The sequence below is a fragment of the Phytoactinopolyspora mesophila genome (genome assembly GCF_010122465.1).
Classification (GTDB): domain Bacteria; phylum Actinomycetota; class Actinomycetes; order Jiangellales; family Jiangellaceae; genus Phytoactinopolyspora; species Phytoactinopolyspora mesophila.
In genome coordinates this window covers 75,076-305,761 of record NZ_WLZY01000002.1, presented here as the reverse complement: position 1 = coordinate 305,761, position 230,686 = coordinate 75,076, and the positions used below count along the sequence as shown (strand labels likewise).

At 66.6% G+C, this 230,686-nt stretch carries 207 protein-coding genes, 2 tRNA genes and 2 pseudogenes; 77 read left to right on the top strand and 134 right to left on the bottom strand.

Annotated elements, in window-relative coordinates:
* Window positions 1-183: 183 nt before the first annotated feature.
* The 4 genes from F7O44_RS07635 (at window position 184) to F7O44_RS07620 (ending at window position 4,206) form a co-directional block, all read left to right on the top strand.
* Entirely contained in the window at window positions 184-945 is a 762-nt protein-coding gene (locus F7O44_RS07635; RefSeq protein ID WP_162449635.1) for an HAD family hydrolase, read from the top strand.
* Entirely contained in the window at window positions 946-2,163 is a 1,218-nt protein-coding gene (locus F7O44_RS07630; protein ID WP_162449634.1) for a CehA/McbA family metallohydrolase, read from the top strand.
* A 263-nt stretch (window positions 2,164-2,426) separates the two neighbouring features.
* A complete protein-coding gene (gene add, locus F7O44_RS07625) occupies window positions 2,427-3,467 on the top strand; it encodes an adenosine deaminase (protein ID WP_162449633.1) in 1,041 nt (346 codons plus the stop codon).
* Entirely contained in the window at window positions 3,445-4,206 is a 762-nt protein-coding gene (locus F7O44_RS07620; protein WP_162449632.1) for a GntR family transcriptional regulator, read from the top strand. Before add ends, F7O44_RS07620 begins: the two co-directional genes overlap by 23 nt.
* Before the next feature lie 152 nt (window positions 4,207-4,358).
* Here the strand turns inward: F7O44_RS07620 and rbsD are convergent, their stop codons facing one another.
* The 10 genes from rbsD to F7O44_RS07570 all read right to left on the bottom strand — a co-directional run bounded on the left by rbsD (window position 4,359) and on the right by F7O44_RS07570 (window position 13,915).
* Window positions 4,359-4,757 (bottom strand): D-ribose pyranase, encoded by a 399-nt coding sequence (rbsD, locus tag F7O44_RS07615; protein ID WP_162449631.1) that lies wholly within the window; start codon window positions 4,755-4,757, stop codon window positions 4,359-4,361.
* A gap of 15 nt (window positions 4,758-4,772) precedes the next feature.
* A complete protein-coding gene (locus F7O44_RS07610) occupies window positions 4,773-5,717 on the bottom strand; it encodes a substrate-binding domain-containing protein (RefSeq protein WP_162449630.1) in 945 nt (314 codons plus the stop codon).
* A 130-nt stretch (window positions 5,718-5,847) separates the two neighbouring features.
* Window positions 5,848-6,849: an ABC transporter permease gene (locus F7O44_RS07605; protein ID WP_162449629.1), complete on the bottom strand. Its 1,002-nt coding sequence runs from the start codon at window positions 6,847-6,849 to the stop codon at window positions 5,848-5,850.
* Window positions 6,849-8,360, bottom strand: coding sequence for an ATP-binding cassette domain-containing protein (locus tag F7O44_RS07600; RefSeq protein ID WP_162449628.1), 1,512 nt, complete (start codon window positions 8,358-8,360; stop codon window positions 6,849-6,851). The genes F7O44_RS07605 and F7O44_RS07600 overlap by 1 nt, the downstream gene beginning before the upstream one ends.
* Window positions 8,347-9,426 (bottom strand): substrate-binding domain-containing protein, encoded by a 1,080-nt coding sequence (locus F7O44_RS07595; protein ID WP_162449627.1) that lies wholly within the window; start codon window positions 9,424-9,426, stop codon window positions 8,347-8,349. The genes F7O44_RS07600 and F7O44_RS07595 overlap by 14 nt, the downstream gene beginning before the upstream one ends.
* Before the next feature lie 276 nt (window positions 9,427-9,702).
* Window positions 9,703-10,380, bottom strand: a complete 678-nt coding sequence (locus tag F7O44_RS07590) for a hypothetical protein (protein ID WP_162449626.1) — start codon at window positions 10,378-10,380, stop codon at window positions 9,703-9,705.
* Complete coding sequence (locus F7O44_RS07585) at window positions 10,380-11,786, bottom strand: hypothetical protein (RefSeq protein ID WP_162449625.1); 1,407 nt, start codon at window positions 11,784-11,786, stop codon at window positions 10,380-10,382. Before F7O44_RS07585 ends, F7O44_RS07590 begins: the two co-directional genes overlap by 1 nt.
* Before the next feature lie 5 nt (window positions 11,787-11,791).
* Window positions 11,792-12,562, bottom strand: a complete 771-nt coding sequence (locus F7O44_RS07580) for an ATP-binding cassette domain-containing protein (protein ID WP_162449624.1) — start codon at window positions 12,560-12,562, stop codon at window positions 11,792-11,794.
* Window position 12,563: 1 nt separating this feature from the next.
* Window positions 12,564-13,406: a zf-HC2 domain-containing protein gene (locus F7O44_RS07575; protein WP_162449623.1), complete on the bottom strand. Its 843-nt coding sequence runs from the start codon at window positions 13,404-13,406 to the stop codon at window positions 12,564-12,566.
* Window positions 13,403-13,915 carry an RNA polymerase sigma factor gene (locus F7O44_RS07570; RefSeq protein ID WP_187361201.1) on the bottom strand — a complete coding sequence of 171 codons (513 nt, stop codon included), beginning with the start codon at window positions 13,913-13,915 and terminating at the stop codon, window positions 13,403-13,405. Before F7O44_RS07570 ends, F7O44_RS07575 begins: the two co-directional genes overlap by 4 nt.
* A gap of 231 nt (window positions 13,916-14,146) precedes the next feature.
* Here F7O44_RS07570 and F7O44_RS07565 point away from each other — a divergent pair, with 231 nt between their 5' ends.
* Window positions 14,147-14,497 (top strand): PPOX class F420-dependent oxidoreductase, encoded by a 351-nt coding sequence (locus F7O44_RS07565; protein WP_162449621.1) that lies wholly within the window; start codon window positions 14,147-14,149, stop codon window positions 14,495-14,497.
* A gap of 112 nt (window positions 14,498-14,609) precedes the next feature.
* On the opposite strand, the gene F7O44_RS07560 is transcribed toward F7O44_RS07565, so the two are convergent.
* Entirely contained in the window at window positions 14,610-15,221 is a 612-nt protein-coding gene (locus tag F7O44_RS07560) for a TetR/AcrR family transcriptional regulator (RefSeq protein WP_162449620.1), read from the bottom strand.
* Between the two features lie 82 nt (window positions 15,222-15,303).
* Between F7O44_RS07560 and F7O44_RS07555 the strand changes: the two genes are divergently transcribed.
* The 6 genes from F7O44_RS07555 (at window position 15,304) to F7O44_RS07530 (ending at window position 21,285) form a co-directional block, all read left to right on the top strand.
* Entirely contained in the window at window positions 15,304-16,743 is a 1,440-nt protein-coding gene (locus F7O44_RS07555; protein ID WP_162449619.1) for an MFS transporter, read from the top strand.
* Between the two features lie 256 nt (window positions 16,744-16,999).
* Window positions 17,000-17,983, top strand: coding sequence for a sigma-70 family RNA polymerase sigma factor (locus tag F7O44_RS07550; protein ID WP_162449618.1), 984 nt, complete (start codon window positions 17,000-17,002; stop codon window positions 17,981-17,983).
* Window positions 17,984-18,169: 186 nt separating this feature from the next.
* On the top strand, window positions 18,170-19,222 hold the full coding sequence (locus F7O44_RS07545) for a LacI family DNA-binding transcriptional regulator (RefSeq protein WP_162449617.1): 1,053 nt from the start codon (window positions 18,170-18,172) through the stop codon (window positions 19,220-19,222).
* Between the two features lie 140 nt (window positions 19,223-19,362).
* A complete protein-coding gene (locus F7O44_RS07540; RefSeq protein WP_162449616.1) occupies window positions 19,363-20,328 on the top strand; it encodes an alpha/beta fold hydrolase in 966 nt (321 codons plus the stop codon).
* The gene (locus tag F7O44_RS07535; protein WP_162449615.1) at window positions 20,321-20,824 is read left to right on the top strand and encodes an RNA polymerase sigma factor; all 504 of its coding nucleotides are present in this window, start codon (window positions 20,321-20,323) and stop codon (window positions 20,822-20,824) included. Before F7O44_RS07540 ends, F7O44_RS07535 begins: the two co-directional genes overlap by 8 nt.
* Window positions 20,821-21,285: a hypothetical protein gene (locus F7O44_RS07530; protein ID WP_162449614.1), complete on the top strand. Its 465-nt coding sequence runs from the start codon at window positions 20,821-20,823 to the stop codon at window positions 21,283-21,285. Before F7O44_RS07535 ends, F7O44_RS07530 begins: the two co-directional genes overlap by 4 nt.
* Here the strand turns inward: F7O44_RS07530 and F7O44_RS31660 are convergent.
* The gene (locus tag F7O44_RS31660) at window positions 21,253-22,212 is read right to left on the bottom strand and encodes a cupin domain-containing protein (RefSeq protein WP_162449613.1); all 960 of its coding nucleotides are present in this window, start codon (window positions 22,210-22,212) and stop codon (window positions 21,253-21,255) included. The two genes, F7O44_RS07530 and F7O44_RS31660, sit on opposite strands and share 33 nt — an antisense overlap.
* Window positions 22,213-22,384: 172 nt before the next feature.
* Between F7O44_RS31660 and F7O44_RS07520 the strand changes: the two genes are divergently transcribed.
* The 4 genes from F7O44_RS07520 (at window position 22,385) to F7O44_RS07505 (ending at window position 26,902) form a co-directional block, all read left to right on the top strand.
* Entirely contained in the window at window positions 22,385-23,275 is an 891-nt protein-coding gene (locus F7O44_RS07520) for an NmrA family NAD(P)-binding protein (protein WP_162449612.1), read from the top strand.
* A gap of 207 nt (window positions 23,276-23,482) precedes the next feature.
* Window positions 23,483-24,634, top strand: a complete 1,152-nt coding sequence (locus F7O44_RS07515; protein WP_162449611.1) for a Gfo/Idh/MocA family protein — start codon at window positions 23,483-23,485, stop codon at window positions 24,632-24,634.
* A gap of 76 nt (window positions 24,635-24,710) precedes the next feature.
* The gene (locus tag F7O44_RS07510) at window positions 24,711-25,868 is read left to right on the top strand and encodes a dihydrodipicolinate synthase family protein (RefSeq protein ID WP_162449610.1); all 1,158 of its coding nucleotides are present in this window, start codon (window positions 24,711-24,713) and stop codon (window positions 25,866-25,868) included.
* A 131-nt stretch (window positions 25,869-25,999) separates the two neighbouring features.
* The gene (locus F7O44_RS07505) at window positions 26,000-26,902 is read left to right on the top strand and encodes a sugar phosphate isomerase/epimerase family protein (RefSeq protein WP_162449609.1); all 903 of its coding nucleotides are present in this window, start codon (window positions 26,000-26,002) and stop codon (window positions 26,900-26,902) included.
* A gap of 130 nt (window positions 26,903-27,032) precedes the next feature.
* On the opposite strand, the gene F7O44_RS07500 is transcribed toward F7O44_RS07505, so the two are convergent.
* The 8 genes from F7O44_RS07500 to F7O44_RS07465 all read right to left on the bottom strand — a co-directional run bounded on the left by F7O44_RS07500 (window position 27,033) and on the right by F7O44_RS07465 (window position 36,402).
* A complete protein-coding gene (locus F7O44_RS07500; RefSeq protein WP_162449608.1) occupies window positions 27,033-28,064 on the bottom strand; it encodes a Gfo/Idh/MocA family oxidoreductase in 1,032 nt (343 codons plus the stop codon).
* Window positions 28,052-28,960, bottom strand: a complete 909-nt coding sequence (locus F7O44_RS07495; RefSeq protein WP_222851161.1) for a sugar phosphate isomerase/epimerase family protein — start codon at window positions 28,958-28,960, stop codon at window positions 28,052-28,054. Before F7O44_RS07495 ends, F7O44_RS07500 begins: the two co-directional genes overlap by 13 nt.
* A 77-nt stretch (window positions 28,961-29,037) precedes the next feature.
* A complete protein-coding gene (locus tag F7O44_RS07490; RefSeq protein ID WP_162449607.1) occupies window positions 29,038-30,534 on the bottom strand; it encodes a CoA-acylating methylmalonate-semialdehyde dehydrogenase in 1,497 nt (498 codons plus the stop codon).
* 81 nt (window positions 30,535-30,615) lie between these two features.
* Window positions 30,616-32,496 (bottom strand): 3D-(3,5/4)-trihydroxycyclohexane-1,2-dione acylhydrolase (decyclizing), encoded by a 1,881-nt coding sequence (iolD, locus tag F7O44_RS07485; protein WP_162449606.1) that lies wholly within the window; start codon window positions 32,494-32,496, stop codon window positions 30,616-30,618.
* A 75-nt stretch (window positions 32,497-32,571) separates the two neighbouring features.
* Complete coding sequence (gene iolB, locus F7O44_RS07480; protein ID WP_162449605.1) at window positions 32,572-33,489, bottom strand: 5-deoxy-glucuronate isomerase; 918 nt, start codon at window positions 33,487-33,489, stop codon at window positions 32,572-32,574.
* A 63-nt stretch (window positions 33,490-33,552) separates the two neighbouring features.
* Entirely contained in the window at window positions 33,553-34,458 is a 906-nt protein-coding gene (locus F7O44_RS07475; protein WP_162449604.1) for a Cgl0159 family (beta/alpha)8-fold protein, read from the bottom strand.
* Window positions 34,448-35,404, bottom strand: a complete 957-nt coding sequence (iolC, locus tag F7O44_RS07470) for a 5-dehydro-2-deoxygluconokinase (protein ID WP_162449603.1) — start codon at window positions 35,402-35,404, stop codon at window positions 34,448-34,450. The genes F7O44_RS07475 and iolC overlap by 11 nt, the downstream gene beginning before the upstream one ends.
* The gene (locus F7O44_RS07465) at window positions 35,401-36,402 is read right to left on the bottom strand and encodes a Gfo/Idh/MocA family protein (RefSeq protein ID WP_162449602.1); all 1,002 of its coding nucleotides are present in this window, start codon (window positions 36,400-36,402) and stop codon (window positions 35,401-35,403) included. The genes iolC and F7O44_RS07465 overlap by 4 nt, the downstream gene beginning before the upstream one ends.
* Window positions 36,403-36,703: 301 nt before the next feature.
* On the opposite strand from F7O44_RS07465, the gene F7O44_RS07460 reads away from it, so the two are divergent.
* Window positions 36,704-36,779: transfer RNA gene (locus F7O44_RS07460), tRNA-Asn, on the top strand.
* Window positions 36,780-36,866: 87 nt separating this feature from the next.
* Window positions 36,867-37,160 carry a hypothetical protein gene (locus F7O44_RS07455; protein WP_162449601.1) on the top strand — a complete coding sequence of 98 codons (294 nt, stop codon included), beginning with the start codon at window positions 36,867-36,869 and terminating at the stop codon, window positions 37,158-37,160.
* Between the two features lie 52 nt (window positions 37,161-37,212).
* Here F7O44_RS07455 and F7O44_RS07450 read toward each other — a convergent pair whose 3' ends face one another.
* Window positions 37,213-38,085 carry an alpha/beta fold hydrolase gene (locus F7O44_RS07450; protein ID WP_162449600.1) on the bottom strand — a complete coding sequence of 291 codons (873 nt, stop codon included), beginning with the start codon at window positions 38,083-38,085 and terminating at the stop codon, window positions 37,213-37,215.
* A 237-nt stretch (window positions 38,086-38,322) separates the two neighbouring features.
* Here F7O44_RS07450 and F7O44_RS07445 point away from each other — a divergent pair, with 237 nt between their 5' ends.
* Complete coding sequence (locus F7O44_RS07445; RefSeq protein WP_162449599.1) at window positions 38,323-38,862, top strand: DinB family protein; 540 nt, start codon at window positions 38,323-38,325, stop codon at window positions 38,860-38,862.
* Between the two features lie 414 nt (window positions 38,863-39,276).
* On the opposite strand, the gene F7O44_RS07440 is transcribed toward F7O44_RS07445, so the two are convergent.
* Window positions 39,277-42,102, bottom strand: coding sequence for an AfsR/SARP family transcriptional regulator (locus F7O44_RS07440; protein WP_162449598.1), 2,826 nt, complete (start codon window positions 42,100-42,102; stop codon window positions 39,277-39,279).
* 768 nt (window positions 42,103-42,870) lie between these two features.
* On the opposite strand from F7O44_RS07440, the gene F7O44_RS29575 reads away from it, so the two are divergent.
* Window positions 42,871-43,560, top strand: a complete 690-nt coding sequence (locus F7O44_RS29575; RefSeq protein ID WP_222851160.1) for a helix-turn-helix domain-containing protein — start codon at window positions 42,871-42,873, stop codon at window positions 43,558-43,560.
* A gap of 92 nt (window positions 43,561-43,652) precedes the next feature.
* On the opposite strand, the gene F7O44_RS07430 is transcribed toward F7O44_RS29575, so the two are convergent.
* The 6 genes from F7O44_RS07430 to F7O44_RS07405 all read right to left on the bottom strand — a co-directional run bounded on the left by F7O44_RS07430 (window position 43,653) and on the right by F7O44_RS07405 (window position 48,591).
* Entirely contained in the window at window positions 43,653-44,996 is a 1,344-nt protein-coding gene (locus tag F7O44_RS07430) for an acetyl-CoA carboxylase biotin carboxylase subunit (RefSeq protein WP_162449597.1), read from the bottom strand.
* Between the two features lie 25 nt (window positions 44,997-45,021).
* Entirely contained in the window at window positions 45,022-45,444 is a 423-nt protein-coding gene (locus F7O44_RS07425; protein ID WP_222851159.1) for an acetyl-CoA carboxylase biotin carboxyl carrier protein, read from the bottom strand.
* A 124-nt stretch (window positions 45,445-45,568) separates the two neighbouring features.
* Window positions 45,569-47,170, bottom strand: coding sequence for an acetyl-CoA carboxylase carboxyltransferase subunit alpha/beta (gene accA / locus F7O44_RS07420; protein WP_222851158.1), 1,602 nt, complete (start codon window positions 47,168-47,170; stop codon window positions 45,569-45,571).
* Between the two features lie 250 nt (window positions 47,171-47,420).
* Entirely contained in the window at window positions 47,421-47,789 is a 369-nt protein-coding gene (locus tag F7O44_RS07415; protein WP_162449594.1) for an antibiotic biosynthesis monooxygenase family protein, read from the bottom strand.
* Window positions 47,790-47,854: 65 nt separating this feature from the next.
* Window positions 47,855-48,163, bottom strand: a complete 309-nt coding sequence (locus F7O44_RS07410) for a hypothetical protein (RefSeq protein ID WP_162449593.1) — start codon at window positions 48,161-48,163, stop codon at window positions 47,855-47,857.
* Between the two features lie 20 nt (window positions 48,164-48,183).
* Window positions 48,184-48,591, bottom strand: coding sequence for a nitroreductase family deazaflavin-dependent oxidoreductase (locus F7O44_RS07405; protein ID WP_162449592.1), 408 nt, complete (start codon window positions 48,589-48,591; stop codon window positions 48,184-48,186).
* A 130-nt stretch (window positions 48,592-48,721) separates the two neighbouring features.
* On the opposite strand from F7O44_RS07405, the gene sigJ reads away from it, so the two are divergent.
* A complete protein-coding gene (sigJ, locus tag F7O44_RS07400; protein WP_162449591.1) occupies window positions 48,722-49,666 on the top strand; it encodes an RNA polymerase sigma factor SigJ in 945 nt (314 codons plus the stop codon).
* Between the two features lie 48 nt (window positions 49,667-49,714).
* On the opposite strand, the gene F7O44_RS07395 is transcribed toward sigJ, so the two are convergent.
* The 24 genes from F7O44_RS07395 to F7O44_RS07280 all read right to left on the bottom strand — a co-directional run bounded on the left by F7O44_RS07395 (window position 49,715) and on the right by F7O44_RS07280 (window position 73,917).
* The gene (locus tag F7O44_RS07395; RefSeq protein WP_174255891.1) at window positions 49,715-50,314 is read right to left on the bottom strand and encodes a flavin reductase family protein; all 600 of its coding nucleotides are present in this window, start codon (window positions 50,312-50,314) and stop codon (window positions 49,715-49,717) included.
* The gene (locus F7O44_RS07390; protein ID WP_162449590.1) at window positions 50,311-50,856 is read right to left on the bottom strand and encodes a GNAT family N-acetyltransferase; all 546 of its coding nucleotides are present in this window, start codon (window positions 50,854-50,856) and stop codon (window positions 50,311-50,313) included. Before F7O44_RS07390 ends, F7O44_RS07395 begins: the two co-directional genes overlap by 4 nt.
* A 60-nt stretch (window positions 50,857-50,916) precedes the next feature.
* On the bottom strand, window positions 50,917-52,086 hold the full coding sequence (locus tag F7O44_RS07385; RefSeq protein WP_162449589.1) for a glycosyltransferase: 1,170 nt from the start codon (window positions 52,084-52,086) through the stop codon (window positions 50,917-50,919).
* Window positions 52,087-52,165: 79 nt separating this feature from the next.
* The gene (gene rfbB / locus F7O44_RS07380; protein ID WP_162449588.1) at window positions 52,166-53,167 is read right to left on the bottom strand and encodes a dTDP-glucose 4,6-dehydratase; all 1,002 of its coding nucleotides are present in this window, start codon (window positions 53,165-53,167) and stop codon (window positions 52,166-52,168) included.
* A gap of 15 nt (window positions 53,168-53,182) precedes the next feature.
* Window positions 53,183-54,070, bottom strand: coding sequence for a glucose-1-phosphate thymidylyltransferase RfbA (rfbA, locus tag F7O44_RS07375; RefSeq protein ID WP_162449587.1), 888 nt, complete (start codon window positions 54,068-54,070; stop codon window positions 53,183-53,185).
* Entirely contained in the window at window positions 54,067-54,669 is a 603-nt protein-coding gene (locus F7O44_RS07370) for a dTDP-4-dehydrorhamnose 3,5-epimerase family protein (protein ID WP_162449586.1), read from the bottom strand. The genes rfbA and F7O44_RS07370 overlap by 4 nt, the downstream gene beginning before the upstream one ends.
* Before the next feature lie 62 nt (window positions 54,670-54,731).
* Window positions 54,732-55,841 carry an aminotransferase class I/II-fold pyridoxal phosphate-dependent enzyme gene (locus F7O44_RS07365; RefSeq protein WP_162449585.1) on the bottom strand — a complete coding sequence of 370 codons (1,110 nt, stop codon included), beginning with the start codon at window positions 55,839-55,841 and terminating at the stop codon, window positions 54,732-54,734.
* On the bottom strand, window positions 55,838-56,860 hold the full coding sequence (locus F7O44_RS07360) for an NAD-dependent epimerase/dehydratase family protein (protein WP_162449584.1): 1,023 nt from the start codon (window positions 56,858-56,860) through the stop codon (window positions 55,838-55,840). Before F7O44_RS07360 ends, F7O44_RS07365 begins: the two co-directional genes overlap by 4 nt.
* Complete coding sequence (locus F7O44_RS07355) at window positions 56,857-58,278, bottom strand: NDP-hexose 2,3-dehydratase family protein (RefSeq protein ID WP_222851157.1); 1,422 nt, start codon at window positions 58,276-58,278, stop codon at window positions 56,857-56,859. Before F7O44_RS07355 ends, F7O44_RS07360 begins: the two co-directional genes overlap by 4 nt.
* 55 nt (window positions 58,279-58,333) lie before the next feature.
* A complete protein-coding gene (locus tag F7O44_RS07350; RefSeq protein ID WP_162449583.1) occupies window positions 58,334-59,509 on the bottom strand; it encodes an acyltransferase family protein in 1,176 nt (391 codons plus the stop codon).
* A gap of 337 nt (window positions 59,510-59,846) precedes the next feature.
* Window positions 59,847-60,212, bottom strand: a complete 366-nt coding sequence (locus F7O44_RS07345) for an antibiotic biosynthesis monooxygenase family protein (protein WP_162449582.1) — start codon at window positions 60,210-60,212, stop codon at window positions 59,847-59,849.
* A gap of 98 nt (window positions 60,213-60,310) precedes the next feature.
* Window positions 60,311-60,532 (bottom strand): hypothetical protein, encoded by a 222-nt coding sequence (locus F7O44_RS07340; RefSeq protein WP_162449581.1) that lies wholly within the window; start codon window positions 60,530-60,532, stop codon window positions 60,311-60,313.
* A gap of 170 nt (window positions 60,533-60,702) precedes the next feature.
* Window positions 60,703-62,400 carry a DHA2 family efflux MFS transporter permease subunit gene (locus F7O44_RS07335; protein WP_162449580.1) on the bottom strand — a complete coding sequence of 566 codons (1,698 nt, stop codon included), beginning with the start codon at window positions 62,398-62,400 and terminating at the stop codon, window positions 60,703-60,705.
* Between the two features lie 212 nt (window positions 62,401-62,612).
* Entirely contained in the window at window positions 62,613-63,368 is a 756-nt protein-coding gene (locus F7O44_RS07330; protein WP_162449579.1) for an SDR family oxidoreductase, read from the bottom strand.
* Window positions 63,369-63,468: 100 nt separating this feature from the next.
* Window positions 63,469-64,272, bottom strand: coding sequence for a nitroreductase/quinone reductase family protein (locus tag F7O44_RS07325; RefSeq protein ID WP_222851156.1), 804 nt, complete (start codon window positions 64,270-64,272; stop codon window positions 63,469-63,471).
* A gap of 74 nt (window positions 64,273-64,346) precedes the next feature.
* On the bottom strand, window positions 64,347-66,041 hold the full coding sequence (locus F7O44_RS07320) for an NAD(P)/FAD-dependent oxidoreductase (RefSeq protein ID WP_162449578.1): 1,695 nt from the start codon (window positions 66,039-66,041) through the stop codon (window positions 64,347-64,349).
* A gap of 38 nt (window positions 66,042-66,079) precedes the next feature.
* Window positions 66,080-67,579 (bottom strand): FAD-dependent monooxygenase, encoded by a 1,500-nt coding sequence (locus F7O44_RS07315; protein WP_162449577.1) that lies wholly within the window; start codon window positions 67,577-67,579, stop codon window positions 66,080-66,082.
* Window positions 67,580-67,581: 2 nt separating this feature from the next.
* Window positions 67,582-68,529 (bottom strand): aromatase/cyclase, encoded by a 948-nt coding sequence (locus F7O44_RS07310; protein WP_162449576.1) that lies wholly within the window; start codon window positions 68,527-68,529, stop codon window positions 67,582-67,584.
* Window positions 68,530-68,540: 11 nt separating this feature from the next.
* Complete coding sequence (fabG, locus tag F7O44_RS07305) at window positions 68,541-69,326, bottom strand: 3-oxoacyl-ACP reductase FabG (protein WP_162449575.1); 786 nt, start codon at window positions 69,324-69,326, stop codon at window positions 68,541-68,543.
* A 13-nt stretch (window positions 69,327-69,339) separates the two neighbouring features.
* Window positions 69,340-69,612 carry an acyl carrier protein gene (locus F7O44_RS07300; RefSeq protein WP_162449574.1) on the bottom strand — a complete coding sequence of 91 codons (273 nt, stop codon included), beginning with the start codon at window positions 69,610-69,612 and terminating at the stop codon, window positions 69,340-69,342.
* Window positions 69,609-70,862 (bottom strand): ketosynthase chain-length factor, encoded by a 1,254-nt coding sequence (locus F7O44_RS07295; RefSeq protein WP_162449573.1) that lies wholly within the window; start codon window positions 70,860-70,862, stop codon window positions 69,609-69,611. The genes F7O44_RS07300 and F7O44_RS07295 overlap by 4 nt, the downstream gene beginning before the upstream one ends.
* Entirely contained in the window at window positions 70,859-72,115 is a 1,257-nt protein-coding gene (locus tag F7O44_RS07290; protein WP_162449572.1) for a beta-ketoacyl-[acyl-carrier-protein] synthase family protein, read from the bottom strand. The genes F7O44_RS07295 and F7O44_RS07290 overlap by 4 nt, the downstream gene beginning before the upstream one ends.
* A gap of 38 nt (window positions 72,116-72,153) precedes the next feature.
* Window positions 72,154-72,483 (bottom strand): TcmI family type II polyketide cyclase, encoded by a 330-nt coding sequence (locus F7O44_RS07285; protein ID WP_162449571.1) that lies wholly within the window; start codon window positions 72,481-72,483, stop codon window positions 72,154-72,156.
* 69 nt (window positions 72,484-72,552) lie between these two features.
* Window positions 72,553-73,917: a cation:proton antiporter gene (locus F7O44_RS07280; protein ID WP_162449570.1), complete on the bottom strand. Its 1,365-nt coding sequence runs from the start codon at window positions 73,915-73,917 to the stop codon at window positions 72,553-72,555.
* A gap of 698 nt (window positions 73,918-74,615) precedes the next feature.
* Here F7O44_RS07280 and F7O44_RS07275 point away from each other — a divergent pair.
* Together F7O44_RS07275 and F7O44_RS07270 are read left to right on the top strand one after the other, a co-directional pair.
* Window positions 74,616-75,623 carry a DDE-type integrase/transposase/recombinase gene (locus F7O44_RS07275; protein ID WP_222851155.1) on the top strand — a complete coding sequence of 336 codons (1,008 nt, stop codon included), beginning with the start codon at window positions 74,616-74,618 and terminating at the stop codon, window positions 75,621-75,623.
* Between the two features lie 227 nt (window positions 75,624-75,850).
* Window positions 75,851-76,519 (top strand): hypothetical protein, encoded by a 669-nt coding sequence (locus F7O44_RS07270; protein ID WP_162449569.1) that lies wholly within the window; start codon window positions 75,851-75,853, stop codon window positions 76,517-76,519.
* Window positions 76,520-76,557: 38 nt separating this feature from the next.
* On the opposite strand, the gene F7O44_RS07265 is transcribed toward F7O44_RS07270, so the two are convergent.
* Window positions 76,558-77,430 (bottom strand): cytochrome c biogenesis CcdA family protein, encoded by an 873-nt coding sequence (locus F7O44_RS07265; RefSeq protein WP_222851154.1) that lies wholly within the window; start codon window positions 77,428-77,430, stop codon window positions 76,558-76,560.
* A gap of 307 nt (window positions 77,431-77,737) precedes the next feature.
* Between F7O44_RS07265 and F7O44_RS07260 the strand changes: the two genes are divergently transcribed.
* The gene (locus F7O44_RS07260; RefSeq protein ID WP_162449568.1) at window positions 77,738-78,412 is read left to right on the top strand and encodes a haloacid dehalogenase type II; all 675 of its coding nucleotides are present in this window, start codon (window positions 77,738-77,740) and stop codon (window positions 78,410-78,412) included.
* A 78-nt stretch (window positions 78,413-78,490) separates the two neighbouring features.
* On the opposite strand, the gene F7O44_RS07255 is transcribed toward F7O44_RS07260, so the two are convergent.
* The 6 genes from F7O44_RS07255 to F7O44_RS07230 form a co-directional block, all read right to left on the bottom strand.
* Window positions 78,491-80,506 carry a S9 family peptidase gene (locus F7O44_RS07255; RefSeq protein WP_162449567.1) on the bottom strand — a complete coding sequence of 672 codons (2,016 nt, stop codon included), beginning with the start codon at window positions 80,504-80,506 and terminating at the stop codon, window positions 78,491-78,493.
* Window positions 80,506-81,546: an ABC transporter substrate-binding protein gene (locus F7O44_RS07250; RefSeq protein ID WP_162449566.1), complete on the bottom strand. Its 1,041-nt coding sequence runs from the start codon at window positions 81,544-81,546 to the stop codon at window positions 80,506-80,508. Before F7O44_RS07250 ends, F7O44_RS07255 begins: the two co-directional genes overlap by 1 nt.
* Entirely contained in the window at window positions 81,543-82,361 is an 819-nt protein-coding gene (locus F7O44_RS07245; RefSeq protein ID WP_162449565.1) for an ABC transporter ATP-binding protein, read from the bottom strand. Before F7O44_RS07245 ends, F7O44_RS07250 begins: the two co-directional genes overlap by 4 nt.
* Window positions 82,361-83,434 carry a FecCD family ABC transporter permease gene (locus F7O44_RS07240; RefSeq protein ID WP_162449564.1) on the bottom strand — a complete coding sequence of 358 codons (1,074 nt, stop codon included), beginning with the start codon at window positions 83,432-83,434 and terminating at the stop codon, window positions 82,361-82,363. Before F7O44_RS07240 ends, F7O44_RS07245 begins: the two co-directional genes overlap by 1 nt.
* On the bottom strand, window positions 83,431-84,540 hold the full coding sequence (locus F7O44_RS07235) for a FecCD family ABC transporter permease (protein WP_162449563.1): 1,110 nt from the start codon (window positions 84,538-84,540) through the stop codon (window positions 83,431-83,433). The genes F7O44_RS07240 and F7O44_RS07235 overlap by 4 nt, the downstream gene beginning before the upstream one ends.
* 139 nt (window positions 84,541-84,679) lie before the next feature.
* Window positions 84,680-85,684 carry an aldo/keto reductase gene (locus F7O44_RS07230; protein WP_162449562.1) on the bottom strand — a complete coding sequence of 335 codons (1,005 nt, stop codon included), beginning with the start codon at window positions 85,682-85,684 and terminating at the stop codon, window positions 84,680-84,682.
* 170 nt (window positions 85,685-85,854) lie between these two features.
* Here F7O44_RS07230 and F7O44_RS07225 point away from each other — a divergent pair.
* Window positions 85,855-85,931, top strand: a tRNA-Ile gene (locus F7O44_RS07225).
* Between the two features lie 14 nt (window positions 85,932-85,945).
* Here F7O44_RS07225 and F7O44_RS07220 read toward each other — a convergent pair.
* The gene (locus tag F7O44_RS07220) at window positions 85,946-88,306 is read right to left on the bottom strand and encodes a S8 family serine peptidase (RefSeq protein WP_162449561.1); all 2,361 of its coding nucleotides are present in this window, start codon (window positions 88,304-88,306) and stop codon (window positions 85,946-85,948) included.
* Between the two features lie 230 nt (window positions 88,307-88,536).
* On the opposite strand from F7O44_RS07220, the gene F7O44_RS07215 reads away from it, so the two are divergent.
* Window positions 88,537-89,853 carry an MFS transporter gene (locus F7O44_RS07215; RefSeq protein ID WP_162449560.1) on the top strand — a complete coding sequence of 439 codons (1,317 nt, stop codon included), beginning with the start codon at window positions 88,537-88,539 and terminating at the stop codon, window positions 89,851-89,853.
* A 58-nt stretch (window positions 89,854-89,911) separates the two neighbouring features.
* Here F7O44_RS07215 and F7O44_RS07210 read toward each other — a convergent pair whose 3' ends face one another.
* Window positions 89,912-90,943: a PHP domain-containing protein gene (locus tag F7O44_RS07210; protein WP_222851153.1), complete on the bottom strand. Its 1,032-nt coding sequence runs from the start codon at window positions 90,941-90,943 to the stop codon at window positions 89,912-89,914.
* A 201-nt stretch (window positions 90,944-91,144) separates the two neighbouring features.
* Between F7O44_RS07210 and F7O44_RS07205 the strand changes: the two genes are divergently transcribed.
* A complete protein-coding gene (locus F7O44_RS07205) occupies window positions 91,145-91,831 on the top strand; it encodes an HAD family hydrolase (protein ID WP_162449558.1) in 687 nt (228 codons plus the stop codon).
* Window positions 91,832-91,911: 80 nt separating this feature from the next.
* Here the strand turns inward: F7O44_RS07205 and F7O44_RS07200 are convergent, their stop codons facing one another.
* On the bottom strand, window positions 91,912-92,646 hold the full coding sequence (locus F7O44_RS07200; RefSeq protein WP_162449557.1) for a hypothetical protein: 735 nt from the start codon (window positions 92,644-92,646) through the stop codon (window positions 91,912-91,914).
* A gap of 174 nt (window positions 92,647-92,820) precedes the next feature.
* Here F7O44_RS07200 and F7O44_RS07195 point away from each other — a divergent pair, with 174 nt between their 5' ends.
* Entirely contained in the window at window positions 92,821-93,264 is a 444-nt protein-coding gene (locus F7O44_RS07195; RefSeq protein ID WP_162449556.1) for a pyridoxamine 5'-phosphate oxidase family protein, read from the top strand.
* Between the two features lie 45 nt (window positions 93,265-93,309).
* Here F7O44_RS07195 and F7O44_RS07190 read toward each other — a convergent pair.
* The 5 genes and pseudogenes from F7O44_RS07190 to F7O44_RS07170 all read right to left on the bottom strand — a co-directional run.
* Window positions 93,310-93,531: pseudogene (locus F7O44_RS07190) on the bottom strand (hydroxyurea phosphotransferase); the annotation flags it as partial.
* A gap of 56 nt (window positions 93,532-93,587) precedes the next feature.
* A complete protein-coding gene (locus F7O44_RS07185; RefSeq protein WP_162449554.1) occupies window positions 93,588-94,844 on the bottom strand; it encodes an MFS transporter in 1,257 nt (418 codons plus the stop codon).
* Window positions 94,844-95,518, bottom strand: coding sequence for a winged helix-turn-helix domain-containing protein (locus tag F7O44_RS07180; protein WP_162449553.1), 675 nt, complete (start codon window positions 95,516-95,518; stop codon window positions 94,844-94,846). Before F7O44_RS07180 ends, F7O44_RS07185 begins: the two co-directional genes overlap by 1 nt.
* Window positions 95,519-95,658: 140 nt before the next feature.
* Window positions 95,659-96,990, bottom strand: coding sequence for an MFS transporter (locus tag F7O44_RS07175; RefSeq protein WP_222851152.1), 1,332 nt, complete (start codon window positions 96,988-96,990; stop codon window positions 95,659-95,661).
* Between the two features lie 344 nt (window positions 96,991-97,334).
* On the bottom strand, window positions 97,335-98,129 hold the full coding sequence (locus F7O44_RS07170; RefSeq protein WP_162449552.1) for a class I SAM-dependent methyltransferase: 795 nt from the start codon (window positions 98,127-98,129) through the stop codon (window positions 97,335-97,337).
* Window positions 98,130-98,292: 163 nt separating this feature from the next.
* Between F7O44_RS07170 and F7O44_RS07165 the strand changes: the two genes are divergently transcribed.
* Window positions 98,293-100,062 carry an alpha/beta hydrolase gene (locus F7O44_RS07165; protein ID WP_162449551.1) on the top strand — a complete coding sequence of 590 codons (1,770 nt, stop codon included), beginning with the start codon at window positions 98,293-98,295 and terminating at the stop codon, window positions 100,060-100,062.
* A 47-nt stretch (window positions 100,063-100,109) separates the two neighbouring features.
* Entirely contained in the window at window positions 100,110-101,306 is a 1,197-nt protein-coding gene (locus F7O44_RS07160; protein ID WP_162449550.1) for a M20 metallopeptidase family protein, read from the top strand.
* A gap of 49 nt (window positions 101,307-101,355) precedes the next feature.
* Here the strand turns inward: F7O44_RS07160 and F7O44_RS07155 are convergent, their stop codons facing one another.
* Genes F7O44_RS07155 through F7O44_RS07145 form a run of 3 tightly spaced genes read right to left on the bottom strand, consistent with a single transcriptional unit; the run spans window position 101,356 to window position 103,450 of the window.
* On the bottom strand, window positions 101,356-102,201 hold the full coding sequence (locus F7O44_RS07155) for an ABC transporter permease (RefSeq protein WP_162449549.1): 846 nt from the start codon (window positions 102,199-102,201) through the stop codon (window positions 101,356-101,358).
* A complete protein-coding gene (locus F7O44_RS07150) occupies window positions 102,198-103,163 on the bottom strand; it encodes an ATP-binding cassette domain-containing protein (protein ID WP_162449548.1) in 966 nt (321 codons plus the stop codon). Before F7O44_RS07150 ends, F7O44_RS07155 begins: the two co-directional genes overlap by 4 nt.
* Entirely contained in the window at window positions 103,160-103,450 is a 291-nt protein-coding gene (locus F7O44_RS07145; RefSeq protein WP_162449547.1) for an antibiotic biosynthesis monooxygenase, read from the bottom strand. Before F7O44_RS07145 ends, F7O44_RS07150 begins: the two co-directional genes overlap by 4 nt.
* Before the next feature lie 60 nt (window positions 103,451-103,510).
* Between F7O44_RS07145 and F7O44_RS07140 the strand changes: the two genes are divergently transcribed.
* The 5 genes from F7O44_RS07140 (at window position 103,511) to F7O44_RS07120 (ending at window position 108,243) form a co-directional block, all read left to right on the top strand.
* Window positions 103,511-104,152: a TetR/AcrR family transcriptional regulator gene (locus tag F7O44_RS07140; protein WP_162449546.1), complete on the top strand. Its 642-nt coding sequence runs from the start codon at window positions 103,511-103,513 to the stop codon at window positions 104,150-104,152.
* 113 nt (window positions 104,153-104,265) lie between these two features.
* Window positions 104,266-105,027, top strand: a complete 762-nt coding sequence (locus F7O44_RS07135) for a DeoR/GlpR family DNA-binding transcription regulator (RefSeq protein WP_162449545.1) — start codon at window positions 104,266-104,268, stop codon at window positions 105,025-105,027.
* A 137-nt stretch (window positions 105,028-105,164) separates the two neighbouring features.
* Window positions 105,165-106,187, top strand: a complete 1,023-nt coding sequence (locus F7O44_RS07130) for an ABC transporter permease subunit (protein WP_162449544.1) — start codon at window positions 105,165-105,167, stop codon at window positions 106,185-106,187.
* A gap of 98 nt (window positions 106,188-106,285) precedes the next feature.
* On the top strand, window positions 106,286-107,431 hold the full coding sequence (locus tag F7O44_RS07125) for a sugar ABC transporter substrate-binding protein (protein WP_162449543.1): 1,146 nt from the start codon (window positions 106,286-106,288) through the stop codon (window positions 107,429-107,431).
* A gap of 11 nt (window positions 107,432-107,442) precedes the next feature.
* Complete coding sequence (locus F7O44_RS07120; protein ID WP_162449542.1) at window positions 107,443-108,243, top strand: ATP-binding cassette domain-containing protein; 801 nt, start codon at window positions 107,443-107,445, stop codon at window positions 108,241-108,243.
* Between the two features lie 54 nt (window positions 108,244-108,297).
* On the opposite strand, the gene F7O44_RS07115 is transcribed toward F7O44_RS07120, so the two are convergent.
* Together F7O44_RS07115 and F7O44_RS07110 are read right to left on the bottom strand one after the other, a co-directional pair.
* Window positions 108,298-108,846, bottom strand: coding sequence for a TIGR03086 family metal-binding protein (locus F7O44_RS07115; RefSeq protein WP_162449541.1), 549 nt, complete (start codon window positions 108,844-108,846; stop codon window positions 108,298-108,300).
* 46 nt (window positions 108,847-108,892) lie between these two features.
* Window positions 108,893-110,272 carry an FAD-binding oxidoreductase gene (locus F7O44_RS07110; RefSeq protein WP_162449540.1) on the bottom strand — a complete coding sequence of 460 codons (1,380 nt, stop codon included), beginning with the start codon at window positions 110,270-110,272 and terminating at the stop codon, window positions 108,893-108,895.
* A 118-nt stretch (window positions 110,273-110,390) separates the two neighbouring features.
* Here F7O44_RS07110 and F7O44_RS07105 point away from each other — a divergent pair, with 118 nt between their 5' ends.
* Window positions 110,391-110,855, top strand: a complete 465-nt coding sequence (locus tag F7O44_RS07105) for a MarR family winged helix-turn-helix transcriptional regulator (protein WP_162449539.1) — start codon at window positions 110,391-110,393, stop codon at window positions 110,853-110,855.
* A 36-nt stretch (window positions 110,856-110,891) separates the two neighbouring features.
* Window positions 110,892-112,301: a short-chain fatty acid transporter gene (locus F7O44_RS07100; protein ID WP_162449538.1), complete on the top strand. Its 1,410-nt coding sequence runs from the start codon at window positions 110,892-110,894 to the stop codon at window positions 112,299-112,301.
* 136 nt (window positions 112,302-112,437) lie between these two features.
* Here F7O44_RS07100 and F7O44_RS07095 read toward each other — a convergent pair whose 3' ends face one another.
* Window positions 112,438-113,388: a BadF/BadG/BcrA/BcrD ATPase family protein gene (locus F7O44_RS07095; protein WP_162449537.1), complete on the bottom strand. Its 951-nt coding sequence runs from the start codon at window positions 113,386-113,388 to the stop codon at window positions 112,438-112,440.
* Complete coding sequence (locus F7O44_RS07090) at window positions 113,385-114,290, bottom strand: MurR/RpiR family transcriptional regulator (RefSeq protein ID WP_162449536.1); 906 nt, start codon at window positions 114,288-114,290, stop codon at window positions 113,385-113,387. The genes F7O44_RS07095 and F7O44_RS07090 overlap by 4 nt, the downstream gene beginning before the upstream one ends.
* A 266-nt stretch (window positions 114,291-114,556) precedes the next feature.
* Here F7O44_RS07090 and F7O44_RS07085 point away from each other — a divergent pair, with 266 nt between their 5' ends.
* The 5 genes from F7O44_RS07085 to F7O44_RS07065 are packed head-to-tail and all read left to right on the top strand — an operon-like array spanning window position 114,557 to window position 121,608.
* Window positions 114,557-115,345 carry an SIS domain-containing protein gene (locus F7O44_RS07085; RefSeq protein ID WP_162449535.1) on the top strand — a complete coding sequence of 263 codons (789 nt, stop codon included), beginning with the start codon at window positions 114,557-114,559 and terminating at the stop codon, window positions 115,343-115,345.
* A gap of 16 nt (window positions 115,346-115,361) precedes the next feature.
* Window positions 115,362-116,789 carry an N-acetylglucosamine/diacetylchitobiose ABC transporter substrate-binding protein gene (gene ngcE, locus F7O44_RS07080; RefSeq protein ID WP_162449534.1) on the top strand — a complete coding sequence of 476 codons (1,428 nt, stop codon included), beginning with the start codon at window positions 115,362-115,364 and terminating at the stop codon, window positions 116,787-116,789.
* A 3-nt stretch (window positions 116,790-116,792) separates the two neighbouring features.
* Window positions 116,793-117,698, top strand: coding sequence for a carbohydrate ABC transporter permease (locus F7O44_RS07075; RefSeq protein WP_162449533.1), 906 nt, complete (start codon window positions 116,793-116,795; stop codon window positions 117,696-117,698).
* A 12-nt stretch (window positions 117,699-117,710) separates the two neighbouring features.
* Window positions 117,711-118,607: a carbohydrate ABC transporter permease gene (locus F7O44_RS07070; protein WP_162449532.1), complete on the top strand. Its 897-nt coding sequence runs from the start codon at window positions 117,711-117,713 to the stop codon at window positions 118,605-118,607.
* 40 nt (window positions 118,608-118,647) lie between these two features.
* Window positions 118,648-121,608, top strand: coding sequence for a polysaccharide lyase family 8 super-sandwich domain-containing protein (locus F7O44_RS07065; protein ID WP_162449531.1), 2,961 nt, complete (start codon window positions 118,648-118,650; stop codon window positions 121,606-121,608).
* Window positions 121,609-121,764: 156 nt separating this feature from the next.
* On the opposite strand, the gene F7O44_RS07060 is transcribed toward F7O44_RS07065, so the two are convergent.
* The 3 genes and pseudogenes from F7O44_RS07060 to soxR form a co-directional block, all read right to left on the bottom strand.
* Window positions 121,765-121,983, bottom strand: a complete 219-nt coding sequence (locus tag F7O44_RS07060; RefSeq protein ID WP_162449530.1) for a KTSC domain-containing protein — start codon at window positions 121,981-121,983, stop codon at window positions 121,765-121,767.
* A gap of 23 nt (window positions 121,984-122,006) precedes the next feature.
* Window positions 122,007-122,894 (bottom strand): endonuclease/exonuclease/phosphatase family protein, encoded by an 888-nt coding sequence (locus F7O44_RS07055; protein WP_162449529.1) that lies wholly within the window; start codon window positions 122,892-122,894, stop codon window positions 122,007-122,009.
* 152 nt (window positions 122,895-123,046) lie between these two features.
* Window positions 123,047-123,406, bottom strand: a pseudogene (gene soxR / locus F7O44_RS07050) (redox-sensitive transcriptional activator SoxR); the annotation flags it as partial.
* Window positions 123,407-123,623: 217 nt separating this feature from the next.
* Between soxR and F7O44_RS07045 the strand changes: the two are divergent.
* The 6 genes from F7O44_RS07045 (at window position 123,624) to F7O44_RS07020 (ending at window position 132,169) form a co-directional block, all read left to right on the top strand.
* Entirely contained in the window at window positions 123,624-126,788 is a 3,165-nt protein-coding gene (locus F7O44_RS07045; RefSeq protein ID WP_162449528.1) for a DEAD/DEAH box helicase, read from the top strand.
* Window positions 126,781-127,671 carry an SWIM zinc finger family protein gene (locus F7O44_RS31655; RefSeq protein WP_162449527.1) on the top strand — a complete coding sequence of 297 codons (891 nt, stop codon included), beginning with the start codon at window positions 126,781-126,783 and terminating at the stop codon, window positions 127,669-127,671. The genes F7O44_RS07045 and F7O44_RS31655 overlap by 8 nt, the downstream gene beginning before the upstream one ends.
* A gap of 256 nt (window positions 127,672-127,927) precedes the next feature.
* Window positions 127,928-129,793: an HNH endonuclease signature motif containing protein gene (locus tag F7O44_RS29570; protein ID WP_222851151.1), complete on the top strand. Its 1,866-nt coding sequence runs from the start codon at window positions 127,928-127,930 to the stop codon at window positions 129,791-129,793.
* Window positions 129,794-129,970: 177 nt separating this feature from the next.
* Window positions 129,971-130,357 carry a MerR family transcriptional regulator gene (locus F7O44_RS07030; RefSeq protein ID WP_222851150.1) on the top strand — a complete coding sequence of 129 codons (387 nt, stop codon included), beginning with the start codon at window positions 129,971-129,973 and terminating at the stop codon, window positions 130,355-130,357.
* Window positions 130,358-130,475: 118 nt separating this feature from the next.
* The gene (locus F7O44_RS07025) at window positions 130,476-131,144 is read left to right on the top strand and encodes a HEAT repeat domain-containing protein (protein ID WP_162449525.1); all 669 of its coding nucleotides are present in this window, start codon (window positions 130,476-130,478) and stop codon (window positions 131,142-131,144) included.
* 5 nt (window positions 131,145-131,149) lie between these two features.
* Window positions 131,150-132,169, top strand: coding sequence for a MerR family transcriptional regulator (locus F7O44_RS07020; RefSeq protein ID WP_162449524.1), 1,020 nt, complete (start codon window positions 131,150-131,152; stop codon window positions 132,167-132,169).
* Between the two features lie 94 nt (window positions 132,170-132,263).
* Here F7O44_RS07020 and F7O44_RS07015 read toward each other — a convergent pair whose 3' ends face one another.
* On the bottom strand, window positions 132,264-133,049 hold the full coding sequence (locus tag F7O44_RS07015) for a TetR/AcrR family transcriptional regulator (protein WP_162449523.1): 786 nt from the start codon (window positions 133,047-133,049) through the stop codon (window positions 132,264-132,266).
* Between the two features lie 106 nt (window positions 133,050-133,155).
* Between F7O44_RS07015 and F7O44_RS07010 the strand changes: the two genes are divergently transcribed.
* Together F7O44_RS07010 and F7O44_RS07005 are read left to right on the top strand one after the other, a co-directional pair.
* Window positions 133,156-134,355, top strand: coding sequence for an FAD-dependent monooxygenase (locus tag F7O44_RS07010; protein WP_162449522.1), 1,200 nt, complete (start codon window positions 133,156-133,158; stop codon window positions 134,353-134,355).
* Between the two features lie 21 nt (window positions 134,356-134,376).
* Window positions 134,377-135,846 carry a glycosyltransferase gene (locus F7O44_RS07005; RefSeq protein ID WP_162449521.1) on the top strand — a complete coding sequence of 490 codons (1,470 nt, stop codon included), beginning with the start codon at window positions 134,377-134,379 and terminating at the stop codon, window positions 135,844-135,846.
* A gap of 22 nt (window positions 135,847-135,868) precedes the next feature.
* On the opposite strand, the gene F7O44_RS07000 is transcribed toward F7O44_RS07005, so the two are convergent.
* From F7O44_RS07000 to F7O44_RS06990, 3 genes are all read right to left on the bottom strand, one after another.
* Window positions 135,869-136,342, bottom strand: a complete 474-nt coding sequence (locus F7O44_RS07000; protein ID WP_162449520.1) for a hypothetical protein — start codon at window positions 136,340-136,342, stop codon at window positions 135,869-135,871.
* A gap of 151 nt (window positions 136,343-136,493) precedes the next feature.
* Entirely contained in the window at window positions 136,494-137,546 is a 1,053-nt protein-coding gene (locus F7O44_RS06995) for a sigma-70 family RNA polymerase sigma factor (protein ID WP_222851149.1), read from the bottom strand.
* Between the two features lie 134 nt (window positions 137,547-137,680).
* Window positions 137,681-138,190 carry a TetR/AcrR family transcriptional regulator gene (locus F7O44_RS06990; RefSeq protein ID WP_162449519.1) on the bottom strand — a complete coding sequence of 170 codons (510 nt, stop codon included), beginning with the start codon at window positions 138,188-138,190 and terminating at the stop codon, window positions 137,681-137,683.
* Between the two features lie 53 nt (window positions 138,191-138,243).
* Between F7O44_RS06990 and F7O44_RS06985 the strand changes: the two genes are divergently transcribed.
* Window positions 138,244-138,603, top strand: a complete 360-nt coding sequence (locus F7O44_RS06985) for a VOC family protein (protein WP_162449518.1) — start codon at window positions 138,244-138,246, stop codon at window positions 138,601-138,603.
* A 53-nt stretch (window positions 138,604-138,656) separates the two neighbouring features.
* On the opposite strand, the gene F7O44_RS06980 is transcribed toward F7O44_RS06985, so the two are convergent.
* The 4 genes from F7O44_RS06980 to F7O44_RS06965 form a co-directional block, all read right to left on the bottom strand.
* On the bottom strand, window positions 138,657-139,382 hold the full coding sequence (locus tag F7O44_RS06980; protein ID WP_162449517.1) for an ABC transporter ATP-binding protein: 726 nt from the start codon (window positions 139,380-139,382) through the stop codon (window positions 138,657-138,659).
* Entirely contained in the window at window positions 139,379-142,063 is a 2,685-nt protein-coding gene (locus F7O44_RS06975; protein ID WP_162449516.1) for an ABC transporter permease, read from the bottom strand. The genes F7O44_RS06980 and F7O44_RS06975 overlap by 4 nt, the downstream gene beginning before the upstream one ends.
* Window positions 142,053-142,220, bottom strand: coding sequence for a hypothetical protein (locus F7O44_RS06970; protein WP_162449515.1), 168 nt, complete (start codon window positions 142,218-142,220; stop codon window positions 142,053-142,055). The genes F7O44_RS06975 and F7O44_RS06970 overlap by 11 nt, the downstream gene beginning before the upstream one ends.
* A gap of 1,454 nt (window positions 142,221-143,674) precedes the next feature.
* On the bottom strand, window positions 143,675-144,604 hold the full coding sequence (locus F7O44_RS06965) for a LysR family transcriptional regulator ArgP (RefSeq protein WP_162449514.1): 930 nt from the start codon (window positions 144,602-144,604) through the stop codon (window positions 143,675-143,677).
* Between the two features lie 98 nt (window positions 144,605-144,702).
* On the opposite strand from F7O44_RS06965, the gene F7O44_RS06960 reads away from it, so the two are divergent.
* Together F7O44_RS06960 and dnaG are read left to right on the top strand one after the other, a co-directional pair.
* Entirely contained in the window at window positions 144,703-145,329 is a 627-nt protein-coding gene (locus tag F7O44_RS06960) for a LysE/ArgO family amino acid transporter (protein WP_343073840.1), read from the top strand.
* A gap of 66 nt (window positions 145,330-145,395) precedes the next feature.
* Window positions 145,396-147,300: a DNA primase gene (gene dnaG, locus F7O44_RS30090; protein WP_162449513.1), complete on the top strand. Its 1,905-nt coding sequence runs from the start codon at window positions 145,396-145,398 to the stop codon at window positions 147,298-147,300.
* Window positions 147,301-147,320: 20 nt separating this feature from the next.
* Here dnaG and F7O44_RS06950 read toward each other — a convergent pair whose 3' ends face one another.
* Together F7O44_RS06950 and F7O44_RS06945 are read right to left on the bottom strand one after the other, a co-directional pair.
* On the bottom strand, window positions 147,321-149,084 hold the full coding sequence (locus F7O44_RS06950) for an AMP-dependent synthetase/ligase (protein ID WP_162449512.1): 1,764 nt from the start codon (window positions 149,082-149,084) through the stop codon (window positions 147,321-147,323).
* Between the two features lie 65 nt (window positions 149,085-149,149).
* Window positions 149,150-149,587: a hypothetical protein gene (locus F7O44_RS06945; RefSeq protein WP_162449511.1), complete on the bottom strand. Its 438-nt coding sequence runs from the start codon at window positions 149,585-149,587 to the stop codon at window positions 149,150-149,152.
* Between the two features lie 71 nt (window positions 149,588-149,658).
* On the opposite strand from F7O44_RS06945, the gene F7O44_RS30960 reads away from it, so the two are divergent.
* Complete coding sequence (locus tag F7O44_RS30960) at window positions 149,659-149,781, top strand: hypothetical protein (RefSeq protein WP_281353459.1); 123 nt, start codon at window positions 149,659-149,661, stop codon at window positions 149,779-149,781.
* Between the two features lie 127 nt (window positions 149,782-149,908).
* Here the strand turns inward: F7O44_RS30960 and F7O44_RS06940 are convergent, their stop codons facing one another.
* Complete coding sequence (locus F7O44_RS06940; protein ID WP_162449510.1) at window positions 149,909-150,337, bottom strand: CBS domain-containing protein; 429 nt, start codon at window positions 150,335-150,337, stop codon at window positions 149,909-149,911.
* A gap of 171 nt (window positions 150,338-150,508) precedes the next feature.
* On the opposite strand from F7O44_RS06940, the gene ligD reads away from it, so the two are divergent.
* Window positions 150,509-152,956, top strand: a complete 2,448-nt coding sequence (gene ligD / locus F7O44_RS06935; RefSeq protein ID WP_162449509.1) for a DNA ligase D — start codon at window positions 150,509-150,511, stop codon at window positions 152,954-152,956.
* Window positions 152,957-153,077: 121 nt separating this feature from the next.
* Complete coding sequence (locus F7O44_RS06930) at window positions 153,078-153,347, top strand: hypothetical protein (protein WP_162449508.1); 270 nt, start codon at window positions 153,078-153,080, stop codon at window positions 153,345-153,347.
* Window positions 153,348-153,406: 59 nt separating this feature from the next.
* On the opposite strand, the gene F7O44_RS06925 is transcribed toward F7O44_RS06930, so the two are convergent.
* Entirely contained in the window at window positions 153,407-154,645 is a 1,239-nt protein-coding gene (locus tag F7O44_RS06925; protein WP_162449507.1) for a deoxyguanosinetriphosphate triphosphohydrolase, read from the bottom strand.
* Window positions 154,646-154,735: 90 nt separating this feature from the next.
* On the opposite strand from F7O44_RS06925, the gene lhgO reads away from it, so the two are divergent.
* Window positions 154,736-155,947, top strand: a complete 1,212-nt coding sequence (gene lhgO, locus F7O44_RS06920; protein ID WP_162449506.1) for an L-2-hydroxyglutarate oxidase — start codon at window positions 154,736-154,738, stop codon at window positions 155,945-155,947.
* Between the two features lie 65 nt (window positions 155,948-156,012).
* Here the strand turns inward: lhgO and aceB are convergent, their stop codons facing one another.
* Window positions 156,013-157,695, bottom strand: coding sequence for a malate synthase A (aceB, locus tag F7O44_RS06915; protein WP_162449505.1), 1,683 nt, complete (start codon window positions 157,693-157,695; stop codon window positions 156,013-156,015).
* Window positions 157,696-157,910: 215 nt separating this feature from the next.
* Window positions 157,911-159,284, bottom strand: a complete 1,374-nt coding sequence (gene aceA / locus F7O44_RS06910; RefSeq protein ID WP_162449504.1) for an isocitrate lyase — start codon at window positions 159,282-159,284, stop codon at window positions 157,911-157,913.
* Window positions 159,285-159,436: 152 nt separating this feature from the next.
* On the opposite strand from aceA, the gene F7O44_RS06905 reads away from it, so the two are divergent.
* Window positions 159,437-160,903 (top strand): helix-turn-helix transcriptional regulator, encoded by a 1,467-nt coding sequence (locus F7O44_RS06905; protein ID WP_162449503.1) that lies wholly within the window; start codon window positions 159,437-159,439, stop codon window positions 160,901-160,903.
* Window positions 160,904-161,008: 105 nt separating this feature from the next.
* Here F7O44_RS06905 and F7O44_RS06900 read toward each other — a convergent pair whose 3' ends face one another.
* The 4 genes from F7O44_RS06900 to dusB form a co-directional block, all read right to left on the bottom strand.
* Window positions 161,009-161,641 carry a class F sortase gene (locus F7O44_RS06900; protein WP_162449502.1) on the bottom strand — a complete coding sequence of 211 codons (633 nt, stop codon included), beginning with the start codon at window positions 161,639-161,641 and terminating at the stop codon, window positions 161,009-161,011.
* Complete coding sequence (locus F7O44_RS06895) at window positions 161,634-162,383, bottom strand: hypothetical protein (protein WP_162449501.1); 750 nt, start codon at window positions 162,381-162,383, stop codon at window positions 161,634-161,636. The genes F7O44_RS06900 and F7O44_RS06895 overlap by 8 nt, the downstream gene beginning before the upstream one ends.
* 211 nt (window positions 162,384-162,594) lie before the next feature.
* Window positions 162,595-165,318 (bottom strand): pyruvate, phosphate dikinase, encoded by a 2,724-nt coding sequence (gene ppdK / locus F7O44_RS06890; protein WP_162449500.1) that lies wholly within the window; start codon window positions 165,316-165,318, stop codon window positions 162,595-162,597.
* Between the two features lie 528 nt (window positions 165,319-165,846).
* Entirely contained in the window at window positions 165,847-166,995 is a 1,149-nt protein-coding gene (gene dusB, locus F7O44_RS06885) for a tRNA dihydrouridine synthase DusB (protein WP_162449499.1), read from the bottom strand.
* Between the two features lie 115 nt (window positions 166,996-167,110).
* Between dusB and F7O44_RS06880 the strand changes: the two genes are divergently transcribed.
* Window positions 167,111-168,013 carry an ATP-binding cassette domain-containing protein gene (locus tag F7O44_RS06880; protein ID WP_162449498.1) on the top strand — a complete coding sequence of 301 codons (903 nt, stop codon included), beginning with the start codon at window positions 167,111-167,113 and terminating at the stop codon, window positions 168,011-168,013.
* Window positions 168,013-168,816: an ABC transporter permease subunit gene (locus tag F7O44_RS06875; protein WP_162449497.1), complete on the top strand. Its 804-nt coding sequence runs from the start codon at window positions 168,013-168,015 to the stop codon at window positions 168,814-168,816. The genes F7O44_RS06880 and F7O44_RS06875 overlap by 1 nt, the downstream gene beginning before the upstream one ends.
* Here the strand turns inward: F7O44_RS06875 and F7O44_RS06870 are convergent.
* The 5 genes from F7O44_RS06870 to F7O44_RS06850 are packed head-to-tail and all read right to left on the bottom strand — an operon-like array spanning window position 168,794 to window position 175,105.
* Window positions 168,794-169,732, bottom strand: a complete 939-nt coding sequence (locus F7O44_RS06870; RefSeq protein ID WP_162449496.1) for an ROK family protein — start codon at window positions 169,730-169,732, stop codon at window positions 168,794-168,796. The genes F7O44_RS06875 and F7O44_RS06870 overlap by 23 nt on opposite strands.
* Entirely contained in the window at window positions 169,729-171,423 is a 1,695-nt protein-coding gene (locus F7O44_RS06865; RefSeq protein ID WP_162449495.1) for a dipeptide ABC transporter ATP-binding protein, read from the bottom strand. The genes F7O44_RS06870 and F7O44_RS06865 overlap by 4 nt, the downstream gene beginning before the upstream one ends.
* Complete coding sequence (locus tag F7O44_RS06860; protein ID WP_343073851.1) at window positions 171,420-172,301, bottom strand: ABC transporter permease; 882 nt, start codon at window positions 172,299-172,301, stop codon at window positions 171,420-171,422. The genes F7O44_RS06865 and F7O44_RS06860 overlap by 4 nt, the downstream gene beginning before the upstream one ends.
* Before the next feature lie 8 nt (window positions 172,302-172,309).
* Window positions 172,310-173,263 carry an ABC transporter permease gene (locus F7O44_RS06855; protein WP_162449493.1) on the bottom strand — a complete coding sequence of 318 codons (954 nt, stop codon included), beginning with the start codon at window positions 173,261-173,263 and terminating at the stop codon, window positions 172,310-172,312.
* 27 nt (window positions 173,264-173,290) lie between these two features.
* Entirely contained in the window at window positions 173,291-175,105 is a 1,815-nt protein-coding gene (locus F7O44_RS06850) for a peptide ABC transporter substrate-binding protein (RefSeq protein ID WP_162449492.1), read from the bottom strand.
* Window positions 175,106-175,361: 256 nt separating this feature from the next.
* On the opposite strand from F7O44_RS06850, the gene F7O44_RS06845 reads away from it, so the two are divergent.
* On the top strand, window positions 175,362-176,537 hold the full coding sequence (locus F7O44_RS06845; protein WP_162449491.1) for an ROK family transcriptional regulator: 1,176 nt from the start codon (window positions 175,362-175,364) through the stop codon (window positions 176,535-176,537).
* Window positions 176,538-176,541: 4 nt separating this feature from the next.
* Here the strand turns inward: F7O44_RS06845 and F7O44_RS06840 are convergent, their stop codons facing one another.
* From F7O44_RS06840 to F7O44_RS06830, 3 genes are read right to left on the bottom strand one after another with little or no spacing between them, the layout of a single operon-like run.
* The gene (locus tag F7O44_RS06840) at window positions 176,542-177,924 is read right to left on the bottom strand and encodes a glycine--tRNA ligase (RefSeq protein ID WP_162449490.1); all 1,383 of its coding nucleotides are present in this window, start codon (window positions 177,922-177,924) and stop codon (window positions 176,542-176,544) included.
* A gap of 53 nt (window positions 177,925-177,977) precedes the next feature.
* Window positions 177,978-179,231, bottom strand: coding sequence for a YibE/F family protein (locus tag F7O44_RS06835; RefSeq protein WP_162449489.1), 1,254 nt, complete (start codon window positions 179,229-179,231; stop codon window positions 177,978-177,980).
* Window positions 179,228-179,605 carry an antibiotic biosynthesis monooxygenase family protein gene (locus F7O44_RS06830; RefSeq protein ID WP_162449488.1) on the bottom strand — a complete coding sequence of 126 codons (378 nt, stop codon included), beginning with the start codon at window positions 179,603-179,605 and terminating at the stop codon, window positions 179,228-179,230. Before F7O44_RS06830 ends, F7O44_RS06835 begins: the two co-directional genes overlap by 4 nt.
* A 271-nt stretch (window positions 179,606-179,876) precedes the next feature.
* Here F7O44_RS06830 and F7O44_RS06825 point away from each other — a divergent pair, with 271 nt between their 5' ends.
* Window positions 179,877-180,284, top strand: coding sequence for a DUF6703 family protein (locus tag F7O44_RS06825; RefSeq protein ID WP_162449487.1), 408 nt, complete (start codon window positions 179,877-179,879; stop codon window positions 180,282-180,284).
* A gap of 47 nt (window positions 180,285-180,331) precedes the next feature.
* Here F7O44_RS06825 and F7O44_RS30955 read toward each other — a convergent pair whose 3' ends face one another.
* On the bottom strand, window positions 180,332-180,748 hold the full coding sequence (locus F7O44_RS30955; protein ID WP_162449486.1) for a transcriptional repressor: 417 nt from the start codon (window positions 180,746-180,748) through the stop codon (window positions 180,332-180,334).
* Between the two features lie 229 nt (window positions 180,749-180,977).
* Between F7O44_RS30955 and F7O44_RS06815 the strand changes: the two genes are divergently transcribed.
* From F7O44_RS06815 to F7O44_RS06805, 3 genes are all read left to right on the top strand, one after another.
* On the top strand, window positions 180,978-182,126 hold the full coding sequence (locus F7O44_RS06815) for a metal ABC transporter substrate-binding protein (protein ID WP_187361161.1): 1,149 nt from the start codon (window positions 180,978-180,980) through the stop codon (window positions 182,124-182,126).
* A 129-nt stretch (window positions 182,127-182,255) separates the two neighbouring features.
* Window positions 182,256-183,095, top strand: coding sequence for a metal ABC transporter ATP-binding protein (locus tag F7O44_RS06810; protein ID WP_162449484.1), 840 nt, complete (start codon window positions 182,256-182,258; stop codon window positions 183,093-183,095).
* The gene (locus F7O44_RS06805; RefSeq protein ID WP_222851148.1) at window positions 183,083-184,087 is read left to right on the top strand and encodes a metal ABC transporter permease; all 1,005 of its coding nucleotides are present in this window, start codon (window positions 183,083-183,085) and stop codon (window positions 184,085-184,087) included. The genes F7O44_RS06810 and F7O44_RS06805 overlap by 13 nt, the downstream gene beginning before the upstream one ends.
* Before the next feature lie 48 nt (window positions 184,088-184,135).
* Here F7O44_RS06805 and F7O44_RS06800 read toward each other — a convergent pair whose 3' ends face one another.
* A complete protein-coding gene (locus F7O44_RS06800) occupies window positions 184,136-185,035 on the bottom strand; it encodes an arginase family protein (protein ID WP_222851147.1) in 900 nt (299 codons plus the stop codon).
* Between the two features lie 238 nt (window positions 185,036-185,273).
* On the opposite strand from F7O44_RS06800, the gene F7O44_RS06795 reads away from it, so the two are divergent.
* Window positions 185,274-186,353 (top strand): zinc-dependent alcohol dehydrogenase family protein, encoded by a 1,080-nt coding sequence (locus F7O44_RS06795; protein WP_162450037.1) that lies wholly within the window; start codon window positions 185,274-185,276, stop codon window positions 186,351-186,353.
* Between the two features lie 37 nt (window positions 186,354-186,390).
* On the opposite strand, the gene F7O44_RS06790 is transcribed toward F7O44_RS06795, so the two are convergent.
* The 4 genes from F7O44_RS06790 to dacB form a co-directional block, all read right to left on the bottom strand.
* On the bottom strand, window positions 186,391-187,506 hold the full coding sequence (locus F7O44_RS06790) for an amidase (RefSeq protein ID WP_162449483.1): 1,116 nt from the start codon (window positions 187,504-187,506) through the stop codon (window positions 186,391-186,393).
* Window positions 187,507-187,551: 45 nt separating this feature from the next.
* The gene (locus F7O44_RS06785; protein WP_162449482.1) at window positions 187,552-188,337 is read right to left on the bottom strand and encodes an isoprenyl transferase; all 786 of its coding nucleotides are present in this window, start codon (window positions 188,335-188,337) and stop codon (window positions 187,552-187,554) included.
* A complete protein-coding gene (gene recO / locus F7O44_RS06780) occupies window positions 188,321-189,109 on the bottom strand; it encodes a DNA repair protein RecO (protein ID WP_162449481.1) in 789 nt (262 codons plus the stop codon). Before recO ends, F7O44_RS06785 begins: the two co-directional genes overlap by 17 nt.
* A gap of 287 nt (window positions 189,110-189,396) precedes the next feature.
* Window positions 189,397-190,986 carry a D-alanyl-D-alanine carboxypeptidase/D-alanyl-D-alanine endopeptidase gene (gene dacB / locus F7O44_RS06775; RefSeq protein WP_162449480.1) on the bottom strand — a complete coding sequence of 530 codons (1,590 nt, stop codon included), beginning with the start codon at window positions 190,984-190,986 and terminating at the stop codon, window positions 189,397-189,399.
* Between the two features lie 132 nt (window positions 190,987-191,118).
* Here dacB and F7O44_RS06770 point away from each other — a divergent pair, with 132 nt between their 5' ends.
* Complete coding sequence (locus F7O44_RS06770) at window positions 191,119-191,676, top strand: carboxymuconolactone decarboxylase family protein (RefSeq protein WP_162449479.1); 558 nt, start codon at window positions 191,119-191,121, stop codon at window positions 191,674-191,676.
* A gap of 56 nt (window positions 191,677-191,732) precedes the next feature.
* Here the strand turns inward: F7O44_RS06770 and F7O44_RS06765 are convergent, their stop codons facing one another.
* The 4 genes from F7O44_RS06765 to F7O44_RS06750 form a co-directional block, all read right to left on the bottom strand.
* Window positions 191,733-192,059, bottom strand: a complete 327-nt coding sequence (locus F7O44_RS06765) for a hypothetical protein (protein ID WP_162449478.1) — start codon at window positions 192,057-192,059, stop codon at window positions 191,733-191,735.
* A gap of 107 nt (window positions 192,060-192,166) precedes the next feature.
* The gene (locus tag F7O44_RS06760) at window positions 192,167-192,559 is read right to left on the bottom strand and encodes a RidA family protein (protein WP_162449477.1); all 393 of its coding nucleotides are present in this window, start codon (window positions 192,557-192,559) and stop codon (window positions 192,167-192,169) included.
* Between the two features lie 26 nt (window positions 192,560-192,585).
* Window positions 192,586-193,830 (bottom strand): MFS transporter, encoded by a 1,245-nt coding sequence (locus F7O44_RS06755; protein WP_222851145.1) that lies wholly within the window; start codon window positions 193,828-193,830, stop codon window positions 192,586-192,588.
* A 151-nt stretch (window positions 193,831-193,981) separates the two neighbouring features.
* Complete coding sequence (locus tag F7O44_RS06750) at window positions 193,982-194,467, bottom strand: Rrf2 family transcriptional regulator (RefSeq protein WP_162449476.1); 486 nt, start codon at window positions 194,465-194,467, stop codon at window positions 193,982-193,984.
* A gap of 131 nt (window positions 194,468-194,598) precedes the next feature.
* On the opposite strand from F7O44_RS06750, the gene F7O44_RS06745 reads away from it, so the two are divergent.
* On the top strand, window positions 194,599-195,717 hold the full coding sequence (locus F7O44_RS06745; protein WP_162449475.1) for an acetamidase/formamidase family protein: 1,119 nt from the start codon (window positions 194,599-194,601) through the stop codon (window positions 195,715-195,717).
* A 26-nt stretch (window positions 195,718-195,743) separates the two neighbouring features.
* Complete coding sequence (locus tag F7O44_RS06740) at window positions 195,744-197,198, top strand: hypothetical protein (RefSeq protein ID WP_162449474.1); 1,455 nt, start codon at window positions 195,744-195,746, stop codon at window positions 197,196-197,198.
* 74 nt (window positions 197,199-197,272) lie between these two features.
* Here the strand turns inward: F7O44_RS06740 and F7O44_RS06735 are convergent, their stop codons facing one another.
* Together F7O44_RS06735 and F7O44_RS06730 are read right to left on the bottom strand one after the other, a co-directional pair.
* Entirely contained in the window at window positions 197,273-197,740 is a 468-nt protein-coding gene (locus F7O44_RS06735; protein ID WP_162449473.1) for a type II toxin-antitoxin system VapC family toxin, read from the bottom strand.
* Complete coding sequence (locus tag F7O44_RS06730) at window positions 197,737-197,976, bottom strand: type II toxin-antitoxin system Phd/YefM family antitoxin (protein WP_222851143.1); 240 nt, start codon at window positions 197,974-197,976, stop codon at window positions 197,737-197,739. Before F7O44_RS06730 ends, F7O44_RS06735 begins: the two co-directional genes overlap by 4 nt.
* 229 nt (window positions 197,977-198,205) lie before the next feature.
* Here F7O44_RS06730 and F7O44_RS06725 point away from each other — a divergent pair, with 229 nt between their 5' ends.
* Together F7O44_RS06725 and F7O44_RS06720 are read left to right on the top strand one after the other, a co-directional pair.
* Window positions 198,206-199,237, top strand: coding sequence for a cyclic nucleotide-binding domain-containing protein (locus F7O44_RS06725; RefSeq protein ID WP_162449472.1), 1,032 nt, complete (start codon window positions 198,206-198,208; stop codon window positions 199,235-199,237).
* A gap of 86 nt (window positions 199,238-199,323) precedes the next feature.
* A complete protein-coding gene (locus tag F7O44_RS06720) occupies window positions 199,324-200,064 on the top strand; it encodes an MBL fold metallo-hydrolase (protein WP_162449471.1) in 741 nt (246 codons plus the stop codon).
* 28 nt (window positions 200,065-200,092) lie between these two features.
* On the opposite strand, the gene F7O44_RS06715 is transcribed toward F7O44_RS06720, so the two are convergent.
* From F7O44_RS06715 to F7O44_RS06685, 7 genes are all read right to left on the bottom strand, one after another.
* Entirely contained in the window at window positions 200,093-200,500 is a 408-nt protein-coding gene (locus tag F7O44_RS06715) for a response regulator (RefSeq protein ID WP_222851142.1), read from the bottom strand.
* A 140-nt stretch (window positions 200,501-200,640) separates the two neighbouring features.
* A complete protein-coding gene (locus tag F7O44_RS06710) occupies window positions 200,641-201,321 on the bottom strand; it encodes a response regulator transcription factor (protein WP_222851141.1) in 681 nt (226 codons plus the stop codon).
* A gap of 43 nt (window positions 201,322-201,364) precedes the next feature.
* A complete protein-coding gene (locus F7O44_RS06705; RefSeq protein ID WP_162449469.1) occupies window positions 201,365-202,963 on the bottom strand; it encodes a sensor histidine kinase in 1,599 nt (532 codons plus the stop codon).
* A gap of 13 nt (window positions 202,964-202,976) precedes the next feature.
* A complete protein-coding gene (locus F7O44_RS06700; protein ID WP_162449468.1) occupies window positions 202,977-205,418 on the bottom strand; it encodes an ABC transporter permease in 2,442 nt (813 codons plus the stop codon).
* A 7-nt stretch (window positions 205,419-205,425) separates the two neighbouring features.
* The gene (locus F7O44_RS06695) at window positions 205,426-207,831 is read right to left on the bottom strand and encodes an ABC transporter permease (protein ID WP_162449467.1); all 2,406 of its coding nucleotides are present in this window, start codon (window positions 207,829-207,831) and stop codon (window positions 205,426-205,428) included.
* Between the two features lie 4 nt (window positions 207,832-207,835).
* Window positions 207,836-208,555 (bottom strand): ABC transporter ATP-binding protein, encoded by a 720-nt coding sequence (locus F7O44_RS06690; RefSeq protein WP_162449466.1) that lies wholly within the window; start codon window positions 208,553-208,555, stop codon window positions 207,836-207,838.
* Window positions 208,556-208,569: 14 nt separating this feature from the next.
* On the bottom strand, window positions 208,570-209,910 hold the full coding sequence (locus F7O44_RS06685) for an adenylate/guanylate cyclase domain-containing protein (RefSeq protein ID WP_222851140.1): 1,341 nt from the start codon (window positions 209,908-209,910) through the stop codon (window positions 208,570-208,572).
* A 298-nt stretch (window positions 209,911-210,208) separates the two neighbouring features.
* Here F7O44_RS06685 and F7O44_RS06680 point away from each other — a divergent pair, with 298 nt between their 5' ends.
* Window positions 210,209-211,123 carry an endonuclease domain-containing protein gene (locus tag F7O44_RS06680; protein WP_162449464.1) on the top strand — a complete coding sequence of 305 codons (915 nt, stop codon included), beginning with the start codon at window positions 210,209-210,211 and terminating at the stop codon, window positions 211,121-211,123.
* Between the two features lie 116 nt (window positions 211,124-211,239).
* On the opposite strand, the gene leuA is transcribed toward F7O44_RS06680, so the two are convergent.
* Both leuA and F7O44_RS06670 read right to left on the bottom strand, forming a co-directional pair.
* Entirely contained in the window at window positions 211,240-212,979 is a 1,740-nt protein-coding gene (leuA, locus tag F7O44_RS06675; RefSeq protein WP_343073839.1) for a 2-isopropylmalate synthase, read from the bottom strand.
* 247 nt (window positions 212,980-213,226) lie between these two features.
* Complete coding sequence (locus tag F7O44_RS06670; protein WP_162449462.1) at window positions 213,227-213,988, bottom strand: SIR2 family NAD-dependent protein deacylase; 762 nt, start codon at window positions 213,986-213,988, stop codon at window positions 213,227-213,229.
* Window positions 213,989-214,121: 133 nt separating this feature from the next.
* Here F7O44_RS06670 and F7O44_RS06665 point away from each other — a divergent pair, with 133 nt between their 5' ends.
* Together F7O44_RS06665 and F7O44_RS06660 are read left to right on the top strand one after the other, a co-directional pair.
* Window positions 214,122-215,135: a GlxA family transcriptional regulator gene (locus F7O44_RS06665; protein ID WP_222851139.1), complete on the top strand. Its 1,014-nt coding sequence runs from the start codon at window positions 214,122-214,124 to the stop codon at window positions 215,133-215,135.
* Window positions 215,136-215,200: 65 nt separating this feature from the next.
* Complete coding sequence (locus F7O44_RS06660) at window positions 215,201-215,905, top strand: DJ-1/PfpI family protein (RefSeq protein ID WP_162449461.1); 705 nt, start codon at window positions 215,201-215,203, stop codon at window positions 215,903-215,905.
* Here the strand turns inward: F7O44_RS06660 and era are convergent.
* The 7 genes from era to F7O44_RS06625 all read right to left on the bottom strand — a co-directional run bounded on the left by era (window position 215,902) and on the right by F7O44_RS06625 (window position 223,347).
* Complete coding sequence (gene era, locus F7O44_RS06655; protein WP_162449460.1) at window positions 215,902-216,849, bottom strand: GTPase Era; 948 nt, start codon at window positions 216,847-216,849, stop codon at window positions 215,902-215,904. The two genes, F7O44_RS06660 and era, sit on opposite strands and share 4 nt — an antisense overlap.
* Before the next feature lie 254 nt (window positions 216,850-217,103).
* Window positions 217,104-219,113, bottom strand: coding sequence for a DUF7937 domain-containing protein (locus F7O44_RS06650; protein WP_222851138.1), 2,010 nt, complete (start codon window positions 219,111-219,113; stop codon window positions 217,104-217,106).
* Between the two features lie 328 nt (window positions 219,114-219,441).
* Window positions 219,442-219,792, bottom strand: a complete 351-nt coding sequence (locus tag F7O44_RS06645) for a cytidine deaminase (protein ID WP_162449458.1) — start codon at window positions 219,790-219,792, stop codon at window positions 219,442-219,444.
* A gap of 162 nt (window positions 219,793-219,954) precedes the next feature.
* The gene (locus F7O44_RS06640; protein ID WP_222851137.1) at window positions 219,955-221,232 is read right to left on the bottom strand and encodes a hemolysin family protein; all 1,278 of its coding nucleotides are present in this window, start codon (window positions 221,230-221,232) and stop codon (window positions 219,955-219,957) included.
* Between the two features lie 40 nt (window positions 221,233-221,272).
* Window positions 221,273-221,734: an rRNA maturation RNase YbeY gene (gene ybeY / locus F7O44_RS06635; protein ID WP_162449457.1), complete on the bottom strand. Its 462-nt coding sequence runs from the start codon at window positions 221,732-221,734 to the stop codon at window positions 221,273-221,275.
* Entirely contained in the window at window positions 221,731-222,786 is a 1,056-nt protein-coding gene (locus F7O44_RS06630; protein WP_162449456.1) for a PhoH family protein, read from the bottom strand. Before F7O44_RS06630 ends, ybeY begins: the two co-directional genes overlap by 4 nt.
* Before the next feature lie 216 nt (window positions 222,787-223,002).
* Window positions 223,003-223,347 carry an HIT domain-containing protein gene (locus tag F7O44_RS06625; RefSeq protein WP_162449455.1) on the bottom strand — a complete coding sequence of 115 codons (345 nt, stop codon included), beginning with the start codon at window positions 223,345-223,347 and terminating at the stop codon, window positions 223,003-223,005.
* 163 nt (window positions 223,348-223,510) lie between these two features.
* On the opposite strand from F7O44_RS06625, the gene F7O44_RS06620 reads away from it, so the two are divergent.
* The 3 genes from F7O44_RS06620 to F7O44_RS06610 all read left to right on the top strand — a co-directional run bounded on the left by F7O44_RS06620 (window position 223,511) and on the right by F7O44_RS06610 (window position 226,488).
* A complete protein-coding gene (locus tag F7O44_RS06620; RefSeq protein ID WP_162449454.1) occupies window positions 223,511-224,581 on the top strand; it encodes an LCP family protein in 1,071 nt (356 codons plus the stop codon).
* A gap of 208 nt (window positions 224,582-224,789) precedes the next feature.
* Window positions 224,790-225,314 (top strand): SigE family RNA polymerase sigma factor, encoded by a 525-nt coding sequence (locus tag F7O44_RS06615; RefSeq protein ID WP_222851136.1) that lies wholly within the window; start codon window positions 224,790-224,792, stop codon window positions 225,312-225,314.
* Window positions 225,315-225,342: 28 nt separating this feature from the next.
* Window positions 225,343-226,488 (top strand): Gmad2 immunoglobulin-like domain-containing protein, encoded by a 1,146-nt coding sequence (locus F7O44_RS06610; protein WP_162449452.1) that lies wholly within the window; start codon window positions 225,343-225,345, stop codon window positions 226,486-226,488.
* 215 nt (window positions 226,489-226,703) lie between these two features.
* Here the strand turns inward: F7O44_RS06610 and F7O44_RS06605 are convergent, their stop codons facing one another.
* Genes F7O44_RS06605 through hrcA form a run of 3 tightly spaced genes read right to left on the bottom strand, consistent with a single transcriptional unit; the run spans window position 226,704 to window position 229,621 of the window.
* Window positions 226,704-227,432, bottom strand: a complete 729-nt coding sequence (locus tag F7O44_RS06605; protein WP_222851135.1) for a 16S rRNA (uracil(1498)-N(3))-methyltransferase — start codon at window positions 227,430-227,432, stop codon at window positions 226,704-226,706.
* Between the two features lie 8 nt (window positions 227,433-227,440).
* Complete coding sequence (dnaJ, locus tag F7O44_RS06600; protein WP_162449451.1) at window positions 227,441-228,583, bottom strand: molecular chaperone DnaJ; 1,143 nt, start codon at window positions 228,581-228,583, stop codon at window positions 227,441-227,443.
* Between the two features lie 15 nt (window positions 228,584-228,598).
* Window positions 228,599-229,621: a heat-inducible transcriptional repressor HrcA gene (gene hrcA / locus F7O44_RS06595; protein ID WP_222851134.1), complete on the bottom strand. Its 1,023-nt coding sequence runs from the start codon at window positions 229,619-229,621 to the stop codon at window positions 228,599-228,601.
* Window positions 229,622-229,766: 145 nt separating this feature from the next.
* On the opposite strand from hrcA, the gene F7O44_RS06590 reads away from it, so the two are divergent.
* Window positions 229,767-230,609, top strand: coding sequence for a DUF3097 domain-containing protein (locus tag F7O44_RS06590; RefSeq protein ID WP_425501360.1), 843 nt, complete (start codon window positions 229,767-229,769; stop codon window positions 230,607-230,609).
* Window positions 230,610-230,686: the final 77 nt, after the last annotated feature.

Genomic DNA, 230,686 nt, shown 5'->3' with positions numbered 1-230,686 from the left:
CTTCGCCATGGCCTCCCTCGCTGATGCCCACCACACCATGGAGAGACACCATCTCCCAAAGACTCAGCGAGCCTCAGGCACTTCCGATGACGCGAACAACCTTAGGAAGAACTGGGTCGTGATGCCCACCACACCATGGAGAGACTCCATCTGCCGAAGACTCAGAGAACATCTGGCCCTCCGATGACGCCGACAACGGTCAGTGATGAGCTGGGGCGGGTTGCTGCGGTGTTCTTCGACTCCGGGGGGACCCTTGCCCGGCCACTCGGCGGCGACTGGTGGCCGAAGCCGCGTTTCGCGGAGCTGATCGGCGACGCCGGGCTCCCGATTCCCGACGACGAGCACACGCGGGCTGCGCTCGAGGCGGGATCCGGGCACCTGGCCCGGCATCAGGAGATGGCGACGTTCGACGACGAGGTCGACGTGTACATCGGGTTCTACCGGATCGTGCTGCGGGCTTTGTACGACTACGCTCCGGACTCGCTTGTGCGCGCCCTGGCCGAGGCGTCGGTGTTCGAACTGGACCAGCAACCCTACGAAGACACGCTCCCAGTCCTACAGGCCCTGGCGGACTCGGGAATCCGGCTGGGGATCGTGTCCAACGCCGGTCCGTCGCTTGAGCTGCGCTACCGCGACATGGGCCTGCGGCGGTTCTTCGACCCGTTCGTCATCTCAGCAATGGTGGCCTCGGAGAAGCCCGCCACCCGGATCTACGAGATCGCGCTCGAACGGGCGGCGCTCGAACCTGGTGACGTGGTATTCGTGGACGACGTGGCCGAAAACGTGCGTGCAGCTGCCGGTCTCGGCATGCGCGCCTACCTGATCGATCGCGAAGGTCTCGCCGATGTCAGCGAACTCCCGGTTTTGCCGGACCTGAGAGAACTGGCCGTGATCATTGGCGGCGCCCGGATCGCACCCACAACCGTGGATGATCATGGAGGATAGATGCGCATCACCCGCACACTGACCCCCGAAGACCGGGCCGCGTCGCCATATCTGGAGCTGCCCTTCGAGGTTCCGGCCGGCACCCCGTCGATCGAGGTGCGCCTGTCCTACGATCGCGGCCAGGGTGTCATCGACCTCGGTTGTCTGGGCGCCGACGGATTCCGGGGCTGGTCCGGCGGAGCCCGCTCGCGCTACGTCATCGCCGCCGGCTCAGCGACGCCTGGGTACCTGCCTGGGGAGATCGAGTCCGGTGTGTGGGCGGTATTGCTGGGACTGCATCGGGTACCGGCCGCGGGTGTGGACGTCGTCGTCGAGGTCGACATGCCGGCCACCGGCCCGGCCGAATCCGAACCAACCGCTCCCCCGGTGCCCGAACGTAGACCCCGGCGCACACTCCCGGCTGACACCGGCCGCACCTGGCTGGCCTGCGACTTCCACGCCCACACCCTCCATTCGGACGGCTCCTTCGGACGGGCCGAACTGGCCGCGGCCGCCGTCGAAGCCGGCTTGGATGTGCTGGCCGTCACCGACCACAACACAGTCAGCCATTTCGCCGGACTGGAGCGGATCGGCTCCCACTACGGCACCACGCTCGTACCCGGCCAAGAAGTGACTACAGACCGCGGCCATGCCAACGCTTTCGGGGCGATTCCGTGGGTGGACTTCCGGCAGCCGGCCGAAAGTTGGGTCTCACATGTGGAGTCGGCCGGTGGACTGCTATCCATCAACCACCCGCTGATGGGCGACTTCGCGTGGAGCCACCCGTTGAAGACCCGGCCGCCGCTGGCTGAGATCTGGCATGGGTCCTGGCTGGACACTCGCTGGACCGGCCCGCTGGCCTGGTGGAACGCGTGGGGCTGGGACACCGTGCCGATCAGCGGAAGCGACTTCCACAACCCCGAGGACGGGCGCCCCCTCGCAGTGCCGGTGACCTGGGTGGCCGTCGAATCGGACTTGGGCCCGGCCGAGCCAGCATCGGCCGCGGCGGTGATCGACGGGCTCCGGCACGGCCGGGTCGCGGTCACCTCGGCGGTGGACGCTCCGGTGCTGCTGCGCGCCGACGGCGAGCTCGTCGCTGTCGGGGCCGACGGCACACTGCTGACCGATCGATACGGCAACCGCCGCCCGGTGCATGGAGACCTTGCCCGCTTCCGGGCCGCCGACGGACCGTACCGGCTGGAAACACCCGACGCGGCCGTCGTCGCCATCACCCCCTGACCCGGCAGGCGTCGCCATCACCCCCTAACCCCGCAGGCGTCCACGCCCCGCCGCCCACCTTTCCGGTGATCGTGAGCGGATTATTGCTGCGCTCCGGGTGATCGTGAGCGGATTATCGTCGCAATTTGCAGCAATAATCCGCTCACGATCACCCCCTTGAGGGCACCAATCCGCTCACGATCACCGGGGGTGGAAGGGCGGGGGTGCGGGGGTTGTGATGTGGGGCCTGGCCGGCGGGCGAAGTTGTATGGTAGACAACACATGTGACAGTTCAACACAACGATTACCCCACATGGCTGACCTCGCTGCCCAAGGTCGAACTGCATGTTCACCTCGAGGGGTCACTGCGCCCCCAGACCATGTTCCGGCTGGCTAAACGCAACGGGGTGGACGTCGGCGCCGAATCCCCCGAAGAGTTGCTCAGCCTCTACCAGTTCAAGAACTTCGAGGACTTCGCCCGGCTGTTCTTCACCGGGCTCGCCGTCCTGCGGACCGCGGACGATTTCGCCGACGCCACGGTCGCCCTAGCGGCTGAGCTTGCCGCCCAGAACGTCCGCTACGCGGAGGTCACGTCCACCGCCCTTACCCACCACCAGCGACGCGGTGTCGCGCTCGAGGAGTACCGCGACGGCCTCAACGAAGGCCGGCGTCGCGCCAGTGCTGATCACGGCGTGGATCTAGCGTGGATCTGCGACATCTCGCGGCAGACCGAAGACCCCTCCTCCGAGGCCACCATCAACTACCTGCTCGGGCCACTTGCCCCAGAGGGAGTCGTCGGGCTCGGGCTCGGCGGAATCGAGGACGGGTTCCCGCCGGAGCTGTTCGCGTCGTCGTTCAAGCGAGCCAAAGCCGCAGGTCTCGCGTCGCTGCCCCACGCCGGTGAGACCGTCGGCGCGGCGAGCGTGTGGGGCGCACTTCGCGCGCTCGGGGCGGAACGCATAGGACACGGCATTCATTGCCTCGAGGACCCCACGCTCGTCGATCATCTGCGCGAGCACCAGATCCCCTTGGAAGTGGCCCCGACGTCGAACGTCGCCCTCAAGATCGCCGCAAGCCCTGACACTCATCCGCTGGCCGAACTCGTCGCCTCCGGGCTCCACGTCACCATCAACACCGACGACCCCGCGTACTTCCAAACCACCCTGACCGACGAGTTGCTGCTCGCGCACCGGCTGCACGGGTTCAGCCGGGAGCAGTTGGTGCAGGCCCAGCTGCGCGCGCTTGACGTGTCGTACGCCCCGGCAGCGACGAAGTCCCGCATTCGCGAAGAACTCCAGAAACATGACCAGGCCGCCGCGCGCTGACCGCCCCCTGTACACCCGGATCGCCACCGCGCTCAAGGGCCGCATCCTGTCCGGTTCCCTCACGCCCGGTTCGCGGCTTCCCGGTGAGGAGCACCTGGCGGCGAACATGGGTGTCAGCCGGAGTACCGTACGCCAGGCCATCGCCGCGCTGCGCGAATCCGGCTATGTGGTCAGCAGGCGTGGCTCGGGCAGCTACGTCGCCGAGAATCCGCCCGTCGAACCGCTCTCGGTACGCTCCGGCCCTGTCTATACCGGGTTCCTCGAAGACCTTGCGGACGAGTCACAGCACGTGGACGAGTTGCAGCGAGCCAGAGAAGAGATCAGCGCTACCCCGCCAGTGGCCGCGGACCTGCGGATACCGGTTGGCAGCCCGGTGGTGCGGTTCGACGCCGTCCGGCGCCGGCACGGCGTCGTCTACGGCGTCGCCAGTGACATTCTGCCGTTCCACATCGCCGAGCACATCACCTCCGACGTGCTGGAACGCAGCGCGACGATCGGGGATGCGCTCGCCAAGGTGGGACACCGTTCCGAGGAAAACCTGCAGCGAGTAGAGCCTGCGCTGCTCGGCGACGCCGATGCCCGCCTCTGCGGCGTGCAACCGGGCTCACCAGCGCTCGTGCTGACCGGGGTCGCATACGACGGCACCCACACGCCGATCGACAGCTACACATTGACGATCATCTCCGGCTACGGGATCGGGCTGTCCTTGACCCGCGCCAGCCGCCCGGACATCACCTGAGCCAGCCGCCCGCTGCGGGTAAACGCCAGTCACCTGCCGGTGATCGTCAGTGGGTTGTGGTCGCGATACCGCAGCCCAAACCCACTGACGATCACCAGAAAGCGACCACAACCCACTGACGATCACCGAGGGGGGCTGGCCTGACGGGGCGATCAGGTGAAGTTCACACCACTGCGGAGGATGACGTTCGCGTAGGGGGTGAACTCCCCAGTGCGCACCACGGCGCGCACGTCACGGGTCTGCTTCTTGAGCACGTCGTGAGACACCTGCATCTCGTCGGCCTGGTCGAGGCGTCGTCGCACGTGCTCGACCAACCGCGGGCAGACTTCCACGGACTCCTCAGCCATGGTGTATGCCTCCACCCGCAGCTCGGCCAGGACCGCGTCCAAGACGTCGGCGAACCCGGGCTGCCCGGCGGCGAACGCGAGGTCGATGCGTTCGACGCCGGGTGGGATGGGCAGGCCGGCGTCGGCGATACAGAGGGTGTCGCCGTGCCCCATGGCAGACACCACCGCCGACAATCGCGGATGCAGGATTCCGCCTTCTTTCATCGTCGAGATCAGCCTCTACTCGAGGAAGTCGCCGACGTTGTCCGCCGTGACCAGTTGCACCTCGACCGACTGCTCGGCGTCCACGTCGTCGCCATTGGCGATCGCGATCGCCGCCTCGATCGCGGCACCGCCCATGTCGCTGGGCAGCTGAGCGACGGTGGCGTCCATTTCACCTGAGTCGATGGCCGCCAGGGCGTCGTCGGTGGCATCGAAACCGACGATCACCAGATCATCCAGGAGGCCCGCGGACCGGGCCGCCTCCACGGCGCCCAACGCCATCTCGTCGTTCTGCGCGAAAACGCCAGCAAGCCCGGAGTTGGCCTGCAGCACGTTCTCGGCGACAGTCAGTCCTTCGTCCCGGCTGAAGTTGGCCGCCTGGCTACCGACCAAGTCGATTCCCGACGCCGCGTCGAGCGCCTCCTGGAAGCCGGCGCCACGGTCCCGCGCGGCCGAGGTGCCCGCGATGCCTTCCAGTTGCGCCACCTCACCGGAGTCACCGATCTGCTCGAACAGGAACTCGCCGGCCAGCCGCCCGCCCAGGACGTTGTCGCTGGCGACGTGCGCGGCGATCTCGCCACCGTCCGATCCCCGGTCGACCGTGACGACGGGGATGCCGGCGTCGTTGGCCGCCTCGATCGACGGCACGATCGCGGCGGTGTCCACCGGGTTCACCACCAGCACATCGACGCTACGCGTGATGAAGTCCTGGACGTGGTTCGCCTGTGACTGAGCGTCGTCGCGCGCGTCGGACACGCGCAGCTCGATCCCGGCGTCCTCGGCCACCGCCTCGGCTCCGTCCCGGAGAGTGACGAAGAACGGGTTTTCGAGGGTGGAGATGGACAGGCCGATGGTCACATCACCAGCAGCGGCGTCTCCGTCGTTGCCGTTGCCGTCGTCGTTCCCGCATGCCGCGACGGCAAGAGTCAACGTCGCTACGACGGCGATCAGTGGTCTTCTCATGACTACTCCTTCAGTTCGGGTTGAATACCGGGCGACGCCGGCAGCGACGTCGTCCCGGGTCGAGATGAGTCCGGTGGAACGAACCTGCTCATAGGCGCGGGTATCTGGCGCCTATCAGCAGCGCAGGGCACTAGTGTTTGGATCGGCGGCGCAAGGTGTCCGTCATCACGGCGATCGCGATGACCGCTCCGATGATCACCTGTTGCCAGAAGGCGGAGACGTCGAGCAGGTTGAGCCCGTTGCGCAGGAACCCGATGATCAACGCGCCCACCAGAGTGCCGGAAACGCTGCCGCGCCCACCGGCCAGACTGGCACCACCGATCACCACGGCGGCGATGACGTCGAGTTCCAGGCCGGCGCCGGCAGTCGGCTGCGCCGAATCGAGACGGGACAAAAGGATGAGTCCACCAAGGCCGGCCAGGGCGCCCGCGGCGGTGTAGACCTTGAGCTTCTCCCGCTGCACCTTCAACCCGGACAGCCGTGCGACCTCCTCGTTCCCGCCGATGGCGTAGAGCGCACGGCCTGACGGCCGGTAACGCAGGTACGCAGCTCCCAGCAGGAAGAGCACAACAACCAGCAGCACCGACAACGGCAGAACGCCGAAGAGCTGGTAGCGGGTGATGTTGCGGAACCAGTCCGGGTAGCCGGAGATCGGCTGCCCGTCCGAGATCACCAGCGCAAGGCCCCTGGCCATCGACAACATCGCCAGGGTGGCGATGAACGGTGGCAGCTTGCCGACCGTGATCATCAGTCCGCTGATGAAACCCGCGAGCGCACCAACAGCCAGGCCCGCAAGGAACGCCACCGGCATAGGCAGGCCGGCCTCCACGAAAGTCCACCCCGCCACCACGCCGGAGAGGCCCACGATCGACCCGACCGAGAGATCGATCCCGGCGGTGATGATCACCGCTGTCATGCCGAGCGCCAGAATCGCCAGTACGGAGATCTGCTGGAAGACGTTGACCATGTTGTTCACCGTCAAGAACGCCGGCGACAAGAAGGACAGCACAACTACCAGCACCAGCAGGCCAACAAGAGGCCCGCTCGATCCGAACCGCTCGAAGAATCTGTTCCAGGAGGGTCGCTCGGCCTCACGCGCCTGCGTCTCCTGGTCTTGCGTCGTGGCCGACATCAGCCACTCACCGCCAATGCCATGACTCGCTCCTCTGTTGCTTCATCACGTTCGAGCAGCCCGGTCTGGCGTCCGTGTGAGAGCACCAGAACCCGCCGGGCCAAGCCGAGCACCTCGGTGAGCTCCGACGAGATGACGATGACTCCCACGCCTTCCCGGCTGAGTTCCTCGATGAGGGTGTAGATCGCCACCTTCGCGCCGACGTCGACGCCGCGGGTCGGCTCATCGAAGATGACGACCCGGGGCCGCTGCGGTATCCACTTCGCGATGGCGGCCTTCTGCTGGTTCCCGCCCGACAAGGTGCCCGCGGCCTGGGTGGGGCGACCGCGGATGTCTAGCTGGCCGGCCAGCGTCTGCATCATCTGCCGCACCCGCGACTTCTTGACGATCCCGCGTTCGGCCAGGCCGCGCAACGACGGCAGCGCGATGTTGTCCTGCAAGGACATACCGAGGACGAGACCTGCTGCTTTGCGGTCCTCGGGTACGAGCACGATGCCCGCCCGGATGGCGTCGGCCGGGCTGCCGATCCGGGCCGGGCGGCCGTCAACCACGATCCGTCCCTCATCCGCCGGCTCCGCGCCGAAGAGAGCGCGAGCCAGTTCGGTCCGCCCGGCTCCGACGAGTCCCGCGACACCCAGGACCTCGCCGCGGCGCAGCGCGAAGGACACATCGGTGAACGCGCCTTCGCGCCCCAGCCGCTCCACCCGCAGCAGCTCGTCGTCGTCGGGCTCGTTCGGGTCCGAGAAGACTTGGTCGACGGCGCGATTCACCATCGCCTCCACGAGGGCGTCGACGGCGACGTCGGCCCGGTCCCAGTCGGCGACCCGACGGCCGTCGCGCATGACGACGATCCGGTCCCCCACCCGTTCCACCTCCCTGAGGCGGTGGGTGATGTAGACGAAGCCCACCCCTTGGGACCGAAGCTCGTCGACGATCTCGAACAGTCGCTCGGATTCCTCGGCGCCGAGCGCGGCGGTCGGTTCGTCGAGGATCAGAATCCGGGCGTCGAGCGACAGCGCTTTGGCGATCTCGACCTGCTGCTGCGCCGCGACCGACAGCCGGCCGACCGGCCTGGTGACGTCGACCTTGAGCCCAACACGGCGGACTATCGTGGCGGCGGCACGGTTCATCTCGGCGTAGTCGACCGCGCCCCGGCGGGTGGGCTGTCTTCCGAGGAAGATGTTCTCGGCCACCGACAACCCGGGCACCAGGTTCATCTCCTGGTGGATCATGGCGACGCCGGCGGCCATCGCCTCGCGCGGGCTCGAGGGCCGGTATTCTTCTCCGTCCAGGTGCATCGATCCGGCGTCCGGCGGCTGCACCCCCGAGAGGATCTTCATCAGCGTGGACTTGCCGGCGCCGTTCTCGCCGAGAACCACCTCGACGTTGCCGTAGCGAACGTCGAGGTCGACGCCGTCCAGGGCGCGAACGCCGGGAAAAGCCTTCGTCAGATCCCGGCACACCAAGCCATGGCCCGGCGCACTCTCGGCAACAGTGTCAGGTGTCGGCACGCTCAGCCTCCTCACTGGTCGCGGCGCCGGCCGGATCGTCGTTCGAATCGCCCCCAGGCGGATCCGGGCAGCCGCACGAGCCACGGGCCGTCAGCTGGACCGGCAAGACGGAGATGCCCGTGTCTCCCTCCGGGTCCGTGATGCGGGTCAGCAGCCGGCTCACGGCCACCCGCCCGAGCTCACCGAACGGTTGCGACATGGTGGTCAGCGCAGGCGTGGCGTACGCGGCCGCGGCAATGCCGTCGAAAGAGGTGATGGCGACGTCGTCGGGGCACCGTAATCCGAGTTCGGTCACCGCCCGGAGCGCGCCCAGCGCCTGTTCGTCACTCGCCGTGAAGATCGCGTCGACTATCCGCTCCGACAGCACCCGCCGGGCGGCGACGTAGCCCGGGTGGCGACCGAACGGAACATTGAGTACCGATGTCTCGGCTGCCGGCAGTCCAGCATCGGCGATAGCGTCGCGCCAGCCTGCCACTCGGTCGGTGGCCGGGTAGACGTCTTCTGGTCCGGCGATACAAGCGATCCGGCGACGCCCGTGCTCGAGCAGGTGCTCCGTAGCCGTCCGGGCACCACCGCGATTGTCGACCAGCACCGCCGGAATGTCCGTGGTCCCGGCCACTTGCCGGTCGAGAGTGATCCACGGAGTTCTGGCCCGTTCGAGATCGGGGAGGCAACTCGGCGTGCCATGCGCCGGAACCAGGAAGAGTCCGTCGATCTGGCGCTGGAGGAAGGTTCGCACGTAGGCGGTCTGCCGCTCGTCGTCCTCCGCGCCGTTGCCGATCAGCAAGGTGTATCCGTGCGCGAACGCGGCCTCCTCGATCGCACGCGCCAGTTCGGCGAAGTACGGGTTCGCCGTATCCGGGACAACAAGGCCGAGCGTCATCGTCTTGTTCATCCGAAGGGAGCGCGCGACGCCGTTCGGCCGGTAGCCGAGCGACTCGACCGCGGCGAGAACCCGGGCGCGGGTCGCGGGCGCCACCGTGCGGGGGCCGCCGTTGAGGACATAGCTCACGACCGCGGGCGAAGTGCCCGCGAGACGGGCCACGTCTGCCCGGCGTACGACCACGGTGACTGCCTCCTCCGGGAATGCTCTCGGCTTATCAACACGAATTGCGCAACTCGTGTTGACGACCAATAGTGCACCCGCGCGACGCCTCACGCAACATGCGCGTCATCCGTCGTTACGCAACCGCAACACGTGTTGCCCCGCGCACCCCGCCTGCCTAGATGATCATGTTTGGTGGGTTCTCTCGTGCGTCTCCATGTCTCCAGGCACGGTGACGCGCGAGAAGTCCTAGTGGTGCGGCCCGGACGAGCCCACGAGGTGTTGCGAGGAGCCAGTTCAGTGGTCGTGATCGTGGCCGGCGCGGGCACCGAGGCGGCAGTACAGGATCAGGCCGGCGACGAAGAGCGCAGCCGCTACCCAGGCCGCACCGGTCGTGCCCCATGGCTGAAGCGGCCACGTCCACCACACGGTGTGCTCCGGCAGGTCTCGAGGAGCCGCTAGGTAGACCACCCCCGCGTATATCCCCACCGGAAGCCATGCCAAGCCGGCCCCGAGGGCGACGGCCGCAAGCAGCACCACGCCGGCGAACCCGGCTGTATTGCGGACCAGCTCGAACGCGCCGTACGTCTGCGACGCCCGCATACCCGTCAAGGCAAGAGCGACACCGGGCACCGTCGCCATGACGACGACGTGCCCGGCACGGACGGCCCGCCACGGGACGGCCGTCGAGCGCTCGAGGAGTTCGTCACGACCCCCGAGCCCCATCGAGAGAAGGATCGAACACACCAGCGGAGCGGCCACCACCACCGGAATCCGCGCGTCCGGTCCGGAGGAGAAGGGCCTGTCCATCAGGTAACCGGCCGCCGCCCAGCTCACCGCCGCCACCAAAGCGACGGCGACGACGCCGTAAGGCACCAGCCGTGCACGCATATGAAGCCCGAGGAATCTCACCCACGACGTTCCACGACGCGGGTGCCGATGGATTCGCGGACCGGCTGTGGTCAGCGCGCCCATCACCGAAGCTCCCCCCGCAAGGCGAGCAAGGTCTCGTCGTCGCAGGTACTCGCGGCTTCAAGATATGTGCCCATCCAGGCCCTCTGCTCGTCCGCCGGAAGCGCGGCCAAGCGCTGCGCGTCGCCGATCTCGGCCGAAGCCCGGCTCGTCTCGGCGGCCGGCTCGTCGTCTCCTTCCGCATCCGCCTCTACGCGCACCGTCCCGACGTCCGGGTTGCCGCCGGCCCACGCCTCGGCGACGGTGGACACGGCCCAGATATCGACCGGGGCGTCGTCCACCCGCCCCACAGCCGCGCACCCCTGGATCAACACCTCCGGCAGGTTCCATCCGAACACCGTCTCGATCGTCACGTCGGTGCTCTCCTCGGGCACCAGCTTCCCGTTCCACACGATCAGGCCGCCCGTGACGTCGAGTGCAGCGGTGCGCCCGCCGGTCGCCGGATCCGGCACGACCGGCCCGGTCTCCGGTGCCAGCGCTGCCACGTCCACAGCGCGGTCGAACCCGCCAGGCACGTCTTCCCAGCGTCGCAGCAGCGCTTGTACACGAGGCGCCGCCTCCTCCAGGAGAAACGCATTGACCCTGGTCATGCAGACCTCGGCGCCCCGATCACCGGTGCACACGAGGTCGCGGGCAGCAGGATCCGGGTGCCAGCGCGCCTCTCCCGGCCCGGCAATGATCGGGACCGCCACAATCGCCGCGGCCGTGGCCGGCAACAACGCGACGGCTTTGCGGTTGGCGCCGGCCAGCACCAGCGCGGTGGCCCCCAGAGCGGCGAACCAGCTCAGCTGCAGCAGCTGAAAGCCGGTATCCAAGCTGCTCAGCCCTCGACTCTGATGTCCGAGAGCGGGCACGAGCCAGCTCAGCCCGTCCATCCGGTAGGTGGCCATGCCACCGACGACGAAGGCGACGACGCCGGCAACCGGCGCCACCAGGCGACCCGGAATCAGCCGACCAACGCACACCCCGACAGCGCTGGCCGCCGCCAGGCCGGCCAGCGACACCGTCAGTGTCCACCACCACCCGCCACCGGCATACGTAGCGGCTGGTGCCACCAGCAAGACCGCGGCGAGCCACGCCACGGCCAGCCCCAACCACACACCGGCGGTGGTCGAGACACAGGCCACCAGCACGCCATGGAGCGGTCGGCGAGACGTCGAGCTGATCAGATCGGGCATTCGCCGGCGATGTTCCCGGCCGCCCTGCCATGCCCCCGCGGCCACCGCTACCGGCGCGAGCACCAGGAGGATCACCCTCACCTGTTCGGCCAGCGCACCCCATCGCCCCACCCAGACCGAGGCTTCGGCCCCGAGCAACACCAGTGCGGATGCCCCCGTCGCCAGCAGGGCGACCGGAGTCACGCCACGCACGAGCTCCGTACGCACGATCCGCCAAGACTGTGCAGTCATCACGCTCACCGGGCCCGGTCCGCGCGCAGCACGGCGGTGTAACCACGTTCGATGGGCGAGTCGCCGTCGGCGGCGCCGTCTCCGTGACCCGCCAGCTCGTCAGGGGTGCCCCGGAAGACCACCCGGCCGCCGTTGGCCAGCGTCACCTCGGAACACGCGGCCGCGACGTCTTCGACCAGATGAGTGGCCACCAAGACACATGTGTCCACTCCGATCGAGCGGAGCAGCTGCCGGAAGTCGACCCGTTGCTCAGGGTCGAGCCCAGCCGTGGGTTCGTCGAGCAAGAGTATGTCAGGGCTGTTGACGATGGCTTGGGCGATACCGGCCCGACGCAGCATCCCGCCGGACAGGCGTTTGAGCCGCTCGTCGGCCCGATCGGCGAGGCCGACTCGCTCGATCGCGTGATCCACGGCCAGCGGCACCGTCGACCCGGGCATCTCTTTCAGCCAGGCGAAGTACTCGACGAACTCACGGACCGTGAACCGTGGGTAGTAGCCGAAGTGCTGGGGAAGGTATCCGAGCCGACGCCGCACTACACGCAGAGCACGCTGGTCGCTGAGATCGTGCCCCAGCAGGGCGACCCGACCGGACGTGGGCTTCGCCACCGTGGCCAAGACCCGCATGAGAGTGGTCTTGCCCGCGCCGTTCGGACCAAGCAGGCCGTGGACGCCGGCGTCCAAGTCGAGGTCGAGGCCGTCGAGTGCGGCACGCTTCTTGTACCGGACGGTGAGGCCGCGGACCTCGATGTGGGTGCCAAGGACTGTTGGTGCGGTCATCTCAGGCCTCACTGTGAGTACGGATCTGCGGGTGTAGGTGGTTGAATGCCTCGCGCCGGAAAACCACGGCGGTGGCGCCGAGGCCGAGCGCGGCCAGCCAGGCCGCTGTCGCCGTCTCGGTGAGCAGGGTGAGTCCGGTGTCGCTGATGATGTCGGATACGACGACGACGGCCCACCCGCTCCCGATCACCGCCGCCGCGTGCCCGATGCCGATGGAGGTGCCGAGGAGAAGGGTGAGCACCGTCAGCGTGAGACCGGGTAACAGCCAGGTGACCGACCAGCCGATATCGGCCAACAGGCCGGCGGCGACCGTAGCCGGGACGGTGACGGCGAGCACCGCCGCGGTGCGGATCAACAGCAGGCGCAACCCACCGGACGGCGTGGTGGCGATCACTTCGTAGGCGTCGTCGAGCCCCGATCCGTACGACACTGCCACTCCGAGGACGGGCAGTACGGGAGCGAGTAACAGGAGGACCGGTGCCGTCGAGCCGAACAGGCCGGTGCCACCCACGGTCAGTTCCAGGCCGACCGCGAGAGCCAGGGTCATCAGGGTTGCCAGCAACCACGGACCGCGAGCCGCGGGCCCGGATGCCAGCAGCATGCGCAGCGCCCGGATTGCGGTGCCTCGCCGAATCCGCCCCTGGGCGGGAAGGTTGTCCAATACGGCCGTTCTCGCACTGGTCAGCTGTGCGGTGATCCGCGGCTGGCCGGCGGAGGCGGCGGCCACGGCGCGGCGGCAATGCTCACATTCCATGACGTGTGCTTCGATCGACCAGGCGTCCGCCTCAGCCACGTTGTCGTCGACGTACGCCTCGATCATGAGTCGCGATACGTGCCAGGTCACGTCAGGGCCTCCTTCAGTTGCAGCCGTGCCCGACGGGCGCGGGTCTTGACCGTTCCCTCGGGGATATCGAGAAGGACGGCCGTCTCCCGCACCGACAACCCGTCCAGCACCGTGGCTTGCAGAACCGCTCGTAGCTCAGGAGCTAGCCGATGCAGTGCCCCGGCCAGGTGGGCGTCCAGCGTCGACGCGAGCACCTCGTCCTCGGCGGAGCGCGCCGTGGCCCGATCGTCGGGTACGTCACCGGATACCTGCTCGCCACGTGCCGTCCGTCGTCGATGAGCGTCGATCATGCGGCGGGTCGCGATGGACCAGAGCCAGCCACCGGCCTGTTGCGTGCCCTGGTAGGACGCCGCCGCCCGCCAGACGGCGAGGAAGGTCTCCTGCAGGACGTCGGCAGCCAGTTCGGCGTCGCCGCAGCGCCGCCGCAATCTGATGAGCAGCCACGGCGCGTTGCGCGCGTAGTACTCCTCGAACGCCTGCCGGTCCCCGGCGCCGGCGGCACGGAGCAACTCGTCGTCGGAACGTGTCTCCGGAGCCGGCGCTACGCGCCCGCCAGCATCCGCGACTGAGCGTTTTCTCTTCACATCAGATAGAGACGCAGCGTAGTCACGTTAGGTTCTCGCAGGTCATAGACGTATGGGTGGAGGTAACACTATCGGTTGAGTCGGACGGGCAAGCGGCCCTAGTCAAAACTTCACACATCGTGTACTTTATTGCTCATCGCTACCCCGGAGGACACGATGAGCGCATTCAGTGAAGAAGAGCTGAGCTACCTGCAGTCCGAGCGCCGCCTCGGCCGGATCGCCACCGTCGGCGCCGACGGCACACCACATGTCACACCTGTCGGCTGGTCCTACAACCAGGAACTGGACACCATCGACATCGGCGGACGCGATTTCGCGAATACCAAGAAGTTTCGCGACGTCGCCCGCTCCGGGAAAGCCGCGATCGTCGTCGACGACGTGCTACCGCCCTGGCAACCACGCGGCGTCGAGATCCGCGGCCGCGCCGAGGCGGTCGACGGCACCACACCCGTTATCCGCATCCATCCGGACCGGGTGCGCTCCTGGGGCCTCGACGCCACTGCGTAACAGACCCGCCGCGCCCACCCACACTCCCCACTCCCGTTGATCATGGGCAAAATCCTCTACACGGCGACCTATAGGCGCCTGGTGGCCATGATCAACGAGTAGAGGGCGTGGATCAGTCGCGGACGAACGTCGCTCGGCACAACGTCCAGAGATGACGCTGCAGATCCTCCGGCGTCCACGACCGGAATTCCATCAGCCGCTCGAACAATTCCGTGCAGATCAGCCCGAAGAGTAAGTCCGTGGCAGCTTCGACACTCCACTCCCCCGCCAGCCGCCCTTCGCTGTCCAGCCATTCGACCAGGCGGCGACACGACGCCAGCTGCGCGGCAACCACCGTGTCACGATGCCGCTGGGCGTCGGCATCCACTCGCCTGACCCGCTCGATGGCGCGATCCACGGCCATGACCTTGGGGTGATAGCGGGTCAGATGCCGCACCCATTCATGTAGCGCTGCCACCGCGTCGGGCGCCTCCCAGATCGGCTTCACCGACTCACCGAGCCCCTCACCGCGCGCGATGTAATCGAACAGCGCACTGACCAGGTCGGTCCGCGAGGTGAAGTGCAGATACACGGCGCGCCGTGACACGTTGGCCCGCTCGGCGACAGCAGCCATGGTCAGCGCCTCAAAGCCGTCGGCCTCCAGGATCTCGCGCGTCGCGGCCAGGAGCGCTTCACGGGTGCGCTGACTGCGCGCGTTCCGTGGCGCGTCGATGGACTTCGTCATGAGGGCCTCCCTTGACGGAATTACTCGCGGTGTGTAGTTTACAACATGCACACTATGTGAAGTTCTTGCGGGAGGACACGACATGACTCACACCGAGACCGCGCAACGCAACCGCTGGTGGCTCGTCGTCGCCGCAGGCCTTGCCGTATTCATGGCCCAGGCCGACGTGACGGTGGTCCACGTCGCTCTTCCCACCATCGAGAACCAATTCGGCATCAGCACCGCCCTCACTCAATGGATCGTCCTCGGATACGTCCTGCCCATGGTCGCGCTGAGCCTTCCGGCCGGACGCTGGCTCGACCAGATGGGCCGACGCCAGGCCTTCCTCGGTTCCGTCGGCGGCTTCGCCCTCGCCAGCGTCGCCGTCGGTCTGGCGCCCGATATCTCCTCGCTGATCGCCGCCCGGGTCGCGCAGGGCGCCTTCGGTGCGGCCCTGTTCGCGTTGCTTCCGGTCGTCGTCACCACCGCTGTCCAGCCTCAGGCCCGCGGACGCGCCATGTCCATCGTCATGACGCTCGGTCCGCTGGGCGCCATCAGCGGTCCGGCGCTAGGCGGGGTCCTCATCGAGCGAGTCGGCTGGTCGTGGATCTTCTACATGAACGTCCCGGTCAGCGTCGTTGTCATGACGATCGCCGCCACGCAACTGGCCAGCGGCCCGTCGCCGAAACTTCCCGGGCGTGAGTGGCTGACCGAAACCGCCGTGCTCAGTGGGGCGGCCGTGGCCGTCCTCCTCGCACTCTCCCTCACGGCTGACCACGGGCCGATCTGGCTGGCCATGACTCTGGTGGCCGTGCCGTTTCTGTTCATCTGGCGGCGACTGCCGAGCAGCGTTCAGGTGCGCCGGCTGATCCGCTCACCCGGCATGCTCGGGCCGCATGTGGCGCTGCTGGTCGAGATGACCGCCGTCATGGCCGTGCAGTTCATGGTGCCCTTCTACCTCCAGCGGGTCGGCGGGCTTTCGCCCACCACCGTCGGCCTGACCGTCCTTGCCTTCCCCGCGGGCGTCATGCTCTTCGGGATGATCGGCGGAGCGCTGGCCGACCGCTGGGATGCCCGCCCGGTCGCCATCGCCGGCGCGGTCGGCGTCACGGCAGGCATTGTGCTCCTGATTCCGCTCGGGACCGGGTGGGGACCGTTCGACATCGCCTGGCGGCTGGCCATCGCCGGCGCCGGAGCCGGACTGTTTGCCGGGCAGAACCAGAACATGGCGATGGCCCGCGCCCCACGGCATCTGATGGCCACCATCGGCGCCACCACCAGCCTGGTCCGGCAGCTTGGAATCGCGCTCGGGCCGGCCCTCGCCACCGTCATCTGGACCGTCGCCGGCGATGGCACTGGAGCGATGAGCATGGCGCTCGCCATGGCAGCCGTGCTCGCCGCGGTGAGCGTGGTGGCGCTGGCTCGCCGGTCGGCGCCGGCGCAGGACACCACGCCCGCGGGTCCGAGCGCGGCCATAGCGTTGGAACAGGCCAGCCGAATGCCAGCCGGAAACGGAGTACGCGAAGAAATGATGGCAGGCTGACTCGTGTCGGGAATGGACCACATCCCCACGACGTTCTAGAGTCCTGAGGACGACGTCGTGGCCACCGGGGCCACCAGCGAACAGCAGGGCGAAGACCGACGAGCACGTCCCAGCGGGCACGTATCGTACCCGCAATCCGCTCAACTCTCAGCAACTTCTCAGGTATTTCGGAATCTCTCACATGTCTGAAGCGTTGTGAACGTATGTTCGTCGGACGAACTGGGTACCGTCCGATTACCACAGGAAGGGAGGGGCCATGACCGTGACTACGGAAGCCAGTGTCACGCGCAACAGTCAGCGCACAGGCTCCGACGGGGAACCTGACCTGGTCGGGCGATACCTCGCGCAAATAGGTAAAACGCCCCTGCTCACCGCGGAGCAGGAGGTGGATCTTGCCAAACGCATCGAGGCAGGCGTGTATGCCGGAGAGCTCCTCCGGGCCGCCGACGCCGGTCAGGGCAGCAGGAAGATCACGCCCAAGCACCGTCGCGAACTGCAGGCCATCGCCGACGATGGTGAGCGGGCAAAAGACCATATGATCCGCGCCAACCTCCGTCTCGTCGTCTCGGTGGCACGCAAGCTGTCCAACCGTGGGCTCCCGTTCCTCGACGTGATCCAGGAAGGCAACCTCGGCCTCATGCGCGCGGTCGAGAAATTCGACTACGCCAAGGGGTTCAAGTTCTCCACCTACGCCACGTGGTGGATCCGCCAGTCGATCCAGCGTGGACTCGCTGAACAGACCCGCACCGTCCGGCTCCCGGTCCACGTTGCGGAGACCGTCGCCAAACTGCACCGTGTCAGCCGTGATCTGCAGCGGCTGCTCGGACGCGATGCGACGGTCGAAGAGATCGCCGAGGAAGCCGGCCTGCCGGTCGAACGAGTCATCGAGCTGCGCCGGGTTTCGCGTGATCCGCTCAGCCTCGACACTCCCATCGGTGAGGACGGCGACACGTCGGTCGGCGAGATCATCGAGGACGACGATGTCGTGCGCGCCGAGGACATCGCCGAACACCACGCCCTGATCGAGTCGTTGCGCACCGTTCTCGATTCGCTTCCCCCGAGGGAAGCACGGATCATCGAGCTGCGATACGGCCTGGCCGACGGCCGCGAACACACGTTGCAGGATGTCGCCGACGAGGTCGGTGTCTCCCGCGAACGGGTCCGCCAGCTCGAAAAGCACGCCTTGGCGGCGCTACGTGACCCACAGCGCAAGCACACACTTCTCGCCTGGGCCAGCTGAGCCGCCCAGAGCCGGGCGCCCCCAGAGAACGAGCGGCTCGGCTCAAGCACCAACGACCGGATGACGGCCCTCCACCCACTAGGGGGCCGTCATCCGGCATGTCCGGCGTTCGAAGCAGACAGTTCCCTGCCCGCCCAGTAGAGTGGAAACCGCCTTCCAACCAGGTTAATCACGAACGAGGTTTTCATGGCCACTCAAGGGAACAGCGCTGCGACGCTGACGGACGTCGCCCGCGAGGCAGGCGTCTCGCTCGCCACTGCTTCTCGCGCCATCAACGGCAGCACCCGGCAGGTAGGCGAAGATCTCCGTGAGCGCGTCCTCGAGGCGGCACGCAAACTCAACTACGCAGCGAACACACAGGCTCAGGCGGTCGCCAAGGGCCGCACTAATATCGCTGGGCTGCTCGTCCACGACATCTCCGACCCCTACTTCTCCTCCATCGCAACCGGCGTGATCCGCTCCGCGGAGTCGCACCAGATGCTGGTCACGCTGGCCAATACCGGACGACGCCCGGACCGCGAGGTGGAGCATCTGAGCGCACTACGCGGACAACACAGCCGGGTGGTGATCGTCGTCGGCAGCCGGATGGCCGACAGCCCGTATGCCAAGGCACTGGATCGAGAAGTGACGGCTTTCGAGCAAACTGGCGGGCGAGTGGTCATGATCAGCCAGGACGTGCTCCCGGTCGACACCGTCCGGCTCGAGAACCGCGCGGGAGCCCACGATCTAGCCGCTGAACTGGTCCAGCTGGGCTATCGGCACTTCGCCATCCTGGCCGGCCCCGACCCGTTGCTCACCGCTCGCGACCGGGTCGAGGGCTTCCGTGCCGGGCTGGCGGACGAGAGCATCGAGATCGACCCGGCCAACATCGTGCACGGCGGCTTCACCCGCGACGGCGGCTACGACGCGATGGCCGAACTGTTGGACCGGGGCACGACGATCGACTGCGTCTTCGCCGCCAACGACGTCATGGCCGTAGGCGCCATGACCGCATGCCGTGAGCGCGGCATCGACCTCCCAGGCGAGATCGGCATGGCGGGCTTCGACGACATCAGCACCCTGCGCGACGTCAGCCCGGCGCTGACCACCGTCCGGCTGCCTCTGGAGAAGGCCGGTTCGGTGGCGCTCGAACTCGCCCTCGATGCCGCTCCAGGCGAACCGCCGCGGGTAAGAAGCATCGCCGGCGAGGTAGTCATCCGGCAGAGCACTCCCCCGCGCGAACGCGTCGACGGCGGCTAGGCAGGGACCCAGCGGCATTTCGCGCGTCTTCCGGCCCGGTCATCACTGAGCAATGCGCGGGTGTGTGATGCGTCACGGGTGGAGTGCAGGCCGCTCCCGGCGGCTCCTTCCATGTAGTCACCCAGTGGAGGAGCCCTCACATGTCACAGACCATCCCACCCGCCCGCCGCCGTTGGCCGCGCCGGCTACTGCTCGCCTTCGGCGGCGTCGTCATGCTGGGTGTTCTCGCTCTCGCGGGCCTGGCGTACGTCTGGAACCCGCCGGAGCCCGACCTGGCTGGGTCGGAGTTCCACCAGGAGCACCCACCATCCACCGTCGACACCGGCGTCGCGCGGTTCTCGTACCAGAAGTTCGGCCACGGACCTGCGGTGGTGATGGTGCACGGCGGCGGCGAATGGTCCTACACGTTCCGCGACACCGTCCAGGCCCTCCGCGACGAGTACACCGTCTACCTGGTAGACATGCCGGGAAACGGCTACACGACGACGATCGACCCCGGCTTCTCCTTCGACGTTCCCGCGATGACCTCTGCACTGGACGCGTTCGTCGACGCTGTCGGGCTGGAAGAGTTCGCCTTGGTCGGCCATTCATGGGGAGGCGGCTGGTCGCTGCGATACGCACAGCTGCATCCGGAGCGGGTCAGCTCGCTCACGCTACTCGGTGCCAGCGGCATCGACGAGCCGGACGTGTGGGACTGGCGGATCTTCGAGGTTCCGATGGTCGGCGAGGCGATGGTCAAGCTGATGGGCCGCGGAGACGTCGCCGACTTCCTCCACAAAGCCTTCGTGAACGGCGAGCGCGTGACCGACGAGCTGGTCGACGAGGTCTCCCGTACCGCGTTGCAGGCCGACAACCGGCGTGCGCTGGTGCTGTCCCAACGACGCTTGGACTGGTCCGAGACCGAGCGCGACCTCGGGAACGTGGACATCCCTACCTTGATCGTGTGGGGCGCCCAGGATGCCTTCCTCCCGGCAGAGTTCGCCGGCCGGCTGGGCGACGGCATTCACGGCTCCGAGGTACACCGGCTGGAAGGGTGCGGGCACAATGTCCACGCCGACTGCCCCGAGCAGGTGGAGCAACTGCTCCTGGACTTCCTCGATGAGTGACGACGCGGACCTGGTCCGCGCGGCGCAGGCCGGCGACGCGATGGCCATGCACGAACTCTTGGCCCGGCTGGAACCGGCGGTGGGTCGATGGTGTGGTCCGATCGCCCTGCACGACGGCCCCGACGCCGCCCAGGAAGCGCTCGTGAGCATCTTCCAGAAGCTTGGCCAGCTCCGCGAACCAGCGGCGCTGTGGGGCTGGGCCCGACGCATCGCCGTCCGCGCCGCCATCCGCCTCGCACGTCAACGTCAGGCGATTCCGCCCATGCCGGCCGACTGGTTCGCCGGAATACCGGCACCTGAGGAGCCCGAACTTCACACTGACATCACGGCTGTTCTCGAACGCCTCGCCCCGGAACATCGGGCCGTGCTTGTCTTGCGCGGCATCGAAGGTCTGACCGAGACCGAGATCGCCGAAGTACTCGACGTCCCATCGGGCACCGTGCGCTCACGGCTGTTCCGCGCCCGCAGACGCTTCCGTCAGGAGTGGCAACGATGAACACACCATGGCCCGTCGCCGAGATAGACCCCGTCGCGCGCCTGCATATCCTTGCCGCGGCCCTGCCGGGCGCCGTCGTCGTCGAAGGCGTCATCGGTACTGAGCCTGACCGGCTGTGGTCGGTTGCCGCGGACCTCGAGCGCACCGTGCCGGCCATCCAGCCACACGTACGCTCGCTGCGCATCGCCGATCGCGGCGACGACCGGCTGACCGCCGACGTCCGGGGCCACCTCGGGCTGCGGGCCCGGATGAACATCGTGCTGAGACCACGCTGGTGCTGGATGCAGAGCCGGTTCCTCGTCGTCGGCATGGCGGCGGTCCCCCACCCCGACGGCACCCGGTTCGGCCGGCTCCAGGCACTACGCTTCCCCGCTCCGGTCCGGCGCGCCTTGCCACCGGCGGCGGTGCGGCTCGCGTTGAAGGCCGAGCTACGGCGCCTCGACGAACTCTCGCGGAGTTGAGGTCCGGAACTGGCTCGGTGTGACCCCGCGAACCCGTTTGAAGGCGACACTCAGCGCGAAGGCGTTGGCGTAACCGACCTTGCGGGCGATGGCCTCGATGGTCGCATCGGTCTCGCGGAGCAGATCAGCCGCCACCGCGATGCGCCAGCCCGTCAGATAGGCCATCGGCGACTCGCCCATCAGCTCGGCGAAGCGCTGGGCGAACACCGACCGGGAGACGCCGACGTTGCCGGCCAGTTCCGCAACCGTCCATGCGCTGGCGGGCTGGTCGTGGATGAGCTGCAGCGCGGGGCCGACCACGGGGTCTCGCTGGGCTCGGTACCACCCCGGAGCCTCAGCCTCTGGGCGGGCGAACCAGGCGCGCAGCGTCGCGATCAGGGCGAGGTCCAGTAGCCGGTCCAAGACAGCCTGCTGACCAGGTTCGTCCCGGTCCACTTCCGAGATGAGCAGGTCCATCAGAGGCCCACGGGCATCCGCTCGCGGCACCACGAGCACCGGGGGCAGGGTGGCCAGCAGGCGCTCGTTGACATCATGCCGCAAGGGATAGGCGGCGCTGAGCAGGACGTCTGATCCGTTCGGCGCCAGCCGGCAGGTTCGCACCCCCATTGTCAGCTCTTCGGTGAGGTCCACCCCGTCGAGGGTCTTCGCCCGGTTCTGGGAGTGGATGATCAATTGGGGCGGCGTCGATGGATCGTCGGCGACGACGTAGGGAACGGTGCCCCGCGCCACCGCGACGTCCCCGGTGTGCAACCGCACCGGGGCTTCGTCGCCCTCGGGGACGATCCATGCGTCACCGCGAGCCATGGTGACCAGCGTCAGCGGCACCTCTTCGGCGATGTACAACGACCAAGGTGGCTCCAGCACGGTCTGGTGGAACAACGCTCCGCGCGCCCGGGCGCCGTCCAGCAGTCCATCGAGTGCGTCCACCCGATCAGCTTACGAGGCCCAGCACATGGCGACCAGCAATGTGTGACGGCCCGACGCGGCGGCCAGACGCACGGACATGTGCTCAGGCGTCACAAGCATGTTCGACGAGGCGGGTTTCCGGTCGAATTGACATCACTACCCGATGTCTCAAAAAGACCGAAAGGAGCAGGTCATGTACGCGATCACAGGTATCACGGGCCATGTCGGAGGCGCCACCGCCAGGGAGTTGCTCGCCCACGGCGCGCCGGTACGAGCGTTGGTCCGGGACGCCGCGAAGGGCACGTCGTGGGCGAAGCGAGGAGCTGAGGTGGCCGTGGTGGACCTGACCGACCGAACCACGCTCACCGACGCCGTGACGGGAGCCGACGGATGGTTCGTCATGCTTCCGTTCATACCGGGCGCCACCGACGCCGACTCCCAGCGTCGGCTGATCGATTCCATCGCGGGCGCCGCACGCGACAGCGGCGTGCCACACGTCGTCATGTTGTCCTCCGTCGGCGCTCACCTCCCATCCGGTACCGGGCCGATCCGCTGGCTGCACCTCCTGGAGAACGAGCTGCGCTCTACCGGGACGGTGCTCAGCGCGATCCGGTCAGCTCACTTCCAGGAGAAGTTCGAGGACGTGCTCGACACCGTCCGGAACGTCGGCATCTATCCGAACTTCGGTTCGTCCGCCGACGTCGCGACTCCGATGATCGCCACCCGGGACATCGGCGCTGTCGCAGCTGCCCTTTTGCTTGAGGGACCCACGCACAGCGAGGTGATCGACCTGGACGGACCGGCGTACACGGAGCGCCAGGTGGCGGAGAAGCTCGCGGCAGCCCTCGGCACCACCGTCGACGTCGTGAACGTGCCACGTCAGGAGTGGGTCAGCACGTTGGAGCAAGCGGGAGTACCGCGAGACTTCGCCGAGCAGGTGGCCGAGCTCCACGCCGCCGGCGAGGACGGCCTGCTGCGCCCAGCCGGCGACCGGGTCCACCAGTGCACCACAGAGATCGACGAGACGATCAAACACGCGCTCGCCCCTCTCGCCAATGATCACGAGCAATTGGCCGGGTCGTAACCGGCAAATGCTCGTGACCGTCGGCCACCCGCGACTTCAATACCGCCAGGTGTCGTTCAGCACTCGAAACGGCCCCGAAGGTCACCTGGCGGTATTGAAGTCGCGCCGGCGCGATCACAGAACACGTGACATAACCGGCACCTCCTGCTGACGCCGGACAGGGGAATGGTGTATCTTCGTTGGTAAGCGCTTTCCGGGGAGGATTGAATGGCAGGCACTTCGCTCGGCGTCATCATGAACGGCGTCACCGGCCGGATGGGTTACCGGCAACACCTGATCCGGTCCGTTCTGGCGATCCGCGAACAAGGCGGAGTCGAGCTCGCGGACGGAAGCCGGATTCAACTAGAACCGCTGCTGGTCGGCCGCAACGAAACCAAGCTGCAGGAGATCGCCGACCGGCACGGTCTAACCCGTTGGACCACCGACGTCGATGCCGCGCTCGCCGACCCGGACATGCAGATCTACTTCGACGCACAGCTGACCTCGGTCCGCGAGGCCTCGATTGTCAAGGCCATCGAGGCCGGCAAGCACATCTACACCGAGAAGCCGATCTCCGAGAGTGTCGACGCCGCGCTCGACCTGGCCCGCCGGGCACGTGAAGCCGGCGTCAAGAACGGCGTCGTCCACGACAAGCTGTTCCTCCCCGGCCTGGTCAAACTGCGCCGGCTGATCGACAGTGGCTTCTTCGGCCGCATCCTCTCGGTCCGTGGCGAGTTCGGCTACTGGGTCTTCGAGGGCGACTGGCAGTCCGCCCAGCGGCCGAGCTGGAACTACCGCAAGGAAGACGGCGGCGGCATCGTCAGCGACATGTTCTGCCACTGGGACTACGTCCTCAGCAACCTGTTCGGTTCGATCAATGCGGTCACCGCGAAGGCGGTCACCCACATCCCGCAACGCTGGGACGAGCAGGGCAAGCCGTACGACGCCACCGCCGACGACGCCGCGTACGGCATCTTCGAGATCGACGGCGGCATCATCGCCCAGCTCAACTCGTCGTGGTGTGTCCGCGTCCACCGCGACGAGTTGGTCGAATTCCAGGTCGACGGCACCGAGGGCAGTGCCGTCGCCGGATTGCACGGATGCGTCGCACAACATCGCGGCGCCACGCCCAAGCCGGTGTGGAACCCGGATCTGGTGGAGACCGAGCCGTTCCGCTCGCAATGGCAGGACGTGCCGGCCAACGCCGAGATCGACAACGGGTTCAAGGCCCAGTGGGAACTGTTCGTGCGGCATGTCGTCGAAGACGCCGAGCACCCCTATGACTTCCTGGCCGGGGCACGTGGCGTTCGCCTGGCCGAGGCCGGCCTCACGTCGTCGGTGGAAGGCCGGCGAATCGAGCTGCCGGAGCTGACGCTGTGAGCGCGCGGCGGACCTTGCGTCCTGCGGGACGTGGCCCCCGGCGCTCGGGGTGCAGGACGCAACGTACGGAGGTGACATGACCACGGTCGAGCTGCCCACCGCCAACGGTGGCACCATCGTGCACACGCTGCACGAGCCGGGCGTTTGGACCAAGCCCACCGGGCCATTCCAGTCCCGGGTCGCTTTCGCGGCGGCGCACGTCGTCGCCGATCCCCTGGGCGGCAACACACCGGGCGCACCGGCCGTCGTCGACTGGGACACCACCCTGGCCTTCCGGCACCACCTCTGGTCCTACGGTCTGGGCCTGGCCGAGGCGATGGATACCGCTCAGCGCGGCATGGGGCTGGACTGGACGACGACGCAGGAGCTGATCCGGCGCAGCGCCACGGAGGCGGCATCCGTCGGTGCCCGCATCGCGGCCGGCGCTGGCACCGATCACCTGCAAGAACCGGCGACGACGCTCGACGAGGTAGTAGCCGCCTACGAGACCCAGATCGGCACGGTGCAGGACGCCGGCGCGCAGGTGATCCTGATGGCCAGCCGGCACCTGGCGGCCGTTGCCAAGACCCCCGACGAGTACCGAGCCGTGTACGACCGCACCATTCCGATGGCCGGCTCGCCGGTCATCCTGCACTGGCTTGGGCCGATGTTCGATCCAGCGCTGCACGGGTACTGGGGTTCGGCCGATGTCGACACCGCCACCGCACAGGTCGTCGAGCTGATCCGCGATCACGCCGCCAACATCGACGGGGTCAAGGTGTCGCTGCTCGATGCCGACCACGAGAAGGCCTTCCGGGCCCAGCTACCTGACGGTGTGCGCCTCTACACCGGCGACGACTTCAACTACCCGGAGTTGATCCGGGGCGACGGCGCCAGCCACAGCGACGCGCTGCTGGGCATCTTCGCCGCGATCGCGCCCGCGGCGTCGGCGGCGTTGCGGGCATTGGACAACGGCGACGACGACGCGTACGACGCGGCATTCGCGCCCACCGTCCCGCTGGCCCGCCACGTATTCGGCGCCCCGACGTACTACTACAAGACCGGCATCGCGTTCCTGTCCTGGCTCTCCGGCCTTCAGCCAGGGTTCACCATGGTCGGCGGCCTGCAGAGTGCGCGCAGCCTGCCGCATCTGGTGGAGACCTTCCGGCTGGCCGACGCCGCGCGGCTGCTGCCGGATCCGGATTTGGCCGCGGCGCGCATGACGGCGCTGCTGACGACCTACGGAGCACTATAGATGCACACCCCCCTTCCCGTTGATCATGGGCACATGCCGCCTATTCGAGGCCGAAAAGGTGTCATCCGCCCATGATCAACCGCAGGTGCTTGGCAGTTGATCGGCGCACGAGACCCACGGGGGTGGAATGAATGCGGCGGCTGTCGCTGAACCAGAAGACGACCAACTCGTGGTCGGTGCGCGAAGCGGTTGACGGCTGTGTCCGGGCCGGTATCGAGGCCATCGGCCTGTGGCGCGAACCGGTACACGAGGCCGGTGTGAGCGAGTCGGCGAAGCTCGTGCGAGACGCTGGGCTACGGGTCTCGTCACTGTGCCGCGGCGGTTTCCTCACCGCGCACGAGGGGCCGGAGCGTCGCCGCTCGATCGACGACAACCGGCGCGCGATCGAGGAGGCCGCTGAGTTGGGTGCGCCATGCCTGGTGATGGTGGTCGGCGGGCTGCCGGAACCGGGTGGCTCCGGTCAGCCGGTACTGCCCGGAAGCGCGGCGGCCATGCCCGCGGCTTCGGCGTCGTCGCCGGCGGCGGAGCGCGATCGCGACCTGCCCGGCGCGCGGCAGCGAGTTGCCGACGGCATCGCCGAGCTTGTCCCCTACGCGATCGAGCGCGGCGTCCAGCTGGCGCTCGAACCGATGCATCCGCTGTATTGCGCTGACCGCGGGGTGCTGTCCACCCTCGGCCAGGCGTTGGACATCGCCGAACAGCATCCCGCCGAGGCGGTCGGCGTCGTCGTCGACACGTTCCATGTCTGGTGGGATCCGGAGGTCGAACGGCAGATCGCCCGCGCCGCTGGGCGGATCTCCAGTTTCCAGGTCTGTGACTGGATCACCCCGTTCCCCGGCGACGCGTTGCTGTCCCGCGGCATGATGGGCGACGGCCACATCGACTTCCGTTACTTCCGCCGACTCGTCGAACAGGCCGGCTATGACGGTGACATCGAGGTGGAGATCTTCCACGCGGACATCTGGGCCGCGGACCCGGACACGGTGGTCGCCCAGATGAAGCAGCGCTACACCGCCCACGTCCTCGAACGCTGACTCACCGTTGTCGCTGACACGCCGCTCGGCGGGCACCCCTCACAGGGGTGATCGTGAGCGGGATATGGCGGTAAAACCACGACCACAACGTGCTGACGATCACCAGATCGCGACCACAACGTACTGTCGATCACGGGGTGCGGGTGGCGTAAAGGTCGGGTTTGGGTCGCAGCTTCACCGCGACCTTGGCCCCGGTACGTAGCGACTCCATGCCGGCGTCGGACAACACGGCGGCGGCGTAACCATCCCACGAGGTAGGCCCGCTCGATGCGCCGGCCGCCACGGAGTGCACCCACTCCTGCATCTCGACCTCGTACGCCCCGGAGAAGCGTTCCTCCCAGTCGGCCGGGATAGGCCCAGTGGCACCGCCGTCGCGGCGGAGCACCACCGGACTGCCGGCGCCCAGTTCGGCCGTGCCGTCCTCGCCGACCACCTCGTGACGGATGTCGTAGCCGTAGCCGATGTTCACCGACGTCTCGACATCCACCAGCACGCCGTTCTCGGTCTCGAGCAGGATGAGAAGCGGATCTTGCAACTCCCCACCGCGCCGATTCGGCCGGGGCGTCAAGACGTTGATCGCCACGATCTCCTCATCGAGCAGCCAGCGTGTCACATCGAACTCGTGCACCGCGGTGTCGGTCAGAGCCATGTCCGGGGTGTAGTGCGACGACACTGACGGGTTGCGATGCGCGCAGTGCATCATCAGGGGCAGCCCGATCGAACCGCTCGCCAGCACGTCCTTCAGCGCACGGTACGCGGCGTCGTAGCGCCGCATGAAGCCGACCTGGACCAGCCGCCGCCCGGCCGCCAGCTCGGCGTCGATGATGCGCACGCAAGCCTCCTGCGTCGCCGCCAGCGGCTTCTCGCAGAAGACCGGCTTGCCGGCGTCGATACCGGCCAGGACATACTCCTCGTGGGTTGGGCCCCACGACGCCACGACGACGGCATCCACCTGGTCGTCACGGACCACCTCGAGACCGTCCGCATGGACCCGGGCACCGGTCAGGCCAGCCACCGCGTCTCGCGCGCGTGCCGGGTCGACGTCGGCGACGGCGACCACCTCAGCGCCCGCGGTGACATGTGTCAGCCGGCGGATGTGCTCCTTGCCGATCACTCCGGTGCCGATCACGCCAACGCGCACATGCGGGTTCATGGAATCCATCGTCGCAGTATCTCGCGGTTGGCTCGCTGGTCGTCGATCGCCTGGCCAGGCGGGTCGGACGGCGACGGCACCACGTCCTGCTCGACGACGAGCCAGCCGTCGAACCCGTCGGCAATCACCGCGTCCATTATTTCGGCTAGCTCGAGGTCACCGGCGCCAAGAGCGACGAAGGCCTTGCGCTCCCACACCGCGCGCATGCCGGCGCGCTCGCGAACGACCTGCGCCAGCACTTCCCGGCGCACATCTTTCAGATGCAGGTGGTTGATCCGATCTCGCCAGCGTCTCCACCCCTCGACAGGATCACCCCCGCCGATGATCAGGTGGCCGGTATCGAACGTCAGCCCCACGTCGGTCCGGTCCAGGAAGATGTCGATCTCCTCGGGGGTCTCCACGTACGTGCAGGCGTGGTGGTGGAACGTCGGCTCCAGCCCCGCGGCACGCACCCTCTCAGCAGCCTTGGCGACGTTGGAGCTCAACCGCTTCCACCCGGCGTCATCCAGCATCACCTCCGGCGAACCTCCCGGATTGGCGCGGCGGGCCGGCGAGCCGGAATCGGCGAGCGTCGGCAGCGGCAACCGGTCCGGGTCCACCTCGGCGGCGGCCACGAAGATCCGCAATGCGTCCTCAAGTCCGTCGAGCGCCGCACCGAACGCATCGTCGTCCGCGGTGAAGGGCATGTCGAACCAGCCGCCGGCCAGCGCCATCGCGTGCTCACGTAGCCGCGCCTGAATCTGTTGGCCCGCACCCAACCAGCCGACCGGGCCGAGATCGATGCCGTCGTATCCGGCGTCACGCAGCGGGCCGAGGATCGTCTCGGGCTCGGGGAAATCAGCTCCCGTGGTCAGCTCGAAAATGCCGAAGCTGACCGGCGCGTTCGCGATTCCGGTAATTGTCACGTCTGAACCTCCGAAGAGACCTGGCCCATGATCATGAACACTTGTCGACCTATACGGTCACGAAGTGTTCATGATCATCAGGAGTGGGTGGGGAAGTGGTAGCTGGCGCCGACGGGGTTGTCCACGTGCGGCCAGCGGGAGGTGATCACCTTGGCTCGGGTGTAGAAGGAGACACCTTCCGGGCCGTGCACGTGTTTGTCACCGAAGAGGGAGTCCTTCCAGCCGCCGAAGGAGTAGTAAGCCATCGGCACCGGGATGGGTACGTTGATGCCGATCATCCCGACCTGTACGCCACGCTGGAAGCGCCGCGCCGCCTCGCCGCTGGAGGTGAAGATGGCGGTGCCGTTGCCGTAGGCGTTGGCGTTGACCAGCGCGATCGCGTCGTCGACGGTCTCCACCCGGACGACGGACAGCACGGGGCCGAAGATCTCCTCGCGGTACACGTCCATGTCCGGTGTCACCCGGTCGATGACGGTGGGGCCCACCCAGAACCCGTTCTCGTGGCCGTCGACGGCATAGCCGCGGCCGTCCACGGTCAATGTCGCACCCTGCTCGGCACCGGATCCGATCAGACCCACGATCCGGTCTCGCGCCTGCGCGGTGACCACCGGTCCCATCTCGCTGGCCGGGTCGCGACCAGGTCCTACCCGGACTTTCTCGGCCTTGGCCGCGACCGCGTCCACGAGGCCGTCACCGGCATCGCCCACGGTCACCGCCGCGGAAATGGCCATGCACCGCTCCCCCGCCGACCCGAACGCCGCCGCCACCATGTGGTCGGAGGCGAAATCGACGTCGGCGTCCGGCATCACGATGGCGTGGTTCTTCGCACCACCCAGAGCTTGCACTCGCTTGCCGTTCGCGCTGGCCCGCTGGTGGATGTAGCGGGCGATCGGGGTGGAGCCGACGAACGAGACCGCGGCGATGTCCGGGTGGTCGAGGATCGCGTCGACGGCGGTCTTGTCACCGTGCACGACGTTGAACACGCCGTCCGGCAGGCCTGCCTCCGCCCACAACTCAGCGACCAGCATGGACGCCGACGGGTCACGCTCGCTCGGCTTCAGCACGAACGTGTTGCCACAGGCGATCGCCACTGGGTGCATCCACATCGGCACCATGACCGGGAAGTTGAACGGCGTGATGCCGGCGACGACGCCGAGTGGCTCGCGAAAGCTGAACACGTCCACACCGCTGGACACCTGGTCGGAGTAGTCGCCCTTGAGCAGGTTCGGAATACCGCAGGCGAATTCCACGACCTCGAGGCCACGCTGTACCTCGCCGAGTGCGTCGGAGACCACCTTGCCGTGTTCGTCGGCGATGATCTCGGCCAGCTCTTGGGCCCGCGCGTCGACCAGCTGACGGAAACTGAAGAGGATCTTGGTCCGCTTGGACAGCGATGTCTGGGACCACGACTCGAACGCCTGCCGTGCCGCGGCGACCGCGGCGTCGACATCGGCCGTCTCCGCGAGAACGACCTCGGCCTGCTGCTGGCCCGTAGCCGGGTTCCAGACCGGACTGGTCCGGCTCGACGCGCCGCTGCTCAGCCGGCCGTCGATCCAATGCTTGATGGTTGTCACGGTGTCCCCAATGTCGTCGTCAACGAATCGTCCGCGGTCCTGATCAGAGGTGGCCGCGATTGTCAGCGGTCAGTCCGGTCGTCATAGGTAGTCACGCTGGTCAGCCTTGTTCTTCTCGTAGATGGCACGGGCTTCACGGGTGGCGTCGAGCTCCGACGTCTCGGCCACCGGGACGTCCCACCACGCCTCGCCGTCCGGCGCGGGAACCAGGGGGTCGGTGTCGATGTGCACCAGGACCGGGCCGGTGGCCTGTCTGGCCTCCCCGAGCGCGGCGCGGAACTCCTCGATACCAGCGGCCCTGAGCACCTGAACTCCCAGGCTGGCAGCGTTGGCCGCGAGGTCGACCGGGAGCTTGTCGCCGTCCAGGCGGCCGGTGGCCTCGTCCCGGTACCGGTACTTGGTCCCGAACCGCTGCACACCGACCTCTTCGGACAACGCTCCGATCGACTGGAAGCCGTGGTTCTGCACCAGGACGACGATGATCTTGACGCCTTCCTGGACGGCGGTGACCAGCTCCTGGGCCATCATCAGGTAGGACCCGTCGCCCACCATCACGTACACGTCGCGATCCGGAGACGCCAGCTTCGCGCCCACACCACCGGCGATCTCGTACCCCATGCAGGAGTAGCCGTATTCGACGTGGTAACCCTTCGGATCCCGGGTACGCCATAGTTTGTGCAAGTCACCCGGCATGGAGCCGGCCGCGCAGATCACCACGTCACGTGGGCCGGAGATCTCGTTGACCGCTCCGATCACTTCCGACTGAGCAGGCAGCGGCTGCCGGCCGAGCTGGTAGGCGGCCTCGACGGTGCGGTCCCACTCGGCCGCCAGCACCCGGGCCCGGTCCCGGTAGTCGGCGCCGGTGTCGTAGCCGGACAGCTCCCGGGTCAGGGCGACGAGGGCCTGGCGGGCGTCGGCGACGACGGGTAGCCCGGCATGTTTGGCGCCGTCGAACCCAGTGATGTTGACGTTGACGAAGCGCACGTCGTCGTTCTGGAACGCGGTGCGCGACGCCGTGGTGAAATCGCTGTAACGGGTGCCGATGCCGATCACCAGGTCGGCCTCGCGGGCGATCCGGTTGGCCGCCGTCGTCCCCGTGCTGCCCACGGCTCCGAGCGCGAGCGGGTGATCGTAGGGCAACGACCCTTTGCCGGCCTGGCTCTCCCCCACCGGGATGCCGGTGGCCTCACAGAAGGCACGCAACGCATCCGTGGCCTCGCTGTAGATGACGCCGCCCCCGGCGACGATCATCGGGCGCTTGGCAGCGCGGATCGCTTCCACCGCACGCGCCAGGGCGGCGGGCTCCGGGACCGGCCGCGGGACGTGCCAGACGCGGCGATCGAACAGCTCTACCGGCCAGTTGTGGGCTTCGGCCTGCACATCCTGCGGCAGCGCGATGGTGACCGCACCGGTCTCGGCCGGATCGGTGAGCACGCGCACGGCTCCGAGCAGCGCCGACGGCAGCTGCTCCGGACGCCAGACCCGGTCGAAGAACCTGGACACGGGGCGGAAGGCGTCGTTGACCGAGACGTCGTACCCCGCCGTGCTCTCCAGCTCCTGGAGCACCGGGTTGGCGATCCGGGTCGCGAAGACGTCGCCGGGCAGCAACAACACGGGCAGCCGGTTGATGGTGGCCAGTGCCGCGCCGGTGACCATGTTGGTGGCGCCAGGGCCGATCGAGGCGGTGCACACCATGGTGGACAGCCGGTTGCGCATCCGGGCGAACGCGCTGGCCGCGTGCACCATGCCCTGTTCGTTGCGCGCCTGCCGGTAGGTGAGCGCGCCGAGATCGCCGACCTCGGCTTCCAGCAGCGCCTGGCCCAGCCCGGCGAGGTTGCCGTGGCCGAAGATGCCGAAACAGCCGTCGAAGAGCTTGTGCTCCACGCCGTCGCGTTCGGTGTATTGCTGGGCGAGGAACCGCACCGTCGCCTGCGCGACCGTCAGCCGAACCGTCTCGCTCATCTCTGTCTCCTCTTGGCGCCTTGTCGCATGATCATTGACGTTTCACCACCGGATTCGGTGGTCAAAAGCCAATGATCATGGGCTGCTCAACGGTAGCCGTGGGTCTGGGTCCTGCAACTCCCACTCGCCGCGCACCCAGGCATGCGCGGGATCGTCGCAGATGAGCCACTCACGCTTCGCTCCCGGTCCGGACATCACGTTGAGGTAGTACATGTGATAGCCCGGCGCGGCCACCGAAGGGCCGTGCCAGCCGTGCGGAATCAGCACGACGTCGCCAGTCCGCACCTCTTCGAGGACCTCGATGGGCCGCTCGGGCGTGCCGTAGACCCGGTGGAATCCGAAGCCGTCCCGGCCGGTGGTTCCCCGGCTCGGCGCACCCCCGTTGTCCGGGCCGTCGGAGATCTCGAAGTAGTAGATCTCCTCGAGGATCGACTCCTCACCAGGGCGGTCCTCGTCGTGCTTGTGAGCCGGGTACGACGACCAGTTGCCCGCCGGAGTGATCACTTCTACCGCGATCAGCCGATCCGCCTCGAACGTGTGCGCCGAGCCGAAGTTGTTGACCTGCCTGGTCGAGTTGCCCGCGCCACGGATCTCCACCGGCACGTCCTCCGCGGGCCGGTACCGGGCCGGAAGCCGGTTAGCGCAACGCGCCGCCGGTAGCGCGAAGCGGCCGGTCCCCGCGGACGTCGTCGACGTGATGACGACCTCGGAGTCACGCGGCACGTACACGGAGTCGGTGACCCGGTTGAAGACGTTGTCGCGGCCGGCGACGGTGAACTCTTCGCCGTCACACACCACGGTGCACGAGCCCGAGAGCGGGAGGACGAACATCTCCTCGTCTCCCGTGCTGAAGGCGTGCTGTGCCCCGGGCGACAGTTCGACGATCCGCAGCGACGAATACCCCAGCGGCTGGTCGGTCTCCGGCGTCACATCCAGCACGTACGGCCCGTTGGCGGCGGCGCCGGCCGGCAGATAGAACTCGTTGCGCTTCATCTCACCACCCGATCATGTTGGTCGAACCGGCCCCGTGGGCGGGTAGGCGTGTCGTCCACGACCTCACAGCAGGCTCACCGCCGTGTCCACCGCACCGGCGACGTCACCGTCCGGCGGATAGAGCAACGTCCGGCCCACCACCAGCCCCATCGCGGTCGGCAGCCGCAACACCTTCTCCCACTGCCGGAACGCGACGTCGGGATCGTCCGGGACCTCGCCGCCGAGCAGCACTGCCGGAAGCGTCGAAGCGGCCAGCACCTGTTCCATGCCGTCGGGGTCGTCGTCGACGACCGGCAGCTTCAGCCAGGTGTAAGCCGACGTTGTGCCCAGCCCGGACGCGACGGCCACCGACCGGACCACCGCGTCGGTGGAGAGGTCGTTGCGGATCCGGCCGTCGACGTGGTGTGAGATGAACGGCTCGACCATGGCTACCCGTTGCCGTGCGGCGAGATCGGAGACCGCGTCCGCGCATGACTTCATCGTGGTGACGGTGGCCGGGTCCTCCGGGTCGATCCGGAGCAGCATTTTGCCCATCTCGAAGCCCATCCGCTCGATGGCGGCGGCGTCGTAGCCGGTAAAGCGGTCGTCGATCTCGAACGACGTTCCGGCCAGCCCTCCTCGGTTCATCGAACCGACGACGACCTTGCCGTCAAGCGCACCCAGCAGGAGTAGATCTTCGAGCAGATCAGCGGTGCCGAGGACGCCATTGACACCGGGACGGGACAACGCCACCAGCAGCCGGTCCAGCAGGTCGGCACGGTCGGCCATCGCCATCGGATCACCGCCGGCCCGCAGCGATCCCCGCGCGGGATGGTCGGCAGCGATCACCATCAGCTTGCCCGACGGGCCGACCAAGCTCGCCGGACGCACCCGCCGGGCAGCTGCCTCGGCGATCGCCTCCGGACGCGAGGTTCGAGCCTCGACAATGGTCCTGACCCGGCCGCCGAGATCAATGCGGTCAGCGGACATCGGTTTCTCCTTTGAGCACGGCCTCGACCTCCGCGGTCGACGGCATAGCAGACGAGCAGGCGATCCGGGAGGCGACGATGGCCCCGGCCACGTTGGCGAAGCGGATCGTGCGTTCGAGGTCCCAGCCGGCCAGCAGCGCGTGGCACAGCGCACCGCCGAACGCGTCTCCGGCTCCGAGGCCGTTGACGACGTTCACCGGAGTGGGCGGAACCTCGTACGTTCCTGTCTGGTCAGCGGCGAGCACCCCTTTCGGCCCCTGTTTGACCACCGCGGTGGTGATGCCGGCGGCACGCAACGCCTGGGCCGCTGCCGCCGGATCCGTCGTCCCGACAGCGGTGTGACACTCGTCGAGGTTCCCGACGGCCACCGTCACATGCGGCAGCGCCTTCTGAACCTGTTCACGGGCGGCCTCCCGGGACTCCCAGAACATCGGCCGGTAATCCAGATCGAGGACGGTGATTCCGGTACGCGCGCGTGCTTCGAGCGCCGCCAGGGTGGCGCTGCGGCTCGGCTCCTCGGACAGCCCAGTGACCGTCACCCAGAAGACGTCGGCCGCCCGGATCGCGTCGAAGTCGAGTTCGTCCACGCTGATCTGCATGTCCGGGGCGGGCACTCGCCCGTAGAAGTAGAGCGGGAAGTCGTCCGGCGGGAAGATCTCGCAGAAAGTCACCGGGGTCATCAACCCGGGCACCGGTGTGACCATGTGGTCGGCGACACCGAACTCACGCAGGGCGTCGTGCAGGAAGGCACCGAACGGGTCGTCGCCCGTCCGCGTGATGGTGGCCGTTTTTCGCCCGTGCCGGGCCGCTGCGACCGCCACGTTCGTGGAGCTGCCCCCCAGGTACTTGCCGAAACTCTCAACCTGCTGCAGACCGACGCCGATCTGTTGCGGATAGACATCCACACTGATCCGGCCCATGGTCAGAACCTCGTACGGCGAGTTCACGCTATCCGGACCTCCTCCACGCGCACCGGGCGGTGCTCAGTCCGCGAGCGGGTGGCGGCTTCGGCGACATAGAAGCTCTCGAGCGCGTCGGCGGCGGTGCAAGGGCTCGCCTGTCTGCCAGCGGCCACTTCGATGAACGTGTTGATCTCTGCCTGATAAGCGGGCAGGAACCGGGACCAGAACTCCCGGTACGGCTCACCACCCGGGAAGCTGACGCCGGATTCGGCCGACACGACCGCCGTGTGGTCGTCGAGGCCAACCGCATACGTGGCCTCGGTCCCGGCCAGTTCCATGCGCACGTCGTAGCCGGCGCCGTTGTAGCGCGAACCCTGCGCGGTGGCGATAGTGCCGTCATCGAGGGTCAGGAGCGCGGCGGACTCGTCGACGTCGTTCGCCTCGGCGAAATATGAGGCGCCGCGGTTGGCACCCAATGCGTAGATCTCGGCGACCTCACGGCCGGTCACCCAGCGCAGGATGTCGAAATCGTGCACATGGCAGTCGCGGAAGATGCCACCGGAGTGCGGGACATAGGCCGCCGGCGGCGGCTCGGCGTCGGCGGTCACCATGTGCACCCGCCGCAACTCACCGAGAGCACCGGACCGCAACGCCTCTCGCGCGGCCGCGTAACCGGTATCGAAACGGCGCATGAAGCCGATCTGGTTCGGAATCCCCGCCCGCTCGATCTCATCTACCACGCGTACCGTGCCGGCGACATCGGGCGCTACCGGCTTTTCGCAAAAGACGGGCAAGCCCTGGCGGGCGGCGCTGATGATCAGTTCGGCATGAGCGGATGTGGCCGCCGCGATCACGATGGCGTCGACGTCCCGGTATGCCGCCTCCGGCGTATCGACGGCACGGATTCCCAGTTCGGCTGCGACCTTGGCCGCCCGAGCCGCATCGACGTCAGCCACAACTACGTCGCCGACGTCGGGATGATCCCGGACCACCTGGGCGTGAGACGCCCCAATGCGCCCGACGCCGACTAACCCGATCCGCATGCTGCCGCTCCTATCCGTGGCGTGCTGGACAACCCGGATCGACCGCTGGCGCGATCCCGGTCTACCCACTTGTCCCTCGCCGGCCGATGGGCCGGATCCGACCCGTCCGCGTGACCGCGAGTTGCCTGTGAGTCTGCTCCGTGAACAGTCCTTCGTCAATACTTTGTCCTGACATTCTTACGTCTTGTCCTCCACTGTTGTCCACTCGGCCCCCTTCCGGCGCCGCGAGCGGGTGCCGATTGGGAAGTAGGGCGCACTTCCTGGTAACCTTCTGCGTCGGTTGATGTTTCACATCTTCCGGTCCCGCATAGCTCAATTGGCAGAGCATCTGACTGTTAATCAGAGGGTTCCTGGTTCGAGTCCAGGTGCGGGAGCCACGCGATCCGCCAGGGGAAACGGTCGACCCCAGAGCCGACCGGGGGCTCGGTACGCCTCTGGATGTACACGTATGCCGGAGACCCTCATTGCCCCGCAACCAGCTCAGCGCGACGTCGCTCGTTCTCATCGCCACCTTGCTCGTCGGCCCGATTTCGCCGGCGCCAGATGAGACCACTCGTGCCGCGGTAGCGTCATGGCTTGCCAGCAACGCCCCGGTCATCCTCGTTGTGCTCGGCGCCTGGATCGGCCTGGCGATCATCATCGGCGCGGTGTGGGCCCTCACCTACGGACGCGCACGACGCCCGCACCGCGCCGAGCGGCCAGGTCCTGCACTTGGGCAGCTGCGGGAAGATGAGGGCCCGGGCAACGACGAAGAATAAGAGCCATAAAGAAGGCTGCACCAGGCTCGCGGGCAACGCCGTTGCCGAGCGTTCAGCTCCGCTGGGTGAGGACCTCGCGTAACACAGCGCCGAACTCGTCCGGCTTCCCGGTCATGCCGTACTCGCCACCGAGAAAACCGGCGTGGTCGCCGGGGAACGCCATCGGCGTCGTGCCGAGCCGCTCGGCCATCGCCACCGCGGCGCGATACGCCATCTGCCCCTCCGACTCCGTTCCCGTCGCGATCACGAGCCGCGTGGGCGCCGCTTGCAGGGCGTCAAAGTCATGCTGGTAGTGGGTGCAGGTAACGATGTTCTGTCCTACCAACGGGTCGTTGCGGCTTCCGTCGTCGTGGGCCGGCAGCCCAAAGCCGGCCGGATCCGGAGCGGGCTGGTCGGCGAACCCGGCCGGGAGCGGGCCTGGATAGCCGACCAGCGCGATGAACTTCGTCATCGCCGGGCCGAAGCCGCTTTGCTGGTAGGTCTGGCCGATTCCCGCACACGCGGCCAGCACTTCCTCGCGATCCGGCAGCACCTGTGCCGCAGGCGGCTCGTGAGCAACGAGTGTGCGGACCATCTCCGGGTGCCGTGACACCAGCACCAGTGCGTTGACGGCACCGCCACTGCTGGCGAAGATGTCGACCGGCCCGGCGCCCAACGCCGAGATCAGCCGGTGCAGATCATCCGCATGCTCGGCGGGTGTGGTTTCCGCCGCGCCGTCGGTGCGCTTACTGCGTTCGACCCCACGCGGGTCGTAGGTGACCACGGTGCGGTCGGTGAAATGGCCGGCCAGCGTGCCGAATCCGGCCGCGCCCATGGGCGATCCGATCAACATCAGCACCGGATCGGCGCTGGATTCGTTGGTCCGGACGTCGTAATGGAGTACGGCGCCGGGTACGTCCAAGGTGTGGGTCTGCGGCTCGGTCATGGTGACTCCTCGGGAGTGGTCTCGATACCTACCCTTCCCGACTCGCCGCGCTCCGAAAACTCACCGGAACGGCGGCGTCGGCGCGACTTTGATACCGCCAGGTGGTGTTCACGGTCCGTAGCTGCCATGAACACCACCTGGCGGTATCAAAGTCGAGGAATTCGGCCATCGCAACGGGCGCACGGCTGGAAAAATGATCGTGCGGGGCCGGTGTCGCGGCCCCTACACTCACCTCCCATGACGACCCTCGACGATCATGGGCGCCCGGAGCCTCCGCTGGCCTCCGATGAGACAGCCACCCTGCTGGGGTTCCTGGATTACCAGCGCGCAACCCTGGCGTGGAAATGTTCGGGGGTGGACGCGGCGGGTCTCACGGCCACCGTGGGCGCGTCGTCGATCACTCTCGGCGGGCTGCTGAAACACATGGCCTGCGTCGAGGACGGATGGTTCTCGTGGCGGTTGCACGGGCGCGACGCGGGCCCTCCATGGCACACGGTCGACTGGGATGCGACCCCCGACTGGGACTGGGACACGGCGGCCGACGACGCCCCGGAGGAGCTCCGCGCACTCTGGTCGGAGGCTGTGCAACGCTCGCGCGCCCTGGTTGATGAGGCGCTGGCCGACGGCGGACTGGACCGACTCGCCCCGCCGGCGCCGTCCGACGCCAGGGAACCCAGCCTGAGGTGGATCCTGTGTCACATGATCGAGGAATACGCGCGCCACAACGGCCACGCCGACCTCCTGCGAGAGTCGGTGGACGGAGCCACCGGAGAGTAGACCGAAGTTCACCGAAACCTGACCTGGTTGCACCAAACAGGGCGTTCATCACAGTCCCCAAGACCCTACGCGGCCTCACAAGAACCGACGTAAAGTGGTCCTCCATCCAGATAAGTTGGCCCCCTGCGCAGCGCGCCAAGGCCCTGGCATGTATGCACTATTTCACTTCGTGAACACACAAATAATGGAGGCTGATCGGTAAACAAGCTCGCCAGTTCCCCGCACCCGGGGATGCACGTCTTGGAACCGTCACTTCGGAGCGTCGACCATACTCATCGAAATCCTTTATTTCGCCGAATGGATGAAGTTCATGAAAACCTGGACACCATTCGAACCTAACCCAGCAAATAAGCGGGCTTTGCATTTCATGCCGAATATATTCAGCAATTCCCCGCGAAACGGGAAGAACGACAGTCAAGACCGACCAGAATGTCGGGACCGCACAGCTTCCGCCTGACCGACTGCCCTGAATTGAATGCCGTCAATGTCTTTCCGGCCGATCTCGTAGCTCACGGCGAGCGCGGAGTTCCAGGCCTCACCCGCAAGTTGAGCCTTACCCATCTCGAAGTACACGTCCCCCAGATGGACGAGCACATCGACCTCGCGGTATTTGTCCCCCAATTCTCGAACTATTTCCAAAGCACGTTCCAGTTGGTGCGCCGCCAGCGGATACTCCTCGACGTGCTGCAGTGAACTACCGAGGTTGTCCAGGGCTCGAACGTACCCCACCCTGTCGTTGATCTGTTCCAGCAGCGCCAGGGCAGAGCGGCCCCACTCTAGCGAGAGGTGGTACTCGCCCCGCACGGCATGGACCCGGCTGATCATAGTCAGGGCTCGAGCGTGGCCTGCCACGTCACCTTCGCGCTTATACGCGAGCAGACCTTGCTGAAGGTATTCCAGTGCATCGGCTGTGTGCCCGGACTGCTCCATAACCACTCCGATATCAAGCAGTGACCGAGCGCTGCCCACTCGGTCGCCGACCCTGTCGAAGATCTCTCGAGCCCGCACAGCATGTGATCGGGCCTTCTCGACGTAGTTGCGCGTGATATACACACCGGCCAAACCCCCATGACAGACGGCTTGCCCGGGGACGTCGTCGGTTTGTTGCGCGGCATCGAGAGCCCGTTGCCAGGCCTCCTCCAGTTCCCGCCATCGTCCATGTCTTTCCAAGGCGCCGGCCATGGCCCACACCAACTGCCAGGGCGCAACGCCGGACTTCTGGTCCGCCGCGAGTGAAACGAGCTCTAGTAGAACCTCGCGCTCTGCGCGAAACCATTCGAGGGCATCGTCGGCGCTCAGCTTCTCCGGTTGAACACCGGACCGGGGACCGGTCAAGACAATGGGACGACGGTGCGGATGTAACAGCATCGCGCCGGCATACGCGGTGTGGAGGTAGTGCTCGAGCATGCACTCACGGGCCGCCGACACCTCCGCCTCCTTTTCGATGCTGGTCAGCAACTCCGCCGCATACGCGTGAGTCAGAATGTGCAAGCCAAAACGGCCCGGGGAACTCTCGACCACCAGGTGTCCACGGGCCAACTCGGCCAGCGCCCGTCGCACGTTTGCCACCGTTGCGCGTGTCAGGCTGACCGCGACCGGTACCGACACGTCGGGACCCACGTGCAAGCTGAGCAGTCGGAACAGCCGCGCCGATTCTGGACTGAGGGTTTGGTACGAGCCCGAGTACACCGCGCGAATGTCGACGTCCTCCCCGACATCGCTGCACGCATCGAGCAAACGCCCAGGGTCCTGCAGCTCCTCCGCTAGGGCTCTCAGCGGAAGACACGGCCGAGTCGAGGCCTGCGCAGCCACGATCGTCAAAGCGAGTGGAAGCCGCCCGGAAAGGGCCACGATCTCGTTAGCTGCGCCGTCGTCGACCGCGATCCGCTCGGCTCCGAGCCGTCGCTCCAAAATCTCCCGAGCATCCTCCGCATCAGGGACATCCAGCATGATCGGATATGCACCCTCTGTCGCCACCAACCCAAACAGCTGGTTACGGCTCGTGACGACCACTACGCAGCCGGGAGCTCCCGGCAACAGCGGACGTACCTGCTCCGTGCTCATCACGTTGTCCAATAGGATCAGCAGGCGTTTGCCCGCGACGAGGCTCCGATACAGACCGATCTGCGCGCTCAGGCTCTCCGGCAACTGTTCAACCGGAACGTCAAGCGCGGACAGGAAGCCGCGGAGTGTTTCCACGGTGCTGGCCGATCGGCGCCCGGCGTCGAACCCGCGCATGTTCATATAGAGCTGACCATCGGGAAAACGCGAGGCGACGCGCTGCGCCCAATGGACAGCCAAAGTCGTTTTGCCGACACCCGGCATCCCGGCGATCACGGCGAGCGCGCCAGGAACCTGGGATTGCGCGCCGTCCGGCACGATGGAGTCAAGTTGTTCGAGCTCAACGGTCCGACCCGCAAAACCCACCATGCCCGCGGGCAGTTGCCGAGGCACCGGGAAATGCCCGACGATGCGCTGTCCGTGGCGGGCAACTTGAAGATCGTCGCGGAGGATCGACTGGTGCAGCTCGCGCAACGCACGGCCCGGATCAAGTCCGAGCTCACCGGTGAGATAGGCACGTGTGCGGTCATAGACATCAAGCGCCTCTACCTTGCGGCCCGCCTGGCAAAGCGCCCGCATGAACAAGCCCACCAGGCGCTCGTGTCCAGGGTTGGCGTTCACGGTACGCGCGAGGTCAGGCAGAACCTTGACACACCCCATCGACAGACCGTCACTGGTCATCCACTCGAACGCGGTCAGGCGCTGCTCCTCCAAGTCGGCGAAGAGCCGGTCACGCAGCCATTCACTCGCGGCATTGTCGGCGACCGGGCCACGCCACAACTCCAAGGCGGTGCGCAGCTGGTTGATCCTGTCGTATGGGTGATCCTCCGCCACGGCCCGGTCCACGAGCGCACGAAAGCGGTGTGCATCTATCGACTGGGGGTCCGCGATCATCCGGTAGCCCCCATTCGCGGACTCTAGCTCGACGCCTTCCCCATCCGCTGCCAACCCGGCGAGCGCGGCCCGCAGACGCGAGACATGACTACTCAGGGTGGGACGCGCGGCCGCCGGCGGGTGGCCATCCCACAGCAACTCGGCCAGCCGCCCGGCCGGGACGATCCGGTTGACTTCCCATAGCAACACAGCTAGCAGGCAACGCTCACGGCGACGTGGCAGGGACAACGTCACATCCGGCGCGATGATCTCGACGGGCCCGAGGATGTTGAACTCCACTGCCATTGAATTCTCCGATCGCGATCAACTTCGCCCATCATGCGGAGCCATCCAGGGATGACTAGCTGTACTGCTCGCCACTTCGCTCCCCGTTCATGACCGTCGACATTTCGGCGATGGTAGTCGACATCGGGATATTCACGGTATACACGGACGAACGCTGACAGATTAGTCAACCTGGACGTCCGAAACCGTGACACGTCATACCAGGTCCAGGTGATTCACCTATGGATGACGGGTCATCACCCATGAACGCGGCAGGAAGTCCGGATGAGCCGCGAACCCCCAGCTGACAGCACGGCATGTGGACCGGTCACGCTCACCTGCCCGGCATCACCAGTCTCAGAATGTGGAGCAAATCTGCCTTTCTGCAGGTCGCGCCATGTCAACGGTTTGTCAACGGATTTGCAACACCGGCCCATTACTGTCTAATGCAGCGACCTCAAGAACGGAGGTAAATGAAAAGTAGGTTTTGATTCCAAGCGATACGTTAATTCTCAGCGTCTCGTCGAACAACCTTCAGCGCCCTGATGGCGCCAATTTCATCTGTGCTCGCTCAGTAGGGCGGTCGTGTGCGCACGAGCGAGCTGAACGAGGTTCCGAGAGGGAGGGCACGCAGCGAGAAAACCTTGCTAAGAACGAAGCTCGTTTGGAGGGGCCATGACATGTGAAACGTCTTGTGGTTTCGGTGGGATCAGGATCTGTCCGGCATGCTATGACCAGACCGCACAAGAGCTCAGCGCCCTACCCGCGCTGTTCAAGCAGTGCGAAGCCATGCTCGCCCAGCGACATCGACCTATCTCGGAGCGGGTTCGCGGTGGCACCCGCGGCGGTTCTCCGGGCTTGAACCAAGCCGCGCTGTCCGCCCGCGAGGACATCATGTCCATTCTCGCGTCCTGGGCCGGCCTCGTCGTCGACGAAAGGGAGTTGAGTTCCCGGCCCGAACGAAGCGTACGCTCGCTCTCCGAGTTTCTCTTGACACAGCTCGACTGGCTGTCCGACCATCCCGCCGCTGGTGATCTGGTGAGCGAGATACACGAAGTGGCCACGGCCGCACAGCGCGTCATGGAACCGGATGCGAGCGTCCGGCTCCAGATCGGGCCGTGCCACGAGCGTGACTGCGACGGTACCGCGCATGTGACCACGCGCAGCCAGATGCCCGCCGACTACCAGGTGCGGTGCACCTACAGCCAAGAGCGCCGCCTGGCCGACGTCGCCGGCCCCGCGGCGGGCGTCCGGCACGGCCGGTGTGCCGCGCTGAACTCGCCGCTGCTCCGGCCGGACGCCGATCCGGGAGCGGGCCCGCTGCTGACGACGGAGATGGCCGCCTTGGTCGCCGGAGTTCCGAATGCCACTATCCGCAAATGGGCTAGCCGCGGCAAACTCACCCGTTACGGCCGCGCCGCCCAGGTCCGGTACGACCTGCGCGAACTCCTCGAGTTTGTCACCAAGCGCCACGGGTGACCGCAGCCGGTACCGAGGGGGTGTGACGCTCGGCCTTGATGTGCTCGGGACCTTTGACGGTGGGAAAATCCGGCCCGGGTCCCGGGCATGCGTCAAGATGTCAGCGCCTCCACAAGTGATGTGCTGTGATCAGCGGTGTGGAAGTAGGGGTGTTCAATCAGTTCCATCAGGAACTCTCGCGTGGTCTCGATCCCCGGTCCGGCAACATGAAACTCGCTCAGGGCTCGCTTCATCCTAACGATCGCGCCGGCGCGGTCCGGGGCCCAGACGATGAGTTTGGCGAGGAGCGAATCGTATTCCGGCGGCACGGTGTACCCGGGCCGAACATGGCTGTCCACCCGCACGAAAGGGCCCGCCGATGGCACCCACTCCTGGATCGTTCCGGGTGCCGGGGTGAATCCACGCTTCGGGTCCTCGGCATTGATTCTGCATTCGATCGCCACTCCATCGAGCTTCACATCACACTGGCGGATGCTCAGAGGAGCGCCGCCGGCGATACGCATCTGTTCCTGGACAAGATCGATCCCCGTCACCATTTCGGTCACGGGATGCTCGACTTGGATCCGGCAGTTGACTTCCAGGAAGTAGAAGCGGCCAGCGTCGCCCACCAGGAACTCAAAGGTACCTGCACCCTGAAATCCGGCTTTCACGGCGCCACGGCATGCCGCCTCGCCCATCTCTTCGAGAAGCTCTAGCGGCAGCCGAGGAGCCGGTGCCTCTTCGACCAGCTTCTGATGCCGCCGCTGAAGGGTACAGTCTCTCGTACCCAAGTGAACGGCGTTGCCGTAGGCGTCACACAGGACTTGGATCTCCACATGCCGGGCCGGCTCCAGGTACTTCTCGACATAGACCTGGCGGTCGCCGAAGAGCATCCCCGCCGTAGAGCTCGTCGAGAGATACTCGTCGATAAACCGCTCAGGCTCGTGGACGACATGCATGCCCAGCCCGCCGCCGCCAGCGGCGGCTTTCACGATCACCGGGAATCCGATGCTCCAGGCCAAGTCCAGCGCTGAATCCGGATCCAGATATTCCCGGCTCCCAGGCAACAGCGGCAGACCGGCTTCAGACATCGTGGCACGTGCCGATGTCTTGCTACCGAGCAACTCCAGGGCGGCCGGCGGCGGTCCCACGAAAGTCAAGCCCGCCGCCAGGCACGCCTCAGCGAAGTCGGCGTTCTCGGACAGGAATCCGTAGCCGGGGTGGACGGCGTCAGCACCGCTTTGCGTCGCGGCTTCGAGCACGGCCGCCGCATTCAGGTAGCTCTTGATCGAGGTAGCCGGGCCGACTTGCACCGACCGGTCGGCGAGGCGGACAGCTTCGGAATCGCGGTCTCGGCTGGAGTGTGCCACTACAACCTCAATGCCAGCATCGTGGCAAGCCCGCACGATGCGCAACGCGATCTCTCCCCGGTTGGCAACCAGCACCTTCTTCAGCATGCGATCCCCTACTCCTATTTCGTGTCTAGTCGTCGAGAGGGGCGAGCGCCACGAGGCGCTGGCCGTGTTCCACGGCATGCCCGTCGTCAACCAATACGTCGATCACTCGGCCGGCCCGTTCCACCTCGACCGGGATCATCAGCTTCATCACCTCTACGATCCCTACCTGCTGACCGGCGGTGACCGTGTTGCCGACCGAGACGAAGGGTGCCGCCCCCGGCTCCGGTGATTGATAGAAGGTGCCGACGCTCGGAGCACAGACGTGGTACTGCCGGTCATCGGCATCCACCGCCGGTGCGGCAGCGGGTTCACCCGCCCCCGATTCAGCCCCTTCCAGCGGGTGAGAAGGCGGCGTCAAGGCTTGCGTGGCTGTTTGGGGCGCTGCCACGTGCGCTACCGATAAGCCGGCTTCAGCCGGCGAGGCCCGCCAGTCGAGCTCGATCGTCACGTCCCGGGTCCGCACACAGAGCCGTCCAGGTCGATCGGCCAGCGAGGCGAGCAGTTCGAGGGTTGCCTGACCAGCAGCGTGTACTTCCCGATCAGTACGGTCGCTCCGTTCAGACCGAACCTGATCACGTCGCCTGCGCATGACGAACCCCCTGGCCGACGAGGCCGTTGGACAACGCCGTGGCGTCGAGGTGGCCGAAACGGGCGAACCGCCCATGACGCTGGCTGCGTAGTTGCGCGCCATCCATTTCGGAGTACATCGCCAGACTTGCGTGGAGCGCGCGGCGAAGCCTCGCCGCGGCAGTCGGCGGATCCGCACCGACCCCACCTTCCGGCTCAGGTAGCACGCCGTCGACCACCCCGAGGCGCAGGAGGTGTCTCGCACTCAGCCGCAGCGCGGCAGCCGCATCTGGGCTTCGCGCGGAGTCCTTCCAGAGGATCGACGCGCAACCCTCAGGGCTGATCACGGAATAGATGGCGTGCTCCCAGATCAGGACCCGATTGGCCGCCGCGATACCCAGGGCTCCCCCGCTGCCTCCTTCACCGGTGATCACGCTGATCACCGGAACCGGCAGCGACATCATCAGCCGGAGGTTCTCCGCGATAGCGCTGGCTTGACCCTGCTCTTCGGCTTCTGCTCCCGGGTACGCTCCCGGAGTGTCGACGAGCGTGATAATCGGCAGCCCCAGCTTCGCGGCCAACCGCATGACCCGGGCGGCCTTGCGGTATCCGGAGGGGAACGGCATGGCGAAATTGTGCTCGGCCAGCTCCGCCAGCGTATGCCCCTTGCGCTGGCCGACCAGCGCCACCGGCTGCGCACCCAACCGGGCCAACCCGGCGATCATCGCCGGACAGTCACCCAACAACCGGTCTCCGTGCAGCTCGATGAAGTCATCGAAGACCAGCGCGATGTAGTCACGGATCGTCGGGCGGCGAAGGTCGCGGGCCAGCCGTACCTGCTCCCACGGCTCCTCGTCAGGCACCCAAGCCGAGTGCTCCCACGTCGGGTCGCCCATCGTGTCGAGGTCACGACCAGCCCCCACAGCACCACGACCCGCTCGCAGCAACGTAGCCAGCTCGCCGCGTAATGAACGACGTGAGACGACCATGTCGACGAAGCCGCGTTGGAGAAACGACTCCACCGTTTGAAAGTCTCGCGGGAGCTCGGCCCGGATCGTCTGTTCGATGACGCGCCGTCCGGCGAAACCGAGGCGAGCACCTTTCTCACCGATGAGAACATCGGACAGCGTCGCGAACGACGCCGCGACACCGCCGTAGGTGGGATCGGTGATCACCGAGACGGTGAGCAGCCCGGCCTCGTCCATCCGCGCCCATGCAGCGCTCGCCCGAGCCATCTGCATGAGCGCGACGGCGCCCTCCTGCATCCTTGCTCCGCCCGACGCCGTGACCGCGATGAGCGGCAGACCACGCTCGAGCGCCACTTCGGCGGCGTTGACGAGGATATTGCCCGCCGTCGCGCCAAGGCTGCCGCCCAGAAAGCGGAAGTCCATCACCACCACGACCGCAGGAACACCCTCGATCGAGATCTGTGCGCTGAGCATCGTCTCGTCCAAGCCGGTGCGGGCGCGGGCCTCGGCCAGGCGCTGGCCGTACGGCATCGTGTCCACGAAACGCAACGCGTCCGGAGTGCCCGTCACAGGAGCGTCGAGCAGCCGAATGTTCCCCGGATCGGCCAGCTGCTCCAAACGAGTCCGAGCGTCCACCATGCCGTGGTGCTCGCACTCGGGGCATACCCGATGGCATTTGCGCCACCGCTTCGAATAAATGATCGCCTGGCAGTTCGCACACAAAACCCACGCCGGCGACTCCACCGTGTTCAGCTGCGGCATCAGTGACAACCCTCCCTCGTCGGCGTCGTTCCCGGACGCCATGCTCGGGCGTCCGGGAACGCGCGCACCGGCCGGGGCCGGTTGGCCCCCTCTTCGGTTCCTGAATACTGAAATGAATCTCAGAACCTCAGTCCAGGCAGATACCGCTGACGGCGACCTTCTCGAACAGGTGTGGGTAGATGACGGTGCCTTCCGGCCAGCCGTCGTGTTTCGCTTGGAACTCAGGGTCGGAGAACGCCTTCACCAGGTGCTCCGTGGACTCCCACACCGCGATGTTGGCCAGTAACTGGCTGTCCCCGGTCCCTTTGTGAAGTTGCGCCGAGATGTAACCCGGCTGAGCTTTCATGAACTCGGCGTCTTCACGCCACTTGGCCATCGTCTCGTCCATCGTGCCCTCTGGCACCCGGAAGACGTTGATGAGGACCACCGGCCCTGTCGTCTCCTGAAGCTGAGCCTCGAACGGTGCCGCCGAGTCCAGACCTTTAACCTCGACCATTCTGGTTCCCGCCTTTCTATCGCTAGGAACACCGGCCGCATCTGCGGCACGGCTGCGGCCGGCCGTCAGCGCTGGCCGTCGTGAAGGAGCGTGGGAATGACCTCCTCTCGGACATATGCCTGCGGAGAGCTGTTCCCGGGCCTCGCCCGGATCACTCGGACCCCGAGGGCCTCGGCACGCCGACGCAATCTTGTTCCGAAGAACAGATCCACACCGGCGCCGATGACGAGCGTGCTCACCGATCCCTTCTCCAAGGCGGCCCGGGCGGCAGCCACGGTCGTCACACCACAAGCACCGAACCCCGAATCCTCGATCATCGCCACGACGGTGTCGACGATCTGCCGGGAACGCCCCAGGACCAGAACCGCTGTCATCTCTGCCCTGGCTCCGCTCGTCACTCGCCCTCCCCCACAGGCAAAGCCCCGGATACCGGCTTCATGGCCAGGTATTGGGTGGCGTTGACCCACCGGAGAATCATCCGAATCGGAGCCGGAATAGCCGGCTCCGATCCTGCTTCATAAACTTCGGGCTCCGCTAGACGAACGTTGCGGCCACGCGTCACGAGCTCGCATTCTCCGGCTGCCAGCACGTTCTTCACCCAGTCCGAGTCCGCACCGTACGGCAGCGAGATGATATAGCTTGCTCCACGCCGGAAAATCTTCACCGGCGTGCGGTACCCGAGTCCGGATCGGCGGCCACGGTGGCGCAGCATGCCGAATCCCGGTAGTCGCGTGATCACCGCTCCGACCAGTCGGTTGGCGAAGGCACGGTTGAACCGCGCCAGCCGTCGGCGAATCGACATCCCTTCGCTCCTGTCTTGGTTGTCTAGGTACGTGGCATCCGACCATCGATGAGATCTACGTCACATATCAACCAGCGATGTCACGTTCGGTGATGTTCGGGCAGACTCATGGTCACGAGGAGGAGATCGCATGACTGAGAGTTGGGCACGCTCGCAACAAGAGGACTCGACCCAGGCGGACGTGGCCACCGAGGTGTTCGTCCAGCATCGGCGGCTGCTCTTCTCCGTCGTGCACAATCTGCTGGGCAGCATCGCCGATACCGAGGAAGTACTCCAGGAGACCTGGGTGGCGTGGAGCCGTCAGAACAAGCGGCTGAACAATCAGGAGATCGGCAATCCGCGCGCGTACCTCGTGCGGATCGCGGTCAACCAGGCGCTGACCCAGCAAGAACTGATCAGTCGCCGAAAGGAGACCTACGTGGGTCCCTGGCTGCCCGAACCTCTGGTTTCCGACCACGAGTCCGAACCGGACGTCGTCGAGTCGGCAATGCAAACCGAGTCCGTTTCGATGGCCTTGCTGGTCGTGCTGGAGACCCTCGCCCCGCTCGAGCGCGCAGTTTTCGTCCTGCACGAGGCGTTCGGATACGCCCACACCGAGATCGCGGCCATCCTCGATCGCAAGCCCGAGTCGGTCCGCCAGATCGCTCATCGTGCACGAAAGCACATTCAGGCCCGGCGCCCCCGGTACGAGACCAATCCGGACACCCAGGACAAGGTCACCCAGCAGTTCATCGCCGCCGCTCTGGGCGGCGATCTCACGAACCTGGTGAACATCCTCGCGCCCGAGGTGACGCTATGGGTTGACGGCGGCGGCAAGGGGCAGGCTGCCAGCCGGCCGATTCACGGGCGGGACAAGGTTGCCCGGCTGCTGGCAGGCTTTGCCCGTCGTCCATTCGCGGGAATCAGCATGCACTACCGCCGCGCCAACGGAGACCCGAGCATCCTGCTGTACGACGGGGACGACCTATGGGCGGTTCTCGTCCTGGACCTGACTCCGGAGGGCGACAAGATCAGCGGGATCTATGGCATCACGAACCCGGACAAACTTGCTCACATCGCATCGTTGTCGTCGTGAACTCCTCGCCTCACTGCTTACGTCCCGGACCGCCAGAGGCCGAGGTCATCAGCCGTCCCAGATCGGATGACCAGGCGCCGGCTCATCCGCGAGCGCTCCCAACGCCCCACGGAAGAAGATCAGCGGATCATGGTGCTGGCGAAGGGCGCCGAGGTCCACTACCTCGGCAAGGAAGATGACATGGTCACCACCCTCGAGCTCGTCCACCAGCCGGCAGGAAAGGAACGCCAGCGCGTCGCTGAGCACCGGCACCCCCGACACCGAAGGGTGTGCCTCCACATCCTGGATCGCCGCCGTGTCACGGGTGGCGAAGGCCCGTGCCACCCGTTCCTGCGGGCCAGTCAGGAAATTGACCACGTACGCTCCCGTCTCTTTGACCACCGCACGTAGCCGGGAGTCACGATGCAGGCAGAACAAGACCAGCGGCGGGTCGATGGAGACCGAGGTGAACGAGTTCACCGTTGTCCCGTCGACGGCGTCACCGGTCCCGCTCGTGATAACGGTGACTCCGGTGACGAACAGCCCGCAGATACCCCGAAGTATCTTCCCGTCGATGGGTGCGGACTGATGCCCCAAGACCCGATCCGGCGCCCCCACCCCGGAGGTCCCCTTCGTATTCGGTCTGGTGCTGACCTTCGTGCCCTTCATCGGCTGCCCTCCCCGTCGACGCCCCGCAGCGGGCCGGCCCCCACTGAGTCTCCGCCAGGCTCCCCATTCCGGGCATCGACATACAGATTCATCGGCACCGGCCAGCCGTCGTGCCGTTCAAAGCCCATCTTGCGATGGATCGGCTCGGCCTGCTCCGAGGAGAAGATGCTGATGCGTTCACATCCGAGCGCCACCAGGTGATCGATCACCGCACCCCAACATGCCTTGAAGTAGCCCCGATGCCGATGATCCGGATCGGTACCGCCGGTAATTCCGTAGCCGTAGATCGGCGCGATCGCCGTCGGCCCCGGGAATCGCCGACGTAACTCGCCGGTCGCGAATGCCACGATCTCAGAGTCCTCTATCTCGGTCACATAGGCCACCAAGGCCGGGTCGTTCATCAGCCGGTCTCGGGTAACTTCCTCACAAGCCTGGATCCACGGGCCGCGGCGATGCGGACCGCCGATGGTGTCGTGCATGATCACCATGAGCTCGGTCATGCGCGCGGCATCAGCCGGCGTGGCTTGTCGTGTCGTCGGCACGGTTCCTCCGTTCCCTTGTCGGCTGGCAGTGAGCCACTGAAATCGGTTGGCCGGCGCCTCTCACCGCTCGCGTGCCTCAACCAGGTCAGCGATCTGTGCCACAACGTCCTGCGGCGCGGGCATGGCGGCCATCTCCTGTACCAGGTCCGCCGCGGCTGCACGGTAGTCCGGCACATCGACGACTTCACGCAGTGCCTTGCTGATCAGCTCTGGAGTCACTTCCGGACGGCTGACCGCGGTTCCTACGCCTCGGCTGTTGATGATGTGAGCGTTGATCGGCCCGTCCCCCACCGCCCGCGGTAGCGCGACCTGCGGAACGCCCGCGCAGAATGCCGAAAACATGGAACTCATACCGGAGTGATGGACGATCGCGTCGGAGTCACTGAGCAGGATGTTCAGCGGAACGAAGTCGACCACGCGGACCGAGTCCGGCACCGGGCCGATGATCGACGACACATCGACGCCGCCGGTGGCGAGAACAACCTCTGCGTCGAGATCGGCCGCTCCGTGCACTACGGCCTCGAGGACTTCTGGCCAACCGCGGTCGGCCGACGTGGTGCCCATCGTGACCGCGATCCGCGTGGCGCGTTCTTTGCGCAGCACCCAGGGTTGTACCTCCTGAGAACCGTTGTAGGTGCAAGGACGCATGCTCAGCACCGGATACGGAACCTCGCCGGGCGAGATCGGGCTGAGCTGGTCGAGCGATTCCGGGCTGAGGCTGACCTCAACGTCACCATGCTCCGGGAATTCGGTGACACCGTGCCGTGTGACGGCATCCGGCAGCTCATCCGTCATCCAGGGAACGGTCGGGTACCGCATACCGATGCCATGCACGACGCCGAGAGCGCCCGCGACGCGTGCGGCGAGTAATCCCCAGGGCATCCACGCCGGGGTCACGACGACGTCGGCTTTCCAGTCGCGGGCAGCGGACACGAGCCCCGGAAGCATCGTCTGCCCGATCCGCGACAACATTCCGACGAATGCGCCGACCGCCTTGTCCGGAGGCAGATCAAAGTTGGCGGGATCGGCCAGAAAACTACGATGCGGCTCGGCCACGTCCTGGCCGGGCGCGGGGTCCAAGACCGCAAGTCCCGCGCCGGTCGCGGTTCGCCTGGTGATCTCGCCTCCAGCGAAAATGACCTGATGACCGGCCAGTTGCGCCGCCTGCGCGAGCGGAATCAAGGGTGTGGTGTGGGAGAACGTGGGAGAGGTGGTGAACAGAATACGCATGACGTCTCCTTGTCGATGGTGTGGTCCCGGCAGGGGCTGTGGCGATTCGTTCGAACAGATTGCGGAGCCGGGGACTGTGTCAGAAGTGCAGCGGAGCAGGCTCGCGCTGGACGAGTGCTTTCAGCGGCTCCCACCAGGCGCGATTCTCCCGATACCACCGCACGGTCGCCGCTAGTCCTTCACGGAAGTCGACGTGTGGGTGGAAACCCAGCGCGGCGATCTTCTTGGTGTCCACCGAATAGCGTCGATCGTGCCCGGGCCGGTCCGCCACCCGTCGTACGGCCGACCAGTCCCGGCCGAGCAACCCCAACAAGTGCTCGACCAGATCGACATTGGACAGCTCGGTCCCGCCTCCGACGTTGTAGATATGCCCGGCCCGGCCCCGGTCCGCGACGAGCGCGATAGCCCGGCAATGGTCGTCGACGTGTACCCAGTCACGCAGGTTCCGGCCGTCCCCGTACAGCGGAACGGTCAGTCCGTCCAGGAGGTTCGACACGAACAGGGGGATGATCTTCTCGGGGTACTGATACGGCCCGTAGTTGTTGGAGCATCGCGTGACCCGGACATCGAGACCGTGGGTTCGGTGGTAGGCCAGCGCGAGCATGTCGGCCGCGGCTTTCGACGCCGCATACGGCGAGTTCGGCGCCAACTGATGGTCCTCCGGCCAGGACCCCACCTCGATCGATCCGTAGACCTCGTCGGTGGAGATATGGACGAGTCTGCGCACGCCGGCCTCGACGGCACACCGGAACAACGTCTGCGCACCCAGCACATTGGTCCGCACGAACGCCTCCGCGTCGTGGATCGAACGGTCCACATGGGTCTCGGCGGCGAAGTTCACCGTCAGCGCGACGTCCCGCATCAAACTGGTGACCAGCGCAGAGTCACAAACGTCGCCCTGAACGAAGTCCAGGCGCGGGTGGTCAGCCACAGCCTCCAGATTGGCGAGGTTCCCGGCATAGGTCAGTTTGTCCAGCACCAGCACGTGCGCGCGGCCCAGTGCCGGGTACGCGTCGGCGAGCAACTGGCGGACGAAGTGAGAGCCTACGAATCCGGCTCCCCCGGCGACGAATATACGCATCGGACGACTCCTCGCTCATGCTGCCGGCGCCGCGGTATAGCGCTCGGCGACTTCGCACACGTAGGTCCCGTATGCGGTACCGGGCATCTGCTCGCCCAGCCGCCGGCATTGCGCGGTTCCGATGAATCCGCGGTTCAGGGCGACCTCCTCCAGGCACGCGATGCGCACCCCCTGTCGCTGTTCGAGCAGGTGGACGTACTGACCCGCTTGAAGCAGGGACTCGTGAGTTCCCATGTCGAGCCACGCGAACCCGCGTCCCAGTTCGGTGAGATGCGCCCGGCCCTGCGCAAGGTAGGCCCGGTTCACATCGGTGATTTCCAGTTCACCGCGAGCCGACGGAGTCAGGTTCTTGGCGATCCCGGCCACGTCGGCGTCGTACATGTACAGGCCCGTGACCGCCAGATCAGACCGGGGCCGAACGGGCTTCTCCTCCAGGGTGAGCAACCGCCCGGACTCGTCGATCTCGCCCACCGCGTACTGGCGTGGGTCACGTACCCGATAACCGAACAGCGCACATCCGTTCAGGTCACGAACACTGTCGTCAAGGAGTTTGGTGAATCGCGGGCCGTGGAACATGTTGTCACCCAGCACCAGTGCGACCTGGTCGTCACCGGTGAAGTCGGCGCCGATGACCAGAGCCTCGGCGATACCTTTGGGCTCCGGCTGCTCGGCGTACTCGAGACGCAGCCCGAGTCGCCTGCCGTCGCCGAGAATGGACTGAAACACCTCGGTATCGTCCGGGTTGGTGATCAGCAATATATCTCGGATACCGGCCAGCATCAGAACGGACAGCGGGTAGTAGATCATCGGCTTGTCGTAGACCGGCAGCACGTGCTTGGAGAGAGCACCGGTGAGGGGCCGCAACCGCGTGCCGCTGCCACCGGCCAGCAGGATGCCCTTCATCGCAGGCTCCACCGGTGTGCGATCTCCTGGGAGCGGGCGTACTCAGGCAACAGGCCCTGTTCAGCAGCCGTCGAGAAACTCATCGCGTCCTTATCCCGTTCGGACAGAACAGGATCGATATCGTCCGGAATCGGCAGCGCCAGCTCGGGGTCGAGGACCGAGATGGCCAGCTCGTCGTCGGGTACATAGCCGCTGGTGATCATGTAGGACATCACCGTGTCGTCTTCCAGCGCCACGAACGCATGGCCGACTCCAACGGGGAAGTACATGGCGCGCAAATCGAGCTGATCCATCAGCACCGAGTCCCACCGGCCGAAGGTCGGTGAGCCGACCCTGAGGTCGACAACGATGTCCAGGGCCGCCCCCCGTGCGCAGTACACGTACTTGGCGCAGCCGGGTGGGGTTCTGGTGAAGTGGATCCCGCGTACGACGCCGCGACGGGACCGGCTGTGGTTTGACTGTGCCAGTAGCATCGTCAGCCCAGTGGCCTCTGAGAACGCGGCACCCTGGAACGGTGCGACGAACAGGCCACGTTCGTCGGGGTAGACCTGCGGCGTGAATTCCACTGCCCCATCCACCTCGAGCGCACGTACCTTCATGATAGTTACCTCTCAGTCAGACTGGAGCGCTATCCGGCTGACGGCAGACCGGACGGTTGCCGTCAGAGTGTGGCCAGGACTTCGCGGACGGCGGTGATGATCTTGTCTTGCAACCCGGCGGGTAGCGAGGGATACATCGGCAACGAGAAGATCTCCTCGGCCAACCGTTCAGTCACCGGCAGCGAACCCTTCTCGTATCCGAGCCGGGCGAATCCAGTCATGGTGTGGATCGGCCACGGATAGCTGATGTTGACGTGGATGTCGTAGTCCTTGAGCCGCTCGACGATCTCGTCCCTGCGTGGATGACGCACTACGTACACGTAGTAGACGTGGTCGTTGCCCGGCGCCGTTCGTGGAAGGACCAGTTCGGTGTCCGCCAGCGCTTCCGCGTATGCACGAGCAACCTGTCGGCGGCCGGCTATGTAGCTGTCGAGCCTAGTGAGCTTACGCCGCAGGATCTCAGCCTGCACCTCGTCCAGCCGGCTGTTGTGTGCCGGCGTCTGTACGGTGTAGTACACCTTCTCCATGCCGTAGAACCGAAGCCGGCGAAGAGCGGCGTCGGCTTCCTCACTCGACGCGAGTACGGCGCCGCCGTCGCCGTAGGCACCGAGCACCTTGGTGGGATAGAAGGAGAAGGCCGCGGCTTCCCCCAGCGTTCCAGCCAGCCGGCCGTTGCGCCGTGCGCCGTGCGCCTGGGCGCAGTCTTCGAGCAATACGAGTCCGCGGCGATCGCACAGTTCGCGGATCGGCTCGAGATCGACGCACTGACCGTAGAGGTGAACCGGCAGCACGCACCTGGTCCGACTGGTGATCACGGACTCAATCTGCGTGACGTCCATCAGGAAGTCCTCGTCGCGCACATCGACGAAGACCGGCGTGGCACCGGTCGCGTCGATCGCCACCACTGTGGGTGCGGCCGTGTTGGAGACGGTGATGACTTCGTCTCCGGGACCGATGCCCAAAGCCTGCAAGGCCAGCTTGATCGCGTTGGTGCCGTTGTCGACGCCCACACAGTGCTCGACGCCGTGGTAGGTCGCGAACTCGTTCTCGAAACTGCGCACGCTCTCGGCCAGCACCAGCCGACCGGACGAGAAGACCTGGTCGACGGCATCCAGGATGTCGGAACGTTCGGCCTCGTACTCCGGCAGATAGTCCCATACGTAGGTAGTCACGCTGCTCCTCTTTTCGCGTGGTATCCACGACATGCGTGGCGCACTTCGTCCGCGGCCAGCCGGTCGATCCCGTCTCGTAGCGCCATCCGCGGCTGCCAGCCGGTCACCGCCCGGAACGCCGTCGCATCGATGGTGACGCTGCGGAAGTCGGTTTCTGGGGCGTGTTCTGGCGGTTCCACGGATACCACCGGGACAGGTGGGCTTCCCGTCCGCTCTGAGACGGCCCTGGCGATCATCCCGAAGACCTCCCCGAGGGGGACCCCGTCGCCGGCACCCACCAGCCACGACGCTCCGGCTAGCCGGTCGGCGTGGTCCACGGCTGCCTCGAAGGCGACCGCGATGTCCGAGACGTCCACCAGGTCGCGGCGGACGGAACCGTCGTGCCACATCGTCAGCGCCTCCCCCGCGTGCGCCCGTCGCACCATGGCCGCGACGACACCGCGGTCGGCGGCGCCTGGAGAGGCACCGAAAATCGTGGGCAGACGCAGGCTCACACCACGCATCCAGCCGGCTTCGGTGGCGTCCAGAAGCAGCCTTTCGGCGACGACCTTCTGCTGGTCGTAGACGGTGGCCGGGCGGTCTGCTTCGGTGCCGTCCAGCGGCTCCCGGGGCGGTACCCCTACCTGAGACGCCGCGCCCGCGTACACGACCACGGGAGCAGGTCCTTGGCTGGAGCGGCAGATGTCGACGAGCTCGCGCATCACACCGACATTGACGCGCTCTCCGCCGGGCTCACCGGCGGCTCGCCAGCCTCCCTCGCACAACAGCAGGTGGACGATCACATCGGAACCTTCGACGGCGGAGGCCAGTGCTCCTGCCTCGGTGATGTCGACCGAGATCGTCTCCAGCTCAGCGGACCCGGCGATAGGCGGCTCCAGAGGACGACGTGCCACGGCCCGGAGACGAAAGTCGCGCCGACTCAGCCGGGCCATGACGGCTGAGCCGACGAATCCGGTGGCCCCGAGCACGGTGACCAGTGGCCGCGTCGCGTCACCCGGATGCGGGATTGATGTGGTCATGTCCGGCTCCCTTCGGCGGACGTGGCGAGCAGGCTGTAGAGGCAGGCGACCAGGCTGCGCGTCTGGATATTGAGGTAATTCGAGTGCCGCAGCAGCCCGATCAGCTGACGCACCGACGCCCAGCGGAAGCCCGGATACTCACCGGCATTCCCGGTCTCGACGATCAGGTGGCGATTGCTGATCCGGTAGAACCGCCCGCCTTCGTCCGACAGCGTCGTATCGAACCGGATCGCCCCTGAAGGAGCGTTCAGCACGTCATCGAGGAACGGCGGACGGGCTGCCGATGGAAGAAACTCGTAGTTGCCCGGTGTGCACTGCACTGTGGGTGCCAGTTCAGCGACGTCGGTCAGGCCTGGCTCCGTACGCAGCTGGAGCAGGACATGCGGAACCCCGCCGATCCGGGTGACGAGGAATGCGACGATGCCGTCTTCCCTCGTGGCCAGCATCGGCTGGCACCACTGCCCCACCTCCCGGCCAGCAGCCTCCACTCGCACACCGATCACCTCGAAGAATGCTCGGGTTTCGTGCCGGATGCTGCCGTCGCCGTGTCGCCAGCCGGTCAGCGCACGCATCGGCGCGGCAGTCGTCACCGCGGCGGTCCGTGCACGCACGTCGGTGATCCAATGCCGCAGTTCACGGTCGGAGTGACGGCTGGCACCCCCGGCGCAAGCGTCCGCGAGTGCTTCCTCCCAGTTCTCCATGGTGCTTTCTGCCGCGCGCAGCCCGTCCGCACCTTCCCGGAGAGCGGCTGCCGCCATGGGCAGCAAGGACAGGACTGTGCGGGTGTCCATGTTGACCAGGTCAGGCCGGCTGAGCAGCCGGAGCAACTGTCCGGTGCTCAGCCATACGAATCCCTCCTGAGCTGGAACCAGATCGTCCGCGAGGACGATCATGTTGCGGTTCCGTTTACGCAGGAACCAGGCACCTTGCTCGGATTGCCGGACATCGGCCAGCACCCGGGCCGCTGGTGCGTCCCGGAAATGTTCCAAGTAGGGAACGGCCGATCCCCCGTGCACTCCCGTGTAGTTGCTCCGGGTGGCCTGCACGGTAGGTGAGAGCTGGATTCCTCCCCGGTTGCCCGGCTCCGCCTTCAGCTGCATCAGGCAGTAGGTAACGCCGGCCCGCCGGCTGATCAGGAGCCCCAAGATCCCGGTCTCGGGTTGATTGACGATCGGCTGGCACCATTCGCTGATCGGGCCGCGGTCCGTGCGGAAACGCACCCCTTCGATCGAGAAGAACCGGCCACTGCGATGATGCCAGTACCCCGTGTACGAATCCCGGTACCATCCGTCCAGATCAGCCAGCGCTACCTGTTCGGTGCGGGTATAGATGTGGCTGCGGGCGTGGCTCAGGGCGAGTTCGAAGTCCTCAAGCTCGAGCGGCTCGCCCACCCGCAGCGCCGTGCTGGGCATACTCATGATTGAACCTCCTGGCGCCGGCCGCCCTTTCGCTCGGGCGCCGGCACGGGACGCATCAGCGCGGCGGCACCGGCAAGGTGGCGACGGGCTCGGGATGCTCGGGGGTGCGCGGCCGCGCGAAGCGGCGCATCATCGGCACTTCGACGGTGCGCCAGAGGACGAGCGCTGCCAGTACCGACGCCACGAACATGGCCACGGCGAGCAAGACCGCCTCGAACGAACCGACAATCTCCTCCGGTCCGGCCAGGTGCCGGATCGCATAGATGACCGGCATATGCACCACATACAGGGCGTAGGACGCCTCTCCGAACCGGACCATCGGTGGCCGGGCGAGCGGCGTCCCCTGCCCGTCCAGATCACGCATAGCCAGTGTGCAGATCATTGCGGCGGCGGGCAGGCAGGTCGCCGCTCCCCACAGATACCCGTCCGGCATGACGGGCTCGGCGGCGAGCACTGCGACGAGGCCCAGGACCGGCCAGAGCAGCTGCGACGTCGGCCATTGGCCCGTGAGCACCACACGTGCCAGCAGGATGCCGAGAACGAATTCCAGGAGCCGCACCGGCGGGAAGAAGTAGATCAGCCACCAGTATTCGACCGACATCGACATCCCGAACAGCATCGGGTCGGCCTCATTGGAGGTGACGAAGGTGGCCAGTGCGGGAACGGAGACCACCAGCGCTGCGACTCCCAGAGTCACAGCCCACAGGTTCCTCGCCCGGATGGCGCACAACGGTCCGATGATCAGCGGAAAGAGCAGGTAGAAGAACATCTCGGACGCGAGCGACCAGGTCACACTCGTGCCTCCGCTGACGTAACCGAGGTCCGGGTACCAGGTATGGACGAGCAGGAGATTCGCCACACCTTCCCCCAGTGTCGGTTCCTGCACCGGCAATGGAGAGGGAGCGGTCGTCACCCATAACAAGATCAGCATCAAGCCAAGAGTGACGACGTGGTTCGGAAAGATTTTGACGATCCGTCGCCGGTAGAACCCACGTGTTGTGTCACTGTCGCGTCTAGACCACGTGAGGACGAAACCGCTGAGAATGAAGAACGATGAGACGGCCCCGGCAGCAAGCATGATGGACAGCCGGTTCGCCTCCATCACCGGATGGTCGAACGTGAAGATGCCTGACATGAAGATGACATGACCGAAAACGACAGCCGATGCCAGCAGGAAGCGGTAGCCGGTTAATGACCGTAGTTGGTTCGGGCGGTTGGATACGCTGCTCATGGTAGGGCCCCGTCATAGAAGAAATGAATGAAGGAGTGTTCGGCGCCAGCTGTACCTCCAGCGCTTCGTCGGCCCGGCTCGGTTCCGGGCATGCTTCGCAGCCAGCCCGTGCCCCGGGCGCCAAAGATGCGGCCGTCCAGGTTCGCCGGCGGCCGCCGAACCATCAGGCAGGCGCGGCTTGTGGCCAAACCTGCCCGTGGCACGCATGGACGAATGCGGAGGTGCCGCTAGAAGGTCCTGCGCGTGACGTTGTCCGGAACACGGGCTGATGCGACTCCGGCGATGCTTCTCCGCGTCGGCTTCCGGCTCGAGATGGTGCAGCCGGTTCCGGTGCCAACTAGGCGGTACACACGCCGTCGACTGCGACTTTCTCGTATACGTGTGGGTAGGCGATTATCCCGTCCGGATACTTCGCGCTCTTCTGCTGAAACTCGGGGTTGGAGAAGGCCCGGAACAGCGACTCCGTCGACTCCCAGACGGCGACATTGACCATCATCTGGCTGTCGGCTGTCCCCTGGTGCAGCTGGGTGGAGATGAAGCCCGGCTGCGCTTTCATGAACGACGCGTCATCGCGCCACAGCTCCAGGAATTCGTCTCGATTCTCGCGCGGGACGAATACGGTATTGATCAGTGTCACCGGACCGGTTTCCTGCTGAAGCTGACTGATCATCGGGACCGACGGGTCCATTTCGTCGATTTTCATGGCACGATTCCCTTCTCAGAATTGCCGGCCCTTTCGGCACCGGGCCTGTGAATCTGTTGACCGGACAGCGCGGGACGAGTGCCCCGTAGCGGTGCCCGTCAATGGAATTGCTGTTCACGGCGTTGCCGCCGCCACTTGGCGAAGACGATGGCGAGTGCGGCCAACCCGACGATCACGTCGGCGTGATCCAGCAGGTCGCTGGAGTCCTTGGCTCGTTTCGCCTTGCTGAAGAGGCCGGCCGCGGTGACGCCGACTCGTCCCAGCGCCAGCCAGGGGTCGGATCCCGGCACCGGTTCGGCCCGGGTAACCACAAGATTCATACGATCCCTCCCCAGGGTTTGAGAGACCCGCGTGCACGGCCACGAGAACTTCGGTACGTGAGCGGGGTTTCGCCGGCACAACAAGGAGATGCCCCGGGCGACGCGATCGTCGCCCGGGGCATCTTCGGAGCAAGCAGCCAGCCGGATGGCTGAACACCGAAAGCCGGAAACTAGTGTCCTGAGCCGGTGTTGTCAGCCGTGGAGACCGTTGGCGCCGGCTCAGCCGTCTCCTCCAGCTCATGTTCAGCGGAACCCGGCTCGGCGTCATCGACCACGGGCAGCCCGTAGGGATTCGCCACCGGGCCGGTGTAGGCCTTGAGCGCGAAGCACCCCAGCACACCGGCGGCCAGCGCGGCGACGGCTACGAGCAGCGTCGGCGTCAGCGCCGCAACGTACCCTTCGGCGAAGACCTGACCGGCGACGGCCTGAATCTCCGCGGCGACGGCATCCGGCATCCCCTCGGGCACGCCGACACTGCTGGCACCACTCGCGCCCACGTTGAGGCCTTCGGCGCCGGATTCGGCGAACCCCGCGATGAAACCTTCCCGGTACTCTTCCGGCAGCGCTGCCGCGTGCTCATTGGCCTGACTGGTCAGCGACGCAGCGAGCCGGTTCTGCAGGACCGCGCCGATCACGGCTCCAGCCAGTACGGCGCCGACGTGCCGCATCGCGTTATTCACGCCTGAGGCGGCCCCGTTGAGATGCGCCGGTACCTTACGCATGACCTCCGATGCCATCGGTGTGAAACTGCACCCCGAACCGAGCCCGACGACGAAGAACGGCGCGATGAACGCCGTCCAAGTCGAATCCGTCTGCGCGACAGCCACCAACCAAGCCAAGCCGATACCGAAGGTCGACAGCCCGGCTATCAGGACGTACTTGCCGCCGTACCGCTCGGACAACACCCCGGCTGGGACGGCGACGATCAGTCCGCCGATCGCCATCGGCAAGAGCACTCCGCCGGTCTTGACAGCGCTGAACCCGAGGACCGACTGCAGGTAGACCGTCATCGGCAGGAACAGTCCTATGGCCCCGAACGACACCACGATCGATATCGCGTTGACGATCGAGAACGCCCGGTCCTTGAACAGCGAGAACGGCACGAGTGGGTCGTCGTCCTGGACCCGGCTCTGTTGCGCCACAAACGCCAGGAAAAGCACGACGCTCAGCGCGAGTAGCCCCCAAACCCAGGCGTTCCAGCCGTACCGTTCCCCTTGGATCAGCCCGAAGGCCAAGCAGAACAGCGACATCGAAACGATCAGCACACCGGTGATGTCCAGCTTGTGCCCGGCCTGGCGGATCGATCTGGGAATCACCGGCCCTGCCAGCGCCACCACCGCGACCCCTATAGGCACGTTGATCAGGAAGATCCATCTCCAGTCGAATGAGGTGACCAGAGCGCCGCCCACCACCGGACCGGCGATCGCCGACAGGCCTGCGACGGCACCCCATATACCCAGTGCCGCGCCGCGTTTCGAGGCGGGGAATACGTCGGCGATGATGGACAGTGTCTGGGGTACCAGTAGCGCACCGCCCACCCCTTGCACCGCGCGGAAGGCGATCAGCTGCGCGGGATCCTGGGCCAGACCGCAGGCGAGACTCGCCAGCGTGAATACCACCACACCGGCGATGAACACGTTCTTCTTGCCGAGCAGGTCACCCAGCCGTCCCGCGGTGATCAGCAGGACGGCCAGTCCCAGCGCGTAGGAGTTGAACACCCAAAGGATCTGGTCCAGAGAGGCGTTGAGGTCGTCGGTCATCTGAGGGACCGCGATGTTGACGATCGTCAGGTCCATCAGGGTGGCGAAGTAGCCAAGGCAGAGGACGACGATGATCGCCCATGGATTGCCGCGCCACGTTTTCAGCACAGTTACTCCTCTCCCCACGAACCGCGCCGTGGGTCACAGCTTGATCCGCCGAACCGGCCACCCGGCGCCACACCGACTTCGTGCTCCGGTCTCTGCGCCGCTGTCGCGCGATCATTGGTGTCTGCCCGTAAGAGAGCTGATGATCGGCGGATCGTGACAGCCATGAGGTTGATGTGACCCACACCACATAGCTTCGGCATGCGGCAGGCGGGCTAGAGGAGCATTCCTCCAGAAGCGTCCAGCCACTGGCCGGTCACCCAGCCACCGTCCGCCGACGCCAAGAAGGCCACTACGGCGGCGATGTCCTCGGGCTGACCGAGCCGGCCCAGGCAGGCCAGCGATGCGGCGAACTGCCGTGCCTCTTCACTGAACAGCTTCGCCGCAGTCGGCTCGGTCTCCACCAGCCCCGGAGCCACCGTGTTGACCGTAATGCCACGTGGGCCGAGCTGCTTGGCCAGCGCAGCCGTAAGTGTGTCCAGCCCGCTCTTCGCCATCGCGTACGTGACGTATTCAGGTTGGGATGACGCGCTCCGGCTGATGCCTGAGGAGATATTGACGATCCGGCCACCATCGCGCAGCCGGGACATGGCCTGCTTGGTGACGAAGAACGGTGCCTTGACGTTGACAGCGAAGACGGCGTCGAAGCCCCCCTCGGTGGTCTCACCGATGCCTATCTCGGCCGGTTCGGCGCCGACATTGTTCACGAGGATGTCCAGCCCGTCCGCGATTCGGTCGAACTGGTCGAACAGGGCCTCGGCGTCACCCGGCACGCCGAGCTCGGCCTGGATGGTGAAGGCGCTGCCGCCTGCTGCGTCGATCGCCGCCACTACCTCTTTGGCCGCGGCCTCGTTGCTGCGGTAGTGCACGGCGACTCGTGCGCCTTCCTGCCCGAGTCGCAGCGCTACGCTGCGACCGATCCCCCGACTGGAGCCGGTCACCAGTGCGGTCTTTCCTTCGAATGTCTTCATCGCCTGTACCTCCGTGTCAAGAGATGTCGAAGTCTCAAAAAGGTGCGTGAATGGGGCGACCTCACCCCTTCACGCCACCTCTTTGGCCCCGGTCCGTTCCTCACAGCGAGTCAGGGTGCAGGTCGTTCGGGGTGAGGACGACCACCGGCGGCGGCCGATTGGCTCGCTTGAAGAACTCGCTGATGAACGGGTAGGCCGTGGTGAACTGATTCCAGTATTTGTCGTGCTCGGCGCCTGTGGCCGTCGTGGCGGTGACGTCGATGATTTCCCGACCGATGTTTATCTTGGCCTGCGGATGCGCCTGCAGGTTCAGATACCAGGCCGGATCGAGTGCCTTCGGGCCTCCGGGAATGTCGAAATGCCCGGGCACAGCGATGACAATGAACCGGCCCTGGTCGTACAGGTATCCAAGAGGCACCGTTCGCGGCTGCCCGCTCTTACGGCCGGTGGTGGTGATGAGCAACGCCTCCAGATCTCCGAAGCGCCCCATGATCCGCCCCTGCGAACGCTGATAGAGAAAGACGTTGAGCTTGATTCCCAGCTTGTTGATCGTCTTGCTGAGCTTCGACGGTGGCTTCGAATAGAAGTAGACGTTGATGCGGACGAACGCCCGCATGAGCCTGCCGGCGTTCAGCTCCGGCCTGGTCGTGGCCCACGAGCTCAACGCCTGGGTTTCCTCCATGGCCGGTGCCGGCGCCTGCATCGATGCAGGCACCATGGCGGCTCCCGATGCCTCCATCGCTACGGGTTCCTGCTCCGGCATGGGAGCCTCGGACGTGGCAGGCTGCGACGCTACGGACGGTTCGGGATCCGCCGGGCGCTCCTGCGGCATCGAGGATTCCGGTTCGGGCGCGGGCGCCGATTCGGCCTTCTTCTTGGTGGTCTGCGTGGCTGTCTTCGCCATGGGTATGTCCTTTCTGACCGTGTTCGGGCGTGCGACGGCCCGTTCGGGGCGTCGTCGATGCAAGCGGCGAGTCGCTACAGAACCTTCTTGCCGCGGACACCCGATCTGACGAGACCGCCGACGAAGGCCCGGCCGAGTTGCTGCATTTCCGCCGGCGCCTTGCGGTTGGCCCAGTACATGAACTTGGCCATCATCGCGGTGGTCGGAAGCACGAAACGGGTGTCTTCCGGGTCTTTCCAACCGAAGACCGGATTGACCAGATCGCACTCGTTGAGCATCTTGAAGATGATGTCGGCGGCCGCGTCGCCGTCGAGTTCACCCACCTCGTACTTCTCACATGTCTCCGCGGTGATCTCCAGAATGTTCTTGAATTCCGAACTCTCCGGCCACCACAGCCCGGGATACGCGGTGTTCTCCAGCGCCTCGAAATGCCGCTCGTCCTGATCCAGGGCGTAGTCCAGCCGGGCACGAGTCAGGCGCATCACCCCTGGTGTCAGGAACGCCGCCCACACCCGGAACACCGCGTTCCACAGCCGGAAGTGGTTGAAGGCGATGAAGGAACTGTTCACCAGGTCGTCGTTGTACTGCAGCAGTCCACGTTCGACCGTGTCCACGTACTCGAATCGATCCACCGAGAAGTCGTCGTCGTCCAGTGCTTTGACCAGGCGGGAGAGCAGTGCGTACATGACCTCGAAGGTGTTCGACAGCCCACGCGAGAACAACGGATCGAGGAATCCCGCCGCATGGGACATCAGGCACCAGCGGTACCCGATGGACCGCGACGACGAGTACTGCAGCCGATCGGTGGAGACCCACTCCCGGACCCGGCGGGCACCCACGAACTGTCGCTTCACCGACGGATACATGTCCAGGTAGTGGTGGAACTCCTCCTCCGGTGTCATGTTGTCCGGTTTCGGATACTTGCGCGGATCGAAGGTCAGACCGACACTGCAGACCGGGTTCGTGGACTCCTTTGTGTTGTTGAACGGAATGATCCAGAACCAGCCCCGGTCGATCATGTGATGCAGCGTCCCGCCGTTCCACGGCGCCGGCGGACGCAGGCTGCGAGGGTGATGACACACATCGTCGAACGGTTTGACCCCCACGTAATGCGTGAACAACGACCGCGAATGATGCTTGAACCTGGCCGGCTCCTCGCGCAGACCGAACTTCTCGGCCAGCGGCGAACGGAACCCGCTGGCATCGATCAGATACCGCGCCCGGAAGACCTCACCGTTGTGCCCGGTGACGGTCACACCGTCGTCGTCGAAATCAAGATCGGTAGCCCGCCAGTTCTGCCGGGTGATGCATCCGTACTTCGCCGCTACGTGGAAGTAGTACTGATCGGTCTCCTGCCGGAACAGGTGACTCGCTTCGGTCAGCACCTTGGGTATGACGAACATGGTCGCCTCGCGCGGGTCCGGCTCCTTGCCGGGAACCTGGCGGATGAATCCGAAACTCTGCTTCTTGCCGTGGTGCGGGCCGATGTGTTTCGTCGTCGCCTTGATGTCGAACAGGTGCTCCAGTTCGGGCACGTCGAACCGCGCCCGGAGGATCTGCAACCACTCGATCAGCTGTGGCGTCATCGACTCACCGATGGCGAAGCGCGGATGTTGCCCGGCGTCCACCAGGGCGACTTTGAACCCCTGACTGGCCAGGCACATCGCACTGATGGAGCCCGCCAGCCCGGATCCCAGAATCATCACATCACACTGGCGGACGTTGCCGGTCTCTCCAGCTTTCTCAATCGAACGGACCTTAGTAGCCATGACCGACGACCCCTTTCAAAGGACGAACTTCATACCTGTCACGTGTCATGCGCCGACCCCGATCGAGCCGGCGAGTACCTGCCCTCCTTCACCGCACCGAACCAGCGGCACAGGGCCGCCGTCGGGTCGCTGTCACAATCACCGGTCCAGGCCACATGGCCGTCCGGACGCACCAGAATGGTGTCGATCCCGGCCAGCGGCGAGCCGTCGGGAACCGTCGCCCGTTCCGTCTTCACCGCACCCGGCACGTCCTGTATCAGCTGCTCCAGCCCATCGCCTCGGGTTTGGTCCCCGGAGAGGTCGAGCAGCACCCCCCTGCCTGCTCGCAGTAACTCCGTCGTAGTGGTCGACCGGGAAGCCGTCTCCAGAACGGCGTATGGCAACCGAGCTCCGTCGAGACGATCGCCCTGCTCGTATCGCACGTCCAGCCCACCGACCATCGCGGCGAGTTCGTCGCGGACAGCGGGCAACTCGATCAACCGGGTCAGCACCGCACGTACCGCGTCGACCTCGGGACCACCGAGTAGAAGGTGTGCCTGGGCATCGATCATGTGCAATGCCTGCCGGCCGGCCGGGCGACGTTCGGCGTCGTACGTTCCGAGAAGCCCGACCGGAGCCCAGCCCTGAACGACGGCGGCCAGCTTCCACCCCAGATTCATCGCATCCTGCAGTCCCACGTTGAGCGGCATCCCGCCGACCGGCATCTGCCGATGAGCGGCGTCACCGGCCAGAAGCATCCGTCCCTGCTGATACCGCGACACCTGCCGGCTGGCGTTGTCGAAAGCGTCGACCCAAGTCGCGGCGCCGCCGGTGATGTCCTCACCGGTGACCCGTTTCCATGCGGAAGCGACCTCGGTGAACTCTGGAGCCGAGGTCCGCCGCACCGGCCAGCGGCCGAACTCGTGAACCATCACCCGGGTCACGCCATCCCGAGTGGCTGCGATCGCCAGGCCGTCCTCGAACCGTTCGAACCGCCGGTCCGGAATGTCGACGCCGGTCAGGTCGCAACGGAACAACTCGCGGGTTGCCGGCAAGCCCGGGAAGTCGAACGACGCCAACCGCCGAACAGAGCTTTGGTCACCGTCACAACCGACGACGTGTGCCGCACGAAGCCGCTTCGGTCCCCGTGCAGTGTGAACACCGATCTCGACGGCGTCCTCGCTGCTCGTGACCGTGCGTACGTCGTAGCCGCGCAGTATTCGTGTGCCCATTCCCCGGGCCCAGTCCGCGAGCAGGCGCTCGAGGTCGGCCTGGGCGAGTTTCCACTGCCCGGGAAATCGGCTCGGCTGCTGACTCAGGTCTAGCCGGATCCCGCCGAAATGACCGGCCGGCAGGTTCGGCGGGGTTTCCAGCCCGTCGAATAGTCCGCGCTGCTCCAGGATCTCCATGCTCCGGGCGTGCAGTGTGGACGCGCGGGACTCGGTCATCGGTGTGGTCAGCCGCTCCACGACCGTCACCTCGGCGCCGCCGAGGCGTAACTCACCGGCGAGCAGCAAGCCGACGGGCCCGGCGCCGACAACGATGACGTCGGCGTCCATGGCTACCGTCGGCTCTCGGCATACTCCCGGGCGTGGCCGAGAGTCGCCCGGCTATTGGCGCCGAGTGCGTTGCGAATGAATTCCCGTGCTTTCGCCACGTCGGCGTCGGCGCCCAGCACGTCGGTCACCTTCTCCGGATCGATCACAACGGTGTGCCGCGAGGTCGCGATCACCCCGGACTCCGTCTCGACGAAGCGCCAGCTTCCGGTGTGCAGCGCGAGCAGGGCCGGGAGCGTGATCTGCTTGTAGACGATGGTGTGATTCGGAAGGCACACCCGCACCGACTCCGTGCGGTGCGTGTCGCCGTCCTTGGTGCGTGTATCCATCGTCAGCGTCTGCAGACCAGGAGCCGACTCGGAAAGGGAGACCCAGGACACGTGGGGCAACCGCTCGTCCCACAGTTGTGCCTCGTTGATGAAGTCGTACATGTCTTTCGCGGTAGCTTCAGCCCGGATCGTGTCCTCGAAGGACAGCTTGCATCCGCCCTGGTCGTCGGCCGCGAGTTCGACACTGTTCTTCAACGCGGCCAGCTCGGCGTGGCTGTTGGTGTCCACCGCCCGGTCGATCCAGCTCAGGCTGGCCGGATCGTCATCGACCGCGCGGAAGTAATGCAGCAGACGGACCCTTGACTCCCGCGGAGACAACGGCTCCACCAGCCAGGTTCCGCCCATCTCGGCCACCGGCGCAGTGGACACCTCCTGCCGGAAGTCGATCCGGAACTGTTCGCCGTCAAGCATGCGTCGCGACGTCCAGCTCTTCGCTTCCCCGTTGGCAGTGGCCCAGATGCGTATCCGCTCTTCGCGTCCGTTGCGTTCCACATATTCTGCGTGGACTGTCGGCGGAAACATCTCCGGCCAATGCCGGACATCCGCGATGACCCCATAGACCGCGGCAGCCGGCGCAGCCACGGTGATCTCGTGCTCGACCTCACGACGGTCCGGCGAGTTCATGTATGCCTCCTTCAGAAGTTGCCCAGGCCGCCACAGACGTTGATCGCCTGCGCGGTGACCGGCGCGGCACTGTCGGTGACCAGATAGCCGACGAGACCCGCAACCTCGGCGGGGACCGTGTACCGGCCCAGCGGGATCTTTGCTTGGAACTTGGTCAGCACCTCGTCCTCCGAGGTGTCCCAGACGCGCGCGTAACCTTGCCGGACCCGCTGCGCCATCGGTGTCTCCACGTACCCGGGGCAGACCGCGTTTACCGTGATCCCGGTCGGAGCCAGCTCGTTTCCGAGGGCTTTGGTGAATCCGACGACGCCGTGTTTCGACGCCGAGTACGGGGCACCGAGCACAACACCTTGCTTGCCTGCGGTTGAGGCAATGTTCACGATCCGGCCCCAGCCGAGATGCCGCATGCCGCCGGTATTCAGAACTTCTCTGGTCATACGAAAGACGCTGTTGAGATTAGTGTCGATGACGTCGAACCAGAGTTCGTCGTCAATGTCGGCCGTCACGCCGCCGCCGCTACGCCCGGCATTGTTGACGAGGATGTCGATGGGGCCGGCCTGGTCCGCCGCCGCCTGCACGATCCGGCGGACATCGGCGGCATCGGCGACGTCGCCCGTCGTGCCGAAGACCTCCAGATCGTCGTCCCGTAGTCGCTTCACGGTGAGTTCCACGGCCGACGCGGTGCGCGCGCAGATGACGACCCTGTGTCCTTCGGCGGCCAGGGTCTCAGCCACGGCCAGTCCGATGCCACTGGTGGCACCGGTGACCAGGGCGGTCCGCGGTGTTGTGGCTGGCATGTGTCCTCCCAGATCAGGCCGCGTCAAAGCGGACCGGACGGTTCTCGTTGACCGCGGCGAGCAGCTCGCGCGGCGTCTGGACCTCGTTGAGGGTGGAGTCGTCCAACTTGACGCCGACCGCCCGCTCCAGCCGCGAACCGGTCTCCAGCAACGCCAGTGAGTCGTAACCCAGCTCCTCGAAGGTGCGGTCAAGGATGTCTCCCTCCAGGTCGACACCGTCCGCCTGCCCGGCGACCTCCCGCAGGATCTGCTTGAGACCATCGATCGTCGCTTCCTGCTCACTCATCGTTCGCTCCTCTCGCTCTCCTCCGGTGGTCCGGCCCACCCGGCCCTCCGCACAACCATTGCGCTGTTGAATCCGCCATATCCCCGGGCCAGCACGAGCGCCGTGCTGACGGGCATCTCCCTCGAGGCACCGAGTATGAGATCGAGTTGGTGCTCGGGCCGCGGCACGGTATTCACCGTCGGCGGCACCACCTGGTCCCTGATAGCCAGCAGCGCAGTGGCCACGTCGAGCGACCCGGCGCCAGAAAGCAGCCGGCCGGTCATGGTCTTCGGCGCGGTGACCGGCACACCTCGCGCGCCGAAGACCTTCCTGATCGCGTTGGCTTCCGCCCTGTCCAGGTCCGGGACCGCGGCCGCGTCTGCGAACACGACGTCGACGGCGTGTGGAGCTTCGCCGGCGTTCTCCAAGGCCTGCTCAATCGCCCGCCGCAACCCGGGTTCGTGACCGCTGTGCGCGGGCGAGTCGAACGTCGCGGCATACCCCGCGATCTCTCCATAAACCGGGACCTGGCGGCGCCGAGCTGATTCGGCATCCTCCACGACCAGCAGCGCCCCTCCCTCGCCGGGCACGTGGCCCGACGCGTCGGCAGCGAAGGGCCGATAGGCCTGCGCCGGGTCGGCGACAGTGCTCATCCGGCCCCCAGCCAGTTGAGCCACCCATCCCCACGGGCAGATCGAGCCGTCCACGCCACCGGCGATGCTGATCCGGCACCCGCGACGCACCAGCCGACGGGCTTGAGCGATCGCATCCAGCCCTCCTGCCTGGTCGGCGACGAGCACGCCGCTGGGTCCACGCAGGCCGTGCCGGATCGAGATCTGTCCGGTATTCACCGCGTAGAACCAGGCAAAGGACTGGTAGGCGCTGACGAACGCGCCACCTCTGCGCCACAGGTTCCGCAGCTCTCCCTGGCCGAATTCGAAGCCGCCCGACGAACTGGCGGTGACCACGCCGATGTCGAACTCGGGCCACTCCTCCGGACTTACCCCGGCGTCGTCGAGTGCCCAATCCGCCGCGGTCAGTGCCATCCGGGTCATGTGATCCGTCTGAGGGATCAACCGGCTCGGTATGTGCTCCTCCGCAACGAAGGAGCTCACCTCCCCGGCTAGTCGGGACGGGTAACCCTCTGGATCGAAACGCTGGACTTGCCGGATGCGGGTGGTTCCGGCACGAGTGGCGGCCCAGTGCTCAGCCGCACCGAGACCCGTCGGCGCCACAACCCCCATGCCGGTGACCACGACCGGCGCGCTCATGTGGCCCTCCGCAGCACCATCGCGCTCTGGAAACCGCCGAAACCGCTCCCGACGGTCAGCACCGCGTCCGTCGGCCACGCTCTGGCCTCATGCGGCACGTAGTCCAGGTCGCATTCAGGATCCGCCTCATTCAAATTGGCCGTCGGTGGAACCATGTTGTGTTCGATGGCCAGCGCGGAAGCGGCGATCTCCAGCGATCCGATGGCGCCGAGTGAGTGTCCGATCATCGACTTGATCGAGCTGACAGGCACCCGGTAGGCGTGTTTTCCCAAACTCCGTTTGAACGCTGCCGTCTCGTGCCGGTCGTTCTGTTTGGTACCCGAACCATGCGCGTTGATGTAGTCGATATCAACGGGAGCGAGCCCGGCCTCAGCCAAGGCCAGGCGGATCGCCTCTGCCATCTCTCGCCCGTCAGGACGCAGGCCGGTCATGTGAAAGGCGTTACAACGGTTGGCATATCCGGTGATCTCCGCGTACATCTTGGCTCCACGAGCGCGGGCGCCCTCGTATTCTTCGAGGACGAACATCGCCGCGCCTTCTCCCAGCACGAACCCGTCGCGAGTGCGGTCAAACGGCCTCGACGCATGCTCTGGATCGTCGTTGCGCGCCGTGGTCGCCTTGATCGCGTCGAAACAGGCCACGGTGATCGGCGAGATCGGTGCGTCGGTGGCTCCTGCCACCATCACGTCGGCCTCACCCTCTCGGATCTGCTCAACCGCGTGCGCCACAGCATCCAACCCGGACGTGCACCCGGTGGACACCACGCCGACCGGACCTTCGGCCCGCACCGAGTGCGCCACCTCGGCCGCGAAAGAGCTGGGGACGAAATAGCCGTACAGGTGTGGCACGGCGTAGGCATGATCGACGGCGTCCAGACGCCCGCCATTGCTGACCACGCGATACTCCCGGTCCAGGCCCATCGTGGCGCCCACCGCGGTGCCCACCGTCACACCGGTGCGGTACGGGTTCATGCCGCTCACCTGGAGGCCCGCGTCCGCTATCGCTTGGTTACCGGTGACCACCGCGAACTGCGCGGCCCGGTCCATACGCCGGATCTCCTGTGGGCCGAGGCCACTCATTTCCGGGTCGAAGTCGGCCTCGGCCGCGACGCGAGAGCGGAACGGCGCCGGGTCGAAAAAGGTGATCGTTCTGGTTGCCGTTCTGCCCGCACTGAGCAATTCCCAGAACTCCTTCGTACTCGGACCACCCGGTGCTATGACCCCGATACCGGTGATCACTACTCGCCGTCGCATGGGCTACTCCTTCGGCTCCGAACGTCCTCAAGCGCTGTTCAGGACGGTCTTGCCCAGTGATAGAAACGCGTGGCCATCGCATCTTTCGGCGAGCGCCACGTGGCCGGGTCATAGGCGGTAATGTGCGGCCTGAGATCGGTACTGATCTGGATGAATCGCGGGTCGGTCCTCGCTTTCTCGATCGCCGCTCCGCCGTCGTCGATGTCGAAGTCCTGAAGATGGAAATACAGGCCGTGAAATCGGAAGAGCTGGCGCCGACGGGTGCCCATGATGTGCGGCATCTCGGTGTGGTCAAACTCGTCGAACAGCCGGCCCACTTCGTCATCGGCCCCCGGGCGCATCCGGGCTACGATCAGCGTGCTGTACATGGAGTTCCTCTCTCGAACGAATGTCGAACGAGCACGGGAGAACCACACCGAGGTCTGGAAAGGACCTGGTCAGTCACGCACAACGGGACGGACCTCGTGGGTGGGTTCCTTCCGTACATTCAGATCCGCGCGAGGCGGGTGCCGGCGCCCGGAGTGATGCCGAGTAAGCACGGGAGTAGGGGGCACCATCGGATCGGGCATCACGGGCGGCGTCACCCTAAGCCACCTGAGCAGTGGGCCGGCCATCGCGGTAGTCATCAGAGCCATGGCGATCATCATGGTGAACATCTCCGAATCGATGATTCCCCGCTGAAGACCGATGTTCAGCACGACGATCTCGGTCAGACCTCGCGTGTTCATCAGCGTCCCGAGAGCGGCGGAGTCCCTCCAGTTCATCCCCGACAATCGAGCAGGGACGGCCGCGCCGGCGAATTTTCCGACAATCGCCAAACCGATGACGAGTGTCAGTGCCAGCAGGCCGGACCACCCCAGGGCGCTGATATCCACCGATAGGCCGGTGACGATGAAGAAGACCGGCAACAACAACGCGGCGACTTTCTCCAGCGGAACCCCGACAGCCTGCTCCAGGCCCCGCCCACCGTCTCGCGGCATCGCCAGTCCGACGGCGAACGCCCCGAAGATGGCGTGGACTCCGATCCACGAGGTCGCGTAGGCGGAAAGGAACACACCAGATGCCACCAGCGCGCTCAGCGTCCCCGCCATCGCGGGACGGTCCGCGCGGCGCAGGACGGCTCGCAGCAGCGGGCGAACCACACAACCGACGACCAGCCCGAAGGCAACGGTCAGCCCCACGGTTACGAAAAACTGCCCGACGTCGTTCGCATCAACTACGGCAAGCAGCAGCACGAGCACACACCAGGCGACCACGTCGCCGATCGCGGCACACGCGATCGCGGTGACGCCCACAGTAGTCTTCGATATCCGGCTGTCCCGGATGATCCGGGCGAGCACCGGGAAAGCAGTGATCGAAAACGCAGTGGCCAGATAGAAGACGAAGACCCCGGTGCTGGCGTTCGCGCCTTTGTACTTGGTCAGCAGCAGCGCTGCGGCGGCAGCCCCCAAAGCGAAGGGCACAGCCATCGACAGACCCGCGATGGGAAACAGGGCCCGTTTCCGTCGACGAAGCTTGGTGAGGTCCAGCTCCCAGCCGATCAAGAACATGAATAGCAGCAATCCCACCTCTGCGACAGCCGAAAGCATCGGCCGCGCCTCGAGCGGGAAGATCACCTCAGGGATGTCACCCGGGAGCAAACCGAGCAGACTCGGTCCGAGCATCAGTCCGGCTGCTATCTCGGCGATCACCGGAGGTTGGTAGATCCTTCTGAACACTTGCACCATCACGACGCCGACGATCAAAACGATCGCGATGTTCGCCGTAACCACGACTTCCACAGGCACGCCGTGAACGGCCATGCTGACCTCCGTGAGACAGACTCAGCTCATCGGCGCCGTCGATGACGAAGCCGGACAGGGCTGAGCCGGGTGATGCTGACTGGCGAAGATGGTTGCTCGCTCACAAGAACCGCGCCAGGCGCGGCACAGCCTCGGCGCGGCGCGAGCGCTGGGATTGGTACCGAAGGGTTGAATTCACGCCATGAGGCCCGGAGCCACACCAAAGGCTGGACTGGCAACAAGAAAAACGACGCAGGCGAGACTGGCCTGCGTCGTAGCTGCGGCTGGAGTTGGACAAACCTTGTCCGCTGAAAAAAGTGTGACACCCCGCCACACTGGAGTCAATAGGCCGACGAGACTCATGAAAGATGCCCGCGAAATGCTCTCCGTGCCTCAGGTGGGAATGCCCGCGTAACGGTGATGCTGTCGGGGCATGAGGAGTGGGTTGTCGATGACGTCTCGTGCCGAGGTCACTAGCAGGTACGCGAGGGCGTATGCGAAGGCGTCGAAGATGGACAAGGGCCAGGTCCTGGACCAGGTGGTGGGCGTGACTGGGTGGTCGCGGGATAACGCCCGGCGTCGACTGACCGCGGCCGCGAAGGCCAAGCCTGGCTCCGGTCAGAGTGTCGCGGTGCGGCCACGCAAGCCGCGTTCGCCGAAGTATTCCTACGACGCGATCAAGGTCCTGCAGTGGGTCTGGGCGGCCTCAGGCGGGCAGTGTGGGAAGTATCTGGCGGCGTCGATGCGGGTCCTGCTCGACACCGCTGCAGCGCCACGGCGAGCTGTTCGATGGCAGGGTCATCGACGGCAAGGCCCGCTTTACCCCGGTGGTGCGAGAAGAGTTGCTCGCGATGAGCGCGGCGACGATCGATCGGTATCTGAAGCCGGCCAAGGCCAGCGATCAGATCAAGGGTGTGGCGACGACGAAACCGTCGCCGTTGCTGCGCTCGTCGATCAAGATCCGCAAGGCAGGGGATGAGGTCGAGGCCGAGCCTGGGTTCTTCGAAGGCGATACCGTCGCGCATTGCGGGCCGACGTTGAAGGGCGAGTTCGCCCGCACGGTCAACCTCACCTGCGTGCATACCGGCTGGGTGTTCACCCGCACCGTGCGCAACAACGCCCACACTCACATCCTCGCCGCGCTTAAGGCTGCCACCGAGAAGGTCCCGTTCGAGGTGGTCAGGCTGGACTTTGACAATGGTTCGGAGTTCTTGAACAAGGCTGTGATCAAGTGGGCCGCTGACCGGGAGATCTTCTTCACCCGGTCCCGGCCGTACAAGAAGAACGATCAAGCAACCGTGGAGTCGAAGAACAACCACCTGGTCCGCAAGTACAGCTTCTACTACCGCTACGACACCGAAGCCGAACGCGTCGTGCTCAACCGGCTCTGGCAGCTGACCAACGACCGGTTGAACTACCTGACGCCGACCAAGAAACCGGTCGGGTTCGGCGCCGACGCCGCAGGCCGCCGCACGCGCCTCTACGACACGCCGGCCACGCCGCTGGACCGCCTGCTCGCAGCGAATGTCCTCGCCCCGACTCAACAGGCCGAGTTGATCGCCTACCGCGACAGTCTCAACCCAGCCGCCATCGCCCGCCAGATCGCCGACCTACAGAACCGGCTACTGGTACTGGCCAAGGAGAAGACCGAACAGCTCGACCTCGCCAGCTTCCCCACCGCCCTACCCAACGTCCACAAAGGCATCCGAATCAAGGCCGCCAGCTGACCCCCCTTTTTTCGCGGGCATTCCTAACTGAGGCACCGACCAGATTTCGCGGGCAGTTTGACATGAGGCACTACGTTGCACCGAGGTTGCCTATCACCCGGTTCCCCATCCAACCTCGACAGCCACCGAGGCGCGACTTCAATACCACCAGGTGCCATTCGGGCCGGAAATCCCGTTCCGGCACCACCTGACGGTATCGAAGTGCCAGGTGGTCAATAATCCTGCTCGTGACCCCACTCCTGGCCCGCCGCCTCGCTGCCCTCCTGCTCGCAGCTCACGCCCTGCTCTACCCACTACTGATCGCGCTGGGCAGCCTCCAGGATCTCGATGTGGTCCACATCGTGCTGGCTGCGCTGATGCTGGCCGGTGCGGCCAGTCTGATCAGTGGCAGGCGTTACTACTGGCTGGCCGTCGTGGCGGCCGGGATACTGCTGTTGCTCGGGCTGATCGCGATCATCGGCCCCTTCGACGTTTGGCGTACGGTGTATACGGCGTCGACATTGCTGCCGACCGTGCTCCTATTGCTGGGCCGGCCGGCGCCGAAGCAGGTCGACAATCCATCCCGGACACGCCGGTTCTTCACCGCGCTGGCCAACGTGATCCTCGTCTTCGCCGACGTTGGGCCGGACGAGCGGCCCTGGCGCGACGGTTGCCTGCCGATGCTGATCTTCGGCGTGAGTTTCATCTGCCTGATGCTGGCATCACCAGTGCTGTTCATCGAGAAGGAGCTGGTCTGGGGTCTGGTGCTGTTCGTCGTCGGGACGGTGCCCCCGCTCGTGCTCTTCCGTATGGCCCGCGTCAAACGCCGCGCGGAGCAACGCCGTCTAGCCGAGTCGCTCCCCGAAGTCGAACGCGATGCCAAACCGCACGACGATACGGAGCCACCTCACCCATGATCACCAAGTGACCGTACCGACCATCTATCTGACCGTGATCATGGAGAGAGTTCGCTCGACGCGCTGCTCCTGCGCCGCAACCACCAGGCCAACCCCAGGGCAGCGCCGAGAAGCGCAGCAGCGGCCCCGAGGAATACACCCACACCTGCGCTGTTGATCATGTTGGACAGCCAGCTCTGGATTCCTTCGCCGACACCGATCACCGGATCATCGACCGCGTCGCCGCGGAACACTCTGATCTCGTACCAGCCGTAGTACGCCACATAGGCGCCCGCGACCAGCAAGAGCCCGCCGCCGATACGGGGAACCAGCCGCCCGGCCTTGCGCAGCCACGTGACCACGGTGGTCTGCGCCAGCGCAACGGCCAGCGAAACCGACACGACGACGAGCCCCATGCCGAGCGCATACGCGCCGAACACGGCCAGGCCACCGGCGAACGAGCCGGAGCGGAAGCTCGCCACCACCGTGATCAGGAACGGCACGAACGTACAGCTGAGCGAAGCGATCGCGTAAGTGATGCCGAACGCGGCCATCGACCCCATGGAGCGGGTCAGCTCCGGGCCTTTGACGCCGAAACGCATCCCCGGGATGTTCTTCCCGGCGATCAGCCACCCGCCCAAGCCCAGGAGACCGATCCCCAGAACCACCGTGAACCAGGGCAGGAATCGCTGGACGCCGCTGGTGTTGGAGACCAGCGACAGCAGCACACCGAACACGCCGAACACCGCCGCGAACCCGGCTGTCATGGCCAAGGCGAATCCGAGTGCGCGCCGGATCGCCGCGATCCGGTCGGGTGAATCGTCGCCGATGACCAGGAACGACGCGTACGCCGGCAGGAGCGCGAATCCACACGGATTCACCACCGCCAGCATGCCGGCGGCTACTGCCAGTGCGATCGGCAGACCCTCCACAGCCGCTCAGCCTGCCAGCTCAGCCACATGATCATTGAGCTGGTCCCGGCTCAATGATCCGCGGTGGGTGACGTTGCCCTCGCCATCCGCCAACGTGAGCAGCTTCGATCGCACCCTCACAACAAACTCCTTCGTCTTCGCGCCATTGTGCCCAGTCAACGACACCGGGCGCCGGCTTGATCCCGCGCCGGCTGCTCGTAAGGAATCCTTAATCTCCACCTGAAGCGACAACCGCGTCGCTCACGATCATGAACACTCAACGCCCGAGACGGTCACGAAGTGCTCATGATCATGGGAGGATCGGTTTATGGTCACCCGTCCGTCGGTCATCGCCTTCGACGTGATCGAGACACTGTTCCCGCTGGAACCGATCCGCCAACGGCTGGTGGACGCCGGGCAGCCCGGCCACGTCCTGGAGCTCTGGTTCTCCCGGTTGCTCAGAGATGCCTTCGCTCTGGTGGCCAGCGGCGGCTACCGCCCGTTCGGCGAGATCGCGACCTCCGCGCTGCGCTCCACGGCGGGAGAAGAGCTGAGTGACGACGCGCTGCGCACAGTGCTTTCCGGATTCACCGAGCTGGATCCCCACCCGGACGTCGCACCCGCGGTACAACTCACGCGGGAGGCGGGGGTGCGGATGGTGACCTTGACCAACGGCTCGGCCCAGAACACCAGTGCCCTGCTCCGCCGCGCCGGTCTAGACAACGACATCGAACAGGTGCTGTCGGTGGATGACGTACGCCGCTGGAAACCGGCACCGGAGATATACCGGCATGCCGCCGACAGCACCGGCGTTTCTCCCGGCCAGGTCGCCCTCGTCGCCGCACACGCCTGGGACACACACGGCGCCCACCAGGCTGGGCTGACCACTGGGTGGGTTGCCCGGCTCGAAAAGCGCTACCCGGAGATCTTCGCCGCGCCCGACGTCACGGGCGACACCCTGCCGGACGTAGTCCAGCGCCTGCTCGACCTGCCTGCCGGATGAGCTGAGTCGCGGCCCTTACGTCCTGCCAAACGAGCGCTAGGGGCCACGCTCTGCAGGACACAAACCGATGCGCCGGTGCTACGTGGGCAGGTGGTGGTCGAACCAGGTGAGCATGGCGTCGAGCAGCCGTTCCCGCGCGGCCGGCGCCTCGATCACATGCCCCTCACCCGGCAAGAGCTGCAGCTCGGTCGGCACACCAAGCGCCCTCAGCCCACGATGCAGCAGCCGCCCCTGTTCGGCTGGGATCTTGCGGTCCTGCTCCCCGTGAATCACGAGGGTCGGGGTCACACACTGGGAAAGGTGGCTCACCGGTGAGACGGCATCGAACGCCGTCCGCTCGGGGTAGCGCCCGTCCGGCACGAAGCGCTCCCACGCCGGCCCCATCGGTGAGGTGCCGAGGAAGCTGTAGTAGTCGCTGATTCCGGCGCCGACGACGGCCGCCGCGAACCGTTGCGTCTGGGTGATCGCCCACGCCGTGAGATAGCCGCCGTAGCTCCATCCGCCGATGCCAACGGCGTGTGGATCGGCGACGCCGCGATCAACCATCGCATTCACGCCGTCCAGGATGTCACCCAGCGGCAGCGTGCCCAGCCGGCCGCGCACCGCGTGCGCGAAGTCCCAGCCACGCCCGGTGGAGCCACGTGGATTCGGCAGGAACACCTCGAAGCCGCGCCCGGCCAGCAACTGCGCCCAGTCCACCCAGGATCCGAGCCAGCCCGAGCTCCAGTGAAAGTGCGGCCCACCGTGGACGTTGACCACCAACCGGCCGGGTTCACCCCGCCGCCCCGGCGGGCTGACCAGCAGTCCGGACACCTCGACGCCGTCGTGCATGCTCGTCCACGACACTTCACGCACGGCGCCGGTCCGGCGCCGGTGCAGCCACGGGTTGGTGTGGCTGAGCCGCCGCGGCGGCTGTCCTAGCTGCCGGATGCGCAGTTCCTCGCCGTCGTGAGCCGTGCCGGCCACCGTGGCCCATCCGCCCGAGACACGGCTATACGAGAACCGGGGCTGACCGGTGCCGATTTCCTCCAGCCGTCGCCGGCTCTCGTCATGGATATCCGCCTCGATCAGCCACGAGCTGGTCCGCGCGAACACCTGAGCGAGGACGCTGCGTTCAGAGGCCCAGGTCGCCGCCAGCACGGTCCCGGCGTCGTCGGCGAACAGCGTACGCACCGGACCACCGCTCACCGGCATCACCGCCGCGCGGTGGCCGAGCGCATCACTGCCGTAGCTGAACAAGACGTGCCGGCCGTCGGGTGAGACCTCGAGTGTCTGGTCCCGGGTGGTCGGCCGGCATGCGGAGGCACAGAGAGTGCGCACCCGGCCGGAGGTGAGATCGAGCAGCGCCAGCGACGCGCCGTCGTGTCCGTCCTCACCGGCGACGAGGACAGCCGCCTGTTCACCGTCCGGCGCCACTGCGGCGGCCAGGATATCCAGCGGGGTCTCATCGGCGCCCGGCCCACGCGGGACACCGGCGGACGGCGCCGGCATGGCGATGCCGCTGTTGACGTCGACCAGAAACAGGCGTCCCGGTTGCCGGATCGCGGGTGACCCGTTCCGCTGTGCGCTGATTACCCCGCAAGGCTCATCACCCAAGACCAGCACGACGTCGGCCCGCAGCGGATGGCCGATCACCTGCCGCACCCGTCCCATTGATCCGGACAACTCGACCTGCCATGACTCGCCGTCCGGAACCCGCCGGCAGAGCAGAGTCGAGCCGGCGGCGCTTCGGCTGCGCACCGCCACGACGACCACACCGCTGTCCGCGCTCCAGCATGGCCCGGCATCGTACCCGTGCACTGCCCACGTCTTCGAGCGGTTCCGGCCGGTAGCCGGACCACTGACCGGATCCGTTTCGACGGGAGTCAGGAACAGGTCCGGCGCCGGCTCCGCCGGGTCGCGGCGGATCACGGCCACCCACTGCCCGTCGGGCGAGAAGACCGGCCGTGCCAGCTCCACGATGCCGGCGAGGTCAGCGGCGGAGACCGGCGACGGCCAGACCCGACCCTGGTCCGTGCCACCCCGCTGTTCCCACTCCAGCGGATGTTGATCTAGGCGTGGCCGAACACCCGTGTGCGTCGCTCCGGTGGTCATCAGCTGGTCAGAAGCGAGCTCGCGACGTCGTCCAGGATCTGGTGCGCGGCTTGAGTGGAGCCGCAGTTGAACCACCACTCCGCGTTGACCGGGTGCGCCTGGTCGTCTTGCACAGCGGCGAGCTGGTCCCAGAGTGGATGGTCTGCGACCTGGTCGTAGGCGGCCTGCGCCTCTTCAGGATTGGTGCCGACGGAGCCGACGAAGTAGAAGAGGTTGGCCGCGTCGGCGTCGGTCAGGCGCTCGATGCTGAGGTTGACCGAGTTCGCTCCGTCGTCGGTCTCGTCGTCCAGGTGCATCGTCAGGCCGACGTCGCCGAGTACGGCAGCCGCGCAGGACCTCGTGTAGACCCGCAGGTCGTCCAGCGCCCGGATGTTCAGCAGCGAGACCGGCTCGTCGGTCAGGCCGGCATCGGACAAGTCCGCCGCAAGCTCCTCGGCGCGGTCCTCGTATGCGGCCAGGTTCTGGCCAACCTGGTCCGGGCGGCCGATCGCATGTCCGACCAGCGCAGCGGTCTGCTTCCATTCCATCGCATCCATGGACAGCGCCACCGTCGGAGCGATCTGCGACAACTGAGCGTAGTCCGCCTCTACGAACGACGTCAGCCCGACGATCACGTCCGGCTCCAGCTGGATGATCTGTTCCACGTCCAGTTCGGTGAACCAGCCGACGTCCTCGATGTCGGCCGTGGCGGCGGAATCCAGGTACGGCGGGAACGACTCCCCGAACGGCTGGTGTGAGGCACCGACGACGTTCGCGCCGGCGGCCAGCGCGGTAGGCAGCGAGTAGTAGGGATCCAGGGCCACCACCCGCTCCGGCGCGGCGGGGACCTCGGCTTCGCCGAGCTCGTGGACGACGACGCGTGGCTGCCCGTCCGCTTCTTCGCCGGCATCGGCGCCATCCGCGCCGGCGTCACCGGTGGCGGCGTCCGGTCCGGCGTCGTCGCTACCGGAGTCGTCGGAGCCGCAGGCAGCGAGTACCAAGCTGGCGAGCACGACACCCAGCGCCAAACTCCTCGTGCGGCGCGGGACGCTCATATTCATGACGGGCCTTCCTGTTCGGTTGCGGGTTGAAGGATGCGGTGCCCGAGTGGCACCACCAGCGGCGTGCCGCTGATCGGGTCGTCGAGTATCCGGGATTCGATGCCGAACACGTCCCGGACCAATGATTCGTCGACGATGTCGGTGGGCCGCCCGTGGGCGACGATCCGGCCGGCCTTGAGTGCGACCAGCCGGTGCGCGTAGCGGCATGCCTGATTGAGGTCGTGCAGGACCACCACGATGGTCCGCCGCTGCTCGTGATGTAGCCGCTGCAACAGCTCCATGACCTCGAGCTGGTAGGCGATGTCGAGGAAGGTGGTCGGCTCGTCGAGCAGCAGCGTGCCGGTTGCTTGAGCCAGCGCCATGGCGATCCAGACCCGCTGACGCTGGCCGCCGGAGAGCTCGTCGACGAAGCGGTCGCGCAGCTCCAGCGCACCAGCCAGCTCCAGAGCATGTTCGACGGCGATTTCGTCGGCCTTGCTCCACTGCGACAACCAGCTCTGATGCGGGTACCGGCCGCGGGCCACCAGGTCGGCCACCAGCAAGCCTTCCGGCGCCACCGGCGACTGCGGCAGCAGTCCGAGCTGGCGGGCCAGCTGCTTGCTCGGCAGCCGAGCGATGTCCGCACCGTCCAGCGCGATCGCTCCGGCTTGTGGTGAGAACAGCCGCGCCAGTCCGCGCAGCAGGGTCGACTTGCCGCACCCGTTGGGCCCTACGAGGGCGGTGATCGTGTGATCCTCCAGGGTCACCGAGAGGTCGTCGATCACCTGCCGCCGCTCGTAGGCCAGCCCGAGGCCCCGGACGTCGATTGTGGCCATCAGCCGAACTCCTCTCGTCGGCTCGCCCGCCGCAGCAGGTAGAGGAAATACGGGCCACCGATCAGCGGCGTGATCACACCAACCGGCAGTGACACGGGGACCACGTGTAGAGCGACATGGTCCGCGGAAAGCAGGATCACCGCACCCACCGCGGCGGCGACCGGAAACACCGCAGTGCCGGGGGCCTTGGCGATGCGGCGGGCCAGGTGCGGAGCGATGAACGCGACAAAGGCCACCGGCCCGCACACCGCGACCGCGCTCGCGGCCAGCAGTACGCCGGTCAGCAGCACACCGGCCCGAGCCAGCTCGGTGCGGGTGCCGAGCGAGCGCGCGCTGTCGTCGCCCAGTGTCATGACCTCCATCGGCCGGCGAAGAGCCATAGCGGCCGGCGCCAGCACCGCGACGGCGACCAGCAGGAACCACATCGAACTCCGGTCCACGTCGCTCAGCGAGCCGACCATCCAGCGCACCGCCGCCTGGGCATTCGCGCTCTCACCCTGGACGAGGAAGTACGAGATACCCGCGCGGCAGAACACATCGACCCCGATGCCGATCAGCACGAGCCGGTAGGGCGAAAGGTGGCCGGTGCGGGCAGCGAAGTAGACGACGGCCGCGGCGGCGATCGCCCCCGCGAAGGCACCGGCCGGAATCATGGCCCGATGCCCGGTGTAGACGGTCAGGATGGCCACCGCGACGAGACCGGCGCCGGCATTGACACCGATGATGTCCGGGGCCACCAGCGGGTTCCGGGCGAAGCTCTGGAACAGCGCACCCGACAGACCCAGTGCCGCACCGGCGAGGATCGCCACCGCCACTCGCGGGAGCCTGAGCTCCAGCACGACGAGGTCGTACTGGCCACTCCCCTGCCCCACGAGCGTCTTGGCGATCTCCGGAAGCGGGACCGGCACGGCGCCGAGGCTCATGCTGTAGGCACCGAGCACGACCACCAGCACCGTCGACACCCCGAGAACCGTCGCCACCCGCACGTCGATGCGGCGCGAGAAGGCAGGGCTGCCGGAGCGGATCGTGACTCGGCGCCGGGCGCCGTCGTTCGTCGTCGTGGGCCGTCTCATGTCGCCGCCAGCCGTCGCCGGCGGGCCAGTGCGACGAACAGTGGAGCACCGACCAGGGCGGTCGCGACGCCCACCTCCAGCTCGTTCGGGCTGATCAGATACCGGCCCAGAATGTCCGCGCCGAGCAGCAGAACTGGTGCGTAGAGCAGGGAGTACACGAGGATCCAGCGATAGTCCGGTCCGGCCACCAGACGGACGATGTGCGGCACGGCGAGCCCCATGAACGCGATCGGCCCAGCCGCGGCTACGGCGCTTCCGGCCAGCAGGACCACCGCGGCCGCCACCACCACCCGGATCAGCACTACGCGCTGCCCGAGCGAGCGCGCGACGTCGTCGCCCAGTACCAGGACGTTGACGGCCGGCGCCACAGCCAGCGCGAGGATCAGCCCGGTCAGCATGAACGGGGCCACCGCGGAGACAACGGACATGTCCCGCCCCGCGATGGACCCCACCATCCAGAACCTGAACTGATCGAGGCTGCGTTCGTCGAGCAAGAGGATCGCCGAGGTGAATGACGAAAGCAACGCGGCCAGCACAGCGCCGGCCAGCGTCACTTTCACCGGCGTCATCGTGCCCCGCCCACCCGAGCCGAGCCCGTAGACGATCATCGCCGCGACTGCCGCGCCGGCCAGGCCGAACCAGACATAAGAAGTGGGGGCGCTGAGTCCGAGGAACGAGATCGCCATGATGATGGCGAGCGCGGCCCCGGCGTTCACCCCCAGGATGCCGGGATCGGCGAGCGGGTTTCGGGTCACCGCCTGCATCAGGGCACCGGCCAGCGCCAGCGCTACGCCCACCCCGACCCCGAGCAGCGTCCTCGGCAGGCGGAGGTCACGGACGATGATCTCCTGGTCCGTGAGCTCTCCAGGAACGACGTCGCGCATGGTGAGCGAGCGGATCACCGTCGGCCAATCAGTGGCGACGCTGCCGAAACGCAGGCTCGCGAGCACGGTGATCAGGAGCAGAACCACGCCGGCGACTATGGCGACCGCTCGACGTGAAGCCCGGGCCGGAGCGCCTTGAGGTGACGTGTCCCCGTCCGGGACACGGGTGCGGGCCGGGCCGGCGGAGACGTCGTGCTCGTCAGCCGTCTGCTGACCGCTCATCCGCTCCCTCACTCGCCGCACCATGAACCAAGGCGAGCCTACATTAGCATTGCCTAACCTTAGTCGAATCTACGCGGTCGGCGCTGCCAAGCGTGAGCTGCTCCAGCGTTCTTGGCCCGAGCGTTTTCGGGCACGACGGTCACGGCCCTTGGGGGCCGATCCAGTGCGCACGGTCGGGCGTCAAAGCGTGGAGCTCATCGAAGAGTGTGGCGGGTATCTCCCGGCTGGCCAGCGCCAACGATTGCCGCAGCTGCTCCGGGCCGGAGACACCGACGATCGTGGAATGGACCCGCGGATCACGCATGCTCATTTGCAGCGCTGCCGCGGCCAGCTCGACGCCGTGCCGTGCGCATGCCTGCTCCATCTGCCGCGCCGCCTCGACCAGTGGCGTCGGTGCGGGCTGGTAGGCGTACTTCGCGTCCGCGGCGTCACGGGTAGAACGGGCCAGCAGGCCCCCGCCGAAGGGCGCCGCGTTGAACACCCCGACGCCGTTCTCGTGGCACAGGTCCAGCAGTGACTCGGCACTGCGGTCCAGGAGCGTGAACCGGTTGTGCGTCACCACGTAGTCGAAGTGCCCGGTTTCGACGAATCGCTCGAGGAGTGCTACGGGTCCGCCGGCCACCCCGAGCGGCCCGGCAACCCCCTCCTCGTGCAGGGCCAGCAGCGCCTGGAGGGGTCCGCCGTCGCTGATCGCCTCGTCGAAGGCGATGCGCTCGGGGTCGTGCAGACTCAGCAACGGCAACCGCTGGAGGCCGAGGCGTTCCAGCGATTCGCGCGCGGACGCGCGGACCCGCTCTCCCGAGAAGTCCGGGTTGCCGGGTCGGGGATCGACCTTGGTGGCAACCAGGGGCCGTTCGGTTCCTTCATGCCGCCGCCAGGCAGCGCCGACCCGCTCCTCGCTCCGCCCGCCGTCGCCGTACTCGTTGCTCGTGTCGATGGTCAAGCCGATCCGGAACGCCTCGTCGAGCGTGGCCGAGGCGGCGTCGTCGGCAACCGTCGTCTTCCCGAGCTTGGATGTGCCCAGGCACAGCCGTGTGACGGGGACTCCAGTCCGGCCGAGTACGGCGAGAGCCGTTGGTTCAGGCGTGGTGCCCGGCGCGTGGGCAACTGCCGGCCAGGGTTGCGGCCTGCGTGGAGCAGTCATTCGCTACGTCCTCTTCCGTTGTTGGATCTATCGGTACTGCGCGGGTGGTTGAGGGATTGGTGTAGCCAGGGCTACACCAATCCCTCAACCACGCGTCGACGTGAGGACATATCCTCCGCCAGCCCCGCGAGTCAATCACGTCATCTGGACGGTACAGTTATGGCGCTGATGGGGCGGTAGCTCAGCCGGTTAGAGCAGGGGACTCATAATCCCTTGGCCGCGGGTTCGAGTCCCGCCCGCCCCACCACCAGCGCCGACTGCTCAACAAGACCAGCGGCCCCCTCGGTATCCCATCGCCTGACAGGCGGGATCCGTGTTGTATTCGACGCTGATGCCCGCGTTCTCGACGACAGCCGCCGTTCCATCACCGCTGAACACGAGCGGCGAATCCAGAGTGAAGGGACTGGCCGCGACCAGATCCTCGTTGATCTGTTTCACCGTGTCGAAGTACTCCGCATACACAGGGAAGATCTCGGGCCATGGGCTGTCCAGGGCCGCGGATGTATGCAGCCCGATGAACTCTTTACACCGATCCAGATTGTTGTGGAGCAGATTCAACGAGGGCAGCTCGCCGGCCTGGTCAACGGTAGCGCCCGCACCTAGCGAGAAGCTCACCTCGAACTCCGGGGGCCGTCCAGGCTGGTTGGTCCCGGAGACCAGTTCCGCGTCCACCAGTACGGGGATGTCCCAGCGCACCGCCTTGGTCGGCGCATGGACGCCCTGCATCATCGGCACGTGGCACCAGGCCTGATACCCGTCGAGCACCATCAGCCCCGGAGTACGAGGCTTGCCGTCGCGGCCCGGCCAGGTGCCTCGCCACGCGCCCGTAGCCTCGACGCTCCCGTCATTCAGCAGGAAGATGGTGCCAGTGATCTCCCACACGCTGTGGCTGGTGTAGTTCCACGCCCCTTCCCCGTTGCCGCGCCAGCCGTGGGTCGTGATGATCTCTGGGAGATGAGCCACCTGGTCGAGCATGTCGGTGATCGGCTCGACGCCGTCGAAATCCAGGCGCACCGTGTACGGCGTCACCGCGGCGACGTCGTCGAGGCCCAGTTCGGTTGGATCGTCGATCAGACCCAGCCACGCCAGCACCGCGATGACATCGATCCTGCCCATCTCGTCCCGCCACTGCGGCAGCAGCGAACGGATGTGCGCGGGGGTCAGATCCGGACGCTCGGCGAGGACGATGGCCAGCAATCCGCTGATGAGTGGCGCCGCGAACGACGTGCCGCTTCCCACCGCGTATTTGCTGCTCGTGTCCTGACGATCTACGTCGGCGATCAGCATCTGGACCGCTGGGGCAAGCACATCCACGTCGGGCCGATCGGGCGAACATCTGTACACCTCACCGGACGGTCCATAGCCGCCGACGGAGATCACCGTGTCGAGTACCGCGGGCCACAGGTCCGCGTCGGTCGACCCGCCGCAGCCTTCACCGCCGCCGTTGTTCCCGGCGCCGGCGACCACGATCACACCTTTGCTCTCGGCGTAGTCCGTCGCCGCCGCCACGCCGTTGGGGCAGTTCGTCAGCCACAGGAGTGACTTGCATTCGAGCACCATCGAGATGTTGATGATGTCGACGCCGGCGTCCACGGCCGCGATGATGCCCCGCACCATGTCGGATTCACGTCCATCGCCGATGTTGACCGGGTAGATCTCGGCGCCAGGTGCGATCCCCGGTACAGCGCCGGCCGGCTGGCCGACGACAAGGGACGCCACGGCAGTCGCGTGAATCCCCGGATCGGAGACGCCGTTGTGCACTCCGTCGGAGGCGCTATCGGCCGGCTCATCGTCTGCCGAAGCACCGGCCAGGAGCCAGTAGTCCACATGGCGTCCGTCCCGCACCGCGCCCGCCAGCGATGGATGCCCCGCGTCCACCCCGATGGCCTCGATGGTTCCGACTAGGACGCCGGACCCGCGCGGCGCCCCGGGCAACACGTCATACCTCATCGCATCGGCGTACCACGTGGCAAGCGCGGACTCCGACGCCCCAGACGCGTTGCCCGCCGACGCGTCGACCGGCAGGTTCAACGACGCCGATATGACGCCCGAGCCCGGCTCCATCGCCTCCTCGATGATCCGCTCGGCCTCCTCAAGCGACTCGACCGGCACCACCTCCACCTCGGGTGACGAATCCTCCGTCGTTGGATCCCAGTCGTAGACAAGCACGACCTCGAGATCCTCCTCACTCAGCACGCTCTCCTCGTCAGGCTCGTCAGGCATGTCCACAACCACGACGAACGGTTCGGAGAACGCTCCGTCGTCCATGGCAGCGCTGACCGAGATCGCCCCATCAGGGCCGACGTGTTCGGGCAGAACCGTCAGCGCACATCTGTCCGCGCAGACCTCCGCTGGCACCTCGACGTCGTCGTCCGCACCACCGATGACATATCGGGTGGCATCGGTCACCGGGTCCCACGCCAGGCTCACCGCGCCGTCTACGAGTTCCGCGGTCACCTCCGTCATCTCGATGGACGGGTCCGCGACGGCTGGCCGAACCGACGAGTCGTCACCACCGCTCGACGAAGCGTCGCCGCCGCCGGTACACGACGTCAAGACGAACAGCGAACAGAAAACACCCACCACGCCGGCCCGAATGCGCCGGTCAGCCGAAACTCGCACAATCCTCGTCCCGTTTGTCCCTAACAGAGGGAGAAGAGCCTACGGCAGGACGATCGTGCGCCTACTCCCGGTGCGGTGCGGTCAACGCCTCGATTCGCGGCACGACGCAGATGCCCCTATCGGCCGCCATCAGCCCGTTGATCAAGTGCGCCCGACTCGCCTAATAGGGGGTGTAAGACGCACATGATCAAAGGATTGCCCTCTCCCACATGTGATTTCATCCTGGGGTGATGTCGCCGCTCAGTTCCCGGCTCAAGCACGCCAACCGGCGTGCCCGCGTCGCATGGGCGTTCTGGGACTGGGGCTCCCAGTCGTTCAACTCCATCATCCTGACCTTCGTCTTCACCGTTTACCTCACCGAGGCGGTAGCGGCGGATGCGGACACCGGTTCACGAGACCTGGGTATCGCCTTGACCGTAGCCGGGGCCATCGTGGCGGTACTCGCTCCAGTCACCGGACAGCGCAGCGACGCCAGTGGGCGGCGAAAGCTGTGGCTGGGGGTGCATAGTGCGTTGGTCATCGGCTGCATGGCAGCCATGTTCTTCGTGCGGCCCGACCCGTCGTATCTGCTGCTCGGGCTGGTACTCGTTGGCTTGGCCAGCATCTTCTCCGAGTTCGCCGGCGTCAACTACAACGCCATGCTGGTACAGGTGTCCACCCGGGAGACCATCGGCCGGGTCTCCGGCTTCGGTTGGGCGATGGGCTATTTCGGTGGATTAGCCGGACTCGTCGTCGTGTTGTTCGCGTTCGTCCAACCCGAGGTCGGCATATTCGGCGTGACCTCCGACGACGGCATGGACATTCGCGCCGTGGCAGTCTTCTGCGCAACCTGGTTCGCGGTGTTCGCCATTCCACTGTTCCTCTTCGTGCCGGAAGCACCGCCATCAGGAGATCCCACGCGGCGCAACATCCTGGCCAGCTATGCCTTGCTCGGCAAGCGGATCGCACGGATGTGGCGCACCGAGCGACGCACCCTGTGGTTCCTCGGCGCTAGCGCTATCTACCGCGACGGCCTCGCCGCGATCTTCACCTTCGCCGGTGTGATCGCCGCGGGCACGTTCGGTTTTACCTCGACAGAAGTCATCGTGTTCGCGGTGGCGGCCAACCTCGCGGCTGGCCTCGGCGCCTTGATCGGGGGCCGGGTGGATGATCGTCTCGGCCCGAAGACGGTCATTGTCGGCGGGCTGACGACGCTGGTGATCGCCGGCATCGCCATCGTCGCGGTGCCGGAGCCACCAATGTTCTGGGTGGGTGGGCTCGTCCTCGCGTCGCTGGTGGGCCCCATCCAGTCCGCGAGCCGCACGTTCCTGGCCCGGATCACCCCAAGCGGGCTGGAGGGCGAGGCCTTCGGGCTGTACGCGACCATGGGACGCGCGGTGAGTTTCACCGGACCACTCGCCTTCAGCGGCTTCATCGCGCTGTTCGGGACGCAGCGTGCCGGCATGGTTGGCATCCTGCTGGTGCTGATCCTGGGCTTGGTCGCGGTGTTGGGTGTCCGTCCGCCGGAGCGACCGTCCGGCGTTTCCGCGCCGGCCGCGCCCCGCTGAGATACGGCCGGAGGGCCTCGAGTTCCGCTCTTTCACATGCTGACCGATCACTCGCCCGTCAACTCTGCTGGGCGGTCCAGCTCAAGAGGTCCTGGACCGCCCAGGTGTTGACGATGTTCTCCAGCGGGACACCGCACGCAGCAGCCCGTTCGCATCCGTAGGGCTGCCAGTCGAGCTGACCGGGTGCGTGTGCGTCGGTGTTGACGGCAAACTGGCAGCCTGCCTCCACGGCCAGGCGCAGCAGCCGCTTCGGCGGGTCTAGCCGTTCCGGCCGGGAATTGATCTCCACGGCAACACCGAACCGCGCGCAGGCGGCGAACACCACCTCCGCGTCGAACGCCGACTCCGGCCGGGTGCCACGTCCGCCGGTGACCAGCCGGCCGGTGCAGTGCCCCAGGACGTCCACGTGCGGATTCGCGATCGCCGTCACCATTCGGCGAGTCATCTCCTCCTGCGGCATCCGCAGTTTGGAATGCACACTCGCGACGACGACGTCGAGCCGCCCCAGAAGGTCGTCGGACTGATCGAGACTGCCGTCCTCATTGATATCGACCTCGATGCCGGTGAGGACTCTGATGCCACCCGACCCCGCGTTCAGCTCGGCCAGCGCGTCGAGCTGCCGGCGTAGCCGCTCCGCGGACAATCCGTTCGCCACGGTGAGCCGGGGCGAGTGGTCGGTCAACGCGATGTACTCATGTCCGAGCGCCTGAGCCGCGGCCACCATGTCCGCGATCGGGCTGCCGCCGTCGGACCAGTCGGAGTGTGTGTGCAGATCGCCACGCAGAGCAGCACGGATCTCGGCGCCACCCTCCGCCACGGGCTGACCGCCGGTCGCCTCGAGCCGTCGTAGATACACCGGAGTTTCGCCACTGAGTGCCTCGGTGACGACTTCGGCGGTGACCTTGCCGATGCCCCGAAGCTCGGTCAGCGTGCCTGCTTGCACGCGCCCACGGAGTTCGTCGTCGCCGAGAGCGCTGATGGTCGCAGCGGCGTTGCGGAACGCGCGCACGCGGTACGTCGGCTCCCGGGCGCGCTCCAGCAAGTACGCGATGCGTTGCAGAGCCTCAACCACGCGTGCCTGGCCAGTCACAGTCCCATTGAACCAGCGGGTCGCAAGGGATGGTCCATGATCGAGCTCCACTTCAATACCGCCAGGTGGCGGAAACCGGCCCGGAACCCGGGTTGAACAACCTCCCGGTATCAAAGAGCGACATCCCTCGGGCTCGCCGTTCAGCAGGGCTGACATACGCTAGCTGATCCACCTATTGGTCAAGGAAGGTACTCGCGGGAGATGAAGAAGAACCTGATCTTCGATGCCGACGACACATTGTGGGAGAACAACGTCCTGTTCGAGAAGGCGACCGACGCTTTCATCGACTTTCTCGCGCATCCGAGCCTTGCCCGCGATGAGATACGCCATCGCCTGGAGGAGATCGAACGCGCGAACGTTCCCCGCTACGGCTACGGAGTCGACGCGTTCCAGCGCAGCTTGACCGATTGCCTGACCGCGCTGCGTCCCGGCGAGCCACCGAGCGCTGCTGACCTGGCCACCCTTGGCACGGTATGCGACCCGATCCGCGCCCACGCCGTGGAACTCATCGAGGGTGTGGTCGAGACGCTGCAAGAACTCTCAACCCGGCACCAGTTGTTCTTGCTGACCAAAGGTGATCACACACACCAGGCCGCAAAGATCGAGGCGTCCGGGCTGGCGGATCTGTTCGCCGATGCCGTCGTCGTCCCGGAGAAGGAAACGGCCGTATATCACGGCTTCGTCAGCGAACGAAGTCTGGACGCAACCGACACCTGGATGATCGGCAATTCACCGAAGTCCGACATCCAGCCCGCCCTTCAAGCCGGCCTGGGCGCCGTGCTGGTCCCCCACCCGATGACGTGGGCACTCGAATTCGCCGACGTCCCGCGCACCCACGAACGCTTCCGCGAAGTCACGCCGTTCACCGCGCTCGTCGAGTACTTCTGATCGCGGCGTCCGCTCGCGCCTTGTGTCCTGCGCCCCGAGCGCTCTGAGCCTCAGTCCGCAGGACACGACGCGGCCGGCGGCTATCTCATGTAGTAGGGCAGCGGAAGATCCTCAGCGATCACGTCGGCCCGCTCGCCGATGACGGAACCGTCCCGACCCACCTCTATCTCGCGCAGCTCCAGCCGGTGCTCGTCCCCTTCGACGGCGGCATCCACGACGTAGAGCGTCACCAGCCAGTTTTCCTCCGGCGCGGTCACGGCCCGTGGCGGCGTGATCTCGGTGCCGAACTGCTGCAGAATTTGCTGCCGCCGACGCTCGTCGTCGCCGTCTAGATCGGCACGGAATTCGATGTCCTCCGCGGCATGAACCACGTACACCAGCCGATCCTGGGGCCGGACCACCTCGGCGCGGGTGGTCACCAGGTCGATGACGCTGCCCTCGTCCGGAACGCCCGAACCGTCGGCGGCCACCAGCGCATCGAAGGCCTCCGTTGACCGGCTCACAACCGCCGCGTCCGTCCCGTTCCGGTGTCCGATGTACAGATGTGGCGGATGCGACACCTGCCAGGCGAGCACATTCACCAGCTCCCACTCCGTGAGGAAGGACACCTCCCGCAAGGTCAGCTCCGCTTCCTCGTCGTCCACCAGACCGGCGGCCGGCGCCTCACCGGCCGTTGTCAGCGCCCGGGCGAGCCCACCGCGCAGATCACCATCTTCAGAGGTGCAACCCAGGCCGCCGGCTGCTATGGCGACAACCACCAGCACACCGGCAGCGCCGCGCCGCACTACCCCGCGTCTGCCCACCGCGTCACTCATATGGCTTCGACGCCCCCGCGTACGGGCCGGTTTCGCCCGCATGGGCGGGTGCTTTCACGGTCGGCTCGGCCCGGAGCCCGCTATTGTCGCCGGGATCGAGTTTGACCTCAACCACGGTTGAGGCAGCAAACTTCCTCCCGGTTTCACCCCGCCACCTCACGAAAAGGACTCACCATGGCAGCACCCCGAGCGGCCCAGCAACGCAAAGCCGACACGTTGCGACGCCTCGAGAAGGGCGGAGACGCCTGGATTGCGACCGGCGACGAGAACGGCAACGCCCATCTCGTACCGCTCTCGTCGTACTGGGACGGATCGGCGCTGATCATCTACTCCCCCACCAAGAGCATCACCGCCCGCAACCTCCGCCGCGGCGGCCGCGTCCGGGCCGGGGTCGGCCCCACTCGCGACGTAACCATCATCGAAGGCCACGCCGAACTGCTGAGCGACGACGAGCGGACGAGCCTGGACGATGCCATCGTGCCGATCTACGAATGGGATGCGCGGCAGTCGCCGAACCACCAGATGTTCCGGATCGTCCCGCGGCGCATCCAGGCCTGGCGGGAGGAGAACGAAATCGAGGGACGCGACCTCATGCGCGACGGCCAGTGGCTGGTGTGACGACGCCGCGAGAGGCCTGGTGCGCCGAGCCGGTTTGATCGTCGATCACGAGGGCGCGTGCAACGGAGCACCGATGAGCGCACGGGCGATCTCCACGCGTGCGCTCTCCAACCTCGTCGCACCGTCCTCGATCTCCCAGAGGGAGTCCTGCAGGACTCGAGCGAGTGTCCAACCCGTCGCGCGCTCGCGGTCGAGACCCAGCATCTCCGTCATCAGATCGAAACGTCGCCGGACCGCACGTGCCACGGTGCCGGTCGCGACGATGTCGGGCCTCCAGGATGCCCGGGCACGCGAGCCCGGCGACTCCCTATTCGCGCGGGTTCTTAGTGGCTTGCCGTAGTCTCACGCTGGCGTGCCAACCGTCGTTCCTGATCCATCTCGGTCCATTCCTTCTGCAGTCCGGGCAGCGTCGTGGTGATCAGGTACGTGATGCCGCACACCACGAGCGCGGGCGACAGCCCCGCCAGGGCGATCAGCCCGCCACCGACGAGGCCGCCGAACGGGACGCCGGACCACGCGACCGCCACCACCATGGTTCGCACCCGCCCGTACATCTCCGGCGGCACCCGTTCGAACTGGATCGCACCGATGATCGGATTGAGGAACCCGCCACCGAGCCCGGCTATACCGTAGACGACCACCACCACCCACAGGGGCGCACCGAACGCGAGCACCAGGAATTTCGGCCCACCCGCGATGAGGAACCCGAGCAGGTATACCGGGCGGCGTCGCAGGCGGTGCGCCACCACGGCGGCGACCAGGCTCGACAGGATGGATGTCGCGCTCAATACTCCGACCACCAGGCCGACGACCTCCGGGCCATGCCCACTGCTCTGCGCCCAGACCGGCAACAGGACCGACATCCAGGCGGCATCCAGCAGATTGGTGACCGCCACCATGCCGGCGATCGAGCGCAGGAGCCGTTCTCGGCGCAGGAATCCCGCGCCGGCTCGAAGTCTGGCCAGGTAGGGCTCCGCTGGTTGATCGTCGGCCACCACCTGGTACCCACGCATGGTGACGGCGATGATCACCGCCCCGAGGCCGAAGAGCCCTGCCGTGATCACCAGCGCGTATGGTCCACCGAGCGCGGCGACGATGAGTCCGGCCATCGCCGGGCCGATGGTCGAGGCCAGCCGCTCGATGGTGCCGGTCAACCCGGTGCCGCGTTCGAGGGGCACCCGCGCCTGCTTGGTGACATGCGGGATGAACACGCCCTTGGACGCGTCGGCCGGCCCTCGAAACGCCCCGACGACGGCGACGAGCCCCAGCAACACGCCGAAGTGCAGCATGTCCACGGCGTACAGCAACGGGATCAGCCCCACGACCGCCATACTCACCAGATCTCCGGTGATGCTGATCCGCCGTGGTCCGACCCGATCGATGATCGGCCCCGACAACACCTGGGCGAGGACGTACGGCATCATCTCGACGAAGACCACCAGTCCGGTCTTCGCCGCGCTGCCGGTTGTGGAGAGAACGAACCATGGCAGCGCGATGGCGGACACCCGGGTGCCGGTCCACGAGACCGCCTGCGCCGCCAGGACACCGACGAGTCCGCTCCACCTGCGCTCAGCGGTCATCATGGCCCTTCATCAGTCTCGACGGCCACACCGGGGTCTGGGGCTCCGCCCAGTTCCAGACCAGGACTCAGGAAGCCCTGAATCTGCAGGTGATATGGCTCAGCTCCAGGCGGTGCGTCGGCGGAGGCGTCCTCGTGCGGGATACTCATCGCCCGGTACCGCGTGACTACCTCTCGCACATCGGCGAGCAGTTGTTTGGCCTCGTCCGACGTCAGTAACAGCGGATAGTCGGCAAAGCTGGCAGCGTCCTGCCATTCTGGCGGGAGCATCGGCCGCTCTTCGGCCGCCCGGTGCATCTTCTCCGCATAAATCTGTGCGATGGCCCGCAGGTACTCGACGCCCACGTCCTTCTCGTCGTCGGTCAGATCCGAGACCTGGAAGAAGCTCGAGCGGTGCACGGCGCGCCACCAGCGATCCCTGGCCGTCCCGCGTTCGACGTCTTCGACGATGAGCCCACCGGCGGCCAGTTGACGCAGGTGATAACTCGTCGCGCCTGAGTTGAGCCCAAGCTGTGCGGCCAGCGCAGTAGCCGTCGACGGACCGTGCAGGCGGAGAAGACCGAGAATCCGCAATCGCACCGGATGCGCGACGGCACGCAGGGAGCGGGAATCGAGGACGACGTCGCGGTCGGGATCGGGTGCGGCCGGCCATGGCGCCGGCGGATCTTCAGGCATAGAAGACACCCTAAACCGCAAACACTTCTTTGCAAAGAGTCGTTGGTGTTTCCTCAGTGTGTTACATCTCTTGATCATTGTGCTCGTTTAGGTGCCCTGGCACCTAAACGAGCACAATGATCAAGTCGGCCGGCGCACCGTTACGCGGTGGCAGCACCGACCCGATCAGCGCGCCGCGCGAGGATCACGACGGCCACTGTCGCCGCCGCGGCAAACCCACCCAGGGCCAGGCAGACCACCTGTAAGGCATCGGTGAACGCTGCCCCGGCGAGGCGGCCGCCGCTCAGCCCCGCCAGTATCGCGCCGACCGCTGCCAGCACGACGGTCTCTGTAGCCAGCCGAGCCGTGTTGAACAGACCCGCGGCCGAGCCCACCTGTTCGGATCGGACGCTCGAGACCGCCAGCCCATCGAGGACACCTGTCGAGAGCCCGACCCCGACACCGGTCAGCACCAACGGTACGAGCACCTGCCAGGCGGAACTGTCCTCGCCGATCGTGCTCAACAGCAGCGTGCCGGCTCCGCTCACCGCCACGGACCCGGCGACCAGAACCGCTGGCCTACGCCTCGCAATGGCCGCCCCCACCGGCGGGAAGAGCACCGTCGGCGCGGTGAGCATGAGCATCCAGATGCCTGCCTGCCCGGCGTCGAGCCCGATCACCGAGATCAAGTACGACGGAAGATAGACCAAGAGGGGCACCAGAATGGCCATGAGGGTCCCGGCTGCCACCGCAACCGATCCGAAACGGGCATTGGCCAGCAGGCCGAGATCGAACATCGGGTCCGCGCAACGACGTTCGACGCTGACGAATGCCACCCCCATGACGATCACTACAGCGACGCCGCCCAGCACGGCAGGGCTGGTGACCCCCAGGTCTCCCGCTCTGACCACCATGAAGATGAGCAGCAACAACGACGGCGTGAACAGCACGGCGCCCAGCCAGTCCACTCTCCTGCCGCGAGCACCGGCGGCGCGGGGAAGCACCGGCGTCAGCACCAGCACGACGCCCGCGACCACGGCGGGCAGGGCAAATACCGATCGCCACCCCCAGGTGTCGACCAGCAAGCCACCGAGGGTCGGCCCGAAGGCCAGCCCGCCGCCGAGCATGGTGCCCAGCAAGCCGAACGCGCGGGCCCGCGCCGGGCCGTGGAACGTCGCCGTCAAGATCGGCGCCCCACAAGTGACGGCGGCGGCCGCGCCGATCCCGGCAACGGCACGGGCGATGTTCAACACGAGGATGTCGCCGGCCAACGCGCTGATCACGCTGCCGGCGAAGAAGAGGGTCACTCCCCAGGAGAAGACCCGGCGCCGGCCGTGTACATCGGCCAGCGAGCCGGCGAGCACCAGGAAGCTGGCAAAACACGCGTTGTAGCCGTTGACGACCCACTGGACGGACCCCAGCCCGGATCCAAGATCGGTCTGGATACCGGGCAGGGCGACCGACGCGCCGGTGATCGTCAACGGAAACGTCAACGACGACAGCAAAACGATGAGAAGAACAAGGACAGGTCGGTGGGATACTCCGGAGCCGGATGCAGGCCGGCCGGAGTCAATGAGGTTAGGCAAGAAGTGCTCCGCGGTTCACAGGCGGAGCCGGGGCAGCTCAGTCAGGCCGCACCGGCCCCGAATCATCAGGGACCCTGATGCGGCGAAGCGTGATCAGAGAAGGGACACGCCGCCGCTAGCGACGGCGTGTTCTAACCGCTTTAGGCACGTCGAGGACCATACCGGGCGACGCGCGACGAGGCCAGCCTTTTTCTCGCCAAGGCGGGGCGCCGCACATCGACGGCGCTTCGAGGACGTGGTCTCGGCCCGCGCTAACGACGCGCGACGATCCACCGCGCCCTTGGCATGTGGTTCCACTGCCCCGCGGGAGCTGCGGCGAGGAATGTCTCGCGCATGGCGCCCATGAACTCATCTCCTTCGGCGAGCGCAACCGAGCGGAGGGGACCTCCGCTGGTCATCGCCGTCCAGAACGCCTCGGCATGCTCGTGGCTCATCGGGAACGACAGGTACTCGTCTCGCTCTATTGTCACCCCGGCCCCGGCCAGGACGTTGCCGAGCTGAGCTTGCCAAGCATCGTCGGCTAACGGACGATGAGCCGCCAGCACTTGGCTGAGCAGCGCGAAGGGCCCGTCGCTTTCCACCTCGGTGGGCCAGAAGACCACTGAAAGGCACCCTCCCGGGCGCAACGCCTGGGCCCAGTCGGCCAGGGCGGCAGCGGGATCGGGAAGCTGCTGCAGCCCGAAGACCGAGACGACGCCCGCGCACGCGTCGGTCCATTCCGGCCCGAGGGTGGCAGCGTTGCCCTCCACCACCCAGACGTTCCACGACCCAGCGGCGCGCGCACGCGCAATCTGAACCATCCCGGCTGACAGGTCTACGCCGAATATCTCCCGGTCAGGGAAACCCGCCTGCAGGGCAGGTAGCTCCGGAAAAGTACCGCAACACGGCACCAGGATCTGCCCCGGAGGCAACGGCTGCCCGGTCACGGCCCCAACGGCCTGGTCCACCCACGGCGCGAAACGGGGCACGAAGTAACGCTCGTACTCCTCCGCAGCCTCATCCCACGCTCGCGCCAACAACGTCAATCGCTCTGTAGCACCGCCCATCGGCCGCAATTTATCAAGGACCCGCGCCGATCACGAGCCCGTGTCCGTGATCGTTGTCATCACAAAGACTGACGCCATGATGGTCTCTGTGGATGATCCCCGCGCGGGTTCGCGTCGATAGTGTCATCATGTCTCTGGGATGTACCGGCCATGAGGAGCACCGATGCCCGCCAGCCGTCTCGGCGCGCGTATTCTCGCGTGTACCGCTGTCACCGGCCTCGCCGTCGCTTCCGCGACCCCGGCTTCCTTCGCCGCGCCGGTCCCCGGCATTGCACCGCCACCGTCGTTCAGCCCGGTCGCTACCACCACGCAGGTCGACGCGCCGGTACCCGAGCTGGATTGGGACACCTGCGACGACGATGAGGACGAGACCGATTCGGGCGAGCTCGCCGGCTTCCTGTGCGCCACCGCCGAGGTCCCTACGGACTACAACGATCCGCACGGATCAACCACCACCATCCACCTCACCAAGCTGCCTGCCACAGGCGCCAAGACTCGGATCGGCACCCTGTTCACCAACCCGGGTGGTCCGGGAGACTCCGGCGTCGATTTCGTTCACCAGGTTGGGCGCAACGTCTACACCGAGGACGTGCGTGCGCACTTCGACATCCTCGGCTTCGATCCCCGAGCCGTGGGCCGCTCGGACCCGGCAACGTGTTATCCAACCCAGGACGACGAAGCCGCGGCTCTGGCAACCCAGCTGCACTTCCCCGCCAACGACGCCGACGAGCGGACCTATGTCCGCGACACGATCCGGATGGCCACGCTGTGCCGGATGACATCCCGCGAGCGGTTCGAGCACTCGTCGACCGCCAACGTCGCCCGCGACATGGACCTGCTGCGCCAGGCTCTCGGCGAAGACCAGCTCACGTATGTGGGCTATTCCTACGGGTCGTATCTCGGCGCGACATACGCCCGGCTTTTCCCCGAACGCGTCCGGGCACTTGCGGTCGACGGCACCATCGTTCCCGAGGACTATGCCGGACGCCCCGGCGCTGAAGACAGATCCACCCCTGAGCGGATGGGGCAGGGCGCGGGGGCGGCCGAGGCGTTCGCGGAATTCCTCCGGCTGTGCACCGAAGCCGGCTCGCAGAACTGCGCCCTAGCGGGTCTCGGCGATCCGGAGACCGTCGTCGAGGACACATTCACACGGCTCAAGTCCACGCCGATCGACATGGAACTGCCCGGCGTCGGCCCCGTCGAATTCACTTATCCGGCTGTCGTGGCCCAGACCTATACCAGTCTTTACCACCCCGGCTCGTGGTCGCAGCTGGCCGATCTCATCGCTCAGCTGGCCGCAGGCGACACCGAGCTGACCGGCGAGGCCGCTTCGCTGGTCGAACAGTCGACGCACGGCGCACCGCAGCGGCAGCGGCGCGGCGAGGACTACCCGTCAGTAGGCGGCACCCTCGCCTCTGGCTGCGTCGACACCGGCACCACCGGCGATCCGCGCGGCTTCGCCGAGCGAGCCGACGCCGCCGATGAGGAAGCCCCCCACTTCGGCCGCTACCGGGCCTGGCTCGCCCTGGCATGTGAATACCTGCGGGTGACCGACGACGACGCCTACCTCGGACCGTGGGATCAACAGGTCGAGGCGCCGGTGCTGGTGATCGGCACCCGGTTCGATCCCGCGACGCCTTACGCCGGCACCCAGCCGTACGCCGACCATTTCCGCAACTCCCGGGTGCTGACCGTCGAGGGCTGGGGACACACCACGCTGGGTAAGAGCAGCTGTGCCGACGGCGTGCTCGCCCGTTATCTCGTCGATCTCACCGTGCCCGATCACGGGGCCACCTGCCATCAGGACGTCCAGCCGTTCGGCATGAAATCCACCTACGACGACGGCTGGCATGGCCCCGACGACGGCTGGCTCTCATCACGGGACGGCTGGCACGGCCCGGCTCACGACTCGCCGCCCGCCACCGGGCAATGACCGCACGGCAACGCCCCTTGGTATGAACTCTTCGGCATACTGCGGGGATGACGTCTATCCTCGACGCGGCTCACACTCTTGCCGACCGCACCATTGCCTTCCGCCGTAGACTCCACCAGCATCCAGAGCTCGGCCTGGACCTCCCCATCACCAAGCAGGCGGTACTCGACGAGATCGCGGATCTTGGTCTGAAGCTTCGATTGTCGGAGTCCACATCGGCAGTGGTCGCCGAGTTGGACGGCGCCCATGACGGACCCACGCTGATCCTGCGGGGTGACATGGACGCACTTCCCCTCCAGGAAGACACCGGCCTGCCGTTCGCCTCTCAGATCCCCGGAACCATGCATGCCTGCGGACATGACACCCACGTCGCGATGCTCGCGGGTGCGGCTCGGCTGCTGGCCGGCCGACGCGACGAGATCGCCGGGCGTGTCCTGTTGTTCTTCCAGCCGGGCGAGGAGGGCCACCACGGTGCCCGGCACGCACTGGACGAGGGACTGCTCGACGACCCGGACGTCGCCGGCGCCTTCGCGCTGCACATCATCAGCACCTTCGCCTCCGGGACCATCCACGTGCGCCCGGGACCAACCCTCGCCTCGGCGGACGACTTCAGGGTGGTGCTCACCGGCCGCGGCGGGCACGCCTCGGCCCCGCACAAAGCCAACGACCCCATCCCCGCGGCCTGTGAAATCGTCACGTCGTTGCAGGTAGTGCTGAGTCGCCGGACCGATACGTTCGATCCTGCCGTGCTGACCGTGGGTCAGATCACGGCAGGTACCACGAGTAATGTCATCCCGGCCAGCGCTGAACTCCACGGGACCATCCGGGCGTTGTCCGAAGAGACCAGGGCCGATGTCCATGAGCGCCTACGCACGGTTGCCAACGGAATCGCGGCAGCTCACGAGCTCACGGCCGAGGTCGAGATCACTCCCGGCTACCCGGTGACGGTCAACGACCCCGCCTTCGCCGATTCCGTGGAGGCAACAGCGCAAGATCTGCTCGGCGAGGCGAACGTCGCACGCATCGAGAACCCCTTGATGGGTGCCGAGGATTTCTCCTATGTGCTGGCACGGTATCCGGGCGCGATGGCGTTCCTGGGCGCCTGCCCACCAGACGTCGATCCCGAACGGGTCGCCCCGAACCACTCCAACCTGGTGGTGTTCGACGAGGCGGCACTGGCCAACGGGGTGGCTATGTACGCGGCCGTGGCCCTGGACCGGCTCCGCCCGGGTACAACGTCCTGAAGCACTCCTCACTCAGGATGCTCGCGCGACGCGTACCCGGGCGAGGGGGTCACGTCCTGTTCCGGTAGAGCCGCATGGTGAGCGGTCCGAAGACAGCCACGACGGCCAGCGAGACCAACAAGACACCACCGACCTGAGCGGTGGTGGCCGTTCCGTGCATCAGGCCACGGACCGTATCAACCAGCAGGCTGACCGGGTTGACCTCGACGAACGCGCGTAGCCAGCCGGGCATCGTCGCGGGGTCGACGAACACGTTGCTGGCGAAGGTCAACGGGAACTGGACCAGGAAGCTGATCATCGTCACCGAGGCAGGCGTGCGCAGCAGCAGCCCGAGGGTGGCCCAGACCCAGGACAGCCCGAAGGCGAAGACCAGCAGTACGCCGACCGCCGCGGCCACCCCGGCCGGCCCGCCGTCGGGCCGGAAGCCGATCACGAGGCCGAGACCGATCACCAGAGTCGCGGCCAGCACGTTGCGCGCGGCGTCGCTGACCAGTCCCCCGACGATCAGGCCCGGGCGCCAGATCGGCATCGAACGGAACCGGTCGAGCACACCCTTGGAGATGTCGGTGTTGATATTGACACCGGCATAGACGGTGATGAGCAGCACGGCGAAGACCATGGTGCCGGGGAGCAGGAACTGAACGTAGTCGCTCGGCGAGCCGGCCAGCGCGCCGCCGAACAGGTAGGTGAACATCACCGTGAACATGATCGGAATCATGATCGCGTCCGCCATTTGCTCTGGCACGTGTTTGATCTTGAGCAGGGCTCGATCGGCGAAGACCAATGACACCGCGAGCGCACCGGGACGTCGCGGGCGGGCGGGTGCCGAGATCGCCGCTGAAATGGACCCGCTTGCCAGTCCGGGGTGATCGGTGGTGAGTGGTGGGCTGCTCACGCGGCCTCCTTGGTGTCAGAGTCCGTCTCCGCGCGGTGCCCGGTCAGTGCCAGGAACACCTCGTCGAGGCTCGGCTCGGCAAGCGCGAACGTGGTGACCTCGATTTCCGCCCTGAGCAGTTCGGCCAGGGCGTGGGACACCCGGCCCGGATCCTCCACGCGCCCGACGAGCGCCGACTCGTCGGCTTCGGCTCGAACCGGGCTGTTGAGAGCTGTGGTCAGCAGCTGTTGCGCCTCGAGGCGCCGGTCCGGATCGAGCAGCCGCACACTCAGCCTGCCCGAGCCGGCCGAGGCTTTGAGTTCACCCGGTGTTCCGTCGGCGATGACGCGTCCGTGGTCGATGACGGCGATCCGGTCGGCCAGCCGGTCGGCTTCGTCGAGATACTGAGTGGTCAACAGCACCGTGGTGCCGTGGCTGACAAGCTCGCGCACCACGTCCCACACCTGATTTCGGCTGCGCGGGTCGAGCCCGGTGGTGGGCTCGTCGAGAAACAGCAGATCAGGACGGACCACCAGGCTGGCTGCGATGTCGAGCCGTCGTCGCATGCCGCCGGAGTATGTCTTGACGACCCGGCCGGCCGCGTCCTCCAAACCGAACGCGAGGAGCAACTCGCTCGATCGCGCGCGGGCAGCCGGCCGGGGGAAGCCGAGCAGGCGGGCCAGGATGGTGAGGTTCTCCGCGCCGGTCAGGTCGTCATCGACGGAGGCGAACTGGCCGGTGAGGCTGACCCGCGACCTCACCGCTTCTGCCTCCCGGACCACGTCGTGGCCGAACACTCGCGCCTGGCCTCCGTCGGGGCGCAGAAGAGTAGCCAGCATCCGGATGGTGGTGGTCTTTCCGGCGCCGTTCGGGCCGAGGAACCCGTAAACCGTCCCCGCCGGCACCGTCAAGTCCACGCCATCCACCGCCCGTGTTGCGCCGAACGCTCTGGTGAGGCCGCTGGCCTCCACCGCCGGACTCATCGCGCGTCCACCACCTCGGCCTGTTCGGCCTCGGCGTCCGAGACCAGCTCGAAGGCCGCAGGCACCGCGGGGATCGTGGCCGCGCCACCCAAGGCAGCCTGAACGTGCTCGGCGGATTCCCACAGCCAGGTGTCGACCCAGGTGCGTTCGTCGACCCTGGCCAGACGTGCCTGGACGAGACCTGGGAAGGCCTGCCGAAGAGTATCGATCATCACCGCTCGTCGCCGGAGGAACTCATCGACCACCTCTGGATCGACCTGGAATCGCGTGGTTCTGACAACAGCCATCACTAGATCCTTTCTCTAGAGTTGTACTCTAGTGTTGGGCTCTAGAGATACACTAAGGCAATGACCACCGTCAAGCGCTCCAACAAACGCTCGGAGAAGGCCAAGGCGACCCGGGCTCGCATCATCGAAGCCGCACGTGAGCTCTTCCTCGAACGTGGCTACGGCGCGACGCCGCTGCAAGAAATCGCGGACCGGGCCGGGGTTGCCGTGCAGACCATCTACTTCGTCTTCGGCAACAAACGAACCCTGCTGAAGGAACTGGTGGACGTCACGGTCGCCGGAGATCATGAGCCGACCGCCACCACCGAGCGACCGTGGTTTCACAGTGTCCTCGATGCCGAAACCGCCGATGAACAGCTACGGATCCACGTTCACGGCTCCCGGGAGGTACTCGAGCGAGTGGCCCCCCTGGTCCAGATGGTCGACACCGCGGCGGCCACCGACGCGGACGTGGCCGAGATGTGGCCCGCCGACCAGCGTCCGAGATACGAGGTCCAGGACGCCGCGGCCCAGGCGCTGGTCACAAAACCCGGCGCACGTCCGGATATCACTGCCGAACACGCGGCCGACATCCTGTTCGCCGTCCTGAGCACGGAAATGTTCTTACTGCTGGTTCATATCCGCCACTGGACCGCGGACCAGTGGGAACAATGGAGCTATCTGACGCTGCGCGCCCATCTCTGCGCCGACGTCAGTGTTTGAAACCGAACATTACGAAAGATTCACCTGTTTGAAACTATTGACTTCGATCATGCCCCTCCCCTACCGTCATGGCCCAGCACATGGCCGGTCCGACCCGCGGAGGGAGGTGCACGATGTCGCTGACGAACCGCCGAGCCCGCATCATCGAGCAACTCGAACGCGCGGGATCGGTATCGGTGCCCGAGCTCGTGTCTCTCTTCGAGGTATCGGAAATGACCATCCGCCGGGACCTCGCCGACCTTGAAGACCAGGGCATGCTGCGCCGCTATCGTGGCGGCGCCGTGTGGGACCGGCAGCGAAATCTCGTCCCGCCATACGCCCAGCGCAAAGCCCGGAACAGCGCTGAGAAGCGCCGGATCGGCGCCGCCGCGGCACGGCTCATCTCACCAGGCGAGACACTCGCCATCGACTACGGAACCACGGCCATCGAGGCGGCGCGGCACCTGACCAGCACCCCCGGCCTCACCGTGCTCACGCCGGACATCCACGTTGCCCTCGAACTCGTCGAGAGCCCGACAGTCAAGGTGATCGTCACCGGCGGAGTGCTCCGGCCCGGCGAGCTGATGCTCACCGGACGCGACACCGAGCGCACCTTCGAGCGGCATTTCGTCGACAAAGCCATCATCGGCAGCGGTGGCATCGACGCCGACCGGGGCCTGACCGATTTCAACATCGACGAGATCGCCGTCAAGCAAGCGATGATCTCCAGCGTCCGCCACGTCATCGCCGTGGCCGACGCCTCCAAACTCGGCGTTGTGGCCTTCTCTTCACTCGCCGACTTCAATGCCATCGACACCCTCGTAACCACAGCCGACCCCCGCGATCCGACGCTCTGCAAGGTGGCCGAACACGGCGTAGAGATCGTCCTCGCATAAACCATCAGCAGACCACCAACCGAACAACCACGCTCGTGAATGTGAGCGGTAACATCCACCCGCGCCACGCGCGTCAGAGTGAGCGGTGCGGGTGAGATCGCACGGGCGCGAGCCCGACATCCGTGACAGGAGGCGCAGTGTCGACAACTGAGGTACAACGCTCACCCAGCACCAATGCCCCGCCTGGCAAGTCTCGAATGAGCTCGGCGAGCAGCCTGGTCGGACGTTTCTTCCGGGAAGCAAACCTGCTGATCTTGCCCACCATTGTGCTCGTCATCGGGCTGTCGTTCTTCAGCGACGCGTTTCTCACCGGCAACAACCTGACGAACATCCTCCGCACCGCGGCGATCTTCGTGATCCTCGGAGTGGGGCAGACCTTCGTTATCACGTCCAAGAACATCGACCTGTCCATCGGCTCGATGATGGCGCTGGTCATGTGCGTAACGGCCGAGCTGATCATGTTGCACGGGATGCCGGTCATGCTGGCACTGCCGTTCGCCATGTTGATGGGCTCTGCGCTCGGGGTCCTCAACGGCGTCGTCGTCACCAAGCTCAAGGTGCCGGCCCTACTGGCCACGCTCGGCGGCCTGATCGCCTACAGAGGCGCCGTACAGGAGTTCATGTACGGCGGGCAGTACCGCGGCTTCCCCGAGGAGATCCTCATCATGGGACGCGGATCCTGGGGCCCGGTTCCGGTCCCGGTGGCCATCGCCGCCGTCTGTGCGCTGCTCGGCTGGCTGCTGTTCAAATACACCCGGTTCGGCCGCTACACCATCGCCATCGGCTCCAACGAGGAAGCGGCGCGACGGGCCGGAATCCGGGTCGATCGCTGGAAGATCGCCGTGTTCGCCTTCCAGGGAGCCATGGTGGGCATCGCCGCTCTGGTGCTCATGGGCCGCATGAACGCGGCCAACCCGAACATGGGTGAGATGAACGAGCTGCACGTCATCGCCGGCGTGGTGCTCGGCGGCACCTTGCTGTTCGGCGGGATCGGGACCATTCTCGGAACCGTGCTCGGCATGCTGTTCATCGGCACGCTGGAGAACGGGTTGCTGTTGGCCGGCGCCGGCTTCTACTGGCAACAGATCTTCCTCGGCATCCTCATCGTGCTGGCCGTCGCCTCACAGATGTTGCGGGTCCGCCTTCAGGGCCGATATTGACCGCCGTTGGGTGGCATCGCACAGGTTTCACTCGAATTCGTTTCACATCCACTCGTGCTGAACGAACGCACCAAGATCACTGACACCAGGAGACAATCATGCGATACCGCAGAAGGCTAGGGGCGCTCACCGCTGCCGCCGCTCTGTTCATCGTCGCCGCGTGTGGCGCCGAGATCGACGACGACGCCGACGAAGTCCCCACCGCCCAGGACGGCGACAACGAAGACTCCGACGAGGTCGATACGGATCTGGAGGCCGACGGTGACGGGCCGCTGGTCACCTTCGTCTCGTTCACCCAGGACATCACCGAGATGGCCGGCCAGCAGCTGATCGGTCTCGAAGCCGCGTTCGAACGGGCCGGTTTCACCTACACACTGAGCACGGCCGCTCCTGCCGGCGCCGAGGACCATGAGGGTATGGACCGCATCCTCGAGGACATCGCCACGCTGGCACCGGACTACGCGATCATCAACCCGTCCTCATACGCGCTGGTCGACGACCGGATCGTCGAGATCGAAGAAGCGGGCACCGTCGTCATCGTCGGCGACATCGATCCGAGCAACCTCGAAGAAGAACCAGAGGCCGACCCCCTGACCTGGGTGGTGACCGACCACTACCAGATGGGCTACGTCGGCGCCGAGCACATGGCGCACGAGTACTGCGAGGCCGGCGAGGACATCACCGTGGTTCCATTCTGGGGTCCGGCCGCCTCCGAGATCTCCCAGAACCGCGTCGGAGGGGCTCTCGACGCGCTCGACGACGTACTCAGCGAGTGTGGTCTCAGCTACGAACAAATAGACGAGGTCTTCGCCGATTTCGATCAAGAGCTGGCATTCAATTATGCCGAGTCGATCGGCACAGCTCACCCGGACCTCGATCTGATCATCGGCGCCAACAGCAACACCGCGCTCGGAGTCATGGAGTCCCTGATCACACAAGGACGTATGGACGACATCGACATCATCGGCAACGGTGGCCAACTCGACGAACTGGCCGCGATCTGCACCGGCGGTATCGCCGCGGCGGGATTCCGCGATTCGCAGCTGATGGGCGCCGAGATGGCCTCCGCGGTGATGGCGCATTGGGAAGGCCGCTCCGACGAGATTCCCGAGATCACCCTCACCGATCTGCCCGTCACTCACGACTGCGCGACGGTATTCGAGCATGCACCCATCGAGATGCTGGAACTGGACGGTTTCCGCAGCAACATTCCCGACGAGATGTGGGACGAGTACGCCGGCTGAAAGGGGCGAAAATGTCTGAACGATCGGTAGCGGAACCGGCAGCAGCCGAAGCTAAGGGCCGACAGCCAGCTGCGCGTGCGACCAACTTGAGCAAATGGTACGGGCCGGTGCGTGCCCTGGCCGATGTCAACTTCGAGATCCACCCAGGTGAAGTGGTCACCCTCGTCGGTGACAACGGAGCCGGCAAGTCGACATTCGTCAAGATGCTCTCCGGCGCGATCGAACCGACGTCGGGCGAGATTCACATCGACGGCGAGCCGGTCCACTTCGCCAGCCCCGCCGACGCGCGGGAGCGAGGCATCGAGACGGTCTATCAAGACCTGGCCCTCGTCGGGCATATCGATGTTGGCGGCAACCTTTTCCTCGGGCGCGAGCCGACCCGGGGCGGGTTACTCGGCAGGCTGTTCGGTGTCCTCGACCTGCCGGCCATGTCCAAGCAGGCGGAGACTTCTCTCAAGGAGCTGAAGGTCACCGTTCCGTCGGTCACGGCTCCGGTCGGGACGATGTCGGGCGGGCAGCGCCAGGCCACCGCGATCGCACGGACCGCGATGTGGGGCAACAAACTGCTCATCCTCGACGAGCCGACGGCCGCGCTGGGGGTCAAGGAGTCGGAGGAGACGCTCAAGCTCATCGAGGACGTCGCCGCCAAGAAGATTCCGCTCATTGTGGTCAGTCACAACATTGAACACGTGTTCAGAATCGCCACCCGGATCGTCGTCTTCCGCCAGGGGCAACTCGTCGCTGACCTGAAGCGCAACGAGACTACGCCGGATGAGGTGGTCGGCTACATCACCGGAGCACGAGCCGCCTGAAACAGACGGAGTAGATGGTCGCGCGGGTCGTGGCACCGGCCACGACCCGCGCGATTACACCGTGCGCCCGAGAAATGCCAGGAAGCGGGTCTGCTGGTCAGCCTCTCGGGGCGGCCTGACCTTGGGGCCGAAGGCGCCCGATCCACGCAGCATGTCGTCCATCGGCTTGACCATCTCGAATGCCGCGTAGACCTCGTGCGGATCGAGACGCTCGTCAAGACCGGTGGCGCGGGCCAGATCCCACGCGTGGACGAGCAGGTCGAAGCAGAACAGCTGGTTGATGCCGTTCTCGAACGTCATCCGCCCGAACACACCGTCGTATTCGGTTGTTGCCGTGTCTGGATCTTCCAGCGCGGCCTGGACGCCGTCGCGGACGGCAACCCAGGCGGCCACCGGATCGCGGTCCACCGGTGGCCCGCTCGGTGGCTCCTGTCCGATGAGAGTGAAATAGGACTGCCCGGCTTCGATCACATGGCCGACGACGTCCCGTGCGGTCCAGCCCGGACAGGGCGACGGGTTCTCCCAACGCTGCTCCGGGATTGCTTCGACCCGCTCGGTGAATGCGGCGGCGAGCCGGCGGTGCCGATCTGCGATCTCGCTCATGGCCCCGACCGTACCGGCCGAGCCCGGCCGCCGTCATCGCATGCGGCTACTCGGCCGGCGGGATGTTCTGGTTGAGCCGGAACAGGTTGCCCGGGTCGTAACGCTTCTTGACCTCCCGCAGCCGGTCCCAGGTGGTACCTGGATATGCGTCCCGCACCCGGGCCGCGCCCTCATCGCCGACGAAGTTCACGTAGGCACCCGGCGAACCATCGCTGAGCTCGGCGGCGAACTCCGACACCCAGGCTTCGTAGACGGGCAGCTCGACAGGATCCTGGAACATGGCGGCCACCATCGCCATCACCCGGCGGTCGCGGTGGGCGAAGGCGGTGGCGTCAGACGGAACCCGGGCGACCGCACCGCCGAGAACGCGGAACTGGGCCACCGTCATGGCAGCCGTCGAAGCGTGTAGCCGGTCCATGATGAGCTTGGCCGCGTCGAGATCCACACCGTCGACGAACAGCGTCCGGCCCGCGGCCACCGGCCGGTGCGGCGGGTCGGGCGGGAAAAGCTCGGGGTAAGTCATCGGTTTGATCATGTCGGCGAGGGGCGTAGCCAGTTCCCGGAAGGGCGCCATGGCGCGCTCGCCCTCTTCAGCGCCGCCCGCGTAGCAGAGCAGAGCCATCATGACTGGCTTGCCGTGGTACTCCTCCGGGACGAACGGCATCGGAGGTGCGGTCATGACGTTGAACATTCCCGACAGTTGCTCGGGCGCGGCGTCGGCCGCGGCAATGGCCGAGACGATGATCTCTGGCGTGACCGGCAGGATCAGCATGCCGCCGACCACGTCCGATACCTCATGCACCCGGAAGGTGAACCGGGTCACCACGCCAAAGTTTCCACCTCCGCCCCGGATGGCCCAGAACAGGTCTGGATGATGGGCCGCGTCGACCTCGAGGATCTGACCGTCGGCGGTCACCACCTCGGCGGCGAGTAGATCGTCGATCGTCAAGCCGAATCGCCGGCTGAGGAAGCCGACCCCGCCGCCCAGAGTGATCCCGCCGATTCCTACCGACGCTGTGTCTCCGAACCCTGTGGCCAGCCCGTGCTCACCGGCCAGCGCCGTGTACTCGCCTGCTGTCAGGCCGGCTTGAGCCGATGCCGTGCGCTGTTCTACGTCGATGTCGAATGCCCGCATGTCGCGCAGATCGAGCACGAGGCCGCCCTCGGACACGCCGTGACCGGCCGCACTGTGCCCGCCACCGCGAACCGCGAGTTCGAGCCCGGACTCCGCAGCCACAGCCACGACCCGAGCGACCTGCGCGGCGTCGCGCGGGCGCACGATCATGGCCGGGCGCCGGTCGACCAACCCGGAAATCACGGTGCGCGCTTCGTCGTAATCGGGGTGATCCGCGCCGATCACCTGGCCGTCGAACTCGGCTCGGAGCTGTGCCAGCGCTGGGCTGGCGTGGTCTATGGATGTGGTCATGCGACTGCTCCTTCGCGATGTATAGCCGTGACTTCCCCCACGGCTAGAACAAACGATAGACATCTAAGCGTTAGGTATCAAACGAATTCGCGGATCACTTGTGCGCTACTCTCACGCCATGCCCGACCCCTCCGGCAAGCCGCCCATCGCGAAGGTTCTCTGGGGCGCGACACACGACATCGCCCGTGCCTTCGATGAAGCCCTCGGCCTCGCGGGCGGCTCCCGCGCAATCTGGTTCATCATGCTGTCACTCAAGTCGAGAACGGTGGCCAACCAGCGTGAACTCGCGGCCGAAGTGGGGATTCAGGGCGCTACCCTGACGCACCACCTCAGCGCGATGGAGCAGGACGGCCTCATCGTGCGCCGCCGCGATCCAGACAATCGCCGCGTTCATCTGGTCGAGCTGACCGAGGAGGGGGAGACGGCGTTCCTGCATCTGCGCGACGTCGCGCTCACCTTCGACCGGCAACTGCGCCGGGGCATACCCGACACGGAGATCGCACAGCTGCGCGAGACGCTGGCCAAACTCCGGGACAACGCGGCCCCCGAAGTCCCGGCCCACGAGTGCCCCGAAAGTCCTTGACAGACGGAGACCGTCACCCGATTGGAGTCACGAGCCATGCGCCGAATCGGCAACGCCCTCGCGGCCTTCACGACCCGCTGGTTACCTGACGCGTTCGTCCTCGCGATCGCACTTTCAGTGATCGTCTTCGGGATGGCGCTGTTCCTGACCGACCAGGGGCCGATGGACCTCGTCGACGACTGGTACACCGGCTTCTGGGGACTTCTCGAATTCGGCATGCAGATGACGCTGGTACTAGTCACCGGTTACGCGCTCGCCAGCTCAGCCCCGGCGAAACGCGGCATCGCCCGGCTCGCCGCCTTGCCGAAAGGACCGAAGTCCGCGTGCCTGCTCACCGCCGTCGGCACCACGTTGTTCGGCATGGTGCACTGGGGGCTCGGGCTGATCGCTGGTGCACTCCTGGCCATCGAGGTCTCGAAGTCTTGCAAGGCGCGTGGCATCAAGGTCCATTTCCCGCTGCTCGCCGCTGCTGGATATCTGGGCCTGATGGTTTGGCACAGTGGGCTGTCCGGGTCCGCACCGCTGCTGGTGAACACCTCGGGACACTTCCTCGAAGACCAAATCGGCCTGATCCCTCTCAGCGAAACGATCTTCCAGCCGTTCAACCTGGTCTTCCTCACCGTGATGCTCGTCGGCGCACCGCTGCTGATCATGAGCATGCATCCGAAGCCCAGCGAGACTCAGGAGATCGAACTCGACCCCACTGACTCGTCGGCCACGGACACGACCGGCAGCTCCGGCTCCGGGCACACCACGTCCAGCGGCAGCCCGTCCGAGGGCACGACGGCCACCCAGACGCAGGCGGTCACCGCCCAGCACAGTCCCGCCGAACGGCTCATGCACAGCCGCATCCCGGTAGCCGTGGTCGTCATCGCCGGTCTGCTCTATCTCATTCCGGAACTGGTACGCGACGGCATCGTCGGACTTGATCTGAACCTCCTGAACTTCACCTTCCTGATCGCCGGGTTGGCACTGCACGGCACCCTCAAGAACTACGCCACGGCGGCGACCGAGGGCGCCAAGAGCGCCGCCGCGGTCATCATTCAGTTCCCTTTGTATGCCGGGATCATGGGCATCATGGAGCATTCCGGGCTCTTGGAGATCATCGCCGACTGGTTCGTGTCATTCTCCACGGCCACCACGTTCCCGTTCTTCGCGCTCCTGGGCGCCGCGGTCGTCAACCTGGCCGTGCCGTCCGGCGGAGGCCAGTGGGCTGTACAGGGCCCGCTGGTCACGAACGCCGCGGAGTCTCTCGGTGTCGACCCGTCCATCGGCGTGATGGCCATCGCCATGGGTGATCAGCTGACCAACGGCATCCAGCCGTTCTGGGCGCTACCGTTGCTCGCACTCACCAAGCTGCGAGCCGGCCAAGTTCTGGGGTACACCGCTGTGGTGATGCTCTTCGCGTTCGCGACCGCCGCGCTGAGCATCACGTTCCTCAGCTAGCGTCAACCCGCGACCTCGGCGGCCCCACCAACCGAGTTGATCATGGTCAGATGCCGCCTATTCGAAGCCGAACAGGTGTCATCTGCCCATGATCAACGTGGGCGCGGGGGCTGCTCGCCCGGATGGGTTCAGCCACCTAGCCGCCGCCGGCGAGCCGTTCAGCCGCGAGCCAGGCGGCGGCTTCGCCAGTATCACCAGCCATCAGCACCGGCGCTTCCCACCGGCGACGCAAGCGCCGTTGCAGGGTGACCCGGACCGGCGCCGACGCCGTGAGCACACTGCCGGCGAGCACAATGGGTGAGGAACATCCGGGCGGGCGGATCTCGGCGACGGTCTTGGCCAAGCGCTTGGCCGCCGCCCGGACGATCCTGACCGCGACCGGATCGCCATCGACCGCCGCGGCACTGACCAAAGGAGCCAGTTCAGCCAGGTAGATCGGATCGCGTTCCTGAACGCGTCCGACGAATGGTTCTGCCCACGTCGTGGCGCCGCCCGCGGGCGCGCCGCCGGTGGCCGAGCCCAGGATGTGCCGGCTGACGGCGGCGGTCAGGGGACCGAGTTCCGCCGCCCGGGACAGCTGCCGTGCGGTCGCCTTCGCCGCGGCCCGGCCGATCCAGAATCCTGAGCCTTTGTCCCCAAGCTGCCAGCCCAGCCCGTCGGCCACGCCCACGGCCCGCCGGTCGATGAAATGAGCCGCCACCGCACCCGTACCGGCGCTGAGCACGGTGCCGGCCGGCTCATGCGTGCCGGCGGTGAAAGCGACCAGGTGGTCACTGATCACGTGGAGCTCGGCACCGATACCCAGGGCGCGCAGCGCATCGTCATAGGCCTGGCGTACCTGGGGCTGTTCCAGCGCGCAGCGCCCGGCCAGCCCCAGCACCACCGAGGTGACGGAACGTGGGTCCGTGGGCCCCAGCGCGGCACGGACGGCGTCGGCGAGATTCGTGACAGCGGCATCCAGTCCGTTGGCCAGCGGATTGCCACCACCGGCCTTGCCCGCGCCCACCCGGACGCCGTCGGCGGTGACCGCCACCGCGCGCGTTCCGGTACCCCCGGCGTCGATGCCGACCGCGACTAGTGTGGTCACTCATCGTCTCCATCCGACTCGCGGCCCAAATAGGCACGCACGGCCTCTCGAGTGGCGGTCAGCGCCTCGGCGCTCTGCGCCGACGTGCGTTGGACCACCGCGACATACAGCAGATCGAGCACCGCCAGCTGAGCATGCCTGGCCAGGACGCCTTCGCTACGGAAGCCGTCCAGGCCGGCACTGGTCCGCAGGACGATGTCGGCGTGGCGGGCGATGGGCGAGCTGGGGTCGTTGGTCACCGCGACGACAATGGCGCCGCGGGCAGCGGCCTCAGCGATCAGGTCCAAGACCTCACGCGTACGGCCGCTGTGTGAGATAGCCACGACGACATCCCCCGCCCCGAGCACGGCCATGCCGGACATCGCGGTGTGCACATCGGTGATGGCCCAGGTAGGGATGCCGACCCGGTGTAGGCGGCCCATACACTCGGTGGCGCTCGCACCGCTGCCTCCGAATCCGACCAGGTGCACCCGGCCGGCTCCGACCAGCGCGTCGGCCGCGCGGTCGACCTCCGGAAGATCCACCTGGTTCAGCGTGTTGGACACGGTTCCTGTGATGGCGGTCGAGATGACCGTCGCCACCCGCTGGAGATCGTCCTCGGCGGCGATGTCCGGACCGATGTCGCTGTCCCAGGCCTCGCGTTCGGACCTCCCGCTATCAGCAGCCAGCGAGATCCGCAGCGAGGCGTACCCGTCCAGTCCCAGCGCCCGGCAAAGCCGCGCGATACTGCCGGTGGAGACGCCGCAGACCTCGGCCAGGTCCAGGACGTTCAGCTGAGCTACGCGCCCGGGGTCGGCCATGATCAGCTCAGCGACGGTGCGTTGCGCCGCCGGCAGCTCGGGCAGCATCTCGCGGACCCGCTCGGTGACGCTCAGCTCCCGCTGTTCGGGCACATCCCGCATCAAAGCACTCCCCACTGTGAACAATTATTCTCTATCCGGACCGATGACGCCTGTCAACTCGGCAGATGCAGGAAATCGGGACCGGATCCATCGGCAAATCCCTACCTTACCGACTCTTCGCTGCAGAAACGGCACCTTCAATAGGGTTGCTGCAGGATCCTGAACGACGAATTCTTCGCCATCACTATTGACGGTCCGGCCAGATTCGGGCAATGTTGCCGTCACTGCAGCGAATTGTTCGCTATCTCAGATCGACAGGAGTTCTCATGCCTGGGTCCCACCCAACACCACCCGCGGCGCCGGACACGGTCAGCGCGTCGGCCTTCAGAGCCGCCGCCCAGTCCGTCCTCGACACCGTCATCGACGGCCAGCCCGCGGCCATCGCGTTGGCGGCGGAGCACATCGCCGCTTCGGTGCGGGCTGGAGGCGTCGTCCAGGCGTTCGGCACGGGACACTCCGAGGCGCTCGCACTCGAGATCGCCGGGCGCGCCGGCGGGTTGATCCCCAGCAACAGGATCGCCCTACGCGACGTCGTCTTGTTCGGCGGCGAACCCGTCTCCACCATTTCGGACGGCATCCTCGAGCGCGATCTTTCGGTGGCGCACCGCCTCTATACGCTGGCGGCTCCCGACCCACGCGACATCTTCGTGATCGCCTCCAACTCCGGCGTCAACGGCAGCATCGTCGAGATGGCGCTACTGGCCAAGCACAACGGCCACGACGTCATCGCCGTCACCTCGATGAACCATACGGCCCAGGTCACGCCTCGGCACCCGTCCGGCCGACGGCTCAGCGAGATCGCCGACGTCGTCATCGACAACGGCGCCCCCTACGGAGACTCACTGCTCACGTTGCCCGACGGCGGCACGGCCTGCGCCGTCTCCAGCATCACCGGCGCCTTCCTCGTCCAGATGATCGGGGCGGAGGTCGTCCGGCTGCTCCTGGAGTCCGGGCAACAGCCACCGGTTTATCTGTCGGCCAACATGCCCGGGGGCGACGAGCACAACGAGGCACTCGAAGCGAAATACAGCGGTCGCATCCGGCGTACCGCCTGACCATCGAGGAGGACCCATGACGCCCCGTCCCTTGTCCCGCCGCCATCTGCTCCGAACCGGGCTGCTCACCGTGCCGGCGGCCGGATTGCTCACCGCGTGCGGGAGCAACGGCTCCAGCACCGGCACCGACCCTGACGGCAACGCAGCCGTGCAGGTCAGCGACGACGCCGACAATCCCTTCGGCGTCGACGCGGCAGCGGATCTCGACGTCGTGATCTTCGACGGCGGCTACGGCAGCGAGTACGCCGACTTTCATCAGCAGCTGTACTCGGCGAAGTTCCCCGAGGCTACGGTGGACGGCTCAGCCATTCAGGAGCTCACCCAAACGCTACAGCCGCGTTTCGTCAGCGGAGATGTGCCGGACGTCATCGACAACTCCGGCGCCAACCGGCTGGAGATGACCGCACTGATCGCCGAGAACCAGCTGGCGAGCCTGCAGCCGCTGCTGGACGCACCGTCGATCGACGACCCGGACACTCCGGTACGAGACCTGCTCATCCCCGGTGTGATCGAAGAAGGCACCTTCGGGTCAGATGTCTACGCCCTGAACTACGTCGCCACGGTGTACGGGGTCTGGTATTCACGATCACTCTTCGAAGAGAAGGGCTGGGAATACCCCCGCACCTGGGACGAGATGCTGGACCTGTGCCGGGAAGCCCGTTCGGAGGGGATCTACGGCTGGACGTACGGAGGCACCAACGCCGCTGACTACCTCGGCCGAGTGATCATGCACCTGGCCGCCAAGAACGGCGGTGTCGAGGCACTGGCCCGCATCGACAACCTCGAGCCGGAGGCTTGGCGGCAGGACAGCGTGCTCGCCGCACTTGAGGCTGTCTACCGGCTCAATGCCGAGGATCTGATGCTGCCAGGCTCCGACGGTCTGGAGCACACTCAGGCCCAGACGGAGTGGGTCCTCGGCGAGGCGCTCTTCTACGCCTCCGGCTCGTGGATCGAGAACGAGATGGCCGGCATCACACCGGACGGGTTCGACATGGTGGTAGCGCCGGTGCCCAACCTCACCGACGACGACCAGCTCGACTTCTCCGCGATTCAGGTCAGCGCCGGTGAGCAATTCATCGTTCCGGCCCATGCCGACAACGTGCCGGGGGCATTGGAGTACCTGCGCATCATGCTCTCGACCGAGGGAGCGCAGAAGTTCTCCGAGCTGACCGGGGCGCCCACCGTCGTCCGTGGCGCGCTGGACGGAGCCTCGGACGGCAGCACGGCGCTGGCGTCGATCAACGAGGCCATGGAGAACGCTTCCGAAACCCGCCTCTACTACCAATACGCCAACTGGTACCCGGACCTGCGCGAAGTGTCGGGCCCGCAGCTCGGCAACCTCCTCACCGGGCGGGTCACCCCGGAAGAATTCGCCGATGCGATGCAGGAGGCGGCCGACCGGGTAGCTGCCGACGACAGCATCGAGAAGTTCACCAGGGAATAGTCGATGCACACGGGAAAGTACCGGTTGATCGGCACCTTCCTCGCCGCACCGCTGTTGTTCTACGCGGTGTTCGTGTTGTGGCCGTACCTGCAGGCATTCCGGGTATCCATGACCGACTGGGGCGGGCTGAGCGCGGAGCGCAACTTCGTGGGGCTGGACAACTTCGTCCGGCTGCTCTCCGATCCGGTGTGGTGGCGGGCGCTGAGCCACAACATGATCTTCCTGATCGTCTGGCCGCTCATCGTCATGACGCTCGCGCTGTTCTTCGCGTCGATCTTGAACATCTCCGGGGGAAGCCGCGGCATCGGGGGCATCCGAGGAGCGGGTTTCTACCGGATCGTGTACTTCTTCCCGCACATCCTGCCGGCCGTCATGGCGGCTGTGCTCTGGCAGTTCGTCTTCAATCCCCGCATGGGCATCCTGAACGGGACACTGGATGCGGTGGGCCTGGGCGCGCTGCAACGCTCGTGGCTGGGCAATCCGGACACCGCGCTGTGGGCGATCATGGGGGTGGTCGTCTGGGGCGCGGTGGGCTTCTACGTGGTGCTGTTCAGCGCGGCGATGTCCGCCATCCCGCACGAGTACTTCGAGGCCGCGCAGTTGGATGGTGCCGGCGCCTTCCGCACGTTCTGGAAGGTGACGCTGCCGATGATGTGGGGGACGGTCCAGGTCGCCTATGTCTACCTCGGGATGGCCGCGCTCGATCTGTTCGCCATCGCCGCAGTGCTCACCCCACGAGGCGGGCCGGACGGATCCACCGAAGTAGTCGCGACCTACCTGTACCGGACCGCGTTCGAGCGCGGCGAGTTCGGCTACGCATCCGCCATTGGCGTGGCATTGTGCCTGATCACCGTCGTGTTCGCGGCAGTGGCGTTCCGGCTGTCCCGCCGCGAACGGATCGAGTACTGAGGAGCACGGGCGATGACACTCGCACCATCCACCAGCAGACTGACAGCCCCGCCGACTTCCCCGCCAGCGCCTGCGCGCGCCGCCTCCCGGCGAGTGACCAGGGGCGTCTCGCATGTGTTCCTGATCTCCTGGGCGGCCGTCGTCGGGATCCCACTCGTCTGGGCGCTGATGACGTCGTTCAAGACCGACGCCGAGATATTCAGCTCGCCGTGGGCCCTGCCCGCGGCACTGAACCTCGACAACTATGTCCGCGCGTGGACCACCGCCCAGATCGGCAGCTACTTCATCAACACGCTGATCGTCGTGGGCGGTGCGCTCGTGCTGACCATGCTGCTGGGTTCCATGACGGCGTATGTCCTGGCCAGGTTCGACTTCCCCGGTAACCGGCTGCTGTTCTACCTGTTCATCGCCGGGATGATGTTCCCGGTCTTCCTGGCGCTGGTGCCGCTGTTCTTCGTCGTCCGCGACCTGGGCATGCTCAACACGCACCACGGGCTGATACTCGTCTACACGGCCTACGCGCTTCCGTTCACTGTGTTCTTCCTGACCAGCTTCTTCCGCACGTTACCCACCGCTATCGCCGAAGCGGCGCTGATCGACGGCGCCTCCCAGTTCGGGGTGTTCTTCCGGGTGATGTTGCCGATGGCCCGGCCCGGAATCATCAGCATCGGCATCTTCAACTTTCTCGGTCTGTGGAACCAGTACCTGCTTCCACTGGTGCTCGTCTCCGACCAGGACAAGTACGTCCTCACACAGGGACTCGCCGCGTTGTCGGTGAGCCAGGGCTATGCGGCCGACTACAGCGCACTGTTCGCGGGTCTGATGATCGCCATGTTCCCCCTGCTCGCCGTTTACCTGATCTTCCAGAACCGTATCCACGTCGGCATGACCGTCGGCGCGCTCAAGTAAAACCCGCCCATCGCCACCCCAGCCCGAGGAGGTTTCACTGATGCGATCACGTCTGTTCCACGCCGCCATCGCCACGGTCGCGGCCGCACTGATCACTCCGATGATGTTGGCTCCTGGCTCGGCCAGCCCGCCCCCGAACGCGCCGGTGCCTGATCATGTCTCGACCGGAAAACCGGCATTCGTCGATATGCGTCACCGGCTGGTCGAGTCTCTGACCGGCGGCCGGGACTTCCATCCCGATGATCCGCAGCTGGCGCCGCTCATCGACAGCCTCAATGCCGACGCCCAGGATCATCTGGACACCATGAATACCGAGGGTGATCCGGAGTATCTGTGGCCGGACATGGAGACCGCCGAGTCGGATTTCGGCAACTCCGCCCAGCGGCTGCGCACCATGGCGATCGTCTACCAGACCAAAGGAGCCGCGCTCGAGGGCGACCCTCAGCTGGCCGATGCGATCGTCTTCGGCCTCGACTGGCTGGAGCGCCAGCACTACCACGTCGGCTCGCAGCAATACGACAACTGGTGGTGGTGGGAGATCGGCACCCCAGCCGCCGTCACCGACGCCCTGGCCCTGATGTACGAAGAGACACCTGCTGACGTGCGGCAGCGACTGCTCGACGCGGTCCGCTACCACGTTCCGGACGCGACCAAGCGGGTCCGGCATCCCGGCGTGATCGAGACCGGTGCCAACCGGATCGACAAGGCGTGGATCGTCATCCGATGGGGCCTGCTCGACGAGGACAGCGACGGCATCGCCGAGGGAAGGGACGCGCTCAGCCAGGTATTCGAGTACGTCACCAGTGGTGATGGTTTCTACCGCGACGGCTCGTTCGTCCAGCACAACGACATCGCCTACACCGGTTCATACGGGCTGGTGCTGATGGGCGGACTGTCCCGGACGCTGAACCTGCTCGCCGGAACCCCGTGGGAGGTCACCGACCCGAACGTGGCCAATGTGTGGAACTGGATCTTCGACTCGTATGAGCCGATCACGTTCGCCGGTCAGTTGTTCGACCACACTCGGGGGCGGGACATCTCCCGGATCGGACGCAGCACGCTCACCGGCGGACACGGGCTGTTCCACTCCATCGCCAACCTCGTCGAGGCCGCCCCGGACGAACTGCAGCCCCGCATCCGCGCGTATCTGGCCGAGATGGCGCAACAGGGGTACGACCCGTACGACGCCCCCCGCGCCGGCGGCACGTCGATCCCCCGCATTCTGGCGATCCGCGACGCGATCGACGGCGTCGAACCACGCGGTCCGCTCACCATGCACAAACAGTTCCCGGCCATGGACCGGAAGGCGCATTTCCAGGGCGACTGGGCCTTCACCGTCTCCGCGCGCAGCAGCCGGATCGCCGGCTACGAGGCCGGCAACGGGGAGAATCTACGTGGCTGGTACACCGGTGAGGGCATGACCTACGTCTACGATCACGACTACCGCCAGTACGCCGACGAATTCTGGCCCACGGTCGACCCCTATCACCTGGCCGGCACCACCGTGGCCACCGAGGACAGCTATCCCCGCACGGACAACACCGGGTGGCGCCAGCCTCGAGGCGCCGGCACGGCCGGTGGCGCCGTCCTCGGCGACGACGGCGCCTACGGCATGCACTTCACCGCCCTGCGTGACGAAGCCGGTCAGCCGATCGATCTGACCGGGAAGAAGTCCTGGTTCACCCTGGGCGACACGATCGTGGCGCTCGGCGCGGGTATCGAGGCGTCCAATGTCGCCGCGCAAACCACCGTCGAGAACCGCATGGTTCCCGACGGCGGCACAACCCTCACGGTGGACGGAGACGCCAAGCCGACTGCCGGTATGGATGACGTCCTGGACAACCCGTCCTGGCTCCATCTCGACGGCGCGGGCGGGTACCTATTTCCCAGCGACGACGCCCTGCGTGTGCGCGGCGAAGCACGGACCGGCCGGTGGTCGGACATCGGGGCGAACCTGCCGGCCCACCCGGACGACGAGGCCACCCGCGAGTACGCGACGTTCTGGTTCGACCATGGCGACGCACCCACCGATGCGAGCTACGCCTACTACCTGTTACCAGGCCGCACCGCCGGGCAGACCGAGCAGGCCGCCGAAGCGCTGGCGGCGGGCACGGGTATCCAGATCACCGGCAACACCGCCGACGTCCAGTCCGTGATCCGCGACGACGACGGCACCACCCTGCTCGCGGCGAACTACTGGACCTGCGCCACGGCCGCCGATCTGGTGCACAGCTACCACCAGTCGGCTATGGTGCTCCGTCAGGACGGCGACGTGCTCGACATCTCCGTCTCCGATCCGACCCAGCAGCAACAGCGCCTCGTGTTCGACGTCGCCCGCGACGCCGACGAAGTCATCGAGGCCGATCCCCGGATCAGCGTGCTCTCGACGTCCCCGCTGCGTTTCGCCGTGGACACCGAAGCGAGCAGGGGCGCGTCGTTCCAGCTGAGCCTGCGGGTCGATCCGGACAGCCGGCCGGAGCTGCCGGCAGCGGGCTGCCAGGGCGACACGTTCGATGTGCAGGCCGACACCTACGTCCGTGGCGGCGCCTACGCCGGTCAGAGCTTCAACGGCCAAGGTCTGGTGGTCAAGCAGGTGCCCGAGCTCGACTGGGCCCGGCAGACGTTCCTGCGTTTCGACCTGACCGACATGCCGGAGGATTTCGGGCTGGCAACACTGCGGCTTTACGGCAACGTGGCCGACGACGGCGGCAACGTCACCACCCACACCCTCTACGAGGTCCCCGACAACACCTGGGACGAAGAGACGCTCACCTGGAACACCAAGCCCGAGCTCGGCGATGCTGTCGGCACGGTGACGATGACCGGGGACACTCCCGAGTGGTACGGGATCGACGTGTCGGACCTGCTCCAGGAGCGCATCGCAGCGGGAGAAGAGCAGCTGACCGTGGCCCTGGCCGGTCCCGGTGGCGACGCCCGGACCCTGGCTGTGTTCATCCGCGACCGGGAATCCGGGAGCGGGCCGCAACTGCAGTTCCAGTAACACGCGGCCGACCTACCCGATCTGCCCGATCTGCCCGATCTGCCCGATCTGCCCGCCTACCCGACCTGCCCGCCTGCCCATCAACCCCCACAACTCCCCGTTGATCATGGGCATATGCCGCCTATTCGAAGCCGAACAGGTGCCATCTGCCCATGATCAACGCGGGGCGACGTAGACGAACTCGTAGCGCGGTTTGATCCATTCGTTCAGGAACCGGCCCATGCTCTCGGCACGCTTGAGGCGTGCGACGTCGAACTCCGGTACACCGAGATAGCGGTAGAGCTCACCGGAGTGGAACTCGACCTCGAGCACCTGGCTGTCCGCGTCGTAGCCGATCGACGCGATCACCGACGACGACACCGCCTCACGCCGCATGTGGCCGATCTCCTCCCCCGCTTCTAACCTCGCCTGCCGACCCCGACCTTCGACCCGGGCAGCAGCACGTCGGCGTACACCGGGAGGTGATCCGAGGCGTCGGTCGCGACCACCGCCGCGGTACGCGTGATGACGTCGTCGGACCTGAGCACATAATCGATGCGGCGGTCGGGGCCGTCGCTCGGGTACGTGTACCCGTCGCCCAGGCCCGCGTCCTCCCAGGTGTCCACCAGGTTCTCCAGTATCGCGGCGATCTCGGGCGCATCGGGCCTGGCATTGAGGTCACCGAGCAGGATGACGGAGTCGTCAGGCGTGCCGATCAGCCCTTTGATCGCCTCGACCTGTTCCATGCGCTCGTCGGCGTCGTTGTGCTGCAGGTGGGTGTTGTACACCTGTAGTGGCACACCCCGGACGACGATGCGGGCGCGCAGCAAACCTCGCTGCTCGTGCCCTTCATAGCGCGGCAGATCGGTGTTGTCCCACTCGAGGATCGGGGCGTTGCTCAGGATGGCCGTGCCGTACTGACGACGCGGCTCACCCGGATTGAACGGGTCACGATCAAGGTTGGCCCCATAGACGACGTGCATGTTCAGCTCGCGCGCCAGCCAGGCGGCCTGATCGACGAAGTCACTGCGCTCCGACCAGTGCCGGTCCACCTCTTGCAGGCCGATGATGTCGGCGTCCTCGGTCTCGATCACATCAGCGATCCGCTGCAGGTCGAGCCGGCCGTCGAGGCCCACGCCGTGCTGGATGTTGAAGCTCATCACTCTCGCCGCACGGTCCGGCGCCTGCGACGGCGAGGAATCGGACGTATCCGCAGTGGTTGTGACAGCTGTCGCGGCCGTGCCAAGAGCAGTGCCGGCCGCCAGGGCCGCGACCGCGGCCAGTCTGAGAACCTGAGTCAGTCGCATGATGATGATCATGTCACGTTCACGTAACGTGTCAATAACTCTCAGGTGAACGCCACCCGTGATCACAGCGGCGCCTCGGGGCTGCGTCTCGCGATATGAGCGAGGCATCCACGTGGACACCGGGGCAGGTCGCGGATTCGCGGTGCGGCACGTCAGCCGTCGTCGCGCAGTTCGTCGACGAGCAGCCGCCGCGGCCCGGCACCCTCGTCGCCCAGGTTGTCGTCGAGATTGCGCAGTTTGCACCGGTCGAGCGACAGGCAGCCACAGCCGATGCAGTCCGAGAGATCGTCGCGCAGCCGGGTCATCTGATCGATCCGTACGGTCAGCTCCGCCCGCCAGGAGGCCGAGCGCTCGGCCCAGTCCTGACGTGTCGGGGTACGACCCTCAGGCAAGGAATCCAGCGCGTCCGCCACCATCCGCAACGGGATACCGACCCGCTGAGCCACTCTGATGAAGGCGACCCGGCGCAGCGTATCTCGTTTGTACCGGCGTTGATTACCGGTGGTCCGGCGTCCGCCCGTAATTCACCGAGTTGATCATGGGCAGATGGCACCTGTTCGGCTTCGAATAGGTGTCATCTGCCCATGATCAACGGAGGTCGCGAAGTCCCTGCGGCCGGTGGCATCCGTCGCTCCCGATAGGGTGGAGCGCCGTCCGGCGGTCGCGTCAGGCGGCGGTCGCTGCCGCCCACTAGGCACAACACCCGCCAAGCTGAGCGAAGGACCCGAGATGCTTGCCGTGCATGGCTTCTGGTCTCCGCGGCTCGGCCTGTGTCTGTGGGCCGAGAACAGCGAGCATCCGGTCACCAGCGCGAGCCGGGCCACACGTCGTGCCCGGCCGCACCCGTTTGCCGCTTCGGCCGATCAGCTCGCCGGGCATCACCCTGGCAAACCGACCACCACCACGCTGGTGTTGCCCTCCACGCGCACCGCGCCGCTGGACTCACCCGAACTGGTGCGCGCCACACCTCGCCGCGCCTCCAGCCGCCCGCCCGGTCTGCTCGGCTGGACCGTGCCGGTGGTCTGCTTCACTCCCCCGGAAGCACTGTCCGTGCTCGACCAGCGTGCTGACGACGTCCGCTACGGGGCATCGGTGTCGTATCTCGCCGACCTCATCGCCTTTTCGGGTGAACTGACCGAGCGCGGCCGCGTTCTCCCCGAACTCGTTGACGCCCCGGACGGATACCTGGCCCGCTGGCGGCCCGTCATCCAGGGCCCGGACATCGCCGCGGTCCACGCACTAGCCGCGGCGATGCCTCCCGCGTGGCGGGCCGAGACCGACGATCCTGCGGAGACCGGTGGGCACGATCCGGCCGAACTGCTCCACGATGCGCTGAGGGCTCTGGTCGACGCTTCGGTGCGCGAACGGCTGGCCGCCACCGGCACGTCGTTACTCGATCCGCTTGCGACGCGGCGTGGCCGTCGCCCTCGGCGCACCCCCATCGTCGAGACCTGGCTCGACGCGTTGACCAGTTCGGACGGGAGATTCACCGCCGATCCCGACGACGCCGCCTGGCTCACGCGCGAACTTGCCGGCTGGGCCGACGTCGGCACCGGGCAGAGCGGCCCCGCACGCGCGACGTTCCGGCTCACCGAGGCACCTCAATCCGGCCCCACGCTGTTCGACCAAGCCGCCGACGGCGAAGCCGCGGATGAGCAGGCCACCACGGTCCAGGCGGACGAAGATCCCCCCGGCCACGACCCAGAGAACGTCGAGGCAGGAGCGGACGGCCAACGTTGGCGGCTGGAATTCTTCCTGCAGTCGGTCGACGACCCGAGTCTGCTCGTCCCCGCCGAACAGGTATGGGACGGCGGCGAAGAACTACACCGCTGGCTCGACCGGGCCGATCAGCTGCTCCTGGGTGAGCTGGGCCGGGCCAGCACCATGTACCCGGAGCTGTCCGGGGCGCTGCGCCGAGCCCGGCCGTCGGCGCTCGAACTCGACGCCGAAGGCGCGTACAGCTTCCTCTCCACGAAAGCCGGGGTGCTGGCCCAAGCCGGGTTCGGCGTGCTGCTGCCGTCGTGGTGGACGAAACCTCGGCGGGTCGGGTTGCGTGCCTCCGCGCACACCCCGACCGACGGCGTCGTCGCCGCTGGTCAGCTCGGCCGCGGCCAGCTCATGGAATTCGAGTGGCAACTGGCCGTCGGCGACGACCCACTCACCGGGGACGAGCTCGCTGCCCTGGCGTCGGCCAAGGCGCCCCTGGTCAAGCTGCGCGGGGAGTGGGTCGCCGTCGATCCCGATCAGCTCAGGCGCGGGCTGGAGTTTCTCGGTCGCCAGCCTGCCGAGCCGCAACACAAAACAGTCACTGAGGTGCTCGCTCTCGCCGCCGGCGACCCCGCTGCGGCCGACACTCCGCTCGCCGTCACGTCGGTCCACGCCGATGGGTGGGTGGGTGATCTGCTCTCCGGCGTCGCGGAACGGACGCTGGCGCCGGTCGCCCCGCCGGAGACGTTCCACGCCGAGCTGCGTCCGTATCAGGAACGCGGCCTGTCCTGGCTGGCTTTCCTGTCCGGACTCGGGCTCGGCGCCTGCCTCGCGGACGACATGGGACTCGGCAAGACCATTCAACTGCTGGCGCTGGAGTCGCTTCAGCGGGCCGAGGATCCAGATATGGAGCCGACGTTGCTGGTCTGCCCGATGTCTTTGGTGGGCAACTGGCAACGGGAGGCCGCCAGGTTCGCGCCGTCGCTGACCGTCTACGCCCACCACGGAGCCGGACGACCGCGCGGCACCGAACTCGACGCCCGGCTGGCGGCGGCGGATCTCGTCGTCACCACGTATCAGACGGCGGTTCGCGATGCCGAGGACCTGCATGCCCGGCGATGGGCGCGCGTCGTGCTCGACGAAGCACAGGCGATCAAGAACAGCCGGTCCCGGGCGGCCGTCGTCGTCCGCCAGTTCCAGGCCCACCAGCGGGTGGCTCTCACCGGGACACCCATGGAGAACCGGCTCTCCGAACTCTGGTCGGTGATGGACTTTCTCAACCCCGGAGTGCTCGGCTCCGCCGAGCAGTTCCGTTCCCGGTACGCCGTGCCGGTGGAACGCTACGGCCAGGCGGAGCAGGCCGAACGGCTACGTGCCATCACCCGGCCCTACATCCTGCGCCGGCTCAAGACCGATCCGGAGATCATCGACGATCTGCCGGAGAAGCTGGAGATCAAGCAGTACTACCAGCTCACCAGCGAACAGGCGTCGCTGTACCAGGCGGTCGTCGACGAGATGATGGACAAGATCGAGAACACCGACGGCATCGAACGACGCGGCAACGTCCTCGCCACGATGGCCAAACTCAAACAGGTATGCAACCATCCGGCGCAGCTACTGCACGACCACTCCGAGGTCGGGCGGCGATCCGGCAAGGTCACCCGCCTGGAAGAGGTTCTCGACGAGATCCTCGCCGAGGGTGACCGCGTCCTGTGCTTCACCCAATACACCGAGTTCGCCGAACTCCTCCTCCCCCACCTGTCCGCCCGGTTCCAGCAGGACGTGCTCTATCTACACGGCGGCACACCGAAGAAACGCCGCGACGAGATGGTCGAGCGGTTCCAATCCGGCGACGGCCCGGCCATCTTTCTGCTCTCGCTGAAAGCCGGAGGCACCGGGCTGAACCTCACCGCGGCCAACCACGTCCTCCATCTCGACCGGTGGTGGAATCCCGCCGTGGAGAACCAGGCGACCGACCGCGCGTTCCGGATCGGCCAGAAACGCAACGTGCAGGTGCGAAAGTTCGTCTGCGTCGGCACTCTCGAGGAGAAGATCGACGACATGATCGAGGACAAGAAGGCCCTGGCGGAAATGGTGGTCAGCGATGGCGAACGCTGGCTGACCGAACTGTCCACCAGCGCGTTGCGCGACGTCTTCGCCCTGTCCGGGGAGGCCGTCGGTGAATAGCTGGTTTCCGCCCGCGGCCAAGCCGAAGCCGGTCGAGAACGGGATCAAGGCACGCAGCAAACGCGGCGCCATCGCACAAACCTGGTGGTCAGAGCGGTTCATTCAGGTGCTGGAATCGATCGTCGTCGGCGGACGGCTACAGCGCGGGCGGACGTACGCCCGCAAGGGGCAGGTCATCGAACTGGCCATCGACGCCGGCGAGGTCACGGCCACGGTCCAAGGCAGCAGGGCCGAGCCGTACCGGGCCCGTGTCGGACTCGCCGCGTTCGAGCCCGGTGCGTGGGCCCGGGTGGACGAGGTCCTGGCCGGCGACGCCTGGTACACCGCCAAGCTGCTGGCCGGTGAGATGCCGGCGGACATCGAAGAGGTGTTCACCTCGCTGGGCATGTCGCTCTTCCCGGCCAGCGCCGGCGATCTCTCGATGACCTGCAGCTGCCCGGACTGGTCGGTGCCCTGTAAACATCTGGCCGCTGTGTTCTACCTGCTGGCCGAGGCATTCGACGACGATCCGTTCGCCATCCTCGCCTGGCGCGGACGCGAACGCGACGACCTGCTGAAGGCGTTGTCCGCCCTGCGCAATGGCCCGGCCGCTGCCAGAGATACCGCTGCCGCTGACGCCACCGCCGGAAGTACAGCCGCGGGAGGTGCCGCGGCGGGAGGCGCCGTGCCGCTCACGGAGTGCCTGGATTCCTTCTTCGCCGCCCCGCGCCCCGCCCCACGCCGCACGCCTGTGCCGGCGCCCAGCGACGCCGTACTCGACCAACTCCCCGCCATCGGCGTGACAGTGCGGGACATCTCCCTGGTTGATCTTCTCCGCCCGGCCTACCGGGCCCTCGGCCGCGGGCAGCCTGCCATGGACGACCCCGAAGACCCGCTTCGATAGAAGTCGCCAGCCTCGCCCGCCCAGGCAGTTGAGAAGCCGGCACACATCACGCCTGCCGCCCGGCACGTCGCCACCGGCACAGCAACCGCTTACCCGATGACGATGCCGCGAATTTCCCTTTCCTGCCTCGCGATTTGCCTGTTCAACCATGACGACGATCTGACATCCCTGTTCGAGCTGGTTAGTACCCGATTTGCGGATGACAGCTTCCTTTTGCCTCGCGACCCTGTCGGTGGTAGCCAATAGAATCGAACACATGATCGAAGGTGATGAATCCGCAGCTCGCCCAGCCCACGCCTTGGCCCGGGTGCTGGACGCAGCTGAGGCTGCCTTCGACCAAGCCCTCGACGTAGACGCCGCACTCGTGGGCGACGACGACCTTCCGGAGGTTCTCGCTCGATGCCACGCCCTGGCTGCCCGCCAGGCCGAGCTGTTCCTCCGGGTCCTCGCCGATGCCGACACTCGGGATCTCGGTCGCCGCCTAGGCGCGTCCTCTACCACTGCCTGGATGCGCGATGCCCTCAACATCCGCCCCGGCGTCGCGAAATCGTTGGTGGATCTGGCCCATCGGCTCACGCCCCCAGCCGAGCCAGGAGACTACGCCGCTACCCCTGACGCCGGCGCGTGGGCTGGGGCCATGCCGGCCACCCGGGCGGGACTCACCGCCGGTGAGGTGTCGCTGGACCACGCCACCGTCATCGCCAAGACCATGGCCCAGCTTCCCGCGGATATCAGCACCGAGGACGCCGCCCGCGCCGAGGCCGATCTGGCCGCGTTCGCCAAGGAGCACGACCCAGCCACACTGCAGCGCCTGGCCGCTCACCTGCTGCATGTGTTGTCGACCGAAAGCCTCGAAGGCCGTGAAGAACGCGCCCAGCGCAAGCGTCGCCTGCGTCTGATCGACAATGGCGATGGCACGGTCCGCATCACCGGCCTGCTTTCCACTGAGGGCGCCGCCACCGTCCGGACCGCACTCGACCCGCTCGCAGCACCCCAGCCGGGCGAGAACGGCGAGCATGATTCCCGTGCGCCCGACCAACGCCTCGCCGACGCACTCATCGAGCTCTGCCAACGCCACCTCCAAGCAGGTACCCTGCCCACCAACCACGGACACGCACCCCAACTCCTCCTACTCGCCGAGCTGTCCACCCTGCTCGGCACCACCGGCGCCAGCTCCCGCGCATGTGATACCACCGGCCACAACAACAGCCGCGGCCCCAAAGCCGGCCGGACCACGGAAGGCAACTGCGATAGCAAGGACCGCTGCGAGCCGTGCACCACCGAACCCAGCTGCACCACCAGAGCCAGCTGCGCCGACCAGCCCCACAGCGCCGACAAGGACCGCAGCGACCCGCGCACCACGGAACCCGGTTGCGCCGACAACTCCCACAACGGCGACAGCTCCCACAGCGGCGGGAACGCACGCGGCGCCGGAAAGCTGCGCAGCGGCAACAAGGGCGACTGTCCCAACGGCGACGGCATCGACACCGGCCTCCGTGACGGACAATACGGGCGCGACCCAGCCTTTGCCCACGCCGGTCACACCCGTTCGCCCAGACCGGCGCGGCAGTGGTTGCGGGACACATGGGCCCACCGCTTCGGTGTCGCGCCGGCGGAGCTCGGCTGGGGTGGCCCGATCTCCACCGAGACGCTGCGGCGCATCAGCTGCGACGCCAGCGTCACCCCGGTGCTGGTGGATCCGCACGGTGTCCCGTTGCGGGTCGGGCGCGCCGAGCGCATTGTCACGCCGGGGATCTGGACCGCGCTCGTAGCCCGCGACCGCGGCTGCGCGTTCCCCACCTGCACCCGGCCGCCCGCCTGGTGTCACGCCCACCACATCCGGCACTGGGCTGATGGCGGCGGTACCGATCTGGAAAACATGGTGCTGTTGTGCGCACATCACCACCGGGTGATCCACCACGGCGGCTGGGAGGTACACATCGGACCGGACGGACACCCCGTGTTCGTCCCACCACCATGGGTAGATCCCGATCGGACCGCCAGGCGGAACACCCGGCCCCGCCATGACCACCAGCCTCCGCCATCCGGTGAACACCAACGCGAAAGCGACGGGCAACGCACTCGGCGACACAGAACGCGGCCGCCGCCACCGGATACCTGACCAGTCAGCCATCGGTGGGGCCGCATCCCCCACGACGCACCGACGCCAGCACCAGGTCATCAGCCCGGATCCGAGCGTGGGTCATTTTTCTACCGGCCGGTTGAAGCCCGGGCCCGCAGAAATTGTGGCGGCCGCAACCTTGACCTGGAGCGCACTCCAGGTGGCATGCTCAGCTGCGTGCAGACCTACACCCCGGCGCAAGTCGTCGAACACAGCGGATTCAGCCATGACACGCTGCGCTACTACGAGCGGATCGGGCTACTACACGGGATCGCCCGCACGTCTGGCGGGCAACGCATCTTCACCGAGGACGACCTCGGCTGGCTCGGCATCCTCAAGTGCCTGCGTGACACCGGGATGCCGATCGCCCAGATGCTCCAGTTCGCCGAACTCTGCCGCCAGGGCGACGAGACCATCACTTCCCGCGTCGAGTTGCTCGAACAGCATGATCAGGCGGTCGAGGAAGAGATCGCCCATCTGCGCACGCAACAGCGGTATATCCGCAACAAGATCCAGTGGTACAAGACGGCCTCGCCGGCCGCGCATGAGTTCGCCAGCGCCTAGGGCGCGTCTCCCAGCTGCGCGATGAGACGCGCCGCATGATCGCGGGATGAGTACGCTGCGATTCCACTTGACCTTGACACGATGAGAAGGTCTTGAGTGGAGCGCGGAGGTGGTTCCCATGAACTCGTCACAGCAGCCGATGTACGCTGCGCGCCTGCGAGAAGCCCTGAACGACACCCGGCCGTCCGTACGTTTGCAAGCTGCTATGGCCGCAGGCACCCGCCCGGACCCAGCCGATCTCGATGTCCTCGTGGAGCAATGCGCGGTGGAGCCGGAGTTTTTCGTGCGCGACATGCTCACCTGGTTGTTGACGCGGCTACCTGCGTCGCTGACCGTACCGAGACTTCTCACCGAGGCTGGCAGCACAGCGGCGCAGGCGCGGAGCCAGGCGTTGCATACCCTGTCGAAGATCGGCGATCCCAGAGGGTGGGCGGCGATCACACCCGCGCGGCTGCGAGATAGTGACGACGACGTAGCGCGCAGCGCCTGGCGCGCAGCCGCCATCCTCGTGCCGCCGGGAAACGAGCCAGCGCTCGCGGACGAGCTGGTGGCACAACTCGGCCGTGGCGACCGAGACGTGCAGCTGAGCCTGACCCGCGCACTGGTCGCGCTAGCCGATGCGGCGGCGCCGGCGTTGCGCGAGGCCACGGCGCATCCCGATCCTCGGGTGCGCACACACGCGCTGGCCACCGAGCGGTTCAGGGAGGATCCCGACGCCGGGTTCGATCTCGCGGTCGCCGAGGCGCTACGCCTCGACGCCCTGGCATCCGTGGCTTCCGAGAGCTGACTGCGATGCTCATCGGTGAGGTCGCACGGCTGTCGGGGGTCAGCGCCCGGATGCTGCGGCACTACGAGTCGCTGGGACTCGTCGCACCCAGCGGGCGCACCACTGCCGGCTACCGGGTGTACTCCGCAGACGACCTCCGACGGCTGCTCTACATCGAGAGCCTGAGGTCGCTGGGATTGTCGCTGGGTGATATCCGGCATGTCCTGGAGGACCCCGGCTTCACGCCGTCGGCCCTCATCGATGAGCTCATCGCGGCTACGACAGACCGCATCGCCCGCGAGGAGAAACTCCTCAGCCGGCTCGAACAGGTCCGCTCGGCCAGTCCAGCCGATTGGACAGACGTATTGCCCACCATCGCGCTCCTGCGCGGGCTGGACTCCGAGGACGCATCCCGGCGACAACGAGCGGCGCTCGCCTCGTCGCTGGGCGTGACGGCTCCGGCCAGGCTGCTCGTGGAGGCGCTGCTGGCAGAGTCCGATCCGAACGTGGCCGGAGCCCTGCGCTGGGCGTTGGCCCGCTCGGACGAGAACGGACTGGACGCCTTGCGGCCCGCGCTGGAAGCGCCGAGCCCGGAGGTGCGCCGGCGTGCCGTTGATGCCATCGCCGACATCACCTCGGATGAAACAACCACGTTGCTCATCGAGGCTCTCGACGATTCGGACGGGGCAGTGCGCGCTCGAGCGGCCCTGGCGCTCGGTGTGCGCGGCGAATCCCAGTCGGTTCCGTCGCTCATCGCGATGGTGGTCGACGGCACCAACGACGTCGAGGCATCGGAGACGTTGGGCACGCTGGCCCTTCGCCATGGGCTCACGGATCGGATCACCCAGGCGGTCACCGGACAGCTCGAGCACGCCGGTGTCGATGAGCCGGCACGGGTGCGGCTGGTGCATACACTCGCCGAGCTTCCCGGGCCGGCCGCCAACCATGCCCTGACCGAGCTCGCCCAGGACGCGCAGCAGCGGGTCGCGCTCACGGCCAGGGCCATCCTGCTCTCGTCGCCCGTCGTCGACGGTCAGGACGTGTAGAAGTGCGACGAAGTCGCTGCCGGGCACCTCGAGTGAGGGGCGGCGCAACTTCCACAACGCTTTCCACGACCCTCGCTCGTGGATCGCGCTGGTCTTAGCGTTCGGCACGCTCGTGGCGACGCCGCTCGACGAAGGTTTCGAGGCCGTCCAGGATGCGTTCGATACCGAACTCCAGCGCGTTGTCCGGCGTAGCTTCCGCTGACGGTTCCATCGCCGCGAGGATGGCCGGGTAACGCTCGCCGTGTTCGCGCAACGCCATCGCCATCATGTCGGTGGCGTCCCGCTCACTATGGATCCGCCGGCTGACCGGTGCGGCGATTGTCTGCTGGGCCAGGCTGCGGATGTGGCCGTTCATGAGGACGACCGCGTCGAGCATCTCGCCGCCCCGCAGCCCCACTCCCGACAACGCCGCTACGCCGGTTTCCAGCCAGGCCAGTTCGTTCGGCCCGATCGGGCGCCGTCCGGTGGTCACCTCCAACACCCAGGGATGCCGCTCCAGGCCGTTCCAGAGTTGCAAACCCCAGGCCCGGAACCGCGCGCACCACCCGTCGGCTTCGTCGATCTCAGGCGGCGGCAGCGCCGCGTCGATCATCAATGCGATGAGTTCGGCCTTGCCTGGCACATAGCGATAGAGCGACATCTTGGTGAAGCCGAGTTCTTCGGCCACCCGCTGCATCGAGACCGCCGGCAGGCCCTCGGCGTCGGCGATGCCGATGGCTTCCCGGGTGATGCGCTCCAGAGTCAGCGCCGGTTTGGGGCCCCGCTTCGGCGACCGCGATTGCCCCCATAGCAACTCGAGAACGCCCGCCGGATCAACGGACTGAGTTCCACGGCCAGCAACAGTGCCGTCCCCGGTTGCCGCGTGTTCCGGTTCAGGCATCCCCATCTACCTCCGGCATTGGCAGTCCAACAGAACTGCGTCTAAGATACACAAATAATAATTGTGTCCCTGAGACACAGTTAGTGCCGACGACGAAAGTGGACCCATGACAACAAGGATCTTGATCTCCGGCGCGAGCGTTGCCGGGCCGGCAGCGGCCTACTGGCTCAACCGCTACGGCTTCGCGACCACCGTCGTCGAGCGAGCAAGCACGCTGCGCGGCGGCGGATATGCCGTGGACTTCCGCGGCCCGACCCACCTCACGGTGCTGGAGCGCATGGGGATCCTGGACGAACTCAACGGACTGGACACCGGCGGTAGCCCGATGAGCTTCATCGACGAATCAGGCCGGGAGAGCTTCAATCTCCCCGCGGAGTTCGCCGGCGGCGATCTGGAAGTGCTCCGCGCCGACCTGTCGGCAGTGCTCCACGAACACACCAAACATCGGACCGAGTACATATTCGGTGACTCCATCGCATCCCTGGAGGACTCCGGCGACGACGTCCGCGTGACCTTCGAGAACGGCGCTCCTCGCACCTTCGACCTCGTCATCGGCGCCGACGGGCTGCGTTCCAACGTCCGGCGGCTGACCTTCGGCAGCCGTCCGGATGTCGTCAGCTTTCTCGGCTACTACGTGGCCGGCTGGGACGTTCCCAACGACATCGGTGTGGGGACGACGGCGTTGATGTGCAACGTTCCCGGGAAACTCGCCAGCGTAGCCGCCGACCACCGCACCCCCTCTCGAGCCAGCACCCTGTTCGCCTTCGCCGCACAGCAGCTCGAAGACCACCGCCTCGGCACTGAAGCGCAGAAACAGGTCCTACGCACCACGTTCGCCGACATGGGCTGGCACGTTCCCGCCCTCCTCGACGGCCTGGACACCACACCTGAGCTGTATTTCGACTCCATCAGCCGGGTGGACATCGAGACGTGGTCGCGCGGCCGCGTCGCCCTGCTGGGCGACGCCGCCCATGGCGCCACCCTGGGCGGAATGGGCACCGGTTCAGCGATCGTCGGCGCCTACATCCTGGCGGGCGAGCTTGCCGACGCCGGCGGCGACCATCACCGCGCCTTCGTCCAGTACGAGGAGAAGTTCCGCCGCTACGCGACCCGCTGCCAGGATGGCGGGCGCCGGGCCGGGCAGTTTCTGGCGCCGTCGTCGCCATTCCGGCTCAGGATGCGCAACCGGCTGATGCGCACCGGCTTCGTCAAGAACATGCTGCTCAAGGCCAGTGCCTCGAGGACCGATGGCATCACCCTCGACGACTATCCGGCACGGCACCCCAAGCCGGTGGATGCTTCGTGAGTTCTTGGGTAGAGGTGGGACATGGTCCGGTTGATCGAACCACAGCACCACCTCGGGCTCGACGACTACGAGGTTTTCACGCACCTCAGCACGGCCGTCCGCGACCTCCAGCGAGAGGCGCGCACACTTGGTCCACTGTTTGAAGGACGCCGGGTCTGGATGGTCAACAGCACCGCCCATGGCGGCGGCGTCGCCGAACTACTGCCGCCCATGGTGACTCTCATGTCCGAACTCGGCCTCGACACCCGGTGGCTGGTGCTCGACACCGACGACGACGAGTTTTTCCGCCTCACCAAACGGCTGCACAACCTGGTCCAAGGGCAAGGCGACCCCACACTCGGCGACGCGGAGCGTGAACTGTACGAGAAGGTGAACCGGCAAACCGCCGACGAAATCGCCGAGTACCTTTCCCCCGGCGACGTGCTCGTCATTCACGATCCGCAGCCCATGGCGGCGGGCGCGTTCCTCCGCCAGACGCATGACGTCGTCGCGATCTGGCGCTGTCACATCGGGCTCGACGAACAGACACCCGAGACCGAGGCCGCCTGGCAGTTCCTGTGCACCTACGCGGAGCCGTACGACCACGCCGTCTTCTCCGCGCCGGAGTACATCCCGGATTGCCTGTCCAGGAAGTCGACGATCATCCATCCGGCCATCGATCCGCTGAGTCACAAGAATCGTGAACTCGACGTGCACAAGCTGGTCGGAATCCTCTCGGCCGCGGAACTGGTGGAGCCCACCCACCCAACGCCCGGCGCCGAGTTCTCAGCCCCCGCCCGCCGGTTCCAGCGCGACGGAACGTGGGAGCCGGCCACTCAACCGGAGGACTTCGGTCTGCTGTTCCGGCCAATAGTGACCCAGATCTCGCGGTGGGACCGGCTCAAGGGTTACGTGCCGCTGCTCAACGGCTTCGCCGAACTCAAGGCCGGCTTGCCCGGTGACCTCGACGACGACGATCTGCCGCAACGCATCCTGGACCTGACCCGCCTCGTACTGGCCGGACCTGATCCAGATTCCATTCAGGACGATCCGGAAGCCCAGGAAGTCTTGGGGGAAATCTGTGACGCCTACCTGAAGCTGCCCGCCGAGTTGCAGGACGACATCGCGATCATCTCGATTCCGATGGCTTCACCCAAGGAGAACGCACTGATCGTGAACGCGTTGCACCGGTGTTCCGACATCGTCGTTCAGAACTCGCTGCGCGAAGGTTTCGGGCTGACCGCCACCGAAGCGATGTGGAAACGGCTCGCCACGGTCGGAACTCGTGCCGCCGGGCTGCGCCAGCAGATTCGCGACGGGCTCAACGGCTACCTGATCCGGGATCCGGAGGCGCCGGGCGACGTGGCCGACGTGCTCCGCATGCTGCTGGGCGACCAGAAACGGCGCGAAGCGCTCGGGCACAGCGCTCAGCAGCGGGTCCACAACGACTTCCTGATCTTCACCCAGATCCGCCGGTGGCTGGAACTGATCGCCGACACCGTGAACGATTGACGCCTCGCCGGGCTCGGCCCGGTTACTCGATCTCGCTGCGCACCTGCGCGACCGCGGCATCGAGTCGTTCGCGAATCTGTGGCGCTTCGACGTCGACACCTGCGTCGAGCACGGCATGCCACACCAGACTGCGATCGGCCTTGCGGCGGCCGGTAACCCGGACGCCTCGCCGGCCGTCCAGAGGGACATGCCGGGTGATCACCACACTGGCGATCACCTGTTCCCGGACCACATCCACCAACCGGCCGGGCTCCGACAGCGGGATCCGGTACCGCTTGGCGTGGTCAGAGGTCGCCACGGGGGTCACGTCGAACTCGTTCTCGTCGCTTTTCCACGTCGCCCGGTCTACCTCGTGCCAGTAGATCGACCCGCCGGGCCACAGCAGGCGCCGGTCGGTAGCCGCGAGCCGCCCGTCCGGGCCCTCCGCGGTAGCCAGTACCCGCTCACCTTGTTCGAGACCTTGCACATCGGCGCCTGACGTCCTTTTGAACAGCACATCACCACCCTATGAGTACGCGAATACTCAGGGCAGTGTGCCCTCCAGCGTTCAGCCACGGCCGCGGGTGTCTAGCGTCGCGGACCAGTAACGTCCGGAGACAGAGGCTCCGGTCGCCGTTACCGGCGCCAGCCCCTGCCTCAGCGCGGCACTAACGCAAATACTCCCGGAGCTCGACGGTGCTTTCGTCGCGGCGCAGTTTGCTCAGTGTGCGTCGTTCGATCTGCCGGATACGTTCCCGGGTGACACCCAGCACCCGGCCGACCTCCTCGAGGGTGCGAGTACGGCCGTCGTCAAGCCCGAAACGCAACCGCACCACCCAGCGTTCGCGTTCGGTCAGGCAACTGAGCACTGAGCTGACCTGGTCTCGAAGCATGGCTTGCGCCACGATCTCGCTGGGAGCGAGCTCGTCGGTGTCCTCGACCAGTTCACCGAAGGACTGCTCGGAACGCTCACCCACCGGCGTCTGCAAACTAAGCGGCTCGTCGACAAAGGCCAGCAGTTCGGCGACGCGTTCAGCACTCACACCTGCCAGCTGCGCAACCTCGTCACACGTGGGCTCGCGAGCCTGAGACTGGGCGATCGACCGGCGCGCACGAAGGATGCGGTTCAGCTCGTCGACGACGTGGATGGGCAACCGGATGGTCCGGCTCTGCTCCGCCAGGGCTCGCCCGATCGCTTGCCGGATCCACCACGTGGCATAGGTGGAGAATTTGAAGCCGCGGGTGAAGTCGAACCGTTCGACCGCCCGCATGAGGCCGACATTGCCCTCCTGCACGAGATCCAGCAGCGACAGTCCGCGTCGGGCATACCGCCGCGCCACCGACACCACCAGCCGCAGGTTCGACTCGATCAGCCGCCGCTTCGCGGCTCGGCCGATGTACACGAGTTCGACGAGATCGTCGTAGTCGGGATCCGCTGGCCCGGAACGCGCTATACGTTCCTCGGCTAGCACACCTGCCTCAATAGCACGCGCCAGCGAAACCTCTTCAACTGCTGACAGAAGTGGCACCCGGCCGATTTCGTCGAGATACCGTCGCACCAGATCAGGGCCGCCCGCTGTAACCCCAGCATCCTCGGCGACTGTTTTGATCACGACACCGTCAACGTCGGCCGAGGCTCGTCGATGCGCCGCTTGGTGTTGCTCGTCCAGGGGCTTTCTCTGGTGTGGAAAGGCTGTACGCACCGTGGTCGTGAACGCCACCGGCACCACCTCCGGGGGATCGTGCCTCACCAGGCCGTGTCCTAGTCTGCCGTGATTCGCCCAACCTTTCTACCCCTTGACCGGTAGAATATTGGTTCGTCAAGACTTAGGATGTGCCCTCGCACCGAAGGCCCCTAGTCGGCCAGCACAAACTCGAGTGCCTCACGTGCCGAGGTAGACGTGGCGCCGTCGGCGACACTCAGCAACGCTGTCCGCCAAGCAGCCGCCAGCACCAGCGCGGTGGGTCCAGCTCGGTCCGGAAGCAACCCACGCACCGTCAGCTCGACACGGTCCGGGCGCTCCGCCACCGGCGGCTCGCCCACCAGGCGGCACACGTCGAACCGGACGGCGGCGTCGAACGCGACGGTCAACGCAGCCCGCACAGCCGGGCGGCCGGTGCCTCCGGCGCTTTCGGCAGCACCCTCCATCCGATCGCCGATGCGACGCTCGACGTCGTCTCGGACAGTCAGGTACAGGCCGAGTTTCGAACCGAAATGGTGATACAGCGATCCGGTGGTGACACCTGCCTTGGCCGCCAGCTCCCCGACGCTGGCCGTCTCGAAGCCGAACCGCTCGAAATGATGCAGCGCCGACTCGACCAAACGCGCCTTGGCCGAGCCCGGAACCGGAATCCACTCACGCATACCCAAGAGCATAACCCATTGACGTTATGCCGTAATCTGATTATGGTCAGGTCATGGAGCTGACATTCATCTACCAGTCCGTGACCGACCTCCCAGCCGCACTCGCCTTCTACCGCGACGTCCTGGGTCTCGACGAAGCATGGCGCGAGGGCGAGGGCACCGTCGCATTCGAGCTACCGGGCACATCGGTCCAGCTGATGCTGGACGTCCGGCCGGATAGTGACAAGCGGTGGTCATCCGGGCCGTTCTTCGCGGTCAAGGACGTACAGGCGTTCATGAAGGAGCACCCAGATATTCACTGGCTCGGCGAGGCCTTCGATATGCCCGGCGGCAAGTCGACGTCGTTTGTCGACCCGTCCGGGAACGTCGTGCACATCTTCGACCAGAGCGCCGAGGCGGAGACGAGCCCCTGAGCGGTCGCGGGGCGGTTCTGAAGCGCCTCGCAGCCAGCCCACGATGCCGGACGTCAGTCAGTTTCGAGCCTGATGACCGACGTGGCGGACTCCGCGACATGTGGGTCGTGGCTAGCGACGAGTACCGCACCGCCCGCCGAGGCATGTTCGGTCAACATATCGATCACCAAATCGGCGAGGCCTCGGTCCAAACTGGCGGTCGGCTCATCCAAGATCAGCACCGAAGGGTCGTTGATCATGGCACGGGCCAGACATACGCGTTGACGTTCTCCGCTTGACAACGTCGCGGTGGTGGCATCGAGATGGCCGCCCAACGCGAACCCTTCCAACAAGTCTCGCGCCGCTCCCAGCCGGGCGGCAACGGCCGCCCGGCCCTCCGGCATCACAGGAATCAGCACGTTCTCGAGCACAGTCAGATCGCGCACCATGGACGCTGCTTGATCCATGTAGCCGATTCTGGTCCGGCGCATCATGCGGCGCTCGTCGTCGCCCATCTTCTGGATATCGGCTCCCCACCAGGTCACCCTGCCGCTGACTGGTGCGGCCATGGCGGCCGCGACTCGAAGCAGACTCGTCTTTCCAGAACCGCTCCGCCCGAGCAGGCAACAGACGTCTCCAGCGCCCAACGAGAAGCTGAGATCCTCAGCGATGGTGACCTTCGCCCCGTCAGCTCCACGGAAATCGATGGTGAGCCGTTCGGCCACTATGTCTGGGACGGTTCGGACCCGCCTGCCTTCAGCCGTATCGACCCGACTGGACACCCGCGCGCTCCGGTTCATCTTCCACCTCTCGCTTGCCCTACCGGGGACGACATCAAGGCCAACACGGCAGCTACAACGGCGGCCGCGGCCAGGGGCCCGCCAAACCCGACGGCTGTGGCCGCGGAGACGCCGATGGCCACGGCCGTTGTGACGATCACAGCCGCACCGCCGATGATCACGTTCTCCCACGTATCCACGGCCCTGATGCTCGCCCGCGATATGCCGATCCGTTCGAGAACATCTTGATCAGCGGACCGGGAGTCCACCAGGCTGCGGCGCGCCAAGACGGCCATGCAGCCTGCGCTGAAACACCCGACAGCCCCCAAGAGGACCGACCCCAACAGCGTTTCATCGAGCACCGCACCGGCGAGTCGAGTGGCTCCGGCACGATGACGAGCAGCTACGAAGGCACCGACAACACCGGCAGCGCTTGCTCCAAGCACGGCGAAACCCGTCAGCTGGGCGCTTGTGGCGAACGGCGCTCGAAGCACCCGTCTCAACGCGAGATCGGCCGCGCTCATGAGCGGCCGGCTGCGCCACCCCCGACGCCATAGCCGCAACGAGAACGAGAAGCGGACACTGACGAACAGAGCCAGAACAGCCGCGATGGCCACGCTGACGGCTGAGACACGCACCGCGCCATCGCCTCCCCGCGACATGAACGTGACCAGACTCCCCGTCAGGACAAGGGCGACCCCCGGACCCAGCCGGGTGAGGAGCTTGCGCCTGATCTGCGCGTCGGACCACCCGACGGCCTGCAAGACGCCGACTTCGCGGCGCCGGGAATGAGCAGTGAGCAGAGCGGCGATCAGCGCAGCGGCCATGGCCGCACCAAGCCCTACGAACAGGAGCCAGCGTTGAATTCCGGTCATGGCATCGCGAACCGAGATCGTCGCGCCCAGAGTGGTCCAGTCCTGGGTCACCCAACCAAGATCACTGACAGCCGCGCCGTCGCCATCGACGTGGTAATCGGGCACGTAGATCGCCACGGGCTGGGGCGACGAGCCGGCAACTACCGTGGCTGTGAGCCCGAGCTCGGTAATCTGCGCTGCGACATCCGTGACCTCCGCGTACGCCGCAGCGGTGTAGCCATCGACATTACCTACCCGGACTCGGATGGCATCGATGGGTGTATGTCCGCGCAAGGCCGCACCACCCTCGAGATCGGTGAAAGCTCCCGGCTGGCCGGTGATGAAATCAAGCCCTGACAGATTCGCCACGACTTGCTGGTCGGCGGCGTCACCGTCCGGTCCCTTGATGAGCCTCGTCCGCGCTGGGTCGTAGGCGCCCATAGGGACATATGACACGCTCGTGTCGTCGACTACGAGGTCGTCTTCGGAGAACGTACCGACCGGCCCGGGAAAAGCACCGTCGAATCCGTCGCCATCCACCTCTCGGGGCAGCCGATATGCCTGGCTCAGCCCGACATCCGAGTCGATTCCGTGCTCGGATTGGCGATCGATCAAGCCGTCGGGGCCGACGGCGCCCTGAGGCTCCACCACAAAGCCCGGCGTCTGGTCCAAGGGCTCCGGTACTTCATGGGCCCTATAGGCCGGTCTCCCGACCAGCGCCGGCTGGAGCTGTGTCGCCGGAGCTGACGCCGCCCACTCTTCAGGGTCGGCGTTCACGCTCTCCGGCCAGGTAAAGCTCAACGTCGGGGTGGAGAACGGCACGACGAGATCACTGACGTCCTCTGACCAAGCCCGCCACGCACTGAATGCCGAGTCCTCAGTCAGCTCCCTGAGTCTGCCAGAGCCTGGGGGCGACTCGAGTGCCGCATCTTCCGCCAGTTCGATTTCGACTTCGATCCGCAACGCCGAAGCGGCGCCAAGGGGACTGCTGTTGACCACCAGCGGAACAACATCCTGGCCGCTCAGCTCCGGATCGTCCATTGCCACACGGATGTCCAGCGATTGCACGAGATACCTATCCGCGTCGATGCTTTCGAGTATCTCTTCGGCCGCACCCGCCGTTCGATTCTCCGGCACGCTCCGCAGCGCGTCGAGGAACTCGGCGCCACCAAGCAGTTGTTGCTCAGCCTCGGCATCGACGGCAATCACACCCGAGCCGAACTCTGGCAGCATCCCCAGCGGCACAAGATAGCCTTTGTCAGTGATCATCGGGCTGAAGCCGTGCGGCTCGCCTGCTGCCGATTCGAGGTAATCAGCCTGGCCCGGTTCACCGACATCCTCCCGAGCACTCAAGTAAACATGACCCCGCGAGCGCGAGACCTCCACTGTCCCGCCCGGCTCATCACGCACGAGGGTTGAGGTGATGCGCGCAAGCAACGCCCCGTCCTCGATGTCGCTCACTCCAGCCGCGGGGTCATCGGCGACCTCGAGGGTCGGCGTCGTTGAGACGCCGCGCAGTAAACCGACGAATCCGATTGGAGCCGCCACCTCGACTCCATCGATCGCGCGGATTGACTCGAGGTCGTCTGCCGCGATCGCACTTTCGCCCGCCATGGACACAAAATTCGCCTCGACGAAACCGTCCGTGTCTCCACCGAAATCGTTCTCCGCCGACGTCACCAGGATGTCGTATGCACCGCGCCAGTTCTCGTCCAGCAGTGCCTCGACACGCGCTTCAACCTGCTCGCGCGCAAGCGTGGCCCCCAGTAAGCCAACAACGAGAACAACAGATACGAGCGCGAATATCCGCTCCCGGCGGAAGGGTCCACGGACACGGCTAGCCAACACGCGCGGCCTCACCCTCGGCGGTCGATGTCGCACCCGGCGCGATCAGCGGCACGCTGAAGCTCCACGCCATGTTGTCCTCGAGAACGCCGAGGCGCTCCCACCCGAGCCAGCCCGTTCGGTGATGGTGATCGTGTGCCTGCGGGTCGTGTCCCTGCACGTATGAAGACGAAACAGACCGGCCAAGACTTTTGACCGTCGTTGAACTCGACACGAAGTCGGCGCAACCCGGCACATGACACTGGAACTCCACACGGTATGGACCCTGTTCACCCCACGCTGCGCCGATTCCGCGCATCTGACCTGAGTTGAGAGTGGCATCTGGAGAAATAGTCACGCCGCCGCGCCGACACTGACAGCTCCACCCATCAAGAATATCGAAGCGCATATCGACATGGCCTCAATCCGACCAAGAAACCTAGGCACGATAGGTCTTCTCATCACACTCCCTTCACGCCGGCCGGGAATCTAGAAAGTCGCAAGCCGGAATTCCTGCTTGCAGTCCGGCACTCACGCCCGTGGGTCAGTAATCAAAACTTGACCATCTCTGGACTGAAGCGCTCATGCCAAGAAGAGACTACTATCCCTGCCTGACAACGATCTTTCACACGAAAAATAGATACAACCTGAGCCACGTGAGCCCTACCTGTCCCCTCCCGTATCACCCACATGTTCGCAATCTCATTGTTTCTCATACCGAGTGCGAGCTAAAGCGCCACTTCACGTTGACGCGCAGTGAGGGCGTCGATCAGCTCCGCGATCGGAGGAACGTCTCCACCCTCACCTACTGCGGCCCTCACCGTATTGGCGCATACGAAACATCGTGTCAACAGATACCCACCAGCCCCTCGTCCCCTCACTTCCGCGGAGACTAACAAACCAGTCAACGCTTCACAAGGGGCCGTCACCATTGTCACCACCTGCCAGCCGCAGTTCGCTCAGCATACGCCCCCACTCAGCTATTCCACTTCTGACCTGCATCGATTGTCCTTCGAATGGCGATGTGGCACAGCATGTTCCTCAGCGCCGTTAACTCGATCGACGCTTGCGGGCCTTTACGTTGACTCACATGCACGCCGCTCCCCCTCGCCAGGTGGTCCTAGACCTCGCCGAAGCACTACCGCCCGAAACAGGGCTCTCGGTGATAGAAATCGTGTGCGTACGAGTGGAGTCGCTGCATGTATGCAGCTGTACTGAGCGGCTTAGACTCGAGATCGTTGTTGAACGTGACGAAAAGTCAACACACCCAGGAACGTTGCACCGGAAAGCCACTGCGTATGGACCGACATTTCCCCATGAGGCCGAAATAGTTCTGGACTGCCCTGAATTGAGCACTCGATCGGGTGAGATGTCTGCTTGCGCGGCACTCGAAGTAAGCGCACTGCCTGTCAGCAACAACGAAGCGCACGTTACAGCCACGCTAGCCCGGCCAACGAATCTAGCGACGAATCCTATCCGCATGACAATCCCTCCGCTGCAGCCATACCAACAACTCAAGAACACGATCAACATAACCTAAGAGCTCGTGTTGGTGAATTGGCGTTTGCGCCTATAATTCTGACCGCCATGGCACTCGCCTCGAACAAGCCGCGCCAGCGCAGCAAAACAATCCAGTCAACGGCCTTGACCCGCGTGCTCTTTGTTTGCGTCCTGATTCAAGAGCCCCAAGCCGCGCGCTTTGACCACGTCCGTCAAGGCAGCCAACGCGGCCGATTCGAGGCGCCAGCGCTGCCAATAGAGCGGCACGTCCAGCGGGTGACCCGGCCGGATCTCGATCAACTCGCCCGCGTCGATCGCGGGCCGGGCCATCTGTTCCGGAACCATGCCCCACCCCAGGCCGAGCCGCGCGGCCTCCACGAAGCCCCATGAGGACGGCAGATACGTCACCGGAGGGTCGGCGTTCCGCTGAAGCAGCCCGCGCAGAAACCGGTGCTGGAGACCGTCCTTGCGGTTGAACACCAGCATCGGCGCCGAAGCCAAAGCCCCCGGCATCTTCTCGCTTTCCAGATGACGACGCCTGAACTCCGGTGAGGCCACCGCCAGGTACCGCATCGCGCCCAGTGCCTCGGCCCGGCAGCCTTGCACCACCTTCGCTTCGGCCGTCACTGCCGCCATCACCGTCCCGTCCCGCAGCAGGGCGATCGAATGGTCCTGGTCCTCCTGCCGGATGTCGAACGTCATCGCCTGTTCGGCAGGGAGATCGGCCAACGCCGGCAAGAACCAGGTGGCGAGCGAATCCGCATTAACCGCCACCGGCATCCGCAAGGGCGCCCGGGCGCCTGGTAACTCACCCATGAGCTCACTCAGTGCCTCGCTCTCGAGCACGGAGACCTGACCGGCCAGCCGGACGAGAATCTGCCCCGCCTCGGTCGGCCTGCTCGGCCGGCTGCGCTGCACGAGGACCTGACCAACACTGGCCTCGAGTGCTTTGATGCGCTGACTCACCGCCGACGGCGTGACGTGCAGGCGGCGCGCCGCCGCTTCGAAACTGCCTTCGTCGACCACCGCCGCAAAGGCCGCCAGCTGATCGGCGTCGAGCCTCATGGTCTGATCCGCATCGAGCCTGACGATGAAGTATCGCTAATCCTCATGAAGAAAGTTTAGCTGGACTCAGGAAACAGTCCGACCTAGCGTCGGCTGTTGTGCTGGAAACCACTGGACTCTCCACGGCCGCGTCGAGCATCGCTATCGGATTCGTCACCGGCGTGTCATTGATCATCGCCATCGGTGCCCAGAACGCGTTCGTCCTGCGGCAGGGACTTCGCCGGGAACATGTTCTGCCCATCGTCCTGGTGTGCGCGGCGGCCGACGCCGCGCTGATCAGTGCGGGCATCGCCGGGCTCGGTGCCGTCATCAGCGCATACCCGGCTGCCGTGGACATCACCCGGTACGCCGGTGCCGCTTTCGTCGCCGGATACGGCGTGCTGGCAGCGCGACGGGCCGCGCGCCCGCAGGCCATGACCCCGAGCGACCACGCACCGGCCACACTCAAGGCAGTGCTCCTGACCTGCCTGGCGTTCACGTTTCTCAACCCGCATGTCTATCTGGACACCGTGGTCCTACTCGGATCGATCGGCAACCAGCACGGCGACGGCCGGTGGATGTTCGGCATCGGCGCGGTGCTCGGCAGCTTCGCGTGGTTCTTCGCCTTGGGCTACGGCGCCGGAAGGCTCAGCACCTTCTTCGCCAGACCCGCATCGTGGCGGGTCCTCGACGCCTTGATCGCCGCGGTCATGTTCGCCCTGGCCGCCGGTCTCCTGTTCAGTTGAGTCCGTCAGGGAATTGGGAAGGGGCGACGACGGCGGAGCACCGGAGCCGTCTAATAGACTCGCCGCGTGGCTGGCCGGATCCGTGACGAAGACATCGCCGCGGTACGCGAACGAGCGCGTATCGACGAGATCGTCTCGCAGTACGTCACCCTCCGTCCGTCAGGAGGCGGCTCGCTCAAGGGCCTGTGCCCGTTCCACGACGAGAAGACACCGTCGTTCAACGTGCGCCCCCAGGTCAACCTCTTCCACTGCTTCGGTTGCGGTGAGGGCGGCGACGTCATCTCGTTCTTGCAGAAACACGAGCACCTCTCGTTCACCGAAGCCGTCGAACGCCTGGCCGACAAGGTCGGCGTCCAGCTCCGGTACGAAGAAACCGGTAGCGGCCGGGCCGGCCCGCGGCAGAACCGCGAGGAACGCACCCGGCTGATCGAGGCGCATCGCCTGGCCACGGAGTTCTACGCCGAGCAACTCACCACCTCACCGGAAGCAGCCACCGGGCGCCAGTTTCTCGACGAGCGCGGCTTCGACCGCGAGGCGGCCGAGAAGTTCGGTGTCGGCTATGCCCCGAAAGGCGGCGAGGTGCTGCGCAAACACCTGCTGCAGAAGGGGTTCACCGACCATGAGCTCGTCACCGCGGGGTTGGTCGCGCAAGGGCGCAGCACGCCCTACGACCGGTTTCGCGGCCGTCTCCTGTGGCCCATCCACGATCTCCTGGGCGATGTCGTCGGGTTCGGAGCACGCAGGCTGTTCGACGACGACCGCATCGAAGCCAAGTATTTGAACACGCCTGAGACCACCATCTACAAGAAGAGCCACCTGCTTTACGGTGTCCACTTCGCCAAGCGCGACATCGCCCGCAGCTCACAGGCCGTCGTCGTCGAGGGCTACACCGATGTCATGGCCTGTCACCTGGCCGGGGTGCCGACCGCCGTCGCCACCTGCGGCACGGCATTCGGTGAAGACCACGTGCGCATCCTGCGCCGTCTCCTGCGCGACCAGGACGAGTATCGCGGCCGGGTCATCTTCACCTTCGACGGCGACGAGGCCGGCAAGAAGGCCGCCATCCGGGCGTTCGAGGGTGACCAGCGCTTCGTCGGCCAGACCTATGTCGCGATCGAACCCAACGGCCTCGACCCGTGTGATCTCCGGCAACAGTCGGGTGATGCGTCTGTGCGCGAGCTCATCGCACGGCACCGCCCGCTGTTCGAGTTCGCTATCCGCACCATGGTGGACGAGTTCGACCTCGACCACGCCGAGGGCCGCACCCAGGCACTCGAGAAAGCCGTGCCCCAGGTGGCCAGGATCCGCGACCGTGCGTTGCGTGACGAGTACGCCCGGCGCCTCGCCGGATGGGTCGGGGCACCGGACGAACTATCGGTTGTGCGCCGCGTCCGAGCCGCGGCCGGAGCACCCGACAAACCGGCTCGGCGGCCTTCTGTGGCTCAAGAACCCCGGCAAGCCCAGCAGATGATCGGTGTGCCGGATCACGGCAGCGCCGATCCGCAGAGCATCGCGCTGGAACGCGAAGTCCTACGGGTGGCGGTGCAGCGGCCCGCCCTGGCCGGGCCCGCGTTCGACGCGATCGAGCCGGAGGCTTTCCTGTCACCGGTGTTCCGTTCTATACGGCAGACGCTGGCGGCCGCCGGCGGGTGCGCCACCCAGGGCGGTGGGGCAGCCTGGATGGAAGCACTGCTCAGCAATGCTCCCGACGATGTCACCCGGCATGTCCTTTCCGAACTCGCGGTCGAGGCGATTCCGACCGACGAAGCCGGCGTTCCGCGGTACGTGGAGTCAGTGGTGCTGCGCCTCACCGAGATCTGGGTCTCGCGCCGGCTGGTCAGTCTCAAAGCACGTCTCCAACGCACTGACCCCTCCAGCGAGGTCCAGCTGTACAACAAACTCTTCGGTGAGCTAATGACGCTAGAGGCGCACCGCCGCGACCTTCGCGACCGCGGCGTCGGAGGCGCCTGAGCCACGCCTCGCACGGCGACTCACGCAGCGTAGATCGAGTCGATCTCGTCGGCGAAATGCTCGGCGATGTCGCGTCTGCGTAGTTTCATCGTCGGTGTCAGTTCGCCGTCCCGTTCGGTGAACTCCCGGTCCAGAATCACGAACTCCCGGATCGACTCAGCCCGCGACACCTTCTGGTTGGCCTCGTCGATCGCCTGCTGCACCTCGGCCCGCACTGTCTCGTCTTCTTTCAGCGCGGACGTGTCGTCCGGCAGATCATGCTTCTTCGCGAACGAACGCGCCTCGTCCTCGTCCAGGGTGACCAGCGCCGCGACGAACCGCTTCTGGTCGCCCACCAGCATCGCCTGGGAGACGAGCTCATGGCTGGAAATGGCGTTCTCCAGCGGAGCCGGTGCGATGTTCTTACCGGATGCGGTGACAATAAGCTCCTTCTTCCGTTCGCGTACGAACAGGAAACCATCGTCGTCCAGTTCGCCCAGGTCGCCGGTGCGGAACCACTCACCATCGAAGTCCTCGTCGTTGCGCCCGTCCTCGTGGAAGTACCGTTCGAAGACGTTGCGGCCCTTGACCAGGATCTCGCCGTCGTCGATGCGGACCTCGACCCCGGGCAGCGGACGGCCGACCGAGCCGACGCGGACGGCATCCGGCACATTCACCGTGGCCGGCGCGGTCGTCTCGGTGAGCCCGTACCCTTCGAAGATCGGAACACCGGCACCGCGATAGAAGTGGGCGAGATCAGTCGACAGCGGCGCTCCGCCCGACACACAGTATCGGACGTGCCCACCGAGCGCGTTGCGCAGCTTGGCGTAGACCAGGCGGTCCGCCACGGCCCGCCTGGCCCGTAGCACCGGTCCCGGTCGTTCGGCCATCGACGTGGCCTGAGCGGTGGAGACAGCGGCGTTGAACATCGCCTTCTTCACCGGCCCACTCGCCTGCCGGCGCGCCGCCTCGAAGACCTTCTCGAACACTCGCGGCACCCCGAGCAACAGCGTCGGCTGGAAGGAGCGAATGTCGTCGCGCGGATCCTGCGGCGATTCCGGGAAACCGACGGTCACGTTCGAGTCGAGACAGACGAACTGGATCAGCCGCGCGAAGATGTGCGCCAGCGGCAGGAACTGCAGCAGTGATCCGCCTTGGCCGAGCACGTCGTCGAGGTAATCACGGGTCTGCCGGATCGTCCACGCCACGTTTCCGTGGGTGAGCACACATCCCTTCGGATCGCCGGTGGTACCGGATGTGTACACGATGGTCGCGACGTCGTCGGTGGTCAGGGCGTCTCGTCGGCGGTCGGCCTCATCGTGTTCGGCTGCCCCGCCGCGGCGGCGCAACCCGTCGAGATCGCCGTCGTCGATCACGACGATCTCGGCATCGCTCACCTCCCGGACGCGGTCGGCCAGGTCGGAGTCCGCCACGATCACCAGCCGCGCGCCCGCGTCGGAAAGGATGCCGCGGACCTGGTCGGCGGAGCTGGTGTCGTAGAGCGGCACGGTGATGGCCCCGGCCGCCAGAATCCCGAGGTCAGCGAGTGTCCACTCCACGCGGGTGGGGCTCATCAAACCGACCCGATCGCCGGACTCCACCCCGGCAGCCACCAGGCCGGCGGCCAGCGAGCGCACGTTCTCCACGAGATCGCTCCAGGTCATCTCGTTCCAGCCCTGGTCCGCCGGGCTCTTCAAGATGACCTGATCGGATCGCTCTTCGGCCTGCGCCCACAGTCTCGCCAACGCGTGCTCGCGCGAGCCGATCTCGGCCGGCTCCGGACCTTTGACATGCGTGAGGCTCATGACGTCCTCCTACCCCGCTGCGCGAACTGAATTCTGGGAGCTCGTTCGAGAACGGGCCGTCCCGGTCACGATTCGTCGATGTAGGTTCTCGGGTCGGACTGATCCGGGCGGTCGGCAAGCCACCGATCCATCGCTTCCGGGTCACGTCGCTCCATTTCGTCCAGCAAAGCCTGACGCAGCCGCACATGCGAACTGATCGACGCCGGAAGATAGGCGGACCGTACAGCTCGGCTCGAGTTCTCCCAGAGCCGGCACAGATCCTCATTCGACATTGTGTGCAGAATCGGTTCAATGACCTCCGCCGGCTGCCCCGCCAATTCGTTCACCTGAGGTGTGCTCAACCGCCGCGGCTGCTGCCGCAGTAGCCGCACCACCAGCCACCCGATCAGACCCGCGACCACGGGGAACCAGCCGAGCATGACCGTGAACACGAGCGCGAGGGGCGCGAGCAGAGGAACCCAGACCCACCAGGGGACGCGGTCGAGTGGGTTGCCCAGGGACATGATGACCACCTCCTATTGTCTCATTCCGATACCCCCGGCTGAGCCCTTCACACCGGCAATCGGGCGAAACCATGACGAATGACAACAGGGAACTCTCCGTGGTCGAGGCGCTGACAACAGTGCAGCGCACCGGGCCATGCCCGCCGGGTGTTGGCGCGACGGCCCGGCGGGTACTGCCTGTGGGCAGCATCTGACACGGAGGGACACGCACCCAGCCGATGACAGCTGAGGCAACCGGCGATCGGCCTTTCGTCGAACCGGCCGCTGGTAGGGGCACCAGGCCCGGCCGACACCGGCAGAGCGGGCCTAGGGCCAGGCAGCTCAGGAGTTCGGAGCCGTCATACTGATATCGGCCAGCGCGGAACGCCGGTCCTGATCCACAGCAAGGTCGCCGATAGAGACGATCCCGGTCAGTTGCCCACCATCCACGACGGGTAGCCGCCGCATTGCGTGGGTACGCATCAACCGGATCGCTTCGTCGATGTCGGCGTCCGCGTTCACAGTCACCAGTTCACGACTACATATATCGCCAACAGTGGTGTTTCTGGGGTCACCGCCGGCGTCCCCCGCGAGAGCGCGCACCACGATGTCGCGGTCGGTGACCACACCCATCAAGCCTGTCGAATCGGTCACCAGCACGTCACCGATACCCTCGTCACGCATGATCTGCGCCACCTGGCTGATCGGCGCACCGGCCTCGACCGTCGTCGGGCCGCCGGTCATCACCTCACGGATGGTCTTCGCAGCCATGGCACCTCCTCGTCTCGGTCTGTTCAACACCTCTCGCCACCGCTTACCCACTGTCGCAACGGCTAATCGACGCTCACGACATCCTCATACGCAGTGGTCACACGTGCTGGCCGACACTCCGCGAAACGGCTGGACGTACGCCGCACGGCGATTTCGGGTAAGAACTAGAGCATGCCTCCGCCCGAGAAGCTGAGCGAGTACAACCGGAAGCGCTCTTTCGACAAGACCCCCGAGCCACGCGGCGACGACGAACCTGAGCAGGGCGGCAACCGGTTCGTCATCCAGGAGCACCATGCCCGGCGGCTGCATTGGGATCTGCGCCTCGAGCGTGACGGCGTTCTTGTGTCGTGGGCGCTCCCACGCGGGCTGCCAGACGATCCCAAGCAGAACCGGCTGGCGGTTCACACCGAGGACCATCCGCTCGAATACCTCACCTTCGAGGGCGAGATCCCGGCCGGCGAGTACGGCGGCGGCACCATGACAGTGTGGGACCACGGCACGTACGAAGCGGAGAAGTTCAGAGACTCCGAGGTGATCGTCCGTCTACACGGCAAGCGCGCCCGGGGCAAGTTCGCGCTCTTCCCCATCGGCAAGGACGCCGACAGCAAGGACTGGCTGATCCACCGGATGGACCCGCCGGATGCCGGACAGGATCCGTCGCCCGAGGCGATCGAACCGATGAAAGCGACACTGTCCGAGCTTCCTCCCGACGACGAGGCGTGGGGCTACGAGATCAAGTGGGACGGCATCCGCGCGCTGGCCTACAGCGAGCCGGGCAAGCTGCGCCTAGTGAACCGCAACGGCCGCGACGTCACTCAGCAATACCCCGAAATCGGCTCGCTGGTCCGTCATCTCGGCGCGCACCGCGTGGTGCTCGACGGTGAACTGGTCGCTTTCGACGGCAACCGGCCGAGTTTCGAGAAGCTGCAGCCCCGCCTCCAGCTGACTGACGAGGCGGTGATTCGCCAGCGCCGCCGCGAAATACCGGTCACCTACGTGATCTTCGACCTGCTGTATCTGGACGGGCGTTCGTTGATGCGGCTGAGTTACCAAGAGCGCCGTCGTGAGCTCGAAGCACTCGGTTTGGAAGGCGCCAGCTGGCACGTCCCGCCTACTCACCAAGGTGACGGCTCGGTCTTGCTGGAGGCCAGCCGGGCGCAGGGCCTCGAAGGCATCATCGCCAAGCGGCTGACCAGCACGTACCAGCCCGGCCGGCGCAGCCGCGATTGGCTGAAGGTGAAGAACGTGCGACGCCAAGAGGTAGTGATCGGCGGCTGGACCGCTGGCAAAGGTCAACGCAAGAGCGAGCTCGGGGCGCTGCTGACCGGGTACTACGAAGACGACGGCACAACGCTGCGTTATGCCGGCAAGGTCGGCACCGGCTTCAACGCCAAGACCTTGCGGATGCTCCGGGAGCGGCTGGAACCGCTGCGGCGCGCGGACAGCCCGTTCACCGGCCGGCAGCCGCAGACGAAGGACACCGTCTTCGTCGAGCCGCAACTCGTCTGCGAGGTCGGCTTCGCCGAATGGACCGACTCCGGGACCATGCGGCACCCCACCTACCGCGGACTTCGGGACGACAAGCCCGCCACCGAAGTGGTGCGGGAGCTTCCCGAACCCGCTCCCGACAAGGCGGACGACTCCGCCGCCGAGGAATCCGCCGACGCCGCCCCATCCCATACCGCGGACGAGGCCCCGGAGGAACTGACCGAGGGACAGGTCGACATCGAGGGCCGCAGGCTGAAGCTGTCCAATCTCGGCAAGGTGCTCTACCCGAAGACCGGGACGACGAAGGGCGAGGTCATCGAGTACTACCGCGCGCTCGCCCCGGCCCTGATCCCGCATCTGGACGGGCGCCCGCTGACCATGAAGCGCTACCCCAACGGCGTCGACAGCGAGTTCTTCTACGAGAAACAGGCTCCGCAGGGGCATCCGGACTGGATCACCACCGCGCCGATCTGGAGTGAGAGCAACCAGCGCACCGTGAACTACGTCGTCATCGACAGCTTGCCGACGCTCATGTGGGCAGCCAACCTGGCCGATCTGGAGATGCACACGATGCTCGCGCGTGCCGACGACGTCGAGCGGCCCACCATGATCGTGTTCGACCTCGACCCCGGCGAAGGCGCCGGCCTGACCGAATGCTCCCGAGTCGCGCTCTGGATCCGCGACCTGCTCGGGCACGTCGGTCTCGAAGCACTCGTGAAGTCGTCCGGCTCGAAGGGCCTGCACCTCGCCGTGCCGCTCAACACCACCGTGACGTATGACGAGACCAAACCGTTCGCCCACGCCGTGGCCCAGCTCGTCGAACAGCAGCATCCCGACACCGTGATCTCACGCATGACCAAGGCGCGACGACGCGGGAAGGTGTTCGTCGACTGGAGCCAGAACAGCCGGCACAAGACCACGGTGGCGCCATTCTCGCTACGCGCAGGTGAGAATCCGACGGTATCCACGCCGCTCGCCTGGGACGAGGTGTCGGCGGTTGCCGACGGCTCCGCCGAGCCCGGCACGCTCCTGCTGGATGCCGTTCAGGTCCTGGAACGGCTGGATGAGCGCGCGGAGTTGTTCCAGCCGCTCCTCGACCGTGTGCAGGAGCTGCCCGACCTCGGAATTTGACCCGCATCTCCTCGGTGAACCGGGGTCCGGCGCCCGGGACAACCTTCAGCAATCGCCGCCCACCAGCGCATTTGCGCCAAATCCCGTCATGTAGCGCAGTGGCGTCGTACGCTTGTACGTGTTGTATCTCCGGTTCGGGGTATCGGTACACCTCGCAACGCTGGACCTCGACACGCACAGCGCAACGCCCAGCAAGCGCATCGACGGGGAGGCGAATGTCATGGCCGGCAAGTACAAGGGCAGGCACGTCGCAGGTAACACTGACCGCTCGGCTGCGGAATCGGCCGAGGAAAGGCCCGACGAACTGTTCGAGGCCGAGGCAAAGGGCCACCGCACCGCGAGCGGAGTGAAACGCGAGGCAGAGGAGCTCAAAGACAAGTCCCGGCGCTGAGCCCCGTCAATAGCCACCCGGGCTACCGCCCAGGTACGGGGACGGGCCGGCTACACCGATCAGGACGCCGGCGTCGAGTGCAGGCGTGCATGCAGCAAATACGCCGACGCATCGGTCAACGACGCCACCTGATCCACCACGACGCGTAGTCGTGCGTCGTCGTCGGGTGCGTTGTTCCAATCCACCCGATAGGTGGGTTCGAGCGCATCGGGCGCCCGATCCAGCATCTGCTCGACCAGCTCTTCCACCAGGGAGCGTTGGTCGCCGTAGGTCTCGGCTCGGTCGCGAGCCGTCATCACATAGGTCGCGGCTAGCCCTTTCAGGATGTTCACCTCGAGATGTGTGGTGCGAGGCACACATAGGTCGGCGGCATATCTGGTCAGCCGTCCGCCGCCGTAGGCCTCATGGGTCGCATGCTGGGCATGCTCGGCAAACCGCCCGATGAACTGGCTCGTCATGTCTTTCAGCGCGGCCAGTGCCGAGCGCCGGCCGTCGTAGCTGTCCACCCAAAAAGCCATCGCCCGGATCTGATCCAGCGTCTCGAGTATCTCGTCGAGTTCGGCGTCAGGCAGGTACCACGCCTGGGTCAGCTCGGCGAACCGCCGGCGCTCCCCCGGATCGTCGAGGACACGTGCCGGTTCGAGTCGGCCCCCCACAATCGCGTCCTCGACGTCGTGGACGCTGTAGGCCACGTCGTCGGCGAAATCCATGACCTGCGCCTCGAGGCATCGCCGCTCGTCGGGCGCCCCGGCACGCAACCACAAGAAGACCTCGGCGTCATCCTCATAGACACCGAACTTCTTCGGGTGGGCCTGGCTGCGCGGCCACGGATACTTGGTAGCGGCGTCCAGGCTGGCCCGGGTGAGGTTCAGGCCCGCGGAACGTCCGTCGGGGTGCACCGCTTTCGCTTCCAGCCTGGTCAGCAGGCGAAGCGTCTGGGCGTTTCCTTCGAATCCGCCGATCCGGGCCGCGATGTGATTGAGCGCGGCCTCGCCATTGTGACCGAAGGGCGGATGGCCGATGTCGTGAGCCAGGCACGCGGCGTCGACGATGTCGGGATCGCACCCGAGTGCCTTGCCGAGTTCCCGTCCCACCTGAGCTACTTCGAGCGAGTGGGTCAGCCGGTTGCGCACAAAGTCGTCGCTGCCGGGAGAGACCACCTGGGTCTTGGCTGCCAGCCGCCGCAATGAGGCAGAGTGCAGCACCCGCGCCCGATCGCGCTCGAAATCAGTGCGCGACGACCGCTTTTCCGGCTCGATCGCCCACCGTTCCCGGTCGGACTCCATGTACCCGTCCATCGAGCCTGAGAGTACCCAGTACGCGGGCGGACAGCACGCATGGGTTCCCGTTCCGGCCCCGGACGCCGGCGTCGCACTAGTGTCTCTGACATGACTTCCCCCGGGGGCTTCGCCGTCGTCGGCGCCGGCATCATCGGCTCCGCGGTCGCCCGCGCGTTGACCCAGGCCAACGCTCACGCAAGTGTGACCGTCCTGGAGAAGGAACCCGAGCCGGCCAGGCACCAGAGCGGGCACAACAGCGGAGTGGTGCACGCCGGTCTCTACTACACCCCCGGCTCGGCGAAGGCTCGGCTCGCGCGACGTGGCATCCGGCTCCTCCGGGAGTTCTGCCAGCAGCACGGCCTCGCCTACGTCGAATGCGGCAAGATCCTGGTGGCCTTGGACGAACGGGACCGCCACCGCCTGGACGACATCGTTGAGCGGGCCCAGGCCAACGGCGTGCCTGGGGTCCGGTTGCTCGGCCCGGCCGGGTTGCGTGCGGTCGAGCCACATGTACGCGGCATCGCCGGGCTGCACTCGCCTACCACGGCCATCGTCGACTTCCGTGCGATCACCGAGGCCATGCTCGCCGATGCTGCGGCCGATGGCGCCGAGATCCGCACCGGGGTGCAGGTGACTGGCTTCGAGCAGTCGGCTACGGGAGTGCGTGTCAACGGCCGGACCGGGGAGTCGGCCGAGCATCTCGGCACCTTCGACCAAGTGATCATCTGCGCCGGCCTGCACGCGGATCGGCTCGCGCGGCTGGCCGGGGACAGCGAGTTCCCCCGGATCGTACCGTTCCGCGGTGAGTTCGGCGCTCTGCGGCCAAACTTGAAACATCTCGTCAACGGCCTGGTCTATCCGGTGCCGGATCCCCGGTTTCCGTTCCTGGGTGTTCACTTGACCAAACGCGTCGACGGGAACGTGCTGGTGGGTCCGAACGCAGTGCTTGCGCTGGCTCGCGAGGGCTACCGCAAACGCGACGTCGACCTCCGTGAGCTCCGGCAGCTGGCCGGCTGGCCGGGGTTCCGGCGGTTCGCGCGACGTCACTGGCAGACCGGCCTGCGGGAGGTCCACGGTTCGGTGAGCCGCGGAGCGCTGGCCCGTGCGGCGCGTCGTTACATCCCGGAGCTATCAGTCGGCGACGTCGTGCCCGCTCCGGCTGGGATCCGCGCCCAGGCGATGGACGCCGACGGAACCCTCGTTGACGATCTCCGGATCAGCCGGCAGGGCCGGATTCTCTGCGTGCGCAATGCGCCGTCGCCGGCCGCTACCGCCTCGCTGGCCATCGCCGAGGACATCCTCGCCTCCCTCACCCGATGATCATTGGCACTTGACCACCGGATGCGGGGGTGAAAAGCCAATGATCACCGGGAGTTGGGGGCGCGTCAGACGTAGTACGCGTAGGCGGGGACCGTCAGGAACGTCGGGTAGTCGGGACCGAGCGCGACGTGCTCGAACAGCTCACGCGCCTGCTCCACCCGGGCCGCCCGCGCGGCGTCGTCGCCCACTTCGTCGCGCAACCGCTCCGTCTCCTGGGCCACCACATCCGCGACCAGCTGGTGGGTGATCAGCGTGCCGTCTTCGATGGCCGCCTCGGAGTCGATCCATTGCCAGATCTGCGAGCGGGATATCTCGGCAGTGGCTGCGTCCTCCATCAAACCGAAGATCCCCACCGCGCCGCGGCCGCCCAGCCATGCCTCGAGGTACCGGAGCGCCACCGCGACGTTGGTACGCAGCCCTTCCTCGGTGATCCGCCCGGGCGTGGCCTCGATCCGGAGCAGATCGGCGGCCCGGACCTGGACGTCGTCGCGCTGGCGTTCGATCTGGTGCGGGCGCTCCCCCAGGACCTCGTCGAACACCTCCCGCACGGTGTCGACCATACCGGGGTGCGCCACCCATGAACCGTCGAAACCGTCCCAGGCCTCGCGGCGCTTGTCGTCCCTGACCTTCTCGAAGACCTCAGCGTTGACCTCGGGATCCTTCGACGGGATGAAGGCCGACATACCGCCGATGGCGTGCGCGCCGCGGCGGTGGCATGTGCGCACGAGCAGTTCGGTGTAGGCGCGCATGAACGGCACCGTCATGGTCACCTGTGCGCGGTCCGGCAGCACGAACCGCCCACCCCGGGTCCGGAAGTTCTTGATCAGGCTGAAGATATAGTCCCATCGCCCGGCGTTGAGCCCGGCCGAATGCTCACGCAACTCGAACAGGATCTCCTCCATCTCGAACGCCGCCGTGATCGTCTCGATCAGCACGGTGGCCCGGACGGTGCCGCGCGGCATCCCCAGGGCATCTTGCGCGAACTCGAAGACGTCGTTCCAGAGCCGCGCTTCGAGATGATTCTCGAGCTTGGGCAGGTAGAAGTACGGACCCACACCGCGGCGCACAAGCTCATGGGCGTTGTGAAAGAAGTACAGCCCGAAATCGACCAGCGCGGCTGCCACCGGCTCCCGGTCGATCTTCAGGTGCTTCTCCGTCAGATGCCAGCCCCGTGGCCGGACGATGATCGTCGGGGTGGTCTCGCCGAGTTCGTATCGTTTGCCTTCCGGGCTGGTGTAGTCGATGGTGCGCCGGATCGCGTCGTACAGGTTCGCCTGACCACCCACGACGTTGTCGAAATGCGGCGTGTTGGCATCCTCGAAATCAGCGAGCCAGACCTTCGCTCCGGAGTTCATCGCGTTGATGGTCATCTTGCGGTCGGTCGGGCCGGTGATCTCGACCCGCCGGTCTTCCAGACCCGGGGCCGGAGGCGCCACCCGCCACGACGGTTCCTCCCTGACCGGGCGGGTCTCGGCCAGGAAGTCGAGGTCTTGTCCACCCGCGATACGTTCCCGGCAGAGCTGGCGCTGACGCAGGAGGTCTCCGCGCCGCCCGGAGAACCTGACGTGCAACGCCGCCAGGAAGTCCAGCGCCTCGGGCGTGAGGATCTCGTCCTGACGCGCAACGTCCGGCCCAGTGAGCTCGACGCGCGGAAGCTGAGCCTGCTGCCCCTCGGCACGCAGGTGTGGCGCCGTACGGGCGGTGTCTCGCTGCCTGGGGGCGCTCTCGGTGATCAGTTCAGTGGTCATATCGTCGTCCTCTCATCTCGTCGTCGTCTCATCTCGTCGTCGTCTCATCTCGTCGTCGTCCGTCCATCGTTCTTGCTCCCCCTGCCCCGGTGATCGTGAGCGGAAACGCGCCCTGACAATCGGTGATCGTGAGCGGAATCTGGTCGCCATAGCGACCGCGAAGCGCTCACGATCACCGGAGTGCGGGGCGAAATCCTGCTCACGATCACCGCGGATCAGCGGAACTGCTCTTCCTCGGTCGAACCCCGCAACGCGACGGTCTCGCCCTCCGGATTCAGGGCGGTGGCCACCAGGTCGAAGTAGCCGGTACCCACCTCGCGCTGGTGTTTGGCTCCGGTGTAGCCGCGCCGCTCGGCGGCGAACTCCTGCTCCTGCAACTCGACGTAGGCCGTCATACCCGACGACGCGTAACGCTGCGCGAGGTCGAACATTCCGTAGTTGAGCTGGTGGAATCCCGCCAGCGTGATGAACTGGAACTTGTAGCCCATCGCCGCCAGCTCGCGCTGGAATCCGGCGATGGCGTCGTCGTCCAGATGCGCTTTCCAGTTGAACGACGGCGAGCAGTTGTACGCCAGCATCTTGCCCGGATGCTGCTCATGGACGGCCTCCGCCACCTGCCGGGCCAGTTCGAGGTCCGGGGTACCCGTCTCAACCCAGATCAGATCGGCGTACGGGGCGTAGGCGAGCGAGCGGGCGACCACGGGGCCGACGCCAGGCGTCACCCGGTAGAAACCCTCGGCACTGCGCTCACCGGTGAGGAATTGCTGATCGACCGGGTCGACATCGCTGGTGATCAGTTTCGCCGCAAGGGAGTCGGTCCGGGCGACGACGACGGTGGGCACCCCCGCGACATCCGCAGCCAGCCGGGCCGCATTCAGCGTGCGCACATGCTGCGCCGTCGGAACCAGCACCTTGCCCCCGAGGTGACCGCACTTCTTCTCCGAAGCCAGCTGGTCCTCGTAATGAATGCCCGCCGCGCCAGCCGAGATCAGCGCCTTGGCCAGTTCGAACGCATTCAACGGTCCACCGAATCCGGCCTCTGCGTCGGCGACGATCGGCGCCAGCCAGTCGAACCCCGGATCGGTCCCTTCGGAGAACGTGATCTCGTCGGCGCGAAGGAGGGCGTTGTTGATCCGCCGGACGACCGTGGGCACCGAGTTGACCGGATACAGGCTCTGGTCGGGGTACGTCTGGCCCGCCGTATTGCCGTCGGCGGCCACCTGCCAGCCGGACAGATAGATCGCCTCGAGCCCTCCGCGCACCATCTGCACGGCCTGATTTCCGGTGATGGCGCCGAGCGCACGCACATAGTCGCGAGACGTCAACAACTCCCACAGCCGTTCGGCACCACGCCGGGCCAGGGTGAACTCTTCCCGGACCGTGCCGCGGAGACGGACCACGTCCTCCGCGGTATAGGCGCGGCTCACGCCCTGCCAGCGCGGGTCTTCGGCCCATGCGCGCTCCAGCTCGGCGGCTTCGGTGGCGATCCGCTCCGGCGCCGTCGGCCCGGTTCCGCTCCCCGCGCCGGCCTGGGCGTCTCGACTCTCGCGTGTCGCCTCGTCGCGTTGATCCTCGAGTGCAACCGTCATGCCTGTGCTCCTTGCTCCCAGCCGCACGCCAGCTTCTCGCCGGCTACGGCTTGCTGTTGAAGAATGTCATTGGCAACACTGTGAACCCCACCAGGAAGGCCTTTCCAGGGTTATAGTGAGTGAATTCTTTGATTTCTTCACCAGGGAGAAAGATGCCGCTTTCCGATCACGACGACCTCGACCTCGTCACATTGGGCCAGCGGATCCGGCATGCTCGCCGGGCCAAGGGATTGACTCTGGGCGCCTTGGCCGCGACCGTCGACCGCGCGCCCTCTCTGCTCTCGCAGATCGAAAACGGCAAGCGCGAACCGCGCCTGGCCCTGCTCCAGTCGCTGGCCGTGGCTCTCGGGGTCGAGGTAGCGGAGCTGATCAAGCCCGAGGCTCCCTCGCACCGCGCGGCCCTAGAGATCGCCCTAGTGCGCGCCCAGAACAGCCCGCTGTACGCCGGCCTCGGCCTGCCGCACGTGAATGCCAGCAGCAAGATGCCGACCGAAGCCCTCGAAGCGCTGGTCGGCCTCCATGCTGAACTGGAACGACGCGCCATCGAGCAAGCCGCTACGCCGGAAGAAGCCCGCCGGGCGAACGCGGAGCTGCGTCAGCACATGCGTGACCGCGACAACTACTTCACCGAACTCGAGAAAACAGCGGCCGGGTTCTCAGCCACCATCGGGCACACGGCCGGCCCGCTCACCGAGCGCGCCATCAACGATCTCACCGCACATCTCGGTTTCACCCTGCACCGCACGGCAGACCTGCCACGTGCCACCCGCTCCATCACCGACCTGCGCAACCGCCGCATCTACCTTCCGCTGCCGAGCCACGCCAGCCATGATCCGCGCACCATCGTGCTGCAGGCCCTCGGCCACTTCGCTCTGGATCACCAGGAGCCGGTGAACTATGCCGACTTCTTACGCCAGCGTGTCGAAGCGAACTATTTCGCCGCGGCACTGCTGATGCCCGAATCCGCCGCCGTCGACTTCCTCCAGCGGGCCAAGGCGGCCAAGGCCTTGGCTATCGAGGATCTGAGAGACACCTTCGCGGTGTCCTACGAAACCGCGGCGCACCGTTTCACCAACCTCGCCACCCACCATCTGGGGATCCCGGTGCATTTCATGCGCGTCGGCGAGGACGGCATCATCTACAAGGCGTACGAGAACGACGACGTCACGTTTCCCACCGATGTCACCGGCGCCATCGAGGGTCAGCTGGTCTGCCGCTACTGGGCCGCACGCGCCGTATTCGCCTCGCCCGAGCGTTACGCCTCGCATTACCAGTACACCGACATGGGCCGCGGCACGTACTGGTGCACCACCCACGTCGAGCGCACGTCGGACGGCGACTTCGCCATCGATGTGGGCGTGCCGTATGCCCACGTCAAGTGGTTCCAGGGGCGAGAGACCACGAATCGGGTCACCTCCACGTGCCCAGACCCGACGTGCTGCCGCCGCCCCCCGGCCGGCCTGGCCGAGCGGTGGGCGGACCACTCCTGGCCCAGCGCGCGCGTTCACTCTCATCTGCTGGCCGCGCTCCCTCCAGGGACCTTCCCCGGGGTCGACGACACCGACGTCTACGCCTTCCTGGATCGCCACTCGGCGACCGCCTCCACCCAGGGCCCCTGATCGGTGATCGTGAGCGGATTACTGCTCCACATAAGGGACATATCGCCCTGAAGGTCGGCCGATGGGAGCAGAAATCCGCTCACGATCACCGGGCGAAGGTGCAGGTCAGATGGGATCGGCCAGGAGGACGACGGAGATCTCATCGCCGTCATCGTCCCAGCCGCCCGACGTGATGACCACCAACCGAGGTGGACCGTCCTGATCGAACAGTTCATCGGCCCGCTCCGCGAGCTCGCCCGACGTCAGCTCGAACACCTCGGTGACGCGATACGTCAGCGACGCTGAACCGGTCACCATGATGAGGTCACCATCGCTCATCGACGGAACGGCCGTGAATACCGCATCCTCCGGTTCTCCGGCATGACCCACCACCAGCACGGCGCCCACGTCGTCGCCCGGTGCGGCGCCTTGTCCCCACCAGCCCGCGACCAGAGGGTCGTCCGGCGGCGTGAGAACCCGATTGTCGTCGCTGACCGACTCCACCATCGGCGCATGGACACCGAACCGCGGAATCCGCAGGTGATACGGCGCATCCCCTCCTGGCCTCGTGCCCCCGGGCGTCGTGGCGTTCTCCCCGGAATCGGCGTCGCGATGCGCCGTCGGCGACGAACCGTCCGACGCGATCATGACGCTCACCGCCCACACGGCACCGACGACGAGGATTCCCGCGGCGACGAGCAGCGTGTACACCGTCGGCGCCGGACGCTCCCGCCGATGCCGGGGCAGCCACCTAGGCATGGCGGTGCCGGCGCCACATGAACAGCGCTATCCCTCCAGCTGTCATCCCTCCGGCACCGAGCACGATCAGCACGCTGTTCGTCGATGTGCCAATAGCTGACGGCGGTCCGGCGAGCGGGATCGTCGTGGGTACGGGCACCTGGGTCTGCGTCGCGTCCGGCGGAACACTCGGCTCCGGCGATCGGTCCGTGCCCGGCGGGTCCGAGGGCTCGCCGGTGGGTTCCGGGGTGCCGGTCAGCTCGGGCGTCCGGGTGGAGTCCGGCTGCTCTGTCGGGTCGTCCGTAGCGGTCGGGGTGGTAGTCGGGGTATCGGTGGGCTGCGCTGTGTTCGTCGGAGTGGGTATGCGCGGCGTCCTGGTCGGGCTGGGCGTAGGAGTCGGCTCGTCGGCACGCAGGCCACAGGCGAACCAGTCGCTGATCGCCGGGGCCTGCCCACCGCGATTCGGCGGAGCCGACATGCCCGAGTACGGACCACCGACGTACAGCTTCCACTGTCCGCCGCCTCTCACGCCCACCGCAGCGAGGACGTAGGAGCTGTCGGTCACGCTGACACTCAACGTCTTCGAGTCGGCGGACAGGGTGCCGTGAACCGCATCGGTGATGTCGACGGCTCCGGCGTCCGCGCAACCGAGCCCGGCGGCCTGCTGAACCGGCAAAACCAGCAGGGCGACGAGCGCGGCAACGATCGCACCTACCCGCCCAGCACCGCGCATCGTGCCCCCGACGTCAGCGGAATTCTCCATAAATCCGCCCGAAATCTACCAGAGGGCATGGTCTTCCACTAGTAAGGGGAAGCCAGACCCGGTGATCGTCAGTACGTTGTGGTTGCGACGTCACGACCACAACGTACTGACGATCACCTCACCACAGCCAGAACCCACTGACGATCACCGCTGCCGGCGGCAGTGCCGGTGGTACTGCGGGCGGCTGTGGCCGCAGGTGGCGGCGGGGCGCTCAGGCGGACGAGCCGCCGCGGCTGCTCGCACCGGTCCCGTTCGGGTGCGTGGCGCCCGCCCGGGCCCGGCCGGCTTCGAGGCGCGCCACCGGCACCCGGAACGGCGAACAAGAGACATAATCCAGCAAGATCGACTCGAAGAAGTGGATCGACTCGGGATCGCCGCCGTGCTCGCCGCATACGCCGATCTTCAGGTCGGGCCGCTGCTCCTTGCCCTCCCACGCCGCGATGGACACCAGCCTGCCGACCCCCTCGGCATCGATCGACTCGAACGGGCTGACCCCGAAGATCCCCTTCTCCAGGTACGCCGGGAAGAAGGTCGCCTCCACGTCGTCGCGGGAGAAACCCCACGTCGTCTGCGTGAGGTCGTTGGTCCCGAAGGAGAAGAACTCGGCGGCCTCGGCGATCTGGTGCGCGGTCATGGCCGCCCTGGGCAGTTCGATCATCGTGCCGATGGGAATCGACAGCTCCACTCCCTCGGCACGGGCGACGTCGGCGACGGTCCGCTCCGCCATCTCCCGTACGGCCTCGAGCTCCTGTACGGCCGCGACCAACGGCACCATGATCTCCGGGCGAGGATCGCGGCCTTGCCCCCGCAATTCGGCCGCCGCTTCCGCTATCGCACGCACTTGCAGGGCGAACAGCTCCGGGATGACCAGTCCGAGCCGGACGCCGCGCATCCCGAGCATTGGGTTGGTCTCGTCGAGCCGTTGCACTTCAGCGAGCAGTTCGGCCGCCTCGGCATCCGGCTTGCCGGTGGCTTCCCCAACAGCCACCCGAACCGCGAGGTCGGTGAGGTCTGGCAGAAACTCGTGCAGCGGCGGATCCAGCAACCGGATGGTGACCGGCAACCCGTCCATCGCCTCGAGGATCTCCGAGAAGTCAGTACGCTGCAACGGACGCAGCTCTTCCAGCGCGGCGTGGCGCTGCTCGGCGGTGCGAGCCAGGATCAGCCGCTCGACGATCTTCCGGCGCGGGCCCAGGAACATGTGCTCGGTACGGCACAGCCCGATCCCGGCAGCACCGAGCTGGCGGGCGCGGCGGGCGTCCTCGGGCGTGTCCGCATTGGCCCGGACCCCAAGCCGCCGTCGTTGGTCAGCGTGGTTCATCAGCCGCAGCACGGCACCGACCACGTCGTCGTCATGAGCCTCGCTCTCGCCGTTGCCATGCAGGGCGTCGACAACAGCCGACGGAACCACCGGCACGGCTCCGAGAAAGACCTCACCCGTGCTGCCGTCGATCGAGATCACGTGGCCTTCGACGACGCGGGTCCCGTCCGGCGTGGAGAACGAGCGCTGCCCGTGGTCGACGCGCAAAGCATCTACGCCGACGACACAGGTGCGCCCCATGCCACGCGCCACGACAGCGGCGTGACTGGTCTTGCCGCCCCGCGATGTGAGCACGCCCCGCGAGGCCACCATGCCGCGCAGGTCGTCCGGGTTGGTCTCGCGGCGGACAAGGATGACGTCTTCGCCCGCATCTGCCCAGGCCACGGCGGTGGCAGAGTCGAACGCGACCTTCCCCACCGCCGCCCCAGGGCTCGCCCCCATGCCGGTGGCTACCAGTTCTCTCGGCGCCGACGCGTCGAACTGGGGGAACATCAGCTGGGCCAGCTGCGCGCCGCTCACCCGCGACAGCGCTTCATCCTCGTCGATCAGGCCCTCGTCGACCAGCTGCGCGGCGATCCGGAAGGCCGCGGCCGCCGTACGTTTGCCCACCCGAGTCTGCAGCATCCAGAGCTTGCCGCGTTCAATGGTGAACTCGATGTCGCACAGGTCGAGGTAATGGCGTTCGAGGGTCTCCATGATGCCGAGCAGTTGCCGGTACGACGCCGCATCGAGTCGTTCGAGGTCAGCCAATGACAACGTGTTACGGATACCTGCCACGACGTCCTCACCCTGCGCATTGGGTAGGTAATCGCCGTAGACACCCTGCGCGCCGGTGGCCGGATCACGGGTGAACGCAACACCGGTGCCCGAGTCCGGGCCGAGGTTGCCGAAGACCATCGCGCAGACATTCACCGCCGTGCCCAGGTCATCCGGGATGCGTTCCTGTCGGCGGTAGATCCGGGCACGTTCGGTGTTCCAGGAATCGAACACCGCGCGGATGGCCAAATCCAGCTGCTGTCGTGGATCTTGAGGGAACTCCCGTCCGGATTCGACGAGGACGATGTCCTTGTACTCCTCCACCAGCACCTTCAGGTCCGAGGCATCCAGATCCACGTCGGCGTCGACATCACGGATCTTCTTGCGGGCCTCCAGGCGCTCGTCGAAGCTCTCGCCATCGATGCCCAGCACGGTCCTACCGAACATCTGAATCAGCCGCCGATACGAATCCCAGGCGAAGCGCTCGTCGCCCGAACGTGCGGCCAGGCCGATGACGGATATGTCGGTGAGGCCGACGTTGAGAACTGTCTCCATCATCCCGGGCATCGAGAACTTGGCACCCGAGCGAACCGATACCAGCAGCGGATCCTCCGGGTCGCCGAGCCGCTTCCCGATGTTCTCTTGCAATGCGGCGAGGTGAGCGCCGACTTCCGCGGCGAGGCTCTCCGGCTCGGTGCCGGTCTCGAGGTAGTGCCGGCAGGCGGCGGTGGTGATGGTGAACCCCGGCGGCACCGGCAGTCCCAGCTTGGTCATCTCGGCGAGGTTGGCGCCCTTGCCACCGAGAAGGTCCTTTTCGTCTTTGCTTCCTTGTGAGAAGTCGAATACGTACTGCTGCACGGGCCGGCCCTCCAGTCGTGACTGCGGTCGGATCTGGCGTACATCGACGCTGAGTACGGATAAGAGGTCGAAATGACCACTATGTTGCGCGGAGCATAACCGGAGGTCAGCTTCCGACTGGAGTGCCGATTAGGCCATTGTTAGACCAAATGGTCGGCGGCTGTTTTCACTGACTGGATCTTGAAGGCTCTGACCGTGCCGAACGCGAAAAACGAGGGTCTTACACACGTGATCCACGGCACAGAATCAGGTACGTACCTGTCAGTACCAATGTCACTGACAGGCATTCCAGCATGCGGTCATGTTCGCGTTCACAATCGCCAGCCACGAATGCGGGCGGCCGTGATCGTGAGGCGATTCCTGCCCACAAGCCACGTGATCATGAGCGGCTTCGCGTCGCTATGGCGGCAGAATCACGATCACGGAGGGGAGGGCATGATCTTGCTCATGATCACCACGAGGTGGGGAGGAGCGAGGCCGCGGGCGGGGCGGGCTTGCAGGTGCCGGGCGAATGCCCTCAGCTAAAGCTCAGCCGCCCGAGATACCGATCTCGGCCGCGGAGACGTCGTCGTCCACGCCGTCGGTGTCTTCCAGCCAGCCGGCCGGCAATGTCACTTTGCGTGGACTGCCCTGCCGTCCACGCGCGAGGCCGATCTCACTGACCGGAAAAGGCTGGTCCGGATCCAGCCCGGCCAGGAGGTCGTCGAGGTGTGCCAGGGTGTCGATCATGCCCAGCGCCGCACGGATCTCGCCACCCACCACGAAACCTTTGAGATACCAGGACATGTGCTTGCGCATGTCGCGCAGGCCACGGTCCTCACCCATCAACTGGGCCAGCAACTCCGCGTGCCGCCGGATCATGCTGGCCACTTCGCCCAGGGTGGGCAGCGGCGGCGCCGGGCGTCCGGTCAGCACCGCGGCGAGGTCGCGGAACAGCCACGGCCTGCCCAGGCATCCGCGCCCCACGACGACGCCGTCCGCACCGGTCTGATCCATCATGCGCACCGCGTCGGTCGCTTCCCAGATGTCGCCGTTACCCAGCACGGGGATGCCCACGTGCTGTTTCAGCCGCGCGATGGCGTCCCAGTCGGCCGACCCCGAGTAGTGCTGTGCCGCCGTGCGCCCGTGCAGGGCGATCGCGGCACAGCCGGCGTCTTCGGCAATCCGGCCGGCGTCGAGGTAGGTCAAGTGGTCGTCGTCAATACCCTTTCGCGTCTTCATGGTGACCGGGATGCCGTAGGGCTCGGCCGAGCCGACCGCCGCCCGGAGGATCCGGTCGAGCAGGCCACGCTTGTAGGGCAGTACCGCTCCTCCGCCCTTGCGCGTCACCTTGGGCACCGGGCAGCCGAAGTTGAGGTCGACGTGCGCCACGCCGTAGTCGCCGGCCAGGATCTTCACCGCCTCGCCCACGTAATGCGGGTCGACGCCGTACAACTGCACGGAGCGCACCGCCTCGGCATCGGCGAAGACGAGCATGCCGAGGCTCTTCTCGTCGCGCTCCACGATCCCCCGCGAGGTGATCATCTCGCAGACATAGAGGCCGGCGCCTTGCTCGGCGCAGAGCTGCCGGAACGCCGCGTTGGTCACACCGGCCATCGGCGCGAGAACCACTGGTGGATCGATGCTCAGGGCACCGAGGCTTAGCGCCTGTGCGGGTGTACTTGTCAGCTCGGTCATCGGCGCCCATTATCCCTGGTGCATGGACCGCTCCGAAAATCTCTGAGCTGCCAGTGCTCACGAGAGTGGCAAATACGGCATTGTGGGTACCGCGATCATGACGAGAGGAGCTCATGTGCCCGAGAGAACCTTGGTCTCTGTCGACGGGCTGACCAAGCGGTTCGGAAACCTGACTGCGGTCAAGGACCTGAACCTGCAGGTGAGCGCCGGTGAGATTTACGGGCTGCTGGGCCCCAACGGGGCCGGCAAGACCACCACCATCAGAGCCCTGCTGGGCTTCATCAATCCGACCGAGGGACGGGTGGGAGTGCTCGGCGGACATGCTCGCGAACTCGACATTCGCAGCCGGGTGGGTTACGTCGGCGGCGATGTCACCCTCGACCGCGGGCTTCGGGTGCGTAACCTGCTCACGTGGTACGCCAAGCTGCGCGGCGGACCGGCGTGGCCGACCATCCAGGATCTATGTGACCGGCTGAGTCTCGATCCGTCGCGCAAGATCGGCCAGCTCTCCACCGGAAACCGGCGCAAGGTGGCGATCGTGCAGGCGTTCATGCACGATCCGGACGTGCTGATCCTCGATGAGCCGACCGCAGGTCTCGATCCACTGCTGCAGCGAGACGTGCTCTCGCTGGTCCGGGCCCGAAGAGATGCCGGCGCAAGCGTCCTCTACTCCTCACACACGCTTCCCGAGGTCGAAGACATCGCCGATCGCATCGGCATTCTCCGGCGTGGCGTGCTGGTCCACGAGGACACTATCTTCAATCTCCGCGACGTCGCCAGGCAGCGGCTGGAGCTTCGGTTCGCTGACGACGTTCCGGCCGGCCTGCTCGACGACGTCGAAGGCGTATCCGAAGTCGTCATCGACGGCGGGACCGCGCGAGTGGTGGTCGACGGCAGCGTCGCTGCTCTTGTCGATCGGGTGGCCGGGCACCGGGTCGAGCGGATCGTCAGCCATGACGACGATCTCGAAGACGTCTTCTTCGAGTACTACCGTGACGGCGAGAAGGAGAACACCTGATGGCTCGAGGCGCCATTCTCGGCCAGATGTTGCGCGAGCGCCGCCGAGGCACGCTGTTCTGGTCGCTGGCCGTCGCCGCGCTCGCGGCGATCACCGCCGCAAGCTATCCCGCGGTCAAGGATGCCGGCGCGGGCTTCGACGAGTTCATGGAATCCCTGCCGGAAGGCGTCACCCAGATGATGGGCGCCGCCGACGGCATCACCACCCCGGCGGGATATCTGAACAGCCAGTTCTTCTCCAACATCTTCCCGATCCTGTTGCTGGTGTTCAGTATCGGGGTTGCCTCCTGGAGCATCGCCGGTGCCGAGCGCGAGGGGACCCTCGAGGCGCTGCTGGCCAATCCGGTGCACCGGTGGCGGGTCGCCCTCGAACGCTTCGCCGGAACCGGCATCCTGCTGGCGCTGCTGACGTTCGTCGGGACGGCGGTGCTGGTGGCGCTACGTTCGCCGTTCGAGCTCGACGACCTCGGCGTCGGGAATCTGGCTGCCACCGGCGTCGCGACCTTCCTCATGGCGCTGCTGTTCGCTTCGGTGACCTTCGCCGCCGGGGCCGCCACCGGAAGCAAGGCGGCGGCGATCGCCGCTGGCGCCGGACTCGCCACGATCACCTACGTCATCTTCGGGCTCTCCGGTTTTGTCGATCTCTTCGGGAGCATCAGCTGGATGTCGCCGTGGGACTGGTTCCTTCAGCCGTCGCCGCTCACGGAAGGATGGACGCTGCAGGCGATCGGAGCACCGTTCCTGGTCATCGTTCCGGTGATCGCCGTCGGAGTGGTGGCTTTCACCCGGCGCGACCTGAAGTGACGGGGAGCGCAAAACGGCATCGCGCCAGGGCCGCTGCCCCGATCGCCGCGGCGTCTCCGCCGAGCTCGCCCCGGCGGATGGTGATGGTCGCCCCACCCACCGGTTCCGCCTGCGCAAGGGCGCTCCGCACGTGGACGCCCAGCACGTCCCACGCCTGGGCCACACCACCTCCGACGACGACGTCGTGTACATCCAGGATGCCGGCCACCATCAGCGCCGCCTGTGCCACACCCTGCCCCGCCTCGGCGAGCGTCCGGGTCGCGGCCGGATCACCACCGCGGGCGAGCCCGGCGACGTCTGCCGCGTCCACATCGACGCCGGTGTGTTGCCGGTAGCGCCGGGCGATCGCACGCCCGGACGCCAGCGTCTCGAGGTGACCGCGCTGCCCGCAGGTGCACATCTCATCACCGAAACCGGGCACATGACCGATCTCGCCGGCGCCGCCGAGCCGGCCCCGGAACAGCTGGCCGTCGAGGACGATCGCGCCGCCTACGCCAGTGCCGAGACTGATCCCCATGACGTCGCGTAGTCCGCGAGCCGCGCCCCCGCTGCGTTCGCCGTACAGGAAAGCGTTGACGTCGTTCTCCAGCACGACCGGCACGTCGAGTTCCGCCCGCAGAACGTCGACGACGTTGGTACCCGCCCAGCCACTGAACGAATCGCTGGCCGCCACGATCCGGCCCCCGGCGTGATCGACGACACCCGCGGTCCCGATGCCCACCGCGGCTACCGGCCCGCGGGCGCGAACCAGCTCCCGGACACCCTCCACCACCGTGGTGAGCATCGCATCGGCGCCGTCGAGGGCCGGCGTCGGGCGGGTGAGCCCGGCCCGCACAGTCAGATCCTCGCAGGTCAGCACGAACCGGGTCTTGGTGCCACCGAGATCGACTCCGACCACCTGTGCGACAGCCGTCATGCGGCCGGAGCCCGGTGTGCGGCCAGCCACGCCTGGCGCCGATCCTGCTGCTCCACCGGGTCGGGAACGGGCGCGGCGGTGAGCAAACGATGTGTGTACGGATCACGCGGCGCCGTCAGCACCCGGCGGGTCGGCCCCTGCTCGACGATCCGGCCCGCGTACATGACCGCGACCCGGTGCGTCAGAGAGTCGACGACGGCCAGGTCGTGGCTGATGAACAGGCAACCGAACGCGTAGCGCTCTTGCAGCTCGGCAAGTACCGCGAGCACGCTGGCTTGCACTGACACGTCAAGCGCGCTGGTCGGCTCGTCGGCGATGAGCAGTTCCGGGTCCAGCGCCAAGGCCCGAGCCAAGCTGACCCGCTGCCGTTGCCCGCCGGAGAGTTCATGCGGGTACCTTGCGGCTGTCGATGCCGGCAGGTGCACACTCTCGAGCAACTCGGCCACCCGGGCGGCTCGCTCACGGCGCCGGTGCGTGTGGTGGACCACCATGGGCTCGGCGATGCTGTCACCGACGGACATCCGCGGATCGAGCGATGCCGCCGGATCCTGCAGGATCACGCCGAGCCGGCGCCGGGCGGCGCGCGCGGCGCGGCCGCGGAACGACGCCGGGTCAGCACCGAACAGCCGCACCGTTCCGGCCGACGGGCGGACCAGTCCGAGTGCGCAGCGACCGATCGTGGACTTCCCGGAGCCGGACTCACCGACCAGTCCGACGAACTCACCGGCGTGGATCCGCAGGTCTACCCCGTCGACGGCGGTGAACCGTTTCCCGCGGGCACCGAACTCCACCACCACCTGGTCGAGACGCAACGCAGGTGTCTCCACCCTGTCCGGCTTGGGATGACCGTCGTCGGATTGTTCGCCCCGGCTCGAGGGAACATCCACCTCGAGCCGGGGCAGCACTGGTACCGCGCCCAGCAGGGACCGGGTGTACTCGTGTGCGGGCTCGAGCAGCACCGACCGCGCCGTCCCCGTCTCCACGAGGTCGCCGCGATACATGACCGCCACCCGGTCGGCGATATCGGCGACGACGCCCATGTTGTGGGTGACCATGAGTATCGCCACGCCGTGGTCTCGTCGCAGATCTCGGAGCAGCTCGAGCACGCCGGCCTGCACGGTCACGTCGAGCGCGGTGGTCGGCTCATCGGCCACTATCACGTCGGGATTGCAGGCCAGCGCCATCGCGATCATGACCCGCTGCCGCTGCCCGCCGGACAGTTCGTGGGGGAAGTAGGCGGCCCGGCGCTCCGGTTCTGGAATGTCCACTTGCCGCAGCAGCTCGACCGCGCGGGTGGCGGCGGCATCCCGGGACAACTCCGTGTGGTTGGTCAGCACCTCGGCGACCTGCCGCCCTACCCGCACGAGCGGGTTCAGCGCGGTCATCGGCTCCTGGAACACCATGGATGCCTCGTCGCCGCGCAGCCGGCGCAACTGCTCACCGCGTAGGTCGAGGACGTTACGCCCGTTGAGCTCCACGGTTCCCCGGACCCGCGCCGAGGCCGGCAGGAGGCCGAGTGCTGCCAGCGAGGTCACGGTCTTGCCTGAACCAGACTCGCCCACCAACGCCAGAACCTCTCCCGGGAACAGGTCCAGGTCGAGCCCGCGGACCGCCTCGACGTCGCCCTGCTCGGTTGGAAACGTCACGCCGAACGAGCGATACCGCAGTACCGGCGTCGTCGTCTCGCTCATCGGTTCTTCCCCCTGACCTCGAACATGTCCCGCAGGCCGTCACCGATGAAGTTGAACGACGCGACGACGAGCACGATCAGCAGCCCCGCCGGCACGATCAGCCACCACGCTCCCGAGTACGCGTAGGTGACGCCCTTCGACAGCATCGCGCCCCAGTCGGTCGCCGGCGCCTGCACACCCATGCCGAGGAAGCTGACGTAAGCGACCAGCAAGATCGCGTCGGCCACCTGGAACGTCGCGTTGACCATCATCGTGCCGACCGTGTTCGGCACGATGTGCCGGACGATGGCCCGGCGATGGCTGCCTCCGATGGCCCGCAGCGTCAGCACATAGTCGCGGCTCTTCAGCGACATCGCCTCCGCGCGCACCAGCCGAGCCGGAACCAGCCAGGACACCAGGCCCAGCACGACGATCATCATCGGCACGCTCGGCGAGTAGATGGCGGAGGCGACCAGCAGCAGGAACAGCGCCGGAATCGCGATGCCAGCATCGACCACCCGCATCATCACCGCGTCCAGCCGGCCGCCGACGTATCCGGCCACCGCGCCCCAGGCGGTGCCGATGACGGTCGCGAGCAACCCCGCCGCCAGGCCGATGATCAGAGATGTCTGCCCGCCCACCATCAGCCGGCCCAGCACGTCGTAACCGACGTCGTCCGTGCCGAGCAGGTGTCCGTCGGTGCCCGGGCGAAGATTCGCGTTGGCGAGGTCGGTATGCACCTGCTCGGTCTGGTAGACCAGCGGGCCGACGAAACTGAACAGGAGCAGCAAGCCGACGACAACAAGGCCGGCCACAGCCAGCCGATTGCGCGCGAAGCGCCGGAATGCCCGGCCGCCTCGAGGCGGCGGCGCCTGGTGGCCCGTTTCGAGGCCGGTCATCGTCGCCGTCATAGCGCCACGCTCCTCACCCGCGGATCCAGCAGCGCCTGGCCGATATCAGCCAGCAAAGACCCGACGACGGTCGCGACGGCGATGACCAGAACCACCCCGAGCAACACCGGGAAGTCCGACGTCTGCGCCGCGTTCCAGAACAAGAAGCCGACGCCTGGATAGTTGAACATCGACTCCACCACCAAGCTGCCACCGAACATCACCGGCACGAAGTAGCCCAGCATCGTGATGACCGGCACCAGCGAGTTTCGGGTCACGTGCCGGAACAGCACCGCCCGCTCCCCGGTGCCCTTGGCGCGGGCCGTGCGCACGTAGTCCTCGGCCAAGTTGTCCAGGGTCGCCGAGCGCATGTACCGGCTGAACGCGGCGATGGTTGCCAGCGCGCCGGTCACGATGGGCAGCACCAGGCCCCGTGGTTCACTGAGAATGGCTCCCAGTGAATCCCCCTGCGGGGCCTGGGCTGGGAACAGGGGTATCACCTGGGCGAACAGCATGATCAGGATCAGCCCGAGAAAGAACACGGGCGTCGAATACACGACGATCGCCAGCGCGGTAGCCGCGTAATCGAACGCGCTGTTGCGCCGTGCTGCCTGCCAGATGCCCAGCGGGATCGCGATGACCAGCGCCAGCAACGTGGACACCACGGTCAGGACAAGCGTCTTGGGCAGCCGGGCCGCCAGGAGATCGGACACCTGTGCGTTCAGGGTGTACGACGTTCCCAGGTCACCGCTGAGCAGCCGGCCCAGGTAATGCCAGTACTGCGTCCAGACCGGCTGATCGAGCCCCTGAGTGCGGTTGAACGCCGCGATCTGCTCGGGCGTGGCCTGCTGTCCCAGAACGCCGCGCGCGGGCCCACCTGGCAGCGCGTGCAGCAGGACGAACACGATCACCGTGACGATCACGATGACGATGACGGCCTGAAGCACGCGCCGCACGAGATAGCGAGTCATTCGCCGTGATTCCCTCGAGCCCGGGTGTCAGTCTGCCCAGGACCAGCGCTGCGGCAGGAACACCGCCAGCGGGTCCTGTCCGGTGCCTTCGAGGCCTTCCCGGAAGGCCGAGACCTGATAGGCCGGCGACGGCAGCCACGCCACTGGCAGGTCAAGCGCTAGCGCCTCGCTGTATTGGCGCATCGCGTCGGAATCGTCACCGGTCAAAGTGGCCTCGATGAGCTCGTCGACCTCCGGGTTCGAGTAGTTGCCGAAGTTGGCCGTCGCGCCTTCGCCGAACAGCCGCTCACCGGTCGGATAGGCCGGGAAGTACCAGCTGCCCTGGGTGCCGAAGAACGAGAGCTGCCACGAACAGGCTTCCTCGTCCGGCTCACACGGAACGCTCTGCCCGAGCACCTGATTGAGCGGCTCGGAGGTGATGTTCAAGTCGATACCGGACTTCGCCAGCGACGACTTGATCTCCGACATCATGTTGTCGGTTTCGGTGGAGCCACTCTGCGACAGCACAGTCATCTCGAACTTCGTGCCGGCATCGATGCCTTCACCGCATTCGCCGGCCCCGGTTCCGGCGTTCTCGCACACCGCGAATCCGTCACTGCCGACCTCCCAGCCGTTGCTGGTCAGAAGCTCGACAGCCGTCTCGGTGTCAAACGGGTAAGGGTTCGACTGCTGTGTCTCGGAGAGGAAGTCCGACGGCGGACTCTGCGGGACGGGGCCGTAGGTCGGCTGCGCCGTGTCGTGCCAGATGACGCCGGCGATGCTCTCCTGGTCGATCGAGTGCTGGATCGCCTGCCGGGCGTAGAGCTGCTGGAATACCGCGCCCATGTCGGGGTTGTTGAAGTTGTACGGCAAGTAGGTGATCGACCATCCGGCCCAAGGCTCGACGACGTAGCCGCGGCCTTCGAATTCAGGCTGCTGGTCGAGCGCGGAGGCGGGCAGATACCCGTAGTCGAGCTCTCCGGCTCGCAGCGCGTTGAGTTGCGCGTCGGCGCTGGTGAACGGCTGTAGTGTCACCGTCTGGATCTGCGCGGGGTCATTGCCGTCGTAGTTCTCGTTGGCCTCCAGCGTGACCTGGCCGGTGGAGGTCCATTCGGCGATGGTGTACGGCCCGTTCACGACGCTCCACAGTGGATTGGTCGCGTATGTGTCGGTCTGCTCGGCCTGGCCGACGAGATAGTCCCAGACCTCTTCGGCACCTTCGGGTGTGCGGTCGTGATCGCCGATGGCGCCGTCGTCGCTGGTCTTGTTCCATGCGTGCGCCGGGATGGCGGTCAGGTTGATCAGCTGGTTGTAGAGCAGCCAGTCCTGGTTGTAGAGGTCGTCGAACGTGATCTCGAACGTCGTGTCGTCGATGTTCTCCCAGGCCTCGATGTTGTCCGGGATCCGGCCGGCGGCGTAGCCACCCCACGCCTGCTTGTTGGCGTCGACCAGGTTGTACCAGAATTCCACGTCGCGGGAGCTCACGGGCTCGCCGTCACTCCACGACACGTCGTTCAGCGAGATCGTCACGGCCCGGCCGTCGTCGGAGAACTCCACGGCCGAGGCCAGGCTTCCCCGGTGATCCCACTCGACCTCCCCGTCGGCGCCGTGCACGTTGACCACCGGTGTCCACACCGCACGCCGGATGGCGGCATTGTGGGTGGCCATGTACTCCGGCAGCGCCATCGGAAGAATCCAGTTCGGCGTCGCGTTGGGCGGCAGCGCGTAGGTCATGCTGTCCCTGCCCGGCGAATCGCTGCTCTGAGTCTCCTCGCCGCTCCCGCATGCGGCCAGGGCGAGCGACATCGAGAGCACACCGGCGGCAAGCAGCCGTGGGCTGCGGCCGCGTGGTGGTTGAAGCATCGGCACTCCTTTTGACGTCAAGGGTCGACCGGCACCGAGCTGGAGCGAATGTTTGGCCACCATTCGTGCCGCTGTCGCATGATGTCCGGCACACTAACTGCATCTACTCAACTAACGCAAGCTCCAATCGAACTTAGTGGCACACTTTCGTTCGAGCACCTCGGTTCACTCCTGACCAGCACGAAGTCCTGGCCTGCTAGGGTCGGACCTCAGCAGGAGATCGAAATAAGTAACCAACTTTTTACGACGGGAAGACATGCAGGTGGGAACGCCCGGCCGGGGGCACGCCGACGAGTCCGCTCCGACCGCGGCGAGCATCATCAGCCTGCTCGCGGCTGAGCACGTCAACTCACGTAGAGACATCGCCCGGGAGCTGGGCCTGGCGCCCTCCACCGTGTCACTTCGGGTCCAGGAACTGATCGACTCCGGCCTCGTGGTCGAGGACGGCAGCGGCACATCGACGGGTGGCCGGCGCCCGCGTATGTTGCGGATCAACCGCTCAGCAGGCCACGTTCTCGTCGCGGATCTCGGCGGGCGACATGCCCGCCTGGCCCGGATGGACCTGCTGGGCGAACCCCGGGAGGCGGCCGACATCACGCTGGACGTCGCCGCCGGCCCGGAGGCTGCCCTCGAAACGCTAGCCGCTTCCCTGGCTCAACTGAACGATGGCGCAGCTGACCTCGGCGGTCTCCGCGGCGTCGGGCTGGCGCTGCCCGGGCCGGTCGACGTATGGCACGGCCGGGTCGACTCGCCGTCCCGCATGCCCGGCTGGCACCACTTTCCCATTCGGGATTGGATGGCCAACCGTTTCGCCGTGCCCTGTGCCGTCGAGAACGACGCGAACGCGATGGCCTTGGCCGAACACCGGGCGCATCACCAACAGCTGCCACACGCCCGGCACAGCATCCTGGCCAAGGCCGGTGCCGCGATCGGGTGTGGGCTGATCGTCGATGGCCGGATCTACCGCGGCGGCTCCGGCGCCGCCGGCGACATCACCCACGTGCGGGTGTCGGCCGCGGACCATCGGGCGTGCAGCTGCGGCAACGTCGGCTGCTTGGAGACTATCGCCAGCGGCTCCGCCCTGGTGCGTGCGCTCCGAGAGGACGGTCTCGACGTCAACAGCACCGCTGAGGTGGTCGAAGCGACCCGCAACGCCGACCCGATCGCGACCACCCGCGTCCGCAACGCGGGACGCTCACTCGGGGAGACGCTCAGCCCAGTAGTCAATTTCGTCAACCCCGACGCGGTGTTCCTCGGTGGGCTGCTCTCAGTCGTCGAGCCCTTCGTCGCCGCCGTCCGAAGTCAACTCTACGAAGGCTGCCACCCACTGATTACCCGCGATCTGCACATCGGTCAGAGCCGAACCGGCCCGGACGCCGGGATCCGCGGTGTCGGCCGGGCCATCCTCGATCAGATCTTCGCACCCGCGTGATCTCTCAACAGACCGGGATCCGCTCCGCGAGGTAAGCCTCGATCCGGTCGAGCCCGACCCGTTCCTGCCGCATCGAGTCACGTTCCCGCACGGTCACAGCCTGATCGTCGCGGGTATCGAAATCGACCGTGACACAGAAGGGCGTGCCGATCTCATCCTGGCGACGGTAGCGACGTCCGATCGCGCCGGCGTCGTCGAACTCCACATTCCAGCGCGCCCGCAGTGTCTTCGCCAGCTCACGAGCCATCGGAGACAGCTCCGCGTTGCGCGACAACGGCAACACCGCGGCCTTGACCGGCGCCAGTCGCGGATCGAATCGCAGCACCGTACGGCGGTCAAGGCCGCCCTTGGCGTTGGGGGCCTCGTCCACGTCGTAGGCGTCGAGCAGGAAAGCCAGTACCGAGCGGGTCAGGCCTGCCGCCGGCTCGATCACGTAGGGGACCCAGCGCTGGCCCTTCTCCTGATCGAAGTAGCCGAGGTCGACGCCGGAGTGCTTCGCGTGGGTAGCCAGGTCGAAATCGGTGCGGTTGGCGATCCCCTCCAGCTCGGCGAACTCCGCGCCGCCGAACCGGAACCGGTATTCGATGTCGACGGTCCGCTTGGAGTAGTGGGACAGCTTCTCCGCCGGGTGTTCGTAGTAGCGCAGGTTCTCCTCGGAAATACCGAGATCGACGTACCAGCTCCAGCGCTCCTGCAACCAGTATTCGTGCCATTGCTCGTCGGTGCCGGGCTCGACGAGAAACTCCATCTCCATCTGCTCGAATTCACGGGTGCGGAAGATGAAGTTGCCCGGAGTGATCTCGTTGCGGAACGACTTTCCCGTTTGGGCGATACCGAACGGCGGCTTCTTACGCGCGGTGTTCATCACGTTCTGGACGTTGACGAAGATGCCCTGCGCGGTCTCCGGGCGAAGGAAATGCAGGCCCTCGCCGGTGTCGACCGGCCCGAGAAAGGTCTTGAGCAGCCCGTTGAACATCCTCGGTTCGGTCCAGGAGTGTTTGGCGCCGCAGTCAGGGCACGGCACACCTGCCAGCCCACCCTCGGGAGCTCTGCCCTTACGCTCGGTGAACTCGTCTTCCAGGTGGTCCGTGCGGAATCTGTGGTGACACGACTGGCACTCGACAAGCGGGTCCACGAATGCATCGACGTGTCCCGACGCCATCCAGACCTCACGAGGCAGTATCACCGCAGAATCAAGGCCGACCACGTCGTCGCGCTGCTGCACGATGGCTCGCCACCACTGGCGCCGGATGTTCTCCTTGAATTCCACCCCCAGCGGTCCGTAGTCCCAGGCTGACCGGGTGCCGCCGTAGATGTCCCCGGTGGCGTAGACGAATCCGCGCCGCTTGGCGAGCGAGACCACGGCATCGACAGGGGACACGGGCACTGGTGATCACTCCATCCGGCTGGCTGTCGGCGAGACATCAGCCTCCGACGTTATCAACGAGTCTTCGAGGCGGCGCGGGCACCGCCACGACCAGACCGCTGGCGGCGTTTGCCGGCCGGTTCCGGCTGCCCTTGACGCACGGCCAGGACCGCGAGACCAGTGGTGACGGGCACCGCCGCGATGATGCCCAGTCCGCCGACCAGCGCCCGGACCACCTCCTGGGCCACCGCTTCGGTGGTGACGGCGTCGATGACGCCCTGCCCGGCCACGCTGAACAGCATGAGCAGCGGCAACGACGCGCCGACGTAGGCGAGGACCAGCGTGTTCACCGTCGCGGCGACATGCTCGCGGCCGATGCGCATCCCAGCCGCGAAGAGTTCTGTGCGCGACGAGTTGGGATCGGCCATCGACAGTTCCCAGATGGTGGCCGTCTGGGTCACCGTGGTGTCGTCAAGGACACCCAGTGCGCCGACGACGAGCCCCGCGAGCAGCAGGCCCCTGATATTGAACTCGGCGTTCACCGTACCTATGTAAGCCGCGGCGTGATCGACCAATCCGGTGAATTGCCCCAGGGCGGTGAACAGCGCGCCCAGCAATCCGGTCAGCGTCAAGCTGATCAGAGTCCCGATCAGAGCCACCGATGTCCGGATCGAGATGCCATGCGACATATACAACGTGACGATCATGATCACTGACGCGCCCACCACCGCCACGGCCAGCGGCTCCTTGCCGGCCAGAAGAGCTGGCAACAGGAATGTGATCAGGACGACCACCGAGATCACCAGCCCACCCAGGGCCGCCAGGCCTCGCCACCTGGACAGCACGACCACCGCCACGGCGAAGAGGATGGCCAGCCAGAGCAACGGCATGCCACGTTGGAAGTCGGTGACCTCGTAGCGCTGGTCCAGAGGCTGTTCGAAAGCGCCGGCCAGCACTACCTTGTCGCCGACGTCGAAAGCGGGAGCTCCCTCGCCGAACCACAGCGACACCACCGTTTCCTCGCCCTTGTCCGGGCCCGAAGTGATTTCGACGACGCCTTCCCGGCACTCGCCTGAAGGCTGGCCACCGTGACTGTGACCACCCGGTGGTGGCGCGTCCTGGACGTCCTCGCAAGGCCGGATGTCGGTGATGACGGCATCGGTGCGCACCCCGGAGTCGATACGGGGCGGATCATCGGTGGGCCACAAGACGATCAAGCCGACGATCGTGACCACGATCAGCGGCAGCAGAACCGAGAGGACGGCTTTGCGCACCCGCGGGCCCGCTGGTGGCGTGTCGGGATGCATGTGCGAGTGCGACCCGGTCACTGTGCTCCCCCGTCCAGGTCGGTGGTCACCGATGGCGCGGCCGCGTCGCCCAGTCCGACGTCTTCGGCATCCGCCGCCCGCGCGCTGGTGTCGGAGTCGGTCAGGATCTCGAACGCGGTCGGCTCGTCGATCGCCAGGGACAGCAGCGGCACCGCCCGCAGCTTGACGTCGTACGACGACAACGCCCGCCGATACGAGCCGACGTCGCGCCATTGGCTACTGAGCACCCAAAGCGTGGGGTCGTCGACGGCGCGGCCGACATGCCCTGCTTGCCAGCCAGGTTGTCCGGCGAGTGCACTCAACGCCGCGCGCGCCTGGTCGCGAAAGGTCAGGGCGTCCTGGCGGGGGACCCGGTACCGGGTGACCACGAGCATTTCGGTCCTTTCAGCCCCCGGCGACACACAGCACGAGCCACGACACCGTGCACACGGCAGATGGCGCCATGGCCCGATGTCCGATTCGTCCCGCCAGCGAGCGAACGCGCCGACGGCATGCCAACGCCCGGGTGGCAATATTGACAGTGCATGGCAGAGCATAGTGAGCCTAGAGCCACTCGCACTAACGCCGTACCATGCATGGAGCCCTCAGCGAAGACGAATCACAGCCCGGAATCCCACCGGGACCGTCCCAGACATAAGGACAGTCGTGCCGAACAACCGCCGTCAGCAACGCCGCTCCCCCAACCGGCGCCCGGGCACTCCGGGATCGGCTCCACGGGCCCCTCGCCCGGGTAGTACTCGACGTCCCGGCCCGTCGCCTGCTCCGCAGCCGGGTTGGCGGGCCAACCTCGAGCGAGTCAGTTACCCGCTGCTGGTCCGGCTGACAAGCGCACCCAAGTGGCTGCTGGGAGTAGTCACCGCCGGCATCCTGCTGGGTGGCCTGCTCGCGCCCGCACCGTGGGCCCCCTTGCTACTCAGCGTCGTGATCGTGTTTCTGTCCTGGCTGCTGGTCCTGGCCTGGCCAAGGCTCGAGCCGACGCCGAGGATGATCCGGACCGCTGTGATCGGTGCACTAGTAGCCATTGTGATCGCGCAGTCGGCAGGCGTGCTGTAGCGCCCGCTGCCCGGCCCCGCGCCGACTCGAGAGTCGCTAGCTGCTTGTCATTTCTGACCGGCGCAGCGCGGACAGGTGCCGAAGATCTCGAGCGTGTGGGCGACGTCGATGTAGCCGTAATCTTTGGCCACCGAAGTTGTCCACCGCTCAACCGCGGGCCCGGCGATCTCCACCGTGGCACCACACGACCGGCATACCAGGTGATGGTGGTGCTCATCGCGCTCACACCGCCGGTATGCGGCCTCGCCGCCGGCCGTGCGCAGGACGTCCACCCGGCCGTCGTCCGCCAGCGACTGCAATGTGCGATAAACCGTGGCGAGCCCGACACTGAGACCACGCGAGCGCAAAATGGCGTGCAGGTCCTGCGCGCTGATGAAATCTTCTGTCTCGTCGAGCACTTCGTCGACAGCCGCCCGTTGCCGCGTCCGGCGATGCTCTTTGACCGGTTGCTCTTGTGGCGACACTGGATGCGCCCGCCTCCCGTGCGATTCGATTGCCTGTGCAGGTCCCCAGCTTAGCTTTCGCGAAGCCGATTCCGGGCACCCCACGCTCCCCCAACTGTGTCGCTCTTCCTTGGCGCGACCAACGCTTCGGCTGGCCGTCGCTGAGTCAGGACACCTGATGATACCGACGCGCACCAACGGCTGCCGTCGTTTTTGACAATGGTTGTCACTTTATCTGAGAATGTCTCCCATGACCAGGCGCTCCTTCACTCGTGGGCTCGCCGTTCTTGCCACTTCCGGCCTGCTGCTCGCCAGCTGCGCCTCGGACGATGGCAGTTCGGACGACACCAATTCCTCCGACGACGCATCTTCCGACGGTGACGGCCCGGCCATCCTGGCCGCGTTCTACCCCCTGGCCTTTGTTGCCGAACGGGTCGCGGGCGAACACGGTTCAGTGGAGAACCTCACCCAGCCGGGCGTGGAATCACACGACATGGAGCTGACCGGCCAGCAGGTGGGTTCGGTCGCGGATGCGGATTTCGTGCTCTATCTCGAGGGTTTCCAGCCCGCCGTTGACGCCGCCATCGAGCAAAGCAGCTCCGGGCCGGTGCTGGATGTCGCCCAAGTCGTCGAGCTCATCCCGGACGATCACGACCACGGCCACGAAGACGATGACCACGGCCACGAAGACGACGATGACCACGGCCACGAAGACGACGATGACCACGGCCACGAAGACGATGACGACCACGGCCACGAAGACGATGACGACCACGGCCACGAAGACGATGACGACCACGGCCACGAAGACGACGCCCACGGCCACGAAGACGACGCCCACGGCCACGAAGACGACGCCCACGACCACGGCGATCTAGAGGGCGATCCGCACCTGTGGCTCGACCCCGCCAACATGGCTGCCATCGCCGAAGGGGTCGCCGACGTCCTGGCTGAGATCAACCCCGAGCACGCCGACACGTATCACGCCAACGCCGAGGCTCTGCAGGCCGAGCTCGAGGAACTGGACGAAGACTTCCGCGACGGCTTAGCCCAATGCGAACGGACGCTGATCGTTGTCAGCCACGAAGCCTTCGGGTACCTCGCGAATCGCTACGGGCTGGAGCAGCTGGGTGTGGCCGGCCTCGACCCGGACTCCGAGCCCTCGGCCGCCCGGGTCGCGGAGGTCCACGACACCGTGCGTGAGGAAGGCATCACCACCGTCTTCTACGAGCCGCTCACCAGTCCCGACGTTATCGAGGCCATCGCGGGAGACCTCGGGTTGGAGACCGACGTGCTCGACCCGATCGAAGGTCTCACCGACGACACCCTGGACGAGGACTACATCAGCCTGATGCGGGCGAACCTGGAAGCGCTGCGCGCTGCCAACGGATGTTCTTAGAACCGGCGCGAATCGCGGTCGCGGGGCAATGGTGTCCCGCGACCCAGCGATCGGAGTACCGTCTGCATTCATGGATTCTCGCGATACTCGTGCGACCCGCGCCATCCGGCACCGCGTGATGACTCGCTCATGAGTGAACTCATCGTCGATGTGCGTGATCTGACCGTGGAGCTCGGTGAACGGCCCGTGCTCCACGGCATCGACTTCCAGGTGTCCCGTGGCGAGGTTGTCACTTTGCTCGGCGCCAACGGTTCCGGAAAGTCCACGCTGGTGCGCGCGATCGTCGGGCTGATCCCGCCGGTGACGGGTGACATCACCATCTTCGGACAGCCGCTTCGCTCATTTCATGACTGGCCGCGCCTCGGCTACGTCCCACAGCGAACCACCGCCGCGGGAGGGGTGCCGGCCACGGTGCGCGAGGTCGTAGCCTCCGGCCGGTTGGCGCGTCGCAAGCCGTTCTGGCCGTCCACCCGCAGCGACCGCGAGGCCGTCGACCGCGCTATCGAGATGGTCGGACTGGCCGACCGCGCCGACGACGGCATCCACACCCTGTCCGGCGGGCAACAGCAGCGCGCGCTTATTGCCCGGGCCGCTTCCGGCGACCCCGATCTGCTTGTGCTCGACGAGCCGAACGCAGGTGTCGACCAACGTAGCCAGGAAGCCTTCGCCCGATCACTGCGGACATTCGTCGCCTCTGGACGCACGGTACTACTGGTGCTGCACGATATGGGCCCGTTAGAACCTCTCGTGAGCCGGGGCGTCGTTCTTGATGCCGGCCGTGTGGCGTACGACGGGCCTGTCCCGGTGCCGGTCGCGGCCGGCCGCCACGTAGGACACCCGGGTGCGCATTCCGCTGCCGTCGCGGGGGGATCGGCTGCTGACGGCACTATCGGCGTGCCCAGTGCCGTGCCCAACGACCACCCGCACAGCTCCGACGAAGAGACAGGGCCGTTCGGATGGACTTCCTGAACCTCGACCTACTGAGCTACCCGCATATGCAGCGGGCGCTGATCGCCGCCCTGTTGACGGGCCTGGCCGCGCCGGCCGTCGGCACCTATCTGGTGCACCGCCGGCTCGCACTCATGGGCGACGGGATCGGGCATGTGGCGCTGACCGGTGTGGCGGTCGGGTTGCTGACCGGCTGGGCGCCGGTCTGGACGGCCGTCGCCGTGGCGATTCTCGGCGCGGTGACGATCGAACTCGTCCGGGCGCATGGGCGGGCGTCCGCGGACGTCGCACTGGCCATGCTCTTTTACGGCGGTATCGCCGGCGGTGTCCTGCTGACCGGCCTGGCTGGTAGCACCGCCGCGACACTGAACACCTATCTGTTCGGCTCTATCACCACGGTCTCGCAGGAAGACCTCTGGGTGATCGGGATCTTGGCGGTGGTCGTCATCGTCTTGTCGATCGGTATGAGCCCGCAACTGTTCGCCGTGTGCCAGGACGAAGAGTATGCCCGAGCCTGCGGGCTGCCGGTCCGGTTGTACAGCATCATGATCGCGGTGATGGCGGCGGTCACCGTCGCCGTAGCCATGCGAACTGTCGGGCTGCTGCTGGTCAGCGCTCTCATGGTGGTACCCGTTGCCACCTCGATGCAGCTGACTCGTGGCTTCCGGACCACGTTCGCGCTCGCGCTGGCGCTCGGACTTGTCCCGTCACTGGCGGGCGTCGTGTTCTCATACCATGTCGACGTCGCGCCGGGAGCCAGCATCGTGGTGATCGCCCTGGCCGGGTTCGCGCTGGCGTGGCCGCTGGGGACCTTTTTACGTCGCCACCGGCAGCGGCGACGGCCCGACGACGAGGACCCGAGGGTCACCGGCACTCACGTGCCGTCCGAGGAACACCCGCATCAACATGACGAGAACTGCGGGCACCCAGCGGTGGAGCATGGCGACCACACCGACTACCTGCACGACGGCCATCTACATGCGGCGCACGGCAAGCACTACGACGAACACTGATAGGTGGAGAATCCGCTCACTGATCCAACAGGGGGCGAGGAACAGGCACTAACGTTCGTCGCTGAGCACGGTGACGAGAAGGTCAGCGAGGCGACGGCCATACCCGAAGCCGGGATCGAGATCGGGGTCGTAAATGGTGACGTCGAGGCCCACAGCTCGGGGTGATGCCAGAAGGCGCCGCAGCACCGTGCCCAGTTCTTCCCACCTGAGCCCACCGGGTTCGGTGCTGTCAACAGCGGGCATGAGCTTCGGGTCGAGAACATCGGCGTCGAGGTGAATCCAGAACCCATCCAGCTCGGGCCGCTCCACAGTGCCCAACGCGTCGGAGGCCGCTGCGGCCGGGTCACCCGCCACCGCCGGTGCCCCGATCAGGTGCATACCGTGTGATGCCGCCTCAGCCGAGCACTCGTCGTCCGGCCGTACCCCCACAGCGACGACGTCCTCCGAGCGTAGGTATGGTCGCCGGCCATCCAGTTCCGCGAGTGAGCCGCCCAGACCGGTCATGAACGCGAGGCTCTCCCCACCAGCGGCGACACCGGCGTCGGCCATGTTTCCAGGATGCCGGTAATCCAGGCCGTCGAGTGATACCAGACCGAAGCGCCCGGTCCGCTGCAACGCCAATCCAACTCCGACCAGGATGCTGCAGTCACCACCGAGAATCAGGGGTGGATGCGAATGTCCGAGTAGGTCTTGAATCCGGCTGGCGAGCTCACGCGAATGGTCCGCGATGGCTTGCTCGTTGCGCACCCGGCCCGGCACCCAATCCGGGCGGTATCGCGCCGGTGTCACCACGCCGGCATCCTGAGCACTCAGCCGGGTGAGCAGCCCGGCGTCCCGCAAGACGCCCGGCGCTTTGTAGCACCCCGGCACGGCTCCGTCCTCGGGTGGGCGCAGCCCAAGGCTGGTGGGAGCGTCGAGCACGGCCAGTCGCCGTCCGCGCATCGCCATTGCCTCTGCCTCCGTTTCCGGGCATCCCGGATCCGTCATCCCGTGCGACGGATATCCAGATTCTCCTGTGCACCCGCACGCTAGCAGCGCGCACCGACAGCCCAGACTCTTCCGGTGATCGTCAGGGCGTTGTGGTTGCTACCCCGCAGCCACAACCCACTGACGATCACCTCATAGCAACCACAACGCCCTGACGATCACCGGGGAGTTTGGCCACTATGGTTGGCCCGTGCGAGCCATGATCTACGAGGGGTTCCAGGAGCGGCCTGAGATCCGCGACGTTCCGCGGCCGCAGTGTCCGCCCGACGGCGCCGTCGTCCGGGTCGAGGCCACCGGGCTGTGCCGCAGCGACTGGCACGGCTGGATGGGGCACGACCCCGACATCACGCTCCCCCACGTACCCGGTCACGAGTTCGCGGGCACCATCGCCGAGGTCGGCGCCGAGGTCACCGGCTGGACCGCCGGAGACCGGGTAACCACCCCGTTCGTGAACGCGTGCGGTCGGTGCCCGCGCTGTCGCGCCGGCGATCAACAAGTGTGTGACCAGCAGACCCAGCCCGGATTCACCCACTGGGGATCGTTCGCTGAGCTGACGGTCGTCCGGCATGCCGACGTCAACCTGGTGCGGCTGCCGGCCGCGATCAGTGCCGCCGCGGCCGCGAGCCTCGGCTGCCGGTTCGCCACCGCCTATCGGGCCGTCGTCGACCACGGCGGCATCGGCCCGAAAGATCCTCAACCGGCGACTCCGGTCTCGAACCACGGCGGTGAACACGATCCGGACACATGGATCGCCGTGCACGGCTGTGGCGGCGTCGGGCTGTCAGCCGTCATGATCGCCGCGGCCCACGGCGCGAACGTCGTCGCCGTGGATATCTCGAGCCGGGCGCTCGAGGCGGCCCGCACATTCGGCGCGACGGCCGTCGTCAACGGCTCGAAGGACGACGTCCCCGCAGCGGTACGGGAACTGACCGGCGGCGGCGCCCACGTCTCTCTCGACGCCCTCGGCCACACGACGACGTTCCAGAACTCACTGCACAGCCTGCGCCCCCGCGGCCGGCATGTGCAGGTTGGCCTGCTGGTCGCCGACGCCGCGACGCAGGCGGTGGCGATGGGACCGGTCGTCGCCCAAGAGCTCGAACTCGTGGGCAGCCATGGCATGCCCGCCCACCATTACCCGCGCATGCTGGACGAGATCGTTTCCGGACTGCTCCGTCCGGAGCTACTGCTCGGCCGGGAGATGACGCTGGACGAGGGTGTGGATGCGCTCATAGCGATGTCCGGATCGTCGCCCACCGGCGTGACGATCCTCCGGCCCTGAGGCGCCGCGGAACCACCGGCAAATTATTCCGAACGGGCTAGCCGAGGGCTCCTTCGACGACGGCGGCCGCCGCGAGCAAGAGTTCCTCTTCATGCCAACCACCGACCATCTGAAGCGACGCCGGGAATCCACCGTCGGGGCGGGCCACCGGGATCGACACGGCCGGCAGCCCGGCCAGGTTGAGCGGCACGGTCAGATAGGTCATCGCGGTCCGCTCGCCGAACCGGGGCGGCTGCTCGCGCAGTGTCGGAAGGGCCAGGAACCGGTGCTCCCGCAGGAGCGCGCCGATACGTTCCCGGGCGGCATGCCCGGCCCGGCGTGCCTGTGTGACCTGCGCGGCTGACAACTCACCACCCTCCGTGATGAGCCTGGTGTGGTCCGCCTCCAGCCGATCCGCGCGATCGAGAAGATGCCGCTGCGCCCAGTAGCCTTCGGCCGACATGATCACATTTGCGGCGGCGATCCATTCCTCCCACTCCGCGATGACGACGTCGGTGAGCCGCACACCGGCAGCGGCCAGCGCGGCGTCCAGCGCGTCGTCGATTCCTGGTTCGACGCCGGGGAATCGCAGCCGGGCCGCGGTGAGCGGCACCTCCCCCGGCTCGGCGCTGCTGAAGCCGGGCTCCATCAGGCGCATCCCCACAGCCAGCCCGGCGGCGTCGCGTGCCAGCGGCCCCACGGTGTCGAGGGTGCGGGAGAATTCGTAGACGCCGTGTGTCGGGATCCGGCCGGCCGTCGTCTTGAGCCCGGCGATCCCGCAACATGCGGCGGGAACCCGCACCGAGCCACCGGTGTCGGTCCCGTAGGCGACATCGGCCTCGTCCCGCGCGACGGCGACGGCCGATCCGCTGGACGAGCCGCCGGGCAGCCGCTCCGGATCGATCGGGTTGACCGGCGTGCCGGTCCAGGCGTTGAGCCCGTGGATACGCCGGCACAGCTCGACGAGATTCGTCTTGCCGACGATCCGGGCGCCCTGCCGCCGAGCTGTGTCCACAACGGGAGCGTCGAACTCGGCTGCGACGGCGTCCTCGGCGACGGCCCGGCTACCCGCGGTGGTCGGCGTGCCCGCAACGTCGATACAGTCTTTGACCGCCAGCCGCGGCCCATCACCGCTGGAGTCGAGGCGAAGCAACCACGTCGAGTCAGTACCCATCCACCCGATCTTGCCCTACGGCCCGCACGAATAGGGGCGCCGGGCTCACACGGCCGGGGCTGCGGGGTCGGCACCTCCGTAGCGGCGGTCTCGCCGGGCGTAGATCTCGACCGCCCGCCACAGGTCACGGCGGTCGAATTCCGGCCACAATGTGTCGAGGAAGACCATCTCGGCGTATGCCGCCTGCCACAACATGAAGTTAGACGTACGCTGCTCCCCCGACGAACGCACGAACAGGTCGGCATCAGGCAAGTCGGGGTTGTAGAGATAGCGGGCCAGCGTCTTCTCGTTGACTCGCTTCGGGTTCACCCGGCCGGCCGCGACGTCAGCTGCCAGCGCCGCCGCGGCGTCGCCGAGCTCGGCACGGCCGCCGTAGTTCACACAGAACTGCAGTGTGATGACGTCGTTCTTCTTGGTACGACGCTCGGCATAGGCAAGCTCGTCGATCACACTCTTCCACAACCGGGGACGACGCCCGGCCCAGCGGATCCGCACGCCCAACGCGTCGAGCTCGTCCCGGCGACGATGAATGACGTCGCGGTTGAATCCCATCAGGAAGCGGACCTCGTCCGGCGAACGGCGCCAGTTCTCGGTGGAGAACGCGTACGCCGACAGGCAGCCGATCCCCATCTCGATGGCACCGTGGATCACGTCCAGCAGCGCCGCCTCACCCGCCTCATGGCCCTTGGTGCGGGGCAGGCCGCGTTGGTTGGCCCAGCGTCCGTTCCCATCCATGACGATGGCCACATGTTTGGGCACCAGCTCCCGCGGGATGGGCGGCGGGGTGGCGCCGGACGGATGTGGCGGCGGCGTGTCATACCGCTTCGTCATGCTGCTCCAACTGTTGGGCGTCCACCACGTTCTTCTCCCGATACACCCGCTCGACCAGGGGCAGCGAACGCAACCCTCGCTCCAGGTGCCACTGTAGAAAGGCGGCGGTGATGCCGCTGGCCTCCCTCCGAGCACGGTTCTCGCTGGCGTCGGCGACGGACCAGTCACCCGCCAGCAACGCCCCCAGCAAGGCCATGGTGTCCGCCGACGGCGCGACGGTGCCAGACGGCCGGCACGACGGGCAGACCGTGCCACCGGCCTGCACGGAGAACAACCGATGTGGCCCGGCAGAGCTGCAGCGCGCACAGTCGGTGAAGCTCGGTGCGAACCCAGCGATGGCCAGCCCACGCAACAAATAGGCGTCAAGAACCAGGCCGGAGTCGTGATCGCCGTTGGCCAGCGCGCGCAACGCACCCACGAGCAGCTGATACTGCTGGATGGCCGGTTCACGTTCTTCCGCGCTCAGCCGCTCCGCCGTCTCGAGGATCGCGGTGCCGGCGGTGTAACACGAATAGTCGGCACAGATGGTTGTCCCTAGCGGGGCCAGAGTCTCTACCTGGGTCACGACATCCAGGCTGCGTCCGGTGGCGAATTGGACGTCGACGTGCATGAACGGCTCCAGCCGCGCGCCGAAGCGGCTGCTGGTGCGGCGCACCCCTTTGGCGACGGCCCGGATCCGGCCGTTGCCACGGGTGAGCAACGTGACGATCCGGTCGGCTTCACCCAGCTTCTGGGTGCGCAGCACAACCCCTTCGTCGCGATAGAGACTCACGTACCCATTGTCCGCCACCGCGGACTGTTCCCGGTCAGAGGCTCGCCGTTGACGCCGATGCTTGCCACGTTCCGGACAACGGTTCCGAACACGGCACCGGCGCTCGCAGGACGTGTCCCCACGAGCGCCGGTCCGGGCTCCGCCAGCCGGGATTGATACCCCGTCGCTACTGATACTTTCTCGGGCCCCACGGACTTCGTGGCCTCCCGTAACGTTTCGCGGCGCCGCCAGGCGTCTATCCGTTACGTGAGGCCACGAAGGTCGTCCGCACTACCGACGGTTCTTCGTCAGCAGGCCTTCGTCCAGGAACATTCGAGATCGTCCGGCATCTCGGCGGGTGGTTCCGGAACGCTGAACGTCCCCATCGGCGATTCACCGTCGGCCGAATGTTCGGCCAGGCGCACCACGATCTGGTCCTCCAGGTCGCTGGGCTTGCCGCTCAGGTAGTAGTTGAGCAGTATCGAGTAGACGAGTTCGTCACCGTCGGCCGTGGTGACGTACCCTGAGAGCCCGGTCGCGCCGGTGAGCGTTCCGGTCTTGCCCACAGCGTTGCCTTCAGCGGCTGTCCCCGACATCCGGGACCGCAGCGTACCTCCGACCAGTCGCTCTTCGATTCCGGCCACCGGCATCGACTCGTACCACTGGTCGTACCACGTCTCGTCCTGGATGCTGCGCAACAGGGTGATGAGCTCGTTGGCCGGGATCCAGTTGCGGCGCCCCAGACCCGAACCGTCGGCAATCGCCATGTTGCCCGGCTCGACATCCCAGCCCCGCAGCGACTCCCGCACGGCTTCCCGCCCGGCCGCCCAGGTTCCGGCGCCGGCTGTTTCCCTGCCCATGGCTTTCATCAGCACTTCGGCATGGCCGTTGTTGCTGAGCTTCATGAAGGGGATGAGCAGTTCGCTCAACGACATGGACTCGTGCGCGGCAAGAACACGGGCGTCGCCCGGAGTGCTGCCGCGAGAGATGCCTTCCCGGACGTGCACGCCACGGTCTTCCAGTGCCGCCAGGAACAGGTGCGCCGCGAAGTCGGTCGGCTCCCAGACAGTCCGCCACACCCGGCTTCCCGAACCATCGGTTGCGATGGTGCCGCTGATGCGGATCGTGTTGCCGCCCCGCTCCCGGTCGATGGAGAGCGACCGCCCAGTACCTGCCTCGGTGGTCGTGGCGTCGTTGACGATCTCCACGTACTCGTTCTCCGGAGTCATGGTGACCTGGGGCGCGTCGCCCACCCGCCTGCCTGGATCCACCTCGATGATGACCGTGCCGGCGTCGTAGTCGGTGTCCGGCGCCGCGGTCAGCGCGGAGATCTGCGCCGAGTAATAGAACGGCTCATCGTCCCAGTCCCAGCCGAGGCCGAGCCGAACGTCGTCGAACCACGTGTCGTCAGCGACCACACCCCCATGTACACGTTGAATGCCGGCGTCGGCGATCTCGTCCGCCAACGCCTCGTAGTCCTCGACGAGCATGGTCGGATCGCCGGTGCCGCGCAGGTAAAGGTCACCGGCGAGGATTCGCCCGGTGTGCCGGGCATCGGTCTCAACAGTAGTGGTGAAGGTGTAGTCGGGCCCGAGGACGTCCATGGCTGCCGCCGACGTCACGATCTTCTGATTCGATGCGGGCATCAGCCGGTTTTCGCCGTTGCGCTCATAGAGCACCTCACCGCTCGCAGCGTCGGCGACCACGACGGACGCCTGACTGCCGTCCATGCGTGGATCAGCGAGGATCTCGTCGATATCGGCGGCCAGATCCTGCACGGCGGGGGCAAGTTCGTCTTTGCTGTCCGTTGCTGGCAACGCGGACGGAACGACGTTGAAGGCCGCCACCAGCCCACCGGCGGCTAAGGTAGCGATCACGTTCCGGGTTCGACCGTGCATCTAGTCTCCTCGGGTTCGCTCGGGAAGATCTCTCCTGAGGTCTAGACCATCCTGGAATTCTTTTGCACGTGTCAAGAGATTGGTGGATTAATTCTTGATATATGAGCATTTCGGCCAAGATATTGTGGCGTTATGAGTCGAATCCCCCGTCCGGCGCCTGACGAACTCGATGACGAGCAGCGGCGGCTGCATGCGTCGATCACGTCCGGGAGCCGGTCCAGCGGGCCACGCCTGTTTCGGCTTGCCGACGACGAAGGCCGGCTCGAGGGACCGTTCAACGCCATGCTGCTCAACCCGGCCATCGGAGACCCACTCCAGCAGGTCGGTGTGGCGCTCCGGTACCAGGGACGGCTCTCCGACCGTAGCCGTGAGATCGCCGTCCTCGCCGTCGCCGCGCATTGGCAGTCGGCTTTCGAGCAGCGGGCACACGAGGCCGTCGGCGCTCACGCCGGGCTCACCGATGCCGAACTGAAGGCCCTGCGTGCGCAGGGCCCGCTGGATCTCGACGATCCGGAGGAATCGGCGGTTCTGCTGATCACGCGGCACGTGCTACGGCATCGGGATCTCGACGACGAGCGCTACCGTGACGTCTCCGCGACCCTCGGAGCGGACAAACTCTTCGAGCTCACCACACTCATCGGCTACTACTCCACGTTAGCGCTGCAGATGCGTGTCTTCGCCGTCGAGTAATTCCCTTCCGCGGCTACCCCGGCGCCGGGCCAGCCGAGCGTGAAAAGCGTCCATGCCTACAGCTCCGTCCGCGTGAGCTGAGGGAATCTCTCTTCCCAGAGCGCCCGGACGCGGCCGGGAAGGAACATGCGCGGCCAAGCTCGGCGAAGCATGGCGCCGTTGACATAACGGCAGAGATCCTCCACGTCCATGGCTTCCCGCAGAACGCGTTCGTACATGACGCTCAGTTCACGCGGATCGTCGAGGTTGTACGTGCCCTGCTCGGACCAGTCCAGCCGGGAAGGCAGCGTCACCTCGCCCCGCGTCGGGCCGGTGAGCTCTTCCAGCGTGTCCGGTACGACGTAGGGCCGCTCCTCGGAGTAGCGAATACGACGCTCGACCATGGTGTTCAGTATGGCGGAGCTTCCGAGGACCGGCCGGTTTTCGGCCGCGGTGGGACGCGGATACGGTGCACACATGTGCGCTCCCACCCCGGAGGGCGTCGGCGTCCTCAAACCCGGACAGCGACGGCATCCACCTCGAACAACATACCCGGTAGCGCCAGCGCCGCGACCCCGATGAGCGTCTGGGTGGGCGGCTGCCCACCCCAGATACGGCCGACCTGGGCCGCCAGCTCCCGGAGCTTGTCGGCGTCATGGTCCACGACAAAGGTACGTAGCTGGACAACGTGGCTGTAGTCCAGGCCGGCGCCGGCCAACGCGATTCGCAGGTTGGCCAGGGCTTGCTCTACCTGCTCGGCGAAGGCGGTCGACGTGACCTCACCCCGCGCGTCAGAGGCGTACTGTCCCGCGACGAACACTAGGTTCTCCGTAGTGGCGAGATGGCTGTAGCCGAAGCCGGCCGGGTCGTGAAGTCCGGCCGGGTTGATGATCGCGTGTGTCATCCTCATTCTTCCTCTCGGTAGTCGGTTCAGCTGGACATACGTGCCGCACGGAGGAACCCCGCCGCGCATGCGGTTAGGACAAACAGGACGGCGGCACAGACCACCACGCCGAACACGGCAGTGCCATCGATGACGACGCCGCCCACTAATGCGCCCAGCGCGATGGAAAGGTTGAAGGCAGCGACGAACAGCGAGGTCGCCACTTCGGTGGCCTCCGGGGCGGCCTTCAGCATCCATATCTGCAGACTCACGGAGACGCCGCCAAAGGCCAGCCCCCATAGACCCACGAGCGCGATCGCCGCCGTCGCCGATTGACCGACGAATGCGAACATGATCATGACGGCGGCCAGCAGCGTGGAGATCACCAGCACAACGCGCCGTACGTCGTGATGCGCCCATGCACCAGCGATGAAATTGCCCGCGACGCCGGCGACGCCGAAGGCGAGCAGGACCACACCAACCATGCCGGCCTCGACACCCGCCCCCTCGCGCAGGATCGGACGCACGAACGTATAGGCGATGAAATGCCCTGTGACGAGGAGGAACGTCATCAGCACTCCGAGCCGGACACCGACGTTGCCGCGCAGCAGCCGTGGCAGCTCGCCGAAGCTCAGCTCGTGCGCGCCGGGGAGGGCCGGGACCAAAAGAAGCAAGCCGGCAAGTGCGACGAGACCCAGCAGGCCCAACGCGGTGAACGCGATGCGCCAGCTACTTGTGTCGCCGAGCAGAGTCCCCAGTGGAACACCTAGAACCGAGGCGGTCGAAACGCCACCGAAGATCACCGCCGTTGCGCGCCCCACCTGCTCCGCCGGGACCAGTCGCACGGCCAGGCCGCCCGCGATAGCCCAGAATCCGCCGATACTGACTCCGACGACGAAGCGTGCCGCCAGCACAACGGCCAGGTCCGAGCCCACCGCACTACCGAGGTTGCCGACAGCCAGCAGAACAAGAAGCGCAGCGAGCAACACACGTCGGTCGATCCGCCCAGCGGTGACGGCTATCACCGGTGCGGCAACGGCGGCCACGAGCCCTGGGACGGTGACCATCAAGCCGGCGATGCCTTCGGAGACTCCCAGCTCTGCCGCCACGGGCGAGAGAAGGCCGACGGGCAGAAGTTCCGACGTCATCAGCGAGAAGATGCCGAGCGTCACCGCCCAGACCGCCAGCCAGCTCCGGTACGACGCCCGCTCCGGGCTTCGGCCGGAACGGGGACCCGTAGGTGATTCCGGCGGCTCGCCGTCAGCCACCTGCAGGCGTTCATCCATCCCCATCTGACCTTCTCCTCCCTGTCCATTCGCGCTCGGGGCGCGCGAGCGAGATCCGCTCGCGGCCTGACGCGGGGCCACTTTCCTAGCTATTCGAGATATTTAATATCGCTAATTTTCAGAGACTTCGACGTGTCGGATTCGCCGACCGCGGCCCTCAGGCCGCTCCGGCCGCGAGCCGACTTCGGGCTTGCCCGGGCGCCGACGGCTGCCGTCGCTCCACCGTCGCGCGGATGTCGGCCAGGCTCTGCGCCGCCAACTCGGTCCTCCAGGCGAGCTCAGCCTTACGCATACCCTGCGAGATCACACATGCCTGGCGATAATCCACGTCCTGGCGACCTCCTGGGCCGTGCCGCAGGATCTGGTCACAGCGAAACGCCTCCTCGGCCCCTTCGATCGCGGTCACCACATCCAGCAGCGTGACCTTCTCCGGGCTACGCGCCAGGCGGAACCCGCCACGGGGGCCAGTGGTGGACGACAGGATGCCGGCCCGGGCCAACGCTTGCAGTTGCTTGTTGAGATATGCCGCCGGCAGCCCGTAGAACTCCGCCAGGCGAGCCGTGGGCACTGCCTCCCCCGATTCGACCCACGAGAGATTCAGGCACGTATGCAACGCCCACTCGACGCCTTCACTCATCCGCATATTCTGGATATTACACATCTAGAATCTGCCGGCGCCACCTATCCCCATGATCGTGAACCCTCATCCGAGATATTCCCCGGTACCTGTTCATGATCATGGGAGGATGTCACGATCGCAGGAAGGAGGTCGCCATGGCTGTACACGAGATCCGCATCGACCGCACCAAATCCCTCCAGGAAGAACCCCACACCGGCCACAACCGCTGGCACCCGGATATCCCACCGATCCTCCGCTGCGAACCAGGAGACGAGGTCATCCTCGAGACCCGCGATGCGTTCGACGGCCAGTTCAGCCCCGACGACGCCGGCGCCGCCGCCGTCGAAAGAGCCGACCTGAGTGTCGTTCATCCACTGACCGGCCCCATCTACGTCGAGGATGCCGAGCCCGGCGATGTGCTGGAAGTCGAGATTCTCGAGGTCGAACCCGACTCCTACGGCTACACGGTCGAGGTTCCCGGATTCGGCTTCTTGCGCGACGAGTTCCCCGAACCGTTCAAAGTCAATTGGGATCTCGCCGACGGCTGGGCCACGTCCGGCGACCTTCCAGGTGTCCGGATCCCCGGATCGCCGTTCATGGGCACCATCGGGCTCACGCCAGGACACGACCTCCTCGCCGCGACCACGGCCCGCGAACAGGCCGTCGCCGACCGCGCCGGCCTCGCCCTGCCCCCGTCTGCCGAAGGGGCGGTTCCGACCGATCCCCACGTCGCCCAAACAGCCCTGCGGACCGTGCCGCCGCGCGAACAGGCCGGCAACGTCGACATCAAACAACTCGGTGCGGGCACCCTGCTGCTCATTCCGGTCGACACACCGGGTGCGCTGTTCTCGGCCGGCGACGCGCACTTCGCCCAAGGCGACTGCGAGACGTGCGGCACTGCGATCGAGATGAACGCGACCCTCCGGGTCCGTTTCGGGCTACGCAAGGGCGAAGCCTCCGCGAAGGGCATTCGCGACCTTCGCTTCGCACGTGACGACTACTACCTGCCGCCCGAGTACGCCGTGCCGCGCCGGTTCTTCGCCACCACCGGCATCTCGGTGACGAAGGACGGGCAGAACCGCGGCGAGGACGCGACGCTCGCCGCCCGCAACGCGCTGCTGAACATGATCGACCACCTCGGCGACCGTGGCTGGACCCGGCAACAGGCCTACGCGATCTGCAGCGTCGCGGTCGATCTCAAGATCAGCCAGCTGGTAGACGTCCCGAACATGCTGGTATCGGCATTTCTTCCGGAAGACATCTTCGTGAGCTGATCCCCGCACTGGGTATAGGAGCGCACATGAACGACACGTCCGGAGTGGTCTTCCCACTCACCGCCGACGGCGTCCGCAGCACGTCGGCGCTGGGCCGTGCGGTCGTCGCCGATGCGCTCAGCGGCGCCGACGCGGTGGGCGCACGGGCGGCCGAACACGAGACGAACTGGCGTGGCGGTTACATCGCCCATTTCCGCCGGCTCATCGAGGCCGGCCTCCCGTCCGCCTCGGCGGCCCAGGGCATCGCGGCCGACGGCCTGGCCTCCCTCCACAACCGGATGCCCGTGCGGACCGATGATCACGAGTACACGCTGACCGAAGCGTTGCGTCAGCGGGCCGAACCGCCGTTGGAGACCGCCGTCGTCAGCGGCGAGGGCGATCCGGAACGTGAGCTTGTCCTTCCCTATCGCGGAAGCCGGCTGAAAGGTGACGCACTCGCCCGTCAACTCGACAGGTGGGTGGAATCCGGGGTGATCGAGGGCTCGTGCGCGGAGGCCGTGCGGATGGTCATGGCCAATCCGGATTGGCTGGACCTGTCCGACGTCCGGCTGGTGACGTTCGGCGCCGGCGCCGAGATGGGCCCGGTGCGCGCCGTCCTGCGCTGGGGCGGCAACATCACCGCCGTCGATCTTCCCCAGCCCGGTATCTGGCGATCCTTGATGGACGCGGCACGACGCTACGCGGGGCGCCTGCACCTCCCGGTACGACCCGGCGACGGCAGTCTCGATGCGCGGGCCGGCGCGGACCTGGTCGGTCAACTACCCGCCGTGACGCAGTGGCTGGCGCGGCTGGACGGCCGGCTGGTGCTGGGAAACTACGCCTACGCCGACGGCGCCATGCATGTACGTGTCGCGGTGGCGGTGGACGCACTGACCAGCTATCTCGCCGACGAGCGCCCAGACACCGCACTGTCCTTCCTGGCCACCCCCACCGACGTGTTCGCGGTACCGGCCGAGGCTGTGGAGCACGCTGTGCAGTCCTACGAGAAGCGGTCCAAACTGCGGCTGATCCGCCGCCCGCTGAAGATCCTTTCGGCGGGCCGCCTCCTCCAACGCCACTACGTACCCGGAGCAGACCCTGGCATCTGCGACAGCCTGGTGCCACAACAAGGACCCAACTACGCGCTGGCCAAGCGGCTGCAACGGTGGCGGGCGACGACGGCGGCCGCAGCCGGGCACACGGTCAGCCTCAACGTCGCCCCGCCGACGCGCACTCGGTCGGTCATGAAGAACCGCGCACTAGCGGCGGTTTACGCGGGCGCGCACCGGTTCGGCGTCGAGGTGTTCGAACCGGGAACGGCCAACACGCTCATGGCCGCGCTACTGGTCCACGACCTGCGAAATCCCCAACCGCCGCGGGAGCATCCGTGGATGGACGATGCCGCCGAGGCCGCCCACGGAGGCCTGTGGCGCACCGCCTACGCGCCGCGCAGCGCACTCGGCCTCGCGGGCATCGTGGGCATCACCGGCGCCCGGACCTGAAGCCGGGACTTGTCACGGCGAGACGCGTGAAATGTGGGTGCCGCGCCAGGCATGCATATCTGACCGCGGCAGGTTCACTCCGTCGGGTCTGCGTGCGTGTCTCCGCCGACGAGAGCATGCATCGTCCGCACATGGCCGGCCGCACCGTAGTCGAGCAGCGCGCCGTCCGCAGTGACGAGCGTCGAATTCAGCGTGCGAGTTGTGGCAATGATGATGCGGTCAGCAGGGTCACGATGGATTTCGCCAGGCAGCCGCGTACTCGCGACGGCGATCTCCGGCGCCAGCGGAACAACCGTCAGCGCTGGGTTTGCCGCCACCAGGCCGATCCATTCACCTACGTCACGCCGGAGCTGAAGCCGCTCCTTGGCGACGAGCATAGCGATCTCCCACAACGAGATCGCGCTGACGTTGACTCCAGCGCCGTAAGACGCGTTTTCGATTGCCTGCCGCACAGCGCGAGGCAAGCGAGATTCGCCAGCCACCAACCACACCAGGACGTGTGTGTCCAAGACGACGCTGTGGTCGCTGGTCGCCTCCGTCATCGAACGGCGTCCCAATCCTCCTCAACTGGGCTGATCAGGTCACCGTAGGTGTCAACGGTGCCAGCCAGGGACCCGAACAGCGGCGCCGGTGGCGCCACCGGAACGAGCCGGGCCACCGGCCGTCCCCGCTTGGTGATGGTGACAGGCATACCCGTTTCCGCAACCTCATCAAGCACTCGGAGGCATACCGCCTTGAACTGACCGGCGGCCATCTTGACTGCCTTCGTCTCTGCCATGCTCATCTGACTATGGTCACAGACCATAGTCATGTTCGCAACCGGGATTGCTCGGCCTCGGAACTCCGCCACCCTACGGGTGCTAACACCCCCTGGAACTGGCCTGCCTATGACCTCCTATTCCACGGCTACACACTCGTAACGTCGTCTGACAAGACATCCACACAGCACACCCGACGCAGGCACCGCTCCTCCGCCGACCGCCCACGAGCAGAAAGGAACCAGACCGATGGCACCTACCTCCCTGAGTGCGACCGCTACATCGCTGTCGTGGATCCCGTCCGAGGCCGTCACCGGCGCGGCCAGAAGGGCCTTCGACGTCGGCTTCGCGCATTACGATGCGCCACCGCCGGACGTCATCGACGATCTGGACGAGTTGCGCGCGGCTGACGGCTTCCGGTTCGCGAATGTGCTTTCCGTCCGGGCCGGGATTGTCGACGGTCAAGTGTCCGAGGCCGGCTACGCGGACGGCTCCGGCGTCGTCATGGGGTCAACGACCGTCCGGCTGGGGCGGCTCGGCGCCACCTTTGCCGCCGTTGCGCTGCCCGTCATCCAGCGAGAACCCGAGTATCGCGACGACGGCACCGTCCGGCTCGTGCAGACCTGCGGCGGCCGGACAGCTCTGCCGATGCCACGGCAGGTACCCCACGCACCATTCGTCAAGATGCAGGCTCCGTGGGTATGGACCACCCTCGCGCTTGTGCTGCGCCCGGACGGTACCGCGGAGGTGGAGCTCGCGGGCGCGAGCCCCTTCCCCCGGCACTGGGTCTACGACGCGACCGGCGCACTTGCGCTCAAGTCCGGCCTCACCAACTACGCCGGCTGGGTGGCGCACTCGTTCGGCGCACGTACCCCGTGGGGCGACGAGGATTCGCCCGCCTTGGTCACGGCCAGCGAGAGCGCGAGCGAACGGGTTTTGTCCAGGATGCTGATGACCGGCGCGAAGAAGCCCAAGGTCATCAGTCTGGCCGCCGGCGATACGCTGACCAAGCAAGGCATGCCGGGCGACGAGCTCTACCTGTTGCTCGATGGGGTGCTCGCCGTCGACGTGGACGGCGCACGTCTCGCCGAACTCGGTCCAGGTGCCGTCCTCGGTGAACGTGCTGTGCTCGAAGGCGGGCGCCGCACGTCGACGTTGACCGCCGTCACCCAGGCTCGGGTTGCTGTGGCGCCTGCCGAGGCCATCGACCGGGACCGTCTCGCCGAGCTCGCTTCGTCCCATCGTCGCGAGGAGCAGACACCCGAGGCGGAGCTCGCGTGAAAGTGACGTTGCACGGAGTCCGCGGCTCGACTCCGGCACCAGGACGCGAATTCGTCCGTGTCGGTGGGCACACATCATGCGTGTCGGTGACGTTGAAGGGGGCGACGTCACCGACACTCGTCTTGGACGCCGGAACCGGGTTGACCAAGGTGTCCACGACACTGTACGGCAAGGCTTTTCAGGGCGAGATCATCCTGAGCCACCTGCATTGGGACCACGTTCACGGACTCCCGTTCTTCACCGCCGGCGACACCGCCGACGCCGACGTCGTGCTTCATCTGCCCGCCCAGGATGGAGCCCGCAGCGCAGACCCGGTATCCGCGGCGAGACTGCTGGGACGGGCCATGTCTCCACCACATTTCCCGATCGGCCCAGGCGGGCTAGCAGGCCGCTGGCGATTCCGCGCCGCGGACACGGGCAGGTTCGACGCCGGTGGCGCCCGCGTCCGGCTCACCGAGATCCCACACAAGGGCGGGCGCACCTTTGGCATCCGGGTCGAAGCCGACGGGGAGTCGTTCGCTTATCTGCCCGACCATGCCCCATCTGTCGATTCCGGGCCCGGAACCGACCTTGCCCGCGGTGTCGACGTGCTCCTACACGACGCCCAGTTCGCCGAGTCCGAGCGCGATGTCGCCGCCGCGTATGGCCACGCGACCGTCGGTGACGCGGTGGCCGCCGCGGAGCGGGCTCGCGCCGGCCGGCTGGTGCTGATCCACCATGCGCCAGGGCGTACCGATGACCAGATATATGCGCTGGCGGAACGCGAAGCGGCGAACGCGCGAATCCCGGTCGCGGTCGGCCGCGAAGGCGACGTCCTCGTTCTTTGAATGCCTGGGCCTCACCCGTGCGAGCACATCAGAAGCCGGGCGGTTGGGTACCGGCGATGACGGCGATCAGCACGTCAGGCGTCAGCTCGATCTTGTGCACATAGGCGCGCGCGCCGCAGGTCCGGGCACCGGCCGGAAGGTCGGCGGCGGAGTACGTGGAAAGCAGCAGAACAGAGACATCAGGGTCGGCCCGGATGAGCTGCCGAGTGGCCTCGAGGCCGGAGATGCCAGGCAGGTTGATGTCCATCAAGACCAATGACGGCCGCACCCGCTGGGCGATGCGGAGCGCCTCTTCGCCCGTCGCGGCCTCACCTACCACCTCGTACCCGGCCGTCGCACCGACGACGAAGCGCGCTGCGGCCCGGAAGGGCTCTTGGTCGTCCACGACCAGCACGCTGACGACCGACGCTTCGGTATCCAGCCGAGGGGGGATCACGTACCCAGCGTGGCACAGGGTGTCGCTGCCTACCATCCGGCAGCCACCACTCCCGCCGGGGATGCAGGCACCCCCGCCTCCCCGTTGATCATGGGCACGTGCCGCCTATCGGGCGTCGAATAGGCGCCATCTGCCCATGATCAACGGGGAGTGGTCGATAGGTAGAGCAGTACGGCGGTGACGCGCCGGTGCACCTCCGCCTCAACGGTCAGCCCGAGCTTCGCGAACAGCGAGTTGATGTGCTTCTGAACCGCCCGCTCGGTGAGGAACAACGCTGCGGCCACGCCGGCGTTGCTCTTGCCTTGGGCGATCTGCTCCAGTACCTGGTGCTCACGGGGTGTCAGGTCCGCCAGCGGATCCGGAGCGGGCCTACTGCCGGTCACGAGGATCTCGACGACGCGCGGATCGATGACGCTGCCGCCGCTCGCCACCTCCCGGGCGGCTTCGGCCAGCTGGTCCGGCTCGCTCACCCGTTCTTTGAGCAGGTAAGCGCGCCGTTTCGAACCATGCTCGAGCAGCTTGAGCGCGTACCCCGGCTCGGCATACTGCGACAACACCACCACGCCGGTGTCCGGTGTGAGATCGTGCAGCTGAGCAGCCGCCTGAATACCTTCATCGCTGAACCCTGGCGGCATCCTGATATCGGTGATGACGACGTCCGGCCGGTGCTCCGACACCGCCTCGAGCAACGCGGCCACATCCCCCACGGCGGCGACGACATCGAGGTCGGGGTAGGTCTCCAGGACACGCTGGACTCCCTCGCGCACCAAGAGCACGTCGTCGGCCACAATCAGCCGGAGCGTTCGCGAGGACTCGGCCACGCAGGGAGTTTACCGGCCCGACGCGCCCATCCGCCGCGACTTCTCATTCCGTCGCACTCGCCACCCGGTCAGGGCTAGTGTCTCGTACCTCGCCCCGGACGACGCTGCCCCTACCAGGAGCGCTCGACACGGACAACGTGCCGCCCAAAGCCCCGACCCGGTCGCGCATGTTGACGAAGCCGTGACCGTTCACGCCGGCCGCGGCGTCGAAGCCGACACCGTCGTCACTCACCTCGAACACCAACGTCGCCTGCTCAAGACCTACCGTGACCCTCACCGAGGCGCCGTCGCCGGCGTACTTGGCGGCGTTCTGCATCGCCTCGAGACAGCAGAAATACACCGCAGCCTCGACCTCCGAACTGAATCTCCGCTCGACCTCCACCTGCACGGTCGTGGGCAGCGCCGCCCGGCTGGCGGCATTCCGCAGCGCCGCTTCGAGTCCGTCGTCGCGAAGCAGCGGCGGGTAGATCCCATGCGCCAGTTCGCGCAGTTCAGTCACCGTCGCCTGCACGTCTTCGCGTAGCTCCTGCAGCAAAGGCTGGACCGATGCCGGATCATCACCGGCCATTCTGGCCAGCAGGCCCACCTTGACGGCCATCGCCACCAAATGCTGCTGGGCCCCGTCGTGCAGATTCCGCTCGATCTCGCGTCGCGACGCGTCGGCCGCGGCCACGATCCGGGCACGGGAGGCTTGCAGCTCCGCGTTGCGTTCCCTCAGCTCCGCCAGCGACGCCTGCAATGCGGTGTCCAGTGAGACGTTGTGCAGCGCTAACCCCACCTGCCTCGCCAGTTCGGTCAGCGCACGATCGTCGTCGTCGGTGAACGCCGTACCGTCGAGCGGACGGGCCACGACCAGCAGGCCGAGAAGCTTCCCCAGGTGGCTCACCGGAGCCACCCGGACAGCTGAACCTGCCGGCTGCCCGGCCAGCACCTGCGGAAGCCACACCTCCGCCCACGCGTTGCCGGACACCCGGGCAGAACCCACCGCAGCCAGCTCCGCCTCGTTCAGCGTGATCCGGGCGCGTGATCTTTCCGGTACCGACACGCTTCGGTCGAGCACACCGTCGCTCCCGGTCCACACCTCGGCGCCCAGCGGTCCGATCGTCGACCGCAAAGTCTCCGTGAGCTGGAGCAACAGCTCGTCCATGGGGACGGCGCGGCTCATCCTGGTGCCAAACGTCTCCAGCGCCGCCCTGGCCGGACGACGCCGCGGACCGGCCAGCCCGCGGACGAGCTCTCGCAGCCGCGCCCGAACCGGCCCGGCCAGCAGGACCGACACCAGCCCGGCCACCATCGACAGCCCCAGCACCCCGTGCTCGGAGCCGTCGACATCGTCTCCGAGGCCGACGACAACAACCACGTACACCCCGAGCACCATGAGCAGCACACCGCAGACAACGACGGTGGCACCAAAGACGGCCGTCGCCTGGCGCCGCACCCGGAGCGAGAGCGGCGCGGCACCGGCCACCGGAACGGTGAGCAGACCGGCAAACGCCCACGGGAGTAGCTCGCGCGGCACATCGAGCAACACGTGGAACCCCCACGCGGCGACCGCGACCGTCACCGCGGCCGTCATCGACCACGCGGCCCATAGCGCCAGATCGCGGCGATTTCGTGCTCGCGCCGGATCGATCCTGCTCATGTCCCTCGTCTCCTCACTCGGTTCTCAGCGCCGAAGCGATCCGGATCTTCGCCGCCCGCTGGGCCGGCCATGCCGCGAGGACGGCGGCGGCCAGCAACGTGACCGGCACCGCGAGCGCCAGCGCCAGCCAGGCCACCGGTGGCACGTAATGCAGGTACATCGACTCGGCAACTTGACGCCATACCGTGCGCCCGAGCGCGACTCCGAGCGGCAGCCCGGCCGCCAGCCCCGCCAGCGCTATCACCCCGCCCTGCGTCACCACCACGCTGCGGGACTGGCGCGGTGTCATGCCCAGTGCCCGCAACACCGCGAGATCCTGGCGGCGGCGCCGCACCGCGGCGGCGAGGGCGAAACCCACCACGCCCAAGGCGAGAACCGCAAGGAACCCCGCGAGGAACAACGGCAGCGCGCGAATGTAGCGAAACTCTTCCAGCTCGTGCAGCCAGTCCAGTGGCTGGATCCCGATGTCCGCACCGGGAACCACCGAGACGGCTTCGTAGAGCACCGGGATGATCTCCTCTGGATCCACGCCGGGTTCCAGGCCGATGTATCCAACGTGCCCGCTGAAGCCGTCGAAGAGACTGTCGTACGCTTCGGCCGTCACCAGCGCACCGGTCGCATGTTGCACGTCCTGCGGAGCGACCAGGCCGAGCCCGACGACGGCCAGTTCCACCTGCCTGGTTCCGCGGAGCATCACCGTGTCCCCGATACCCACCCCGAACTCGTCGGCGGATTGCGGTCCTAACATCACCTCGGTGGCGGCAACCGGCAGTCTGCCACTGAGCACGACGAAGTCGAGCGGCTCGCCCACCGGATCCAAGGAGTTCACCATGAACTCGTTCTGTCCCATGCTCACGTAGTCGTGCCGGGTGTTATTGATCCCTGCGACACCCGGCGCGCTGGCCAGCGCGGCAAGTGTGTCCTCGACCGAGGGAGTGAACGCGTAGTTCTCGAACCCCACCCAGGCTTCCACTTCATACACTGTCCCGTGCCGCGCCGGGTTGCCGACGACGTCGTCGACCGCGCCGGCGAATGTCAGCGCGGCCAGCACACCGAGCACGCCGGTGGCCGACCCGGCAAGGGCCGCCCGTACGGGGACCGCCCGCTCCCCCTGCCCAGGTTCCAGTGCCAGCTGAGCGCCCACCACCACCGGGACAGGAGCGCCGGCTGCGGCTGTCGACGTGACCACAAGGGAACGCCGCGTTGCCGGCGTCGTTTCACCCGATCGGCCAGCCAGGAGAGCGACGACGTAGGCACCCGCGGCCACGACGGCCGGAACGCCCGCCAGCACTGGCACCAGCACACCCACGTCAACGTCGACACCCGGCGCGGGTTCGACCAGGGACGCACGCCCGACGGGGAACCAAACACTGGCCACTGTCGCGGCGCCGGCGCTCAACAGGCTTCCGGCAAACGCCGCCAGCGCCGGGCCGAGGGCTGCCGCCTGGCATGACTGGCGGGGAGCCATGCCAACGGCCCGCAACACCGGAAGATCCGCCATGGCCGACGCGACATGACGAGCCACCGCCAGGCCCACGAGCACTACCGCCGCCGCACCCGACACCACCGCGAAGACGTACAAGCTCGCAGCCTCAAACCCAGTCACGTCCCGGGTTTCACGCAGCGGCGCGGCAACGTTCTCCAACCTCACCGGCAGTCCGATCAGACTCTCCTGGAACTCAGGCAGGGCCGCCTCGCCTCCGGTGAGACGGACCAACGCCGAGCTCCCGGCCAGCCGCCGTCCCCCGATGAGGTTTTCCTCGTACTCCGCGTACAGCCCTGCTGACGGGATGACGAAGCCGGCCTCGTTCCGCGTGCGATCGGAATAGAACGGCGAGCGGACCATCCCGACGATGGTCGCCTCCAGGCGCGGGCCCGAAGCCGGCACGACATGGTCCGGATCCAGGCCCGCGTCGACGGCGGCCTCGATCTGCTCGGGGTTGAACCAAACGAAGTTGTACTGCAGGGTGTCGATCTGCTCCGGGCTGTAGAGGCCGACGGTGACGGTGTCGCCAACACCCTTGCCGTGTGTCTTCTCGAACGCCGGTGTGATGAGTACCTCGTCGGCCCGTTCAGGATCGGCAAGCCGGCCTTCAAGAACTACCGGCCGCTCGAGCGCCACCATGAGCTCCGTGTCCCCTGGCGGCGGCATGAACTCATCCAGCGCCGGGCGGCCATCGATCTCGTATCCGGACATGATCACCGTGCCGAGCGCCTCGACCTCGGGCAACTCCCGGACAATGCTCCAGTCGAAGTCAGGCTGAATGGTGAAGGCCAACACGGTGCCGGGCAGGGTCTGCTCCCACAGCCGGTCGACGGCAGTAGCACCGCGCCGCGCGCCCGCCACAGCCGTCATGACCGTACCCGCCGCGACCGCGATCAACAGCGCCAACACCAGCAGCGACCGCCACCGCCGACGAACATCCAACCGGAACCAGAACGCGACCGCGGCCATGACAACATCACTCCGCCCGCAACACGTGGCCGACTCGCAGGGATGCCGCCCGTTGCCCCGGCCAGGCCGCCAGCAGATTCGCCGCTACCAGCGCTAGCGGCACCACCAGTACCAGCGCCAGCCACGCGACGGGTGGCACGTACAAGACCGGGGTGGTGTTGGCGACGTAGCGCCACACCATTCGTCCAACCGCGATGCCGAGTGGTACCCCGATCCCGAGCCCTACCAGGGCCAGCACGGACGCCTGGGTCACCACCACGGCCCGCGACTGCCACCGTGTCATTCCGACCGCACGCAGGACAGCCAGATCGTGGCGGCGGCGCCGCACGGCCGTGGCCAGCGCATGCCCAACGGCCCCCATGGCCAGCACCGCCAGGAAGCCGGCCAGATACACCGGCAGCTCGCGGACCTGCCGCAGCTCGGCCAGTTCGAGCGGTGGCTGCGGCGGGACCAGCATCGCACCTCCCGCCGCTTCCGGGTCGGCCAGCCGGGCCGCGACGGCGTCGCGATCGGCACCGGGCCGCAGCGCCACCAGGCCCATGTGGAACTTGAATCCGGCGAAGAGCCCGTCATAGGTCTCCGGAGTCACCCATCCGCCAGTGGCATAGTCGTTGTGCGGGGCGGCCGGTACGAACGCCAGGCCGGTCACGGTGGCCTCTTCCTCACCCTTGTCGCCGATCAGGTCAATCGTGTCTCCCACCTCTGCGCCCATGGCGGCGGCCGAACGCGGTGCCAGAGCGACTTCACCGGCACGCTCCGGCATCCTGCCGTCGCTCAGCACGACGTCGATGGCATGGCCCACCGGCTGGTACGTCGCCAACGCGACAGCCACGTCCGAGACCTGCGCGATGTCCTGGCGGGTGTCGTTGACGCCCGCGACATCCACGTCGTCGGCAACTACCGCGAGCAGTTCGTCCACCGGGGCGAAGTCGACGTCGTTGTAGCCGACGAGCGCCTGCAGCTGATACGTCTGGCCGAACCGCTCCAGGTTCCCCGCCGCGTCGGTGATGCCGCTGGAAAAGGTCATCGCGGCCATCACGCCAAGCACACCCGCCACGGCACCGAACAGCGCCGGGCGCACGGGCACCGCCTGGTGTCCACGACCGGCCTCGAGCGCGAACCGGGCGCCGACCAGGGCGGGCACCGGCGCTCCGGACCTGGCCATCGCGGCTGCCACGGTGGAACGGTGGACCGGCGCGGTCCTCAGAGTCGAATGCACGGCAAGTGAGGCCGACGCCAACGCTCCCGCGGCCACCAGGATGGGGATGGCGGCCAGGCCGGTCACCAACACCGGCACATCCACGTCCATACCCGGCGAAGGTTCGATGAGCGAGGCGCTGCCGATAGGGAACCACCTCGACGCCACCACCGCTCCCCCCACACCGAATGCAGCGCCGGCCAGGGCGGCCAGGGCGGGACCGGTTGCCGCCACCCAGCGTGACTGGCGGGGCGCCATGCCCACCGCACGCATCACCTGCAGGTCGGCGACGGTCGACGCGGCGTAGCGGGCGATCGACTGGCCGACGAGGAAGACGGCAGCAATCCCCGCGGCAGCAGCAAAGGCCAGCAGGCTGTTCGCCTCAAATCCGGTCAGCTCCCGGTAATGGCGGATGTCGTCGGCCATGTTCCACACGTCGATCCCGGGATTGCCGGTCACCTCGGCGAGGTTGGCCTTGAACGCCGGGATCTCCCCCTCCCCACCGTGCAAGCGGACCAACGCGTTCACGTAGCCGCTTCCGAGCTCGGCTCCGAGCAGGCTCGGAGCGTACTCCTCGTACAGGGCGGGCGAGGGAACGACGAAGCCGGGATCGTCCATGACCTCCTCGCTGAACCACGCCGACCGGACGACTCCGACGATGGTCGCCTCGATGGCTGGCCCTTCCGCATTTATCGGCTCGATGTTCTCGGTGAAGAACGCATCGATCTGCTCGGGCGCGTACAGCCGGATGGTCACTGTGTCACCGACACCGAGCCCGAACGAATCCTCGAACCGCGGCGACGCCACCACTTCGTCCGGCCGGGCTGGGTCGAAGAGCCTCCCGTCGAGGACGATCGGCCGCTCGATGGTGCGCATCACCTCGTCGTCCGCAGGAGGCATGTGACCGGCGCTCTCCTGGTACTCAAGCGGAACGCCTTCCACCTGGTAGCCACCTACAACGAACGTGGTGAGCGCCTCGACCTGCGCAATTTCTCGCACTGCCGCCCAGTCGAAGCCGGGTTCGTTCGGCAGGACCACGGCCGTCGCCGGCAGCGTCTGCTCCACCAACCGGTCCACGCCACTCGCACCGCGCCGGGCTCCGGCTGCCGCCGTCATGACGGTGCCCGCAGCCAGGGCGATGAGCAGCGTCATGACCAGCAGCGACCGCCATCGTCGGCGCAGGTCGAGCCGGAACCAGAACGCGACCACGGTCATGGCGTCAGCCTGGCCTGGACTGCGCGTCGGCCGTCGCCGATGGGGCCGTGCCGTCGCCGTCGACGATCCGGCCGTCGCGCATCTGGACAATGCGCGAGGCTCCGGCCGCCACGTCGGCGGAGTGGGTGACCATCAAGATGGTCTGCCCGTCGCCGTGTAAGCGGCGGAAGAGTTCCAGGATTTCGACACCGCCCTCGGAGTCGAGCGCTCCCGTCGGCTCGTCGGCTAGCAGCACGGCCGGCTCATTGACCAGCGCCCGCGCGATGGCCAGCCGCTGGCGCTGCCCACCGGACAGGACGGCGGGAACCTGATCGGTGCGGTCCCCCAGGCCAAGGAGGTCGAGCAGGTCACGCGCGCGGGTCTCGGCCGCCTTACGGCGCAGGCCGCCCAAAATCGCGGGCAACACGATGTTGTCCAGCGTCGACACACCCTCGAGCAAGTTGAAGAACTGGAAGACGATACCGACGTGGTGGCGACGGAACTTCGCGAGCCAGTTCTCGTCTTGGCCGTCTACGCGGAGGTCGTCGACAATGACGTCCCCCTCATCGGCCTGGTCCAGCCCGGCAAAGATGTTCAACAAGGTGGACTTGCCGCAGCCTGACGGTCCCATCAGCGCGACGAACTCACCCTTGGCGACGCCCAAGTCGACGCCGCGCAGCGCGCGCACCGGCGCAAGGTCAGCCTCGAACGTGCGGCGGACGCCGCGTGCCTTCAACGCGGTCATCTCGTGCCCCTCTCCTAGGGCGCGGAGCCCTCAAGGCTCTCCAGTGAATCGACGACGCGGCACGCCGACACCGGCGTGTCGCGACCTTTGACATACACAGGATCGAGCTGTTCGAACGTCCAGGTCGGGGCGAGGGCCATCGTGGCCTCGCTGGCGACCGTCGTTCCGGCGGGGCGAGCCAAATCCTGCAGCCGCTGCGCGAGGTTCACCGTATCCCCGACCAGCGTGTACTCGAGGCGCTCGTCGCTCCCGAGCAGCGCGGCGGCGACCTCGCCGGTTGACAGGCCGATGCCCATCCCGAACGGCTCGAGCCCTTCCGTAGTCCAATGAAGATCGACGTCGGCTTGCCGGCGATGCATGTCGATGGCGGCAGCTAGCGCCCGCTCAGCGTGGTCTGCCTGCGGGAACGGTGCGCCGAACACAGCCATCACGGCGTCCCCCACATACTGCATGACTGTCCCCTCTTGCATAAGAATGGCAGAATTCATCGCTTTGCGGTGCATATTTAGTTGTCGGGCCAGCACCGATGGGTCGGTCCGCTCGGCTATACCCGAGTAGCCACGCACGTCGGACATCAAGACCGTGACGGTCAGCCGGTCCGTTCGCCCGATCGCAGCGGGATCGTCTCGGAGCTTGTCGGCCAGCCTGGATGGCAGCAGCCGGCTGAGCGTCTCGCCCTGTTCTTCCCGGTCGAGGATGGCGGTGTGCAGTTTTCGCAGGCGGGCCAGCGCGTCGCTACGTCCGGCGCTGGCGTCGCGGGCAAGGTGCAGGAACAACTCTTCGACCGCGTGGTCGACGGCCGCCGGGGTGGTGTCCAGGCTGGCGGCGATCGCCTTGACGGCGCGGCCCTCCGCCACCATCCCCAGCAGTCGTTCTTCCTCGTCGGACAATCCGGCACCGCCCCGAGCGGGCACCACAAGAGCCGAGACGATCTCCGGATCCAGCATCGAACCCCCCGCGGCCACTTCCCGGACCGCCCGCGCCAGCCGGTCTCCATCCGCGACTCGCTCCTTGAGCAGGTACGCGTACCCGGCCGCCCCCTGCGCGAGCAGGGCGACTGCGTACTCGGGGTCGCTGTACTGAGACAGCACGACGACGCCGGTCCCCGGTAGACGCTTTCGCACCTCCTTGGCCGCCTCGATCCCTTCGTCGGCGAAACGGGGCGGCATCCGGATGTCCGTGACCACGACCTGCGGGCGATGTTCGACCGCCTGCGCGACCACACCGTCGTAGTCCTCGGCCGTAGCGACGACCTCTACGTCGCCGGCCAGCGCGAGCAGCGCACCCACTCCTGCCCGGACGATCGCGTTGTCGTCCGCCAGCAGCACACTGATTCGCCCGTCGGTCGAGGTCACGGAGTACATCACACCGCGCGGAATGGCGCCGGCACCAGGGTGCCGGCCACCGAATATGACCGGGTGCCTGCACCCCCGGGTCCGGGCCCTACCGCCCTCCCCCTTGCAGCGACCGCCCCCACCCCCTTGCAGCGACCGCCCCCACCCCCTACCCCGTTGATCATGGGCAGGTGGCACCTATTCGAAGCCGAACAGGTGCCACCTGCCCATGATCAACGAGGGGAAGGGGAAGTGGGGGTTGTGGATAACCTGTGGATATCGATTCGCGTGTCGCGGAAATACGCGGCAAGATCGCGCCATGCCTCGTCTTCACACCATCCCTGAACCGTTCAATTCTCGACCGTTCCGGGTCGACGAAGCCCTGCGAGCAGGCCTGACGCGCACATACCTGTCCGGCCCGCAGTTCCGCCGCCCGTACTTGGGTGTCCGGATTCCGTGCACGCTCCCCGACACGTTGGAGGTCAAATGCCAGGCTCTCAGTTTGGTCATCTCCAGCGAGGCGGCCTTCAGCCACGAGACCGCGGCGCAGCTGTGCGATCTCCCGGTACCCGACTTCGACGGCAAGGTCGACGCCATGGTCCCACCGGGCGTCGTTGTGCCCAACATGTACGACGTCGACGGGCACACCGGCCTCTTACAGGACGACGTGTGCGATGTGAACGGCCTGCGCGTCGTCCATCCGGAACGGACCTTCTTCGACGTCGCGCCGGCGCTCAACCTCGACAGTCTCGTCATCCTCGGTGACGCGACGCTGCGCCACTGGTCCACGCCGGATCGTCTGACCGCCAAAGCTGCCGCCATGCGGCGTCGGCGCGGCATCGTCATCGCGCGCCAAGCGATCAAGCTGATCCGGCCGGGCGTCGACTCACCGATGGAAACCCGAGTCCGGCTCATGCTGGTCCGCGGCGGCCTACCCTGCCCGGAAGTCGGCGTCGACGTTCTCGACGACGCGGGCGGGTGGCTCGCCCGGCCAGATCTCGCCTACCTGGACCTCAAAATCGCCATCGAATACGACGGCGACCACCACCGCACCGACAAGCACCAATGGCGGCGCGATCGTTCGCGCGACGAGAATATGCGCCACGCCGGGTGGATCGTCATCACTCTGACCGCCGACGACGTCTTCCGGCACCCAGCGAGAACCATCGCGCGGATTCGCCACCACTACGCCGCCCGTATGGCCGCCCTGAACGCCCGCCCGGAAGCCGCCTGAGACTTCCCGTTGATCATGGGCAGGTGACGCCTATTGGGCGTCGAATAGGTGTCAGGTGCCCATGATCAACGGGGATTGAGTGGTCGGTGGGGGGAATCGGGTGACGACGACCGAGTTCAGCCGGTCGAGCGGTTGGCGGCGCTGACGATGGCCTTGAGCGAAGCCGTGACGATGTTCGGGTCGATTCCCACGCCCCACAACACTTCACCGGCCACCGAGCACTCCACGTATGCGGCCGCACGGGCGTCGGCGCCGGAGCTCATCGCATGTTCGGCGTAGTCGAGGACCCGCACGTCGTACCCGATGGTGCTCAGCGCGTTCACGAACGCATCGATCGGGCCGTCGCCGGTGCCTTCGAGGGTCCGGCGCTGGCCGTCCACGTAGACACCCACCTGGAGCACGTCCCGCTCCCCCGCCGCCGAGGACGTGTGCACCGAGTTCAGCGCCAACGGCGCGGCCCGGTCCAGGTACTCGGCGGCGAAGATCTCGCCCATGCGGCCCGGGTCCACCTCGCCGCCCTCACCGTCGGTGAACGCCTGGACAACGCTGGAGAACTCGATCTGCAACCGGCGCGGCAGCTCGAGCTGATGCTCCGCCTTCATCACGTAAGCGATACCGCCCTTGCCGGATTGCGAGTTGACCCGGATGACGGCCTCATAGGACCGGCCGACGTCCTTCGGGTCCACCGGCAGATAGGGCACGGCCCACTCGTAGTCGTCCACGGCCGTGCCCGCCGCCTTGGCGTCGCGCGCCAGCGCGTCGAAACCCTTGTTGATCGCGTCCTGGTGGCTGCCCGAGAACGCGGTGTACACGAGGTCCCCGCCCCACGGGTGACGCTCCGGCACGGGTAGCTGGTTGCAGTGCTCGACCGTGCGGCGGATCTCGTCGATGTCGCTGAAGTCGATCTTCGGGTCGATGCCCTGGGTGAACAGGTTCATGCCCAATGTGACCAGACAGACGTTGCCGGTGCGCTCGCCATTGCCGAACAGGCACCCCTCGACCCGTTCACCACCTGCCATCAGCCCTAGCTCGGTCGCGGCCACTCCGGTGCCGCGGTCATTATGCGGATGCAGCGACAAGATCATCGACTCCCGGTGCGGCAGGTTCCGGTGCATCCACTCGATGGAGTCGGCATAAACGTTGGGTGTAGCCATCTCGACCGTCGCCGGCAGGTTGACGATCATCTTCCGGTCCGGTGTCGGCTCTAGTACGTCAGCCACCGCACCGCAGATCTCGGCCGCGTACTCCAGCTCCGTACCGGTGTAGGACTCCGGCGAGTACTGCCAGTAGATCTCCGTATCCGGCGTGATCGCTTCGGCGTACTTCAGCGCGGTGCGCGCGCCGTTGGTAGCGATGTCGGTGATGCCGTCCCGGTCGAGGCCGAAGACGACGCGCCGCTGCAGGATGGACGTGGAGTTGTAGATATGCACGATCGCCTGTTTGGCGCCACGCAGCGACTCGAAGGTGCGCTCGATCAGCGCATCCCGGCATTGTGAGAGCACCTGGATGACGACGTCGTCCGGGATCAGGTCGCCCTCGATCAGCTCGCGGACGAAATCGAAGTCGGTCTGGCTGGCCGCTGGGAAGCCGACCTCGATCTGCTTGTAACCCATCCGCACAAGCAGATCGAACATACGCCGCTTGCGCTCTGCGTTCATCGGGTCGATCAGCGCCTGGTTGCCGTCTCGGAGGTCGACGGCGCACCAGTCGGGTGCTACCTCGATGCGCTGCGCCGGCCAGGTCCGATCGGGCAGCTCGACGGGGATCTGTTCGTGGAACGGACGATATCGATGCGCAGGCATCCGGGACGACTGTTGGACAGGCGGCCATGCCACAGAATTACTAGCGGATTTCATCGGAAAGAAGCTCCTGAAGATGCGGTCGGCACAGGCACAACCGGCAGCGCGAACTCACCGCGGCGAGGGAGCCGGTCTACCGAACCTCACCGCGGCAGCTAAGCAGGAGGCCAAAGCGCCGCATGGACACAGACTGTACGCCAACTACCGCGGGCGGCGCGACCCGGGCCCGCGCATCCGGACTCGACCGAGCACAACACAAGCTCCCACGACGACGACGCCGGCCGCCCGACGACGCCCGCGGCGGCTAGCACACGGCAGCGGCGAGACACGGGAGCACTTCGCTGATCGGCTCCCGGATGACCATCGTCGCCAGCGCGTCGTACGGCGTCGGCTCGGCGTTCACCACGACCAGCTGAGCACCCGCCGCGCGCGCGTGATCGCACAGCCCGGCCGCCGGATGGACCGAGAGCGACGTGCCGACGGCGATGAACACGTCACAGTCGGTGCTGACCTCGACGGCCGCCCGGAGCACGGCGTGGTCGAGCATCTCGCCGAAGAAGACCGTCGCCGACTTCCGGATTCCGCCGCATCCGAGACACCGTGGATCGTCATCGCCTTCCTCGACCCGGGCCAGCACCTGCGGCATCGGCGTGCGTAGGTCACAGCTCAGGCACGTGACCCAGTGCATGGTGCCGTGAATCTCGATGACGTCCTCGTGCGGGACTCCGGCCAGCTGGTGCAGTCCGTCGATGTTCTGCGTCACGAGACCGCGCAATCGCCCGGATCGGTGCAGGTCGGCGATCGCGTGATGTCCGGCGTTCGGTTTCGCCTTCCAGGCCGGGTGATTGAGGCGGGCCTGCCAGGAGCGTCGTCGGACGTCGCGGTCGGCCAGGTAGTTGCCGATGGTGAACAGCGCCTCCGCGGACGGGTCCTTCGTCCACACACCCTGCGGGCCGCGGAAGTCCGGCACCCCGGACTCAGTGGAAATGCCGGCGCCGGTGAGGACCGTGATCCGTTCGGCTCCGGCGAGCCACCGCGCCGTTTCCGTGGCCGTCAACTGTTCCATTCATCCCACCGTATCGGCGCGGGCGCGGGTACTCATCGCCGGCTCAGGTGGGCTGGTCGTGCCGTTGTTGATGGCAGATTCTGTGGGTTATTCGTCGTTGCGGTCACGGAGATCCGGCTCGATAGTGGTGGTTGTGGCTCCTCGACTGATCGTGCTGGCCGGCTTTCCCGGTGTACAAGGTCTCGACCTGACCGGGCCGATGGATACGTTCGCTGGTGCGCACGAGCTAGTGGAGCGGACTGGGCGGGACGATCCCGGCTATCAGGTCATGGTGGCCAGCCCGGATGGTCGACCATTTCGTACCCGCGCCGGCCTCTCAGTGCTCCCAGACTGTTCCCTGGCCACAGTTCCCGTCCACGTGGACACGTTGATCGTCCCGGGCGGAGACACCGACGAGGTCATGCTCCGCTCCGACGTCACCGGTTGGCTGCGAGAGCGCGCACCGGGTGTCCGCCGGGTGGCCTCGGTCTGCACGGGCGCGTTCTTGCTGGCTGAAGCAGGCCTGCTCAACGGCCGACGAGCGACGACGCACTGGTCACAGTGCGAGCGGCTCAGCCGCCGCTACCCCCAGATCGACGTGGACGCCGCCCCGATCTACGTCCGAGACGGCAACCGATACACCTCCGCCGGGGTGTGCTCCGGTATCGACCTGGCGCTGGCCCTGGTCGAGGAGGATCTCGGGCGCGCGGCCGCGTTGACCGTCGCCCGGTGGCTGGTGATGTTCCTGCGCCGCCCCGGCAATCAGGCACAGTTCAGCGTCCAGATGTCCGCTCAGCTCGCGGATCGCGAACCCATCCGGGAAGTCCAGCACTGGATCAGTGACAACCTGGGCGCCGACCTGAGTGTGCCCGCTCTCGCGGCGCGCGCTCATAGCAGCCCACGGCACTTCGCGCGCAGTTTCCAGCAGCAGGTCGGCGTACCGCCCGGCCAGTACGTTCAGCAAGTACGGCTGGAAGCCGCGCGGAGACATCTCGAAGAGTCCGACAGCTCTGTCGAACACATCGCCGCGGCATGCGGGTTCGGGAGCACCGAAACCATGCGGCGAGCATTCGTCGACGCCTTGGGCGCCGCCCCGGCCGAATACAGGCGTCGTTTCCGCCCAGCGGCTTCCCCCACACCCGCTATATCTGACGACGCTGCGCCCTGAGACCGGCGGGCCATCGCCTCGCTGTCCGACATGTCAATCGTCTTTACTCGTAGGAGTCACTCGAAATGACGCACATCGCCTTCCTGATCTATCCGGGGTTCACCGCCCTCGACGCCGTGGGCCCCTACGAGGTCTTGTCCCGGTTGCCCAAAACGCGCGTGACCTTCGTGGCCAGCAAACCTGGCCCGGTCCGCACCGACACCGGCGCGCTGCTCGTCCACGCGGAGGCAGGCATCGCCGAGGTACCGGCTCCGGACATTTTTCTCGTCCCCGGCGGGCTGTCGGCGTCAATCGCGGCGGCCAAGGACGCCGAGCTCATCGACTGGGTGCGCGGCGCACACGCCACAACCGAATGGAGCGTTTCGGTGTGCACCGGAGCGTTGCTGCTCGGTGCAGCAGGACTTCTGGACGGGCAACCAGCCACGACGCACTGGGCGGCTCGTGACCGGCTCACCCACTACGGCGCGACCTACGTGCCGGAGCGGGTGGTCCGTAGCGGCAGGGTGATCACCGCCGCAGGTGTCTCGGCAGGCATCGATATGGCGCTGGGGCTGGCGGCTGAGCTTGGCGGCACACCCATGGCAGAAGCTATCCAGCTGCTCATGGAGTACGACCCGCAACCGCCTTTCGAGGCCGGTTCGCTGGCCGCGGCGAGTTCCGAGACCGTATCCCACGCGACTCGGCTACTACGGACCGCCGCGTTGCGTGATGTCGGCAGACGGTTCCTCCGCAAGGACCCGAAGGCCCGCCCGGCGACGCTCGAGCGCTAGAACCCGAGGCGGCCAAGCTTCTTCGGGTCGCGTTGCCAATCTTTGGACACCTTGACGTGCAGGTCGAGAAAGATCGGCGTGCCGAGCAGCCGCTCGATCTGCTGGCGGGCCTTGGTGCCGACCTCACGCAACCGCGCTCCCTTGCGCCCGATCACGATCGACTTCTGGCTGTCACGTTCGACGAAGATGTTCACGTGCACGTCGAGCAGTGGCCGGTCCTCTGGGCGGTCTTCGCGCGGGATCATCTCCTCGACGACCACCGCGATCGAGTGCGGTAGTTCGTCCCGGACGCCTTCGAGGGCAGCCTCCCGGACGAGCTCGGCCACGAGAGTTTCCTCTGGTTCGTCCGTCAGCTCGCCTTCAGGGTAGAGCGGCGGCCCGGGAGGCATCTTGGCCAGCAATAGGCCGGTCAGCAGATCGAGTTGCTGACCGGTTGCCGCGGCGACGGGAACTATCTCGGCCCATTCGATACCTTGCTCGACGCCGAGTTCGGCCACCGCCATGAGTTGTTCCGCCAGCTGATTGTCATTGACCAGGTCCGTCTTGGTGACGATGGCCACCTTCGGCGTCTTGGGAATCTCGGCTATCTCAGCGGCGATGAAGCGGTCCCCTGGGCCGATCTTCTCGTCGGCGGGGATACACAGGCCGACGACGTCGACCTCGGCCCACGTCGCCCGCACCAGATCGTTGAGCCGCTGGCCGAGCAAGGTGCGTGGCCGGTGCAGCCCTGGTGTGTCGACCAAGACGAGCTGGCCGTCCGAACGATGGACGATCCCGCGGATGGCGTGGCGCGTCGTCTGCGGGCGGCTCGACGTGATGGCCACCTTCTCGCCGACAAGCGCGTTGGTCAAGGTGGATTTGCCGGCGTTCGGCCGGCCCACAACACACACGAACCCGGAGCGGTATTCCTGGCTGCCGGTGGCGTCGTCGTCGAGAAGAGTCACCCCGAAAGTGTCTCACCTGCAGGCGGCTGGTTCATCCAGCCGCCCGGATGGCACAGCCGTCATCCGTCCACCCCCACCCGGCGCCCCCGGCCTAGATGATCATGTTTGGTGGGTTTTCTCGTGCGGCACCATGCCTGCAGGCCTGTCAACGCACGAGAAAACCCACCAAACATGATCATCGAGGGCACGAAAGAAGGGGCGGCGGATCCTGGTGCCGGATCTCGCCGCCCCACCAATTCCGGGCATCTACCGCCCTAGCGGCGCCGCAGGGCGTCGTCCACGGCTGGGTCGCCGAGCTGGCCGAGCCAGTCCAGCAACTCGGGGTATGTCGCCGGGTTGCTCGCGATGTGCGGACGCAGCGAAGGCTCCTTCGCTGCGATGTCGGCCAACGTCTGCAGCGGCGTGTTCGGGTCCGCGGCCATCGCGGCCGTGTATCCCGACGCGGTAGCCGGCTCGGGCTCCACACGGGTGGCCGCCTCGTCGGTGACCGAAATCTGGGTCGGCTCCTCGGCTGCTGCCGGGTCGACCTGCCCCTGCGACTGGATGTCCGTGACCGGCATGACGCGTGTGGCCGGTTCGTCGTCGGCGCCCGAGTTCTTGTCGGCCGGCTGGCTTACACCGGGCTCTTCGGCCTCGAACGACTCTTCAGGTTCCTGAATCTCAGGCTTGCGCGCCTCGGATTCCTTCACCTCAGGCTGCTGGCTTTCAGCGACCGCCGGAGCGGCCTCGGTGCCCGCCGCGGCCGTGGTCGCACCGGCCGCGGGAGCCATGCTGCCGGACTTCGCCCCCGCTTCCTGCGCCGAGCCGCCGCCCGCGCCGCGCGAGTCAGCTGCGCTCACCTGCGCGGCCGGAGCCGCTCCCTGCTGAGATGCCCTCTCGCGAGGACCGGCCTGACCGATGGTGAACTGGCCCAGCTCGGACCGGACGGAAGGCGGTGCCGTCAGTGCGGCGGCGATGACCGCCGCGAAGATGAACAACGCACTGATGAATGCCGCCGAGCTCAGGTCGATGATCGTGTTGTCCGAGGCACCGAGCACCGACGCGATCACGATGCCGGCGATGAAGAATACCCCGGCCACGCCGACGGCGACCGAACGGCCCGACCGCGCATCGGTGATGAGCGCGTTACGACCGACAAGAGCCGCGGCGACGACGATGAGCGAGATCACCAGGATCGCGATCAACACACCGCGAGCGTCTTCTTGTTCGAAGAGCTGGAAAACCAAGATGATCACGGAGAAGACCGCGAACAGTCCCCCCATCTCGATCACTCGCCGGGCAAGACCTATCCAGCGGGCGGCCCCTGCCACCGGCTGCACAACCCGCAGCACACCGACGGCGGCCGCGGCGACACCGATAGCCGGCCAGAACAGGATCTGCGGACCGTTCAGCTGTGTGTCGATCGGCAGGCGCAGCGACCACACATCCCCCATGGTCTGGTCGGCATTCAGGGCCCAGAAGCTTGTCAGGAGCCCAACGGCACCGATCACGATGGCGACATCGCGCCACGCAAACTCGCCCCGGTACATGCCGAGCACCGGGATCAACGGCACCACGACGTAGAAGGCGAGCACAAGCAGAAGGACGACGATCTGGCTCCACTCGAACAGCTCGGCCAGGTCGATCAGGAAGATGATGGCGGCGATCACACTCATGATCGCGGCAAGTCCGGCCATGCCGAGCGCGGATATGCGCCAGATCGGACCATCGCCGTCCGAGCCTTGTTCTGATTGCCGGCCCTGGGCCGCAAGCAGCGCACCGGCCAGACCGATCACAAGACCGATCCCGACACCGTCGCCGAGGTCGAACTGCCCCTCAGCGGTATCACCCAGATAGCCGAGAACCAGCGTCACCAAGACAACGATCAGATACGGAGCATTCGCCGCGAGCCGGACCAAACGCAATTGCGCCGGCGCCAGGTGAGGCGGCAACACCGAGGCCGCCTTCAAGTAGGGCAGGGACAGGGACAGGATGGAGAGCAGCGTCACGAGGATGACGTAGACCTTGCCGGTGGCGTTGTCCTGGAAGTCCCAGGCCATGCCCAGCGGGATCAGCAACAGAAGCAGCGCGAGCCCGTCCCGCACATAGTCGCCGATAGAGATGGCCGCGAATGGGTTCGCCGTGCGGGTGGAGGACGGCGCGGCAGCATCAGCGGGCCGCTGAACAGGCGCGGACACATCCGGGGCGACGGCTTGATCGGGAGGCGGGGATACCGCCGCGCTCCCGCCTCCCGGCACGGCGGGTTGCTGCGCTGCCGTAGCCATCGGCTGGCCACAGTTGGTGCAGAACGCGGTGCCCGCATTCCGCGCACCGCAGTTGCCACAGAAGTTCATCACTCAATCTCCAGTCCAAGTCCGGTTGCCCTCGCGTTCACGCCTGCTCGCACAAGGGGACCCCGGCCGCACGTTAACGCACGGCGGTCTTCCTGAACAGTGCCCTCGCCGACCGCTGATCAAACGCATACTCAGCGTTTCATGAATGAACGGCTCGCGCCACGAACCTGGTCGATTCCGGCATTCAGTCATCGCCGGCAGGTTGTTGTCGCGCGGTCACCACCATAACCCCTGATGATCACCGTTCATCGTCGCGCCCCTACGCGGTGCGCCTGGCGTTCGGAGTTCCGTCCAATCCCGCTACGTGCACCTGTGCGCCGCCACCACCGAGCTCGGCAACGGGTGTCACGTCGATCTCATCAGCTCCGGCAGACGTGACCACCGCCGCCGCTTCCAGTCCGTGGGCTCCACTGGATGCGGCCACGACGACGACGGCCTGCAAGGCCGACAGAGACAACGAGGGCAACGACACCGACGACGCGGCGTAGGTGCGGCCGTCACGGTCACGCAGGGCGGCGCCTTCCTCCGCCCGATTACGGGCCCGTGCACTGCGCGCCAGCGTCACGAGTTTGGCGTCCTCGGCGTCGATCCCGCCTTGATCTGCACTCATGAATCATCGTCCTCTCTGATTGCCGCCCAGCGGACCGGGCCCCGTGGCCCCACCCGAGCCGGCTTCGGCGCCGACGCGGACCTCGTACGTGACCGGCCTGGCATCGAACACGTTGCCCCCGGGGCCGGAACCTCGTCAGCGTCAGCCCAGCACTCACCTGGGCTACACGTCAGACGCGGGAGCGTGGCTGACCTTGACGGTGCTGATCCGGTTCCGGCGACCGGTCGTGTCTTCGGCTTCCAGATGCAGCTCGCCCACCTGCACATGTGCACCAGAGATGGGCACCCGGCCGAGATGTTTGGCGAGCAGACCACCGACAGTGTCGACGTCGTCGTCGTCGAGTTCCAGGCCGAACAGCTGGCCGAGCTCGCCGATCTGGAGCCGGGAGCTGACCCGCACCGTGCCGTCGTCGAGCATCTGGACCGGCTCTTCGGTGGTGTCGTATTCGTCGGCGATCTCACCGACGATCTCTTCGATGATGTCCTCGATGGTCACCAGGCCCGCCGTGCCGCCGTACTCATCCACGACGATCGCGACATGCGTGCGCTGCGCTTGGAGTTCCCGCAAGAGATCGTCGACCGGCTTGGAGTCGGGCACGAACAACGCCTGCCGGGCCACCGAATCGACTCGTTCCGCCGACTCCGCGGCACGGTCGTCGTGCATCCTTCGGGCCACGTCCTTGAGATAGACGATGCCGGTGACGTCGTCCAGCCCTCCGGGGCCGACGACGGGAATCCGGCTGAAGCCGCTGCGCAACGCCAGAGACTGGAACTGGCGCAGAGTTTTGTCCGATTCGATGAAAACGACGTCGGTGCGCGGCACCATCACTTCGCGCACCAGAGTGTCGCCCAGCTCGAAGATCGAGTGGATCATCTCCCGCTCGCCGGACTCGATGATCTGGCCGGCCTCGGCGAGATCAACCATCTCGCGCAACTCCGCCTCCGTGGCGAAGGGTCCCTCGCGGAACCCCTTACCAGGCGTCAGCGCGTTGCCGATCATGATCAGCAGCTTGGGTAACGGGCCGAGAATCCTGGTCAGGCTCAGCAACGGCCCGGACATCAGCAGCGCCACGCTCTCGGCGTGCTGGCGGCCAAGTGTGCGCGGCGCGACCCCGATCGCGACGAATGACACCACCATCATGCCGCCGGCGGCAACCAGAACCCCTTGCCATCGGGCATCGAAATAGCTCAAGCAAACCAGCGTGACCAGCGCCACCGCGGTGATCTCGGCGGTAATACGCAGCATCAGCGCGGTGTTCAGCGGGGGCGCGGGGTCAGCGATCAGCTTTCGCATCGAGGCCGCCCCACGACGGCCCGCTTTGGCCAGCGCCTCCGCCCGAGCCCGGGAGAAGGCGGTGGCCGCCGCATCGGCCATCGCGAACAGCCCTGCCACCAGGACCAGTATGGCTGCCGCAACCAGCAACCAAGCTGAACCATTCACCGCCGACCACACCTCGCAGCGCCTGTTCCAGTGGTCACGCTCAGCCCTTCACTCGCGCCGTTCGCCAGTCTTGAAGGAGCTTATTCTGCAGGCCGAACATCTCCTTCTCTTCATCGGGTTCGGCATGGTCGTATCCAAGCAGGTGAAGGATGCCGTGGGTAGTCAGCAAATGGAGTTCGTCTTCCATGCTGTGCCCCGCCCCGCGAGCCTGAGCCGCGGCGACCTCCGGGCACAGGACCACATCGCCCAGCAGGCCGTTGGCGAGCTCGGCGCCCTCGACCGGCGGGCGGAGCTCGTCCATCGGGAACGACAGGACATCCGTCGGGCCGGGCTCGTCCATCCACTGCAGGTGCAGCTGCTCCATGGGCCCCGGCTCGACCAGCAGGATCGCCAGCTGCGCCTCAGGATGGATGCGCATTTGATCCAGCACGAACCGTGACAGATCAGACAAAGCCTTGATGTCGATCTGGACGTTGGTCTCGTTGTTGACCTCGATGGTCACTGACGTCTCCCCGGCGAACGCTGGCGGTCACGGCCGCGGACATTCGAGTGGGTAGGAGTCCGGCCGTCACCTGGGTCGGCGTCGAACTTCGCGTAGGCGTCGACAATCTGGCTCACCAATCGGTGCCGTACCACGTCGTGGCTGTTCAGGCGGCAGAAATGGACATCTTCGATGCCACCCAGAATGCCCTCGACCACACGGAGTCCACTGGCGGTCCCAGAAGGGAGGTCGACCTGAGTGACGTCACCGGTCACGACCATCTTCGATCCGAAGCCGAGCCGGGTGAGGAACATCTTCATCTGCTCCGGCGAGGTGTTCTGCGCTTCGTCGAGAATCACGAAGGCGTCGTTGAGTGTGCGCCCGCGCATGTATGCCAGCGGTGCTACCTCGATCGTTCCTTCGGTCATCAGCCGCGGGATGGACGCTGGGTCCATCATGTCGTGAAGTGCGTCGTACAACGGACGCAGGTACGGATCGATCTTCTCGCTCAACGTGCCCGGGAGGAACCCCAGCCGCTCACCGGCCTCAACGGCCGGCCGGGTCAGCAGGATGCGATTGACCTGCTTGGCCTGTAAGGCCTGGACCGCTTTGGCCACCGCCAAGTACGTCTTTCCGGTACCGGCGGGGCCGATACCGAACACGACCGTGTGCTTGTCTATGGCGTCGACGTAGCGCTTCTGGTTCAGCGTCTTGGCACGGATCGTGCGCCCACGATTGGAAAGGATGTTGGCAGTGAGAACCTCGACCGGACGTTCGGCGGTCCGGGCCCGCAGCATGGCCACGGTCCGCTCGACTGCCTCGGCGTTCAGGCCCTGCCCGGTTCTCAGCACGGCGACCATCTCGTCGATGGTGCGTTCGGCCTCAGCTATCTCGTTCGACGCACCGGTGAGCGTGATCTCGTTACCACGCACCAGGATGTCGACGTCAGGAAAGGAGGCTTCGACTACGCGGATGAGCTCGTCCCCGGAACCGAGCAGGCTCACCATCTGAATGCTCGACGGGACGACGATCGTGTGCTGGGCCCCCTGTGGAACCCTCTCTACCTCGGTCATGGGTCGGCCCTGTCCGGGCCTGCTCACACTACCCTCCGGTCTCGGCTGAACGTCCGGCGGTGAATCCGGACATCATCGGTTGACGATTTGCCCATCGTACCCGCGTAGCCCGACAATCCGGAGTGAATTTCGCCGGTCGCCAGGTTGTGCGCTGAGCGAACATCGCCCGCCACGGCTGGACGACGGGCACGCAACATTCACCTGACGCGCGACAGATCAGCCCGGTGGCCAGCTCAAGGGACGTCCGCCGAGGACATGGCCGTGTGCATGAAAGATCGACTGGCCCGCTTCGCTACCGGTGTTGAAGATGAGCCGAAACGCCTCCAAGCCTTCCTGCTCGGCCACCGCGGACGCCTCGCTGAGCACCTCGGCCATAGCCATTGGATCAGCCGCGACCAGCGCGGCGGCGTCGCGATGGTGCTCCTTGGGAATCACCAATACGTGCGTGGGCGCCAAGGGCGAGACGTCCCGGAAAGACAGCGTGCGCTCGGATTCCCGGACCACCGTGGAGGGGATCTCACGGGCAACGATCTTGCAGAAAAGACAGTCGTCGTTACTCACTCTTGCATCGTAGGGCGCGCCGAGCGGGCCCGCAGCCCGGCCCGCTCGACTTCGAGCCGTTCAGCTCGGCTTCAGGCCGGTCTGCTCGACTTCAGAAAGAAAACGTCATTTCGGGACTTTAGACCCATCACATCGGGCGAGAAGGGACGTACCCTCTGCTGTCATGACGACTCTGTCCGACGACCTGATGCCGCCGGCCGACGGCAGCGACGACGCCGATGCCGTGAATACCAAGCGTCGTCGGCGACGGAATCGGATTGTCCTGCTCACCAGCCTGGGTGTGTTGTTCGGCCTCGTCGCCGCGGTGGCGGGCGGCAGCTGGTGGGCGGTCAATCGGTACCTGGGCGGCGGGAACATCGAGCGCATCCCGGGCGCGTTCGACATCCCTGAGGAATCACGTCCGGCGGACCTCCGCGACGGCAGCCTCACCTTCTTGCTCGGAGGCCTCGACGGAGCGGAGGTCGTGGACGTCTACCAGCCCGGAGCGGCACGCACGGACACCATCATGGTGGCCCACTTCCCGGAGGGTCGCGACCGCGGCTACGTCGTCTCGATCCCGCGCGACACGTACATCGACATCCCCGGGCACGGCGACAACAAGATCAACGCCGCGTACTCCTTCGGTGGCCCGTCTTTGTTCGTACAGACACTGGAACAGCTCACCGGCATCCGGATGGACCACCTCGCTTTGATCGACTGGGAAGGCTTCCGCGGGCTGACCGACGCCGTTGACGGAGTGACGGTCAGCGTCGCGGAGCCCGCGATTCTCAACGACGGATCCGAGCTCCCGCCGGGCCAGCACGTGCTCGACGGCGAACAGGCACTGAACTACGTCGGCGTGCGCAAGCGCCTGCCGGAAGGCGACTTCGACAGGGTGAAACGGCAGCAGCATTTCCTGCGATCGCTGATGAACGAATTGGTCGCATCCGGCAGTTTCACCAGTTTCGGCCGGATGACCGGTATCGCCGACGCCGTAGGCGAGACCGTCCGGGTCGACGATGAGCTCTCCGCGGTAGATCTCGCCCGGCTCGGCTGGTCGATGCGAGACCTGCGCAGCCCCGACATCACGTTCCTCACGGTGCCGACGAACGGCACCGGGCGAGCCGGCCAGCAGAGCATCGTCATTTACGATCCCGATCGAGCCGACCAGCTGTGGTCCGCCCTCGCGAGTGACGAGATGGACGCCTTCGTCGCCGAGCACCCGGACCTCGTGACCGGCGAACAGGTTCGCTGACCATCACGGGCCCCGATCCCGGTGACCGTTGGCGGCTTATTGCTGTGAATTGGTGATCGTTGGCGCATCCATGTCATCGAGGCGCGACGCCAAACGGACAACGATCACCAAAGTATGATCACGATCGCGACGATCATGTGTCCCCGGCCGCCGGATACACCTACCGTGTAAACCCAATCCCAGCCTGAAGCGTCGGTAGGAGTATGTGGTGGAAGAAAGCGAACGTCATACCGAGGCCACTCCGGACGCGGATACGGCGATCACCGACCTCTATACGGCCCACTACGCGCGGCTGGTCCGGTTGGCAGCATTGCTGCTCCGCGATGAGTCGATGGCCGAGGAGATCGTGCAGGACGCCTTCGTCGCTCTGCATCGGCGATGGCGCAAGTTACATGACCCCAGCAAGGCGGTGGCTTACCTGCGCACGTCCGTCGTCCACGGGACCCGGTCCGTACAGCGACGCCGGCAGGTGGCCGAACGGAACCAACCCGGTCCCCAGCCCGACGCACAGAGCGCTGAGCAGTCGGCCATGGCCGGGGCCGCCGGCGAGGCCGTGGTCGAAGCACTTCGAGCGTTGCCACCCCGCCAACGCGAGGCTCTGGTCCTGCGCTACTACGGCGGCTTGTCGGAATCGGAGATCGCCGCGGCCATGAAAATCAGCAACGGCGCCGTCAAGAGCCATGCCTCCCGCGGCATAGCTGCACTGCGCCCGCTACTCGAGTCCTGGTCATGACCACGAACCGGAAGGAGGTAGACGGCCAATGAACGAACAATGGACCCCTGAAGAGCAACGCCTCAGCGCGGCGCTGAACTCGGCGGCTGACAACATCACCCCTGGCCCCGACGGCTTGGCACAGATCAAACGCCGCACAGCGCAGCGATCCTGGTGGCGCCAGCCCGCGCTCCTTGGCGTCGCCGCCGGCGTGGCCACCGCCGCGGCCGCCATCGTCGTCGCCGTCAATGTCCTCGGGACCAGCGAGGACGAGCCTGCGGTCATGCCGCTGGATTCCCCCACCGCCACGGAGAGCTCGCCTCCAGCAACACCGGAGACGACGCCCGGTCCGGGCGACCCCACGGGCGAGCCCGACGAGCAACCCACCGAGCCAGGCGAGGAGAACGGCGACGCCCAGCCCACCGCACCCGGCGACGACACACCTCGCCCAGAAGAGGATGGCGACGCCGAGCAACGGATCGCGCTGCCGGTGTACTACACCGTCGAAGACCGCATCACCCGTGAATGGCAACGGGTCCGCACCGCGGACCCGCTCGGCGCCGCCGTGCACCAAGCCTTGAACGGTCCGTCGCTCGACCCTCGCTACGAGAGCTTGTGGGAGCCCGTCGACGTCGTGTCCGCGCAGGTGACCGACGGCGTCATCGAGATCGATCTACGGTCTCCCGTGGAGCTCGCGGCCGATCCAGCGCTAGCCGACGTCGCCGTCCAGCAACTGGTCTTCACCGCAACCGCCACGGCCGCTTCCACCCTCGGCGCCGACGGCACCTTGCCGGTGCAGATCCTCGTCGACGGCGAGCCGCCGGCCGATCTGTTCGGCGAACTCGACCTCACCGAGCCAGTGGGCAGGGCCGACGAAACCGACATCCGCTACTTCGTGCAGATCGACAGCCCCGGATACGAGGCCGAGGTCAGCAGCCCGGTGGAGGTCACCGGCGTCGCCGCGGTGTTCGAGGCGACCGTGCTCTGGGAGCTGGAACGAGACGGTGACGTCATCGATTCCGGCCACGCGACCACGGGTGAGGCCTTCACCTTCTCCGAGTTCAGTATCGATCTCGGCGAACTGGAGCCGGGCGATTACGAGATCACGGTCATGGAAACCGATCCGTCGGACGGCGAGGGACGCGACCCGTTCTTCGACACGAAGGCCTTCACCGTCACCGACCCCACCCCATGACCAACGCCCCCCTTGCCGCGTTGATCATGGACTAAAGCACCCTTCAGCACCCATCTACCCTGCTTTCGCCCATGATCAACGCGGGCTCCGGCGAATGGAATCTCTCCATGGTGTGGTGGGCATCAGCGAGGGACGCCGATGGCGCAGCCTCTCTCGGACCGAGTCTGCTGGGCGAGGAGGGATTCCATTCGCCGGAGCCCGCTACGTGTTCGCGGTCACGGGTTCCAGCGGGCGGTGCGAGAGAGGATGATCCCGGCTGCCACCGTGCCGGCCGTGGAGGTACGCAGCACTGTCGGCCCGAGCCGCACCGGCTCGGCACCGACGGCGCGGAACGCTTCTAGTTCTTCCGGAGCAACTCCGCCCTCCGGCCCTACGACCATCACGATCTCACCGTGGGCGGGCAACTCGACGTCACCGAGGGCGGTCTCTGCTTCCTCATGCAACACCAAGCCACGGGTCGCCGTCGCGAGCCGATCCGCGGCGGCGGGCGTGGCCGCCGGGTCCGCTACTTTCGGAAACCATGCCCGCCGGGACTGCTTGGCCGCCTCACGCGCCGTGGACCTCCATTTACGCAGCGCTTTCTCGCCGCGCTCACCCTTCCACCGCACCATGCAACGGCTGGCCGACCACGGCACGATCTCGTCCACTCCTACCTCGGTCATCGTCTCCACGGCGGTCTCGCCGCGCTCGCCCTTGGGCAGCGCCTGAAGCACGACGAGGCGCGGGGCGGGCTCGGCCACGTCAACACGATCCTGGACATCGCAGGTAAGGCCGTTGCGGTCGGCGCCGACAACAACACACCGGGCCAGGTGCCCGGCGCCGTCGGTGAGATCCACCCGCTCGCCCGGCCGGATTCGCCGCACGACGGCGGCGTGCCGGCCCTCGTCACCGGCCAGCACAACCGCGTCAGAGGCACGCAAGGTCACCGGATCGGTGTGGAACACCGGGACACTCAGTTCAGGCCGTCCTTGAACGCGTCCCGGATCCGGCTGAACAGGTTGCCCTGGCTGGCGACGCGGCCCGGGCCGGCCACATACTCCTCGCCGCGCAGCTTGGACAGTTCCCGCAGCAGTTCTTCCTGGCGAGCATCGAGCTTCGTGGGAGTCTGCACCTCGACGTGGACGAAGAGATCGCCACGGCCGGTGCCGCGCAGCTTCGGCACGCCCCGCGCGGCGAGCCGGATGCGCTCGCCGTGTTGAGCACCGGGACGGACTTCGATGATCTCCTTGCCGTCCAGCGTCTCCAGCTCCACGCTGGTTCCCAGCGCGGCTGCCGTCATCGGCAGCTGGAGAGTGCAATGGAGATCGTCGCCGTCCCGGGCGAACACGGGATGCGGTTTGATGGCGATCTCGACGTAAAGGTCACCAGCAGGGCCGCCGCCAGGACCGACCTCGCCGTGGCCGGCCAGCTGGATCCTGGTGCCGCTGTCGACTCCGGCCGGGATCTTGATAGTCAGCGAGCGACGGGTGCGAACCCGGCCGTCGCCGCCGCACTCGACACACGGGTTGGGGTTGGTGGAGCCGAAACCGTGGCACTGCGGGCACGGCCGGGTGGTCATCACCTGGCCCATGAAGGAACGCTGGACCTGCTTGATCTCACCTTGCCCGCCACAGGTGTCACAGGTGACCAGCTGTGCCCCGGACGCCGTGCCCTGGCCGCTGCACACCGTACACACCACGGCGGTGTCGATCTGGAGCTCCTTGGTGGCACCGAAGACCGCCTCGGCCAGCTCCACCTGCAGCCGGACCAGCGCATCCTGGCCGCGGCGGACCCGGCTACGCGGGCCCCGCGCGGCGGTCCCGCCGAAGAAGGCATCCATGATGTCGGTGAACGAGAAGCCCTGGCCGAAGCCACCACCGGCGCCGCCACCCGCCGACAGCGGATCGCCGCCGAGGTCGTACATCTCGCGCTTCTTGGGGTCCGCCAGGACCTCGTAGGCGCTGGTGACCTCTTTGAACCGTTCCTGGACCTCAGGATCGGGGTTGATGTCCGGGTGCAGTTTCCGCGCTAGCCGGCGGTAGGCCTTCTTGATGTCCTCCGTGGAGGCATCCCTGGGCACACCCAGGACCTCGTAATAGTCGGTGGTCGCCGCCATCTGTACCTAAGATCCCTAATTCGCGTCGAGTATTTGACTGACATAACGTGCAACAGCACCGACCGCCGCGATCGTTCCCGGGTAGTCCATCCGAGTGGGGCCGACCACGGCCATGCTTCCCAGTGCCTGCTCGCCCGGGCCGTAACCCGTCGTGACGATCGACGTGGACAACAGCCCTGAGGGCGCGTTCTCGTGACCGATCCGGACAGTGACGGGCGAGGAGCTGGTGGCCTGACCAAGCAATTTCAGCAGGACGACCTGTTCTTCGAGAGCGGACAGCAGTGGTTCGAGTTCGGTCTCGAACTCCTGGCCGTACCGGGCGAGGTTCGCCGTGCCGGCCACGGCGACGCGCTCGTCGCCCCGTTCGACCAGCGATTCGAGCAACGTGACCGCCACACCGGACACCACCGGGCGATCTTCCGGTTCGAACTGATTCGGCAACTCTCCCAGCTTGGAGGCCACCGACGTGAAGTCGTGGCCGGCAGCCAGCGAGTTCAGCCGGGCTCGGAGATCACCGAGCAGCGACGCGTCGACGTCGTCCGGCAGTTCGACGACACGTTGTTCGACCCGTCCGGTGTCGGTGATGAGTACGACCAGGACCCGCGCTTGAGCGATCTGGACGAGTTCCACGTGCCGCACCGTGGACCGGGTCAGCGAAGGGTACTGAACGACCGCCGCCTGGCGAGTGAGCTGCGCTAGCAGCCGGACCGTGCGGGAAATGACGTCGTCGAGGTCTACCGCGCCGTCGAGAAACGACCGAATCGCTCGCCGCTCGGCCGTGGACAACGGTTTCACCGTCGATAGCCGGTCGACGAAAAGGCGGTACCCCTTGTCGGTGGGCACCCGTCCCGCACTGGTGTGGGGCTGGGTGATGTAGCCCTCTTCCTCCAGCGTCGCCATGTCATTACGGACGGTCGCTGAAGAGACACCCAGCTGATGCCGGTCTACCAAGGCCTTCGAGCCGATAGGTTCCTGAGTAGCGACATAGTCCTCGACGATGGCCCGGAGGACCTCCAGCTTGCGGTCATCGATCGGCACGCCGCACCTCCCCGAATCGCCACTGCTGTTTGGCACTCACAACTTGCAAGTGCCAATTCTAGCCGCGATCCGGCCGAGGTCGCGCCGCTGGACGTGGCAGAGTGCCTCCGAGCCGCCCGGGGAGCTCCGTAGTAGCGTCTCGGTCGTGACGAATTTCCCTGATCGTTATGGTCGCGACGTTCTGTCTGCCTCACCACATCCCAAACGTGCGCGCAGCGTCGAGACGGCGGCCGAACCCGGCCTGGTCGTGGAGGATGTGGAGACCGGGTTCTGCGGCGCCGTCGTCCAGTGCGACAAGTACGGCGTGACTCTCGAGGACCGGCACGGGAAGCGGCGAGCGTTTCCGCTGGGCCCGGGGTTCTGGCTGGACGGCAAGCCGGTGGCGCTCGTGCGTCCGTCGGCCGCCGCGCCGCCCGCCAAACCCACCCGGACTGCGTCCGGATCGCGCGCCGTCGACAACCACCGCGCCCGGACCGCCCGGGAGAGCCGCATCTATGTCGAGGGCAAACACGACGCCGAACTGGTCGAGAAGATCTGGGGCGACGACCTCCGGGTCGAGGGAGTAGTGGTCGAAGAGCTCGGAGGCGCCGACGACCTCGCCGACATCATCCGCGAGTTCGAACCCGGAACCGGACGGCGACTCGGCGTGCTGCTCGACCACCTGGTAAGCGGCACGAAAGAGACCCGGATCGCCGAGCAGGCCACGAAGGTCGGCGGCGGGCACGTGCTGATCGTCGGGCATCCGTATGTCGACGTCTGGGAGGCCGTCCGGCCCTCGGTTCTCGGAATCGACGCCTGGCCGGCCGTCCCGAAGGGGGTGCCGTGGAAGGAAGGTGTGATCCAGGCGCTCGAGTGGAGTGAGGAACCGCCCGCGGCCTGGCGGCGAATCCTCGCGGCCGTGCGAACCTACACCGACCTCGAGCCGTCTTTCCTCGGCCGTGTCGAGGAACTCATCGATTTCGTCACCGCCCCCTCCACCGACCCCTGACCCGGTGCCCGGGTGCCGCACCCCCCGCGGCCCCGGCCAAGGCGGGGGGGGCGGGGCGCGGGGGGGGGCCGCGGGGG

Excerpts from the sequence above, each read along its gene's own strand:
- F7O44_RS07610 (WP_162449630.1), bottom strand. The coding sequence starts at position 5,717 with ATGAGAAGACCACTGATCGCCGTCGTAGCGACGTTGACTCTTGCCGTC.
- rbsD (WP_162449631.1), bottom strand. The coding sequence starts at position 4,757 with ATGAAAGAAGGCGGAATCCTGCATCCGCGATTGTCGGCGGTGGTGTCT.
- F7O44_RS07045 (WP_162449528.1), top strand. The coding sequence starts at position 123,624 with ATGCTTGCCGTGCATGGCTTCTGGTCTCCGCGGCTCGGCCTGTGTCTG.
- aceA (WP_162449504.1), bottom strand. The coding sequence starts at position 159,284 with ATGACGGTTGCACTCGAGGATCAACGCGACGAGGCGACACGCGAGAGT.
- F7O44_RS07145 (WP_162449547.1), bottom strand. The coding sequence starts at position 103,450 with ATGGCTGTTGTCAGAACCACGCGATTCCAGGTCGATCCAGAGGTGGTC.
- F7O44_RS07025 (WP_162449525.1), top strand. The coding sequence starts at position 130,476 with ATGAACTCGTCACAGCAGCCGATGTACGCTGCGCGCCTGCGAGAAGCC.
- F7O44_RS07350 (WP_162449583.1), bottom strand. The coding sequence starts at position 59,509 with ATGAGCAGCGTATCCAACCGCCCGAACCAACTACGGTCATTAACCGGC.
- F7O44_RS06990 (WP_162449519.1), bottom strand. The coding sequence starts at position 138,190 with ATGCGTGAGTGGATTCCGGTTCCGGGCTCGGCCAAGGCGCGTTTGGTC.
- iolB (WP_162449605.1), bottom strand. The coding sequence starts at position 33,489 with ATGAAGCGCAACGAGTTCTATCTGCCGGCCGGCGCCGCCGCCAACGGG.
- F7O44_RS06730 (WP_222851143.1), bottom strand. The coding sequence starts at position 197,976 with ATGGCAGAGACGAAGGCAGTCAAGATGGCCGCCGGTCAGTTCAAGGCG.
- F7O44_RS06865 (WP_162449495.1), bottom strand. The coding sequence starts at position 171,423 with ATGAGCGAGACGACGACGCCGGTACTGCGGTATCGCTCGTTCGGCGTG.
- F7O44_RS07555 (WP_162449619.1), top strand. The coding sequence starts at position 15,304 with ATGACTCACACCGAGACCGCGCAACGCAACCGCTGGTGGCTCGTCGTC.
- F7O44_RS06700 (WP_162449468.1), bottom strand. The coding sequence starts at position 205,418 with ATGGCCGCGGTCGCGTTCTGGTTCCGGTTGGATGTTCGTCGGCGGTGG.
- F7O44_RS07635 (WP_162449635.1), top strand. The coding sequence starts at position 184 with ATGACGCCGACAACGGTCAGTGATGAGCTGGGGCGGGTTGCTGCGGTG.
- F7O44_RS07510 (WP_162449610.1), top strand. The coding sequence starts at position 24,711 with ATGACCACGGTCGAGCTGCCCACCGCCAACGGTGGCACCATCGTGCAC.
- F7O44_RS07240 (WP_162449564.1), bottom strand. The coding sequence starts at position 83,434 with ATGAGACGGCCCACGACGACGAACGACGGCGCCCGGCGCCGAGTCACG.
- leuA (WP_343073839.1), bottom strand. The coding sequence starts at position 212,979 with ATGAAATCCGCTAGTAATTCTGTGGCATGGCCGCCTGTCCAACAGTCG.
- iolD (WP_162449606.1), bottom strand. The coding sequence starts at position 32,496 with ATGAGCGAGACGGTTCGGCTGACGGTCGCGCAGGCGACGGTGCGGTTC.
- F7O44_RS07500 (WP_162449608.1), bottom strand. The coding sequence starts at position 28,064 with ATGGATTCCATGAACCCGCATGTGCGCGTTGGCGTGATCGGCACCGGA.
- F7O44_RS06740 (WP_162449474.1), top strand. The coding sequence starts at position 195,744 with ATGAACGACACGTCCGGAGTGGTCTTCCCACTCACCGCCGACGGCGTC.
- F7O44_RS07135 (WP_162449545.1), top strand. The coding sequence starts at position 104,266 with ATGTCGCTGACGAACCGCCGAGCCCGCATCATCGAGCAACTCGAACGC.
- F7O44_RS06745 (WP_162449475.1), top strand. The coding sequence starts at position 194,599 with ATGGCTGTACACGAGATCCGCATCGACCGCACCAAATCCCTCCAGGAA.
- F7O44_RS07075 (WP_162449533.1), top strand. The coding sequence starts at position 116,793 with ATGCACACGGGAAAGTACCGGTTGATCGGCACCTTCCTCGCCGCACCG.
- F7O44_RS06875 (WP_162449497.1), top strand. The coding sequence starts at position 168,013 with ATGGCTCGAGGCGCCATTCTCGGCCAGATGTTGCGCGAGCGCCGCCGA.
- F7O44_RS06860 (WP_343073851.1), bottom strand. The coding sequence starts at position 172,301 with ATGACCGGCCTCGAAACGGGCCACCAGGCGCCGCCGCCTCGAGGCGGC.
- ngcE (WP_162449534.1), top strand. The coding sequence starts at position 115,362 with ATGACGCCCCGTCCCTTGTCCCGCCGCCATCTGCTCCGAACCGGGCTG.
- F7O44_RS07290 (WP_162449572.1), bottom strand. The coding sequence starts at position 72,115 with ATGCGACGGCGAGTAGTGATCACCGGTATCGGGGTCATAGCACCGGGT.
- F7O44_RS07005 (WP_162449521.1), top strand. The coding sequence starts at position 134,377 with ATGGTCCGGTTGATCGAACCACAGCACCACCTCGGGCTCGACGACTAC.
- F7O44_RS06940 (WP_162449510.1), bottom strand. The coding sequence starts at position 150,337 with ATGGCTGCGAAGACCATCCGTGAGGTGATGACCGGCGGCCCGACGACG.
- F7O44_RS07200 (WP_162449557.1), bottom strand. The coding sequence starts at position 92,646 with ATGAGTGACGCGGTGGGCAGACGCGGGGTAGTGCGGCGCGGCGCTGCC.
- F7O44_RS07280 (WP_162449570.1), bottom strand. The coding sequence starts at position 73,917 with ATGGCCGTTCACGGCGTGCCTGTGGAAGTCGTGGTTACGGCGAACATC.
- F7O44_RS06895 (WP_162449501.1), bottom strand. The coding sequence starts at position 162,383 with ATGGAGAATTCCGCTGACGTCGGGGGCACGATGCGCGGTGCTGGGCGG.
- F7O44_RS07180 (WP_162449553.1), bottom strand. The coding sequence starts at position 95,518 with ATGCCTGAAGATCCGCCGGCGCCATGGCCGGCCGCACCCGATCCCGAC.
- F7O44_RS07550 (WP_162449618.1), top strand. The coding sequence starts at position 17,000 with ATGACCGTGACTACGGAAGCCAGTGTCACGCGCAACAGTCAGCGCACA.
- F7O44_RS07620 (WP_162449632.1), top strand. The coding sequence starts at position 3,445 with ATGACCAGGCCGCCGCGCGCTGACCGCCCCCTGTACACCCGGATCGCC.
- F7O44_RS07310 (WP_162449576.1), bottom strand. The coding sequence starts at position 68,529 with ATGAACTCGCCGGACCGTCGTGAGGTCGAGCACGAGATCACCGTGGCT.
- F7O44_RS06610 (WP_162449452.1), top strand. The coding sequence starts at position 225,343 with ATGAACGAACAATGGACCCCTGAAGAGCAACGCCTCAGCGCGGCGCTG.
- F7O44_RS07345 (WP_162449582.1), bottom strand. The coding sequence starts at position 60,212 with ATGAAAATCGACGAAATGGACCCGTCGGTCCCGATGATCAGTCAGCTT.
- F7O44_RS06925 (WP_162449507.1), bottom strand. The coding sequence starts at position 154,645 with ATGGACGGGTACATGGAGTCCGACCGGGAACGGTGGGCGATCGAGCCG.
- F7O44_RS07465 (WP_162449602.1), bottom strand. The coding sequence starts at position 36,402 with ATGCGGATCGGGTTAGTCGGCGTCGGGCGCATTGGGGCGTCTCACGCC.
- aceB (WP_162449505.1), bottom strand. The coding sequence starts at position 157,695 with ATGACCACTGAACTGATCACCGAGAGCGCCCCCAGGCAGCGAGACACC.
- F7O44_RS07395 (WP_174255891.1), bottom strand. The coding sequence starts at position 50,314 with ATGAAGGGCACGAAGGTCAGCACCAGACCGAATACGAAGGGGACCTCC.
- F7O44_RS06630 (WP_162449456.1), bottom strand. The coding sequence starts at position 222,786 with ATGACCGAGGTAGAGAGGGTTCCACAGGGGGCCCAGCACACGATCGTC.
- F7O44_RS06830 (WP_162449488.1), bottom strand. The coding sequence starts at position 179,605 with ATGCTCGTGGTCACCCGGTACCGGGTCCCCCGCCAGGACGCCCTGACC.
- F7O44_RS07285 (WP_162449571.1), bottom strand. The coding sequence starts at position 72,483 with ATGTACAGCACGCTGATCGTAGCCCGGATGCGCCCGGGGGCCGATGAC.
- F7O44_RS07235 (WP_162449563.1), bottom strand. The coding sequence starts at position 84,540 with ATGAGCGGTCAGCAGACGGCTGACGAGCACGACGTCTCCGCCGGCCCG.
- F7O44_RS07230 (WP_162449562.1), bottom strand. The coding sequence starts at position 85,684 with ATGACTGCTCCACGCAGGCCGCAACCCTGGCCGGCAGTTGCCCACGCG.
- F7O44_RS07110 (WP_162449540.1), bottom strand. The coding sequence starts at position 110,272 with ATGACCACATCCATAGACCACGCCAGCCCAGCGCTGGCACAGCTCCGA.
- F7O44_RS07085 (WP_162449535.1), top strand. The coding sequence starts at position 114,557 with ATGCCTGGGTCCCACCCAACACCACCCGCGGCGCCGGACACGGTCAGC.
- F7O44_RS07020 (WP_162449524.1), top strand. The coding sequence starts at position 131,150 with ATGCTCATCGGTGAGGTCGCACGGCTGTCGGGGGTCAGCGCCCGGATG.
- F7O44_RS07535 (WP_162449615.1), top strand. The coding sequence starts at position 20,321 with ATGAGTGACGACGCGGACCTGGTCCGCGCGGCGCAGGCCGGCGACGCG.
- F7O44_RS07520 (WP_162449612.1), top strand. The coding sequence starts at position 22,385 with ATGTACGCGATCACAGGTATCACGGGCCATGTCGGAGGCGCCACCGCC.
- F7O44_RS06945 (WP_162449511.1), bottom strand. The coding sequence starts at position 149,587 with ATGTCCCTGGGCAACCCACTCGACCGCGTCCCCTGGTGGGTCTGGGTT.
- F7O44_RS06650 (WP_222851138.1), bottom strand. The coding sequence starts at position 219,113 with ATGGCTACGGCAGCGCAGCAACCCGCCGTGCCGGGAGGCGGGAGCGCG.
- F7O44_RS06765 (WP_162449478.1), bottom strand. The coding sequence starts at position 192,059 with ATGGTCGAGCGTCGTATTCGCTACTCCGAGGAGCGGCCCTACGTCGTA.
- F7O44_RS07530 (WP_162449614.1), top strand. The coding sequence starts at position 20,821 with ATGAACACACCATGGCCCGTCGCCGAGATAGACCCCGTCGCGCGCCTG.
- F7O44_RS06845 (WP_162449491.1), top strand. The coding sequence starts at position 175,362 with ATGCAGGTGGGAACGCCCGGCCGGGGGCACGCCGACGAGTCCGCTCCG.
- F7O44_RS07065 (WP_162449531.1), top strand. The coding sequence starts at position 118,648 with ATGCGATCACGTCTGTTCCACGCCGCCATCGCCACGGTCGCGGCCGCA.
- F7O44_RS07215 (WP_162449560.1), top strand. The coding sequence starts at position 88,537 with ATGTCGCCGCTCAGTTCCCGGCTCAAGCACGCCAACCGGCGTGCCCGC.
- F7O44_RS06735 (WP_162449473.1), bottom strand. The coding sequence starts at position 197,740 with ATGACGGAGGCGACCAGCGACCACAGCGTCGTCTTGGACACACACGTC.
- F7O44_RS06690 (WP_162449466.1), bottom strand. The coding sequence starts at position 208,555 with ATGACCGCGTTGAAGGCACGCGGCGTCCGCCGCACGTTCGAGGCTGAC.
- F7O44_RS07245 (WP_162449565.1), bottom strand. The coding sequence starts at position 82,361 with ATGGCCACAATCGACGTCCGGGGCCTCGGGCTGGCCTACGAGCGGCGG.
- F7O44_RS06855 (WP_162449493.1), bottom strand. The coding sequence starts at position 173,263 with ATGACTCGCTATCTCGTGCGGCGCGTGCTTCAGGCCGTCATCGTCATC.
- F7O44_RS07330 (WP_162449579.1), bottom strand. The coding sequence starts at position 63,368 with ATGAAGACATTCGAAGGAAAGACCGCACTGGTGACCGGCTCCAGTCGG.
- F7O44_RS07505 (WP_162449609.1), top strand. The coding sequence starts at position 26,000 with ATGCGGCGGCTGTCGCTGAACCAGAAGACGACCAACTCGTGGTCGGTG.
- F7O44_RS06900 (WP_162449502.1), bottom strand. The coding sequence starts at position 161,641 with ATGCCTAGGTGGCTGCCCCGGCATCGGCGGGAGCGTCCGGCGCCGACG.
- F7O44_RS07160 (WP_162449550.1), top strand. The coding sequence starts at position 100,110 with ATGACGTCTATCCTCGACGCGGCTCACACTCTTGCCGACCGCACCATT.
- F7O44_RS07060 (WP_162449530.1), bottom strand. The coding sequence starts at position 121,983 with ATGCGGCGTGAGGCGGTGTCGTCGTCGGTGATCGCGTCGATCGGCTAC.
- F7O44_RS07300 (WP_162449574.1), bottom strand. The coding sequence starts at position 69,612 with ATGAGTGAGCAGGAAGCGACGATCGATGGTCTCAAGCAGATCCTGCGG.
- F7O44_RS06800 (WP_222851147.1), bottom strand. The coding sequence starts at position 185,035 with ATGGCGATGCGCGGACGGCGACTGGCCGTGCTCGACGCTCCCACCAGC.
- F7O44_RS07010 (WP_162449522.1), top strand. The coding sequence starts at position 133,156 with ATGACAACAAGGATCTTGATCTCCGGCGCGAGCGTTGCCGGGCCGGCA.
- F7O44_RS06645 (WP_162449458.1), bottom strand. The coding sequence starts at position 219,792 with ATGAGTGCAGATCAAGGCGGGATCGACGCCGAGGACGCCAAACTCGTG.
- F7O44_RS07410 (WP_162449593.1), bottom strand. The coding sequence starts at position 48,163 with ATGACAGCGGTTCTGGTCCTGGGGCGTTCCCGGCAGATCGTCGACACC.
- F7O44_RS07120 (WP_162449542.1), top strand. The coding sequence starts at position 107,443 with ATGTCTGAACGATCGGTAGCGGAACCGGCAGCAGCCGAAGCTAAGGGC.
- sigJ (WP_162449591.1), top strand. The coding sequence starts at position 48,722 with ATGACTGAGAGTTGGGCACGCTCGCAACAAGAGGACTCGACCCAGGCG.
- F7O44_RS07630 (WP_162449634.1), top strand. The coding sequence starts at position 946 with ATGCGCATCACCCGCACACTGACCCCCGAAGACCGGGCCGCGTCGCCA.
- F7O44_RS07125 (WP_162449543.1), top strand. The coding sequence starts at position 106,286 with ATGCGATACCGCAGAAGGCTAGGGGCGCTCACCGCTGCCGCCGCTCTG.
- F7O44_RS07370 (WP_162449586.1), bottom strand. The coding sequence starts at position 54,669 with ATGAAGGTACGTGCGCTCGAGGTGGATGGGGCAGTGGAATTCACGCCG.
- F7O44_RS07415 (WP_162449594.1), bottom strand. The coding sequence starts at position 47,789 with ATGGTCGAGGTTAAAGGTCTGGACTCGGCGGCACCGTTCGAGGCTCAG.
- F7O44_RS06670 (WP_162449462.1), bottom strand. The coding sequence starts at position 213,988 with ATGGAACAGTTGACGGCCACGGAAACGGCGCGGTGGCTCGCCGGAGCC.
- F7O44_RS07445 (WP_162449599.1), top strand. The coding sequence starts at position 38,323 with ATGACGACCCTCGACGATCATGGGCGCCCGGAGCCTCCGCTGGCCTCC.
- F7O44_RS06695 (WP_162449467.1), bottom strand. The coding sequence starts at position 207,831 with ATGACCGTGGTCGCGTTCTGGTTCCGGCTCGACCTGCGCCGACGATGG.
- F7O44_RS07585 (WP_162449625.1), bottom strand. The coding sequence starts at position 11,786 with ATGACTGCACAGTCTTGGCGGATCGTGCGTACGGAGCTCGTGCGTGGC.
- F7O44_RS06705 (WP_162449469.1), bottom strand. The coding sequence starts at position 202,963 with ATGAGCAGGATCGATCCGGCGCGAGCACGAAATCGCCGCGATCTGGCG.
- ligD (WP_162449509.1), top strand. The coding sequence starts at position 150,509 with ATGCCTCCGCCCGAGAAGCTGAGCGAGTACAACCGGAAGCGCTCTTTC.
- F7O44_RS07115 (WP_162449541.1), bottom strand. The coding sequence starts at position 108,846 with ATGAGCGAGATCGCAGATCGGCACCGCCGGCTCGCCGCCGCATTCACC.
- rfbB (WP_162449588.1), bottom strand. The coding sequence starts at position 53,167 with ATGCGTATATTCGTCGCCGGGGGAGCCGGATTCGTAGGCTCTCACTTC.
- dnaJ (WP_162449451.1), bottom strand. The coding sequence starts at position 228,583 with ATGGCGGCGACCACCGACTATTACGAGGTCCTGGGTGTGCCCAGGGAT.
- F7O44_RS07450 (WP_162449600.1), bottom strand. The coding sequence starts at position 38,085 with ATGACCGAGCCGCAGACCCACACCTTGGACGTACCCGGCGCCGTACTC.
- F7O44_RS06660 (WP_162449461.1), top strand. The coding sequence starts at position 215,201 with ATGACGCACATCGCCTTCCTGATCTATCCGGGGTTCACCGCCCTCGAC.
- F7O44_RS07325 (WP_222851156.1), bottom strand. The coding sequence starts at position 64,272 with ATGGCGAAGACAGCCACGCAGACCACCAAGAAGAAGGCCGAATCGGCG.
- F7O44_RS07205 (WP_162449558.1), top strand. The coding sequence starts at position 91,145 with ATGAAGAAGAACCTGATCTTCGATGCCGACGACACATTGTGGGAGAAC.
- F7O44_RS07140 (WP_162449546.1), top strand. The coding sequence starts at position 103,511 with ATGACCACCGTCAAGCGCTCCAACAAACGCTCGGAGAAGGCCAAGGCG.
- F7O44_RS07430 (WP_162449597.1), bottom strand. The coding sequence starts at position 44,996 with ATGCTGAAGAAGGTGCTGGTTGCCAACCGGGGAGAGATCGCGTTGCGC.
- F7O44_RS07070 (WP_162449532.1), top strand. The coding sequence starts at position 117,711 with ATGACACTCGCACCATCCACCAGCAGACTGACAGCCCCGCCGACTTCC.
- F7O44_RS07560 (WP_162449620.1), bottom strand. The coding sequence starts at position 15,221 with ATGACGAAGTCCATCGACGCGCCACGGAACGCGCGCAGTCAGCGCACC.
- F7O44_RS07360 (WP_162449584.1), bottom strand. The coding sequence starts at position 56,860 with ATGACCACATCAATCCCGCATCCGGGTGACGCGACGCGGCCACTGGTC.
- F7O44_RS07355 (WP_222851157.1), bottom strand. The coding sequence starts at position 58,278 with ATGAGTATGCCCAGCACGGCGCTGCGGGTGGGCGAGCCGCTCGAGCTT.
- F7O44_RS07320 (WP_162449578.1), bottom strand. The coding sequence starts at position 66,041 with ATGGCTACTAAGGTCCGTTCGATTGAGAAAGCTGGAGAGACCGGCAAC.
- F7O44_RS06810 (WP_162449484.1), top strand. The coding sequence starts at position 182,256 with ATGAGTGAACTCATCGTCGATGTGCGTGATCTGACCGTGGAGCTCGGT.
- F7O44_RS07580 (WP_162449624.1), bottom strand. The coding sequence starts at position 12,562 with ATGACCGCACCAACAGTCCTTGGCACCCACATCGAGGTCCGCGGCCTC.
- F7O44_RS06770 (WP_162449479.1), top strand. The coding sequence starts at position 191,119 with ATGAGTCGAATCCCCCGTCCGGCGCCTGACGAACTCGATGACGAGCAG.
- F7O44_RS06620 (WP_162449454.1), top strand. The coding sequence starts at position 223,511 with ATGACGACTCTGTCCGACGACCTGATGCCGCCGGCCGACGGCAGCGAC.
- F7O44_RS07090 (WP_162449536.1), bottom strand. The coding sequence starts at position 114,290 with ATGCGGGATGTGCCCGAACAGCGGGAGCTGAGCGTCACCGAGCGGGTC.
- F7O44_RS07405 (WP_162449592.1), bottom strand. The coding sequence starts at position 48,591 with ATGTCGATTCGCCGACGGCTGGCGCGGTTCAACCGTGCCTTCGCCAAC.
- F7O44_RS07105 (WP_162449539.1), top strand. The coding sequence starts at position 110,391 with ATGCCCGACCCCTCCGGCAAGCCGCCCATCGCGAAGGTTCTCTGGGGC.
- F7O44_RS07055 (WP_162449529.1), bottom strand. The coding sequence starts at position 122,894 with ATGCGACTGACTCAGGTTCTCAGACTGGCCGCGGTCGCGGCCCTGGCG.
- F7O44_RS07165 (WP_162449551.1), top strand. The coding sequence starts at position 98,293 with ATGCCCGCCAGCCGTCTCGGCGCGCGTATTCTCGCGTGTACCGCTGTC.
- F7O44_RS07340 (WP_162449581.1), bottom strand. The coding sequence starts at position 60,532 with ATGAATCTTGTGGTTACCCGGGCCGAACCGGTGCCGGGATCCGACCCC.
- dusB (WP_162449499.1), bottom strand. The coding sequence starts at position 166,995 with ATGACCGAGCTGACAAGTACACCCGCACAGGCGCTAAGCCTCGGTGCC.
- F7O44_RS07605 (WP_162449629.1), bottom strand. The coding sequence starts at position 6,849 with ATGTCGGCCACGACGCAAGACCAGGAGACGCAGGCGCGTGAGGCCGAG.
- F7O44_RS07250 (WP_162449566.1), bottom strand. The coding sequence starts at position 81,546 with ATGAATATGAGCGTCCCGCGCCGCACGAGGAGTTTGGCGCTGGGTGTC.
- dacB (WP_162449480.1), bottom strand. The coding sequence starts at position 190,986 with ATGCACGGTCGAACCCGGAACGTGATCGCTACCTTAGCCGCCGGTGGG.
- lhgO (WP_162449506.1), top strand. The coding sequence starts at position 154,736 with ATGACTTCCCCCGGGGGCTTCGCCGTCGTCGGCGCCGGCATCATCGGC.
- F7O44_RS06750 (WP_162449476.1), bottom strand. The coding sequence starts at position 194,467 with ATGCGGATGAGTGAAGGCGTCGAGTGGGCGTTGCATACGTGCCTGAAT.
- F7O44_RS07565 (WP_162449621.1), top strand. The coding sequence starts at position 14,147 with ATGAGCGCATTCAGTGAAGAAGAGCTGAGCTACCTGCAGTCCGAGCGC.
- F7O44_RS06905 (WP_162449503.1), top strand. The coding sequence starts at position 159,437 with ATGCCGCTTTCCGATCACGACGACCTCGACCTCGTCACATTGGGCCAG.
- fabG (WP_162449575.1), bottom strand. The coding sequence starts at position 69,326 with ATGCCAGCCACAACACCGCGGACCGCCCTGGTCACCGGTGCCACCAGT.
- F7O44_RS06795 (WP_162450037.1), top strand. The coding sequence starts at position 185,274 with ATGATCTACGAGGGGTTCCAGGAGCGGCCTGAGATCCGCGACGTTCCG.
- F7O44_RS30960 (WP_281353459.1), top strand. The coding sequence starts at position 149,659 with ATGACGAATGACAACAGGGAACTCTCCGTGGTCGAGGCGCTGACAACA.
- F7O44_RS06680 (WP_162449464.1), top strand. The coding sequence starts at position 210,209 with ATGCCTCGTCTTCACACCATCCCTGAACCGTTCAATTCTCGACCGTTC.
- F7O44_RS06815 (WP_187361161.1), top strand. The coding sequence starts at position 180,978 with ATGACCAGGCGCTCCTTCACTCGTGGGCTCGCCGTTCTTGCCACTTCC.
- F7O44_RS06790 (WP_162449483.1), bottom strand. The coding sequence starts at position 187,506 with ATGGGTACTGACTCGACGTGGTTGCTTCGCCTCGACTCCAGCGGTGAT.
- F7O44_RS06755 (WP_222851145.1), bottom strand. The coding sequence starts at position 193,830 with ATGGGGATGGATGAACGCCTGCAGGTGGCTGACGGCGAGCCGCCGGAA.
- F7O44_RS06760 (WP_162449477.1), bottom strand. The coding sequence starts at position 192,559 with ATGACACACGCGATCATCAACCCGGCCGGACTTCACGACCCGGCCGGC.
- F7O44_RS07540 (WP_162449616.1), top strand. The coding sequence starts at position 19,363 with ATGTCACAGACCATCCCACCCGCCCGCCGCCGTTGGCCGCGCCGGCTA.
- F7O44_RS07015 (WP_162449523.1), bottom strand. The coding sequence starts at position 133,049 with ATGCCTGAACCGGAACACGCGGCAACCGGGGACGGCACTGTTGCTGGC.
- F7O44_RS06980 (WP_162449517.1), bottom strand. The coding sequence starts at position 139,382 with ATGAACCGGAGCGCGCGGGTGTCCAGTCGGGTCGATACGGCTGAAGGC.
- rfbA (WP_162449587.1), bottom strand. The coding sequence starts at position 54,070 with ATGAAGGGCATCCTGCTGGCCGGTGGCAGCGGCACGCGGTTGCGGCCC.
- F7O44_RS07150 (WP_162449548.1), bottom strand. The coding sequence starts at position 103,163 with ATGAGTCCGGCGGTGGAGGCCAGCGGCCTCACCAGAGCGTTCGGCGCA.
- F7O44_RS07545 (WP_162449617.1), top strand. The coding sequence starts at position 18,170 with ATGGCCACTCAAGGGAACAGCGCTGCGACGCTGACGGACGTCGCCCGC.
- F7O44_RS07385 (WP_162449589.1), bottom strand. The coding sequence starts at position 52,086 with ATGCGTATTCTGTTCACCACCTCTCCCACGTTCTCCCACACCACACCC.
- F7O44_RS07255 (WP_162449567.1), bottom strand. The coding sequence starts at position 80,506 with ATGACCACCGGAGCGACGCACACGGGTGTTCGGCCACGCCTAGATCAA.
- F7O44_RS07185 (WP_162449554.1), bottom strand. The coding sequence starts at position 94,844 with ATGACCGCTGAGCGCAGGTGGAGCGGACTCGTCGGTGTCCTGGCGGCG.
- F7O44_RS06985 (WP_162449518.1), top strand. The coding sequence starts at position 138,244 with ATGGAGCTGACATTCATCTACCAGTCCGTGACCGACCTCCCAGCCGCA.
- F7O44_RS29570 (WP_222851151.1), top strand. The coding sequence starts at position 127,928 with ATGATCGAAGGTGATGAATCCGCAGCTCGCCCAGCCCACGCCTTGGCC.
- F7O44_RS07170 (WP_162449552.1), bottom strand. The coding sequence starts at position 98,129 with ATGGGCGGTGCTACAGAGCGATTGACGTTGTTGGCGCGAGCGTGGGAT.
- F7O44_RS07100 (WP_162449538.1), top strand. The coding sequence starts at position 110,892 with ATGCGCCGAATCGGCAACGCCCTCGCGGCCTTCACGACCCGCTGGTTA.
- accA (WP_222851158.1), bottom strand. The coding sequence starts at position 47,170 with ATGGTGGACGCTCGGACTCGTTTGGAGCAGCTGGCCGATCCGGGGAAC.
- F7O44_RS06725 (WP_162449472.1), top strand. The coding sequence starts at position 198,206 with ATGGCACCTACCTCCCTGAGTGCGACCGCTACATCGCTGTCGTGGATC.
- F7O44_RS06785 (WP_162449482.1), bottom strand. The coding sequence starts at position 188,337 with ATGACGAAGCGGTATGACACGCCGCCGCCACATCCGTCCGGCGCCACC.
- F7O44_RS07440 (WP_162449598.1), bottom strand. The coding sequence starts at position 42,102 with ATGGCAGTGGAGTTCAACATCCTCGGGCCCGTCGAGATCATCGCGCCG.
- F7O44_RS07315 (WP_162449577.1), bottom strand. The coding sequence starts at position 67,579 with ATGGACGCCGACGTCATCGTTGTCGGCGCCGGGCCCGTCGGCTTGCTG.
- F7O44_RS07195 (WP_162449556.1), top strand. The coding sequence starts at position 92,821 with ATGGCAGCACCCCGAGCGGCCCAGCAACGCAAAGCCGACACGTTGCGA.
- F7O44_RS06850 (WP_162449492.1), bottom strand. The coding sequence starts at position 175,105 with ATGCTTCAACCACCACGCGGCCGCAGCCCACGGCTGCTTGCCGCCGGT.
- F7O44_RS07295 (WP_162449573.1), bottom strand. The coding sequence starts at position 70,862 with ATGAGCGCGCCGGTCGTGGTCACCGGCATGGGGGTTGTGGCGCCGACG.
- F7O44_RS06950 (WP_162449512.1), bottom strand. The coding sequence starts at position 149,084 with ATGAGCCTCACGCATGTCAAAGGTCCGGAGCCGGCCGAGATCGGCTCG.
- F7O44_RS07590 (WP_162449626.1), bottom strand. The coding sequence starts at position 10,380 with ATGGGCGCGCTGACCACAGCCGGTCCGCGAATCCATCGGCACCCGCGT.
- F7O44_RS06965 (WP_162449514.1), bottom strand. The coding sequence starts at position 144,604 with ATGAGGCTCGACGCCGATCAGCTGGCGGCCTTTGCGGCGGTGGTCGAC.
- F7O44_RS29575 (WP_222851160.1), top strand. The coding sequence starts at position 42,871 with ATGCTCGCCCAGCGACATCGACCTATCTCGGAGCGGGTTCGCGGTGGC.
- F7O44_RS06805 (WP_222851148.1), top strand. The coding sequence starts at position 183,083 with ATGGACTTCCTGAACCTCGACCTACTGAGCTACCCGCATATGCAGCGG.
- F7O44_RS07475 (WP_162449604.1), bottom strand. The coding sequence starts at position 34,458 with ATGTCCGCTGACCGCATTGATCTCGGCGGCCGGGTCAGGACCATTGTC.
- F7O44_RS07260 (WP_162449568.1), top strand. The coding sequence starts at position 77,738 with ATGGTCACCCGTCCGTCGGTCATCGCCTTCGACGTGATCGAGACACTG.
- F7O44_RS07515 (WP_162449611.1), top strand. The coding sequence starts at position 23,483 with ATGGCAGGCACTTCGCTCGGCGTCATCATGAACGGCGTCACCGGCCGG.
- F7O44_RS06870 (WP_162449496.1), bottom strand. The coding sequence starts at position 169,732 with ATGACGGCTGTCGCACAGGTGGTCGGAGTCGATCTCGGTGGCACCAAG.